This is a genomic window from Stutzerimonas stutzeri, from assembly GCF_024448715.1.
Lineage (GTDB): Bacteria > Pseudomonadota > Gammaproteobacteria > Pseudomonadales > Pseudomonadaceae > Stutzerimonas > Stutzerimonas stutzeri_AR.
Window position 1 is genome coordinate 230,687 of record NZ_JAMOHZ010000002.1, and the last position, 230,686, is coordinate 461,372.

197 protein-coding genes, 3 pseudogenes and 1 riboswitch (1 of these 201 only partly in view) are annotated in these 230,686 nt (G+C 60.5%); of the genes and pseudogenes, 97 read left to right on the forward strand and 103 right to left on the reverse strand.

From position 1 onward, the window contains the following. From merE to NAV33_RS04605, 4 genes are all read left to right on the forward strand, one after another. Nucleotides 1-132: the 3' portion of a broad-spectrum mercury transporter MerE gene (gene merE, locus NAV33_RS04585; protein WP_000993386.1), read on the forward strand. Its footprint begins 105 nt before the window's first position; only the last 132 of its 237 coding nucleotides appear in the window; its start codon lies off the left edge, out of view; the stop codon is at nt 130-132. Continuing rightward, nucleotides 129-1,115: a DUF3330 domain-containing protein gene (locus NAV33_RS21415; RefSeq protein WP_016240397.1), complete on the forward strand. Its 987-nt coding sequence runs from the start codon at nt 129-131 to the stop codon at nt 1,113-1,115. The genes merE and NAV33_RS21415 overlap by 4 nt, the downstream gene beginning before the upstream one ends. Before the next feature lie 125 nt (nt 1,116-1,240). Continuing rightward, nucleotides 1,241-1,801 carry a recombinase family protein gene (locus NAV33_RS04600; protein ID WP_000147567.1) on the forward strand — a complete coding sequence of 187 codons (561 nt, stop codon included), beginning with the start codon at nt 1,241-1,243 and terminating at the stop codon, nt 1,799-1,801. Nucleotides 1,802-1,803: 2 nt separating this feature from the next. Further along, nucleotides 1,804-4,770, forward strand: coding sequence for a Tn3-like element TnAs3 family transposase (locus NAV33_RS04605; RefSeq protein WP_001138064.1), 2,967 nt, complete (start codon nt 1,804-1,806; stop codon nt 4,768-4,770). 32 nt (nt 4,771-4,802) lie between these two features. On the opposite strand, the pseudogene NAV33_RS04610 reads toward NAV33_RS04605, so the two are convergent. The 9 genes and pseudogenes from NAV33_RS04610 to NAV33_RS04650 form a co-directional block, all read right to left on the reverse strand. Further along, nucleotides 4,803-4,943: pseudogene (locus NAV33_RS04610) on the reverse strand (FAD-dependent oxidoreductase); the annotation flags it as partial. Nucleotides 4,944-4,978: 35 nt separating this feature from the next. After that, nucleotides 4,979-6,202: an organoarsenical effux MFS transporter ArsJ gene (arsJ, locus tag NAV33_RS04615; protein ID WP_255977374.1), complete on the reverse strand. Its 1,224-nt coding sequence runs from the start codon at nt 6,200-6,202 to the stop codon at nt 4,979-4,981. 12 nt (nt 6,203-6,214) lie between these two features. Further along, nucleotides 6,215-7,219, reverse strand: a complete 1,005-nt coding sequence (locus NAV33_RS04620; protein ID WP_255977377.1) for an ArsJ-associated glyceraldehyde-3-phosphate dehydrogenase — start codon at nt 7,217-7,219, stop codon at nt 6,215-6,217. 31 nt (nt 7,220-7,250) lie between these two features. Then, complete coding sequence (locus NAV33_RS04625; protein WP_255977379.1) at nt 7,251-7,742, reverse strand: cyclin-dependent kinase inhibitor 3 family protein; 492 nt, start codon at nt 7,740-7,742, stop codon at nt 7,251-7,253. A 16-nt stretch (nt 7,743-7,758) separates the two neighbouring features. Next, entirely contained in the window at nt 7,759-8,475 is a 717-nt protein-coding gene (arsH, locus tag NAV33_RS04630) for an arsenical resistance protein ArsH (protein ID WP_255977381.1), read from the reverse strand. A 2-nt stretch (nt 8,476-8,477) separates the two neighbouring features. Continuing rightward, complete coding sequence (gene arsB / locus NAV33_RS04635; protein WP_255977384.1) at nt 8,478-9,539, reverse strand: ACR3 family arsenite efflux transporter; 1,062 nt, start codon at nt 9,537-9,539, stop codon at nt 8,478-8,480. Beyond that, nucleotides 9,536-10,018: an arsenate reductase ArsC gene (locus NAV33_RS04640; protein WP_255977386.1), complete on the reverse strand. Its 483-nt coding sequence runs from the start codon at nt 10,016-10,018 to the stop codon at nt 9,536-9,538. The genes arsB and NAV33_RS04640 overlap by 4 nt, the downstream gene beginning before the upstream one ends. A gap of 36 nt (nt 10,019-10,054) precedes the next feature. Beyond that, nucleotides 10,055-10,411: a metalloregulator ArsR/SmtB family transcription factor gene (locus tag NAV33_RS04645; protein WP_255977388.1), complete on the reverse strand. Its 357-nt coding sequence runs from the start codon at nt 10,409-10,411 to the stop codon at nt 10,055-10,057. Nucleotides 10,412-10,417: 6 nt separating this feature from the next. After that, nucleotides 10,418-10,831 (reverse strand): arsenate reductase ArsC, encoded by a 414-nt coding sequence (locus NAV33_RS04650; RefSeq protein ID WP_255977391.1) that lies wholly within the window; start codon nt 10,829-10,831, stop codon nt 10,418-10,420. 252 nt (nt 10,832-11,083) lie between these two features. On the opposite strand from NAV33_RS04650, the gene NAV33_RS04655 reads away from it, so the two are divergent. Beyond that, nucleotides 11,084-11,356, forward strand: coding sequence for a hypothetical protein (locus NAV33_RS04655; RefSeq protein WP_255977393.1), 273 nt, complete (start codon nt 11,084-11,086; stop codon nt 11,354-11,356). A 447-nt stretch (nt 11,357-11,803) separates the two neighbouring features. Here NAV33_RS04655 and NAV33_RS04660 read toward each other — a convergent pair whose 3' ends face one another. Both NAV33_RS04660 and NAV33_RS04665 read right to left on the reverse strand, forming a co-directional pair. Beyond that, nucleotides 11,804-13,066, reverse strand: coding sequence for a hypothetical protein (locus tag NAV33_RS04660; RefSeq protein WP_255977395.1), 1,263 nt, complete (start codon nt 13,064-13,066; stop codon nt 11,804-11,806). A gap of 1 nt (nt 13,067) precedes the next feature. Continuing rightward, nucleotides 13,068-14,111: a nucleoid-associated protein gene (locus tag NAV33_RS04665; protein ID WP_023446890.1), complete on the reverse strand. Its 1,044-nt coding sequence runs from the start codon at nt 14,109-14,111 to the stop codon at nt 13,068-13,070. A gap of 398 nt (nt 14,112-14,509) precedes the next feature. Between NAV33_RS04665 and istA the strand changes: the two genes are divergently transcribed. The 3 genes and pseudogenes from istA to NAV33_RS21460 all read left to right on the forward strand — a co-directional run bounded on the left by istA (nt 14,510) and on the right by NAV33_RS21460 (nt 17,601). Further along, nucleotides 14,510-16,009, forward strand: coding sequence for an IS21-like element ISPst3 family transposase (gene istA / locus NAV33_RS04670; RefSeq protein WP_024012635.1), 1,500 nt, complete (start codon nt 14,510-14,512; stop codon nt 16,007-16,009). Continuing rightward, nucleotides 16,002-16,806: pseudogene (istB, locus tag NAV33_RS04675) on the forward strand (IS21-like element ISPst3 family helper ATPase IstB). Before istA ends, istB begins: the two are co-directional and overlap by 8 nt. Nucleotides 16,807-17,328: 522 nt before the next feature. Then, nucleotides 17,329-17,601, forward strand: coding sequence for a BPSL0761 family protein (locus NAV33_RS21460; protein ID WP_336512863.1), 273 nt, complete (start codon nt 17,329-17,331; stop codon nt 17,599-17,601). 507 nt (nt 17,602-18,108) lie between these two features. Here the strand turns inward: NAV33_RS21460 and NAV33_RS04685 are convergent. After that, entirely contained in the window at nt 18,109-18,609 is a 501-nt protein-coding gene (locus NAV33_RS04685) for a hypothetical protein (protein WP_003298435.1), read from the reverse strand. A gap of 136 nt (nt 18,610-18,745) precedes the next feature. Further along, complete coding sequence (locus NAV33_RS04690; RefSeq protein WP_003298438.1) at nt 18,746-19,096, reverse strand: hypothetical protein; 351 nt, start codon at nt 19,094-19,096, stop codon at nt 18,746-18,748. A 46-nt stretch (nt 19,097-19,142) separates the two neighbouring features. Between NAV33_RS04690 and NAV33_RS04695 the strand changes: the two genes are divergently transcribed. Then, the gene (locus tag NAV33_RS04695) at nt 19,143-21,035 is read left to right on the forward strand and encodes a hypothetical protein (protein ID WP_255977399.1); all 1,893 of its coding nucleotides are present in this window, start codon (nt 19,143-19,145) and stop codon (nt 21,033-21,035) included. 433 nt (nt 21,036-21,468) lie between these two features. Here the strand turns inward: NAV33_RS04695 and NAV33_RS04705 are convergent, their stop codons facing one another. Then, nucleotides 21,469-21,873, reverse strand: a complete 405-nt coding sequence (locus tag NAV33_RS04705; protein ID WP_272887220.1) for a DEAD/DEAH box helicase — start codon at nt 21,871-21,873, stop codon at nt 21,469-21,471. Nucleotides 21,874-22,042: 169 nt separating this feature from the next. Here NAV33_RS04705 and NAV33_RS04710 point away from each other — a divergent pair, with 169 nt between their 5' ends. The 4 genes from NAV33_RS04710 (at nt 22,043) to NAV33_RS04725 (ending at nt 24,553) form a co-directional block, all read left to right on the forward strand. Beyond that, nucleotides 22,043-22,459, forward strand: a complete 417-nt coding sequence (locus NAV33_RS04710) for a polyribonucleotide nucleotidyltransferase (protein ID WP_255977402.1) — start codon at nt 22,043-22,045, stop codon at nt 22,457-22,459. After that, nucleotides 22,459-23,391 (forward strand): cation diffusion facilitator family transporter, encoded by a 933-nt coding sequence (locus NAV33_RS04715; RefSeq protein WP_255977405.1) that lies wholly within the window; start codon nt 22,459-22,461, stop codon nt 23,389-23,391. Before NAV33_RS04710 ends, NAV33_RS04715 begins: the two co-directional genes overlap by 1 nt. A gap of 302 nt (nt 23,392-23,693) precedes the next feature. Next, complete coding sequence (locus NAV33_RS04720) at nt 23,694-24,173, forward strand: Lrp/AsnC family transcriptional regulator (RefSeq protein WP_255977407.1); 480 nt, start codon at nt 23,694-23,696, stop codon at nt 24,171-24,173. A gap of 161 nt (nt 24,174-24,334) precedes the next feature. Further along, complete coding sequence (locus tag NAV33_RS04725) at nt 24,335-24,553, forward strand: DUF2788 domain-containing protein (protein WP_255977409.1); 219 nt, start codon at nt 24,335-24,337, stop codon at nt 24,551-24,553. Nucleotides 24,554-24,574: 21 nt separating this feature from the next. On the opposite strand, the gene NAV33_RS04730 is transcribed toward NAV33_RS04725, so the two are convergent. Then, entirely contained in the window at nt 24,575-25,204 is a 630-nt protein-coding gene (locus tag NAV33_RS04730) for a pseudouridine synthase (RefSeq protein ID WP_272887221.1), read from the reverse strand. Nucleotides 25,205-25,542: 338 nt separating this feature from the next. Here NAV33_RS04730 and urtA point away from each other — a divergent pair, with 338 nt between their 5' ends. From urtA to urtE, 5 genes are all read left to right on the forward strand, one after another. Further along, nucleotides 25,543-26,811 (forward strand): urea ABC transporter substrate-binding protein, encoded by a 1,269-nt coding sequence (gene urtA, locus NAV33_RS04735; protein ID WP_255977411.1) that lies wholly within the window; start codon nt 25,543-25,545, stop codon nt 26,809-26,811. Between the two features lie 203 nt (nt 26,812-27,014). Continuing rightward, complete coding sequence (gene urtB / locus NAV33_RS04740) at nt 27,015-28,586, forward strand: urea ABC transporter permease subunit UrtB (protein ID WP_255977413.1); 1,572 nt, start codon at nt 27,015-27,017, stop codon at nt 28,584-28,586. A 103-nt stretch (nt 28,587-28,689) separates the two neighbouring features. Next, on the forward strand, nt 28,690-29,769 hold the full coding sequence (gene urtC / locus NAV33_RS04745) for an urea ABC transporter permease subunit UrtC (protein WP_255977415.1): 1,080 nt from the start codon (nt 28,690-28,692) through the stop codon (nt 29,767-29,769). Beyond that, nucleotides 29,766-30,611, forward strand: coding sequence for an urea ABC transporter ATP-binding protein UrtD (gene urtD / locus NAV33_RS04750; protein WP_255977417.1), 846 nt, complete (start codon nt 29,766-29,768; stop codon nt 30,609-30,611). The genes urtC and urtD overlap by 4 nt, the downstream gene beginning before the upstream one ends. A gap of 105 nt (nt 30,612-30,716) precedes the next feature. Next, nucleotides 30,717-31,415, forward strand: a complete 699-nt coding sequence (gene urtE, locus NAV33_RS04755; RefSeq protein WP_255977419.1) for an urea ABC transporter ATP-binding subunit UrtE — start codon at nt 30,717-30,719, stop codon at nt 31,413-31,415. 124 nt (nt 31,416-31,539) lie between these two features. On the opposite strand, the gene NAV33_RS04760 is transcribed toward urtE, so the two are convergent. The 5 genes from NAV33_RS04760 to NAV33_RS04780 are packed head-to-tail and all read right to left on the reverse strand — an operon-like array spanning nt 31,540 to nt 36,058. Further along, complete coding sequence (locus NAV33_RS04760; protein WP_255977421.1) at nt 31,540-32,688, reverse strand: ABC transporter substrate-binding protein; 1,149 nt, start codon at nt 32,686-32,688, stop codon at nt 31,540-31,542. Between the two features lie 24 nt (nt 32,689-32,712). Then, entirely contained in the window at nt 32,713-33,420 is a 708-nt protein-coding gene (locus NAV33_RS04765) for an ABC transporter ATP-binding protein (RefSeq protein ID WP_255977423.1), read from the reverse strand. After that, entirely contained in the window at nt 33,407-34,174 is a 768-nt protein-coding gene (locus tag NAV33_RS04770) for an ABC transporter ATP-binding protein (protein WP_255977426.1), read from the reverse strand. The genes NAV33_RS04765 and NAV33_RS04770 overlap by 14 nt, the downstream gene beginning before the upstream one ends. After that, nucleotides 34,167-35,195, reverse strand: a complete 1,029-nt coding sequence (locus NAV33_RS04775; RefSeq protein WP_255977428.1) for a branched-chain amino acid ABC transporter permease — start codon at nt 35,193-35,195, stop codon at nt 34,167-34,169. Before NAV33_RS04775 ends, NAV33_RS04770 begins: the two co-directional genes overlap by 8 nt. Continuing rightward, nucleotides 35,195-36,058, reverse strand: a complete 864-nt coding sequence (locus tag NAV33_RS04780) for a branched-chain amino acid ABC transporter permease (protein ID WP_168424288.1) — start codon at nt 36,056-36,058, stop codon at nt 35,195-35,197. Before NAV33_RS04780 ends, NAV33_RS04775 begins: the two co-directional genes overlap by 1 nt. Before the next feature lie 413 nt (nt 36,059-36,471). On the opposite strand from NAV33_RS04780, the gene NAV33_RS04785 reads away from it, so the two are divergent. From NAV33_RS04785 to NAV33_RS04815, 7 genes are all read left to right on the forward strand, one after another. Continuing rightward, complete coding sequence (locus NAV33_RS04785) at nt 36,472-38,715, forward strand: DUF6351 family protein (RefSeq protein ID WP_255977432.1); 2,244 nt, start codon at nt 36,472-36,474, stop codon at nt 38,713-38,715. 318 nt (nt 38,716-39,033) lie between these two features. Beyond that, nucleotides 39,034-39,867 carry an urease accessory protein UreD gene (locus tag NAV33_RS04790; protein ID WP_255977434.1) on the forward strand — a complete coding sequence of 278 codons (834 nt, stop codon included), beginning with the start codon at nt 39,034-39,036 and terminating at the stop codon, nt 39,865-39,867. 78 nt (nt 39,868-39,945) lie between these two features. Further along, nucleotides 39,946-40,248 carry an urease subunit gamma gene (ureA, locus tag NAV33_RS04795; protein ID WP_255977436.1) on the forward strand — a complete coding sequence of 101 codons (303 nt, stop codon included), beginning with the start codon at nt 39,946-39,948 and terminating at the stop codon, nt 40,246-40,248. An 11-nt stretch (nt 40,249-40,259) separates the two neighbouring features. Continuing rightward, nucleotides 40,260-40,823 (forward strand): GNAT family N-acetyltransferase, encoded by a 564-nt coding sequence (locus NAV33_RS04800; RefSeq protein ID WP_255977438.1) that lies wholly within the window; start codon nt 40,260-40,262, stop codon nt 40,821-40,823. Continuing rightward, complete coding sequence (locus NAV33_RS04805; protein ID WP_255977440.1) at nt 40,820-41,125, forward strand: urease subunit beta; 306 nt, start codon at nt 40,820-40,822, stop codon at nt 41,123-41,125. Before NAV33_RS04800 ends, NAV33_RS04805 begins: the two co-directional genes overlap by 4 nt. A 149-nt stretch (nt 41,126-41,274) precedes the next feature. Next, complete coding sequence (ureC, locus tag NAV33_RS04810; RefSeq protein ID WP_255977442.1) at nt 41,275-42,975, forward strand: urease subunit alpha; 1,701 nt, start codon at nt 41,275-41,277, stop codon at nt 42,973-42,975. A 431-nt stretch (nt 42,976-43,406) separates the two neighbouring features. Beyond that, nucleotides 43,407-44,879: an NCS1 family nucleobase:cation symporter-1 gene (locus NAV33_RS04815; RefSeq protein ID WP_255977444.1), complete on the forward strand. Its 1,473-nt coding sequence runs from the start codon at nt 43,407-43,409 to the stop codon at nt 44,877-44,879. On the opposite strand, the gene NAV33_RS04820 is transcribed toward NAV33_RS04815, so the two are convergent. Then, a complete protein-coding gene (locus NAV33_RS04820) occupies nt 44,876-45,142 on the reverse strand; it encodes a DksA/TraR family C4-type zinc finger protein (RefSeq protein ID WP_255977446.1) in 267 nt (88 codons plus the stop codon). The two genes, NAV33_RS04815 and NAV33_RS04820, sit on opposite strands and share 4 nt — an antisense overlap. Nucleotides 45,143-45,449: 307 nt before the next feature. Here NAV33_RS04820 and NAV33_RS04825 point away from each other — a divergent pair, with 307 nt between their 5' ends. Then, entirely contained in the window at nt 45,450-46,169 is a 720-nt protein-coding gene (locus NAV33_RS04825; protein WP_255977449.1) for a TorF family putative porin, read from the forward strand. A 13-nt stretch (nt 46,170-46,182) separates the two neighbouring features. On the opposite strand, the gene NAV33_RS04830 is transcribed toward NAV33_RS04825, so the two are convergent. The 3 genes from NAV33_RS04830 to NAV33_RS04840 all read right to left on the reverse strand — a co-directional run bounded on the left by NAV33_RS04830 (nt 46,183) and on the right by NAV33_RS04840 (nt 49,220). Further along, nucleotides 46,183-47,334 carry an MFS transporter gene (locus NAV33_RS04830; protein ID WP_255977451.1) on the reverse strand — a complete coding sequence of 384 codons (1,152 nt, stop codon included), beginning with the start codon at nt 47,332-47,334 and terminating at the stop codon, nt 46,183-46,185. 51 nt (nt 47,335-47,385) lie between these two features. After that, complete coding sequence (locus tag NAV33_RS04835; protein WP_255977453.1) at nt 47,386-48,249, reverse strand: isocitrate lyase/PEP mutase family protein; 864 nt, start codon at nt 48,247-48,249, stop codon at nt 47,386-47,388. A 98-nt stretch (nt 48,250-48,347) separates the two neighbouring features. Further along, nucleotides 48,348-49,220 (reverse strand): DMT family transporter, encoded by an 873-nt coding sequence (locus NAV33_RS04840; RefSeq protein WP_255977455.1) that lies wholly within the window; start codon nt 49,218-49,220, stop codon nt 48,348-48,350. A gap of 318 nt (nt 49,221-49,538) precedes the next feature. Between NAV33_RS04840 and NAV33_RS04845 the strand changes: the two genes are divergently transcribed. From NAV33_RS04845 to NAV33_RS04865, 5 genes are all read left to right on the forward strand, one after another. Then, nucleotides 49,539-50,021 carry a GNAT family N-acetyltransferase gene (locus tag NAV33_RS04845; protein ID WP_255978155.1) on the forward strand — a complete coding sequence of 161 codons (483 nt, stop codon included), beginning with the start codon at nt 49,539-49,541 and terminating at the stop codon, nt 50,019-50,021. Between the two features lie 165 nt (nt 50,022-50,186). Continuing rightward, complete coding sequence (ureE, locus tag NAV33_RS04850) at nt 50,187-50,687, forward strand: urease accessory protein UreE (RefSeq protein ID WP_255977457.1); 501 nt, start codon at nt 50,187-50,189, stop codon at nt 50,685-50,687. After that, complete coding sequence (locus tag NAV33_RS04855) at nt 50,684-51,361, forward strand: urease accessory protein UreF (protein WP_255977459.1); 678 nt, start codon at nt 50,684-50,686, stop codon at nt 51,359-51,361. Before ureE ends, NAV33_RS04855 begins: the two co-directional genes overlap by 4 nt. 232 nt (nt 51,362-51,593) lie before the next feature. Continuing rightward, nucleotides 51,594-52,208: an urease accessory protein UreG gene (gene ureG / locus NAV33_RS04860; protein WP_255977462.1), complete on the forward strand. Its 615-nt coding sequence runs from the start codon at nt 51,594-51,596 to the stop codon at nt 52,206-52,208. A 179-nt stretch (nt 52,209-52,387) separates the two neighbouring features. Next, nucleotides 52,388-52,960 (forward strand): HupE/UreJ family protein, encoded by a 573-nt coding sequence (locus NAV33_RS04865; RefSeq protein ID WP_255977464.1) that lies wholly within the window; start codon nt 52,388-52,390, stop codon nt 52,958-52,960. Between the two features lie 254 nt (nt 52,961-53,214). Here the strand turns inward: NAV33_RS04865 and amn are convergent, their stop codons facing one another. From amn to NAV33_RS04880, 3 genes and pseudogenes are all read right to left on the reverse strand, one after another. Next, a complete protein-coding gene (amn, locus tag NAV33_RS04870) occupies nt 53,215-54,687 on the reverse strand; it encodes an AMP nucleosidase (RefSeq protein ID WP_255977466.1) in 1,473 nt (490 codons plus the stop codon). Between the two features lie 186 nt (nt 54,688-54,873). Then, on the reverse strand, nt 54,874-56,523 hold the full coding sequence (locus NAV33_RS04875; RefSeq protein WP_255977468.1) for an acyl-CoA dehydrogenase family protein: 1,650 nt from the start codon (nt 56,521-56,523) through the stop codon (nt 54,874-54,876). A 265-nt stretch (nt 56,524-56,788) separates the two neighbouring features. Next, a pseudogene (locus tag NAV33_RS04880) lies at nt 56,789-58,714 on the reverse strand (sensor histidine kinase); the annotation flags it as partial. A gap of 266 nt (nt 58,715-58,980) precedes the next feature. Between NAV33_RS04880 and NAV33_RS04885 the strand changes: the two are divergent. The 10 genes from NAV33_RS04885 to lnt all read left to right on the forward strand — a co-directional run bounded on the left by NAV33_RS04885 (nt 58,981) and on the right by lnt (nt 68,683). Then, complete coding sequence (locus NAV33_RS04885; RefSeq protein WP_255977470.1) at nt 58,981-59,775, forward strand: hydroxymethylpyrimidine/phosphomethylpyrimidine kinase; 795 nt, start codon at nt 58,981-58,983, stop codon at nt 59,773-59,775. A 12-nt stretch (nt 59,776-59,787) separates the two neighbouring features. Further along, nucleotides 59,788-60,429: a thiamine phosphate synthase gene (thiE, locus tag NAV33_RS04890; RefSeq protein WP_255977472.1), complete on the forward strand. Its 642-nt coding sequence runs from the start codon at nt 59,788-59,790 to the stop codon at nt 60,427-60,429. Nucleotides 60,430-60,492: 63 nt separating this feature from the next. Next, nucleotides 60,493-61,782, forward strand: coding sequence for a glutamate-1-semialdehyde 2,1-aminomutase (hemL, locus tag NAV33_RS04895; protein ID WP_255977474.1), 1,290 nt, complete (start codon nt 60,493-60,495; stop codon nt 61,780-61,782). Continuing rightward, the gene (locus NAV33_RS04900; RefSeq protein WP_255977477.1) at nt 61,782-62,411 is read left to right on the forward strand and encodes a hypothetical protein; all 630 of its coding nucleotides are present in this window, start codon (nt 61,782-61,784) and stop codon (nt 62,409-62,411) included. Before hemL ends, NAV33_RS04900 begins: the two co-directional genes overlap by 1 nt. A 121-nt stretch (nt 62,412-62,532) precedes the next feature. After that, a complete protein-coding gene (locus tag NAV33_RS04905; protein WP_255977479.1) occupies nt 62,533-63,075 on the forward strand; it encodes a tetratricopeptide repeat protein in 543 nt (180 codons plus the stop codon). Nucleotides 63,076-63,224: 149 nt separating this feature from the next. Further along, on the forward strand, nt 63,225-64,565 hold the full coding sequence (gene miaB, locus NAV33_RS04910) for a tRNA (N6-isopentenyl adenosine(37)-C2)-methylthiotransferase MiaB (RefSeq protein ID WP_255977481.1): 1,341 nt from the start codon (nt 63,225-63,227) through the stop codon (nt 64,563-64,565). Between the two features lie 146 nt (nt 64,566-64,711). Next, entirely contained in the window at nt 64,712-65,719 is a 1,008-nt protein-coding gene (locus NAV33_RS04915) for a PhoH family protein (RefSeq protein ID WP_255977484.1), read from the forward strand. Continuing rightward, nucleotides 65,712-66,179 (forward strand): rRNA maturation RNase YbeY, encoded by a 468-nt coding sequence (ybeY, locus tag NAV33_RS04920; RefSeq protein WP_336605349.1) that lies wholly within the window; start codon nt 65,712-65,714, stop codon nt 66,177-66,179. Before NAV33_RS04915 ends, ybeY begins: the two co-directional genes overlap by 8 nt. 38 nt (nt 66,180-66,217) lie before the next feature. Next, complete coding sequence (locus tag NAV33_RS04925) at nt 66,218-67,066, forward strand: HlyC/CorC family transporter (RefSeq protein WP_255977486.1); 849 nt, start codon at nt 66,218-66,220, stop codon at nt 67,064-67,066. Between the two features lie 105 nt (nt 67,067-67,171). Further along, a complete protein-coding gene (gene lnt, locus NAV33_RS04930; protein WP_255977488.1) occupies nt 67,172-68,683 on the forward strand; it encodes an apolipoprotein N-acyltransferase in 1,512 nt (503 codons plus the stop codon). Nucleotides 68,684-68,721: 38 nt separating this feature from the next. Here the strand turns inward: lnt and NAV33_RS04935 are convergent, their stop codons facing one another. Then, nucleotides 68,722-69,501 (reverse strand): YdcF family protein, encoded by a 780-nt coding sequence (locus NAV33_RS04935; RefSeq protein ID WP_255977490.1) that lies wholly within the window; start codon nt 69,499-69,501, stop codon nt 68,722-68,724. A gap of 72 nt (nt 69,502-69,573) precedes the next feature. After that, nucleotides 69,574-70,026 carry a hypothetical protein gene (locus tag NAV33_RS04940; protein ID WP_255977492.1) on the reverse strand — a complete coding sequence of 151 codons (453 nt, stop codon included), beginning with the start codon at nt 70,024-70,026 and terminating at the stop codon, nt 69,574-69,576. Between the two features lie 257 nt (nt 70,027-70,283). Here NAV33_RS04940 and leuS point away from each other — a divergent pair, with 257 nt between their 5' ends. The 6 genes from leuS (at nt 70,284) to lipA (ending at nt 77,587) form a co-directional block, all read left to right on the forward strand. Continuing rightward, the gene (leuS, locus tag NAV33_RS04945; protein ID WP_255977494.1) at nt 70,284-72,890 is read left to right on the forward strand and encodes a leucine--tRNA ligase; all 2,607 of its coding nucleotides are present in this window, start codon (nt 70,284-70,286) and stop codon (nt 72,888-72,890) included. A gap of 45 nt (nt 72,891-72,935) precedes the next feature. Continuing rightward, entirely contained in the window at nt 72,936-73,538 is a 603-nt protein-coding gene (lptE, locus tag NAV33_RS04950) for an LPS assembly lipoprotein LptE (protein WP_255977497.1), read from the forward strand. A gap of 43 nt (nt 73,539-73,581) precedes the next feature. Then, nucleotides 73,582-74,610, forward strand: a complete 1,029-nt coding sequence (gene holA / locus NAV33_RS04955) for a DNA polymerase III subunit delta (RefSeq protein WP_255977499.1) — start codon at nt 73,582-73,584, stop codon at nt 74,608-74,610. 118 nt (nt 74,611-74,728) lie between these two features. After that, the gene (gene arfA, locus NAV33_RS04960; RefSeq protein ID WP_255977501.1) at nt 74,729-74,887 is read left to right on the forward strand and encodes an alternative ribosome rescue factor ArfA; all 159 of its coding nucleotides are present in this window, start codon (nt 74,729-74,731) and stop codon (nt 74,885-74,887) included. Between the two features lie 60 nt (nt 74,888-74,947). Further along, the gene (locus NAV33_RS04965; protein ID WP_255977503.1) at nt 74,948-76,249 is read left to right on the forward strand and encodes a lytic murein transglycosylase; all 1,302 of its coding nucleotides are present in this window, start codon (nt 74,948-74,950) and stop codon (nt 76,247-76,249) included. 285 nt (nt 76,250-76,534) lie between these two features. Then, a complete protein-coding gene (gene lipA, locus NAV33_RS04970; RefSeq protein ID WP_255977505.1) occupies nt 76,535-77,587 on the forward strand; it encodes a lipoyl synthase in 1,053 nt (350 codons plus the stop codon). 92 nt (nt 77,588-77,679) lie between these two features. Here lipA and lipB read toward each other — a convergent pair whose 3' ends face one another. The 11 genes from lipB to NAV33_RS05025 all read right to left on the reverse strand — a co-directional run bounded on the left by lipB (nt 77,680) and on the right by NAV33_RS05025 (nt 87,810). Then, nucleotides 77,680-78,336 carry a lipoyl(octanoyl) transferase LipB gene (gene lipB, locus NAV33_RS04975; protein ID WP_255977507.1) on the reverse strand — a complete coding sequence of 219 codons (657 nt, stop codon included), beginning with the start codon at nt 78,334-78,336 and terminating at the stop codon, nt 77,680-77,682. 73 nt (nt 78,337-78,409) lie between these two features. After that, on the reverse strand, nt 78,410-78,694 hold the full coding sequence (locus NAV33_RS04980) for a DUF493 domain-containing protein (RefSeq protein ID WP_255977509.1): 285 nt from the start codon (nt 78,692-78,694) through the stop codon (nt 78,410-78,412). A gap of 60 nt (nt 78,695-78,754) precedes the next feature. Continuing rightward, complete coding sequence (locus tag NAV33_RS04985; protein WP_255977511.1) at nt 78,755-79,912, reverse strand: D-alanyl-D-alanine carboxypeptidase family protein; 1,158 nt, start codon at nt 79,910-79,912, stop codon at nt 78,755-78,757. 72 nt (nt 79,913-79,984) lie between these two features. Further along, entirely contained in the window at nt 79,985-80,965 is a 981-nt protein-coding gene (locus NAV33_RS04990; RefSeq protein ID WP_255977513.1) for a septal ring lytic transglycosylase RlpA family protein, read from the reverse strand. Continuing rightward, complete coding sequence (gene mltB / locus NAV33_RS04995) at nt 80,962-81,972, reverse strand: lytic murein transglycosylase B (RefSeq protein ID WP_408102333.1); 1,011 nt, start codon at nt 81,970-81,972, stop codon at nt 80,962-80,964. Before mltB ends, NAV33_RS04990 begins: the two co-directional genes overlap by 4 nt. A gap of 14 nt (nt 81,973-81,986) precedes the next feature. Then, on the reverse strand, nt 81,987-83,132 hold the full coding sequence (gene rodA, locus NAV33_RS05000; RefSeq protein WP_272887223.1) for a rod shape-determining protein RodA: 1,146 nt from the start codon (nt 83,130-83,132) through the stop codon (nt 81,987-81,989). Further along, a complete protein-coding gene (mrdA, locus tag NAV33_RS05005; RefSeq protein WP_255977515.1) occupies nt 83,129-85,018 on the reverse strand; it encodes a penicillin-binding protein 2 in 1,890 nt (629 codons plus the stop codon). Before mrdA ends, rodA begins: the two co-directional genes overlap by 4 nt. A gap of 16 nt (nt 85,019-85,034) precedes the next feature. Beyond that, entirely contained in the window at nt 85,035-85,502 is a 468-nt protein-coding gene (rlmH, locus tag NAV33_RS05010; RefSeq protein WP_255977517.1) for a 23S rRNA (pseudouridine(1915)-N(3))-methyltransferase RlmH, read from the reverse strand. 9 nt (nt 85,503-85,511) lie between these two features. Further along, nucleotides 85,512-85,871: a ribosome silencing factor gene (gene rsfS, locus NAV33_RS05015; protein ID WP_255977519.1), complete on the reverse strand. Its 360-nt coding sequence runs from the start codon at nt 85,869-85,871 to the stop codon at nt 85,512-85,514. A 14-nt stretch (nt 85,872-85,885) separates the two neighbouring features. Further along, nucleotides 85,886-86,545: a nicotinate-nucleotide adenylyltransferase gene (gene nadD, locus NAV33_RS05020; RefSeq protein ID WP_255977521.1), complete on the reverse strand. Its 660-nt coding sequence runs from the start codon at nt 86,543-86,545 to the stop codon at nt 85,886-85,888. Then, complete coding sequence (locus tag NAV33_RS05025) at nt 86,545-87,810, reverse strand: glutamate-5-semialdehyde dehydrogenase (RefSeq protein ID WP_255977524.1); 1,266 nt, start codon at nt 87,808-87,810, stop codon at nt 86,545-86,547. Before NAV33_RS05025 ends, nadD begins: the two co-directional genes overlap by 1 nt. A gap of 280 nt (nt 87,811-88,090) precedes the next feature. On the opposite strand from NAV33_RS05025, the gene NAV33_RS05030 reads away from it, so the two are divergent. Further along, a complete protein-coding gene (locus NAV33_RS05030) occupies nt 88,091-89,410 on the forward strand; it encodes a bifunctional DedA family/phosphatase PAP2 family protein (protein WP_255977526.1) in 1,320 nt (439 codons plus the stop codon). A gap of 30 nt (nt 89,411-89,440) precedes the next feature. On the opposite strand, the gene NAV33_RS05035 is transcribed toward NAV33_RS05030, so the two are convergent. From NAV33_RS05035 to NAV33_RS05045, 3 genes are read right to left on the reverse strand one after another with little or no spacing between them, the layout of a single operon-like run. Further along, nucleotides 89,441-90,031, reverse strand: a complete 591-nt coding sequence (locus tag NAV33_RS05035) for an LON peptidase substrate-binding domain-containing protein (RefSeq protein WP_255977528.1) — start codon at nt 90,029-90,031, stop codon at nt 89,441-89,443. Nucleotides 90,032-90,040: 9 nt separating this feature from the next. Further along, nucleotides 90,041-90,760 carry an LrgB family protein gene (locus tag NAV33_RS05040; protein ID WP_255977530.1) on the reverse strand — a complete coding sequence of 240 codons (720 nt, stop codon included), beginning with the start codon at nt 90,758-90,760 and terminating at the stop codon, nt 90,041-90,043. Beyond that, entirely contained in the window at nt 90,757-91,119 is a 363-nt protein-coding gene (locus NAV33_RS05045; protein WP_255977532.1) for a CidA/LrgA family protein, read from the reverse strand. Before NAV33_RS05045 ends, NAV33_RS05040 begins: the two co-directional genes overlap by 4 nt. Nucleotides 91,120-91,302: 183 nt before the next feature. Between NAV33_RS05045 and NAV33_RS05050 the strand changes: the two genes are divergently transcribed. The 3 genes from NAV33_RS05050 to NAV33_RS05060 all read left to right on the forward strand — a co-directional run bounded on the left by NAV33_RS05050 (nt 91,303) and on the right by NAV33_RS05060 (nt 94,175). Beyond that, nucleotides 91,303-91,758: a MaoC family dehydratase gene (locus tag NAV33_RS05050; RefSeq protein ID WP_255977534.1), complete on the forward strand. Its 456-nt coding sequence runs from the start codon at nt 91,303-91,305 to the stop codon at nt 91,756-91,758. A 76-nt stretch (nt 91,759-91,834) separates the two neighbouring features. Then, the gene (locus NAV33_RS05055; RefSeq protein WP_255977536.1) at nt 91,835-93,514 is read left to right on the forward strand and encodes a C13 family peptidase; all 1,680 of its coding nucleotides are present in this window, start codon (nt 91,835-91,837) and stop codon (nt 93,512-93,514) included. A gap of 19 nt (nt 93,515-93,533) precedes the next feature. Further along, a complete protein-coding gene (locus NAV33_RS05060) occupies nt 93,534-94,175 on the forward strand; it encodes an oxidoreductase (RefSeq protein WP_255977538.1) in 642 nt (213 codons plus the stop codon). An 86-nt stretch (nt 94,176-94,261) separates the two neighbouring features. On the opposite strand, the gene orn is transcribed toward NAV33_RS05060, so the two are convergent. Further along, nucleotides 94,262-94,804 carry an oligoribonuclease gene (gene orn, locus NAV33_RS05065; protein ID WP_255977541.1) on the reverse strand — a complete coding sequence of 181 codons (543 nt, stop codon included), beginning with the start codon at nt 94,802-94,804 and terminating at the stop codon, nt 94,262-94,264. A gap of 28 nt (nt 94,805-94,832) precedes the next feature. Continuing rightward, the gene (locus NAV33_RS05070) at nt 94,833-95,639 is read right to left on the reverse strand and encodes a class I SAM-dependent methyltransferase (RefSeq protein ID WP_255977543.1); all 807 of its coding nucleotides are present in this window, start codon (nt 95,637-95,639) and stop codon (nt 94,833-94,835) included. 128 nt (nt 95,640-95,767) lie between these two features. On the opposite strand from NAV33_RS05070, the gene rsgA reads away from it, so the two are divergent. Then, nucleotides 95,768-96,790 (forward strand): small ribosomal subunit biogenesis GTPase RsgA, encoded by a 1,023-nt coding sequence (gene rsgA, locus NAV33_RS05075; protein WP_255977545.1) that lies wholly within the window; start codon nt 95,768-95,770, stop codon nt 96,788-96,790. 66 nt (nt 96,791-96,856) lie between these two features. Here rsgA and motB read toward each other — a convergent pair whose 3' ends face one another. Then, a complete protein-coding gene (gene motB, locus NAV33_RS05080) occupies nt 96,857-97,876 on the reverse strand; it encodes a flagellar motor protein MotB (protein WP_255977547.1) in 1,020 nt (339 codons plus the stop codon). A gap of 11 nt (nt 97,877-97,887) precedes the next feature. Further along, nucleotides 97,888-98,739, reverse strand: coding sequence for a flagellar motor stator protein MotA (motA, locus tag NAV33_RS05085; RefSeq protein WP_255977549.1), 852 nt, complete (start codon nt 98,737-98,739; stop codon nt 97,888-97,890). 165 nt (nt 98,740-98,904) lie between these two features. Here motA and NAV33_RS05090 point away from each other — a divergent pair, with 165 nt between their 5' ends. The 5 genes from NAV33_RS05090 to NAV33_RS05110 all read left to right on the forward strand — a co-directional run bounded on the left by NAV33_RS05090 (nt 98,905) and on the right by NAV33_RS05110 (nt 106,309). After that, nucleotides 98,905-100,419, forward strand: a complete 1,515-nt coding sequence (locus tag NAV33_RS05090) for an HDOD domain-containing protein (RefSeq protein ID WP_255977551.1) — start codon at nt 98,905-98,907, stop codon at nt 100,417-100,419. A 45-nt stretch (nt 100,420-100,464) separates the two neighbouring features. Further along, nucleotides 100,465-101,295 (forward strand): rhodanese-like domain-containing protein, encoded by an 831-nt coding sequence (locus NAV33_RS05095; RefSeq protein WP_255977553.1) that lies wholly within the window; start codon nt 100,465-100,467, stop codon nt 101,293-101,295. Then, nucleotides 101,292-102,194: an archaetidylserine decarboxylase gene (gene asd, locus NAV33_RS05100; protein WP_255977555.1), complete on the forward strand. Its 903-nt coding sequence runs from the start codon at nt 101,292-101,294 to the stop codon at nt 102,192-102,194. Before NAV33_RS05095 ends, asd begins: the two co-directional genes overlap by 4 nt. Nucleotides 102,195-102,355: 161 nt before the next feature. After that, entirely contained in the window at nt 102,356-104,179 is a 1,824-nt protein-coding gene (locus tag NAV33_RS05105) for a molecular chaperone (RefSeq protein ID WP_255977557.1), read from the forward strand. A 63-nt stretch (nt 104,180-104,242) separates the two neighbouring features. Then, entirely contained in the window at nt 104,243-106,309 is a 2,067-nt protein-coding gene (locus NAV33_RS05110) for an EAL domain-containing protein (protein WP_255977559.1), read from the forward strand. Between the two features lie 131 nt (nt 106,310-106,440). On the opposite strand, the gene serB is transcribed toward NAV33_RS05110, so the two are convergent. Further along, nucleotides 106,441-107,655, reverse strand: coding sequence for a phosphoserine phosphatase SerB (gene serB / locus NAV33_RS05115; RefSeq protein WP_255977561.1), 1,215 nt, complete (start codon nt 107,653-107,655; stop codon nt 106,441-106,443). Between the two features lie 206 nt (nt 107,656-107,861). On the opposite strand from serB, the gene NAV33_RS05120 reads away from it, so the two are divergent. Next, the gene (locus NAV33_RS05120) at nt 107,862-109,418 is read left to right on the forward strand and encodes an AhpA/YtjB family protein (RefSeq protein ID WP_255977563.1); all 1,557 of its coding nucleotides are present in this window, start codon (nt 107,862-107,864) and stop codon (nt 109,416-109,418) included. Nucleotides 109,419-109,486: 68 nt separating this feature from the next. On the opposite strand, the gene NAV33_RS05125 is transcribed toward NAV33_RS05120, so the two are convergent. The 9 genes from NAV33_RS05125 to nudF form a co-directional block, all read right to left on the reverse strand. Beyond that, nucleotides 109,487-110,176, reverse strand: a complete 690-nt coding sequence (locus NAV33_RS05125) for a PqiC family protein (protein ID WP_255978163.1) — start codon at nt 110,174-110,176, stop codon at nt 109,487-109,489. Nucleotides 110,177-110,385: 209 nt separating this feature from the next. Then, complete coding sequence (gene parC, locus NAV33_RS05130; RefSeq protein ID WP_255977565.1) at nt 110,386-112,644, reverse strand: DNA topoisomerase IV subunit A; 2,259 nt, start codon at nt 112,642-112,644, stop codon at nt 110,386-110,388. Next, nucleotides 112,641-113,168: a retropepsin-like aspartic protease family protein gene (locus tag NAV33_RS05135; protein WP_255977567.1), complete on the reverse strand. Its 528-nt coding sequence runs from the start codon at nt 113,166-113,168 to the stop codon at nt 112,641-112,643. Before NAV33_RS05135 ends, parC begins: the two co-directional genes overlap by 4 nt. Continuing rightward, nucleotides 113,165-114,100 carry an esterase-like activity of phytase family protein gene (locus NAV33_RS05140; protein ID WP_423836645.1) on the reverse strand — a complete coding sequence of 312 codons (936 nt, stop codon included), beginning with the start codon at nt 114,098-114,100 and terminating at the stop codon, nt 113,165-113,167. Before NAV33_RS05140 ends, NAV33_RS05135 begins: the two co-directional genes overlap by 4 nt. Before the next feature lie 56 nt (nt 114,101-114,156). After that, complete coding sequence (gene parE, locus NAV33_RS05145) at nt 114,157-116,043, reverse strand: DNA topoisomerase IV subunit B (protein ID WP_255977571.1); 1,887 nt, start codon at nt 116,041-116,043, stop codon at nt 114,157-114,159. Between the two features lie 18 nt (nt 116,044-116,061). Beyond that, nucleotides 116,062-116,679, reverse strand: coding sequence for a YqiA/YcfP family alpha/beta fold hydrolase (locus tag NAV33_RS05150; protein WP_255977573.1), 618 nt, complete (start codon nt 116,677-116,679; stop codon nt 116,062-116,064). A 132-nt stretch (nt 116,680-116,811) separates the two neighbouring features. Then, nucleotides 116,812-117,627: a 3',5'-cyclic-AMP phosphodiesterase gene (cpdA, locus tag NAV33_RS05155; protein ID WP_255977575.1), complete on the reverse strand. Its 816-nt coding sequence runs from the start codon at nt 117,625-117,627 to the stop codon at nt 116,812-116,814. Nucleotides 117,628-117,822: 195 nt separating this feature from the next. Continuing rightward, nucleotides 117,823-118,269, reverse strand: coding sequence for a DUF1249 domain-containing protein (locus tag NAV33_RS05160; protein ID WP_255977578.1), 447 nt, complete (start codon nt 118,267-118,269; stop codon nt 117,823-117,825). After that, nucleotides 118,266-118,883, reverse strand: a complete 618-nt coding sequence (nudF, locus tag NAV33_RS05165; RefSeq protein WP_255977580.1) for an ADP-ribose diphosphatase — start codon at nt 118,881-118,883, stop codon at nt 118,266-118,268. The genes NAV33_RS05160 and nudF overlap by 4 nt, the downstream gene beginning before the upstream one ends. 229 nt (nt 118,884-119,112) lie before the next feature. Here nudF and NAV33_RS05170 point away from each other — a divergent pair, with 229 nt between their 5' ends. Next, on the forward strand, nt 119,113-119,841 hold the full coding sequence (locus NAV33_RS05170) for an RsiV family protein (RefSeq protein ID WP_255977582.1): 729 nt from the start codon (nt 119,113-119,115) through the stop codon (nt 119,839-119,841). Here NAV33_RS05170 and cytX read toward each other — a convergent pair. Beyond that, nucleotides 119,807-121,108, reverse strand: coding sequence for a putative hydroxymethylpyrimidine transporter CytX (gene cytX, locus NAV33_RS05175; protein WP_255977584.1), 1,302 nt, complete (start codon nt 121,106-121,108; stop codon nt 119,807-119,809). The two genes, NAV33_RS05170 and cytX, sit on opposite strands and share 35 nt — an antisense overlap. Before the next feature lie 242 nt (nt 121,109-121,350). Continuing rightward, nucleotides 121,351-123,231 carry a phosphomethylpyrimidine synthase ThiC gene (gene thiC, locus NAV33_RS05180; RefSeq protein ID WP_272887225.1) on the reverse strand — a complete coding sequence of 627 codons (1,881 nt, stop codon included), beginning with the start codon at nt 123,229-123,231 and terminating at the stop codon, nt 121,351-121,353. 102 nt (nt 123,232-123,333) lie between these two features. Continuing rightward, nucleotides 123,334-123,440, reverse strand: a riboswitch (TPP riboswitch). Nucleotides 123,441-123,636: 196 nt separating this feature from the next. Between thiC and NAV33_RS05185 the strand changes: the two genes are divergently transcribed. After that, nucleotides 123,637-125,088 carry a TolC family outer membrane protein gene (locus NAV33_RS05185; protein WP_255977586.1) on the forward strand — a complete coding sequence of 484 codons (1,452 nt, stop codon included), beginning with the start codon at nt 123,637-123,639 and terminating at the stop codon, nt 125,086-125,088. Between the two features lie 132 nt (nt 125,089-125,220). On the opposite strand, the gene waaA is transcribed toward NAV33_RS05185, so the two are convergent. Next, entirely contained in the window at nt 125,221-126,489 is a 1,269-nt protein-coding gene (gene waaA / locus NAV33_RS05190) for a lipid IV(A) 3-deoxy-D-manno-octulosonic acid transferase (protein WP_255977588.1), read from the reverse strand. A gap of 266 nt (nt 126,490-126,755) precedes the next feature. Between waaA and NAV33_RS05195 the strand changes: the two genes are divergently transcribed. The 3 genes from NAV33_RS05195 to NAV33_RS05205 are packed head-to-tail and all read left to right on the forward strand — an operon-like array spanning nt 126,756 to nt 129,668. Then, complete coding sequence (locus tag NAV33_RS05195) at nt 126,756-127,931, forward strand: NAD(P)/FAD-dependent oxidoreductase (protein ID WP_255977590.1); 1,176 nt, start codon at nt 126,756-126,758, stop codon at nt 127,929-127,931. Continuing rightward, nucleotides 127,928-128,740 carry an aldo/keto reductase gene (locus NAV33_RS05200; RefSeq protein WP_255977592.1) on the forward strand — a complete coding sequence of 271 codons (813 nt, stop codon included), beginning with the start codon at nt 127,928-127,930 and terminating at the stop codon, nt 128,738-128,740. The genes NAV33_RS05195 and NAV33_RS05200 overlap by 4 nt, the downstream gene beginning before the upstream one ends. 40 nt (nt 128,741-128,780) lie before the next feature. After that, nucleotides 128,781-129,668, forward strand: coding sequence for a metal ABC transporter ATPase (locus NAV33_RS05205; RefSeq protein WP_255977594.1), 888 nt, complete (start codon nt 128,781-128,783; stop codon nt 129,666-129,668). 49 nt (nt 129,669-129,717) lie between these two features. Here the strand turns inward: NAV33_RS05205 and hldE are convergent, their stop codons facing one another. Then, nucleotides 129,718-131,139: a bifunctional D-glycero-beta-D-manno-heptose-7-phosphate kinase/D-glycero-beta-D-manno-heptose 1-phosphate adenylyltransferase HldE gene (hldE, locus tag NAV33_RS05210; protein WP_255977596.1), complete on the reverse strand. Its 1,422-nt coding sequence runs from the start codon at nt 131,137-131,139 to the stop codon at nt 129,718-129,720. Nucleotides 131,140-131,251: 112 nt separating this feature from the next. After that, entirely contained in the window at nt 131,252-133,042 is a 1,791-nt protein-coding gene (msbA, locus tag NAV33_RS05215) for a lipid A export permease/ATP-binding protein MsbA (RefSeq protein ID WP_255977598.1), read from the reverse strand. Nucleotides 133,043-133,118: 76 nt separating this feature from the next. Here msbA and NAV33_RS05220 point away from each other — a divergent pair, with 76 nt between their 5' ends. Both NAV33_RS05220 and NAV33_RS05225 read left to right on the forward strand, forming a co-directional pair. Further along, a complete protein-coding gene (locus NAV33_RS05220; protein ID WP_255977600.1) occupies nt 133,119-133,778 on the forward strand; it encodes a lipopolysaccharide kinase InaA family protein in 660 nt (219 codons plus the stop codon). A gap of 14 nt (nt 133,779-133,792) precedes the next feature. Continuing rightward, nucleotides 133,793-135,103: an O-antigen ligase family protein gene (locus tag NAV33_RS05225; RefSeq protein ID WP_255977602.1), complete on the forward strand. Its 1,311-nt coding sequence runs from the start codon at nt 133,793-133,795 to the stop codon at nt 135,101-135,103. A gap of 12 nt (nt 135,104-135,115) precedes the next feature. Here the strand turns inward: NAV33_RS05225 and NAV33_RS05230 are convergent, their stop codons facing one another. The 11 genes from NAV33_RS05230 to glnE form a co-directional block, all read right to left on the reverse strand. After that, entirely contained in the window at nt 135,116-136,123 is a 1,008-nt protein-coding gene (locus NAV33_RS05230) for a glycosyltransferase family 9 protein (RefSeq protein ID WP_255977604.1), read from the reverse strand. A gap of 10 nt (nt 136,124-136,133) precedes the next feature. Continuing rightward, on the reverse strand, nt 136,134-137,246 hold the full coding sequence (locus tag NAV33_RS05235; RefSeq protein WP_255978167.1) for a glycosyltransferase: 1,113 nt from the start codon (nt 137,244-137,246) through the stop codon (nt 136,134-136,136). Continuing rightward, the gene (locus NAV33_RS05240; RefSeq protein WP_255977606.1) at nt 137,233-138,987 is read right to left on the reverse strand and encodes a carbamoyltransferase family protein; all 1,755 of its coding nucleotides are present in this window, start codon (nt 138,985-138,987) and stop codon (nt 137,233-137,235) included. The genes NAV33_RS05235 and NAV33_RS05240 overlap by 14 nt, the downstream gene beginning before the upstream one ends. 99 nt (nt 138,988-139,086) lie before the next feature. Continuing rightward, a complete protein-coding gene (locus NAV33_RS05245) occupies nt 139,087-140,526 on the reverse strand; it encodes a lipopolysaccharide kinase InaA family protein (RefSeq protein ID WP_255977608.1) in 1,440 nt (479 codons plus the stop codon). Between the two features lie 112 nt (nt 140,527-140,638). Continuing rightward, nucleotides 140,639-141,376, reverse strand: coding sequence for a lipopolysaccharide kinase InaA family protein (locus NAV33_RS05250; RefSeq protein WP_255977610.1), 738 nt, complete (start codon nt 141,374-141,376; stop codon nt 140,639-140,641). Further along, entirely contained in the window at nt 141,373-142,185 is an 813-nt protein-coding gene (rfaP, locus tag NAV33_RS05255) for a lipopolysaccharide core heptose(I) kinase RfaP (protein ID WP_255977613.1), read from the reverse strand. Before rfaP ends, NAV33_RS05250 begins: the two co-directional genes overlap by 4 nt. Continuing rightward, nucleotides 142,182-143,303, reverse strand: a complete 1,122-nt coding sequence (locus tag NAV33_RS05260; RefSeq protein ID WP_255977615.1) for a glycosyltransferase family 4 protein — start codon at nt 143,301-143,303, stop codon at nt 142,182-142,184. The genes rfaP and NAV33_RS05260 overlap by 4 nt, the downstream gene beginning before the upstream one ends. Further along, nucleotides 143,303-144,304: a lipopolysaccharide heptosyltransferase I gene (gene waaC / locus NAV33_RS05265; RefSeq protein WP_255977617.1), complete on the reverse strand. Its 1,002-nt coding sequence runs from the start codon at nt 144,302-144,304 to the stop codon at nt 143,303-143,305. The genes NAV33_RS05260 and waaC overlap by 1 nt, the downstream gene beginning before the upstream one ends. After that, nucleotides 144,305-145,339 carry a lipopolysaccharide heptosyltransferase II gene (gene waaF, locus NAV33_RS05270; RefSeq protein WP_255977619.1) on the reverse strand — a complete coding sequence of 345 codons (1,035 nt, stop codon included), beginning with the start codon at nt 145,337-145,339 and terminating at the stop codon, nt 144,305-144,307. A gap of 79 nt (nt 145,340-145,418) precedes the next feature. Then, nucleotides 145,419-146,342 (reverse strand): branched-chain-amino-acid transaminase, encoded by a 924-nt coding sequence (ilvE, locus tag NAV33_RS05275; RefSeq protein WP_255977621.1) that lies wholly within the window; start codon nt 146,340-146,342, stop codon nt 145,419-145,421. 45 nt (nt 146,343-146,387) lie between these two features. Further along, entirely contained in the window at nt 146,388-149,333 is a 2,946-nt protein-coding gene (gene glnE / locus NAV33_RS05280) for a bifunctional [glutamate--ammonia ligase]-adenylyl-L-tyrosine phosphorylase/[glutamate--ammonia-ligase] adenylyltransferase (protein ID WP_255977623.1), read from the reverse strand. Between the two features lie 277 nt (nt 149,334-149,610). Here glnE and aceE point away from each other — a divergent pair, with 277 nt between their 5' ends. Then, on the forward strand, nt 149,611-152,256 hold the full coding sequence (aceE, locus tag NAV33_RS05285; RefSeq protein WP_255977625.1) for a pyruvate dehydrogenase (acetyl-transferring), homodimeric type: 2,646 nt from the start codon (nt 149,611-149,613) through the stop codon (nt 152,254-152,256). A 27-nt stretch (nt 152,257-152,283) separates the two neighbouring features. Beyond that, complete coding sequence (aceF, locus tag NAV33_RS05290) at nt 152,284-154,284, forward strand: dihydrolipoyllysine-residue acetyltransferase (RefSeq protein ID WP_255977627.1); 2,001 nt, start codon at nt 152,284-152,286, stop codon at nt 154,282-154,284. A gap of 148 nt (nt 154,285-154,432) precedes the next feature. Here aceF and NAV33_RS05295 read toward each other — a convergent pair whose 3' ends face one another. Further along, nucleotides 154,433-154,960 (reverse strand): hypothetical protein, encoded by a 528-nt coding sequence (locus NAV33_RS05295; protein ID WP_255977629.1) that lies wholly within the window; start codon nt 154,958-154,960, stop codon nt 154,433-154,435. A 109-nt stretch (nt 154,961-155,069) separates the two neighbouring features. On the opposite strand from NAV33_RS05295, the gene NAV33_RS05300 reads away from it, so the two are divergent. Further along, complete coding sequence (locus NAV33_RS05300; protein ID WP_255977631.1) at nt 155,070-157,745, forward strand: putative bifunctional diguanylate cyclase/phosphodiesterase; 2,676 nt, start codon at nt 155,070-155,072, stop codon at nt 157,743-157,745. Nucleotides 157,746-157,846: 101 nt separating this feature from the next. Beyond that, the gene (msrA, locus tag NAV33_RS05305) at nt 157,847-158,494 is read left to right on the forward strand and encodes a peptide-methionine (S)-S-oxide reductase MsrA (protein WP_255977633.1); all 648 of its coding nucleotides are present in this window, start codon (nt 157,847-157,849) and stop codon (nt 158,492-158,494) included. 403 nt (nt 158,495-158,897) lie between these two features. Here the strand turns inward: msrA and NAV33_RS05310 are convergent, their stop codons facing one another. From NAV33_RS05310 to bioB, 10 genes are all read right to left on the reverse strand, one after another. Further along, entirely contained in the window at nt 158,898-160,676 is a 1,779-nt protein-coding gene (locus tag NAV33_RS05310; protein ID WP_255977635.1) for an acyl-CoA dehydrogenase C-terminal domain-containing protein, read from the reverse strand. Between the two features lie 231 nt (nt 160,677-160,907). Next, nucleotides 160,908-162,701 carry an acyl-CoA dehydrogenase C-terminal domain-containing protein gene (locus NAV33_RS05315; RefSeq protein ID WP_255977636.1) on the reverse strand — a complete coding sequence of 598 codons (1,794 nt, stop codon included), beginning with the start codon at nt 162,699-162,701 and terminating at the stop codon, nt 160,908-160,910. A 107-nt stretch (nt 162,702-162,808) separates the two neighbouring features. Beyond that, on the reverse strand, nt 162,809-164,110 hold the full coding sequence (locus NAV33_RS05320) for a GGDEF domain-containing protein (RefSeq protein ID WP_255977639.1): 1,302 nt from the start codon (nt 164,108-164,110) through the stop codon (nt 162,809-162,811). A gap of 148 nt (nt 164,111-164,258) precedes the next feature. Further along, nucleotides 164,259-166,064, reverse strand: a complete 1,806-nt coding sequence (locus NAV33_RS05325; protein ID WP_255977641.1) for a phenylacyl-CoA dehydrogenase — start codon at nt 166,062-166,064, stop codon at nt 164,259-164,261. Nucleotides 166,065-166,399: 335 nt separating this feature from the next. Further along, nucleotides 166,400-166,657, reverse strand: coding sequence for a hypothetical protein (locus tag NAV33_RS05330; protein WP_255977643.1), 258 nt, complete (start codon nt 166,655-166,657; stop codon nt 166,400-166,402). Between the two features lie 141 nt (nt 166,658-166,798). After that, nucleotides 166,799-167,485, reverse strand: a complete 687-nt coding sequence (bioD, locus tag NAV33_RS05335; RefSeq protein ID WP_255977645.1) for a dethiobiotin synthase — start codon at nt 167,483-167,485, stop codon at nt 166,799-166,801. Then, nucleotides 167,482-168,306, reverse strand: coding sequence for a malonyl-ACP O-methyltransferase BioC (gene bioC / locus NAV33_RS05340; RefSeq protein WP_255977647.1), 825 nt, complete (start codon nt 168,304-168,306; stop codon nt 167,482-167,484). Before bioC ends, bioD begins: the two co-directional genes overlap by 4 nt. After that, nucleotides 168,303-169,025: an alpha/beta fold hydrolase gene (locus NAV33_RS05345; protein WP_255977649.1), complete on the reverse strand. Its 723-nt coding sequence runs from the start codon at nt 169,023-169,025 to the stop codon at nt 168,303-168,305. Before NAV33_RS05345 ends, bioC begins: the two co-directional genes overlap by 4 nt. Next, a complete protein-coding gene (bioF, locus tag NAV33_RS05350; RefSeq protein ID WP_255977651.1) occupies nt 169,018-170,199 on the reverse strand; it encodes an 8-amino-7-oxononanoate synthase in 1,182 nt (393 codons plus the stop codon). Before bioF ends, NAV33_RS05345 begins: the two co-directional genes overlap by 8 nt. 83 nt (nt 170,200-170,282) lie before the next feature. Further along, nucleotides 170,283-171,338 (reverse strand): biotin synthase BioB, encoded by a 1,056-nt coding sequence (gene bioB, locus NAV33_RS05355; RefSeq protein WP_255977653.1) that lies wholly within the window; start codon nt 171,336-171,338, stop codon nt 170,283-170,285. Between the two features lie 83 nt (nt 171,339-171,421). On the opposite strand from bioB, the gene NAV33_RS05360 reads away from it, so the two are divergent. After that, nucleotides 171,422-172,129 carry a ComF family protein gene (locus tag NAV33_RS05360; protein WP_255977655.1) on the forward strand — a complete coding sequence of 236 codons (708 nt, stop codon included), beginning with the start codon at nt 171,422-171,424 and terminating at the stop codon, nt 172,127-172,129. A gap of 69 nt (nt 172,130-172,198) precedes the next feature. Beyond that, the gene (locus NAV33_RS05365) at nt 172,199-173,173 is read left to right on the forward strand and encodes a serine/threonine protein kinase (RefSeq protein ID WP_255977657.1); all 975 of its coding nucleotides are present in this window, start codon (nt 172,199-172,201) and stop codon (nt 173,171-173,173) included. A gap of 115 nt (nt 173,174-173,288) precedes the next feature. Here NAV33_RS05365 and NAV33_RS05370 read toward each other — a convergent pair whose 3' ends face one another. Continuing rightward, a complete protein-coding gene (locus NAV33_RS05370; RefSeq protein ID WP_255977659.1) occupies nt 173,289-174,128 on the reverse strand; it encodes a 23S rRNA (adenine(2030)-N(6))-methyltransferase RlmJ in 840 nt (279 codons plus the stop codon). 146 nt (nt 174,129-174,274) lie between these two features. Here NAV33_RS05370 and NAV33_RS05375 point away from each other — a divergent pair, with 146 nt between their 5' ends. Continuing rightward, nucleotides 174,275-175,318: an NAD(P)H-dependent flavin oxidoreductase gene (locus NAV33_RS05375; protein ID WP_255977661.1), complete on the forward strand. Its 1,044-nt coding sequence runs from the start codon at nt 174,275-174,277 to the stop codon at nt 175,316-175,318. A 97-nt stretch (nt 175,319-175,415) separates the two neighbouring features. Continuing rightward, nucleotides 175,416-175,937, forward strand: coding sequence for a sterol desaturase family protein (locus NAV33_RS05380; protein WP_255977663.1), 522 nt, complete (start codon nt 175,416-175,418; stop codon nt 175,935-175,937). On the opposite strand, the gene NAV33_RS05385 is transcribed toward NAV33_RS05380, so the two are convergent. The 5 genes from NAV33_RS05385 to fni are packed head-to-tail and all read right to left on the reverse strand — an operon-like array spanning nt 175,897 to nt 181,866. After that, on the reverse strand, nt 175,897-176,823 hold the full coding sequence (locus tag NAV33_RS05385) for a phytoene/squalene synthase family protein (RefSeq protein ID WP_255977665.1): 927 nt from the start codon (nt 176,821-176,823) through the stop codon (nt 175,897-175,899). The two genes, NAV33_RS05380 and NAV33_RS05385, sit on opposite strands and share 41 nt — an antisense overlap. Further along, nucleotides 176,820-178,325, reverse strand: a complete 1,506-nt coding sequence (locus tag NAV33_RS05390; RefSeq protein ID WP_255977667.1) for a phytoene desaturase — start codon at nt 178,323-178,325, stop codon at nt 176,820-176,822. The genes NAV33_RS05385 and NAV33_RS05390 overlap by 4 nt, the downstream gene beginning before the upstream one ends. Further along, complete coding sequence (gene crtY / locus NAV33_RS05395) at nt 178,322-179,488, reverse strand: lycopene beta-cyclase CrtY (protein WP_255977669.1); 1,167 nt, start codon at nt 179,486-179,488, stop codon at nt 178,322-178,324. The genes NAV33_RS05390 and crtY overlap by 4 nt, the downstream gene beginning before the upstream one ends. Next, complete coding sequence (locus tag NAV33_RS05400) at nt 179,481-180,770, reverse strand: glycosyltransferase (RefSeq protein WP_255977671.1); 1,290 nt, start codon at nt 180,768-180,770, stop codon at nt 179,481-179,483. Before NAV33_RS05400 ends, crtY begins: the two co-directional genes overlap by 8 nt. A gap of 46 nt (nt 180,771-180,816) precedes the next feature. Further along, nucleotides 180,817-181,866, reverse strand: a complete 1,050-nt coding sequence (fni, locus tag NAV33_RS05405; RefSeq protein ID WP_255977673.1) for a type 2 isopentenyl-diphosphate Delta-isomerase — start codon at nt 181,864-181,866, stop codon at nt 180,817-180,819. Between the two features lie 113 nt (nt 181,867-181,979). Between fni and NAV33_RS05410 the strand changes: the two genes are divergently transcribed. The 12 genes from NAV33_RS05410 to NAV33_RS05465 all read left to right on the forward strand — a co-directional run bounded on the left by NAV33_RS05410 (nt 181,980) and on the right by NAV33_RS05465 (nt 202,258). Beyond that, complete coding sequence (locus tag NAV33_RS05410) at nt 181,980-182,882, forward strand: polyprenyl synthetase family protein (protein WP_255977675.1); 903 nt, start codon at nt 181,980-181,982, stop codon at nt 182,880-182,882. A 119-nt stretch (nt 182,883-183,001) separates the two neighbouring features. Continuing rightward, a complete protein-coding gene (locus tag NAV33_RS05415; protein WP_255977677.1) occupies nt 183,002-184,804 on the forward strand; it encodes an acyl-CoA dehydrogenase in 1,803 nt (600 codons plus the stop codon). 157 nt (nt 184,805-184,961) lie between these two features. Further along, nucleotides 184,962-186,707, forward strand: coding sequence for a potassium/proton antiporter (locus NAV33_RS05420; protein WP_255977679.1), 1,746 nt, complete (start codon nt 184,962-184,964; stop codon nt 186,705-186,707). A 114-nt stretch (nt 186,708-186,821) separates the two neighbouring features. Next, nucleotides 186,822-190,112, forward strand: a complete 3,291-nt coding sequence (mscK, locus tag NAV33_RS05425; RefSeq protein WP_255977681.1) for a mechanosensitive channel MscK — start codon at nt 186,822-186,824, stop codon at nt 190,110-190,112. Nucleotides 190,113-190,195: 83 nt separating this feature from the next. Then, on the forward strand, nt 190,196-191,656 hold the full coding sequence (gene selO, locus NAV33_RS05430) for a protein adenylyltransferase SelO (protein ID WP_255977683.1): 1,461 nt from the start codon (nt 190,196-190,198) through the stop codon (nt 191,654-191,656). Between the two features lie 281 nt (nt 191,657-191,937). Continuing rightward, complete coding sequence (locus NAV33_RS05435; RefSeq protein WP_255977685.1) at nt 191,938-192,456, forward strand: Hcp family type VI secretion system effector; 519 nt, start codon at nt 191,938-191,940, stop codon at nt 192,454-192,456. Between the two features lie 190 nt (nt 192,457-192,646). Next, entirely contained in the window at nt 192,647-194,761 is a 2,115-nt protein-coding gene (gene tssI / locus NAV33_RS05440; RefSeq protein ID WP_255977687.1) for a type VI secretion system tip protein TssI/VgrG, read from the forward strand. Next, nucleotides 194,758-195,339 (forward strand): DUF4123 domain-containing protein, encoded by a 582-nt coding sequence (locus NAV33_RS05445; RefSeq protein WP_255977689.1) that lies wholly within the window; start codon nt 194,758-194,760, stop codon nt 195,337-195,339. Before tssI ends, NAV33_RS05445 begins: the two co-directional genes overlap by 4 nt. Then, nucleotides 195,336-198,017: a toxin VasX gene (locus tag NAV33_RS05450; RefSeq protein ID WP_255977691.1), complete on the forward strand. Its 2,682-nt coding sequence runs from the start codon at nt 195,336-195,338 to the stop codon at nt 198,015-198,017. Before NAV33_RS05445 ends, NAV33_RS05450 begins: the two co-directional genes overlap by 4 nt. Then, a complete protein-coding gene (locus tag NAV33_RS05455; RefSeq protein ID WP_255977693.1) occupies nt 198,008-198,967 on the forward strand; it encodes a hypothetical protein in 960 nt (319 codons plus the stop codon). Before NAV33_RS05450 ends, NAV33_RS05455 begins: the two co-directional genes overlap by 10 nt. A gap of 213 nt (nt 198,968-199,180) precedes the next feature. After that, a complete protein-coding gene (locus NAV33_RS05460; protein ID WP_255977696.1) occupies nt 199,181-201,052 on the forward strand; it encodes a di-heme-cytochrome C peroxidase in 1,872 nt (623 codons plus the stop codon). Between the two features lie 57 nt (nt 201,053-201,109). After that, complete coding sequence (locus NAV33_RS05465; protein WP_255977698.1) at nt 201,110-202,258, forward strand: catalase family protein; 1,149 nt, start codon at nt 201,110-201,112, stop codon at nt 202,256-202,258. A gap of 38 nt (nt 202,259-202,296) precedes the next feature. On the opposite strand, the gene NAV33_RS05470 is transcribed toward NAV33_RS05465, so the two are convergent. From NAV33_RS05470 to NAV33_RS05500, 7 genes are all read right to left on the reverse strand, one after another. Continuing rightward, nucleotides 202,297-203,493 carry a hybrid sensor histidine kinase/response regulator gene (locus tag NAV33_RS05470; protein WP_255977700.1) on the reverse strand — a complete coding sequence of 399 codons (1,197 nt, stop codon included), beginning with the start codon at nt 203,491-203,493 and terminating at the stop codon, nt 202,297-202,299. Between the two features lie 3 nt (nt 203,494-203,496). Further along, complete coding sequence (locus NAV33_RS05475; protein WP_255977702.1) at nt 203,497-204,099, reverse strand: chemotaxis protein CheB; 603 nt, start codon at nt 204,097-204,099, stop codon at nt 203,497-203,499. Beyond that, complete coding sequence (locus NAV33_RS05480; protein WP_255977704.1) at nt 204,096-204,914, reverse strand: CheR family methyltransferase; 819 nt, start codon at nt 204,912-204,914, stop codon at nt 204,096-204,098. Before NAV33_RS05480 ends, NAV33_RS05475 begins: the two co-directional genes overlap by 4 nt. 1 nt (nt 204,915) lies before the next feature. Next, a complete protein-coding gene (locus NAV33_RS05485) occupies nt 204,916-208,425 on the reverse strand; it encodes a response regulator (RefSeq protein ID WP_255977706.1) in 3,510 nt (1,169 codons plus the stop codon). A gap of 200 nt (nt 208,426-208,625) precedes the next feature. After that, the gene (locus NAV33_RS05490; RefSeq protein ID WP_131649596.1) at nt 208,626-208,784 is read right to left on the reverse strand and encodes a YqaE/Pmp3 family membrane protein; all 159 of its coding nucleotides are present in this window, start codon (nt 208,782-208,784) and stop codon (nt 208,626-208,628) included. 120 nt (nt 208,785-208,904) lie between these two features. Further along, a complete protein-coding gene (locus NAV33_RS05495) occupies nt 208,905-209,117 on the reverse strand; it encodes a hypothetical protein (protein ID WP_255977710.1) in 213 nt (70 codons plus the stop codon). After that, nucleotides 209,117-209,950 (reverse strand): MBL fold metallo-hydrolase, encoded by an 834-nt coding sequence (locus tag NAV33_RS05500; protein WP_255977712.1) that lies wholly within the window; start codon nt 209,948-209,950, stop codon nt 209,117-209,119. Before NAV33_RS05500 ends, NAV33_RS05495 begins: the two co-directional genes overlap by 1 nt. A gap of 217 nt (nt 209,951-210,167) precedes the next feature. Here NAV33_RS05500 and NAV33_RS05505 point away from each other — a divergent pair, with 217 nt between their 5' ends. The 3 genes from NAV33_RS05505 to NAV33_RS05515 are packed head-to-tail and all read left to right on the forward strand — an operon-like array spanning nt 210,168 to nt 212,832. Continuing rightward, nucleotides 210,168-211,550, forward strand: coding sequence for an NfeD family protein (locus NAV33_RS05505; RefSeq protein ID WP_255977714.1), 1,383 nt, complete (start codon nt 210,168-210,170; stop codon nt 211,548-211,550). A gap of 3 nt (nt 211,551-211,553) precedes the next feature. Next, a complete protein-coding gene (locus tag NAV33_RS05510) occupies nt 211,554-212,321 on the forward strand; it encodes a slipin family protein (protein ID WP_272887226.1) in 768 nt (255 codons plus the stop codon). Nucleotides 212,322-212,328: 7 nt separating this feature from the next. Beyond that, entirely contained in the window at nt 212,329-212,832 is a 504-nt protein-coding gene (locus NAV33_RS05515; RefSeq protein ID WP_255977716.1) for an LEA type 2 family protein, read from the forward strand. Nucleotides 212,833-213,054: 222 nt separating this feature from the next. On the opposite strand, the gene treF is transcribed toward NAV33_RS05515, so the two are convergent. Both treF and NAV33_RS05525 read right to left on the reverse strand, forming a co-directional pair. Beyond that, nucleotides 213,055-214,653, reverse strand: a complete 1,599-nt coding sequence (treF, locus tag NAV33_RS05520; RefSeq protein ID WP_255977718.1) for an alpha,alpha-trehalase TreF — start codon at nt 214,651-214,653, stop codon at nt 213,055-213,057. Continuing rightward, a complete protein-coding gene (locus NAV33_RS05525; RefSeq protein ID WP_255977720.1) occupies nt 214,650-215,417 on the reverse strand; it encodes an SDR family NAD(P)-dependent oxidoreductase in 768 nt (255 codons plus the stop codon). Before NAV33_RS05525 ends, treF begins: the two co-directional genes overlap by 4 nt. Nucleotides 215,418-215,712: 295 nt before the next feature. On the opposite strand from NAV33_RS05525, the gene rarD reads away from it, so the two are divergent. Further along, nucleotides 215,713-216,606: an EamA family transporter RarD gene (gene rarD, locus NAV33_RS05530; RefSeq protein ID WP_255977722.1), complete on the forward strand. Its 894-nt coding sequence runs from the start codon at nt 215,713-215,715 to the stop codon at nt 216,604-216,606. A 17-nt stretch (nt 216,607-216,623) separates the two neighbouring features. On the opposite strand, the gene NAV33_RS05535 is transcribed toward rarD, so the two are convergent. Then, nucleotides 216,624-217,142, reverse strand: a complete 519-nt coding sequence (locus NAV33_RS05535) for a glycine cleavage system protein R (protein WP_255977724.1) — start codon at nt 217,140-217,142, stop codon at nt 216,624-216,626. Between the two features lie 272 nt (nt 217,143-217,414). Here NAV33_RS05535 and NAV33_RS05540 point away from each other — a divergent pair, with 272 nt between their 5' ends. From NAV33_RS05540 to NAV33_RS05575, 8 genes are all read left to right on the forward strand, one after another. Then, nucleotides 217,415-219,592 (forward strand): malate synthase G, encoded by a 2,178-nt coding sequence (locus NAV33_RS05540; protein WP_255977726.1) that lies wholly within the window; start codon nt 217,415-217,417, stop codon nt 219,590-219,592. A gap of 187 nt (nt 219,593-219,779) precedes the next feature. Further along, on the forward strand, nt 219,780-221,714 hold the full coding sequence (locus tag NAV33_RS05545) for a putative nucleotidyltransferase substrate binding domain-containing protein (RefSeq protein ID WP_255977728.1): 1,935 nt from the start codon (nt 219,780-219,782) through the stop codon (nt 221,712-221,714). Beyond that, nucleotides 221,711-222,412: a 3'-5' exonuclease gene (locus NAV33_RS05550; RefSeq protein ID WP_255977730.1), complete on the forward strand. Its 702-nt coding sequence runs from the start codon at nt 221,711-221,713 to the stop codon at nt 222,410-222,412. Before NAV33_RS05545 ends, NAV33_RS05550 begins: the two co-directional genes overlap by 4 nt. Before the next feature lie 148 nt (nt 222,413-222,560). Continuing rightward, nucleotides 222,561-223,079, forward strand: a complete 519-nt coding sequence (locus NAV33_RS05555; RefSeq protein WP_255977732.1) for an RNA polymerase sigma factor — start codon at nt 222,561-222,563, stop codon at nt 223,077-223,079. After that, on the forward strand, nt 223,076-224,062 hold the full coding sequence (locus NAV33_RS05560) for a FecR domain-containing protein (RefSeq protein ID WP_255977734.1): 987 nt from the start codon (nt 223,076-223,078) through the stop codon (nt 224,060-224,062). The genes NAV33_RS05555 and NAV33_RS05560 overlap by 4 nt, the downstream gene beginning before the upstream one ends. 136 nt (nt 224,063-224,198) lie before the next feature. Further along, on the forward strand, nt 224,199-226,625 hold the full coding sequence (locus tag NAV33_RS05565; RefSeq protein WP_255977736.1) for a TonB-dependent receptor: 2,427 nt from the start codon (nt 224,199-224,201) through the stop codon (nt 226,623-226,625). Further along, nucleotides 226,625-227,746: a PepSY-associated TM helix domain-containing protein gene (locus NAV33_RS05570; RefSeq protein ID WP_255977738.1), complete on the forward strand. Its 1,122-nt coding sequence runs from the start codon at nt 226,625-226,627 to the stop codon at nt 227,744-227,746. Before NAV33_RS05565 ends, NAV33_RS05570 begins: the two co-directional genes overlap by 1 nt. Further along, a complete protein-coding gene (locus tag NAV33_RS05575) occupies nt 227,743-227,952 on the forward strand; it encodes a DUF4175 domain-containing protein (RefSeq protein WP_255977740.1) in 210 nt (69 codons plus the stop codon). The genes NAV33_RS05570 and NAV33_RS05575 overlap by 4 nt, the downstream gene beginning before the upstream one ends. A gap of 40 nt (nt 227,953-227,992) precedes the next feature. Here NAV33_RS05575 and NAV33_RS05580 read toward each other — a convergent pair whose 3' ends face one another. The 3 genes from NAV33_RS05580 to NAV33_RS05590 form a co-directional block, all read right to left on the reverse strand. After that, the gene (locus NAV33_RS05580; protein ID WP_255977742.1) at nt 227,993-228,514 is read right to left on the reverse strand and encodes a hypothetical protein; all 522 of its coding nucleotides are present in this window, start codon (nt 228,512-228,514) and stop codon (nt 227,993-227,995) included. A 96-nt stretch (nt 228,515-228,610) separates the two neighbouring features. Next, nucleotides 228,611-230,380 (reverse strand): sodium:solute symporter family protein, encoded by a 1,770-nt coding sequence (locus NAV33_RS05585; protein WP_255977744.1) that lies wholly within the window; start codon nt 230,378-230,380, stop codon nt 228,611-228,613. A 4-nt stretch (nt 230,381-230,384) separates the two neighbouring features. Further along, nucleotides 230,385-230,648, reverse strand: coding sequence for a DUF4212 domain-containing protein (locus NAV33_RS05590; protein WP_255977746.1), 264 nt, complete (start codon nt 230,646-230,648; stop codon nt 230,385-230,387). Nucleotides 230,649-230,686 lie beyond the last annotated feature (38 nt).

Genomic DNA, 230,686 nt, shown 5'->3' on the forward strand with positions numbered 1-230,686 from the left:
GCCGCCGTGCTGGCCGGGACGACCGCCGGTGCCTTCCTTGGCGAGCATTGGGGTGTTGCCGCGCTCGCGCTGACCGGCTTGTTCGTTCTGGCCGTAACGCGGCTGCTGCGCGCCTTCCGGGGCGGATCATGACGAGTTCGCAGCCCGCCGGATGGACGGCGGCCGAGTTGGCGCAGGCGGCGGCGCGCGGACAGCTTGACCTGCATTACCAGCCGCTGGTCGATCTGCGCGATCACCGGATCGCTGGCGCGGAAGCGTTGATGCGCTGGCGGCATCCGAGGCTTGGCCTGTTGCCGCCCGGCCAGTTCCTGCCGCTGGCCGAGTCGTTCGGCCTGATGCCGGAAATAGGCGCGTGGGTGCTGGGCGAGGCCTGTCGCCAGATGCACAAGTGGCAAGGACCGGCATGGCAACCGTTCCGTCTTGCCGTCAATGTGTCCGCCAGCCAGGTTGGGCCAACGTTCGACGACGAGGTAAAGCGGGTGCTGGCCGATATGGCCCTGCCCGCCGAGCTTCTGGAGATCGAACTGACCGAATCGGTCGCATTCGGCAATCCAGCCCTGTTCGCCAGTTTCGACGCCTTGCGCGCCATCGGCGTGCGCTTCGCCGCCGACGACTTCGGCACCGGCTATTCCTGCCTGCAACATCTGAAATGCTGCCCCATCACCACATTGAAAATCGACCAATCCTTTGTCGCCAGGCTCCCGGATGATGCCCGTGACCAAACTATCGTGCGGGCGGTGATCCAGCTCGCGCACGGGCTGGGCATGGAGGTGGTAGCCGAGGGTGTGGAAACACCCGACTGCCTTGCGTGGTTGCGGCAGGCGGGTTGCGACACGGTGCAGGGTTTCCTGTTCGCCAGGCCGATGCCGGCGGCGGCCTTCGTCGGCTTCGTCAACCAATGGAGGAACACCACCATGAACGCCAATGAACCGAGCACCAGTTGCTGCGTGTGCTGCAAGGAAATCCCGCTCGATGCCGCCTTCACGCCGGAAGGGGCCGAGTACGTGGAGCATTTCTGCGGGCTGGAGTGCTATCAGCGCTTCCAGGCGCGGGCCAGCACTGCGACCGAAACCAGCGTCAAACCGGACGCTTGTGATTCGCCGCCGTCAGGTTGAGGCATACCCTAACCTGATGTCAGATGCCATGTGTAAATTGCGTCAGGATAGGATTGAATTTTGAATTTATTGACATATCTCGTTGAAGGTCATAGAGTCTTCCCTGACATTTTGCAGGGAATTCCATGACTGGACAGCGCATTGGGTATATCAGGGTCAGCACCTTCGACCAGAACCCGGAACGGCAACTGGAAGGCGTCAAGGTTGATCGCGCTTTTAGCGACAAGGCATCCGGCAAGGATGTCAAGCGTCCGCAACTGGAAGCGCTGATAAGCTTCGCCCGCACCGGCGACACCGTGGTGGTGCATAGCATGGATCGCCTGGCGCGCAATCTCGATGATTTGCGCCGGATCGTGCAAACGCTGACACAACGCGGCGTGCATATCGAATTCGTCAAGGAACACCTCAGTTTTACTGGCGAAGACTCTCCGATGGCGAACCTGATGCTCTCGGTGATGGGCGCGTTCGCCGAGTTCGAGCGCGCCCTGATCCGCGAGCGTCAGCGCGAGGGTATTGCGCTCGCCAAGCAACGCGGGGCTTACCGTGGCAGGAAGAAATCCCTGTCGTCTGAGCGTATTGCCGAACTGCGCCAACGTGTCGAGGCTGGCGAGCAAAAGACCAAGCTTGCTCGTGAATTCGGAATCAGTCGCGAAACCCTGTATCAATACTTGAGAACGGATCAGTAAATATGCCACGTCGTTCCATCCTGTCCGCCGCCGAGCGGGAAAGCCTGCTGGCGTTGCCGGACTCCAAGGACGACCTGATCCGACATTACACATTCAACGATACCGACCTCTCGATCATCCGACAGCGGCGCGGGCCAGCCAATCGGCTGGGCTTCGCGGTGCAGCTCTGTTACCTGCGCTTTCCCGGCGTCATCCTGGGCGTCGATGAACTACCGTTCCCGCCCTTGTTGAAGCTGGTCGCCGACCAGCTCAAGGTCGGCGTCGAAAGCTGGAACGAGTACGGCCAGCGGGAGCAGACCCGGCGCGAGCACCTGAGCGAGCTGCAAACCGTGTTCGGTTTCCGGCCCTTCACCATGAGCCATTACCGGCAGGCCGTCCAGATGCTGACCGAGCTGGCGATGCAAACCGACAAAGGCATCGTGCTGGCCAGCGCCTTGATCGGGCACCTGCGGCGGCAGTCGGTCATTCTGCCCGCCCTCAACGCCGTCGAGCGGGCGAGTGCCGAGGCGATCACCCGTGCTAACCGGCGCATCTACGACGCCTTGGCCGAACCACTGGCGGACGCGCATCGCCGCCGCCTCGACGATCTGCTCAAGCGCCGGGACAACGGCAAGACGACCTGGTTGGCTTGGTTGCGCCAGTCTCCGGCCAAGCCAAATTCGCGGCATATGCTGGAACACATCGAACGCCTCAAGGCATGGCAGGCACTCGATCTGCCTACCGGCATCGAGCGGCTGGTTCACCAGAACCGCCTGCTCAAGATTGCCCGCGAGGGCGGCCAGATGACACCCGCCGACCTGGCCAAATTCGAGCCGCAACGGCGCTACGCCACTCTCGTGGCGCTGGCCACCGAGGGCATGGCCACCGTCACCGACGAAATCATCGACCTGCACGACCGCATCCTGGGTAAGCTGTTTAACGCTGCCAAGAATAAGCATCAGCAGCAGTTCCAGGCGTCAGGCAAGGCCATCAACGCCAAGGTACGTCTGTACGGGCGCATCGGTCAGGCGCTGATCGACGCCAAGCAATCAGGCCGCGATGCGTTTGCCGCCATCGAGGCCGTCATGTCCTGGGATTCCTTTGCCGAGAGCGTCACCGAGGCGCAGAAGCTCGCGCAACCCGATGACTTCGATTTCCTGCATCGCATCGGCGAGAGCTACGCCACCCTGCGCCGCTATGCACCGGAATTCCTTGCCGTGCTCAAGCTGCGGGCCGCGCCTGCCGCCAAAAACGTGCTTGATGCCATTGAGGTGCTGCGCGGCATGAACACCGACAACGCCCGCAAGCTGCCAGCCGATGCACCGACCGGCTTCATCAAGCCGCGCTGGCAGAAACTGGTGATGACCGACGCCGGCATCGACCGGCGCTACTACGAACTGTGCGCGCTGTCCGAGTTGAAGAACTCCCTGCGCTCGGGCGACATCTGGGTGCAGGGTTCACGCCAGTTCAAGGACTTCGAGGACTACCTGGTACCGCCCGAGAAGTTCACCAGCCTCAAGCAGTCCAGCGAATTGCCGCTGGCCGTGGCCACCGACTGCGAACAATATCTGCATGAGCGGCTGACGCTGCTGGAAGCACAACTTGCCACCGTCAACCGCATGGCGGCAGCCAACGACCTGCCGGATGCCATCATCACCGAGTCGGGCTTGAAGATCACGCCGCTGGATGCGGCGGTGCCCGACACCGCGCAGGCGCTGATAGACCAGACAGCCATGGTCCTGCCGCACGTCAAGATCACCGAACTGCTGCTCGAAGTCGATGAGTGGACGGGCTTCACCCGGCACTTCACGCACTTGAAATCGGGCGATCTGGCCAAGGACAAGAACCTGTTGTTGACCACGATCCTGGCCGACGCGATCAACCTGGGCCTGACCAAGATGGCCGAGTCCTGCCCCGGCACGACCTACGCGAAGCTCGCTTGGCTGCAAGCCTGGCATACCCGCGACGAAACGTACTCGACAGCGTTGGCTGAACTGGTCAACGCTCAGTTTCGGCATCCCTTTGCCGGGCACTGGGGCGATGGCACCACATCATCATCGGACGGACAGAATTTCCGAACCGCTAGCAAGGCAAAGAGCACGGGGCACATCAACCCAAAATATGGCAGCAGCCCAGGACGGACTTTCTACACCCACATCTCCGACCAATACGCGCCATTCCACACCAAGGTGGTCAATGTCGGCCTGCGCGACTCAACCTACGTGCTCGACGGCCTGCTGTACCACGAATCCGACCTGCGGATCGAGGAGCACTACACCGACACGGCGGGCTTCACCGATCACGTCTTCGCCCTGATGCACCTCTTGGGCTTCCGCTTCGCGCCGCGCATCCGCGACCTGGGCGACACCAAGCTCTACATCCCGAAGGGCGATGCCGCCTATGACGCGCTCAAGCCGATGATCGGCGGCACGCTCAACATCAAGCACGTCCGCGCCCATTGGGACGAAATCCTGCGGCTGGCCACCTCGATCAAGCAGGGCACGGTGACGGCCTCGCTGATGCTCAGGAAACTCGGCAGCTACCCGCGCCAGAACGGCTTGGCCGTCGCGCTGCGCGAGTTGGGCCGCATCGAGCGCACGCTGTTCATCCTCGACTGGCTGCAAAGCGTCGAGCTACGCCGCCGCGTGCATGCCGGGCTGAACAAGGGCGAGGCGCGCAATGCGCTGGCCCGTGCCGTGTTCTTCAACCGCCTTGGTGAAATCCGTGACCGCAGTTTCGAGCAGCAGCGCTACCGGGCCAGCGGCCTCAACCTGGTGACGGCGGCCATCGTGCTGTGGAACACGGTCTACCTGGAGCGTGCGGCGCATGCGTTGCGCGGCAATGGTCATGCCGTCGATGACTCGCTATTGCAGTACCTGTCGCCACTCGGCTGGGAGCACATCAACCTGACCGGTGATTACCTATGGCGCAGCAGCGCCAAGATCGGCGCGGGGAAGTTCAGGCCGCTACGGCCTCTGCAACCGGCTTAGCGTGCTTTATTTTCCGTTTTCTGAGACGACCCCCTCCAGGCGCCGCCAGGCTTCTCGCCCGCATCAAGGATGACAAAGGAGAGCTTGGCACGGCGCAGGAAGTAGGCCGTGGCCAGCGCCGACTGCCCACCGCCAATGATGATTACGTCGAGATCCCCTGTACCTGCCTGCATCTCGCCACTCCTGTCACTTTTGCCTTGCTACAGGCTCACGAGCGAGCCACGACATGCCTGGGTAGCGACATGGAAATCAAGGCAGCCAGCAGAACAAACCCGCTCGATACCCACAGACATGCCTCTAACCCATACGCCTGGAACACCCAGCCGGACAGCAGCGTGCCGATCAAGCGCCCCATGGCGTTCGACATGTAATAGAACCCCACGTCCAGCGAGACGCCATCCTCCTTGGCGTAGCTGATAATCAGGTAGCTGTGCAGTGAGGAATTGACGGCAAACAGCACGCCGAACAGCATCAGGCCGCCTAGCAGGACTGTTGGAGCCGACCAGTTCGCGGAAAGGCCCAGCGCAATCAAGGCAGGCAACCCTGCCAGGGCAAGCGCCCACGCGAACGCCGCACGCCCATCCGGCACATGACCTCGCTTCTTGCCAGTGATGCTGGGAGCGAAGGACTGCACGATGCCGTAGCCGATGACCCACGCCGCGAGAAAGCCTCCAACCAACCAAAAGTCCCATCCAAACACCGTGCTCAGGTAGACCGGCAAGGCGATCACAAACCACACATCGCGCGCGGCGAACAGAAACAGTCGTGCGGCGGAGAGCACATTGATTGCCCGGCTCTTGGAGAGCATGTCGCGGAACTTGGGTTTGGCCTTGGCCTTACCCAGATCCTTCTTCAGGAATACCAGACTGCCAACGAAGATAAAGGCCAGCACAGCCGCCATGGCCAGGACCGCGCCTGCAAAGCCGAGCAACGCAAGCAGCGCACCGCCGAGGAAAAAGCCCACGCCCTTAAGGGCGTTCTTCGAGCCGGTCAGGATCGCTACCCACTTGTATAGCGTGCCCTGCTGGTTATCGGGTACCAGGAGCTTGATCGAGCTCTTGGCACTCATTTTGTTCAGATCCTTGGCGATGCCAGAAAGCGCTTGGGCTCCCATTACCCACGGCACGGTCAGCCACGCTGCCGGAACCGTGAGCATCAACAGTGCCAGAACCTGCAAGCCCAGGCCGATGTTCATGGTGCGATTGAGACCCAGGCGAGCGCCGAGGTAGCCACCCACTAGATTAGTGATAACACCGAAGATCTCGTAGAACAGGAACAGCGCGGCGATCTGCAGCGGCGTATAGCCCAGCGAGTGGAAGTGCAACACCACCAACATGCGCAGTGCGCCATCGGTGAGGGTGAAGGCCCAGTAATTGCCGGTCACCACCAGATACTGGCGCACTTCAATGGACAGGCTCGACAGCGCTTTCATAGGGGCTCCCGTTTAGTCGGCGGCGCCGACCAGCCGAGCCAGTTCGACGGCACGATTGGCATACCCCCACTCATTGTCATACCAGGCGTAAATCTTCACTTGGGTACCGTTAACTACCATCGTGGACAAGGCATCTATGATCGAAGAGCGTGGATCGGTGCGGTAGTCAATGGAGACCAGGGGGCGCTCCTCGTAACCAAGGATATTCTTAAGCGGTCCCTCGGCAGCGTCCTTGAGCAGCGCATTGACTTCCTCCGCTGTCGTTTCTCGCTCGACTTCAAATACGCAATCGGTCAGCGAGGCATTTGCCAGCGGAACTCGTACCGCATGGCCGTTCAGCTTGCCGCGCAGCTCCGGAAATATCTCGGCGATGGCTGTAGCCGACCCGGTAGTGGTTGGGATTAGGCTCATCCCCGACGCACGGGCACGACGGAGATCCTTATGCGGCGTATCGAGGATGCTCTGAGTATTGGTCAGGTCATGGATGGTGGTGATCGATCCGTGGCGGATGCCCAAGTTCTCGTGAATGACTTTGACCACTGGGGCTAGACAGTTCGTAGTGCAAGAAGCCGCTGTGACGATGCGGTGCTGAGAAGGATCGAACAGATGCTGATTGACACCCATAACGACGTTCAGAGCGCCCTTCTCCTTGACCGGCGCGCACACTACAACCCGCTTCACGCCTTGGTCCAGATAGGCCTGCAACACGGCCACGGTTTTCATCTTGCCGCTCGCCTCGATCACGAGATCGCAATCGCTCCAGTCGGTATCGGCGATCGTCTTGTTTGCCGTAACCTGGATGCGTTTACCGGCAATCATCATGCTATCCCCGTCGCTGCCTGCTTCGTGACCCCAGCGCCCATGCACCGAGTCGAAGTTGAGCAGGTGCGCATGGGTAGTGGCATCTCCCGCCGGGTCGTTGATCCGGATGAACTCTATCTCGGGCCAATCCCACGCCGCCCGCAGTGCCAGTCGACCGATACGGCCAAAACCATTGATGCCAACTTTGATTGTCATGGTGGTACCTCGCAGCTGATGGATCCTGGGCTCAGTCGAACTGATTGATCCAGTTGACGTGGGCGGGATGCTGAATGGCTTTCGGGCGCAGCGTCTGTACTTGAGCGACAGCCGCCTCTCGGGCGATGCCGGTTTCGATCAAGATGCGGGCGGCGATCAAGCCTGTACGACCAGAGCCGCCTTTGCAGTGAATGGCGAGATTATCGCCAGCTTTCAACTGCTCCAGTATGGGGGTCCTGGCCTCCCTCCATTGACGGTCGAAGTCTTCGAGTGGGACCTGCTCATCCGCAACCGGCAAGTGATACCAAGCGAGCCCCAGCGCTTTGCATTGCTCGGAGATCTGGCTTGCGTCATTTACGTCCAGCTCGGCCTGGGGCATCAGTGATATCACCCCAGCAGCGCCGGCTTGCTTGAGCGCTGCCAGCGCGTCGACCGATGAAGTGCCTTTGGTGCCTGGGCATGGAGTGAAGATCAGCTTCCCGCGCACTTCGGAAATGCTGAGCACATCGTAAGGGTGACTCATCTGCGTGTTTCCTTTATTAGATAGCTCGCTGATTGACTCGGCGGGAAAGCTCCTCGGCCGACTCCTTGCGTTCGGAATAGCGATCGACCAGGTAGTCAGATCGATCACGCAGCAGCAGGGTGAACTTCACCAGTTCTTCCATCACGTCGACCAGCCGGTCATAGAACGCAGATGGCTTCATGCGACCATCCGCATCGAATTCCATAAAGGCCTTGGGCACCGAGGACTGGTTGGGGATGGTGAACATGCGCATCCAGCGACCGAGTACCCGCAGCTGGTTGACTACGTTGAACGACTGCGATCCTCCACAGACCTGCATAACCGCAAGTGTCTTGCCCTGAGTAGGACGAACCGCGCCCATGGCCAGCGGTACCCAGTCGATCTGTGCCTTAAATACAGCGCTCATCGAGCCGTGACGCTCAGGCGAGCACCAAACCTGCCCTTCGGACCATTTCATCAGTTCGCGAAGTTCATGCACCTTAGGATGGGTATCTGGAACGTCATCCGGTAAGGGCAGGCCGGACGGGTCGAAGATGCGGGTCTCGGCTCCGAATCGTTGGAGCAGCCGTGCAGCTTCCTCGACCATCAATCGACTGAACGAGCGCTCCCGATTCGAACCGTAAAGAAGCAAGATGCGTGGCGGGTGAGTTGCTTTGCCCTCAATGCCGAGCTCCTCCAGACTCGGAGGGATGGCCAGATCGAAGTCGAGATTCGGGAGCAAATCGTCTTTCATGGTCATTCCTGTTGTACGGGGGTGGCAGCGTTATCGAACCAGCGACGCTTGAGCCACAGGGCAACGCCAACTAGCGAGATCAAGACCGGCACCTCGACCAGCGGACCGATCACCGTGGCGAAGGCCACCGGAGACGCCAGACCAAAGGTGGCAATGGCTACCGCGATGGCCAGCTCGAAGTTATTGCTCGCTGAGGTAAACGCCAGAGCAGTAGTACGGGGGTAATCGGCCTTCAGAACCTTGCCCATCCAGAAGCTGACAAAAAACATCACGATGAAGTAAATGGTCAGCGGGATGGCGATTCGAACCACGTCGAGCGGTAGTTGCAGCACCATGTCGCCTTTGAGACTGAACATCGCGACGATGGTGAGCAGCAGGGCCACCAAGGTCAGAGGGCTGATTCGCGGAATGAAATGCTCGGAGTACCACGCTTCTCCCTTCTGCCCGATCAGCACTTTGCGGGTCAGGAATCCGGCCAGAAACGGGATACCGAGGTAGATCAGCACCGACTCGGCTATGTCAAAGAAACTGGTCTCGATGACGCTACTCTGCAGGCCAAACAGCGGCGGCAGCAGCCCCAGAAAAATCCACGCGTACACGCTGAAGAACAGGATCTGGAAGATGCTGTTGAAGGCCACCAGGCCCGCCACGTACTGGTTGTTGCCACCGGCGATCTGGTTCCACACCAACACCATGGCTATGCAGCGAGCGAGGCCGATTAGGATCAGCCCTGTCATGTATTCCGGATAGTCGCGCAGAAAGATGACAGCCAGGGCGAACATCAGCACCGGCCCGATGATCCAGTTCTGAACGAGCGACAGCACCAGGATGCGCTTGTCCTTGAACACTTGGGGCAGCTCTTCGTATTTCACCTTGGCAAGGGGCGGATACATCATCACGATCAAGCCGATGGCAATCGGGATATTGGTGGAGCCTACGGACAGGCTGTTCAACCAGGCTGGCAGCCCCTCGAACACACTTCCCAGTCCTACGCCCAGCGCCATCGCAAGGAAGATCCAGAACGTCAGGTAACGATCCAGAAAGGAGAGTCGACTTTTGCTCATGCAGGCACCTCAAGTGCAGCGATGCGTGCTAGCTCGACTTTCAGCTGGTCAGGGCTGAGATGCTGCAGCGGCAATCCGAGGAATGCCTGCACCCGAGCGCGAATGATTGCGAGCGTACGATCAAAAGCAGCGTCGACTTCCGCCGCGGTGCCTTGCAGCTCTGAGGGATCAGCCAGCCCCCAATGAGCCTTCACCGCCGGCCCGAAAAACACCGGGCAGGTGTCGCCAGCTGCTTTGTCGCATACGGTGATCACGAAGTCAGGATTTAGCGACTCATGCGAGTCGATCGACTTGCTCGACAGGCCTTGGGTCGAGATGCCAGCCTTATGCAGCGCCTTCAGGCTGAGCGGGTGAACGGTGCCCTTGGGGTGGCTTCCGGCGCTATAGGCTTTCATGCCGGCCGGGGCCATGGCGTTGAACGCGGCCTCTGAAAGGATGCTTCGGCAGCTGTTGGCGGTGCAGAGAAACAGAATCTTCATCAGGTAACCCTTGGGTTGGATCAGCCCAGGTGAGCTTCAGCAGCAGGAGGCGGTACGCGCAGGACGGTCGCCCATTTGGCTCAAGCGCTTCAAATCCGGGCTAAGCCAGTGGCGGTTTGAGGAAAGGGTGTTCTCGATGAGCCGGACCACCCAATCCGGCAGGTTCGGGTGCAACCGGTAGTACACCCATTGTCCCTGCCGGCGGTCTTCCAGCAACCCACAGGTGCGCAGCTGCGCGAGATGTCGGGAAACCTTTGGCTGGCTTTCGTCGAGCGCGCAGGTGAGTTCGCATACACACAGCTCGCCTTCGTCGGCAATAAGCAGCATGGCCCGGGCGCGGGTTTCGTCAGCCAGGCATTTGAATACGGTGGTAGGAGTCAGGTGGTCGGCCATGGAAGTTTAGCGCTTGGTTTTAACTAGAACGAACATCTTGATGCGTTCATGGATCTCGTGGAGTGAGTGGCGGAAGGCCTCCGGTTGGTCACTGCTAACTGGGTCTTCGAAATTCCATGCCAGAGCCTCAGCGGAGCCAGGCAGCGCCTGGCATTCCAATGCTGATTTGTCGCACAGGGTGATGACGTAATCGAATTGCTGACCGGCGAACTCATCAACGGATTTGCTGCGCAAGCCATCGGCATTTACGCCCAGGTTCTGGAGCGCGGCGACAGTGCGCGGATCAACGCCTGTCGGGGCAGTACCAGCACTGAACGCTTCGAAGTGTGTCGCGTCGGTGTGCCGCAGAAGTGCTTCGGCCAGCTGGGAGCGGGCGGCGTTGGCGACGCAAACAAAGAGCACGCGAGACTTGTGAGCCATGGGAAAGGTCTCTGACAAATTCGGGAGCCCGAATATATGGCCTTTCATATGAAAGGTAAACCTACGCTTGCCTTAGTCACCCGCCAGCGCTGTAACTCGGCGCAAAGCAGCACGATTCAACGGTTTTTCTCAACCGCCGAGCCTTGAAACGTTTTATTACATCTGCAAATCCGCATATATGGGATTTGTAATGAAAGTGTCATCGGTACGGATTTAGGTTGCGTCCACCTCAACCCTATGCAGGAATCTGCGATGAAAAACCTGACCCTGTCCGCCCTGATGCTGGCCGCCCTCTTTGCCGGTACCGCCGTAGCCAGCGAGTTCGACAAACCTGGTTTCGTCACTGAAGTTGAAGACGGCCGTCTTTGGGTCTTCCGCGAAGGATCGCCAGAGCTTAAGGACTTTAAAGAAACCGGTGAGCCTGCCAAACAGTTCACAGACATCGGCAGCGGCCCGAAAGGCATGACAGTCAAGGCGGCTGACGAAAAAACACTTCAGGATTACCTGGCAACGCTGAAAAAGTAAGCGGTAACTGGGCCGTCTTTGGGCGGCTCGTTCCCATCGCTGATGCAAGCTGCACCGGATACATGTTCTCCATCCCACTACAACCCGCACATGGAGCATGGTTCAATCGTAACGTGCCTTCGACGCCCAAAGGGAGAGCGACATACCCGCGCGGCAGTCGAGCATTTCTTACTCCCACCGACTGCTTTTGGCCGGAAGCGGATGTCCATGATTCGCAGCTATCGGCCAGAAGTGACGTCCAAGCGCGTCTATCGAAACGCAGACAATTCAGAGTGATAGCCAGCTTCGCAAACAAGGGTTAACTTTCATCTGATCCAGTTACCCTCTACCCTTTCGCCTATAAATATAAGCCGACACGGTGAAACATACACGCTGAGGGCCGGAACGGACGCCATTGCGGCGCTCAACCGTGCGGGACGGATCCGGAGGTTGAGAGGTAGCAGAGCATCACCCGGCCCGGCGGCGGGTCGTCGGGCTTCCGCTTTTATTTCTCCGGGCCTTCATCCACAACTTATATATGCAATTAATTACCAAGAACAAAGCACCGGCGCAAATCCCATAAACGATCGCGATCTCGTAGTTATCACGGAGCTCAGCGGTTGAGTAAACGAAATTTGCAGCGCTCGCAAATACCGCTAGCGCTATGATGCCGCTTACTATCCCTAGGAATAGCTTCTGACGGCCGTATCTCTTCTCAAGATCCTCATAATGAATCTGTAACTTTTCAGTGGTGAGCACATGCTTCTGCTTTATTTCATCCCACTGATTCATCATCTCGATTCTTATTGAATCCAAAGAATGTCGCTGATTACGAAGCAGTAGAGACATAAGGGCAGCGAATACAAGCATGCTAAAAAAAATGAATATATTATGAAGCGATATGCTTTCCGTCGGCGCTGTCTGGCTTCCAATAAGTATTAAAGCTACCGGTATGGCGAGAAGTTGATTCTGTATCTCAGAAAAAACCTTATTCAGCTTAAGCATAAAGTCAAGCTTTTCTTTCTCGACTTGATCTCTTATTTTTTCAAAAGAAAACTCAGAGACGTATAACTGATAATTCGCATTGACGCGTTCTACAAATTCCGAAAACCGTTTAAGCAGACAGGGAAGTGTTAGTCTGTCGAGCTCATTTGTCTTCAACATTTCAATCAGAACTGATTTTATGATTGAGGACTTTTGTTCTTTATGAATCTGAGCATTAACGAATTCGGCATAAAAATCTTGGCAGCCATCGAGGGGACGGAGATCATTAACGGTGTAGCCTAGAGATAACTCGATTTTCTGGCCATGTAAGAAAATGGCTTTTAACTTTCCTTTCAATACCGAATGATCCGCGACTTTAGCGATTTCTTGGATAAAACGAGCAGTATCTAGATAATACTGTACAACCCGGTCGGGTGCGTTTTCTCCACCCTTGTAGTGGTAGTCAATATCAGATAAATAAAACTCTTTCGGCACGCGTGCTTGGCGAGACGGAGCCGAAATCAAATCTTCCAAACAGCTGGCAAAGATTAAATCATCTTGGGACGGCAACTTAAAAGATAGTTGCTCAATCCTTTGATCGTACTGAGCCTCCAATCCGCTTTTTTCGAGGTCTGAGTGAATACTCGCATATTCTGCCTGCGGAAGGCGACCAGACAGCACCCGGCCAGAAGAAACGGGCCCTGCTATTTTCTTGCTTAAATGAATAGCGAGCTCTAAATCGTTCATCTCATTCTTCGTTGTCTTCTGGATCTATACCTTTCTCTTTTTTTATTCTTGCTATCAGATCGACTGGGGGATTTCTGATGATAATGCTTTCTTCGTCGTCGTCTAGATATACTCTTTCGTTGAATATATCCTCAACATCAAACCCAAGACTTATAGTGCCAAACTTTGTTGTATAGCGCTGCAGTTTCTTAATGCTGCTACTGTGCGGAGAGAAAGTTTCGTGAATCTCAACGTTATTGTCTTTGACATACTCGATAAACGAAGCGGGCTCTTCTGGGTTAATGAACGCTGAAAGTGCTACCAAATGAACTGGTTTGTCATCGTCCTTCATTTCTTTACAGTGTTCGTAAACCTTGGCGCGAATGGATTGGCGCTCCGCCGCGGCGAACTCATTTTCTTCGCAATATGAATCTATCGTTTCGATAAGCTTTTGCGTGTTGTATTTGGAGTCCGTGTAATCAATGCATGCGAGTGCCTGCCTGAAGTATGCGGATGAGTCGCCTTCAGCGCCTGTTCCTTTTTTAATGAAGGAAAGGTAAGGTTGTTCATCGTTTTGCCACTTCTCAATATCGATCCGCGCCGCCTCGCGCAGATTGCTAACATCAAAGAAAAGCGAGTCGTTTAAGTCGAGCGTCGTACTATCTATCCCTACTCCCTCTTTAAGCTTCAGCATCGCAATCAGTAGCCAGTCCCGCCCCTGATTCTCATACCGGATGAACACAGGATAGCTTGTGGTAGTCAACCTGCTGTTCGCCATTTCTGTCGAAATAACTTCGGTGCAAAGTTTACTCATTGCCACCAGATCAGTTTTCCCGGCATGGTAGTCGGTCAGGATCTTAGGGAAGATATGGATCATATGGTTGGCGCCTAGAGTCCCGTAGCCGTTACTGAGTCTCCCATACAGCTTCAGCACATCATCCCCCAGATTCTGAAGTCGATCGTCTAGCGGCAACGGAGTCAGTCGGGGGACCACAGTGGCGCTACCTGGGCCTGACGTGTCTCGGGCTTTCTCAATCCCGTGGATGATGGACTCTGTAATATTCACTGGATTCCCTTCTCTCAGGTGGGGTCGGCTTTCACGCTTTGTTTAGCGGAATGCAAGCTGCTTCTGTGCAGGCCACAGTTAACTACACAACAGTTACGGGTGCTACTCCCAACCTAATTGCCCGCATTTAAGGCTGCAGCCTCTGACAAATCGATCAGGGAATGGCATCAACAGAAGCTGAAATCGTTTCGTGGGCTGCCCCGTTGTGATTGGCCCACCTGTACGTCTCCTTTTGGCCCAGAGTGTGTAAAAACGCTGCTAGCCAGGGCTCTATGAGCAATGATGTTGCCGCTGACCGAAAACTGACCCAGTAGAGGCTGTTCTGCCGACTGAAAACTGACCCAGGTGTTCAACTGCTTCTGCTCAATTTTTGAGCAGGAGAACACAGGGTGATCAGTATGGAAATGATGGGCAAAATCCGCCGGATGTATTTCCGCGACAAGCTGTCGCTGCATGAGATAGCCAAGCGCACCGGGTTGGCGCGCAACACGATTCGCAAGTGGGTCAGAGCACCTGAGGCCAAGCCGCCGGTCTACCAACGCCGCGCGATCTTCAACAAACTCAGCCCTTTTCACGCCACGCTGGAGCAGGCGCTAAAAGCCGATTCGCTACGGCCCAAGCAACAGCGGCGCAGTGCCAAGGCGCTGTTGGCGCAAATCAAAGCCGAAGGTTATGACGGTGGCTACAGCCAGCTCACCGCGTTTATCCGTGCCTGGCGAGGGGGACAGGGCAAGGCGTCGCAGGCCTTTGTGCCGCTGACCTTTGCTCTTGGCGAGGCGTTTCAGTTTGACTGGAGCGAGGAAGGCTTGCTGGTCGGCGGCATTTACCGGCGTATGCAGGTGGCACATCTGAAGCTGTGTGCCAGCCGTGCGTTCTGGCTTGTGGCGTATCCGAGCCAGGGCCATGAGATGTTATTTGACGCCCATACACGCTCGTTCGGCTCCTTGGGCGGCGTGCCGCGCCGGGGCATCTACGACAACATGAAGACCGCCGTCGACAAGGTCAATAAGGGCAAAGGCCGGGCGGTGAATGCGCGCTTTGCGGTGATGTGCGCGCATTACCTGTTCGATCCGGACTTCTGCAACGTCGCCGCTGGTTGGGAAAAGGGCATCGTTGAAAAGAACGTGCAAGACAGCCGCAGGCGTATCTGGCTAGACGCCCAGGACTGTCAGTTTCACTCCTTCGAGGAACTCAATGCCTGGCTGGGCCAGCGCTGCCGCGCGCTTTGGAACGAGCTGACGCACCCTCAATACAGCGGGCTGAGTGTGGCCGAAGTGCTGGAGTTGGAGCGCGCTGAACTGATGCCTGTGCCAGCGCCATTCGACGGTTACGTCGAGCGGCCTGCGCGGGTCTCCAGCACCTGCCTGGTCAGCGTCGGGCGCAACCGCTACTCGGTGCCGTGTGAGTACGCGGGTAAGTGGGTCAGCAGCCGTTTGTATCCGACGCGAATCGAGGTGGTGGCTGACGACGCGCTGATCGCCAGCCATGTCCGCTTGCTGGATCGCGACCAGGTCAGCTATGACTGGCAGCACTACCTCCCGCTGATCGAACGCAAGCCCGGTGCGCTGCGCAACGGCGCGCCCTTTGCTGATCTGCCGGCGCCGCTGCGTCAGCTTAAGCACGGTCTGGGGCGTCATGCCGGCGGTGACCGGATCATGGCGCAAGTTCTGGCTGCCGTACCGGTCGCCGGGCTCGATGCGGTGCTGGTGGCTGTTGAGCTGGTACTGGAAAGCGGCAGCCTGAGCGCCGAACACATCCTCAATGTCGTGGCGCGCCTGGCCGCGACCGAACCACCACCCAGCGTCGAAACCCACTTGTCGCTCAAGGAAGCCCCCGTCGCTAACACGGCGCGCTACGACCGCCTGCGTGGCCAGACCGAGGAGATCGGTCATGCGTGATTTGATGGCGGAACTCAAGGAGCTGCGCCTGCACGGCATGGCCACGGCCTGGGCGGAGTTAACTGCACAGGGTGAGTCGAACACAGCCTCGTCCAAGTGGCTGCTCGAACACCTGCTGGAACAAGAGCACACAGATCGCGCCATGCGCTCGGTGAGCCACCAGATGAACATGGCCAAGCTGCCGATGCACCGCGATCTGGCCGGCTTCGACTTCAGCGCCTCCAGCGCCGACGCTCGCTTGACCAGCGAGCTGGCCAATCTGAGCTTTACCGACACCGCGCAGAACGTGGGTGCTGATCGGTGGGCCAGGCACCGGTAAAACCCACCTAGCCACCGCGCTGGCCGTGTCCGGCATCACCCGGCACGGTAAGCGCGTGCGCTTCTACTCCACGGTCGATCTGGTCAATCTGCTGGAGCGCGAAAAACACGACGGCAAAGCCGGGCGGATCGCCCAGGCACTGCTGCGCATGGATCTGGTCATCCTCGACGAACTGGGTTATCTGCCGTTCAGCCAGGCTGGCGGTGCGTTGCTGTTTCACCTGCTGTCCAAGCTGTACGAACACACCAGCGTGGTGATCACCACCAACCTGAGCTTCGCCGAATGGTCGAGCGTGTTCGGCGACGCCAAGATGACCACCGCCCTGCTGGATCGGCTGACCCACCACTGCCACATCGTCGAAACCGGTAACGAGTCCTATCGCCTGCAACACAGTAGCTTGGCGGCCCAGGCCAAGATCAAATCACGGGAGCGAAAGCGTAAGGGCGGCCAAGAACCGGAGGACGATGAGCCGTTCTGATTTCATGGCGACGACGGCCTGCTACATGGCTGCGTGTGGCAGGTCTTAAACAACTGAACTGGGCTAGCGAAGGAGTGGGGGCAACAGCAGCTGCGCTGGTAGACTTATCCACAGTTGCTGGTAACAAAATCAGCAATCCGCCCTGGGTCAAATTTCAATCGGCAGGGTGGGTCAATTTTCCATCAGCGCCAACATAGTGCTGCACAACGAGCCCTGGCCACGCAGTTTCTCGGCCGCTCTGCTCACATAGGTTGCTAACCAGCGCACTTGAAGCTTCGTCGACCATGGCTGCACCACGATGAGTGATATGCCCCCAGGCCTGGCCGCACCGTTACTCTGCCACCTTCGAATGCTGTTTTGCGGGCAATAGCGGTGCGGAGCGGATCACAGGAGACTGATGATTGAGGCTCCACCCTTTTTGGCAGATCAAGCTTCATACAGTAAAATGCCCCCACGGGCCGTGGGACATGTTGACGGGAAGCCGTCTCCCCCTGCGGACATTTCAGGAGCAATGCCATGACGATGGCCCATGAGCGCACCCGTAGCGTTGTGCAAACACGGGACTTCCTACAGGAACTGGCCAGGGACACGAGCCTTCCTGAAAGCGTACGGTACCAAGCAAAAAATCTACTACGGCATTACCCGACAGCGGAGACCATCTCGTTGGCTGGGCGAGCGGAAGAGCGATCCAAGCAGGAACTTTCCCTATTGGCCGACAAGCATGGACCTCTACATCCGGTGTTAGTCAGCTGGCTGTTAAATGATCCGATGTTTTCTGATCACGGAACTAGCTGAGCCAGACCAGGTGGGTGCACTGGTACAACACTGGTACAACACTGGTACAACAATGAGCGCCTGCTGAGTTCAATCGGGTATATCCCGCCTGCGGAGGCTGAGGCAAACTTCTACCGGCAACAAGCTGGTGTGGCCATTGCGGCCTGACTTAAACGAAACGGCCTCCACAAAAGCCGGGACGATTCAGCACTCCGCTGGAGGATGCCTTTCATTCCCGCTCCATACTTCGCACGTCAACACTAATAGCCTCTAAAACTCCCTTTAAATCGGCTCCCAGCTCGGGCCGCACGAGCCGTATGTAGGCTGCTATTGCCTCGTTCATTAGTAACCGGGATACGTACCCTTTCACGACCACCAAGCGAATCATCACGCCACTGGCTCTCGTGCAGTTGCTTTACGTTGACCGTGGTGAGCTTGTGAGGGCTAGCGGCGCTCACCTGCCCATATAAACAACGTGATGAAGCTCTCGTTTTTGACAAGAATTATGAATTTTAGTGCATTTAGTAATTAATGGAACTCATCGAAGATTACGAGCTGCGGATAGGCGGCCTGATTCTCTTCGGTGTCCGCCAAGGTAACCGTGACCCCGTCGACCAGGCGCACCCGCCGACCCCGCCAATGCCACCAGGAGGCAGCACCTTCGGCGATGATCCCCCCGGTTTGGCGTGCCAGCGCCGAGATCATTGACTGCGGCAGACGCGAGCGCGCCTTGCAGTACCCACCGGAATCCGTACTGCCCGGCTTGAGCCCACCGATCACCCGCTTGACCATGGCGTCGTTGACCGCCGCTTGGCAGCTGCCGTCAGCCGACAACACCTGGGCGAGAAACATCGACAAGGTTTCCGCCGGCGGAAACAACCGCTCGCGGTGCTCCGGTAGCAACGCCCCAACACGGTCGAACAGCTTTGGGCTGGTCAGCAGATTGAACAGGAAATAGCTGTCCGCGTTGCTTGCATAGTGGCGTACACGCTGTTGTTGCCCCGTTGTTGGGCGGTGGCTAGGATGCATGTGGGCTGGCTCCTCGGGTGGTTGCTGTGGATTTCGCAACCTCCAGCCTACTATCCGGGGCGGCCAGCCCTCTACTTTCCCATAAAAATCAATGGCTTGGGTTTAATTCAGTGCCATTCGGCTATACGACGTTTTCTTAGTCCGCGGTCTCGTCGCTCAGATCGAGGTTCCAGTCGCCAACCGTGATCACGCCAGCAATTAGCATCGGGTCATACTGATTAGGGCCGAGATGGATCTGATAGCCATGCTTCTTTAGCAAGGTCACCGAGCGCGAGTTGATCGCACCATCAATGTGGCAGCAGTACTCGCGCACGTAACGCCAGGCGAGATCAACAGCCTGTTGAGTGTGAGTAGGCAGATCGGCGTATACGTCAGGATGATTAATCGCATCCCCTTCGTTGTCGCCGTAGGGACGCTGTACGTGGCGTAGCGCCTCTAGCGCGTTGACGACGTCTCGAATGGTCAGCGGGTGGTAGTAGTTGAACATGTGATTTTTCCTTCTGAAATTCCGAACCCTGTCAGGGGCTATCGCGATGCGATGGGAAGCAGGCTATGGTGACTCTGCATTTTCTAGGTACCGGAAAGGGCGAGAATCGATGAAGGACGCAACAGGCCTCGGCTGGGCAAGGATTCCAACCTACGCAGAAACCATAGACGCACTAGCAAGTGGATTCGGCCTGATAGAAGCGAACGAGCAAAAATTGACGTTCCAGCGCTCGTGGCATGGAAGACAGTCTCGTTTTGGTCCCAATGCAACCAAACCGTGGCGAAGTGCCAACCAAGGTCGAATCGGCGAGTTGCTAATGCTCTTGTCTGGCGACGATCAAAATATTGCCGACGAGCTTTCTGAGTTCCTGGACACTGCAGAGACTCTCCTGTCATTTATTCGCTCAAGGGCTGTTTTCACCAGAACGTCATACCGAACTGGTTTGGGAGCATTTTTATCAATAATTGCATTCCCCCAACTGGCACTATTTTTATGCCATATCCGTGCGCGCCTTCCAGAATCAACACCTCTATATTACCTCTTCGACCTACTTCCCGATATTCATATGACGGAATATGACTGCGCAAAAAACACCCGCAACGCAGTGAGACAACAGCTTGACAAAATAACCGAGGCAAACACTGCGGACTTCAGGAGTTCGCTAAATAAGATCACAACAAAATCTGACATCAAGTTAAAAACAATAGAAGATAAAATTGGTAAACTGAACCAAAATTTCAGCAGTCGCGATTGCAAAGAAGAACTACCTGATAAAGTCAAAAATGTTCGCGCCGCCTATATAGCCGGGACCGCAATTCAAAGATTCATTGGCCATTTATCCAACGGCACACCAGACATTCACTCTGCCAGCCTCCTTGGAATCCTTAAGTATTACATTAACGAGTTCACCAACCAAGCCCAGAAAAAAACTCAAGACAATTTCCATCAGTCTCACATAATCTTGCATCATGACATGATAGGAAGTTCAAACTGTTTCCCCGAGCCAGATCTCGACACATCGATTATGGAAATCTTTAATTGTTATGAGAGATTTGTAGCCACCAGGACTATTGAAGAGTGCGCACCTCTAGCATATGCACTAGAGATTATCGACAGAGCGGCCTCGGATACCACCCCAGTCAGAGAAGCTATCGCCCTTCTTGAGCAAGACGAAGATTTCGAGATTTTCAAGCCAGTACACCATTATCTAAAGGCACGCCTTCAGATAATTGAGGGCGACAATACGAGTGCGCTGCTGAATCTTAAGGACATACTGAACTGCAGCAAGAAGCAACAGCTAGGTGAAATTGCAGTTATTGCAGCAAGTTATGCCATTACCTTGGAATTGAAGAAACCCGGGAGATGGATAAATAACAGCCTAGATCCATTTATAATTTGTTTAGCTCAAAATAAACAGCAAAACGTATCAATTGAAATCCCCATGCCAACCCCATTTTGGACATTCTCTAAGAACCCGCAGGTGACAGATTCGACCAAGCTTGTTTTTGAAGCCATCTCGCTAATCAACTCAATAACACTGCAAAACGCCACCAGCACCACTGACGAACTTTGCAACCCCTTATCAAAACTTGAAAAGCACCTCTCCAAGCTTCTTAAAATACACAGAAAACTTTGCCAGAGCGTAGCCTTTGACGAAGAATCAATAAAAACAGCCACCTCGACAACCTTTAACAATAGCCTTAAATCAAAATCAATTCTACGGACCCATCACGCAAAACCATACGAAGTTATTAGAGATCTATATTTCTATATCAATGAATTCTTTGGTCAAGCGGAGATAGAAATTCATGAAAAACTGAATCCCGCAATACTTGAATACCTCAATCTTCCACCTCAACTCCAGCTAACCATTCTAAAGACTTTAGACGAGGACGCTTTTCGCTCAGACTCAAACAAGGCAGGCAATAATCAAATCTGATAGATAAGACTTTGGCTCGCCCGATCTACGCGCGAACCCAGGCCAAAGGAATATTCGCGGTTCAAGAAGCCCAGAGCCCAGAGCCCTGGTCACTTACTGAGCAAGTTGAGAAGCTCACGTCGGACGGGAAGCTTCTGATCACCCTGATCAACCTCGTGTAGCAGCCGGACTGGACTGTTTGTAGAGGACACTGTGCTTGTCGTGTCGCTGGTAGGTATTGCGCCGGGCTGAGATATTCAAGATCACCTGGCACCTCGCATGTTCGTTGCGCTTCTAGACCCCGATGTAGGTGGCATCTGTACACACTACGGTTTCCTCGCCATACAGAAGTTTGCCGGCCTGGGTGTCATTGGCCACGCTGGCCGCCGTAAGCGTCCAGAGGCGGGAGAGAGCCCAGGGAGGAAGGGCAGGATGATTTTGACAAGAAATGCCACTATTTCGGTGCAAATGGCAAAACATGGAACTCATCGAAAATTACCAGGCCGACGCCTTCAAGCGCTGGATCGTCCTGCAATCGGCGCGCGAGAACGCCTTCGGTGACCACCTCGATACGGGTGTTCGGCCCGATCTTGCTGTCGAGGCGGATGCGATAGCCGACGGTTTCGCCGACCTTCTCACCCAACTCGCTGGCCAGGCGCTCGGCCGCCGCGCGGGCCGCCAGACGCCGCGGTTCGAGCATCAGAATCTTTTGCCCGTCCAGCCACGCCTCGCCCAGCAGCGCCAGCGGAACGCGGGTGGTCTTGCCCGCGCCGGGCGGTGCTTCGAGCACCGCTTCGTCACGTTCGCACAGCGCTTGGCGCAGGGCTGGCAGGGCTTGGTCGATAGGCAGGGCGATCATGGAGACTCCGCTTTCAGGGCGGCGATTATAACGGCCCGAGGCATGGCTGAGCGGCGCCTACACCTTGTTATCTGGCAAGGCCGAACAGAGCGCCCGGCCTGGCTGTCTGATGTCGAGAAAACATCATGCAGCCCTTGTATAGTTGCGCCACTTTTTCCTGGAGGTCCTTATGCGAACTCGTTCCCGTGTCATCGGCGGCGTGCTGGCCGTCTCCCTGTTCACCCAATTGACTGCCTGCGGCACGCTGTTCTATCCCGATCGCCGCGGCCAGATCGACGGCAAAATCGATCCGGCCATCGCGGTAGCCAATGCCGTGGGCCTGCTGTTCTATGTGATCCCCGGTTTGATCGCCTTCGGCATCGACTTCGCTACTGGCGCCATCTATCTACCCGACGATGAATATTCCATGGCCCCGGAAAAGCTTCAGGAAGCCATCGGTGCCGACGGCGTGATCGATCAGGCCAAGCTCAAGGCGATTATCGAGCAGGAAACCGGCCGCAGCCTGCCGCTGAATGATCCGCGTCTGATCCAGCACGACGGCAGCATCGAGCAACTCGCCGCGTTCGGATTGCGCCCGGCCGCCTGATGCAGAAGACGAGCGAGCGGCGCAAGGGCGTCAGCCCCGAACATGCGCGGCTGATGCGTCGCGCTACGCGGCTCGCACTGGCTGTCGCTCTGACGCTGGCGGTCAGCAAGGCCCTGGCTTGGTGGCTCAGCGGTTCGGTCAGCCTACTGGCCGGTCTCACCGATTCGCTGCTGGACGGTGCGGCTTCGCTGCTCAACCTGCTGGCGGTGCACTACTCGCTGCGCCCCGCCGATGAGGATCATCGCTACGGTCACGGCAAGGCTGAAGCCTTGGCCGGCCTCGGCCAGGGCGCTTTCATCTCGGTCAGTGCAATCCTGGTCTGCGTCCAGGGCGTCGACCGTATGCTGCATCCCCAGCCGCTGGGCGCACCGGCGCTGGGCATTGCGGTCATGCTGCTGTCGCTGGCCCTGACCGTGGCGCTGCTGATGTATCAGCGCCATGTGGTGCGCGAAACCGGCTCCACAGCGATCCGCGCCGACTCGCTGCATTACCGCTCCGACCTGCTGCTTAACACCAGCATTCTCGTCGCGCTAATACTTGCCGGCTACGGCTGGGATCGCCTGGACGCGGTCTTCGGCATCGTTATCGCGGTGTATATCTTCTGGAGCGCGCTGAGCATCGTTCGCGAAGCCGGTGCGGTGCTGATGGATACCGAGTTGCCACCGGAAATCAGCGAGCACATGCACCAGCTGGCCTGCGATGTGCCGGGCGTGGTCGGCTGCCATGATTTACGTACCCGCGTCTCGGGCACCCGCTGGTTCGTGCAGCTGCATCTGGAACTGCCCGGCGAGCTGCCGTTGATCAAGGCTCATGCCCTGTGTGATGAAGTCGAGGCGGCAATTCACAAGCGCTACCCGCGTGCCGAGGTACTGGTACATGCCGACCCGCTTGAAGTGGTGAGACCACATCGGACACCAGCCGGCAATGCATAAAAAAAGACCACGTGGCGAGACGTGGTCTTTTTCAATACTGCTCTGAATGCGCTGCCGCTTGTGGCGGATTCTTCGGCAGCGCCTTGTGAGCGGTGCTGGCCCGGCCGATGACCTCGATAAGGTCGGCGGTTGGCGCGGCGGGATAAATACCGCGCCAATTCTGCCGGGGGCTGAAGTTGAATAAAGCTTACGCCCCGCCTGACGACAGATGTTTGCGAAGATTGCTCATATTCGCCCCGATTGCGCAATCCATGCGCACCTAGGCATAGTTCCTCGCAACCAAACGACGCAAGGTATCCAAAATGAGCAAACTAGATCGCTACGATCTTCGCATCCTGCACGAACTGCAACACGACGCTCGCATCTCCAATCAGGAACTGGCCGAACGCATCGGGTTATCGCCCTCGCCCTGCTCGCGACGGGTCAAACAGCTTGAGGACGACGGCTACATCGCCCGCCAGGTCGCCCTGCTGGATCGCAAGAAACTCGGCCTGACCCTGACCGCCTACGTGCTGATCGGCATGGACCGCCACACGCCGGAACGCTTCGAACATTTCGAAGGGGTGATCGGCAAATGCCCCGAAGTGCTCGAATGCAGTCTGGTCACCGGCATGGACGCGGATTACCAGCTCAAGGTCGTGGTGCCGGACATGGAGCACTATCAAGCCTTCCTGCTCGGCACCCTGACCCGCATCGAGGGCGTCTCCAGCGTGCGGTCGAGCTTCGTTCTGCGTCAGGTCTCGTCCAGCACCGAGTTGCCCCTGGAGCACCTGCGTACCTGAGGCCCATTGCCGCTGCCAGACATCACCAGGCCGCGGTTGGCGTATACTCGCCGCCGCTTTGCTATGCCCCGCGCGTCATAAAACGAGCCTCGCTCACCCATAAACGCTCGCCCGTTGTCATAGCTGTTGTCGTTAAACCAGACTTGCACGCGGAGCGTTCAATGGAACCCGAAGTATTCGAAAAGTGGATGATGATCGTCCTGGTCGGCAGCCTGATGGTGTTCATGGCCTTTATCATCTGGGATCTTGCCAAGAAGTCGAAGGCTGGACGTCTCGGCACCACCATTCTGTTTCTGGGTCTCGGTCTGTGCCTGTTCGCGTTTCTTGCCAAGCCGATCATTGGCTACATCATTGAAGTCTCGCAGGGCATTCCGCACTGATCCAGTGAAGCGGCCGGCGCCTCACAAATGCGCCGGCACATCCCGCCATTCGCCTGGCTGCAGTCCGTCCAGCGTCCAGGGTCCGATCCTGACCCGCACCAACCGTAACGTCGGCAGCCCGACCGCCGCGGTCATCCGCCGTACCTGACGGTTGCGCCCCTCCCGAATCACCAGCTCTAGCCAACTGGTCGGCACGCTCTTGCGGAATCGCACCGGCGGGTTGCGCGGCCACAGCGCCGGTTCGTCGAGCAAGCGGGCTTCGGCCGGCAGCGTCATGCCATCGTTGAGCTCGACACCATCGCGCAGACGCTGCAGCTGCTCGGCCGTGATCTCACCTTCCACCTGCACCCAGTAGGTCTTCGCCAGCTTGTGCTTGGGATCGGCGATGCGCGCTTGCAGTTGCCCATCGTTGGTCAGCAGCAATAGGCCCTCGCTGTCGCGGTCCAGACGACCGGCCGGGTATACGCCCGGCACCGGCAGGAAGTCCTTGAGCGTGGCGCGGCCATCGGCATCGTTGAACTGGGTGAGCACGTCGAAGGGCTTGTTCAACAGCAGCAGACGCGGCTCGGCAGGCGGCGCCTTGGCCACACGCCGGGGCTGCATGCGGCCATTAGCGGGGCGCGGTGGACGGGGATGAGAAATGCGAGGCATGGCGGAGCCTTCGATAGCAGGCCGGCCATGCTAGGACGGGCGTTGCCGGCCAGCAAGAGCCAGAGTTATCGAGCGATTGGATAGGCAGCAAAACCGACCTGTTCACCGCTGGGGCCGATCAGCACCACAAAAGCGCATGGCGTGCGCCATGACGTCGCCAGGCGCACCGTTTTCGGACAACGCCCCGTCCACGCCCCGATAAGTCGCATCTCCAGAATTGGCCGTAAAGCACCGTAACAGAGGGCTTAAAGGGGAATTGGCACGGATGCTGCGATAGCGCTCCCTGTCCCAAAGGACCAACCCACAGTTGCGCATGGACAGCCAAGGAGCCGCCCACAATGAAACGCCGTCCCCTACTGAAGTCCACCCTCGCCGCCAGTGCCCTGATGCTCAGCGGTCTGTTCCCGTTCACCGTGCAGGCTGCCGAAACCATCAAAGTCGGCATCCTGCATTCGCTGTCCGGCACCATGGCCATATCGGAAACATCCCTGAAAGACATGGCGCTGATGACCATCGACGAGATCAACGCCAAGGGTGGCGTGCTCGGCAAGCAGCTCGAGCCGGTGGTGGTCGACCCTGCATCCAACTGGCCGCTGTTCGCGGAAAAGGGCCGTCAGCTGCTGACCCAGGACAAAGTGGCAGTGACCTTCGGTTGCTGGACCTCGGTTTCGCGCAAATCCGTGCTGCCGGTCTATGAGGAACTCGACGGCCTGCTGTTTTACCCCGTCCAGTACGAAGGCGAAGAGCTGTCGCCCAACGTTTATTACACCGGCGCGGCACCGAACCAGCAGGCCATCCCAGCCGTCGAGTACCTGATGAGCGAAGACGGCGGCAGCGCCGAACGCTTCTTCCTGCTCGGCACCGACTACGTCTACCCGCGCACCACCAACAAGATTCTGCGTGCGTTCCTGATCAGCAAGGGCGTTCCGGAATCCAACATCGAAGAGGTTTACACCCCCTTCGGCCACAGCGATTACCAGACTATCGTCGCCAACATCAAGAAGTTCTCCGCGGGCGGCAAGACAGCCGTAGTCTCGACCATCAACGGCGACTCCAACGTGCCCTTCTACAAGGAACTGGCCAACCAGGGCCTGGAAGCCACCGACGTCCCGGTCGTGGCCTTCTCCGTGGGAGAGGAAGAATTGCGCGGCATCGACACCAAGCCCCTTGTCGGTCACCTGGCCGCCTGGAACTACTTCCAGTCGGTGGAAAATCCGGTCAACGAAGCGTTCGTCAGCAAGTGGAAGGCTTATGCGAAGGAAAAAGGCCTGCCGGGCGCTGATAAAGCCGTGACCAACGACCCGATGGAAGCCACCTATGTGGGCATCAATATGTGGGCGCAGGCGGTCGAGAAAGCCGGTACCACGGACGTAGGCAAAGTGCGCGATGCCCTCGCCGGACAGACCTTCGAGGCGCCGAGCGGCTACACCCTGACCATGGACGAGAAGAACCATCACCTGCACAAGCCGGTGATGATCGGCGAAGTCCAGGACGACGGGCAGTTCTCGGTGGTCTGGGAAACCGAAAGCCCGGTCCGCGCGCAGCCGTGGAGCCCCTACATCCCGGGCAACGACAAGAAGCCGGATTACGCGGTGAAGTCGAACTGATCGGCGTGACAGCAACGCCGTACGGCTTTTGTAGTGGGCCGGGCGGCGCTCCGCTTCAGCCCACCAGCAGATGTCGCATAGTCCGTAGGGTGGGCTTCAGCCCACCAGTAATGTCATCGGTGGGCTGAAGCCCACCCTACAACACACCTACGACAGCCGCCAGCTCCGCCAAGAGAGCACGCAGCGCCCTGGGAAATGCAAAGATGAACACTGCCCTGCACCGATTATTGCTGCTGCTCCTGCTGGCCCTGCCCTGGGCCGCCCACGCCGGAGACGCAGCCGACTACGCCAAGGCGAGCCCGGCCAAACAGGCCAAGCTGCTGGAGGACTGGGCCATTGCGCCGGTTCCCGAGCGGTTGCCGCTGATCGAAGCGCTGCGTGCCAGCCGCGTGGTCATCGACAAGAACAAAACCCCCTTTATCGAAGAAAACGACAGCTACCGCGCCCTCGAAGGCGACGCCGAACCCGTCGGCACGCCGAAGAAGCTGCGCCTGAACAACCGTTTGCGCGGCTTGCTCAACACCGCACTCGCCAGCCACAAGCTGTTTTCCGACGATCCCTCGCAACGCCTCAGCGCTGCCAAGCGCCTACAGCGCAGCGGCCAGCCGGAACAGCTACCGCTCCTGCAACAGCGGCTCGAAGCCGAAGACGATCCGGCCGTGCGCGAAGCTCTCACCCTGACCCTGGCCAACCTGCAACTGAGCGCCGCGGACCCCGCCGTACGCCTGGCTGCCGTCCGCCTACTTGGCGAAACCGGCGCGCCGCTGGCGCGGGTCCGCCTGGAAAACCTTCTGGCCGATGAAGCCGAAACCGACCCCGGCGTGCGCAAAGCCGCCGAGACCAGCCTCGCTCAGGTCAAGCGCAAGCTGCTGATCGGCGAGCTGCTCGGCCAGGCCTTCAGCGGTCTGTCGCTGGGTTCGATCCTGCTGCTCGCCGCGCTTGGCTTGGCTATCACCTTTGGCTTGCTGGGCGTGATCAACATGGCCCACGGCGAGATGTTGATGCTCGGCGCCTACGCAACCTATATGGTCCAGGTGCTGATGGCGCGGCTCTTCCCAGAAGCGCTGGCCTTTTATCCGCTGGTGGCACTGCCGGTGGCCTTCTTCGTCACCGCGGCAATCGGCATGGCGCTGGAACGCACCGTGATCCGCCACCTCTATGGCCGCCCGCTGGAAACCCTGCTGGCGACCTGGGGCATCAGCCTGATTCTGATTCAGCTGGTTCGCGTGCTGTTCGGCGCGCAAAACGTGGAAGTCGCCAACCCCGGCTGGCTGTCCGGCGGGTTGCAAGTGCTGCCCAACCTGGTACTGCCCTATAACCGCATGGTGATCATCGGCTTTGCGCTGTTCGTGGTGCTCTTGACCTGGCTGTTGCTGAACAAGACCCGCCTCGGTCTGAACGTGCGCGCCGTGACGCAGAACCGCAACATGGCCGCCTGCTGCGGCGTGCCCACCGGGCGCATCGACATGATGGCCTTCGGGCTGGGCTCCGGCATCGCCGGGCTGGGTGGCGTGGCGCTGTCGCAGATCGGCAACGTTGGCCCTGATCTTGGCCAGGGCTACATCATCGACTCCTTCCTTGTCGTGGTTCTCGGCGGCGTGGGTCAACTCGCCGGCAGCATCTTCGCCGCCTTCGGATTGGGTATCGCCAATAAGATTCTCGAGCCGCAAATCGGCGCCGTGCTGGGCAAGATCCTCATCCTCGCGCTGATCATCCTGTTTATCCAGAAGCGCCCGCAGGGCCTGTTTGCGCTGAAAGGGAGGGTGATCGATTGAAGACAATCAACCACCTCACTCTCCCTCGTAGGAGCGAGCTTGCTCGTGAACCAGACCAACGCCTCTTTTCGCGAGCAAGCTCGCTCCTACAGGAGAGCCGCGCATGAATCAGCCGCTCACCCTCACGGCCGCGCAGAAAGCCGGCCCGAAACTCACCGCCGTCGCCTTGGGCCTTGTGCTCGCCATACTGCTGGTCATGCCGCTGCTGCACCTGCTGCCGGCCGACAACGCCTTCCATGTCTCGGCCTACACCCTGACGCTGGTGGGCAAGATCCTCTGCTACGCCATCGTCGCCCTGGCGCTGGATCTGGTCTGGGGCTACGCCGGGCTGCTGTCGCTCGGCCACGGCCTGTTCTTCGCCCTTGGCGGTTACGCCATGGGCATGTACCTGATGCGCGAAAGCGCTGGCGACGGGCTGCCCGCGTTCATGAGCTTTCTCGCCTGGACCGAGCTGCCCTGGTACTGGTACGGCACCTCCAGCTTCCTTTGGGCGATGTGCCTGGTGGTGCTGGCGCCGGGGCTACTCGCATTCGTGTTCGGCTTTTTCGCCTTCCGCTCGCGGATCAAGGGCGTGTACTTCTCGATCATGACCCAGGCGCTGACCTTCGCCGGGATGCTGTTGTTCTTCCGCAACGAGACTGGATTCGGCGGCAACAACGGCTTCACGGACTTCAAGACCATTCTCGGCTTCTCGATCTCGGCCCCCGCCACCCGCGCCACGCTGTTCTTCGCCACCGTCGCGCTGCTCGCCGGCAGCCTGTTCCTCGGCTGGCGCCTGGCACGCAGCAAGTTCGGCCGCGTGCTGACCGCGCTGCGTGATGCCGAGAACCGCCTGATGTTCTGCGGCTACGATCCGCGCGGCTACAAGCTGTTTATCTGGACGCTATCGGCGGTGCTCTGCGGGCTCGCCGGCGCGCTTTACGTGCCGCAGGTGGGCATCATCAATCCCAGCGAAATGGCGCCGACGCAATCCATCGAGGCCGCAGTCTGGGTCGCCCTGGGCGGACGCGGCACGCTGATCGGCCCGTTGCTGGGCGCTGGTATCGTCAATGGCATGAAGAGCTGGTTCACCGTGGCCTTCCCCGAGTACTGGCTGTTCGCCCTGGGTGCCCTGTTCATCGTCGTCACCCTGTACCTGCCGAAAGGCGTCATCGGTTTGCTGCGCCGGAGGGGCGAACAATGAAAACCGCACCCGTCCCCGAACTGATCGAACCGCTAGACGCTCAAGGCAGCGGCCGCGATGCCATTGGCCTCGGCCGCGTCAAAGGCGCAGGTCTCGATGCCCGCCACGGCACCATCCTCAGCCTGGAAGACATCAACGTCAGCTTCGATGGCTTCAAGGCGCTGACCAATCTCAGCCTTTACATCGGCGTGGGCGAGCTACGCTGCATCATCGGCCCCAACGGCGCCGGCAAGACCACCATGATGGACGTCATCACCGGCAAGACCCGCCCGGACAGCGGCACGGCCTTCTTTGGCGACACACTCGACCTGACGCGCATGAGCGAAGTGGAAATTGCCCAGTCCGGCATCGGTCGCAAGTTTCAGAAACCCACGGTGTTCGAAGCGCTCAGCGTGTTCGAGAACCTGGAGCTGGCGCAGAAAACCGACAAGTCCGTGTGGGCCAGCCTGAAAGCCAAACTCAACGGCCAGCAGAAGGACCGCATCGATGAAGTGCTGGCAACCATCCGCTTGGAGTCCTCACGCAATCGCCCGGCCGGTCTGTTGTCCCACGGCCAGAAACAATTCCTGGAGATCGGCATGTTGTTGATGCAGGACCCGCAACTGCTGCTGCTCGACGAACCCGTCGCCGGCATGACCGACGCCGAAACCGAGTTCACCGCCGAGCTGTTCAAGAGCCTGGCGCGCAAGCATTCGCTGATGGTGGTCGAGCACGACATGGGCTTCGTCGACACCATCGCCGATCACGTCACCGTGCTGCATCAGGGCCAGGTGTTGGCCGAGGGGTCGCTCGAGACTGTGCAGAACGATGAGCGAGTGATCGAGGTGTATCTCGGACGTTAACCCCGCTTCGCGAGCAAGCTCGCTCCTACAAGGCGCCTCTGAATCTGTAGGAGCGAGCTTGCTCGCGAACACGGCCCACCATTCCAAAAGATCGAGTGCCTGAAAATGCTCCAAGTCCAGCAACTGCATCAGTACTACGGCGGCAGCCACATCCTCCGCGGCCTGTCGTTCGATGCCAAAATCGGCGAAGTCACCTGCCTGCTCGGGCGTAACGGCGTCGGCAAGACCACGCTGCTCAAATGCCTGATGGGCCTGATTCCGGCCAAGGAAGGCGCGGTAAATTGGGAAGGCAAGCCGATCACCGGCTTCAAGCCGCACCAGCGCGTGCACGCTGGCATCGCCTATGTGCCCCAGGGGCGTGAGATTTTCGGCCGGCTCACCGTCGAGGAGAATCTGCTGATGGGGCTTTCACGCTTCGGCGCGAAGGAAGCCAAGGAAGTGCCAGACTTCATCTATGAACTGTTCCCGGTGCTCAAGGAGATGAAGCATCGCCGCGGTGGCGACCTGTCGGGCGGTCAGCAGCAACAGCTGGCCATCGGCCGCGCGCTGGCGAGCAAGCCGCGCCTGTTAATCCTCGATGAGCCTACCGAAGGCATCCAGCCTTCGGTCATCAAGGAAATCGGCGCCGTGATCAAGAAGCTCGCTGCCCGTGGCGACATGGCGATCCTGCTGGTGGAACAGTTCTACGACTTCGCCGCCGAGCTGGCCGACCAGTACCTGGTGATGAGCCGCGGCGAAATCATCCAGCAAGGTCGTGGCGAGGCCATGGAAGCCGATGGGGTGCGCGGGCTGGTGGCGATCTGACGAGACGGGAGCCTATCCGCCATGCCGCTTTATGTAGGAGCCAGGGGACGCCCAGTCCTTGCTGGCGAAGCTTTTCAACGCGGTTCGCGAGCAAGCTCGCTCCCACGGTGCGGCTGCCGAACCCTCAGTCACCGATCTCCTTGTTAACGATCTTGCCGTCCTCCACCACCGCCATGGTGGTCGGGGTAATGAAGCCACCGTTTTCGGTCATGCCCTGCACCGAGTAGAGATTGAACTTCGGGTCCATGGTCTTAAGCGCCTCTCCCATCTTTGCTCGCACCAGCTGCGGCTCGATGCTACCGGCCAGTTCCATGGCCTTGGCCAGCGCATGGAAGGCTAGGTAGTTGTAAGCAGCCTCGGAGCCCGGCACTTTGCCGTGCGCCTTCTGATACCGATCAACGAAGACCTTGGCGACCTCGCTGTCGTACTCCGAAAGCGGCACGACGCCGACGGAGCCTTCGAGCATTTCCAGGCCGCCCGTGACCACGGCGATCTCGTCGAGCTTGGCCTGATCCATGACGATAAAGCCGCCTTGAAAGCCCATCTGACGCGCCTGCTGCATCACCAGCCCGGTGGGTTCCGAAGCACCGCCGACGAACATCACGTCCGGGTTCGAGGCGATCACGCGGCTCACGCCGGTATAGAAATCGGTCGACTTGTTGTAATCCATGGGATTGCTTTCGACGATTTCCCCGCCCTTCTGCTCCCAGGCCTTGGTCATCATATCGGTCCAGATCTTGGCGTACTCGTGGGTTGCGCCAGCGATGCCGAGTTTCTTGCCGTAGTGCTTGAGCGCGTAATCGGAGAAGGCGTCCACATAGCCGGTGAATTCCGGCGGGATACGCACGGTCAGCGGATTACCCTGCTGGGTGACCGAGGGCACGCTGGTGTAGGCCATGATCAGGAAGTCGTCGGCGACGTTGAAATCCTGCAGGGCGAATACACCGCCGGTATGCGGAACGAAGACGGCCGCGGCGTTCGATTCCTTCACAAGGCGCTTGGCGTTGGTGGCCGCCTGGCTCGGTGAATACTTGTCGTCCAGGCTGATGAGATTGACCTTGTAGGTCTCATCTCCAATCTTGATGCCACCCGCCTCGTTGGTGTCGTCCACCGCCATGCGCAGGCCCGACAGGGTGTTCTCGCCATACAACGCAGCACCGCCGCTGAGCGGGCCGGTAAAGCCGATGTTGAGCGTCTGCTCGGCATACACGCCGCTGGCCTGGGCCGCGGTCAGGGTGGCAATCGCCAATCCAAGCGCTTTGAGCGTTTTCATTGTTGTCTCCTTGGTCATGACTGATCAGGCGCCGATATAGGCTTTGCGCACGGCTTCGTTACCCAGCATGGCCTGCTGGTCGCCTTCCATCACCAGGCTACCGCCCTCGATGACGTAGGCGCGGTGGGCGATCTTCAATGCCGCGAAGGCATTCTGCTCGGCCAGCAACACGCTGGTTCCGGATTTATTGATGCGCGAGATCACCTCGAACATCTGGTTGACCACCAGCGGCGCCAGCCCGAGCGATGGCTCGTCGAGCATCAGCAGGCGCGGTCGGCTCATCAGTGCCCTACCGATCGCCACCATCTGCTGCTGACCACCGCTCAGTGAGCCGGCCGGCTGGTGGCGCTTGTCGTGAAGAATGGGAAACAGGTCGAGCACTTCCTGCAGATTGCGCTTGTTTCCCTCACCGTCACGCCGATGCAGGTAGGCGCCAAGCGCGAGGTTTTGCGAGACCGACATTTGCGGGAACAGCTTGCGCCCCTCCGGACAATGCACCACGCCAGCAGCGACCAGCCCCGAAGGTTTGAGCCCGTCGATGCGCTTGCCCTCCAGCGTGATGGTGCCGGTGGTTGGTTTAAGCAGCCCGCTGATGGTGTTGAACAAGGTGGTTTTGCCCGCGCCATTGGCGCCGAGCAATACCACCAGCTCGCCAGCACCAACCGTCATGGAGACCTGGGTGAGCGCCTTGAAACTGCCATAGCAGACATCGACCCGATCAAGCTGCAGCATCGTAGTCACTCCCCAGGTAGGCCTCGATGACAGCCGGGTTCGCCTTGATCTCGGCGGGTGTGCCTTCCGCGATTTTCTCACCGTAGTTGAGCACCATGATCTTGTCCGCCAGCCCCATGATCATGTCCATCTTGTGTTCGATCAGGCACACCGTCAGCCCGTGCTCGGGCATCTTGCGGATCAGTTGTGCCAAGCCTTCGGTTTCCTCCGGGTTGACGCCCGCGGCCGGCTCGTCGAGCAGCACCAGCTTCGGTTCGGTGGCCAGCGCCAGGGCAAAGGCGACGCGCTTGCGTTCTTCCTGTGAAATATCCAGCACCACGCGATTTTCCAGGTGCGCCAGCCCGACGAAGTCCAGCGCGGCGCGGGCCTTTTCGCGGCACTCGCGCTCTTCGCGTTGCAGTCGTTTGGAGTTGATCAGCACGTCCCACAGCCCCGAATGGGTGCGCAAGCGATGGCCGACGATAAGGTTGTCCAGCACCGTCGCCTGCTCGAACAGATGCGTGGTCTGGAAGGTGCGGCCGACGCCGAGCCGGGCCACGCGGTCACAGCGCATCCGCGAGACGTCCTGACCGTCGATCAGGATACGACCGGAGCTGGGCTTGTGAACGCCGGAGATCAGGTTGAAAAAGGTGCTCTTGCCAGCGCCGTTGGGACCGATGATGGCGTTGATCTTGCGCGCCTCGAACTCGACGCTGACGTCGTGCACCGCCGCCAGCCCGCCGAACATCTTGGTCAGGTTTTCGACCTTAAGCATTGTTGTTCACCTCGCTGCCTGGACTGACTTTGGTACCGGCGCGCGGGTCCTTGGCTCGCGCCGCTGCGGTGTCCTTGCGCAGCTTCCAGCCGAGGAAGGTGCCAACAACGCCGCGCGGCATGAAGATCACCAGCACCACGATCAGCGGGCCGAAGATGATCATCCGGTAGTCCTCGAGGAACTGCAGCGACTGGGTGATCCAGACGACGCCCACAGTGCCGGCCAGCGGCCCGAACAGCGTGCCGAAGCCGCCCACCAGCAGGTAGGTGATCATGTCGAAGGTGTGGTTCGGGTTGGCCTCCTCCGGACCGATAAAGCGAATCATCGAGGCATAAAGCGCCCCGGCGATACCGGCATAGGTAGTCGACAGGACGAAGGCCAGCAGCTTGTTGCGCATCAGGTCGATGCCCAGCGATTGGGCCAGCGCATCGCCATTGCGGATCGCCATGAAGGTACGCCCCAACAGCGAGGAGGCCAGACGCCCGGCGAACCAGATCGCCAACACCAGAAACAGCAACGCCAGGTAGTAGAACGGCACCGTCTGGCTGAAATCCACCAGCCCGAACCCGTCCGGTGCCGCGATGCTGCGAATACCGATGGCGCCGTGGGTCAGCTCCTCCCACTTGTCGATCAACAGGTAAATGATGAAGCCGACGCAGAGCGTGAAGATGGCAAAGAAGTGTTCCTTCAGCCTCAGCGAGACGATACCGACCAGCGCGCCGACTGCCGCTGAAACCAGCGCAGCCGCCACAAACGCCGGCCAGAAATTCCAGCCATGATCGGCGGTGAGAATCGCCAGCGTGTAGGCACCGATGGCGAAGAAGCCACCGTGGGCCAGGTTCAGCTGGCCGCAGTAGCCGGTAATGATGTTCAGGCCGTAGACCGCGATGGCCCAGATGAAGGCACTGGCCATCACGTAAACCTGATATTCGCTCTTGGCGAACAGCGGGAATGCCAGGGCGAACGCCAGCAGCGCCAGCTTGCAGCCGCGACCGGTCAGTAAGGATGCGAAGCGATGCATCAGTGAGCTCCCTTGGCGAACAGTCCGGTTGGGCGCAGCGACAGGATCACCACCAGCAGCGAGAAGGCGATGATGTCCTTATAGTCCGACGACAGGTAGAAGCCACCGAAGCTTTCGGCGAAGCCAAGAATCATCGCGCCGAGGATGGCACCGGGGATGCTGCCCATGCCGCCGAGCACGATGATGACGAAGGCTTTCATGATCACCAGGTGCCCCATCGCCGGGTACACCAGGTTGATCGGTGCATAGAGCGTCGCGGCAAAGGCGGCGAGCATGCCGGAAATGGCGAAGGTCAGCATGGCTACGCGGTTGGCATCGATGCCGACGAGGAACGCGCCCTCGCGGCTCTGCGCCATGGCGATGATGGTCGAGCCGAGCATCGTCTTGCGCAGGAACAGGTGCAGCGCCAGCATCAGGGTAAAGGCGCCGACGATGATCAACAGGCGCTGCTCGGGGATGATCAAGCCGTCGAAGTTGAGGATGCCGCCGTAGGGCGAGGCCATGCGGCGGAAGTCCGAACCCCAGAGCATCTGCACCACCGCTTCGAGAAACAGCAGGATGCCGATCGCAGCAATCTTGTCGTGGATCGGCGGCGCATTGCGTAGCGGGTGAAACACCAACCGCTCGGACAGCACCGCCAGTACGGCCACTACTACGCCGGACGCCAGCATGGCGATCCAATAATGCAGCCCGATATCGGTCATGAAGAAGTACGACGCGAACGCCCCAACCATATACAGCGCGCCATGGGCGAAGTTGGGAATGTGCAGGATGCCGTAGACCAGTGTCAGGCCGAGGGCGACAAGGCCGTAGATGCTGCCCAGGGTCAGACCGTTGAGCACTTGCTGAAACAATAGATTCAAAGCAGCGTCTCCGTGGATCTTGTTGTTATGGGTGCCACCATCGAGCGATTGCCGGCCGGCCCGGAGCAACGAGCACGACCGAATGTCCGGCCGGTACCTGTAACCGCTCAAGGCCGAGCGGGCTGTTCGCCTGATTGACATTGGCATCCACTGACAGGCCCGTCAAACGAGCAGATACGAGCTCATAAAAATGAGTGATGCTGGCGCCTTGCCACAAGCGTGACGACTCGCTTCGCCTGCCCGCCCAAGACCGACCGCCCAACCCAGCCGGTGGTCGCCCCGTCCCACGCCGTTTTCTTCAGCTTCTACGCTGAATCGCAGGCAGACAACCAAGCCAGACCTCGCGTGCATTCGGCTGTTTCGGTGCAGTGACGCCCGTAGCATCCCTTTGGCAAGACAGAGGAAAAACTCCGATGAAAACAACAAAAAGCGGAAATATCCGGCGCATGCGCCGTGGTGTTCGGTGTGGGCTGGTATCCCTTTCACTGCTCATGCTGGCCGGCGAGGTAGGGGCCGCATCCCGCCTGACCCTGGAAAGCCTGTCCAACCGACCCGACAAACTGAGCGGTGGCGATGTGCTGATCCGCATCGGCCTGCCGACACCAGCCGCCGCCAAACGCCTGCGCGTCACGCTTAACGATACCGACGTGAGCGCGGCGTTCCGGCCGAGTTCGGACGGGCGTGCGCTGATCGGTCTCGTCGAGGGCTTGCGGGACGGACGCAACCGGCTCGTCGCGCATGCCAGAGGAACAATCCCGGCCAGATTGGAACTGGTATCGCATCCGCTTTCAGGCCCCGTCTTCGCCGGGCCGAAGCAGGAGCCCTTCGTCTGCGAAACCGCTGAGTTTCAGGTCTACCCCGGCGGCGGTACGCTCGGCGCACCGCTGGATGAAAACTGCACGGTTCAGCGCCGCGTCGATTACCTGTACCGCACGACCTCCGGCGCGTTCCGTCCGTACAATCCGGCAGTGCCACCTGGCGACCTCGCCGTGACCACTACTCTCAACGGCGCCACCGTGCCCTACGTGGTGCGACTGGAAACCGGCACGATCAACCGCGCCATCTACCAGACCGCCGTGCTGGACAACCCGGGCGTGCCTGGGCCGTCGATATTCAAGCGCGACGGTGCCTGGAACGGCCGGCTGGTCTACAACTTCGGAGGCGGCTGTCGCTCCGGCTGGTACCGCCAGGGCAACGGCACCGGCGGCGTGCTGGATCATCGCGAGCTATCGCGCGGCTTCGCTACTGCGTCGGCCTCGCTCAACGTGTTCGGCAACAACTGCGACGACCTGCTGGCCGCAGAGACCATGATGATGGTCAAAGAGCGCTTCATCGAAACCTACGGCCGGCCGCGCTACACCATCGGCTGGGGCTGCTCGGGCGGTTCGTACCAGCAGCATCAGATCGGCGACAACTATCCAGGACTGCTCGACGGCATCATCCCGTCCTGCAGCTTCCCGGAAGTCGCCTTCGGCACCGCCCATACGCTCGCCGACTCGCGTCTGCTCTGGCACTACTACCAGAACGCCGGCGTGGACTGGACCGAGGAACAATTACGAGCAGCCTCAGGCTTCGGCGTATTCGCCACCATTCCCAACCTGGACAACGGCGCCGCGCGCCTGGACCCGGTGCCTGGCCGTCCCGATCGAGCTTCAGCCGAGTTCGACGCCTCGGTCGATCCTTCGCTGCGCTACCACCCAACCGACAACCCACGCGGCGCCCGGGCAACCATCTACGACCACGCGGTGAACAGTTACGGCATCGACCGCGAGACCGGCTTCGCCCGCCGGCCGCTGGACAACGTCGGCATCCAGTACGGGCTCGAGGCGCTGAATACCGGGCAGATCAGCAAGGCGCAATTCCTCGACCTGAACGAGAAAATTGGCGGCATGGACATCGACGCCAACTTCATATCGCAGCGCATGACCGCAGATCTGCGCGCCACGTTCGCGGCCTACCGGACCGGGCGCATGCTTAATGGCGGCGGCGGGCTGGCTTCGATGCCAATCCTGGATTACGACCAGCTCTACACCGACCTGCAGCCCGGCGGTGACATCCACCTCAAGTTCCACCATTTCTCCACCCGCGAACGGTTGCGCAAGGCGAACGGTCACGTCTACAACCATGTGATGTGGAGCGGTGGCAGCAACGCAGCGGATGACGCGGCATACCCTGGCCGCGTCGCCTATATCCAGGACCGTGCGCTGGAGGCGATGGATCGCTGGCTGGCCGCTATTGTCGCGGATCGGAGCAACAGGTCTCGCGCTGAAAAGGTGGTGCGCAACAAGCCTGCCAACTTGCAGGACGGCTGCTGGACCCGCGAGTCCAGGCCCGACTTCATTCCAGAGCCGCAGCGCTTCGGCGGGCCCGGCACCTCCGCCTGCAACGACCTTTACCCGGCTTTCCCCTCGCCGCGCATGGTCGCTGGCGGCCCGCTGGCCTCGGACATCATCAAATGCGAGCTCAAGGCCATCGACCACCGGGACTACAGCGTGGCGTTCAGCGGGAATGAATATGCACGGCTGACCGGCATTTTCCCGAACGGCGTATGCAACTGGGACGCTCCTGGCGTGGGTCAAACCCGCCTGCTCGGCACCTGGCTGGAATACACCGGCGTCGGTCGCTACCACCGGGACAGGCGGCCCCACCGCCGTTGAGCCGGCTCGGCGGCTTTGGTCGCACGGATGTCCTGCGTAAGTGCAGGTTCGGCGTCGTTGGATGATTCCCACGCTCCGCGTCCCAACGGCGCGGAGCGTGGTTGCGCTGATGCATTCCCGAGCGCACCAACATAAGCCATTTGCTCGCTTATTCCGCGCAGCCGCACCGCAACGGTGCAGCGATCAAACACGCCGAGAACCTCTCTTGGCCGCCTGGACCCGACAAGAAGCCGAGGAATGCCCGCAGCGCACCGCAATAGCGCAAGAGGCACGACAATTGCTCAAGCAGGTCTATCAACCACAGACCCGCGCAAGCAGATGACCGCACTGACTCCCGTCTTCACCCCTCACTGGCAGGCCGAGCTCGAACTCGGCTATGCCCGCCTGGGCGATGCGACGCGGCCCGTGCTTCGTCGTCACAAAGGCCCACTGCGGGTACAGAAGCACCTGTATGCGGAAGGCCCGGAGGTTTGCCAGCACATCATCGTCCACCCACCCGGCGGCATTGCTGGCGGCGACCGGCTGGATATCAGAGCCAACGTGGGTGCCAACGCTTGGGCTCAACTGACCAGCCCCGGTGCAGCCAAGTGGTATCGCGCAACCGGTCCGGCCTTTCAAACCCTGACATTGCACGTCGAAGCCGGTGCCACCCTCGAATGGCTGCCGCAGGAAAGCATCGTCTACGCCGCGGCACAGGCCGAATTGAACACGCTTATCGAACTGGAAGGCGATGCGCGGCTGTTCTACTGGGACATGGTGGCGCTGGGTCGACCGGCCAGCGACGAGCGCTTCGATGCCGGTCATTTCCAGGCGCAGCTGGATATCCGCCGAGACGGTGAGTTGCTCTGGCACGAACGCCAGCGTGTGAACGGTGGTGATGGATTACTCGACTCGCCGATTGGCCTCGACGGCAACCCGGTGTTCGCCACGCTTATTCTCACCGGCGAGATCGATGCCGAGCTGATGGAACGTTGCCGCGAAATCCCAAGCAAAGTGCGCGGTGATCTGACGCAACTGCCCGGCCTTGTCATCGGCCGCTGCCTGGCCAGCGAAGCCTTGCATGCACGGGCGTGGCTGATCGATCTGTGGCGCCTGCTGCGTCCGGCGTTGTTGGGGCGCGAGGCGCTGCCACCGCGAATCTGGAGTACGTAGGGTGGAAAAACGCAACGCGTTTTCCACCACAAGCCGGTGGATGTGAAAAGCGACATCCACCCTACGAATGGAGCCGTTATGGATTTGTCACCGAGAGAAAAGGACAAAATGCTGATCTTCACCGCCGGACTGGTCGCCGAGCGGCGCCTGGCGCGCGGACTGAAGCTCAACTACCCGGAGGCCATGGCCTACATTTCCGCCGCATTGCTCGAAGGTGCCCGCGACGGGCAAACAGTGGCCGAGCTAATGCATTTCGGCACCACCCTGCTCAGTCGCGAGCAGGTCATGGAAGGGGTGCCGGAGATGATTCCGGAAATTCAGGTCGAGGCGACCTTCCCCGACGGCACCAAGCTGGTCACGGTGCATCAACCAATCGCCTGAGATACGGGTCAATGTTGGTTGCGGCCCGTGCCGCAATACCTCGAACCGCTTTGAAGGATTTCAACGTGCAGATACGTGACGCCCAGGACGCCGATCTCGAAGGCATCCTGCAGATCTATAACGACGCGGTGCAGAACAGCACGGCGATCTGGAACGACCAGGTTGTCGATCTCGACAACCGCCGCGCCTGGCTGGCTGAACGCCACGAACAGGGCTACCCGGTATTGGTCGCCATCGACGACGAGCAACAAGTAGCCGGCTACGCCTCGTTCGGCCCCTGGCGACCCCATGATGGCTTTCGCCACACCGTGGAGAACTCGGTTTACGTCGGCCCCAGCCATCGCGGCAGCGGCGTTGGCCGCCGCCTGATGCAGGCACTGATAGAACGCGCTCGACAGCTTGGAAAGCACGTGATGGTCGCCTTCATCGAAAGCGAGAACCGTGCATCGATCCACATGCACCAGCAGCTCGGCTTCATCCATGTCGGGCAGATGCGCCAGGTTGGCTGCAAGTTCGGCCGCTGGCTGGACCTGACGATGATGCAACTGACCCTGAACAGGACGCCCAAACCATGATTCCCGGTGAATACCAGATCCAGGCTGGCGAAATCGAACTCAACGCCGGCCGCCGCACGCTGACCTTGAATGTGGCCAACAGCGGCGACCGGCCGATTCAGGTCGGCTCGCATTTTCACTTCTTCGAAACTAACGATGCGCTGACCTTCGACCGCGCCGCCGCGCGCGGCATGCGCCTGAACATTCCGGCCGGAACGGCGGTGCGCTTCGAGCCGGGGCAGAGCCGCGAGGTCGAGCTGGTCGAACTGGCGGGCAATCGCCGCGTGTTCGGTTTCGCCGGCCGGGTGATGGGCGCGCTCTGAGAGCCCCTCACCCCGGCCCTCTCCCATAGGGAGAGGGAGAAAAGCAGCCCGCCGCGACGGGACAGACCAGCGCCAATCAGCCCCCTCTCCCTCCGGGAGAGGGTTGGGGTGAGGGCAAATCAAATGCAGGGACCGGCCAAGGAGCCCCGATGAAGATCAGCAAACAAGCCTATGCCGACATGTTCGGCCCCACCGTCGGCGATAAGGTGCGCCTGGCCGATACCGATCTCTGGGTCGAGGTCGAGCAGGACTTCACCACCTATGGCGACGAGGTGAAGTTCGGCGGTGGCAAAGTCATTCGCGACGGCATGGGCCAGAGCCAGCTGTGCGCGGCAGATGTAGTCGACACAGTGATCACCAATGCGCTGATCGTCGATCACTGGGGCATCGTCAAGGCTGACGTCGGGCTCAAGGACGGCCGTATCGCTGCCATCGGCAAGGCCGGCAACCCGGATATTCAGCCAGACGTGACCATCGCCATCGGTGGCGCCACCGAAGTGATCGCTGGCGAGGGCATGATTCTCACTGCGGGCGGCATCGACAGCCACATCCACTTCATCTGCCCGCAGCAGATCGAAGAAGCGCTGATGAGCGGAACCACCACCATGATCGGCGGCGGCACCGGACCCGCCACTGGCACCTACGCCACCACCGTGACGCCCGGCCCTTGGCATATGGCGCGCATGCTCCAGGCCGCCGAGGCCTTCCCGATGAACATCGGCTTCACCGGCAAGGGCAACGTCTCGCTGCCCGAGCCGTTGATCGAACAGGTCAAGGCCGGCGCCATCGGCCTCAAGCTGCACGAAGACTGGGGCACCACCCCGGCGGCCATCGATAATTGCCTGTCGGTGGCTGACCAGTACGACATTCAGGTGGCGATCCACACTGACACGCTGAACGAATCCGGTTTCGTCGAGACCACCCTTGGCGCCTTCAAGGGCCGCACCATTCACACCTACCACACCGAGGGCGCCGGGGGCGGTCATGCGCCGGACATCATCAAGGCTTGCGGCTTCCCGAACGTGCTGCCCAGCTCGACCAATCCAACCCGGCCGTTCACGCGCAACACCATCGACGAGCATCTGGACATGCTCATGGTCTGCCATCACCTGGACCCGAGCATCGCCGAGGACGTGGCGTTCGCCGAAAGCCGCATCCGTCGCGAGACCATCGCCGCCGAAGACATCCTCCACGACCTCGGCGCCTTTTCCATGATCAGTTCCGACAGCCAGGCCATGGGCCGTGTCGGCGAAGTCATCACCCGCACCTGGCAAACCGCCGACAAGATGAAAAAGCAGCGCGGCGCCCTGCCCGGCGACGGCCCGGGCAACGACAACTTCCGTGTCAAACGCTACATCGCCAAGTACACCATTAACCCGGCAATCACCCACGGAATCAGCCATGAAGTCGGCTCCATCGAAGTCGGCAAGTGGGCTGACCTGATCCTCTGGCGCCCTGCGTTCTTCGGCGTGAAGCCAACGCTGATCCTCAAGGGTGGCACTATCGCGGCGAGCCTGATGGGTGATGCCAATGCCTCGATCCCGACGCCGCAGCCGGTTCACTACCGGCCGATGTTCGGCAGCTACGGCGGCTCACTGCACGCATCGAGCTTCACCTTTATCAGCCAGGCCGCAGCCGAGGCCGGAGTGCCGGAGCAATTGGGGCTGAAAAAGAAAATCGGTGTGGTGAAAGGCTGCCGGACGGTGCAGAAAAAGGATTTGATCCATAACGACTACACACCGCAGATCGACGTCGACCCGCAGAATTACCAAGTGAAGGCGGACGGCCAACTGCTCTGGTGCGAGCCGGCCGAGGTGCTGCCGATGGCGCAGCGGTATTTTTTGTTCTGACAGCGATCGCTGCTCAGGCTGCCCTTTTGATGGTGGGCTGAAGCCCACCCTACGCTCGTCTGGGCGCAGCGGTAAGACGGCGCTCCGCTTCAGCTGTAGGGTGGGCTTCAGCCCACCGCCGCAGAGTGACGTTGGATAACGTATTTGTGGTGGGTTGAAACCCACCCTGCAAAGAGACGAAGAGCAAGCCCACCTCACCACAGATCGAGCCAGGCACCTCGGGGCATCGCGGGCGCTCGCGCTGCATGACAGGGCGAAGCTGTTACAACACGCTCACATAATTTTTCAACAGCTGGCGGGCCGTCTAGGCTTCTAGTCAGGAAGACGATCCGAGCCTGTAATCGTCATACCCTCTCCACGGGCTGTGCCGTACGCGGAACAAGAACTGCATACATAAATGCCACCTTGTCTTGCATACAAAGGGCACATCCATGAACCACGACGACTTTCAGATCAAGCAGATCGACCCCAGTCTGCACAACGCCGATCTGGCGCCGCTTCACCCGGCGAAGCGCAAATGGGGCTGGTTCGAAATATTCAACGTCTGGTCCAACGATATCCAAAGCCTGTTCGGCTACACCCTCGCCGCCACCCTGTTTATCAGCTACGGCCTGAACGGCTGGGCGGTGCTGGCTGGTATCGTGCTGGCCGGCTTCATCGTCATGGGTTTGGTGCAGCTGACCGGCAAGCCCAGCGTTAAATATGGCATCCCGTTCCCGGTCATGGCACGCGCCAGTATGGGCGTTCGTGGGGCGAACTTCCCTGCAGTGGTACGCGGCATCGTGGCGATCTTCTGGTATGGCGTGCAGACCTACTTCGCCTCGACGGCGGTAGCATTGTTGATCCGCACGCTGATCGGACCTGGCTCGGACGCGACGCTGCTGGGCCTGACTGCCATCGACTGGCTCGCTTACGTGATCGTTTGCGTATTTCAGGTAGCGCTCTTCGTGCGTGGCGTGGAATGGATCACGCGGTTCCTTAACTGGGCCGGCCCGCTGGTCTATCTGGTTATGATCGCGATGATGATCGCCATCTGTTACCAGGCCGGGCCGGGCCTTGCGGGCGCGCTTGGCACCATTTTCGGCGGCACCGGCAATTACGACGGTGGCCCGCTCGTCGCGTTCGCTACGGTGGTGGGCACCATGGTCGCCTACTTCGCGGCGGTGGTGATCAATTACGGCGATTTCGCCCGCTTCGTGAAGAGCGAACGGCAGATGGGCATCGGCAACCTTCTCGGACTTCCGGTGAGCCTGGCGATCTTCTCGCTGATCGCTTTGGTGATCACGGCCGGCACTGTGGTGGTGTTTGGCGAGACGCTGACCAACCCAACCGATATCGTCGCGCGCATCGACAATGTCGGCCTGACCCTGATCGCCGCGGTTACCTTCTTCGCCGCCACCGTGGGCATTAACCTGGTCGCTAACTTCATCCCACCGGCTTACGACATCGCCAACCTGGCGCCGGCTCGTATCAGTGCGCGCACCGGCGGCTTCATCACCGCGGCTATCGCGTTCTTCATCGGCGCATTGTGGGTATCGTTCATTAGCGCGGTCGGCATTGCCGCCTTCGTCGATACGCTCGGCGCCGTGCTAGCGCCTCTATACGGCATCATCGTGGCCGACTATTACCTGGTTCGCCGGCAGCGGCTGGACGTTCAACAGCTGTTCTCGGCCGAGCCGGGCTCGACCTACTATTTCAGTGCTGGCTGGAATCGTAAGGCGATCATAGCCTTCGGCGTCAGCTCGCTGTTTTCAGTCGCTTCGGTATGGACGCCCGGCCTGGAAAGCCTCTCGGGCTTCGCCTGGTTGCTCGGTGCGCTGCTTGGTGGCGTGGTCCATTACTTATTGATGCGCAAGCAGCCATTACCGTCGAGCGCGGCACCCACCCTGACGCCACATGGCTAACGCAGCTGGCTGTCCTTGCTGCCACGGCGGTTGTAGCCGCTGAACTTCGCTTCGTGCTTGTCCTGCTCGGTCTGGCACGCCACGCAGAGTCGCACGCCTGGAACCGCCTGCCGGCGTGCCTCTGGGATCTTCGCGCCACATTCTTCGCAGTGCGTCAGGCTTTCTCCTCGGCCCAATCGGCTACGTGCACGCTGAACGGCATCTTCAATGGTGCTGTCGATCTGCTCCTGCACAGCACCTTCGTTTGCCCAACCAGTGGCCATTGCAACCTCCTACCTGCCTCGGGCAGTTCATCAATGTTTCAGTGGATTGGAACTGCAGCGGCGGCAGCCGTTCAGTACCAATCCAGGCCATCGGCACTATTGCGAGTCGCCAACTAATCGGCACCGCCTGTCGTTTACTTGGCGTCAAAACGACGAGCGGAGCTCGACAGGCGAGCGCATGAACTACCCTTCCAGCCGATTGATAAGCAAACCGATCCCAACACCGCGTTCAGATGCTCTGAATCGGGGCTTGCCTTGGTAGTCGCCACTGATCGCCTGATAACAATATCCGCCAGTGAAACGGTGTATGAACAAGAAACTCCTGATGGCGTTGATGCTCGGCCTGGGCGGATGCGCCAGTCAATCGGAAGTCCTCGAGCGCGAGGTCGGACAGTTCGATCTTAAACTCGGCACGGCTCCGACCCGAAGCATGGCGCAGGGCCTGGTCAGTCCGACCGCCGCGAGCACCTTCCGCGGCGGCCTGGATCTCACCCATGCCAGTGGCTGGTATGTCGGACAATGGGCACCGAGCATGGGCATCCTCGAAGGCAACCAGCTGGAGCTGGACAACTACATCGGCTACGCCCAGCAGCGCTTCGACGACGCACCGGGATTCGAGCTGGGCGTGATTCGCTACAGCTTCCCGGAACTCGAAGACTGGGATCGCCACGAATACTATGCGGGGGTCAATCTGGCCGGCAGCCGTCTGGGCGGTGCGCTGAGCAGCTCGCCGGGGCGCACCGACAGCACGCTGTTCCTGGAATTGGGACCGGTTCGGCCATTCGATGTCGGGGTGCGCCTGAAATACGCTAGCCATTCGATGGATAGCCCGATGTATCACATCGGCGGCAGCGTGGAGGTATTCAACGACTGGTCGCTGAATCTGTCCCGCCCGTTGCTGGGCATGCAACTGGATCTGTCCTACAGCGATTCCAGCCTGAGCGGACCGCAATGCGGCGTCTACTCCGGGCAGAACGCCTACTGCGAGGGCTTCGTGATGTTCAAGGCCGAGCGTTCGCTGTTCTGAAGCTGATGCGCCGTTAGCGAAGCCGCATCCGCGCGTGGAGCACGGCCAGCAGGAACGCCGCGGCGGCAAAGCCGTAGAGCAGACTGAGATTGCCGCCCTGGTATAGCCAGGACCCCAGCACCGGGCCGGTGGCCATTCCCATGAAGCGGAAGAAGTTGTAGCTGCCTACGGCGGTGGCACGATTGTGCTGGTACAGATCCATCAGCAGGCTGGTCTGCACCGGCAGCGACAGCCCGAGGAACAGGCCGAACGCGCTGACCGCCACCACTAATGCGGCAAGCGACCACTGCGCGACACCGAGAAACAGCAACAGACTGAGCGCGTTCAACGCAGCCGTCGTCACCAGCATCGGCTGCGGTCGCCAGCGCCCCAGCAGCCGACCGCCGAGGAAGCTGCCGACCACTACGGCGATCGACAATGGCAGAAATACCAGCCCCTTCTCACTGGCACTCAGGCCATAGGTGGTATCGAGGACGCGCGGCATAAACACCAAGTAGTTGTAGAAGGCGTAGTACTGCACGAAGCTCAGCAGCATGATCGCCAGGCCTGGGCGGTTACGTAGCACGTCCAGATATTCGACGGGATGAAAGGCTCTGACCACACCGCCCGCAGGACGCGTTTCCTGCAGCCAGATCGCATTCGCCAGCAACGCAACACCACCCACCACGGCCAGCAGCAAAAAGACGTAGTGGAAATCCACGTGCTCGCCAATGAAGCCGCCGACCACCGGGCCGACCACCGGCCCGAGCGCCACCATCATCTGGAACGAGCCCATCGCCCTGCCCCGAGCCGCACCTTCGAAGCGGTCGCCGATGACCGTGACCGCTACCACCGCCCCCGCCGCGATGCCCACCGCCTGCAACGCCCGAAACACCAGCAGTGTCTCGATGTTCGGCGCCAGAAAGCAGCCCAGCGAGGCGATGATGTAGATCACCAATCCGATCAGCAGAATGCGCTTGCGCCCGCTGCGATCGACCAGCGGCCCATAGACGATCTGCATGATCGCCAGCACCAGCGTGAAAATGGAGATGCTGAGGTTGATCAGAAACGGCGTGGTCTGCAGCGCCGCTCCCAACTCCGGCAGGATCGGCGCGTAAACCGTCTGGGTGAAAGGTCCGAGAAACGCGGCGAAAGCCACCATGAAGGTCAGCAGGCGTGGACTCATCGGATCTCCATTAACGGTGGCGGCAGTGCGGTAGCCCGAGCGCAGGGGTGGTTATTCCTTGACCTGCATGTAGTCCTCGGCCCAGCCCATATATTCGTCGGCGGTCGAATACTTGACCGACAGCTGCGAGGCATTGAGGTCCGACGCGTCGATCTGGCGTTGCTCGCGCAAGCAATCGTAGGTCGCCTTGATCGCGGCGAAATAGGCGGCGTGGCCGTTGACCACGATGCGCACGCCGAGGGCGGCCAGCCGCTCATTGTCACGCAGGCTCGGGTTGCCATAGGTGACCAGCATCAGCGGCACGCTAAGTTTTTCGGCGACCTGCTCGAGCTGCTCGAAATCTTCGATGCCGACCAGGCAGATGCCGTCGGCACCGGCTGCCTCGTAGGCCTGCACGCGCGCGATCACTTCTTCCAGGCCGATCACGCCGGCGTTGGTGCGAGCGATGATGCTCAGCTCCGGATCGATGCGCGCCTCGAGCGCCGCACGGATCTTGCCGACCGCCTCGAACATGCCGATCAGGTCGGTGGATTTGCGGCCGAATTTGGCCGGCAACAGGGTGTCTTCGATGGTCAGCGCGGCGATCCCGGCGCGCTCCAGCTCAACCACGGTGCGCATTACGTTGAGCGCATTGCCGTAGCCGTGATCGGCGTCAGCGATGATCGGCAGACGTGATACGCGACCGATACGGGTGGCCTGCTCGACGAATTCGCTGAGGGTGATAAGCGCGAAGTCCGGTGCAGCCAGTACCTGCAGCGAAGCGACCGAGCCGCCAAGAATACCGACTTCGAATTCGAGGTCAGCAGCGATACGCGCCGACATCGGATCGAATACCGAAGCGGTGTGGTAGCAGCGATCCGAGGCCAGGAGCCGACGGAATTCGCTGCGCAGGGTGTGATGAGAAATTCGTTGCATGGTTTTTCTACCTGATAAAGCGCACGCAAGGGCCAGTCGCCCTTGTTCGGTCAAGTGTTGGAAGCCGCGCGGATGGCCCAACGGCACATCCGCGGTATTCATATCGGTGGTCGCGGTTGGCGACCCTGCACATAAGCCATGACCAACCCGCTGGCGATAATGATCCCCATACCGACAATCGCGCCGAGATCCGGCACGTGGCCAAAGGCAATCAAACCCACCACTCCAGCGAAGATAATCTGCGCATAGGTGAACGGCGCCAAGGCTGCCGCGCTAGCAAAGCGGAACGCATTGGTCAGCAATAGATGGCCGCTCATGGCCATGGCGCCCAGTGCCGCCATCATCAGCGCGTCATGCAGCGTCGGCGTCTGCCAGTTGAAAATCACCAGCACACTCATCACCAGGCTACCCACCAGGCTGGTGAGGAAGTTGCTGGTCACCGGGTGATCGGTGGCGCTGAGACGGCGCGTGATCAACTGATAAACGGTAAAACTCACTGCCGCACCAAACGGCAGCAGGATCGCCGGGGTGAATAGCGCACCGCCGGGCCGCACGATGATCATCACACCGAGCAAACCGCAACCCACCGCGAACCACTGACTGCGGCTGACGCGTTCGCCCAACAATGCCGAGGCGATGGTCACTAGCAACGGCGTCAGGAAGATGACCGCGGTGGCCTCGGCCAGCGGGATGTAATGCAAACCGCTGATGAACAGCATGCTCACGCAGACCAGGCTCAGCCCGCGACACAGCTGCAGCTTTGGGCGCAGCGTATGGAACACACGACGCCCCATGCGCGGCGTGAAAAGCGTGAACATCAGAATCGTCTGCGCCATGTAGCGCGCCCAGATCACCAGAAAGACCGGGTAGAGCTGCGTCAGGTACTTGGACAGCCCATCGTGCGTGGCGAGGACCATGCATGAAAAGAGGATGAGCAGAACGCCAAGCAACGGCTGGTGTGAGTTGTTCAAAGAGAGAACCGCGACGATAGGTAGCAACCTAACCATTATGCCTACAAATCGGCATCACGTCAGTCGTCACGTTCAATGAACCAACCAGGCGTCGAATGGGAAAAGCGTTAGCGCTGCGCTATATGCGCCGGGGGAATCTTCACGACATCGTCAGGTTCGAGCTCATCGAATATCTGCCTGCTCCGCACCGCGAATTGGCGGCCCTCCGTCGGCTGGCTCACCGTTTGGCAACCAATCGCGTATGATCGCCGGCCCTTCGCGGGTCGCTCTGCCGGCCCGAGTCCGTCCGAGTGTTTTCAGATGTTCAAGTTGAGAGCGATGCAGGTACGCGATATTCCTGCCGTGATGTCGATTCAGGAAGAATCCTACGCCGCCGAAGTCCTCGAAGACGAAGCGGTGATCCGCGCCCGCCTCGCCGCCTGCCCTCAGCTGGCCTGGGTGGCCGAAGATGCCCTTGGCGTCTGTGCCTATCTCTTCGCCTATCACTCGCGCGTAGGCAAGGTGACCCCGCTGGATGGCGAATTCAAGCGTCACGATGAAGCCGACTGCCTGTATCTGCACGACCTCGCCGTCTCCCGTCGCGCCAGCGGTCGTGGCATCGGCCCGGCGCTGGTGCAGAAAAACCTTGAGCAAGCCAAGACCCAGCAGTTGCGTTATTCGGCGCTGGTTTCCGTGCAAAATTCGGAAGCTTTCTGGTCCCGCCTCGGCTATGCCGCGCACACCGAACTGGAGCAACCGCAGGCGAGCAACCTCGCTAGTTATCAAATCCCCGCGGTTTACATGGTGCGAGCGCTGCACTGATTCGCACCCATATGGTGCGCTACGGCGCCACGCGCACCATGGCGAAACAGCACGAGCCCCATTTTTACGCATTCCGTACTGCCGGAACCCGCATGACGCATCCGTCACACAAGGTTGGCAAGGGCCTTGCTCTGCTTGTACCCATTGGTACAACCGGAACCGCCCATGCTGGTCATTCATCAACGCACTGCCCCACAAGCCCACTTCGACGCCGAACTGGAATTGACCTACGAGGCGCGCAGCAAGTCACGCCTGCGCTGCTTCACCACTCAAGGTGAAGACGTCGGCCTTTTTCTCGAACGCGGCCAGCCGCCGCTGTGCGACGGCGAGCTCCTGCTGGCCGTAGACGGCCGCGTCGTTGCAGTGCGCGCGCGGCCCGAGCAGTTGCTACATGTCACCTGCGCCAGTGCCTTCGAGCTGACCCGCGCCGCCTATCATCTGGGCAATCGCCACGTCGCGCTGCAAGTCGGTGACGGCTGGCTGCGCCTGCTCGACGACTACGTGCTCAAGGACATGCTGCTGCAGCTCGGCGCCAGCGTCGAAGCGCTCGAAGCGCCCTTCCAGCCGGAGCACGGCGCCTACGGTGGTGGCCATCACCATTCCCATGCCGGCGAAGCCGAATTCAGTTACGCGCCGCGCTTGCACCAGTTTGGTGTGCGCACGTGAATCCGGCTGCGTTCGCATTGCTGCGACTTGCAAGCCCGCAGCTGCCGATTGGCGGCTACAGCTACTCCCAGGGCTTGGAAATCGCCGTGGAACGTGCCTTGGTGCATGACGAGCCCAGCGCCCGCCGATGGCTCGCCGACCAGTTGCTGCTCAACCTGGCTCGCTTCGAAGCACCGCTGTTGCTGGCCCATTGCGAAGCCGCCGCAGCCGAAGACTGGCGCAAGCTGGAACACCTGACAGCGCGCCATCGCGCCAGTCGTGAAACCTGTGAGCTGCGCCTGGAAAGCCGGCAGATGGGTTACTCGTTGAAGCAGTTGCTGAACAACCTGCCGGAACTGGACGACACGGCGCGGACGCTATTCGAACGCATCGAAGAACCCGGACTGGCGCTGGGCTGGGCGCTCGCCGCTCGCGCCTGGGGCATCGCCCCGCAAGATGCGCTCGGCGCCTGGCTCTGGGGCTGGCTGGAGAATCAGTTGGCGGTGCTGATGAAAACGCTGCCGCTGGGACAGCAAGCGGCCCAACGGCTGACGTCCGAATTGCTGCCTACGCTGCAGCGGGCACAGCGCGAGACGAGCGATATCGCGCCGGAACATTGGGGCAGCGCCGCCTTCGGGTTCGCGCTGGCGAGCATGGCGCATGAGCGTCAATACAGCCGGCTGTTCAGGTCGTGATTACACCGATTGTAGGAGCGAGCTTGCTCGCGAATGGGCAAGAGCAGGCCCCCCTTCTGCGTCTGACCCGACGCAATCTGATACGCCTGCCATGGTTGTTGCGGCGCCCCGAACATCCGTCGCGCGCAAACCCGGTTCGCGAGCAAGCTCGCTCCTACCAAAACCTAATTGCGAGAAAACCGCACACCGACGCGCCCCCGCTGAGTGCAGCTTTCAAAAGAGGAAACAGACCATGAACACCCAACCCCTGCGTGTCGGCATCGGCGGCCCGGTCGGATCCGGCAAGACCGCGCTGACCCTCGCTCTGTGTCTGGCCCTACGCGAGCGTTACAACCTCGCAGTAGTAACCAACGACATCTACACCCAGGAAGACGCCCAGTTTCTGGTGCGCAACGAGGCCCTGGCACCGGAACGAATCATCGGCGTTGAAACCGGCGGTTGCCCTCACACGGCAATCCGCGAAGACGCCTCGATCAACCTGGAAGCCGTCGACCAGCTCAACCGGCGCTTCCCTGGCCTCGACCTGATCATCGTCGAATCCGGCGGTGACAATCTGTCAGCTACCTTCAGCCCCGAACTGTCCGACCTGACAATCTATGTAATCGACGTCTCGGCTGGCGACAAGCTGCCGCGCAAGGGCGGGCCGGGCATCTGCAAGTCCGATCTATTGGTGATCAACAAGATTGATCTGGCGCCAATGGTCGGCGCCTCGCTGGAGGTTATGGACCGCGATACCCGCAAGATGCGCGGTGACAAGCCCTTCGTGTTCAGCAACCAGAAGGTCGGCCAGGGGCTCGACGAGATCATCGCTTTCATCGAGAAACAGGGAATGCTCAGCGCCGCCTGACCCATTTGATCTGCTCGCAAAGTGGCCGAGATCCGCTCGAAGAGCTTCGCCAGCAAGCTGCTCCTACAACAACCACTACTGGCCTGTAGAGGCGAGCTGGCTCGAAGCGGGTGTGCCGGCTTCGCAATAACAGCTTGGCGTTCCCTAGCCCCTTCCATGCAAAACCAGAGGAAAACCGCATGAACCTGCAAAGAATTATTGTCATGTCCGCCCTGCTGCTCAGCCCGGCATTGGCTTTCGCCCATCCCGGTCACGATCACGCAGGTCTGATTTCCGGTATCGCCCACCCGATCTTCGGTCTCGATCATTTACTGGCAATGATTGCTGTCGGCCTCTGGGCGGCCCAGCAACAAGGCAAGGCGCGCTGGGCGCTGCCGTTGACCTTCGTCGCTACCATGCTGCTCGGTGGTCTGTTCGGTTTTGCAGGGATCAAAATGCCGCTTATGGAAACCGGCATTGCCGGCTCGGTATTGGCGCTCGGGCTGCTGGTGGCGCTGGCGGTACGTCCGCCGCTGACGGTTGCAGCGGGACTGACCGCACTGTTCGCACTCAGCCATGGCGTGGCTCATGGCCTGGAACTGCCGGCACTGTCCAGCCCCTGGGGCTATGCGGCCGGCTTCGTTGCAGCCACCGCCGCGCTGCATACCGCCGGCTACGCCATCGCGCGCAACCTGCCGCAAGCGGCCGCGCCATTAGTGCGAATCGCCGGCGCCGCCTCGGCATTGACCGGCGTCTGGATGTTGGCCGCCTGAAGATTAGCGACAACAAAAGAAAAGCCCGAGCAAACCAGGCCGTGTGAAAACGTAGCGAGCAAAGGTTAGGCAAGGCGCAACGACCATCAGGAGTAACAGCCGAAGGCTGGCCCGAAGGGCGAGCGCAGCGAGTCAAAACAGGCGAGGAAGCGGACTGGGCTCGCATCCGAGCCTGTTTTTAACGCGGCATAACCGAGCGCAGTAGTTTTCACACAGCCTGGAACCTCGGGCTTTTTTTATAGGTTGCAGCTGCTTCACCGGAACGGCGGCTCGTCGAAGCTGCGCAGCTTGCGCGAATGCAACGAGTTGAGCTGGTTGCGCAGCAGATCGAGCGCGGCGATGCCAATCTTCAGATGCTGGGTGACGGCGCGTTCGTAGAATGCGTTGGCTGAGCCCGGCAGCTTGATTTCGCTGTGCAGTGGCTTGTCCGAGACGCAGAGCAGCGTGCCGTAGGGCACCCGCAGGCGATAGCCCTGGGCAGCAATGGTGCCGCTTTCCATATCCACCGCCACGGCACGCGAAAGGTTGATCAGCGGTCGCTCCTGTGCCCAACGCAATTCCCAGTTGCGGTCGTCATAAGTCAGCACGGTGCCGGTGCGCAGGCGCTTCTTCAACGCCTCGCCCTTGTCACCAGTAACCTGCGCGGCGGCTTCCTGCAGCGCTTGTTGCACTTCGGCCAGCGCCGGCAGCGGAATGTGCGGCGGCAGCACGCGGTCGAGAATGCCGTCGCGGCGCATATAGGCGTGGGCCAGCACGTAATCACCTATCGATTGCGACTGCCGCAGCCCGCCGCAATGGCCAATCATCAGCCAACAGTGTGGGCGCAGCACGGCCAGGTGGTCGGTGATGTTCTTGGCGTTAGAAGGGCCGACACCGATATTGACCAGGGTGACGCCGTCGCCATCGTCTGCATGCAAGTGATAGGCCGGCATCTGGTAGCGATGCCAGACCACGCTACCGATGATCGCCTGGGCTTCGCCCTCTTCCATACCTCGCTCGATGACCACATTGCCCGGCAATACCATGCGTACGAAGCGGGTATCGTCGCGCAGCATGTCGAGGCCGTGGCGGATGAACTGGTCGACATAGCGGTGGTAGTTGGTCAGCAGAATCCATGGCTGCACGTGGCGCCAGTCGCTACCGGTGTAATGCACCAGCCGGCGCAGGGAGAAATCCACCCGCGCGCCGTCGAACAAGGCCAGCGGGTAAGGGTCGGCGTGCTCCCAATCGTACAGCCCATCGGCGATGTCATCGGTGGCGGCGGACAGATCGGTGCTGGGGAATACCCGCGCCAGCTCCGCGGCGGTCACACCAGTGCCGGCGAGCTCGTCGCCCTGCTCGATGACATAGGGATAGGGAATGTTGCGGGCGCTGATGCCGACCTCCACCTTCACGCCAAAGTCCTGCATCAACGGTCGCAACTGGTCGAGCAGATAGCTGCGAAACGCCGCCGGATGAGTCACGGTAACGCTATAAACGCCGGGCGCCTGGACTTTGGCGTAGGCGCGCGTGGACGCTGGTACTTCGCCATGGCATTCGTAGGTCAGGCGCAGTTCTGGATAGCGGAACTGCGCTCGCTCGGCCGCATCGGGCTCCTGGCGTGTCTTGACGTAGCGCTTGAGCGCCTGGTTCAGCGAACGAGTGGCATGCTGATGCAGCTCGGCAAGATGATCCACGGCTTCTTCAGCGCTAATGGCAATGCGAAAGGTATCGCCGGCTAGATTCATGGTGGGCTTCCTTGTTCAGTCGTTGAAGCCATCTTGCCTGCTCATCGATGACAGCGGTAGCGACAACAGCCGACTGTTTATCGGCGAGCGTGGAGGTGGCACTCCCTCGACCTAAGCATCGCACCCATCAATATCGACACGGTGCGTCCGCATCTTTGCCAAGGACGCCGTGTCGCTGCGGTCCAGTCACTCGATAAACGGCGCACTTCGTGCCAATAACGCGCTGATATTCACTCCGCGCGGCAATGTTCCGTACGCCCTCCCATGCCCCTCCAGGCGACTGGCGATGAAGGCATCAGATACCGCGCTGTTTCCCGCTTCGAGCAGCAGTTTGGCCTGCAGCGCGACGGCTATGTCTTCGGTGAGCTGACGGGCGCGGTATTGGATGTCGCCGGTATCGGCGAAGGCAGTTTGCAACCGGCCGATATGTGCCTGCAGCCGCGCATCGCCGTGGCCAACACCGAGTTCGGCGAACAGCACGTCGAGCACACCGGTTTCCTTCGATAGAGCGCGCAGCACGTCCAGGCACTGCACGTTGCCGGAACCCTCCCAGATGGAGTTCACCGGCGCCTCGCGATACAGCCGCGGCATGATGGTGTCTTCGACGTAGCCAGCGCCGCCCAGGCATTCACTGGCCTCGGCGATCATTTCTGGCGCGCGCTTGCAGATCCAGTATTTGCCGATCGCCGTAACCAGCCGGGCGAACTTTTCTTCTTGTTCGTCGAGGGAATTATCCAGCGCGCGGCCCATACGCATGGTCAGCGCCAACGCGGCCTCGCTTTCCAGGGCCAGATCAGCCAACACGTTTTGCATCAGCGGTTGCTCGGTCAGCACGCGACCGCCCACCTGACGATGCGCACAATGGTGCATGGCTTGGGTCAGTGCCTGCCGCATCAACGAACTGGAACCGATCATGCAGTCGAAACGGGTCGAGGAAACCATCTCGATGATGGTCGGCACGCCGCGCCCTTCCTCGCCGATCATCCAGGCTAGGGCACCGCGATACTCGACCTCGCTGGACGCATTCGACCAGTTGCCCAGCTTGTTTTTCAGCCGCTGGATGTAGAACTGGTTGCGGGTACCATCAGGGCGGTGCCGCGGCAGCAGGAAGCAGGACAGGCCCTTGTCGGTCTGCGCCAGTGTGAGGAAGGCATCGCACATCGGTGCCGAGCAAAACCACTTGTGCCCGATCAGTTCGTAGAGTTGCCCCGGGCCTCCAGCACCGACCGCGTGGGCACGCGTGGTGTTGGCGCGCACGTCGGTGCCGCCCTGTTTCTCGGTCATGGCCATGCCGATGGTCACGCCGGCCTTCTGCTCCATGGGCAGGTTGCGTGGGTCGTATTCACGGCTGAGTATTTTCGGCAACCAGAGATCGCCGATACCGGCTTGCAGGCGCAGCGCGGGCACGCTGGCGTAGGTCATGGTCAGCGGGCAGCTGCTGCCGGATTCGGCCTGGTTGTGCAGATACATCAACGCTGCACGCGCCACTTGGGCGCCGGGCTGTGGGTCGGTCCAAGGCAGCGAGGGGATGCCATGGGCGATCGCCGTGCGCATCAACTCGTGGTAGGCCGGATGAAATTCCACCAGGTCGATGCGATGACCGTAGCGGTCATGGCTTTTGAATACCGGCTTGTTTTCGTTGGCGAGAAAGCCCGCCGTCATCAAGGGGCCGCCTGCCAGCGCGCCATAGGTGTCGAGCCGCGATTCGGCCCAGCCGCCCTTGTAACGCCGCGCCCATTCCTGCAACGGCAGATCAAGGCGATACAGGTTTGCGCCGTCCAGTGGCGGCACCTGATTCAGCACCTCGTGGGTTTCGGCGTATTGATGCAAGCTCATGGCGGTCTCCTCGGCAGGCGGAAGCGACAAATCGGCCTGGCTGAAGACGCGCTGCGGTGTTATCGGGAATTGCTCCGCTCACCGTTTGATCATTGCCGGGCCGATGCGGACCAGCTCTCGCGACGATCCACGAGAAGAAGTGAAGCACGCATGATCGCGTTGAAAAAGCGCGGTTTCGGCCAACCTGCGAAGCGAATTCGCCTCAGCGGTTACCCCCAATCCTTGCGACTCTTGATCGGGCGAGCCTTCAGGACAGCTGGAACGGCAGGCGCACCTGAAAGTGACTGCCGCGGCCCGGCTCGGAATGGTACGCAATGCTTCCGCCCTGCAACTCGATAAGCTGCCGACACAGCGAAAGGCCGATACCGAGGCCACCGTATTGTCGGGTCATGCTGCCGTCCAGCTGGCGGAAGTATTGGTAAAGCGAGTCGTCGGTGGGCGCTTCGAAACCGACACCGGTATCGATCACCTCCACCTCCAGAACGAACCGGGACTGATCTTCTTCATGCCCATTCATCGCCAACGTCACGCCACCCTGCAGGGTAAATTTGATGGCGTTGTCGAGCAGGTAACCGAGGCTCTGCTTCAGTTTGGCAACATCGCCCACCAGGGCATCGGGCAGCTGATTGCTCATCTGAAGATCGAAGTTCAACCCGCGCGCAGCCGCACGGGCCCCGTAGAGCATGTACAGTTCGTCGACCATCGTCCGCAGCCCGAACGGCTCCTTGCGCACCTGGAGCTTTCCTGCCTGCAGTTCAGTCAGCGCGAGTATGTCGTTGACCAGCCGCATCATATCGCGCGCCGAGCCGGTCGCGATGCGCTGGTATTGCTCCAGTTCGCTGTTCAGCTCCAGCGTTCGCATCAGGTCGAGACTGCCAATAATTCCATGCATCGGGGTGCGCAATTCATGGGTTACGTTGGCCAGGAATTGATCCTTGAGGCGGTTGCTTTCGGCCAGTTCACGGTTCATCTCTTCCAGTTGGCGGCCCGTCTCCTCCAGCATCAGGGCGCGCTCTTCCTTCATCGCGTTGATCCGGTCGGCCAGCGCCAGCGACAACAGAGCCACTTCGATGGCGGAGCCGATCTGCCCCGCGTACATAGTGAAAAAGTTATGCGGCAGATAGCCCAGGACCATCAGGGTGTTGATTTGTCCACCGATCAGAAAGGTCGTCCAAGCGATCAGGAAATAGCGCGCGACGCGCATTCCCCGATACCAGGCAACGATGCCCGCAACGAATATCGCCAGGATGAACCACAGTGCCAAGAAGGTCGCCAGACGCAGCGCCAGCGCGTAGCTGGAGGTCAGCGACAGCACCATCGTCAGCACACCGAGGCCCATCAGCGCTATCAGCGTCCCGTCTATCCATGGGCTGTGCGTGCGGGTGTGCAGAAAACTGCGGGCGAACTGACAACCGAAGACGCCAGCCGCACCGATCAGAAACGGTGTGGATGCATTGGCCCACCACGGTGAGTCCGGCCAGAAATACTGCACGCCCAAGCCGTTGACCGACACCTGGTAAAGGCCGAACGAGCCGATATAAAGAATGTAATAAAGGTAGCTGCGGTCGCGGACGCTGAGGTAGATGAACAGGTTGTAAACCAGCATCACCAGCAGCACACCGTAGATGACCGCCAGCACATAGATATGCGCCGACTGCTCTTCCAGGTAGGCCAACGGCGCCCATAATGTCAGCGGCACCTGGATCGAACCCTGGCTTTCCAACCTCAGGTAGATGCGCTGCGGTTGATCGGGCGGCAGCTCCAATTCGAATAGATGATTGCGCTGTTTGATCTGCCGTTCGCTGAACGGCAGCGCGTCGCCACTCTGCTGGGCAAGGTGGTAACCACCTTGCCCATCCGGCAGATACAGGTCCAGATGATCCAGCGGCGGGTAAGCCAGTTCCAGCCACCAGCGACTGCGCTCGCTGGATTGATCGACGCGGTATTGCAGATCGACACGCAACCAGAAGGCCGAACGCGAATAACCCGCGTTGAGCACGTCCTCGTGATGGTCGACGAAGCGCCCGAACGCATCGAGCGCAAGCACATCCTCGATGCTGGCGTCCCGAGTGGGATCTTCCAGCACCGCCATTACCTGCCCTAGCGGCAAGCGCCGGGTGTTTTCGTCGAGCTCGACTGCGCTCGCCAGTGTCGGCAGCAGGCCGAGAATGAATATAAGGAAGTGGCGCATGGCAATGAAAAACCTGTCGAGCCGCGTCAGGAGAATCCGGCTCCCCTGAAGACACGAGGCCCTAAAAACTGGTGGCACTTTAGCATGACCTTTTAACCAACGAACCAGCAGCAAGCTTTGTCCTGCCTAGCGGTCGAATTTGGCAACATCGCCAATCGTCTGCCCAAGCCGGCCAGGATGATTGGTGATAAGCTCGCACGCCACGAAAATCTGGCTGTGCCTCGCCCCGGCCAATCCCACTACGCACATATCGGGGAACCCATTCGATGACCGGCCCTTGCTCCCGCCCTGTCGTTCTCTGCCTTTCCGGCCACGACCCGAGTGGCGGTGCCGGACTACAGGCAGACATCGAAGCCCTGATCGCTCAGGGTTGTCATGCCGCCCCGGCCGTCACTGCATTGACCGTGCAGGATACCGTCGATGTGAGCGATTTCCGCGTTCTCGATCGCGACTGGGTGCTGGCCCAGACCAATGCCGTCATCGCAGACCTGCCGGTTGCCGCGGTCAAGTTGGGAATGCTCGGCTCGGTAGAAATGGTCGAGACGGTACTTGAAATCATGCAGAAGCTACCCGGCGTGCCGCTGATTTGCGACCCGGTGCTGCGCGCCGGTGGCGGCGGCGCCCTGGGCAAAGACGAAGTCGGCTATGCCATGCGCGAGCAATTGTTCCCAGTGGCCACCATCGCTACCCCGAACTTGCCCGAAGCGCGAATCCTCGCCGAGTTGCCTGAAGGCAGCGCCGATGAATGCGCCGAAAAGCTGCTGCCCTTCATCCGTCACCTGCTGATTACCGGCGGACATGGCGACGAGACCGAGGTGCACAACCGCCTCTATTCTCGCGACGGTAGTCAGCACGACTTCAGCTGCCAACGCCTCCCGGGTAGTTACCACGGCTCCGGCTGCACCCTGGCGAGCGCTCTCGCCGGCCGCCTGGCCCTTGGCGAAGGGCTTGCCAGCGCAGTGAAGTCCGCCCTCGATTACACCTGGCGCACCTTGCGTGACGCCGAAGCACCGGGCCGCGGACAGTACATTCCGCGCCGGCTGCCGCTGGACTTGAGTTGAGTTGAGGCTGAAATGAAAGACAACACCAAGCTGCGCGGCCTCTACGCCATTACCGACAGCACGTTGCTAGCCGATGGACGTCTGCTGCCGTACGCCGAAGCGGCCTTGAAAGGCGGCGCTTGCCTGCTGCAATACCGCGACAAATCCAGCGATGACGCCCGTCGCCTGCGCGAGGCCGAGGCGCTTCGCGAATTGTGCGACCGCCACGGCGCGCAACTGATCATCAACGATGACGCCGAGCTGGCCGCGCGTTTGGGCGCAGGGCTGCACTTGGGACAGGGAGACGGATCGCTTTCCGCTGCACGTGCCTTGCTCGGGCGTAAGGCGATCATCGGCGCGACTTGCCATGCGCAACTGGAGCTGGCCGAACAGGCCGTTGCCGAAGGCGCCAGCTATATCGCGTTCGGCAGATTCTTCGACTCCAACACCAAGCCCGGCGCTCCGGCAGCCACGCTGGAACTGCTCGGGCAGGCGCGCCAGCGTTTCAACCTGCCGATCACCGCGATCGGCGGCGTGAAACTGGAAAACGCGCCGAATCTGATTGCCCACGGCGCTAGTCTGATCGCTGTGGTGCACGCACTGTTTGCAGCCGAGTCGGCGAGCGAAGTCGAACGCCGCGCACGCGCGTTCAGTGAGCTGTTCGCCGGCAACTAACCGGCGTCATGACAGCGCTCTGTGCGCCAACCATCCCTGTTTTCTTTTCATGAGAGGCCCCGCATGTCCCGTTCCGAAACTCTCTTCGCTAATGCCCAGAACTACATTCCGGGCGGCGTCAATTCGCCGGTACGCGCATTCAAGAGCGTCGGCGGCACACCGCTGTTTCTCAAACACGCCGAAGGCGCCTACATCACGGACGAGGACGACAAACGCTATGTCGATTACGTGGGCTCCTGGGGCCCGATGATTCTTGGCCACAGCCATCCCGAGGTGCTCGATGCGGTGCGCCGCCAACTCGAGCACGGCTTGTCTTATGGCGCGCCGACCGCCATGGAAACCGAAATGGCCGAGCTGGTCTGCAGCCTGGTTCCGTCGATGGACATGATGCGTATGGTCAGCTCCGGTACCGAAGCGACCATGAGCGCGATCCGTCTGGCCCGCGGCTATACCGGCCGCGACAGCATCATCAAGTTCGAAGGTTGCTATCACGGTCACTCCGACAGCCTGCTGGTCAAGGCCGGTTCCGGTGCCCTGACCCAAGGCGTGCCCAGTTCCGCTGGCGTGCCGGCCGCGTTCGCCAAACACACCCTGACGCTGCCGTATAACGATCTTGCGGCAGTCGAGCAAATGCTTGCCGAGGTTGGCAGCGATGTGGCGTGCATCATTGTCGAGCCAGTCGCCGGCAATATGAACTGCGTGCCGCCGGCGCCTGGCTTTTTGCAGGGGCTGCGCGCGCAATGTGACAAGCACGGCGTGGTGCTGATCTTCGACGAAGTTATGACAGGTTTCCGCGTCGCCCTCGGTGGCGCTCAGGCCTACTACGGCGTGACCCCGGACCTGACCACTTTCGGCAAGATCATCGGCGGCGGCATGCCGGTCGGCTGCTTCGGCGGCAAGCGCGCAATCATGGAATGCATCGCTCCGCTCGGCCCGGTCTACCAGGCCGGCACCCTGTCCGGTAACCCGCTGGCGATGGCCGCTGGCCTGACCACGCTCAAGCTGATCAATCGCCCCGGCTTTCACGACGAACTCACCGACTACACCACCCGCATGCTGCAAGGCCTCAAGGAGCGTGCGATGGCAGCAGGTATCCCATTCGTTACCACCCAGGTCGGCGGCATGTTCGGCCTGTATTTCAGCGAGGCGGACGACATCGTTACCTTCGACGACGTGATGACCAGCGATGCCGGGCGCTTCAAGCGATTCTTCCATCTGATGCTCGAGGGCGGCGTCTATCTGGCACCGAGTGCATTCGAGGCCGGCTTCACTTCTATCGCGCATGGCGACACGGAGCTTCAGCTGACCCTCGATGCCGCCGAGCGCGCCTTTGCCAAACTGAAATCAGCTTGATGCCCGAGCTGTTGCAAGCCTCGTTGCTGTCATTGGCCGCGCTGGTCAGTGCAATTTGGATCGGTAGTGCGCGACGCGGCTACGGCGAACCTGACCAGCCCGCACTGTTCTGCGCTCTGCTCGCTTTTAGCCTGGCGGCCGGAACCGGAGCCTGTGCCGTCGCAAGGCTAGCGTTAGGCCTCGACACCCTCGAAGCAGAGCGCTGGCTGTTGCAGGCAACCCTGCTGCTCGGCTTGCCACTGGTCGGTGTGGTCGCATTGACCCTGGGCCGCAAATGGATCTGGAGCCGGCCGACCTGGGGCCGCGTAGTAATCGGCCTGTGCGCTTTTTTCGAACTCGCCCGGCAGTTCGGCTGGAGCGCACCGTACGCCTTTTCGTTAGGCCTGCTCAGTGCGCTGTTGGTGATTTATGCAGGCCTGCTGCAATGGCCGGCGCGCCTGCAAGCCGTCGCTGGCGTGGCGGGCGGCGCTCTGATGTTGGCGCTGTTGCCTTGGACCGGACTATCGATCGACAACAACCCGCTCGGCGGTTATCAGCAGTTCTGTCTGGCGCTGGCGAGCCCCATCATCGCCTGGCTGTTGCTACACCTGCCTGGCAATCTTCGCGAGGAACCCCCCACACCCGCATAAAAAGCTGGGCGCGACCATCAAAGCCTTTGTAAGCCGGCGATAGCTTATCCATAATGTGACGGTCGGCTCGTTTTGTGCCGGACTTTCAGTCACCGCCCTGATCTTCGAGGCGCCTTGATTCATGACTCGCACCGGCCGCAGCCTGGCCCTTGGCTGCCTGCTGCTTCTCTCGCCCCCGCTGGCCATGGCGGGTGGCAATTCGTTGCTGATCCCGGCGACTTCCCGCTGCGCTCTCAACACCGTCCCGGAAGAGATGCATGAAGCCCTGCGCGCCTGTGAGCAGGCCGCCAGCGAAGGCGATCTACAGGCTGCCTACGAGCTCGGCGAGTACCATTACGACGGTCGCCGCACGCCTCGCGACCTGACCAAAGCGTTGCACTGGTTCGAGCAGGCCTCGTTACAGGGCCACGCTCTCGCCCAACACCGCCTCGGCGTGATGTTCTTTCGCGGCGAAGGCGTGCCGGCAAATAACGTACAAGCTTACGTGGTGCTGAAAATGTCGGCGGTCAACGGCGAAGAGGAAGCACTGGACACCGCTGATCGCGTATCGGCGCAGATGCGCCGCGACGAGCTGGAAATCGCCACTCAGGTGCTAGGACAGATCTTCCGCGACTACCTGACGGACCTGCAAACCGCTGGCGAGAACAAACCTTTCGAGCAGTAACGGGCTTGAGGCTTGACCGCACCAGAGCTTTCCATGTGTTCGAGCCTCTTTACTCGTTTCAGCTTTCAGCCTCCTGCGCTTTCGCTTTTATCGTCCACGTCCTGGCCGTATAATCGTCGGTCATTTTTTGCACAACGCCGGCCCGTAACATGACCCGCAAGCTCTATATCGAAACCCACGGCTGCCAGATGAACGAGTATGACAGCTCGCGCATGGTGGATCTGCTGGGCGAGCAGCAACCCCTCGAGATCACTACAAATCCGGCAGAAGCCGACGTGATCCTGCTCAACACCTGCTCGATTCGCGAAAAAGCACAGGAGAAAGTCTTCTCCCAGCTGGGGCGCTGGCGTGAACTGAAATTGGACAATCCGCAGCTGGTCATCGGTGTCGGCGGCTGCGTGGCGAGCCAGGAAGGCGCGGCGATCCGCGACCGTGCGCCCTACGTAGATGTGGTGTTCGGCCCGCAAACCTTGCACCGCCTGCCGGAAATGATCGACGCGGCACGCACCACGAAAAAACCGCAGGTGGACATTTCCTTCCCAGAAATCGAAAAATTCGACCGTCTGCCGGAGCCACGTGTCGACGGCCCAACAGCCTTCGTCTCGGTCATGGAAGGCTGCAGCAAGTACTGCACCTTTTGCGTTGTGCCCTACACCCGCGGCGAGGAAGTCAGCCGCCCCTTCGACGACGTGCTTGCCGAGGTGATTCACCTGGCCGAAAACGGTGTCCGTGAAGTCACGCTGCTCGGTCAGAACGTCAACGGCTACCGTGGCGCTACCCATGACGGGCGAGTCGCCGACCTCGCCGAACTGATCCGCGTGGTAGCAGCCGTCGATGGCATCGACCGCATCCGCTACACCACCAGCCACCCGCTGGAATTTTCGGACGCGTTGATCCAGGCCCATGCCGAGGTGCCGGAACTGGTGAAATATCTGCATCTTCCGGTACAGGCCGGCTCTGACCGTATTCTCGCAGCGATGAAGCGCAACCACACGGCGCTGGAATACAAATCTCGCATTCGCAAACTCAAGGCGGCGGTGCCGGACATTCTGATCAGTTCGGATTTCATTGTCGGCTTCCCCGGCGAGACGGAGAAAGACTTCGAGCAGACCATGAAGCTGATCGAAGACGTCGGCTTCGACTTCTCCTACTCCTTTGTCTACAGCTCGCGACCCGGCACACCGGCAGCGGATCTGACAGACGAGACGCCGGACGAAGTCAAGAAGCAGCGCTTGGCGATCCTGCAGCAGCGGATCAATCAACAAGGCTTCGAAAACAGCCGACGGATGGTGGGTACCCGCCAGCGCATTCTGGTCACGGATTACTCTAAGAAAGACCCCGGCATGCTTCAGGGCCGTACCGAGCACAACCGTATTGTTAATTTCCGTTGTGACAATCCGCGGTTGATCGGTCAGTTCGTCGATGTGCATATCGACGACGCTCTGCCACATTCCTTGCGCGGCACGCTGCATGAGCAGGCGGTGGGCTGAAAGCAGGCCGGCGCTGCAGCTGACGTTCGAGTGAGCGTCAGCCGCCTGTTTACCCTAGATTGTCATGGCCGGTACGCCGATGCTTTTTTCGCCACGCGGCGCTATTCTCACCAAACCCTTATGCAGAGCAGGTCAATCAAAAGCCCTTGAACGCCCCCATAGAACCCCACCGTTTCACTCTTGAACCTTTTGAAGCCAACCGCTTCGCCAATCTTTGCGGTCAGTTCGACGAGCATCTGCGCCTGATCGAACAGCGCCTGGAGCTGGAAATCCGCAACCGCGGCAACCAGTTCGAACTGATCGGCCCGACCGATGTGGCCAAATCCGCGGAAAACCTCCTGCGCCGCCTGTATCGCGAAACCAAGAGCACCGAGCTGTCGCCGGATATGGTCCACCTGTTTTTGCAGGAATCAGGCATGGAAGAGATGGTCAATCCGTCCACCACGCCGAACATTTCGCTGCGCACGCGCAAGGGCAATATCCGCCCGCGCGGCGCCAATCAGCAGCGCTACGTGCAAGCCATCCTCGATAACGACATCAACTTCGGCATCGGCCCGGCCGGTACCGGCAAGACCTTTCTGGCTGTTGCCTGCGCCGTCGACGCACTGGAACGCGAGCAGATTCGCCGCATTCTGCTGGTACGCCCGGCCGTCGAGGCCGGCGAAAAGCTCGGCTTTCTGCCCGGCGATCTGGCGCAAAAGATTGATCCCTATTTGCGCCCACTGTACGACGCGCTGTACGAAATGCTTGGTTTCGAACATGTAGCGCGATTGATCGAGAAGCAGATCATTGAGATCGCGCCTTTGGCCTACATGCGCGGCCGCACACTTAACAACAGCTTCATCATTCTTGACGAAAGCCAGAACACTACGCTGGAACAGATGAAGATGTTCCTTACTCGTATCGGCTTCGGCTCCACGGCGGTGATCACAGGCGACATTACCCAGGTCGACCTGCCACGGGGCACCAAGAGCGGCTTGACCCATGTGATCGATGTGCTCAAGGACGTCAACGGCATAAGCTTCACTCACTTCAAGCCCAAGGACGTCGTGCGTCACCCACTGGTACAGCGCATCGTTGAAGCCTATGAGGCGTTCGAAGGTAACCAGGACCAAGTCAGAAGGCGCGCAGCGCAGGAAAGCACTGGTGATTGAGCTCGATCTGCAATGCGCCAGCAATGGTGCGGTGCCTGACGAAGCGGAACTGCGCCGCTGGTGCGAGTTAGCCTTGCACCAGCGCACCGCGGATTCCGAACTGACCATTCGCCTGGTAGACGAAGCGGAAGGGCGTGAGCTGAACCGCGACTATCGCGACAAGGACTACGCCACCAACGTGCTGTCCTTTCCCGCCGATGTGCCAGACGGGCCGGGCGGCGTTCCGATGCTGGATATCCCGCTGCTTGGCGATCTGGTGATCTGCGTGCCGGTGGTCGAGCGCGAAGCGACCGAACAAGGCAAGGCGCTGCAGGCGCACTGGGCACACCTGGTCATTCATGGCTGCCTGCATCTGCTCGGCTACGATCACCTCGAAGACGACGAAGCCGAAGAAATGGAAAGCCTCGAACGTCAACTACTGGCAGAGCTGGGTCACCCCGACCCCTACGCCGACGAATAGCCCGCACGGGCAATTGCAAGGACCACTGAGTCAAAGACATGAGCGAAGACCGATCGAGCAACGGGCAAAAGTCCTGGTTTGGAAAAATCACCCAGGCTTTTGCCCATGAGCCGAAAACCCGTGAGGAGCTGCTGGACGTATTGCGCAGCGCCCACCAGAACAAATTGCTGGATAACGAAGCCCTGGCGATCGTCGAGGGCGCCATACAGGTCGCAGACCTGCAGGTCCGCGACATCATGGTGCCGCGCTCGCAGGTGATGAGCATCAAGGCCGACCAGTCGCCTAAGGAGTTCCTCCCAGCAATCATTTCCGCCGCACACTCGCGCTATCCGGTTGTTGGCGACAGCCTCGACGAAGTGATTGGCGTGCTGCTGGCCAAGGATTTGCTGCCGCTGATTCTGCAGGACGATCAGCACACCTTCGACATCAAGGATCTGCTGCGTCCAGCCACTTTCGTGCCCGAATCCAAGCGCCTCAACGTGCTGCTGCGCGAGTTCCGCGCCAACCACAGCCACATGGCGATCGTCATCGATGAGTACGGCGGAGTGGCCGGCCTGGTGACCATCGAAGACGTTCTCGAACAGATCGTCGGCGATATCGAAGACGAGCACGACATTGAGGAAGACAGCTATATTCGCCCGCTGCCCAGCGGCGACTTCCTGGTCAAGGCGCTGACGCCGATCGACAGCTTCAACGAATTCTTCCAAAGCGAATTCCCCGATGAAGAATTCGATACGGTGGCCGGCCTGGTCATGAACAGTTTCGGCCATTTGCCCAAGCGCAACGAAGTGGTGGAGATCGGTGACTTCCGCTTCCGGGTCCTCAACGCCGATAGCCGACGGGTGCACATGCTGAGGCTCACACGCACGACAGGCGAAAATCGATAAAAGCTGCAAGCGATCACTGTGTGGGCTGGCGCCAAAGGGCTTGTGAAGCTTCTGCTTTAACTTGCAGCTGAGGCTTGAGGCTTGCCGCTGTTTTCAGGAGTCTCGATGCACTGGATCACCCGCCCCGGCTGGCCGGGCAATCTGCTGGCGCTCGCCGCAGGGGCTTTGATTACGCTGTCACTTGCGCCTTTCGACATCTGGCCGCTGGCCTTGCTGTCGATCGGACTGATCTACCTCGGGCTACGCGAACTGGCTCCGAAGCAGGCCGCTGGTCGCGGCTGGTGCTACGGCTTCGGCCTGTTCGCTTCGGGCGTCAGCTGGGTCTACGTCAGCATTCACGACTTCGGCGCCGCGCCGCCTCTTCTGGCCGGGGCGCTGACTTTAGGCTTCGTCGCCGGCTTGGCACTGTTCTTCGCACTGCTCGGCTGGATCTGGTCACGTTGCTTGAGACAGACAGCAGCGCCGTGGCTCAACGCCCTGGTGTTCGCCGCGCTGTGGCTCGCACTGGATGCCCTGCGCGGGTGGATACTGACAGGCTTCCCCTGGTTGTATGCCGGCTACAGCCAACTTGACGGGCCACTGGCCGGGCTCGCGCCCCTTGGCGGCGTCTGGTTGCTCAGCTTTGCGGTTGTGCTGACCGCAACGCTACTGATCGAATTGCCTCGATTGGTGGAGCACAGAACATCGCTAATCGGCGCGCTGGCACTGTTGATTGTGTTCTGGGGTGGGGCACTCGGCGTTGGCAAACACGCCTGGACGACAGCCAAGGCGGAGCCGATCACGGTCGCCGCGATGCAGGGCAACGTCGCCCAGAGCATCAAGTGGGACCCGAAAAAGCTCGAGATGCAATTGCTGCTCTATCGCGACATGACCTTCCGTAGCCGCCCTGCCGATCTCATTGTCTGGCCAGAAACCGCCGTGCCGATCCTCAAGGAGCACGCCGCCGGCTACCTGACGATGATGAGCCGCTTCGCACAGGAGCGGCAGTCGGCATTGATTACTGGCGTGCCGGTACGCCAACCCAACGCTGACGGCGAGTTGCGTTATTACAACGGTCTGACAACCGCAGGCGATGCGCAGGGCGCCTATCTCAAGCAGAAGCTGGTGCCATTCGGTGAGTACGTGCCGTTACAGGATCTGCTTCGAGGCCTGATCGCCTTCTTCGATCTACCGATGTCCGATTTCGCACGCGGCGAGCCAGAGCAGGCACTGTTACAGGCGAAGGGCTACGCGATAGCGCCTTTCATCTGTTACGAAGTGGTTTATCCAGAATTCGCAGCCGGCCTTGCGGCGCAGAGCGACATTCTGCTCACGGTCAGTAATGATGCCTGGTTCGGCCACTCGATCGGGCCGCTGCAGCATCTGCAGATGGCGCAGATGCGTGCGCTGGAAGCGGGGCGCTGGATGATCCGCGCCACCAATAATGGCGTCACCGTGCTGATCGACCCGCATGGCCGCATCGTTGAGCGGATCCCGGCATTCGAAGAAGCCGTGCTCTACGGCGAAGTCACGCCCATGCAGGGACTGACGCCATTCCTGCAGTGGCGCTCATGGCCACTGATCGCGATCTGTGTATTTTTGCTTGGCTGGGGCCTGGTCCGTCGACGGCTTGCCTGAAGTACGCATGCTATCCCTGACCGGATGATGACTGGCCATCATCCGGCTTTGTCGCGACCGCTATAGACCAGCGGGTAGATCAGCATTCCCACGGCTTCGTTGAGCAACATGCCGTTCTGCCAGACGGCTTTCGACTCGGGTAGCCAGCCGCCGAAAGGGCGCCCGTTGGGCACGCCCAGAAAGCCCATGGGCGCGGCGATCACTTGCAGTCCCACCTGCTCGAAACACCAGCGCGACCGTGGCATGTGCGAGGCCGAAGTCACCAGCACGATCCGCTCGACCCCCGCAGTCTTGAGCATCTCGGCGCTATACAGCGCGTTTTCCCATGTGGTGCGGCTACGTTCTTCTAGCCAGCGCGTCGGAGTGGAGAAGTCGCGCTGCAGCGCCTCGGCTGCGAGCAAGGCTTCGCTCGGCGGTTCGCCATAGTGCAGCCCGCCGCTGGCAAGGATCGGCAGGCCTGAGGCCTTGGCCAGCCGCGATGCGTAACGCAGCCGTTCGAGGGCGATATGACTGGGCTGATCCGATCCCCAGCCCGGATCGGCCTGCTCGCGACCGGCACCAAGCACCACGATGGCCTGCGCTGTCCGGTCCAGATTGCGCCAATCTGCCGGATCCAATGCCACCTCGCTTTCCAGCATCCGCGCCGCCCACTCCACGGTCGCCGGCAAGCTCATCAGCCACAGTCCGCCGAACCCCAGCACAAAGCAAAGCGCTGCCAACCGTGGCGCGCGTCGCCGTAGCCACCAGGCAGCGAGCAACAGCAACAGCAGGCCACCCGGCGGCAGCAGCAAATGTTTAAAGAAATAGCGAATTGGCATGTGCAGCTCCCGCGTGTCGGTCGCTACAACTTTACCTGCCGAGGCGTCCGCTTGTCGGCAACACGGACGCCATTAATGCTTTGGGTAGGTATGCAACCGCTGCCGCGCGCGTAGCAATTGCGAGCCGCAGGCCGAACAGGCGACCGCACCGGCACCTTCTGGCCAGTGCACGCTGGCGCCACAAAGCGCACAACTCATGGATTGCTGCAGCGCAGGCGGCGTCTGTTTGCAACGCTTGCCCGGATGATGCCGCAGGACATTGCGCAAGGCCGGCCGCGTCGCCTGACGTACCAACTGCGCCTGCTCTTCGGCAGCCGCGTGCCAGCCTGAAAGCCACTGCGAATCCTGCTGCAAATAGGCGCGGATCAGCTCGAACTCGGCGGGCGTCAATCCACCAACCTCCAGTTCGGTCGTCGCACCAGCATCTGCGTCGGTTGTTCGCTCTGCCTCTTCCAGGGCCAGCGTCAGCCGCTGCAGCACGCGTCCGTACAGATTGCCCTCGTTCGCTTGACGCTCTCTACCCATGACTCACCTCTTGTTCGTCCCACCCCCAGTACAAGCGTAGCTCAGACTCGAACATCCACGCCGCCCGCGACCAACGGGGCCGCGTAGCCGTGGCAAATCAGGTTTCCCTCGGTTGCGGGGGGTCATGTATGCTACGGCGCTTCCATGCTTTCGCATCCAGCCCGTTGTGCCGCCGTCTTAGCCAGGTTTCGACTGGGCATTACCGCAGCCCCATCGCTGCTCCGCGAACAGCCAGCCTCTTTTCAATGCCAGTAGCCATGCACGAACAGTATCAGCCCCGCGAAATCGAAGCCGCCGCGCAGTCCCACTGGGATGCGCAGAAATCCTTTGAAGTAAGCGAACAGCCAGGCAAGGACACCTTTTATTGCCTGTCGATGTTCCCTTACCCCAGCGGCAAGCTGCACATGGGCCACGTGCGCAACTACACCATCGGTGACGTGATCGCCCGTTACCAGCGCATGCAGGGCAAGAACGTGCTACAGCCGATGGGCTGGGACGCGTTCGGCATGCCGGCCGAAAACGCCGCGATGAAGAACAAGGTCGCGCCGGCCAAGTGGACCTACGAGAACATCGACTACATGCGCACCCAGCTGAAAAGCCTGGGCCTCGCTGTCGACTGGACGCGTGAAGTCACCACCTGCAAGCCCGACTACTACCGTTGGGAACAGTGGTTGTTCACCCGTCTGTATGAAAAGGGCGTGATCTACCGCAAGAACGGCACCGTCAACTGGGACCCGGTGGACCAGACGGTACTCGCCAACGAGCAGGTCATCGACGGCCGTGGCTGGCGTTCCGGCGCGCTGATCGAAAAGCGCGAAATCCCGATGTACTACTTCAAGATCACCGCTTACGCGGATGAGTTGCTGGAAAGCCTGGACGAGCTGGACGGCTGGCCGGAACAGGTCAAGACCATGCAGCGCAACTGGATCGGCAAGTCACGCGGGATGGAAATCAGCTTCCCTTATGACATCGCCAGCATCGGCAGCGAAGGGGTGATGAAGGTCTTCACCACCCGCCCCGATACGCTGATGGGCGCTACTTATGTTGCCGTCGCCGCGGAACACCCGCTGGCCACCCTCGCCGCGCAGGGCAATGCCGAGCTGCAGGCCTTCATCGACGAATGCAAGCGCGGCGGCGTGGCTGAAGCCGATATCGCCACCCAGGAAAAGAAAGGCCTCGCCACGTCCCTGAAGGTACAGCACCCGCTGACTGGCGAACTGCTGCCGGTGTGGGTCGCCAACTACGTGCTGATGAACTACGGCGAAGGCGCTGTGATGGCTGTGCCGGCTCATGACGAGCGCGACTTCGCCTTCGCAACCAAATACGACCTGCCGATCAAACCGGTGGTGCGCACCAGTGCCGGTGACGAGACGCCCGCACCGTGGAACGACGCCTATGGCGAGCACGGTGAGCTGATCAATTCAGGCGAATTCGATGGCCTGGATTTCGACGGTGCGTTCGACGCGATGGAAGTCGCCTTGCAGAAAAAAGGCCTCGGCCAGGCCCGCACCCAATTCCGCCTGCGTGACTGGGGCATCAGCCGTCAGCGCTATTGGGGCTGCCCGATCCCGATTATTCATTGCCCGACCTGTGGCGACGTACCGGTGCCGGAAGAGCAGCTACCGGTGGTGCTACCCGAGAACGTGGTTCCGGACGGTGCCGGCTCGCCGTTGGCACGCATGCCGGAATTCTATGATTGCAGTTGCCCTAAGTGTGGCGGCGCAGCCAAGCGCGAAACCGACACCATGGACACCTTCGTCGAGTCGTCCTGGTACTTCGCTCGCTACGCATCCCCCCATTACGACCAGGGCATGGTCGATCCGGCCGCGGCCAACCATTGGCTCCCGGTGGACCAATACATCGGCGGTATCGAACACGCGATTCTGCACCTGCTCTACGCGCGCTTCTTTCACAAGCTGATGCGCGACGAGGGGCTGGTCAGCTCCAATGAGCCGTTCAAGAATTTGCTCACCCAGGGCATGGTCATCGCTGATACCTACTACCGCACCCTGGAAAATGGCGGCAAGGACTGGTTCAACCCGGCCGATGTCATCGTCGAACGCGATGCCAAGGCCAAGGTCATCGGCGCCAAGCTCGCCAGCGATGGCCTGCCGGTGGAAATCGGCGGCACCGAGAAGATGTCCAAGTCGAAGAACAATGGCGTCGACCCGCAAGCAATGATCGACAGCTACGGCGCCGATACCTGCCGCCTGTTCATGATGTTCGCCTCGCCGCCGGACATGAGCCTGGAATGGTCCGATTCCGGCGTCGAAGGCGCGAGCCGCTTTCTACGCCGCGTCTGGCGCCTGGCACATGCCCATGTCAGCGCCGGCGCGGTCGGCAAGCTGGACGTCGCCAGTCTCGATGACGAGCAGAAGGCCGTACGCCGTGCCATTCATCTGGCGATCAAGCAGGCCAGCCAGGATGTTGGTCAGCACCACAAGTTCAACACCGCTATCGCCCAGGTGATGACGCTGATGAACGTATTGGAGAAAGCCGCTACCGCCAGCGAGCAGGATCGTGCCTTGATGCAGGAAGGACTGGAAACCGTCGCCCTGCTGCTGGCACCGATCACGCCGCACATCTGCCATGAGCTCTGGCGCAACCTCGGCCACAATGACGCCGTCATCGACGCTCGCTGGCCGGTGGTCGACGAGGCGGCACTGGTGCAGGACAACCTGACGCTGGTGGTGCAGGTAAACGGAAAGTTGCGCGGACAAATCGAGGTTCCAGCCAGCGCCTCACGCGAAGAGGTCGAGACCAGTGCCCGAGCCAACGAAAACGTGGTGCGCTTCACCGAAGGCCTGACGATCCGCAAGGTCATCGTGGTGCCGGGCAAACTGGTCAATATCGTCGCTAACTGATTTTGCTCTGGCGCGCTGCGCCGAGGCTGGCAAGGAGATAACAATATGAAACGCAATCTCGTGGTAGTCGGCATGGCCCTATTGTTGAGTGCCTGTGGCTTCCAGCTACGCGGAACCGGCGACACCAGCTTCGCGCTCGAGGAGCTCGATCTGCAAGCACGCAACAGCTATGGGGAAACCGCCAAGCAGCTCGAGGAACTGCTCAAGGATAACGGCGTACGGGTCTACCCGGGCGCGCGTTACACCCTGGACCTGATCCGCGAGCAGAATCGTCAGCGTACTGCCAGTTACACCAGCTCGGCGCGCAGTGCCGAGTACGAACTGACCAGCGTGCTCGATTATGAATTCCGCGGCCCGCAGAACACCGTTTTGCTGCAAGACAGCGTCGAGGTACAGAAGGTTTACGTACACGACAGCAGCAACCTGATCGGCTCCGACCAGGAGGCCAATCAGTTGCGCCAGGAAATGCGTCGCGAGCTCTTGCAACAGTTGAGCATGCGTATCCGCGGCATTACACCTGCGCAGCTCGACCAACTGCAGCAGACAGCCGAGGCAAAAAAACGCGCCGAAGCCGAGGCCATCGAGGCGCAGATACGCGAGCAGAGCTCGCAACCGCAGCAATCTCCGATCGAATTGCCAATTCAGTGATGAACCGAGAGCCACCTTCGGTGGCTCTCGGTCTCCCGATACCATGAAGCTCTCCCCCGCCCAACTCGCCAAGCATCTGCAAGGTCCGCTCGCATCTGTCTATGTGGTCACTGGCGATGAGCATCTGCTCTGCCAGGAAGCCTGTGATGCCATTCGCAGCGCCTGTCGGCAGCAGGAGTTCAGCGAGCGTCAGGTGCTCAACGTCGAGACCAGTTTCGATTGGGGACAGCTCATCGAAGCCGGCGCCAGCCTTTCGTTGTTTGCAGAGAAGCGCCTGCTGGAGCTGCGCATCCCCAATGGCAAGCCCGGCGACAAGGGCGCTGCTGCAATCATCGATTACCTCGCGCGCCCCGCCGAAGACACCGTGCTGCTGATCAGTCTGCCCAAGCTCGACGGCAATGCGCAGAAGACCAAGTGGGCCAAGGCGCTGATCGACGGCAAGCAGGTGCAGTTTCTGCAGATATGGCCGGTGGACGCCCAGCAGCTCCCGCAGTGGATTCGCCAACGCCTTTCCCAAGCCGGGCTGGCTGCCGACCAGGAAGCCGTGGAGCTGATTGCCGCTCGCGTCGAGGGCAACCTGCTGGCCGCGGCACAGGAAGTCGAAAAGCTTAAGCTCCTTGCCGACGGTGGCCAGGTAACGGCCGAGACCGTACAGGCCGCCGTCGCTGACAGCGCCCGCTACGACGTCTTCGGCCTGATCGACGCAGCACTGCTGGGCCACCCCGAACACATTCTACGAATGCTCACCGGTTTGCGCGGCGAAGGTGTCGAAGCGCCTGTGATTCTCTGGGCCATGGCTCGAGAGGTCCGCCAACTGGCCAATATTGCCCAACAGTACGGCCAAGGCGTCCCACTCGACCGCGCCTTTAGCCAGGCCCGCCCGCCTGTCTGGGACAAGCGCAAGCCGCTGGTGAGCAAGGCGTTGCAGCGCCACGACGCGGCTGGCTGGCAGCGCTTGCTGATGGATGCGCAACGCATCGACGAGCAGATCAAAGGGCAGGCCGAGGGAGATCCCTGGATCGGCTTGACCAAGCTCTGCCTGCAGCTGAGCGGTCAGCGCATCGGTGTTTAATTAGTTGCGAGCGGCAAGCCAGCCTGTTCAGGAACCTAAGTCGCTGTGAGTCTGCTGGACATTTTTTGAACAACACCTATGATGCGCCGTGCTGATCCATAGGCATGAGGGCGACAACATGGCAAAGAACCGTAAGCGGCCGAACAAGGCCAAGTCCCTGGTGGCACAACCATTATTCCGCAGCCGCCAGGAACAGCCGAAAAAAGGCAAAGGCAGCTATCGCCGTGAAGCCTCCCAGTCCAACAACTGGGAGGCTTCGGTCCTTCTGGCGGCTTGAAAAGCCAAGCAATTCAAAGCGTGTTAAGGTCACGTGCCAATGATTTGCCGAGTGTGGTACATGCTTTACACCTTCGTTCCCGTACTGCTGCTGCGTACCCTGATTGCCGGATCAGCCATGAGCATCTTGGTCGCCTGCGCCGCCGAGCGCCCAGCCCAAGCCACACCGAGCATGCCACAGCAACAGGAAGCATCAACCGGCACAGTGCTCGCTGTATCCAACGAGCCGGATATTGCTGTTCCACAGCAAAGTTTCGACGAGTGGCGCGACAGTTTCAGGCTCGAAGCGCTGCAGGCTGGTATACCGGCGGAACTGTTCGATCGCGCGTTTGCCGGCGTTACCCCTGACCCAAGCATCATCTCGGCCGATCGCAGCCAGCCGGAGTTCACTCGGCCCGTTTGGCAATATTTGGAGGGGGCCCTCTCGGAGCAGCGCGTCAGTGGCGGCAAGCGATTGCTGAACCAACATTCAGCGACACTGGACGGTATAGAAACGCACTACGGGGTCGACCGTAATACGCTGGTAGCGATATGGGGGTTGGAAAGCAGCTTCGGGCAGATAATGGGCGACAAGTCAGTCATTCGCTCATTGGCGACATTGGCTCATGAAGGCCGGCGCCCAGGCTTCGCCAAAAGCCAGTTGCTGGCGGCATTGGAAATTCTTCACCGCGGCGACATCTCCATCGATCAGCTGCGCGGGTCCTGGGCCGGCGCCATGGGGCAGACTCAGTTCATCCCGACCACCTATAACACCCACGCCGTGGACTTCGACGGTGACGGCCGCCGGGACATTTGGAACAGCTCAGCCGATGCCCTGGCGTCAGCTGCCCATTACTTGCAGGCGTCCGGATGGAAAGCTGGACAGCCGTGGGGCTTCGAGGTCGCGCTGCCGACAGAATTCGACTATGCCCTGGCCGACAGCAGCATACGCAAGCCGTTGGCGGAGTGGCGTCGCCTCGGCCTGGCAAACCTGCCGGCCGGCAATGATGACGCGACCGCCAGTCTGCTACTTCCCGCTGGTTATCGCGGTCCGGCGTTTCTGATCCTGGATAATTTCCGCGCAATATTGCGCTATAACAATTCGTCATCTTATGCGCTCGCGATCGGTCTGCTGTCCGAGCGCTTCGATGGCGCAGGCAAGGTGCGCGCAAGCTGGCCACAGGGTGAACAGCCCCTGAGTCGCTCCGAGCGTCTTGAGCTGCAGGAACGCCTGTCGAACCAAGGCTTCGATCCAGGCGCTGCAGACGGCATCATCGGCGGCAACACCCGCAGTGCCATCCGTGGTTTCCAGCAACAGCTGGGCTGGCCTGCCGACGGCCATCCGACGCAGGAGTTGCTCGGCCGGCTGCGCGCAGAGCCTTAGCGAGCATGGCCGAACTGTTCGGCCATGCTCTGCCCCGAGCCGCCCATCTCCGCAGGCAGGTCACGCGGCGTCGAAGCCCATCCTGGTCGGCAGTATCTCCTTCCGATAATGCACGTGAAACGCCGGCCGGTAGCTCAGCCGCGGGACAACTCGGGCAAGCCGCGGTGGCTCCGGCAACGGCTGCACGCCTCGCTAGACGGACTGTGCGGTCAGTGCCTGTGATAAACTGCGCGGCGGCCACGAGCCGCCCCGTCCCCGGAGCCTCTAGCGGAGCCCAGAAAGCCGATGTCCGATACCTCCCAGTCCAAAACCGTTGCCAGCGGCGAAAAATTCCGCACCACTCAGGGCATTACCGCGATCAAGGACGGGCAGAAGCGCCGCGCCTCAAGCGAACCCCAAGTGTTCGAACCCAAGCCCAAGTGGTTGCGGGTCAAGGCACCCAGCGGCAGCCGCTTCGAAGCGGTCAAGCGCAATGTCGGCGAACACCGTCTGAGCACCGTATGCCAGGAATCCCACTGCCCGAACATGGGCGAATGCTGGTCCAACGGTACCGCCACTATCATGCTGATGGGCTCGGTGTGCACCCGCGCGTGCCGCTTCTGCGCGGTGGATACCGGCAATCCCAACGGCTGGCTGGATCAGGAGGAGCCGCAGAACACAGCCAAGTCGGTAGAGCTGATGGCGCTGCGCTATATCGTGTTGACCTCGGTGGACCGCGATGACCTGGACGACGGCGGTGCAGCACACTATGCCGCCTGTGTCCGTGCCATCAAGGAACGCACGCCGCAGGTGGTAGTGGAGGCCTTGACCCCGGACTTCGACGGCGACCTGCAAGCCATCGAACGCGTAGCTGACTCCGGCCTGGAAGTCTTCGCGCAGAACGTCGAGACGGTCAAGCGCCTGACCCATGAAGTTCGCGACCCCCGCGCCGGCTACGAGAAGACCCTGCGCGTGCTGGAGCATGCCAAGCGCCATCGCCCGGAGATGCTGACCAAGACCAGCCTGATGCTGGGCTTGGGCGAAAGCGACGAGGAAGTGCTGCAGACCATGGATGACCTGCGCGCCATCGGCGTGGACATCCTCACCCTCGGCCAGTACTTGCAGCCGACCCGCCACCACCTGCCGGTCAAACGTTGGGTCAGCCCGGAAGAATTCAACCGTTTGCGCGACATCGGTCTAGGAAAGGGCTTCATGGAAGTCGCTGCCGGCCCGCTGGTGCGCTCCAGCTATCGAGCCGACCGGGTGTTCGAGAAGAACAACCTGGGCCTGGCCGCCCCGGTGCCAGTGCCGGGCCAGCCGTTTGACAGCAGCCTGATTCCGACCCTCAATCTGAACTGATCGGGTCGATCAACGCCTGCCCCTAGGCTTCGCCTGGGGCAGCGTTTTATATCCGCCATGCCCAGCTCACACCCGATAAGCAAGCGCCCGGCTTAGCCGTCTATTGCGCCCATCAGCGTCTGCTGCTGCGCGTAGCCGAGGTGCTTGACCAGCTGTTCACGCAGGCGGGCACTGACCTCGGAAAACGCTATAGGCCCAGCAACCAGATCGGCCAACTGGGTCATGGTCATGCCGGCGTAGCCGCAAGGATTGATTCGCCTGAAGGGCTCCAGATCCATATCCACATTGAACGCCAGACCGTGGAACGAGCGCCCGTTGCGGATACGCAGACCGAGCGATGCGATCTTTGCCCCCCCGACATAGACACCTGGCGCGTCGGGCTTGGCGATGGCCTGCACATCGTAGCTGGCAAGCAAATCGATCAGGCTCTGTTCGATACGGCTGACCAATTCCCGTACGCCGATTCCCAGCCGCCGGACGTCCAGCATCAGATAACACACCAGCTGCCCGGGGCCATGGTAGGTAACCTGTCCGCCCCGATCGGCCTGTACCACCGGAATATCACCGGGCAGCAGCAGATGCTCGGCCTTGCCCGCCTGCCCTTGAGTAAACACCGGCGGGTGCTGCAGCAACCAGATTTCATCATCCGTGGCCGGGCCGCGACCATTGGTGAAGCGCTGCATGGCTTGCCAGGCGGGCTCGTACTCGACCAGTCCGAGGTCACGAACACCGAGCATTGCGGAAGCCATCAGCGAACACCAAATTCAGAGAAATTGAACACCGTCTTGTCGGTAACGTTGCGTGCCGATGGAGCGCTTTCCATCACAGCACCATATGCACGCGCCCGGTTGCGCGTAGATCGACGTGAATCGCCTGCAACTGCTCGACGCTGGTCGCGGTGATCAGCACCTGAACGGACAGAAAGCGCCCGTTGCGGCTGTCGCGCGTCACCAATGTGGTTTCGTCAAAGTTCGGCGCATGACGCCGGATCACTTCTGTCACCGCCTCGCTGAAGCCCTCGCCCGCGTCACCGATCACCTTGATCGGATAGCGCTCGCAGGGAAATTCGATTTTGGGTGGCTGTGTTTCGCTTTTGCTTTCGGTCATGGCGACGGACTCGTGATCCGCAAGCACGCCCGGCGGATAGCCGAGCGCGCTCAGGTGGTATCAGTTGAAGAGATTGAAGAAGAACAGACGAATGCTATCCCAGAAACGGCTGAACAGCCCGCCTTCTTCCACGGCCTGCAGGGCAATCAGGTCGGTGCTCTGTAGTACCTGGCCATCGAGACTGACTTCAACCTTGCCGATTACATCGCCCTGCTGGATCGGCGCCATCAGCTCGGGATTGAACGTCAGACCGGCCTGCAGTTTGTCCATCTGGCCCCGCGGCAGGGTCAGGGTCAGGTCATTCGCCAGCCCAGCGCTGACCTGGTCCTGCTGGCCTTTCCAGACTCGCGAAGTCGCCAGTTCGACGCCCTTTTTGTAGAAAGTGCGCGTCTCGAAGAAGCGGAAACCGTAGGTCAGCAGTTTCTGCGTCTCGGCCGCTCGCGCCTGCTCACTGTTAGTGCCGAACACGACGCTGATTAGGCGCATGTCGTCGCGCACTGCCGACGCTACCAGGCAGTAGCCAGCCTCTTCCGTATGACCGGTTTTCAAACCATCGACCGTCTTGTCACGCCACAGCAGCAGGTTGCGATTTGGCTGCTTGATATTGTTCCAGAAGAACTCCTTCTGCGCGTAAATGCCATAGTGCGCCGGATCTTCATAGATGATCGCGCGGGCCAGCTTGGCCATGTCGGCTGCTGATGAGTAATGGTCCGGGTGCGGTAGCCCGGTGGAGTTCATGAAGTGGGAGTTGGTCATGCCCAGCCGCTGAGCAGTGCTGTTCATCAGATCAGCGAAGGCTTCCTCGCTGCCGGCAATATGCTCGGCCATGGCCACGCTGGCGTCATTGCCGGACTGAATGATGATGCCGTGCAGTAGGTCGTCGACGGAAACCTGAGTGTTGACCTGAATGAACATCCGCGAACCGCCGGTACGCCAGGCCTTTTCGCTGACTGTAACCATATCGCTTTCGGAAATCTGACCTTTTTTGATCTCCAGCGTGGCGATGTAGGCGGTCATTAGTTTGGTCAGACTGGCCGGTGGCAGGCGCTCGTCCCCCGAGTTCTCGACCAGCACCTTGCCGCTTGCGGCGTCCATCAGAACGTACGATTTCGCTGCCAATTGCGGCGCTGATGGAATGATCGGCTCGGCCCAGGTTACCGGCGCTACTGCCAGCAAAGTGAGAAGAAACAGGCGGCGCACGAAGGTGGTGATAGTCATTGCTCTCTCAAAAGTTGGTGTGGGCAAAACAGTTTTGTGAATCAGCTCGCTCATCCCGAGCATGCCGCGACGTCAATCGGCACGTACTCGTCGGGGGTTTCCCAAATTGGCGAGACGCACGCTCTGTTCGAGTTGCGCGGCCTCGTCCAGGGACTCGATTGGCCCAAGGCGAACCCGGTGCAGGATCTGCTCCTGATGAACCACCGAACTGACGAATACCGGCGCAGCAGTCAAGTTGCTGAGTTTGTCACGTAGCAGCTGGGCGGCGTCCGGATTGGCAAACGCACCGACTTGCAGGAACACCCCGGCAGCGGCAACCCTGTCGGTGCTGTCGACCTGGACCGGTAATGTTGCGCCCGCATGCTGTGCTGGCGGCGGCGTGTATTGTTCGACGGGCTGTGAAAGCGAAGTACCGGCAGGCTTGCTCGCAACCTTTTGTGGCTGCGCCAGCACCATCGGCGCCGGACGGCCCCGCTCGGCCCACCACTGCTGGGGATCGATACCCTCGACTTTGACCCGTGCCGTGCCCGTTTCGGCGTAGCCCAGCTTTTTCGCCGCCGCGAATGACAGGTCGATGATTCGGTCCGAGTAGAACGGGCCGCGATCGTTGACCCGCAGTACCACTGCCTTGCCGTTGTCGAGGTTGGTCACCCGAACATAGCTGGGCAGCGGCAACGTCTTGTGTGCCGCGCTCATACCGTACAGATCGTATTTCTCGCCGTTGGCGGTAGGCTGGCCATGAAACTTGGTGCCGTACCAAGAGGCAGTGCCTGTCGCTTGGTAGTTGCGCCCATCGCCGATCGGATAGTAGGTCTTACCCAGCACCGTATAGGGGTTGGCCTTGAATGGGCCGTTATGCGGCATCGGCGTCGCGTCAGGGATACTCGATACGTCGACGTCCCACCAGGGCGCGCCATCCTTGTGCGGTCGGGAGTAATCATCGGGGCCGCTGATGCCGTTTTTGGCAGGCGCAGGCGACTGCGGCGCCGGTGATGACGAGCAACCTGCGATCAGCGCAACGGCGGCTGCCACTGCGAACAAGCGGACCGTCATTGCGTGCCTCGTGCTTCGGCAAGCTGCGCGGCAAGCTGGTGCACGGCCATGGCGTACATCACGCTGCGGTTGTAACGCGTAATGACATAGAAATTAGGCAGCCCTATCCAGTATTCATCTCCTTCGGCACCGTCCAGACGGAAGGCTGTCACTGCCGTGTCATCCGCAATTTCCGCCTCCGTCTGCCAGCCCAGCTCACGCAACTGCGCAGCATTCTTGACCGGTTCCAGGCCCTCGGTAAGGCCTTCTGCATGCTGCTCACCCTTGACGGTGGCCCGCGCGACGACCGGCTCGCCGGCTACCCAGCCATGTTGCTTGAAATAATTGGCGGCACTACCAATGGCATCGACCGGGTTTTTCCAGATGTCGATATGACCGTCGCCATCGAAATCTACCGCGTAGGCGCGGAAGCTGCTCGGCATGAACTGCGGCAGGCCCATGGCTCCGGCGTAGGAGCCGGTAAGCTTCAGCGGATCGACCTGCTCTTCGCGAGCCAGCAGCAGGAATTCCTTGAGCTGTTGACGGAAGAACGGCTGGCGCGGTGGATAATCGAAGCCCAGCGTCGACAGCGCATCGATGACCCGATAACTGCCGGTATTACGCCCGTAGAAGGTCTCGACGCCAATAATCGCAACGACCACCTCGGCTGGCACGCCATATTCTTTCTCGGCGCGCTCCAGCGCTGCCTGGTTCTCGCGCCAGAAATCGACGCCCTGCGCTACCCGCGAGTCAGTGATGAAGATCGGTCGATATTCCTTCCACGGTTTGACGCGCTCTGCCGGCCGCGAGATCGCGTCGAGGATCACCTGCTTGCGTTCTGCCTGAGCAAGCAGTTCAACCAACTGTTCACTGGCAAACCCATAATCCTGAGTCATCTCGCGAACGAACTCGGCCACCTTTTCGCCTTGGTAATCGGCAGCGAAAACCACCTGAGTACCGCTGAAAACACCGAATAGACCCGCTCCGCAGAGCGCTCGTGCCAACCAGCTATGCCGTAATGGGTTCAAGAAATTCACTCTAATCAAACCTGCGCGATCCACTTGCGATGGGTGTGGATCGACATCAAAACCCCGAACCCTGATAACAGGGTCACCAATGAAGTTCCACCAAAACTGATAAAGGGTAACGGTACCCCTACTACCGGCAGCAGCCCACTAACCATACCGATATTGATGAAAACATAAACGAAGAACGTCATCGTCAGCGCGCCGGCGAGCAGCTTGCCAAATAAGGTCTGCGCTTGAACCGTAATCACCAGACCACGTGCAATCAACAGCAGATAAATCAGCAATAGCAAACAGACGCCAACCAGGCCGAACTCCTCGGCCAAGACGGCAATGATAAAGTCCGTATGGCTTTCGGGCAAAAAATCCAGGTGCGACTGGGTGCCGAGCAACCAGCCCTTGCCGAACACGCCACCCGAGCCGATCGCAGCCTTGGACTGGATGATGTTCCAGCCAGTGCCCAGCGGATCGCTTTCGGGATCGAGAAAGGTATGCACGCGCTGTTTCTGATAGTTGTGCAGAACGAAATACCACATGGCTACTGCGATAGGTACCAGCGCCGCAACCGCACCCAGAATCCAGCGCCAGCGCAGGCCCGCAATGAAAAGCACGAAGGCACCGGAAACCAGTACCAGGAGGGAGGTGCCCAGATCCGGCTGCTTCAGAATCAGCACGAAGGGCACCAGGATCAGGCCCAGGCTGACCATGGTGTGCTTGATACCCGGCGGCAACGCACGAGCGGACAGGTACCAGGCAATCGACATCGGCATGATGATTTTCATGAATTCCGACGGTTGAAAGCGAATCACCCCTGGGATACTGATCCATCGGGTCGCGCCCATGGCGGTATAGCCGACGAATTCCACCGCCAGCAGCAATGCGACAACCGCCAGATAACCAAGCGGGACCCAGCGCGCCATGAATCTCGGCTCCAACTGTGCGATGACCAGCATGGCGCTCAGCCCGATACCATACGAGCTTGCCTGCTTGATCAACAGATCCCAGTTCTTGCCGCCAGCCGAGTAGAGAACGAACAGGCTGCCCGCAGCCAGCAGCAGCAAGAGCAGCAAAAGTACACCGTCGATATGCATGCGCTGCAGAAGCGTCGCCCGACGGCGCATTACGTCGGTAGTGGAAAGCGTGCGATCGAATGTCCCGCTCATGGCTTACGCACCTCAGCCGCTAGCGGCGGCGCATATTCGGCCTTCAGCTCGCCTTGCTCGTTCAACAACCAGGCATCCATGACTTGTTTGGCAACCGGGCCCGCGACACCGGAGCCGGATTCACCATTCTCAACCATCACCGCCACTGCGATCTGTGGGTCATGCACCGGCGCGAAGGCCACGAACAATGCGTGATCGCGATGCCGCTCGGCAAGCTTGTCGCTGTCATAACGCTCGCCCTGCTTGATTGCCACAACCTGCGCGGTGCCGCTCTTGCCGGCAATGCGATAACTCGCCGTATCGCCAACCTTCTTCGCGGTGCCGCGAGTCCCGTGCACGACCTGCTCCATGCCGTTGATGGCGGCATCCCAATAGCGAGGGTCGCGCAGTTGGATATCCGGCATCGGTTCTGGATCGACCGGTGAAACGCCCTCGATACTCTGCGCCAAGTGCGGCCGAATCCATTTACCATGAGTGGCCATCAGTGCGGTCGCCTGGGCCAGCTGTAGCGGCGTAGCCTGCATGTAACCCTGCCCGATGCCAAGGATGACCGTCTCACCCGGATACCAGGGCTGACGATAACGTGTGCGCTTCCACTCTCGCGAGGGCATCAGGCCGGCGGTTTCCTCGAACATATCCAGCGATACACGCTGACCGATGCCAAAGCGGGTCATGTATTCGTGCATCCGATCGATACCCATCTTGTGGGCCAGATCGTAAAAATAGGTGTCATTGGAGCGCATGATCGCTTTCTCCAGATCTACCCAGCCGTCGCCGCCCCGATTCCAGTTGCGGTATTTGTGTTTCACGTTCGGCAATTGGAAGAATCCAGGATCGAACACCTTACTCTCTTCAGTGACGACCCCGGCATCGAGACCGGCTACCGCCATCATCGGCTTGATGGTCGACCCTGGCGGGTACAAGCCACGCAGAACACGGTTGAACAGCGGCTGGTCGATCGAGTCTCGCAGTTCACCATAAGCCTTGAAGCTGATGCCGGTGACGAACGAATTAGGGTCGAAACTCGGCTGGCTGACCATCGCCAGCACTTCGCCGGTAGCAGGTTGCAGCGCCACCACAGCGCCTCGCCGGCCAGCCAGCGCCGCCTCGGCCGCTTGTTGCAGTTCCAGATCAAGGGTCAGAGTGATGTCCTTTCCCGGTACCGGATCGGTGCGTTTGAGTACCCGCAACACTCGGCCACGGGCGTTGGTCTCGACTTCCTCGTACCCCACCTGCCCGTGCAGCACGTCTTCGTAGAATCGCTCGATGCCAGTCTTGCCGATGTGGTGCGTGCCGCTGTAATTCACCGGATCGAGCTGCTTGAGCTCCGCCTCGTTGATCCGGCCGACATAGCCGACCGAATGCGCGAAATGCTCACCCTCCGGGTAATGCCGGACCAACTGCGCCGCGACCTCCACACCAGGCAGGCGGAACTGATCGACGGCGATGCGAGCGATCTGTTCCTCGGACAGTTCATACATGATCGGCACCGGCTCGAATGGCCGCCGCCCTTGCAATACGCGCTTCTCGAACAGCTCGCGCTCCTCGGCTGACAGATCCAGCACCTCGACAACCGTATCAAGCGTTTTGCGCCAATCCTCGGCGCGCTCGCGCGTCACCGTGAGACTAAAGCTCGGGCGATTGTCGGCGATGATCTTGCCGGTCCGATCGAAAATCAGTCCCCGATTAGGCGGAATGGGCTGAACATGGACGCGGTTGTTCTCCGAGAGCGTCGAATGGTGCTCGTACTGCACGACCTGAAGGTAGTAAAGGCGCGCAATCAACACGCCAATCAGCAACAACACAAAGGCGCCGCCCACCAGCACGCGCTGACGCACCAGACGGGCGTCCTTTTCGTGGTCTTTGAGGGGAATCGGCTGGGACATCTTGGGTTTGGCTGTACTACTTGTGGTAAGGGTGACCCGACAGCAACGTCCAGGCGCGGTAGATCTGCTCGCCGATGAGAATGCGCACCAACGGATGCGGCAGAGTCAGCGGCGACAGCGACCAGCGCTGCTCGCTACGTGCACAAACTTCAGGAGCCAGTCCTTCGGGACCGCCAACCATCAAGTTAATGTTGCGCGCGTCGAGTCGCCAACGTTCCAGCTCGGCGGCCAGTTGCTCGGTGCTCCAAGGTCGCCCCGTCACTTCCAGCGTGACGATGCGCTCGCCGGGCTGCACCTTGGCCAGCATGGCCTCGCCTTCCTGACGAATCAATCGCGCCACGTCGGCATTCTTGCCGCGAGTGTTGAGCGATATTTCATGCAGTTCCAAAGGCAGCTCGGAGGGCAGACGCTTGGCGTATTCGTGCCAACCATCCTCCACCCAACGCGGCATCTTCGAACCCACAGCGATCAGCTTGATCCGCACGGATCGACCTTATTCCTGCTCGCCCGCGTGCTGTGCACGGCTCTGTTCAGCACCCTGCCAAAGACGCTCAAGGTCATAGAACTGGCGAGTCGGGACCTGCATCACGTGGACCACTACATCACCCAGGTCGAGCAGTGCCCACTCGCCACCGTCCAGGCCTTCACTGCCCAGCGGGCGAACACCTTGCTCCTTGACCTTCTCAAGCACGTTGTCTGCCAGGGACTTCACGTGGCGACTGGAGGTACCACTGGCGATCACCATGAAATCAGTAACGCTGGTCTTGCCGCGGACATCAATGGTGGTGATGTCCGCGCCTTTCAGATCTTCCAGAGCGCTAACGGCCAGCTGGGCCAAAGAATCATTTTGCATAGCTTGAAACAACCTCAGTTCGACGCCCGGTACAGTCCGTGCGCGTTGATATAAGCCAGTACGGCGTCGGGCACCAGGAAACGGACCGACTGGCCGCTGGCCAGAAATTGACGAATTCGGGTTGCAGACACCCCCAGAGGGGCCTGCCAGACGAAGGCAATTTGCCCACCGCTGCCAGCAAGTGCCTGCGGGTCGTGCACGCTGCGTGCCGCCAACAAGTCCCGCAGAGCTTCCGGAGCCTCGCTGTCGGCATCAGGGCGCTGCATCACGAGAATGTGGCAGTAATCAAGAAGCTCATCCCAGCGATGCCAATTGGGTAGCCCGCAAAACGCGTCCCAACCCATTATTAGAAAAATCTGATCGTCATCTGCCAGTTCATCGCGCAGCGATTCCAGCGTGTCGATGGTGTATGACGGCTTGTCGCGCTCCAGCTCGCGGGCATCGACCGTCAACGACGGCAGATCCTGCACCGCCAATCGGACCATCGCCAAGCGGTCCTGCGCGGAGCTGTTGGGCGCCTCACGGTGCGGCGGGCGGAAATTGGGGACCAGGCGAACCTCAGCGAGCCCTACCATTTCTGCCACTTCCAGCGCGCCTCGCAGGTGCCCAATGTGCACCGGATCAAAGGTGCCACCGAGAATACCGATGCGCCGTGGAGTGCGAGTCGAACTCATCAAGTACGCACGTGGCCGTCGCCGAAGACCACGTATTTCTCGCTGGTCAGGCCTTCCAGGCCAACCGGTCCGCGTGCGTGCAGCTTGTCGGTGGAAATGCCGATCTCCGCGCCCAGGCCATACTCGAATCCATCGGCGAAACGGGTGGAGGCGTTGACCATCACCGACGCGGAATCGACCTCGGTGATGAAGCGGCGAGCATCGGTGAAATTCTCGGTGACGATCGCATCGGTATGTTGCGAGCCGTAGCGGTTGATGTGTTCGATCGCTTCATCCAGCGAGTCGAGCACGCGGATCGACAAAATCGGTGCGTTGTATTCGGTGGACCAATCTTCTTCGCTGGCGGCTAGCACATCGCCACCGAGCAGTTCGCACGTACGCGGGCAACCACGCAACTCGACGCTTTTGCCGCGATAGATGGCAGCCAGCGGCGGCAGTACGCGCTCCGCGATGGCCGTATGTACCAACAACGTTTCCATGGTATTGCACGGTGCATAGCGCTGGGTCTTGGCGTTGTCGGCGACGCGAATGGCCTTGTCGATATCGGCAGCCTGGTCGATGAACACATGGCAGATGCCGTCCAGGTGCTTGATCACAGGGACCTTTGCGTCGCGGCTGATGCGTTCGATCAAGCCCTTGCCGCCGCGCGGCACGATCACATCGACAAATTCCGGCATGGTGATCAGCGCACCCACCGCGGCACGGTCTGTGGTTTCCACGACCTGTACCGCAGCCGCTGGCAATCCGGCCTCCGCCAGCCCTAACTGGATGCAGCGGGCAATCGCCTGATTCGAATGGATCGCTTCGGAGCCGCCGCGCAGGATGGTGGCGTTACCGGACTTCAGGCACAGGCTGGCAGCGTCGATGGTCACGTTGGGACGCGACTCGTAAATGATCCCGACTACGCCGAGCGGCACGCGCATCCTGCCGACCTGGATACCCGATGGCAGGTAACGCATGTCGCGAATCTCGCCGATGGGGTCGGGAAGGGTTGCGACCTGTCGCAGTCCTTCGATCATGTCGTCGATTCGCGCCGGGGTCAGCGCCAGGCGGTCGAGCATGGCCTCGTCCAGACCACTGGCACGCCCGGCTGCGAGATCCTGCTGGTTGGCATCGACCAGATCGCTACGCGCTGCGTCAAGCGCTGCCGCAGCAGCCTGCAATGCTCGATTCTTCTGCGCGGTGGTAGCGCGCGCGAGCATGCGCGACGCCTCGCGCGCGGCGCGACCGAGGCGGGTCATGTAATCGAGAACGGACTCGGTCATGGGCTGGCTGGCCTAGCTGAAGGGAAAGCGGCTGATTATAGCCACCCATGAGCTTCCCGCACAGCGGCTCCCGGCGAATGGCTGGGAAAGCGCAGCGGTCGCAGATGCACACCAATGGCCGCACGACGCCTTGCGACTACCCGTCGGCGATCGCTCGCACCAACGAACCGCTGCCCCAATCAACATCCTGTCGCAAATGCATCCAGCGTTATCATGACGGCCGTTGAAACCGGCGCGGCGGTCGCCGAGTCGAAAGCCGTCTCGATTCAAGGAAAAAACCATGCCCGAATGGCTTTCTGCGCTCACCGGCTGGCTCTCTGAAAACCCGCAGTGGCTGGGCCTGAGCCTGTTTCTGGTGGCCTGCCTGGAATGCCTGGCCGTGGTCGGTTTGCTGATGCCTGGCACCGTGCTGGTGTTTGCTATCGCCGTGGTCGCCGGCAGTGGTGTGCTGAGCCTCGGCGAGACGTTGCTGCTGGGCTATGTGGGCGGCCTGCTCGGCGATCTGCTGTCCTACGGCCTTGGGCGACGTTACCACCAGAACATTCGCAGTATGCGCGGCTTGCGCGATCATCCTGAATGGCTGACACGGGCCGAGCTGTATGTCGATCGTTACGGCATCGCGAGCCTTCTCGTGGGCCGCTTTATCGGCCCCCTGCGGCCCATGCTGCCGCTTACCGCCGGCATGCTCGACATGCCGTTCGGGCGCTTTCTGTTGGTCAGCCTGGTGGCCGCAGCCGGTTGGTCGATGGCCTACCTGCTGCCGGGCTGGACTGCAGGCGCTGCCGTGCGACTGCCGCTGCCGGAGGGTTTCTGGGGCGAGGCGGGAATCGTCCTTGTTGCACTGCTGCTACTCGTCGGTGGCGTCGTGCATTGCAGCCTGCGCCAGCTGCGTTGGGTCACGCCGCTGGCGGCAGGCCTCAGCGCGGCCATTCTGCTTGGTCTGTTCTTCGGCTGGCCTTATCTGGTGGAATTCGACGAAGGGCTGATGGAATTGGTCCAGGGCGAACGCAGCCCGATCTTCGACCACTTCATGGTAGTGGTCACGCGTGCCGGCGACTTCCACACGCAGCTGTGGGCCGCGGTGCTGTTGAGCCTGCTGTTGATTGCGCTGAAGCAGATGCGCGCAGCAGTCTTCGCCATCCTCACGCTGCTGGGTACAGCGCTGGCCAATGGCGCGCTGAAAGCGACGTTCGGGCGAATCCGACCGGAGATCCTTCTCGAACCCCTTCACACTTTCAGTTTCCCCAGCGGCCATAGCTCGGCGGCGTTCGCTTTTTTTCTTACGCTCGGAGTCCTCGCTGGGCGTGGGCAACCACCTCGCCTGCGCCTGGCTTGGGTACTGCTGGCTGGATTACCGGCGACAGCCATTGCCTTGTCGCGCGTTTATCTCGGCGTGCACTGGCCGACCGATGTGATCGCTGGCGCAGTGTTGGCGAGCACGATATGCGCGGCGAGCCTGACCATCGTGCAATGGCGCAGGCCAATGCAGGCGCTGTCGCCCAGGGTGTGGTGGTTGATTCTGCCCGCAACGCTGGGACTGATTGGCGCTTTTGCGATCTGGGCGCTGCCGGGTGCCATATTGCTGTATCGCTATCAATAGTTGCGTCAAATGCGGCTGTTGCACTGCTTGTTATTCGAGCGCATCGCCCTGCAACTCCTCAAGCCAGCGCTGGATGCGCTCCAGTTGCAGCTGCGGATCGTCCAGCTGTAGCAACTCGACTTTCCGCTCCGGCTGAAATGGCAACAAATACCCCAACTGATGCGCCAGCGAGCGCTGTCCCTGCGCCACGCAGCCCATGCCCAGCGCCTGGACCATCGGGTGTTGTCCTAGCGCTTCCAGCAATAACGCCAAGTCGGCGTGCTCATCGCCGAAAGGCAGGTCTTCACCTTCGTCGCGCCAACTGACCTCGGCAACGGTCAGTTGATCGCGCTGCACTTCGGCTGAGAGCACATCGAAGCGACGACCGCCTTCGACGCGGATTCCCAGCAAGCCGTTGGGGCGCTGCTGCCAGTCCCGGATCAGCGCCTCGCAACCGGTCAGGGCATATTCGCTGGCCGCCAGTCCCACCTCGCTGCCCTCGATGAGGCGCACGACACCAAAGCCATGCCCCGCCTTCAAGCAGCCGCTGACCATATCCAGATAACGGGCCTCGAATATCTGCAGATCGAGCATGCATCCCGGAAACAACACGGTGTCGAGCGGAAACAACGGCAGCTTCATTCAGCCTCCTTAGAACAACAGCGTCACGGCCAGCGGCAGCAGTACCGCCGTCATTACACCCATCAGGCTCATCGCCAGCGCCGCAAAAGCACCGCATTCATCGCTTTCCTGCAACGCCTGCGCGGTGCCCACGGCGTGAGCGGTCAGCCCCAACGCCATGCCTCGGGCCGCAGGATGCTGAACGCCAAAGCGACGCAACAGTTCCGGACCGACGATCGCTCCAATGATTCCGGTGATCATCACGAACACTGCCGCCAAGGCCACCACTCCGCCGATTTGCTCGGCCACCAGCATGGCGATGGGCGACGTCACGGATTTCGGCGCCAGGGTCATCAGAATCATCGGATCGGAGTTAAAAGCCCACGCCAGCGCCATGCCTAGCGCCGTCGCGCCAGTGCCCGCAAACAGCAGGGTTAGCATGATCGGCCCGAACAGTTCGCGAATCCGCCGCAGATTAAGATACAGCGGTACCGCCAGCGCCACGGTGGCCGGCCCGAGAAGAACGGTGAGCATCTGTGCACTGTCGCGGTATTCGTCATAACTGAGGCCGCAGGCCACCAGAATGCCGACGACCACAACCATCGAGACCAGAACTGGCTGTAGGAAGACCCAACGGGTCTTTTCGTAGGCGGCGAAAGCAAGTTGGAATGCCGCCAGGGTAATTGCCACGCCGAACAGTGGATGGTGAATCACCGCGTCCCAAGCCGCCTGCCATTGCACCGCAATCATGCGCGGCCCGCCTTGCGCTGCTGGCGATGAATCAACATCTGCATCAGCCAGCCGGTGAACACCAGAGACACCACCAGCGAAAGCACCAGCACCCCGACAATGGCCCAGAAGTCTTCCAGAATCGCCTCGGTGTAGGCCATCACGCCCACGGCTGGCGGAACTAGCAGCAGCGGCAGATAGCGCAACAGACTCCTGGCCGCCAATTGCAACGACTCGCTGGCCTGGCCGCGCGCCAACAGCGCCACGAACAGCAGTAGCAGCCCGATGATCGGCCCCGGCATCATGGGCAGGACCATCACGTTGATCGCGGTGCCGAGCAATTGGAACAGCACCAGCCAGGTTAACCCGCGTAGCAGCATGGACGTCTCCGAAGCAAAGAAGCGCGATTATAAGCATCCCCCCGCGACGAAACCCGCTGCACGCGCTGGCCCGGCCTATATCCCACCATTCGCGACAACAATGCTTGGTTGATTCGTCTCCGGCCGCATGCTGATCTAGCCATCGCGCTTTCATTAGAAGAACAACAAATCCCCGGAGGACATATGCCGCAGGTACCCGTAGCAGAACTCAAGAACTACATTGGCAAGGAGCTCGGCCGCTCCGAATGGTTCACCGTCGATCAGCAGCGAGTCGACCAGTTCGCCGATTGCACCGGCGACCATCAATTCATCCACATCGACCCGGAAAAAGCTGCACAGACGCCGTTCGGCGGGACCATCGCGCATGGCTTCCTGTCCCTATCGTTGTTGCCAATGTTGATGGGAGACCTGATGGTCAGACCCGAAGGCACCAAGATGGGCGTCAATTACGGGCTCGACAGTCTGCGCTTCATCCAGCCGGTGCGGGTCGGATCGCGGGTGCGCCTGGCCGCGACGCTACTCGACGCGTACGAAAAAAATCCGGGCCAGTGGCTGCTCAAGTGCCGCGCGGTAATGGAGATCGAAGGCGTGGAGAAGCCCGCCTACATCGCCGAAACCCTGGCGCTCTGCATCGTCTGATCCAAAGGGGTGCGCGTTGTCGCACCTCGCTGCGTTTGCGGCATACTGCGGACATCGTATTTTTCTGGTTAGCCGCATGCGTCACATCGCCCCGATCCTGTTCGCCTGCTTCCTCACCGCTTGCGGTGATGGCGAACCGCTGATACCCGCCGATGCCGTGCTGCCGGACGGTGGCCGCTACCGAGGCGAGGTGGTCGACGGTCTATTGCAGGGCGAAGGGCGTATCGACTACCCCAACGGCAGCAGCTACCGCGGCTCGTTCAAGGACGGCCAATGGAATGGTCATGGCGTCTGGCAAGGCGCCAACGGTGATCGTTACGAGGGTGAATTCAAGCAAGGCCTGTTCGATGGTCCGGGGCTCTTCAGCTATGCCGCCGGCGGTGTCTATGAAGGGCATTTCCTACGCGGCAGCCTCAACGGTAAAGGCCGTTACACCGAGCAGGGCATGACCTACGAGGGCGACTTCAAGAACGATCTCTACCACGGCACCGGCAAGCTGCAGGGCGCAGATGGCGCGACGTACGAAGGAGATTTCGTCGCTGGCCAGCCCCATGGCGAGGGCACCCGCAGCGACGAGAGCGGCAAACTCAACGGCACCTTCGTCGAGGGCAGCCTGAACGGTGAAGGTCTGTATCGCGGCAGCAACGGCGAGCACTACCTGGGCAATTTCAAAAACGACCTGTTTCATGGCCAGGGTCGCTACGAAGATGCCATCGGCAATGTCTGGAAAGGCTCGTTCAAGCACGGCGAGCTCAGCGGCGAAGGCCGCTATGCTGGAGCCGACGGCACCCGCTACAGCGGTGAGTTCAAGCATTGGCAGTATCACGGCGAGGGCCATCTGCAGTCCCCGGACGGCAGCCAATACAGAGGTACCTTTCGCACGGGCCGCTTCGATGGGACGGGTATTCTCACGCTCGCCAACGGCACCGAGCAGGCCGGTACCTGGCGCGCCGATCGACTTACTCATGACCATACGGGCAGCCGACTGGCCGACCCACTTGAAGTCGGCCTGTTACGCCAAGGGCAACTGCTCGCCGACGCACTTGACGCGGTACCGGTGTCGACCCCGGCTGCGGAGCTCTACAGCCTGACCTTCGCTGGCGACGGGCAGCAGAGCGTGTTTCTCCGCGAAGCGGACTATGTCGGCAAGCTCCTAGCCGACCGCTTCGCCGCCTACGGCCAAATCAGCCTGGTCAACCACCGCGATCACCTGGCCGATCGACCACTGGCGACCCGCGAGAATTTGTCACGCGCCATTCAGAAACTGGCTGAACGCAGCGGACCTGAAGACCTGATCTTCATCTATCTCACCAGTCACGGCTCGGCCGACCACCAGTTAGCGCTGACCCAGCCACGGCTGGCGCTGCAAGACTTGCCGGCAGCGGACCTGGCGGCGCTGATGCAGCCGCTTGCTGGACGCAACAAGGTGATAGTGATTTCCGCTTGCTATTCCGGTGGGTTCATCGAGCCGCTGAAGAGCCCGAATACGTTGGTCATGACCGCAGCTCGCGCCGACCGGGTGTCGTTCGGCTGTTCCGAAGAAAGTGATTTTACCTACTTCGGCCGCGCGCTGTTCGCCGAGGCGCTGCAGGAAACCAACGATATTGTGCAGGCCTTCACGCTGGCGCAGGCGAGGGTTGCCGAACGAGAGCAGGCCGACCACTATCAAGCTTCGGAGCCCCAGCTCTGGGCACCGGACCAGGTTGTCGAACACTGGCGGATGCTGCATGAACAACAGCCGACGCCGACCGACTGATCGCACAGGAAGCCAAACCATGTATTTGACGCCACAGCGTATTTTGCTTGCCGGCGCCACCGGGCTGACCGGCGAGCACCTGCTCGACCGCCTGCTCAACGAACCCACCGTGGAATGCGTTCTGGCACCCAGTCGCAAGCCTCTGGCCGAGCACCCTCGGCTCGAGAACCCGGTCGGCCCGCTGCAGGCTCTGTTGCCGCAGCTCCCAGAGGGCATCGACACAGCGTTCTGTTGCCTGGGCAGCACAATCAAAGAAGCGGGAAGCCAAGAAGCCTTCCGCGCTATCGATCATGACCTGGTCGTGGACTTTGCCAAACGGGCCCGTGAACTGGGCGCGCGGCATCTGCTGGTGATCAGCGCGCTGGGCGCCAACCCGGACAGTTCGATCTTCTACTGCCGAGTCAAAGGCGAGATGGAAGAAGCCCTTCGCGCTCAGGACTGGCCGCAATTGACCATTGTGCGCCCTTCGCAGCTACTGGGCCCGCGCATGGAGGTGCGGCCGGTGGAGCGCCTGACCGCCCCGCTCTCGTACCTTTTACCTGGCAAATACCGCGGCATCTCGGCCTGCATCCTCGCCCGCGCGCTCTGGCGCCTGGCGCTGGAAGAAGACGACGGCACGCGAGTGGTCGAGTCGGACGAATTGAGAAGGCTAGGACGGTAAGCAGCTGCAAATCTGGCAAGGACTAGCCAAGCTGCTATGGCTTTCCGCCTTGCTTGCAGCTCCTAGCTTGCCGCTTGCAGCTGTTTTTAGCCTTTAATGAAATGCTCGCGGTAGTGACGCAGCTCGGCGATTGACTCACGAATGTCATCCAGCGCCAGATGCGTGCCGCCCTTCTTGAAGCTGGCGAGCACATCCGGAGCCCAGCGCGCGGCCAGCTCCTTGAGGGTGGAAACATCCAGGTTGCGGTAGTGGAAATAGGCTTCCAGGCCGGGCATGCGCCGGTAAAGGAAACGGCGATCCTGGCAGATGCTATTGCCGCAGATCGGCGATTTGCCCTTGGGCACCCATTGTTCGAGAAACGCCAGCGTCTGCGCCTCGGCCACCTCGGTGGAGATCCGGCTGTCGCGAACCCGCTGGGTAAGCCCGGAGCCGCCATGTTGGCGCGTGTTCCATTCATCCATACCGGCAAGAATCTCGTCGCTTTGATGGATCGCAATGACCGGCCCCTCAGCGAGGACGTTGAGCTGGCTATCGGTAACGATGGTCGCCATCTCAATGATGACGTCGTTATCCGGATCCAAACCGGTCATTTCCAGGTCGATCCAGATGAGATTCTGCGGGTTCTGCATGGTGAACTCCTTGACTGTGGCGCGCAGTTTAGCCGCTCGCATGATAGCCGTCAGGTGGCGCATCAGCCCCAAGCCGCCAGACCAACAGGCGCGAATGACGCCAGTCATCGACCGGAAGTATTTCCTGCGCCTCGACACCCGGCACCTCGAAACTATTACTGATCAACAACGCCCCCGACCGCATCTCGGCGCATGCCTTCTGCCACAACGCCGGCATGGGCGCCGGAGAAAGGAAGCAGTAGGCCACGTCATATTCGGCCAGCGACACGCGCCAGAGACTGCGATAACGCACCTGACAATTGCGCTGAAACAGGCAGCGCAACCAGCACAGGGCGAAGGTCAACGGTGCGGTCTCGACACCGACGAAGCGCCCCTCCGGGTAAGCCCGCGCCAACCGCAGCAACGTCCCGCCGAAACCGCTACCCAAATCAATGAAGCGAAAGCCGTCGGGCAGCCTTGCCAGCCGTTCAATCAAGCGCTGTTCAGCGGCCGTACCGGTCAGGTACAGCGGCACTCGTTCAAGTAATGCGTTCCAGTTCAACAGCAGCAGCACCATGAAGCCGGACAGCAACAGCCAGGGCGGCAGGGTGTGGTCCTGTAACAGCACCAGGCCCGGCACGAAGCCCGCATTGATCGGCAGCCACCAGCGCGAAAGGCCTAGCAACTGTCCCATCAACGCGGCGAGCAAGCCTTGCAAGCAAGCAGCGATCAGCGAGGTGACGTGCCAACCCGCCACTCGTGCCAACGCAAGCAACAGAAGCCAGGTGAGCAGCAGCGACGTCACCTGGCTGAACAGCGCCAGCAACGCCGGGAATCTTGATGCAGAAGCAGGCATGGATGCTCGCTTGTCGACGGGATACGACGCCGAGTTTAACTGTCCTCAAGTACCGCATACAGGCCGGCAGCGAGGGGTAATCGGCATGCTAGACTCGCCTACTTCTCCAGCCTGGGCACCGCATTCAAATGGCCAAACGCCAACTCAACCGCCGGCAAAGCTGGCGCATCGAGAAGATCCAGGAGGAGCGCGCCTCACGTGCAGCGCGCCGGGAGTCACGTGCGATCGAAGAGCTGGAGGGCGGCGATCTCGGCCCGGAACAGACTGGCCTGGTCATCGCCCACTTTGGCGTACAGGTCGAAGTCGAGGCGCAGGAGGGCGAGCATGAGGGCCAGATATTTCGCTGCCATCTGCGCGCCAACTTGCCGGCTCTGGTCACGGGCGATCAAGTGGTCTGGCGACCGGGCAATCAGGGCATCGGCGTCATCGTCGCGCAGCTGCCGCGCCAATCCGAGCTCTGCCGTCCGGACACTCGTGGCCAGCTCAAGCCGGTGGCGGCCAACGTCAACCTCATTGTCATCGTCTTCGCGCCCTTGCCGGAGCCACATGCCAATCTCATCGATCGTTATCTGATAGCCGCCGAGCATGCGGGCATCACGCCGTTACTGCTACTGAACAAGGCGGACCTGATCGATGCGCAGAATGAACGCGCGCTCAACGCACTGCTATCGGTCTATCGAACGCTGGGCTACCCGCTGATGGAAGTATCCGCTCATGACGGCGCCGGCATGGACGCACTGAAAGCTCGACTCGACGGCCACGTCAGCGTATTCGTCGGCCAATCCGGCGTCGGAAAATCGTCGCTGGTGAACAGTTTGCTGCCGGGTGTCGATACCCGTGTCGGCGCGCTGTCGGAAATGACCGGCAAGGGCACCCACACCACCACCACCGCGCGGCTGTTTCACTTTCCCGGCGGCGGCGAGCTGATCGACTCACCCGGCATTCGCGAGTTCGGCCTGGGCCACGTCAGCCGCGCCGATGTGGAAGCCGGATTCATCGAGTTTCAGGATCTACTGGGACATTGTCGCTTCCGCGACTGCAAGCACGATCGTGAGCCTGGCTGCGCGCTGCTGAACGCACTGGAGCAAGGGCAGATTCAACCACAACGGATGGCCAGTTACCGCCATATCATCAGCGGCCTGCCGAAATAGCAGCAGTTTTAAACTTCAAGCCAAGCATAGGCCGGGCTGCTTTTCTTATTTTAGGACTTGCAACTCTTAGCCCGGCTCATCGAACTTCAGCACGCCGTCCTCGAAGATGTTCAGTCGCTCGCGCAACTGCGTCGGTGGTAGCGGTTCGGTTGTATCGATCGCCGGTGCCTCGTCGAGACCGTCCTGCGTAGCACTTGGCGCTGGCGAATCAGCGGAGGTACCAGCCGCGCCCGCGTCCGATTGCCCCCCTTCGATATCGCGCTGTGCCTTTTTGGTCAGCACCAGGATGTCGATGCGGCGGTTGACCGGGTTAAGCGGGTCAGCGCGATCAAACAAGGCCGACGATGCATAACCCACCACACGGGCAAGCTGATCTTCTGGATACCCCCCAGCGACGAGTGCACGTCGGGCCGCATTGGCGCGCCCAGCGGACAGTTCCCAGTTACCGAACTCGCCGCGCCCAGCGTAAGGCTTGGCATCGGTGTGCCCGCTAATGCTGATCTTGTTCGGCACTGCCCGAATGGTGTCTGCCATAGCCAGCAAAATGTCTTCGAAGTAAGGCTGCAGCTGGGCGCTGCCCAAGGCGAACATCGGGCGATTCTCCGCATCCACGATCTGGATACGCAGACCATCTTGAGTGATTTCGAATAGGATCTGGTCCTTGAAGCGGGTCAGGTCCGGATCCTCGTCAACCTTGTTCTGCAACTCCTGCAACAGCAATTCCAATCGCTCGCGTTCCAGTTGCTCGGCAAAGGTTTCCGCCTGGTCGGCGTCGATCTTCGACTCGCTCTGCTCGATCACCGGATCGACTTCTTCGTTGAGCGTCCGATCCGGCGATGGCGTAGGCGTACCGCCAAGATCGATCACATGCGGACTGGCGCTCTCGGTAAAGCCGATCGGGTCCTGAAAGTAACCGGAAATTGCCCTCTTCTGCTCGGGCGTTGCCGAACTCATCAGCCACATCACCAGAAAGAACGCCATCATCGCCACCGCGAAATCGGCAAAAGCAATCTTCCAGGCGCCGCCGTGATGGCCCGCAGCGGTTTTTTTGACCCGTTTGACTATGATCGGCTGGTTGTTGTCCATGTTAGGGCTACCTAGCTACCACGCATGGCTTGTTCGAGCTCTGCGAAACTTGGCCGGTGAGCCGGTAACAGGACTTTACGACCGAACTCAACCGCCAAGGTCGGCGGCATGCCGGACGCCGAAGCGACCAGCGTCGCCTTGATGCCCTCGTAAAGATTCAGCTCTTCCTTGGCGTCATGCTCCAGCGCGGCGGCCAGCGGGCCGAAGAAGCCGTAGGACGCAAGGATCCCCAGAAACGTACCGGTCAATGCGGTGGCAACCTTTTCTCCGATCATCGCGTTGGTCGCTTCGGCGAGAATCGACATTGTGATTACAATGCCCAGCACCGCCGCCACGATACCCATGGCCGGGAGTCCGTCTGCGACCCGCGCGACTGCGTGGGAAGGATGCTCGAGTTCTTCCTTCAGGCTGTTCAATTCCATATCGAACAAGCCTTCCAATTCATGCGGCGCCATGTTGCCGGAGGACATGATGCGTAGGTAATCGCAGACGAATGCGGTCAACCGTCCGTCTTTCAGGATCGCCGGGTATTTACTGAAGATTGGGCTGGCGCTGGGCTCTTCCAGATCTGCCTCGATGGCCATCATCCCCTCGCGACGGCTCTTGTTGAGAATCTCGTAGAGCAGCCCCAGCACTTCCAGGTAGTACTTTTGGGTAAACCGCGAGCTGAACATCTGCAGCGATTTTTTGAATACGATTTTGATGGTGCTGCCCGGATTCGCCTGTAGAAAACCACCGAGGGCCGCACCGCCAATGATCATGAGCTCAAATGGATGGAGGAGCGCGCCGATTTTGCCGCCGGACAGTACGAATCCGCCCAGAACGCTGGCGAATACCACGATGATGCCAATAATTTTTGCCATAGGAAGGTACGTCTAAAACCTGATCGCAGGGCACCTGGGACAAGCCGCGCAACATCGCGCGCTCGCATGGGTTACAGGCGGGGCATATGAAAGAATTGTTCTGGTTATCGGAACTTTTGCGCCAGACTAAAGGCCATCCCGATGAAATGCTAGTTCGGCGGCATAATGACAACGACCCCTCTTCCCCGCACGCTTCCCGCCTGGATCAAGGCGCTAGACGCCGTTGTGCTGCCTGTGTTTGCCGATCCGTACGCGCGCGTCCAGCTGGCATTGCGCGACAGCAGCATGTCGATGCGGCAGATCGCCGAGCTGATCCAGGAAAGCCCGGTCATGGCGCTTAGCGTGATCCGCGAAGCCAATCGCAACGCCGCCTCGACCAACAAGCCAGCCGAGAGCCTGGAAGTTGCGCTCAGCCGCATCGGCCTGAAACGCGCCGAAGCCTTGTTTGCCGGTATTCCGGCGGCCCAGCCTCGGGACATTTCTGCACCACTGCGGCAGATGGTGCTCATCAGCCGCCATGCCAGCCAGCAGGCCAATGGGCTGTTCGCCGCTCGCCTCGCACGCCTTTGGCAGGAAATCCACTGGAGCAGCCTGCTATTCCTCTCGCCGGTCTGGGCGCTGGTCGCGGCTCACCCTGAACTGCTCGAAGCCTGGGAACAGCGTGTGCTGGTCAAGCGCGAACCAGCCCGCCAGGTCGAACAATCGCTGCTGGGCGTAGCGCTGCTGGATCTCTGCGTGGCGGTTGCTGAACATTGGGGTTTGCCTGGCTGGATCGCCCAGGGGTATCGATTGCTTAGCGACAATCGGCGAATGTTGATAAAGGCGCTACACATTGCCCGTGACAACGAGCACCCGCTGCACCAGCAGCAGATGCTCGATGCCGATCCCGATCTACGTCGCTGGCTCACCCTGCCAAGCAACACCATCGTGCTTGCCAATGGCCTGGCGCTTTCGGCGCACAACAGCTGGAGCGGCATTCATAGTCTCCGCTGGCAGCGACTCGCCGGGCTATACCTCCAGATGCCACTGGCTGAACTACAGCAGATGGTGCACCAGCACGCCGCCGCCAGTGCGCAAGCAATCGGCCATACAGACCTCTGGCACCCGGCCCAGGGCCTGCTGTGGCCATGGGAGAGTGTGTTTCAGGTAGAAAAGGCGGCGAAGTTGCCCAACACCGAAACACTGACGGAATGGCGTGCGCATTGTCGCGAACTGCTCAGCGAGCGCTGCCCGTACGACAACGTGGTGCAACTCACTGCGACCGCCGCTAAAGCCCTGAACTGCGCCGGAATGCAACGAGTCCTACTGATGCTCGTCGACCGCAAGCACAATCGCCTGGTCAGCCAACAAACCTTTGGCCTCCCACGTGAAGCAGCCAGGCTGTCGCTCGAATCGGAGCAGAGCCAAGTGCTGCGTAGATTGCTGGAAAAGCCGGCACTGCTGCGACTCAAGCCGGACAACTTTGCGCAGTTCTCTGCGCTGTTGCCAGGAGCGCTGAAGGCATTGTTCCCAAGCGAACACGTACTGCTGCGCTCCATCGGTCACGACGGCCGCGTAGTCATGCTGGTAATGGCCGATCAAGACAACACGGCGTTCAGCGAAATGGGTTTGCAAGCGTTCACCAAGACGGTGCAGTGCATCGAGCGTGCGCTGGCGACGTTCAGCAAGCGCGGGCGTTGATCTTTTTCGCTAGACTTTGCTCTTTCCGTCCGACCGAGGCTTGCCGTGTCCGCCTTTTCAACCCTGCCCCTGGTAATCGAACCGACCGATCTGGCCGAGCGCCTGAACGCCCCCGAGCTGATACTGGTCGACCTGACCAGTGCGGCCCGCTATGCCGAAGGTCATCTGCCCGGCGCACGATTCGTTGATCCCAAGCTGACCCAACTCGGCCAACCGCCGGCACCGGGACGGCTGCCCGGCAAGGCCCAGCTGGAAGCCCTTTTTGGCTCAATCGGGCATCGCTCCGACGCAGTCTATGTGGTTTACGACGATGAAGGTGGTGGCTGGGCCGGGCGTTTCATCTGGTTGCTGGATGTAATCGGCCATCATCGCTACCACTACCTGAATGGCGGCCTGCACACCTGGCTGGCTGAGCAACGACCGTTATCACACGACATTCCCGCCACAGTGTCCGAGCCGGTAACGCTGCAGCTTCACGACGCACCCAGCGCGACCCGCGAATACATCGAGAGCCGGCTCGGCGCTACGGATCTGGTCATATGGGACGCCCGATCACCTGAGGAATATCACGGCGAGAAGGCGCTTGCCGCGCGCGCCGGACATATCCCCGGCGCGATCAACTTCGAATGGACCGCGGCGATGGATCCGGCGCGCGCCATGCGTATCCGCGAAGACATCGCCGAACGGCTGCAGGCGCTCGGCATCAGTCCAGACAAAGAAATCATCACTCACTGCCAGACGCATCACCGCTCCGGCTTCACCTACCTGCTGGCCAAAGCCCTGGGCTATCCGCGAATCAAGGGATACCCCGGCTCCTGGGGCGAATGGGGCAACCTGCCCGACACTCCGATCCAGCAATCAAAAGGTCACCCATGAAAGATCGCTTGTTCGTATTCAGCCAGTACCTGCTCCCGCACCACCTGATCTCGCGTCTCGCCGGCTGCTTGGCCGAGAGCCGCTTACCTTGGGTGAAGAACACCTTCATCAAGTGGTTCGTTCGGCATTTTCAGGTAGATATGCGTGAAGCTCAAACTGAAGACCCGACCGCTTACGAGCACTTCAACGCGTTCTTCACCCGCGCGCTGAAAGACGGCGCGCGGCCGCTGGACCCGACACCCGGCGCGATCCTCAATCCCTGTGATGGCGCAATCAGTCAGCTCGGCCGGATCGAGCAGGGCCGCATCTTCCAGGCCAAGGGCCACAGCTACAGCGTGACGGAGCTGCTCGGCGGCGACCATGAGCGTGCCGCGCCCTTCATGGGCGGCGATTTCGCCACCGTATACCTGTCGCCCAAGGATTATCACCGGGTGCATATGCCGTTGGCTGGCACCCTGCGCGAGATGGTCTATGTGCCGGGCCGCATCTTCTCGGTGAATACCGTCACCGCTGAAGGCGTGCCGGAGCTGTTCGCCCGCAACGAGCGCGTGGTCTGCCTGTTCGATACCGAGCGCGGCCCGATGGCCATGGTGCTGGTCGGTGCAATGATCGTCGCCAGTATCGAAACCGTGTGGGCCGGACTGGTAACGCCACCCAAGCGCACCCTCAAGACGATGCGCTACGACGAAGCCAGCCGAGCCCCCATCCATCTGGAAAAAGGCGCCGAGATGGGCCGTTTCAAACTGGGTTCCACAGTGATCCTACTGTTCGGGCCGGATCAGGTCAGTTGGGCCGAACAACTGTCCCCGTTGACGCCGGTGTGCATGGGTGAGGGGCTCGGTCAGGCCACGCCGGCCCAGCACTTTGTCGCACCGGATCCTGGCCAGGCTCAGCCGTAGAACCTAAACCAGTGGTCGGTTGCCGCTAGCCAAGTCCTTCGTGTCCGTTATGATATCGTCGCCCACGATTGCAAAATGCCATCATCGAGGGCGACGAGTGCGTGGACGCACTGCCAGAGTCGTAGGCGGAGCGCCAGGGATCATGTCGCGGAGTTCGTAGTTTGGAAAACCACAGTCAGCCACTGCTGTTGCGCGTACCGACGCCGGATTGCCAGGGGCTGTCTTTCTGCGAGGCCAGCGTGCGCGGCGTCAGACGCTGGCTTGCCGGGCTGCCCAAAGCAAACCTCGGCGAAACTGCGCGCCTGCTGTATCAGGCAGTACTGGAACTCAACCAACTGCGTACGACTGCCCAAGATCGTCTGCAGTTGCTCGAATTGCTGCGACCGGAAATCCACTTCGTCTGCAGAGAACTGGAACGTTACTTCGTCAACCAGCCGATTGTTCTCAGCGAGCGCCCGCGCAAGGTGGCCAGCTTATGCCAGGCGCTGCAGAATCACCTGGCCATCGGCTACAAACTGATCTCAGTCGAACTGGCTCCGCAGGCCGGTCGTGAACGCCTGCAGTTACTCACCATCTCGCTGCAGCGAGCGATCCGCAGCCTCTGCGCGATGCTGGTTCGTTCCACCCAACTATACAGTCCGACACCCAATGGCCTATGGCTTGAGCTCCATCAGCTCTACGCCATCGCCGCCGAGCATGGCGTGCACCGCACATTGGTGCGTGACGACCTGGCTTATCAGATCAATGGCCTGAGCGCTGAGCAGAGCTATATCGTCGCATTGATGATCGGCAGCGCCCGCTGCAACCAGATGCGCCAGCAAAACATCGCGCAACTGGCGCAGGTACTCGAACCCTGGAGCGCGCTGGTTCGCCTGCAATCGGCACAGAATTCGTCCAGCCTGTTCGGCGTGTCGCCCCGGATCGACGGGCCACCGCGTTATCGATCTATGTTTACGCCCAAGGAGCTGCCAAACCTGCTCGGCATTGATCCGCATGCATTGGTTGCAGCGCTCCGGGCGCATCTGGACTCCACGCCAAATGCGCCCGGAGAGTCAGCGCTTGCGGTGCCCGAGGGGCTGAGCCTCGACCTGATGCAACACGTAAGTGCGGCCTGGGGCGACATCTCCGAGCGCAGCTTCCAGCGCACCCCCGCGCAAGGCCAGATGAACATCTGCATCGGCATGAGCGCACTGCATTACTATCTCGCTGGGCAGCGCCTGTTTGGCGAGCTGTTGAAACGACCGGAAGCCGCTCGATCCGCTGTATTCAAACTGAACAACGCTGAGCCCGACATATGGGCAATTGCGTTCGATGCGCAGGTAGTCAACGAGGACGCTCTCCTGCCGCGCGAAGATATCGAATTCGTCCGCCCCGTCATTGCAAACGCAGAGGAAGAGGAAGAGGAAGCGTCAGCGCCACCAGCCGTCGACAATCCCTATCCAACGTTCGAGGTGCAACTGGTCAACCACAGCCCTGGCGGATTCTGCCTCTCCTGGGCGGGCGAGGTCCCGGCGCAGCTCCAGGCGGGCGAACTGCTCGGCCTGCAGGATGGCACCAGCCAGAACTGGAGCATCGCGGTAGTACGCTGGATTCGCCAAGTGCGCGGCGGTGGTCCGCAGATCGGTGTGGAGCTGATCGCTCCCTATGCGCAACCTTGCGGTTTGCGCCTGTTACGCAAGGTCGATCAAGGCAGCGAATATTTGCGCGCCCTGCTGCTACCGGAAATCAGCGTGATTTCACGTCCGGCGGCGCTCATCGTTCCGAGCCTACCGTTCCAGGAAGGGCAGAAGGTACAGATCAACCAGAATGGAGAAGAACACCGCGCGCTACTTTGCCGGCGCCAGACAGGTTCCAGCAGCTATAACCAGTTTGAATACCAGCTGGTCGGGCTTGCAGCCGCCTCCCAAGAGACCCCGATCACAGCACGAGGAACCCAGGCGGCGTCAGGGATTGAAGATTTTGACTCGCTCTGGAAGTCGCTGTAGATTGCGGCTCTCCGTTTTTTTAGCCCTCCACGCTCCTATACGGCGCGTTCTAAAGCTGCTGCCATGGCCCCGCAAAAGAAAACTATCCGTCTGCTGATCCTCGAAGACTCGCAGAACGAAGCTGAGCGACTGGTCAGCCTGTTTCGCAATGCAGGCCAGGCAACGCGCGTGCATCGACTCACCTCCAGCGATGACCTGGCCGATGTGCTCCAACAGACCTGGGACCTGCTGATCAATGCGCCGAGCAGCAGCAACCTCGACCCTAGCGAAGCCATAGGTGCCATCCGCAAGCAAGCCAAGGACATCCCGGTCATTCAGTTGATCGATGGCAACGATTCCGACGCCATTACTGAATCCCTCGCACAGGGAGCGCAGGCCGCACTACCGCAAGGCGAGGACGAATGGTTGATTCTGGTCGCCAATCGGGAGCTGGAGAACCTTGAAGAGCGTCGAGCACGCCGTTCCGCCGAGCTGGCGCTGCGCGAGGCAGAGAAGCGCTGCCAACTGCTGCTGGAGAGCTCAGTTGACGCCATCGCCTATGTCCACGACGGCATGCATATCTACGCCAACCGCGCCTACCTTGAGTTATTCGGCTACGAAGATGTCGACGAGCTCGAAGGCATGCCGATGATCGACCTGATCGCGTCCTGCGACCAGGGCGATTTCAAGGGCTTCTTGAAGACCTATCAAACCCAGCAGGGCAGCGCCGAACTCATCTGTGGCGGCGTCCGCGCCGATGGTGGCAACTTTAAGGCGCGCATCAACTTCTCCCCGGCCAGCTACGATGGCGAGCCCTGTATCCAGGTGGTCATTCGCGCAGAGAACGACAATGCTGAACTGGAGAAACTGCGCGAGATCAGCAGCCAGGACCTGGTAACGGGCCTGCACAACCGCAGCCATTTTCTCGAACTGCTCGACAGTGCGGTCGAGCGCGCGGTGAACGCAGGGCAAGGCGCGAGTCTCGCCTATATTCGCGTCGACCGCTTTGCCAGCCTCCAGGCAGACCTTGGCTTGGGCGACTCTGATCGTCTACTGGCCGAGCTCTCCCAACTGCTGCGCGATCACTTTACAGATCAGGCTCAACTGGCACGCTTTGGTGACGACGCTTTCGCAGTATTGATGCCAGAGGCCAAGATACAGCAGCTTGAACAGCCTTTGACCGAACTGTTGCGCAAGGTTGAAGGGCACCTGTTTGATATCGGCGCCCGCACCGTACAAACCAGCCTGAGCATCGGTGCCGCCACGCTCGATGAACGGACCGCGAAGGCTCGAGACGTAATCGACCGTGCCCATCGCTGCGCCGAAGAACTCGCTGATGGCAATGCGCTTCGCATCTACAACCCCGCCGACGAATTAGCGGCAGCAGCCAATCGGGGCAACGTCCTCGCTATGCTGCAGCAGGCGCTGGAAAAGAACAGCTTCCGCCTGTTGTTCCAACCGATCATTAGTCTGCGCGGCGACAGCCACGAGCATTACGAGGTGCTGCTGCGCCTGCTCGATCCGCAAGGCGTCGAAGTTCCTCCTGGCGAGTTTCTCGGCGCAGCGAAAGAAGCGGGGCTGGCCACCAAGATCGATCGCTGGGTACTGCTCAATTCCATCAAGCTGCTCGCCGAGCATCGCAGTAAGGGCCACAGCACACGATTGTTCGTACACCTTTCGAGCCCCAGCCTGCAAGACGCCTCACTGCTGCCGTGGCTGGGAGTTGCGCTCAAGGCGTCGCGATTGCCACCTGACTCGCTGGTCTTCCAGTTCGATGAGAACGACGCCGTCGCGTACCTCAAGCAGGCGAAAGCGCTCACTAATGGATTGGCCGGGCTAGGCTGCCGCAGCGCCCTGAGTCAGTTCGGCTGCGTGCTGAACCCGTTCAATACGCTCAAGCACCTTAGCGCCGACTTCGTAAAAATCGACGGCTCCTATACCCAGGACCTGAGCCGTCAGGAAAATCAGGAAGCACTCAGGCAACTGCTGACAAACCTTCACGGACAGGGCAAGCAGACCATCGTGCCTTTCGTCGACAGCGCCACGGTCCTCGCCACGCTTTGGCAGGCCGGCGTCGGCTACATTCAGGGGCAATATCTGCAGGGCCCGAGCCAGTCGATGGATTACAACTTCTCCTCGGACGACGAATAGGCGCCAAGCTGCAAGCTGATTAGCCTGCGGCCTGCCCACTCGCCAGTGAAGCCTATCCTGTCACAGGGAAGAGGCTATTCGTGGAAAATGCTCAGCCCCAACCGCATCCCGGTCTGAAACTGACGCAGCTTCTATTCGTTCCCTTCACGATCCCTGAAACCAAGCAAATAAAGAATTCCATCCAGCCCCAGGGTGGAAATCGCCTGCTTGGCCGACTGCTTGACCAGCGGTTTGGCCCGAAAAGCCACGCCCAACCCGGCCAGCCCGAGCATCGGCAGATCATTGGCGCCGTCACCGACGGCAATGGTCTGCTCCAGACGTAAGCCTTCCCTCTCTGCCAGCTCGCGGAGCAGATCGGCCTTGCGCTGGGCATCGACGATGGGCTCCTGCGCGACACCGGTGAGTTTGCCGTCAACGATCTCCAGTTCGTTGGCATAGACGTAATCGATACCGAGCCTGGCCTGAAGCTGATGTGCAAAATAGGTGAAGCCACCCGACAGGATCGCGGTCTTGTAGCCCAGTCGCTTCAGCTCGGCGAACAACAGTTCAGCGCCCTCTGTGAGGCGCAAGCTGGCGCCGACTTCGACCAGCGCATGCTCTTCCAGGCCTTCGAGCAGCGCCAGGCGCTCCTTGAAGCTGGCACGGAAATCTAGCTCGCCGCGCATCGCACGCTCGGTGATTTCCGACACCTGATCGCCAACCCCGGCCGCCTTCGCAAGCTCGTCGATGACTTCAGCCTCGATCAATGTCGAATCCATATCGAATACCGCGAGCCGGCGATTGCGACGAAACACCGAGTCGCGCTGGAATGCGATGTCGACATTCAGCTCCTGCGCCACGCTGAGGAACTCGGTGCGCAACGCAGCGGTGTCGGCTGGCTCACCTCGCACCGAGAACTCAATGCAACCCTTGCCTAGATCCTCGGGCATATCCAGTGGCTGGCGCCCTGAAAGACGGTCGATGTGGTCGATGTTGAGGCCATATTTGGCAGTGATCGAGCTGACCCGCTGCAACTGCTCGGCGGTGACCTTTCGTGTCAGCAGAGTGACGATATGCCGAGGCTTGCCCTGGCCCGCGACCCATTGCTGGTAGTCCTCTTCGGCGACCGGTGTGAAGCGCACCTGCTGGTCGTGCTTGTAGCCCATGAAGAGCACGTCCTTGAGCACTGAAGAAGCGCGCTCGGTATCTGGGATTTCCACCAGGATGCCGAACGACAGCGTGTCATGGATCACCGCCTGACCGATATCCAGAATATTCACGCCACCCTGGGCGAGCACGCCGGTGATAGCCGCGGTCAGCCCGGGGCGATCTTCCCCGGTAATGTTGATCAGGACGATTTCGCGCAAGGCGTAGCTCCCATGGCAAAGAAGGCAGGCATTCTACAACAGCCGGCCAGCAGCTGAGCGCCGCCTCATGCGGCGGATCATCGGCGTCATTTAGCCGTTCCGGCGACATATCCTGCAATTCGTCAGCTTTGACCGTGAGACCTTCAGCCCCCAGTGCGCTTTCCGTATACTGCGCGGCACTTTCCCTAAGAGTAGAGCCGCGCTTTGTGAACCGGCCCGCATCCGTCAAGCCCGACAACTTCTTTCTGCTGATCTACCGCGCACTGCGCCAGCGACGTATTCCGCTGGTGCTGCGAGTGGCCAGTCATACGCTGCTGCTGGTCGCCCTGGCGCTGATCATCTATGCCTGGGTCATGGGCATGCAATTCAAGCATGCCATGGAGCAACAAGCCGATGCCCTCGGCCAGAGTCTGATCACCCAGACAGCCGCCTCGGCGACCGATTTGTTGGTGGCCAACGATATTCTCAGCCTCAACGTGTTACTGAGCAATCTGGTGAAGAACCCGCTGGTGGCTCATGCAGCAATCTATAGCGTTGATAACCGCGTGCTGGCGGAATCTGGCGCTCGTCCCCAGCGCAATCTGCTAGGCGAAGAGGAAGGCCTCTACTCCACCCCCATCAGCTTCCAGGATGTGATTGCCGGGCATCTGCGTATCAACCTCGACATGCGGCAGTTCCAGCAACCGATGACCATCAGTTTGCAGAGCATGGGGCTGTTGAGTCTGATCCTGCTGGCACTCACCCTGACGCTCAGTATGCGCCTGGGCCGTCAGCTATCGCTGCCGCTGATGCAACTGCGCCTGTGGTTGCGTGACCCGGACGATCCAGCCCCCGGTGCGGGACGGCAAGACGAAATCGGTGATCTAGCACGGCAGTTGCAGGCACGCCTGGTGCCAGAAGAGCCTGAGCCGGAGATCGAACTCGACGAAAGCATGCAGGACATTTACTCGGCGCACTTCGATGTACCTGCCGCTGCTCCCAATGTCGTCGACGACCATCCCGCCATTGATCTCAGCGATAACGCCGTAGATGAAGACGACCGCAGGGACAGCTATCACGCCGCCGCGCCGGCTGCCGCGGATGACTTCGACCCGTTCGACGACGACCCGCCACTCGAGGAGCCAAGACCGCAGCCAAAGCCACAGCCGCGCCCAGGGATTGCCGTCCCGCCACCTGCTGTGAGCGGAAAAAGCGGTGTATTGGCGATACAGCTTGGCGCTCAGGAGCAGTTACGTCGACTGCCCCGCGCTCGCCTGACCGAGCTGCTGCAGCGTTACACCGACTGCCTGCAGCAAGCCGCGACGCTGTATCAGGCGGAGCTTCACACGCTCAACGATGGCAGCAGCCTGATGCTGTTCCACAGCCAGGACGACGAGCAGAACTACCTGACCCACGGTCTGTGCTGCGGCGAGCTGATGCGTGCACTTGGGCATGCACTGCAAATCGAGGTCGCAGACAGCGGTATTACCCTACAGCTCCAGCTCGGCCTGACCCAGGGCGAAGGACTTTACGATCTCAGCCAGGGCGACCTGCTACTCAGCGAGCCGGCACAGGCAGCGCTGGCCTTGTCCCAGCACAGCCGTAATCTGTTGTTGGTCGAGCGCAGTATTGGCGAGGACAACCTGATCCGGCAACGTGCCCGCATCCGACCGATCGCCAGCCCGGAGGGTGCCTGCTGCGTCGAACGCCTGCTCGAACCCTATCCGCCACTGCTTGAACGACAGCTGGCACGCATGCACGAGTTGCGTAATCGCAGCGGCTGACCGGACGCAGGATGGATTAGCCGAAGGCGTAATCCGTCGATGGCGACAAAGCCGCCACACACGTTTGGTCAGAAGCGGAATACTTCGAGATCGGTCCTGATCGGCTCCGCCGCAGGAATTGCCGGAAGGGCTTCAGGTTTGCGTTCCTTGGTGATGTTGCGCTTGGCCGGTGTCTTGGCGATCACTATCGGCTCGATGGCTGTCGCCATCATTTCCCCCAGGCGCTGCAACAGAACGCTCTGAGCGCGCACCTGGTCGGTCGTGCTGCCCTGATGTTCTTCCTGCAACCGTACCAGGCGGCTGGCCTGACGTTTACCCTGCTTATCCAATAGGCGCCATTGAGCTTCCAGCACAGCGGGGTGCTGGGGACCGGAATCCAGCCGGGTGATTTCAAGCTCGACCTGCACCTCGGGGGTGAAGCCCTTGCTGCCTGGGCTCAGCTCAAGACTTTGGGTCTTCAAACGCGAAGCCAGTTGGCGCAGCAACAGCTGGTTGATATCGCCCTGCAGACTGCCGGCCCAGCGTGCCTGCTGCCCCTCAGCCGCCAGACTGCCATCGGGCAGGCGTTGCAGCAGTTCATCACGCTGCAGATAGTCGGCCAGCAGTACTGGCCCCAGCAGTATCGCCGCGCCGTCTGCCTGAGCGGGCACCTCGATAGTTCCGTTGTCGAGGCGATACATAGGCACCGGCTGGGTGACACAGCCAGCGAGGCTGGCACAAGCCAGCAGTAAAACAGTCGTGAAGCGCAGCACGTTGATCTCTACCTTTGCACCGGACCCTTGATGACGCTCCGCCAACGGATGTCTGCCCGCTCCGCTGTAGGCGGTCACCAATGGTCGCCGTGCCGATTATCTTCGGTTCCCGATGCGGCTGATGACTGACTGCCGCATCGCGAATCGGGATGAAATTGGAAGGCCGCTATCTTCCGTGAAACCGGCGTCGGAAGCCAGCCTCTAACGCCACCATCTCAGTTCGCAGTCTCGGCCAGCAGCGCATCCACACGCTGGAAGCCGCGTGGCAGCTTATTGCCACGCCGCCCGCGCTCGCCCTTGTAGTGCTCAAGGTCGTCAGCCTTGAGCGACAGCGTACGCTTGCCGGCCTGCAACATCAGTGTCGCACCTTCAGGCAGCACGGCGAGATCCGTCACATACTCCTCGCGGCTGGCCACACGATCGCCGGGGATACCAATGATCTTGTTGCCTTTGCCCTTGCCCAACTGCGGCAGGTCGCGGATCGGAAATACCAGCAGGCGCCCCTCGGTGGTAACTGCGGCCAGCCAGTCCTGATCGCGATTCTTCAGCGGCCGCGGCAAAATCACGCGCGCACCTGCCGGCAACGACAGCAGCGCCTTGCCCGCCTTGTTCTTGGCCTGAAGATCCTCGCCCTTGACCACGAAGCCGTAACCGGCATCGGAAGCGATCACGTACAACGCTTCGTCGTCCGGAAGCAGCACGCACTCGAAGCTGGCACCGGGCGGCGGCGCCAGGCGCCCGGTAAGTGGCTCGCCCTGCCCTCTGGCCGAAGGCAACGAGTGCGCAGCCAACGAATAGCTGCGCCCCGTCGAATCAATAAAGACTGCATATTGATTGGAACGACCTGCCGCGGCGGCCCTGAAACCATCGCCAGCCTTGTAGGACAGGCCGGTGGCATCAATATCGTGCCCTTTGGCGCAGCGCGCCCAGCCCTTCTCGGAGATCACCACGGTGACCGGCTCGGACGGCAGCAACTCGTTTTCCGAAAGTGCCCGCGCCTCAGCACGCTCAACGATCGGCGAACGCCGGTCATCGCCGTAGGTTTCGGCGTCGGCGATCAACTCCTTGCGCACCAGTTTCTTCAGCTTGGCCTCGCTGCCGAGCAGCGCAAGCAGCTTCTCTCGCTCTTTTGCCAGTTCGTCCTGTTCGCCACGGATCTTCATCTCCTCCAGCCGTGCCAGCTGGCGCAGACGGGTGTCGAGGATGTAGTCGGCCTGCAACTCGGACAGCTCGAAGCGCGCCATCAATACCGGCTTGGGCTGATCCTCGGTACGGATGATGTGAATCACCTCGTCGAGGTTGAGAAAGGCAACCAGCAGGCCTTCCAACAAGTGCAGCCGCTTTTCGACCTTATCCAGGCGGAACTGCAGGCGACGGCGCACGGTGCCGATGCGGTAGGTGAGCCATTCGCTGAGCAGCACCTTCAGGTTTTTCACCTGAGGGCGACCGTCGAGACCGATGACATTGGTATTGACCCGGTAACTGGATTCGAGCTCTGTGGTAGCGAACAGGTGCTGCATCAGCTCGTCGGCATCGACCCGGTTGGAACGCGGGATGATGACGATCCGGCAGGGGTTCTCGTGATCCGATTCGTCGCGCAGATCAGCCACCATCGGCAATTTCTTCGCCTGCATCTGCGTAGCGATCTGCTCCAGCACCTTGGAGCCGGACACCTGATGCGGCAGCGCAGTGACGACGACGTCACCGTCCTCGACGCGGTACACCGCCCGCATACGCACCGAGCCGCGTCCGGTCTCATAGATTTTCAAAAGATCGGCACGCGGCGTGACGATCTCCGCCTCGGTCGGATAATCCGGACCTTGGACATGCTCACAGAGCTGCTCGACCGTGCAGTTGGGCTCGTCCAGCAGACGCACGCACGCAGCAGCGACCTCACGAAGATTGTGTGGCGGCACATCGGTTGCCATGCCGACAGCGATGCCGGTGGTGCCATTGAGTAGCAGATTGGGCAGACGCGCCGGCAGCGTCGCCGGCTCGTCGAGGGTGCCGTCGAAGTTCGGCACCCAGTCGACGGTGCCCTGCCCCAGCTCCGACAGCAACACTTCGGAATAACGCGATAGCCGCGCCTCGGTATAGCGCATCGCCGCGAAGGACTTCGGATCGTCCGGCGCGCCCCAGTTACCCTGGCCGTCGACCAGGGTGTAGCGATAGCTGAACGGCTGAGCCATCAGCACCATGGCTTCGTAGCAGGCTGAATCGCCATGCGGGTGAAACTTGCCGAGCACGTCACCGACCGTACGTGCCGACTTCTTGTGCTTCGAATCGGCGTTCAGGCCCAGTTCGCTCATGGCGTAGACGATGCGCCGCTGGACGGGTTTTAGACCATCGCCGATATGGGGTAGCGCGCGATCCATGATCACGTACATGGAGTAGTTGAGATAGGCCTGCTCGGTAAAGTCGGCTAGAGAGCGTCGCTCCACGCCGTCCAGGCTCAGGTCAAGAATTTCGCTCATGGTCGATCCGTGGCGTGTTGGCGCAGCACCAGAGTGCCGGCGCGCTGGGTGAATTCGAGTTGTTTCAGGGCGCTCATGCCGAGCAGAATCTGTTCGCCACCAAAGCCGGGCGCGACGATGGCACGGACGTCACGAAGAACGATGTCGCCAAGGGCAAGGCTGTCGAGAACAGTGCGATAGCCGGTAGTCTGGCCATTGGCGGTCTGCAACATCACGGGGGCGCCGCGGGCAAGATCGAGGCGTTCAGCCTGCTCAGCCGGTATCGCTACATCGGTCGCGCCGGTATCGAGCAGAAAGGTCACTGGTTCACCATTGATCAGACCGTCAGCGACGAAGTGGCCTTGCACGTTACCCTCCAGCCGCACCTCGATCTGGTCGCCCTGCACCATCGATACAGGCTCACGGTTAGGATTGAAGCGGCTCTGCTCCCAGTCAGCGAAAAATCGCGTGGCCAGCAGCAATCCAGCGCCCCAGGCCAGCACCAGCATGACACGGCCGGCCCGGCGGCCGGCAGGCTGGGTCACTGCGTGGCACCCCAGCCGCCGTTGGGTGCGGCGAAGCGCCAGACGATCGGCCGCTGCTCGCCGTCAGCACGGGACATTCGATTGTTATCGACACCCATCCAGGCGCCCTCGGCATCAACCCAAAGCGCCTCGGCGTTGCCGAACGGCGTGTCGTAGCGACGCGAATCAGCCAATGCCGTAGCGGCATATGACCAGCACAGCTCCCTATCGCCACTGGACGGGTCGCGTCGACAAATCTGGTGCGCAGTGGGCTCCAGCGTGAACAGTTTGTTCTGATGAAACGCAAGCCCGGAAAAGGCTCGCGGCAACGCTTGCTCACCCAGCGCTGGCGGCGGCAGTTCGCGGCCACCTTCGGCAAGTAATACGCAGCCGCCCGTGCATTGCCAGCTGCTCTGATTGCGGTGCATGACCAACAAGCCTCGTCGGTCACGCTCAGCGGCGAGCCAGAGGCGACCGGCCTCGGGATCGACCGCGACGCCTTCGAACATGGCGTTGAACTCCAGCAGCATGCCACTTGCGCGTGCCTGGCGGACCAAACCGTCCGGGAGATTGAGCCATTCGGCGGTGCCGGCCGGACTGACCTGGAGCACCGCCGCATGCGCCTCGCTGGCCAGATAGCGATTGCCCAGGTTGTCGCAGCTGAGCCCTTCGAAATCCATCTTGCCGCCGCGCACCATGCCGCTGATGGCAGTGCGCACGCGCATGCCCCATGACAACCCGGTATCGGGCGCTGGGGGTAAATCGAAGCGTTCGCTCTCGGCCCGCCAGACGGCTTCGCTGGCATCGAGACGATACAGCTGGCTGTCCTCTCGGTCCGAGACGGCCCAGAGAGCGTCGCCGCACCAGGCCAGCCCGGACAGGTTACCTTGGGCTATTCTTTCGACAGGATGCTCGCTGATCAGTGTCAGCTCGGGCGCCATTTCGGGCGCCATCTCAGCACCCCAGGCCGGCGCCGACAGGGCAAACAGCAATGTAATCCAACGACGATTCAAATCAGTACCTCGGCGAGATTGCCCTTGGATTCGAGCCAGCTCTTGCGATCACCCGCGCGTTTCTTGGCCAGCAGCATATCCATCATTTCCCGCGTACCGTCGAAGTCACCGAGAGTCAGCTGCACCAGGCGGCGCGTGTTTGGATCCATGGTGGTTTCGCGCAACTGCGGTGGATTCATTTCACCGAGGCCCTTGAATCGGGTGACCTGAGGTTTGCCGCGACGCTTCTCGGCGAGAAGACGATCTAGAATGCCGTCGCGCTCAGCCTCGTCCAGCGCATAGAAGATATCCTTGCCCAGATCGATGCGGTACAGCGGCGGCATCGCGACGTACACATGCCCGGCATCCACCAGCGGGCGGAAATGCTGAACGAACAGCGCGCAGAGCAGCGTGGCGATGTGCAGACCGTCGGAGTCGGCGTCAGCGAGGATGCAGATCTTGCCGTAGCGCAGCTGCGATAGATCATCCGAACCTGGATCGAGCCCCACCGCCACGGCAATGTTGTGCACTTCCTGGCTGGCCAGCACCTCGCCCCCATCCACTTCCCAAGTGTTCAGGATTTTGCCGCGCAGTGGCAGGATGGCCTGGAACTCCTTGTCGCGCGCCTGCTTGGCAGAGCCACCGGCGGAGTCACCCTCGACCAGGAACAGCTCGGAGCGCGCCGGGTCCTGCCCGGCACAGTCGGCCAGTTTGCCGGGCAGCGCAGGGCCTTGAGTAATGCGCTTGCGCTCGATCTTCTTACTCGCCTTGAGCCGCCGACCAGCGTTGCTGATAGCCAGCTCAGCCAGTTGCAGACCCAATTCGGGATGCGCGTTGAGCCAAAGGCTGAAGGCATCCTTAACCACCCCCGAGACGAATGCCGCCGCCTCGCGGGAGGACAAGCGCTCCTTGGTCTGACCGGAAAACTGCGGCTCCTGCATCTTCGTCGAGAGCACGAATGCAATCCGCTCCCAGACGTCCTCAGGCGCCAGCTTGACGCCGCGCGGCAGCAACGTGCGGAACTCGCAAAACTCGCGCATGGCGTCCAGCAGCCCCTGACGCAAGCCATTGACGTGGGTGCCCCCCTGCGCGGTGGGAATCAGATTGACGTAGCTTTCCTGCACGCTGTCGCCGCCTTCTGGTAGCCACAGCAAGGCCCAGTCGACGGCCTCCTTGTTACCGGCCAGGCTGCCGCAGAAGGGTTCGTCGGGCAGACGGGCAAACTCACTGACTGCATCCACCAGGTAGGAACGCAGGCCGTCCTCGTAATGCCAATCGATCTTTTCGCCGGTGCTCTTGTCCTCGAAGCTGACATTCAGTCCCGGACAGAGCACTGCCTTGGCCTTGAGCACATGTTTGAGGCGGCTGATGGAGAATTTCGGCGAATCGAAGTATTTCGGATCGGCCCAGAAATGCACGCTAGTGCCAGTGTTGCGCTTGCCGACCGTACCGATAATGTCCAGCTCGCTGGCCTTGAAGCCATCGCTGAAGGCCATGCGATATTCACTGCCATCACGCTTGACCGTCACCTCGACCCGAGTCGACAGGGCGTTGACCACCGAAATACCAACCCCATGCAGACCACCGGAGAACTGGTAGTTCTTGTTGGAGAACTTTCCGCCCGCGTGCAGCTTGGTGAGGATCAGCTCGACGCCCGACACGCCTTCTTCCGGATGGATATCCACCGGCATACCGCGGCCGTTGTCGATCACCTGCAGCGAATTGTCCTGGTGCAAGATCACCTGCACGGAGCTGGCGTGGCCGGCCAGTGCCTCGTCGACGCTGTTGTCGATGACTTCCTGAGCCAGATGGTTGGGCCGCGAGGTGTCGGTGTACATGCCCGGACGCTTGCGCACCGGATCCAGGCCGGAAAGGACTTCAATGGCTTCTGCGGTGTAAGACATGTGCGTCTCGTGATGTCCTTATAAATCGGAAAAATCGAGTTCTGCAAAGGCAACCGGATCGAAGCCGGCAAAGGCCAGCAAGGCTGGAAGCCGCTCGGCAAACCCCTGGAAGCCATGGTCGCCGCCAGCCTGGATGCGCAATGCGCAACCTTGGTAAAAGTCTGCAGCGTGGCGGTAGTCCAGCGTTTCGTCGCCGGTCTGCAACCATATCTGATAGCGCTCCGCATCCTGCGGCGGGGACACTTCCAGTTCGGTCAGGGCAACGACGTGGTCTTCAGTCAGGTCCCAGACCTCACCAGTGTAGAGATTGGTCTGCGGCCCCAAGTAACCATCGAAGCGTCGATGAGGCGTCACTGCTGGATTGATCAGCAGGGCCTTGAGCCCGTGGCGCTCCGCAAGGTGGGTTGCATAGTATCCGCCGAGAGAGCTACCGACCAGCATGGGACGCCCCAGCTCGGCAATCGCCGCATCGAGCTGAGCAATGGCCTGACGCGGGTGATGATGTAACGCTGGCACTCGCAGCCGCTCGCTCATACCCATGCGCTTCAGCGCTGCGGTCAACTGGCTGGCCTTCTGCGATAGTGGAGAGCTGTTAAGGCCATGCATATAAACAATGGCGGGTTGGTCGCTGGTCATCTGGTTCGCTGAGCTGGCAAAAGACGGAAAAGGCTACTAGGCGAATAGCGCAAGCTGCAAGTCGCTCGACAACTGGCGGAGCGTCATTTCGCGAGCAAAGCTTTGCATAAGATGAAGCGCTTAGACGGCGACTCAATACCCCTTGATGCTGTAATCCACTTCGAAGTCCATCCCGACGACTCGCGACACGCCGGTTTCGAGCTTGCCATTGGCATGCAACCGCAGCCAGCGATAGCCTGGTGCAAGGGTATCGACCTGGAAATCCTCGCTGCCTGGTGCGAATTGCACGCCCGTCGACGGAGCGGCCAACAATCGAATACCGCCGCGCCACCCATCGAACTCCTGATGGATGTGGCCCCACAGCAGCGCCTTGACGCAGCTGAATCGGTCGAGGACTTCAAACAAAGCCTCACGGTTGTGCAGTCCGATGTTGTCCATCCAGCGGCTGCCGATGATAACCGGATGATGATGCAGGCAGATCAGGTGAGGCCGCTCCGGTGATTTTTGTAAGGTCTGCTCTAACAACTCAAGTTGCTCTGCACTGAGCATACCGAAGACCGACCCAGGCACCAGGGTATCGAGCATCACCACGCGCCAAGCACCAATATCGAGCACCGGCACCATCAATTCGCTGTCACGGGCGGCCTGCTGCATTGTCGCGAGTTCATCATGGTTACCGGGACACCAGCGCACGGGGGCATCGATTCGCTCGGAAAGCTGGCGGAAGCGTTCATAGGAGGCGAGCGAGCCGTCCTGCGAAAGATCTCCGGTGGCCAGCATCAGGTCGACGCGAGGATGCTCACGGAGGACCAGATCGACCACGCGCCGCAAGCTCTCGGCCGTATCCAAGCCCAACAACTTACCGCCCGCCTCGGCGAACAGATGGCTGTCGGTCAGCTGTACGAGCAGCACCGAATCTTTTTCAGCATTGAGGGGCGCAGCAGCCAAGACCCGTCTCCTTTGGCGAAATCGCAGAGGAATTATGGTGGCTGGCGGTTACGGGGGTAAACCGCGCGATGCGGGCATGCATCACAGAACACACGGCAAGCTGCAAGCGAATCAGTGTGAGGGCTGGCGCTGAAGGCCGTCACGCTTTTCTGCTTCTTTCCTTGAAGCTAGTGGTCCGAAGCTCGCCACTGCTTGTCAGAGCACCGGCTCCAGTTCATGACCACATGCCAGGCAATGGCCGAGCCATTCGCCGAGGAACAGATTCAGCTGATTCTTCTCGTCGGGCTGATGCATCTGCGCGTTGGGATAGCTATAAATGCCGCGGAACCGCCGAGCATTCTCTGCAGTGATGACCTCAGCCATGCGCGCGTCGTGATAAACCCTCACGTCCATTTGTGGCACCGGCAGCCAAGGCAAGCAGTCCTGCTGGCTGATCTGTACTGTCGTGGTATATGGGCAGCTCTCCACTACCTTCAGTGCCAGTACGCCAAGCAGTCGATCGCCCTGGCTCATGGCAATACGACGCGTATCCGGCTGGTTACGCATGTCAGGTAGAAGGCGCATCAGCCGCAGATAGTTCGCCTCGCAAGCCGCCTGCAGTTCCAGCAGGTCGACACGGTATCGTTCACGCGTGCGCCTCATGTCCATGTCCCCCTGATTTCGTCGCGGTTCAAGGCCAGCCACTGCAGGGCGATGATGCTCGCGGCGTTGTCGATGCTCCCCTCGCGCACTGCCTGCAGAGCCTGCTGCAGCGACCATACGTGTACACGAATGTCCTCGCCTTCCTCGTCCAGGCCGAACACGCCACCCGCGCCCGAGCTGTCGCAACGCCCCACGTAGAGATGTACTCGCTCGGTGCTGCCGCCAGGTGAAGGGAAATACGTGGTCACCGGCCACAGCTCAGCGACCTCCAGCCCCGCTTCCTCGACGGACTCGCGACGTGCGACTTCTTCGGGCTGCTCATCCTTGTCGATCAAGCCAGCGACTAGTTCGATCAACCAGGGATTATCGACCTTACCCATCGCACCCACTCGGAACTGCTCGATCAACACGACTTCATCGCGCCGCGGATCGTAAGGCAGCACGCAAACCGCATCGTGACGGACGAACAGCTCGCGCTCCAATTGCCGGCCCATGCCGCCGCTGAACAGGCGATGACGCAGCTGCAGCCGGTCCAGGCGATAGAAGCCGCTGAAGCACTGCTCTCGCTCGATAATCTCGACATCACCTGGGCCGGGCTTGAAAGTATCAATCATGAATAACTCACTATCGGTTTGTTCCGCGCTTGCCTAGCGCCGGAAAAAGCTACACCGTCACGGCGTGAGCGGTCTCTGTTACGTCATCCTAGCGCGCCGTTTCTTCAGGCGCAGCCCTTTGCAGACCACTCGCACAGGGAAAAATCACCCAGCGACTCGTTTACGAACTTCATGGCCCGCTCGCACTCGAATCCGCACCGTAATAACCACAAGAGCCACGAAACCCTTGATGCCTTTTCACAAAGCTCTCGCATTGGTGATGTTCAGCCTGCTACTTGGCGCATGCCAACACTTCGGCGGCGAGCCGCCTGTCGAGGTCCGGCAGATTCTCAGCGAGCAACGCCCCGCCGGTTGTCCGAAACAGGACGATAACTGCCCGCTGGTGAACATCGATACCCGACTGTTTGCCGATGAGCCGGCATTGAACGCTCTGATCGACAAGCGGCTGCGCGAGATGACCGTCAACAGCCCGGACGCCCGAATTCCAGCAACATTGGAAAGCTACCAAGAAGACTTTCTAGGTGACGCGCAGAGCGGCTGGAGCAGTTATTTGCAGGCCAAGCTGCGTGACCAGCATGGATCGCTGCTGGTGGTCGAGTTATCGAGCTATCTATACACCGGCGGGGCCCACGGCATGCCAGGCCGCGGTTTCATCAACTATGACCGAAAGCATGATCGTGAGCTGAAACTCGCCGATGTGCTACTTCCGGGTAAGGAAGGCAGCTTCTGGCGTGTTGCTGCAGAAGCGCACCAGCGCTGGTTGCTGGCGAACCAGCACGACGCCGCATTCAGCCGGCAATGGCCGTTCCAACAGACCGCCAACGTCGCCCTGCTGCGAGACAAGGTGCTACTCAAATACGACGTATACAGCATCGCGCCGTATTCGAGCGGCCATCCGGAGCTGGAAATCCCCTACGCCGAACTCAGTGCGATTCTGAGACCGGAATACTTGCCGTAACGCGACCGAAACGGCTCAGCACCAGCAGCAGTCCGCCGGACAGGAACAGCGCCGGCAGGCTGGCACCGATTTCCGGCCAGGCGTTAGCGAGCACGTGATAAGTGACCGCTCCGCAGCCCCAGGCCAACAGGGTTTCCCAACGTAACGCGCCAGCTGGGGCGGCCAAGCGGCCTCGACGCCGAAGAATGAAATGATCGACCAGTACGACGCCGAATAACGGCGCGAACACCGAGCCGATCAACAGCAGGAAGTTTTGGTACTCGGCGAGTGGCGCGAACCAGGCAATAAGCGTACAGACCGCGCCGATCGCCAGCGCGAGCCGTTCGACCTTGAACGGCAGCAGGACGCCGACCGAAACCGCTGCCGAATGGATATCGGCGAAGGCGTTTTCAGACTCGTCGAGCAGTATCAACAGCAGAGGGATACCCAGTCCCGCGCCCGCCAACGCCAATAGCAAAGCGTTGACCTCACCACCCTCAGCGAACGCCAGGGTATATGCCACGCCTAGGCTCATCAGCCAAAAGTTACCGACGAAGAACCCCAGCGCGGTGCCGCCGAAAACGCGTACGGCAGCCCGGCCAAAGCGGGAGTAGTCAGCTATCAGCGGCAACCAGGACAGCGGCATGGCAATGGCGATATCGAATCCCAAGGCAAAGGGCAGCGAACCGTCGCCCTGACGCGCCCAGAGCGCGGCCAAATCGGCCTTGTCGAACAGATTCCAAGTCAGCCAGGCACAGGCGCCGAGCAGCAACCAGATGCCCCATTTGCGCAAGATACGGCGCACGAAGGTTAGCGGACCGGTAACCGCCAGCAGCGTGGCGAGGCTACCGAAGAACAACGTCCACAACGCAGGACTGTTCAGCAGGCTGTCCTCACCGAATGCGCGAGTCGCCAGTAGGCTGGCCGCATCGCGCATGACGATGATCTCGAACGCACCCCACCCGATCAGCTGAACCAGATTCAGCAGTGCTGGCAGCACTGCACCGCGGCTGCCCAGCGAGAGCTTCAGCGCAGCCATCGATGACAGGCCGGTATCGGTGCCGATCACCGCAACCGCCCCCAACAGCAACACGCCGACTGCGGTTCCGCAAGCGATTGCCAGCAACGCGCCACTCATGCCCAGACCCGGCGCCAGCAAGGCACCGAGCTGCAGCACCATCAGGCCGATGCCCAGAGAGAACCACAAAGAAAACATGTCTCGACCGCCGAAGACGCGGTGTTCGAGGGCGACGCTTTGATGGGGCGAATAACGGCCAGGCGTGTTCACGGGTGGGATTCTCAAAAAATCGTTGGGTGGCCCGGCGGGTAGTTCACCCAGCCAGGCAAGCGATAAAAATCATTGCCGCGTAGGAGCGAGCTTGCTCGCAAAGCCTGATTGCGCGGAGCCTTCAAGCTGTTCGCGAGCAAGCTCGTTCCTACGGCATGCAGGTTGGAGGCAGTTCGCAAGGCACGCACAGCGCACCCTGCGCTTCCGTCCGAACTCCAACCTTCAGCGCGTTGTTACGTCCATTAAACCTGCTTGTAGATCACCGACCCTTCGTCCTTGAAGCGCGATGACTGCTCTGCAAAGCCAGCCTCAATCGCCTTCTGCTCGTCGGTTAGGCCGTTCTGCGCAGCGTACTCACGGACTTCCTGAGTGATCTTCATCGAGCAGAATTTCGGTCCGCACATGGAGCAGAAATGCGCGACCTTGGCCGAGTCCTTCGGCAGGGTTTCGTCGTGGTAGCTGCGCGCGGTGTCCGGATCCAAGCCCAGGTTGAACTGGTCTTCCCAGCGGAACTCGAAGCGCGCCTTGGACAAGGCGTTGTCGCGGATCTGCGCGCCCGGATGGCCCTTGGCGAGGTCGGCCGCGTGAGCGGCGATCTTGTAGGTGATGATTCCGGTCTTGACGTCGTCCTTGTTCGGCAGGCCGAGGTGTTCCTTGGGCGTGACGTAGCAAAGCATGGCGCAACCGAACCAGCCGATCATCGCCGCGCCGATGCCGCTGGTGATGTGATCGTAGCCGGGCGCGATGTCGGTGGTCAGCGGGCCAAGGGTGTAGAACGGCGCCTCGTCGCAGCACTCCAGCTGCTTGTCCATGTTTTCCTTGATCAGCTGCATCGGCACGTGACCGGGGCCTTCGATCATGCATTGCACGTCGTGCTTCCAGGCGATCTTGGTCAGCTCGCCGAGGGTTTCCAGCTCACCGAACTGTGCAGCGTCGTTGGCATCGGCGATCGAGCCCGGACGCAGGCCGTCGCCCAGCGAGAAGCTGACGTCGTAGGCCTTCATGATTTCGCAGATTTCATCGAAGTGGGTGTAAAGGAAGTTCTCCTTGTGATGCGCCAGACACCACTTGGCCATGATCGAGCCGCCGCGGCTGACGATGCCGGTGACGCGCTTGGCAGTCAGCGGCACGTAACGCAGCAACACGCCAGCATGGATGGTGAAGTAGTCCACGCCCTGCTCGGCCTGCTCGATCAGAGTGTCGCGGAACAGCTCCCAGGTCAGGTCTTCGGCCACTCCATTGACCTTCTCCAACGCCTGGTAGATCGGCACTGTGCCGATCGGCACCGGCGAGTTGCGGATGATCCACTCGCGGGTTTCGTGGATGTGCTTGCCGGTGGACAGGTCCATTACCGTGTCCGAGCCCCAGCGAATGCCCCAGGTCAGCTTGGCGACCTCTTCCTCGATGGAGGAACCCAGCGCCGAGTTGCCGATGTTGCCGTTGATCTTCACCAGGAAGTTGCGGCCGATGATCATCGGCTCCAGCTCGGTGTGGTTGATGTTAGCGGGAATGATGGCGCGACCGCGGGCGACTTCGTCGCGGACGAATTCGGCGGTGATTTCCTTTGGAATCGAGGCGCCGAAACTCTGCCCTGCATGCTGTTCAGTGAGCAGGCCGGCGGCGCGTGCCTCCTGCAATTTCATGTTTTCGCGGATGGCGATGTATTCCATCTCGGGCGTGATGATGCCCTGACGCGCGTAATGCATCTGACTGACGTTCTTGCCCGGCTTGGCGCGGCGCGGGTTGCGCACGTGGGCGAAGCGCATCTTGGTTAGCTCGGCATCGGCCAGGCGCTGCTGACCGAATTGCGAGGTCAGCCCATCGAGCATTTCGGTGTCGCCGCGGTCGTCGATCCAGGCCGAACGCACATCGTTCAGGCCCTTGCGTACATCGATGGTCACGGTCGGGTCCGTGTAGGGACCGGAGGTGTCATAAACCAGCACCGGCGCGTTGATCTCACCACCAAAATCGGTAGGGGTGACATCAAGACTGATTTCACGCATCGGCACGCGAATGTCCGGGCGCGAGCCCTGCACATAAATTTTCTGGGAACGCGGAAAAGGCTGGATCGACTGCTGGTCGACCTGGGCCGATTCACTCAGGTTTTGTTGTTCTACACGCATCAGACTGGCTCCTCGATAGTTGTCGGAGCGAACCTGAAAAACACGGCGGGTGAAGGGCATCGGGTGCGCCGGAACTGGCGCCGAGAGAGCTTGCCGGAGGACTGGCGAGCACATCTTGTTCCCTACGCAGGCCTTAACCTGATCAGGTTCAACGGGATCCGGAACTTTCCGATCTCAGCCTTCGCTTCAAGGCACCCCGACAAGAACGGGAGCGAGTCTAATCAAGAGTTCGAGGGAAAGCCACGTCGACCTAGAGTGACGCGACCGCCGGGTCACATTTGATACGTCTCGCCCCGTCTGTTCGAACGCCTGCGTCAAGCACCTCGACAGCGCCGCCAAGCCGCTTGACCGGTCGCATGGCGGCGCATAGCCTTGCCCATCACTTCGCTTCAGGGAAAGACGCACATGCTGCGCAGACTCACGTTGGCACTCGCCGTAACAGCCGCCTCCTCCGGGTTGAGCTGGGCCGAGACAACCCCTCCGCTTTCGGCCCGTACCGATCTGGTCAGCGTCTACCGGCAGGCGGTTGAGAACAACGCCGATCTCGCCGCGGCACGTGCGCAGTTCAAGGCGATACAGGAAGTCGTGCCGCAGGCGCGGGCCGGCCTGCTACCGAACCTCAGTGGCGGCGCGGAACTGAGCAACACCCGCACCGATGTCGACACCAATGCCGGCTCGCGCTCGCTGTCGCGCAGCGGCACCGTCTATCAAGCGACCCTGAGCCAGCCGATCTTCCGCGCCGAGCGCTGGTTCCAGTTGCAGGCGGCCGAAGCCATCAGCGAACAGGCGGCACTGGAATACTCGATCGCCGAGCAGGACCTGATTCGCCTGAGCGCTCAAGCTTATTTCGCCGTGCTACGCGCGCAGGATAACCTCGCCGCCGCCAAGGCCGAGCAATCGGCCTTCCAGCGCCAACTCGATCAGGCTGATGAGCGCTTCGAAGTGGGCCTATCGGACCGCACCGACGTGCTCGAGGCGCAGGCCGGATTCGACACCGCGCGCGCCAATCGCCTGCTTGCCCAACGCCAGGTAGACGATGCTTTCCAAGCGCTATTCACCTTGACCAACCGCGAATACCTGGCACTGGAAGGCATCGAGCACAGCCTGCCGGTGCTGCCACCGGCCCCCAACGACGCCAGCGCCTGGGTCAATACTGCCACCCAGCAGAACCTCGACCTGTTGGCCAGCAACCAGGCAGTGAACGCCGCCGAGGAAACCCTCCGCCAGCGCCGCGCCGGCCATGCGCCGACGCTCGATGCCGTGGCGCGCTACAGCAAGGGCGACAATGACAGCCTGGGCTTTACCAACACGGGCAGCGAAGCCGTTACCGGCATCCCCCGCTACACCGGTGACGTCGAGCAGCGCAGCATTGGACTGCAATTGAATATCCCGTTGTATAGCGGCGGGCTGACGAGCTCGCAGGGTCGTGAAGCCTTTTACCAGCTGACACAGACCGAACAGCAGCGCGAAAGCCTGCGCCGTCAGGTGGTCGAGTCCACCCGCAACCTGCACCGTGCGGTGAACACCGACGTGGAGCAGGTCCAGGCACGGCGGCAGTCAATCGTCTCCAGCCAGAGCGCGCTGGAAGCCACCGACATCGGCTATCAGGTGGGGACGCGCAATATCGTCGATGTGCTCGACGCCCAGCGCCGTCTGTTCGCGGCAGTACGCGACTACAACAACGCCCGCTACGACTACATTCTCGACAACCTGCGCCTGAAACAGGCCGCAGGCACGCTCAACCCGGGCGATCTGGAGAACCTGCAGCGCTACCTCAAGTCGGATTACGACCCAGACAGCGATTTCCTCCCACCGGACCTGTCGGAAAATTTCGGCCAGCCGGTGCGCGTCGAGTAGAAGGAAGTCCAGGCGGCATGGCTCGATGAAAGCCGTCAGGTCGTGGAACTCCCCCGGCTGTCAGGAAATCAAGCTGGGGCTTTAGTAGCAGAACGTGTCAGCGGCGGACTTGACCCGCCCAAACTCTCGCAGCTAATCCAACAATCGCCCCAGCCCCGCCAGCAGCCGCTCCAGCGCGCCCTGATTATTTTTCAACACGCCGTACCCCGCAACCCGCGCCCGCTCGGCTCGCTCCGGATCGCACCAGAGCGCTGTGATCTCAGCCGCCAGTTCGGGGGCGCTGGTGATTTCGCCAAGCGCACCGGCTTCTCGCAGTTGTGCGGCGATGTCGAGAAAGTTGAACAGGTGCGGCCCCGTCAATACCGGCTTGCCCAAGGCGGCAGGCTCGAGCAGGTTGTGCCCGCCGGTCGGGACCAGGCTGCCGCCGACAAAGGCGACATCCGCCAGCGCGAACAGAAACAGCAGCTCGCCCATGGTGTCGCCGAGCAGCATTTGAGTTCCGGCCTGAGGCGCCTCATCGAATGAGCGACGAACCGTAGTGAAGCCCTGTTTACGGCATAGCTCAAACACCGAGCCAAATCGCTCAGGATGGCGCGGCACCAGGATCAGTAGGGCGTCGGGGTGTTCGACGAGCAATTGTCGATGCGCAGCCAACAAAATTTCGTCTTCACCAGTGTGGGTGCTGGCGCTGATCCATATTGGCCGCGTTGCCGCACCCCAGCGCTGGCGGAGCTGCGCGGCCCGCTCGGGTAGCGTCGGGTCGACGCTGAGGTCGAACTTGATCGAGCCGGTCACCGTTACGCAGTCTTCACGCGCGCCCAGCTGCCGAAAGCGCGTAGCCTCGGCGTCGGTCTGCGCAGCAATCAAACTGAGCTCCGCGAGCATCGGCGCGGTCAGCCAAGCGAATCGCGCATAGCCCCGTGCCGAGCGCTCGGACAATCGCGCATTGGCCAGCGCCACGGGAATGCCGCGGCGCGCGCACTGATGAATATGGTTGGGCCATAGCTCGGTTTCCATCACCACGGCGAGTTTAGGCTGTAGCCGCTGCAGGAAACGAGACGCCGCCCAAGGCAGGTCATACGGCAGATAGCAGTGCTGCACCGAGTCGCCAAATAGCGCCTTGATCCGCTCCGAACCGGTCGGCGTCATGCAGGTGACGGTGATCGGCAGCTGCGGATAACGCACCTTCAGCTCGCGAATCATCGGCGCTGCGGCAATGCTCTCCCCCACCGACACGGCGTGAACCCAGATACCGCCCGGCTCGAATATTGGAAATCCGACGGCAAAACGTTCACCAACCCGCTTCGAATAGGCAGGAGCTCGGCGGGAGCGCCAAAGCAGCCGCACCAGAACGAGGGGCAAGGCGAGATGGAACAGCAAGGTATAGAGGGTGCGATTCATGGAGGGGAGTTTACGCGAAACTCGGCGGAGGCTGGACGAGCGCCGTGCCCGCTCGTGATCGTTGGCGCTCGGGCAATGATGGTGGGCTGAAGCCCACCCTACCCGTCGACACTGGATTGCTACTGCAGGGTGGGCTTCAGCCCACCAGAAGCATCTACCCAGACGGCATTCCAGTTACGCGCTCCGCTTGTACTTGGCGCTTATGGCTCCCTCCGTACGGTTATACTCCCGGCCCGTATTCACAGCTTTACAGGCGAGATATGCCCATGTCCGAATCCCTCAGCACCGATGTCCTGATCGTAGGCGGTGGCGTCGCCGGCCTTTGGCTGAATGCGCGCCTGCGCCGGCTAGGCTATTCAACGCTGCTGATTGACAAGGGCGTACTCGGCGGCGGACAGAGTGTGAAATCGCAGGGGATCATTCATGGCGGGACAAAGTACGCCTTGAGCGGCGCGCTGACTGGCGCCTCCGAGGCCATCGCCGACATGCCACGGCGCTGGCGTGAAGCGCTGGCCGGCAGCGGCGAGTTGGATCTAACCGGCGTGCGGTTGCTATCTGATGCGCATTATCTATGGTCGCCCGGCACCCTGACTGGCAACCTCACCAGCTTTTTCGCCAGTAAGGCGGTGCGCTCGCGGGTTGGCCAGGTCAAGGGCAGCGAGTTGCCGCCCGCGTTGCAGGACCCGCATTTCAAGGGCAAGGTCTATCGGCTCAGTGAATTGGTGCTGGACGTGCCCAGTCTGATTCATCGTTTGGTGGAACTTGCTGATACCGGCCTATTGGCAGCCGACAAAATCGAGCCACTGCAAGAAAGCGGTGAGTTGGTGGGGCTGATTGTCGACGGCCGCGCCGTGCGAGCGCAGCGCATTATTTTTACCGCAGGCGCTGGCAATGCCGAATTGCTGAGCGGGCTCGGCCTCGCGCAGCCGGCGATGCAGAAGCGCCCGCTGCATATGGTGATCGTCAAGGCCGCCACGCTGAAGCCACTGTATGCACATTGCCTGGGCGGAGGCTCGAAGCCGCGGATCACCGTCACCAGCCATCCGGCAGCCGACGGCGAATGGATTTGGTACTTGGGTGGCGACCTGGCCGAGGCCAGCGGCGTTGCGCGCGACGAAGCGGCGCAGATCGCCGCGGCGAAGAAAGAGCTTGGCGAACTCGTACCCTGGATCGACCTGTCCGACGCGCAATGGGCCACGCTGCGTATCGATCGAGCCGAGCCGGCCCAGTCAGCGCAGGCACGGCCAGACAATGCCTTTCTAGCCGAGCAGAGTCGACTGCTGGTCGGCTGGCCGACCAAGCTAGCGCTGTCGCCGGATTTCGCTGACCGCGTCGAAAACGCACTGACTCGAGACGGCATCCGTCCGCAGCAGCAGCCGCCTCTTCCAGAGCTGCCACGTCCCGCCGTAACTGGCCCTTTCTGGGAAGGGCTACTGCCATGACGGCCACACTGCATGACCTGCACCGCCCGCTCGGCAGCACCGGCTTGATGGTTTCACCGCTGGGTCTTGGTACCGTCAAGTTGGGGCGCGACCAAGGTGTGAAATACCCCAACGGCTTCAGCATCCCCGATGACGCGCAAGCACGTCAGTTGCTTGGGCTGGCGCAAGACCTGGGCATCAATCTGATCGACACTGCGCCAGCTTACGGTGTCAGCGAGCAGCGACTGGGGCCTCTCTTGCACGGCCAGCGCGACCATTGGGTGATCGTCAGCAAGGTCGGCGAAGAGTTCATCGACGGCCAGTCGCACTTCGATTTTTCGCCTATGCATACCCGCCTCTCAGTCGAGCGCAGCCTCAAGCGACTGCAGACCGACCGCATCGATCTGGTTCTGGTGCACTCGGACGGACATGACCTCGACATTCTCCAGCACAGCGGTGTTTACCAGACCCTCGCCGAGCTCAAGCGCGAAGGCAAGATTCTCGGCTATGGGCTATCCGGCAAGACGGTAGAGGGAGGCTTGCTCGCGCTCGAACAGGGTGATTGCGCGATGGTGACCTATAACCTCAACGAGCAAAGCGAAAGGCCGGTGCTCGACTATGCTCATACCCACAGCAAAGGCGTCCTGGTTAAAAAAGCCCTTGCTAGCGGCCATGCCTGCCTGAAAGCAGGCGAGGATCCGGTCAGGCTCAGCTTCGAACTACTCTTCGCGCATCCGGGCGTGGCCGCAGCCATTATTGGCACCATTAACCCGCAGCACTTGTCAGAAAACGTGCATACCGCTGCAGCCGTTTTATCCCAACAACAATAACGACGGCCCTACGGCCGACCCCGACGCAAGGAGGAGCCGAATGCCGCGCGTGCTGATCCGCAAGAACCCCACCGTATTCAAGACCCTGCCGGTACTCGTCGATGCCAGCCCGGAAGGGCTGCGTTACCAGAGCCTCGGCCGGCCGCTGAACTTCAGCGAAATGCTTGAGCGCCGCCGGCCAGCCGAAGTCGACGACCCGGCCCGCTTCAGCATCGAACTGGCAAACCTCGGCGTTTCGGTACGCCTGACTCTCTGCTGGCAGGGCCAGGAATACTGGGTGCTGGTGAGACAACAAAGGCTGGACCGCGGCGATGTTGTTCTCAAACTTATTTCCGGTTATGTGCCGGCGCACGAACTCAGCCTGCCGCTGCTCACCGCAATCCAGGAAGTAGCCGAAGAATGTCTTCTGGAAACACCGGAAGGCTGGCTCGCTGGGCGTTTCGGCGACATATGGCTACCCGCGCCCTACCAGGACAGCCTGCGCTATCGCGAGGCGGTGCATTTCAATCTGACCTCGTTGTCCGGATCGGCCAAGCCAGTGCAATGCGGCCAGATGACCCTGATGGAGCGGCCGCGGGCTTATGTACACCTGCCGACCGCATCGTTGCAGCTGGTCTACGACATGCGCCTGGAACTACCGAAAGAGACGCGGGAACTGAGCCTGTTCCACGTCGATGAACGCCTCGATGACGGTAAGCTGGTTGCGCAGTTGGATCGAAGTCGTCCCGACCTTTATTTGATTCCGCTACAGCAAGGACGACCAACGGCAGCGTTGCTGACCCTGCGTAAAGGCCAACCGGTGCCCGCTAGCACACGCGGCCTATGGTTGTCGGAGAGTTTTGCTGCCCAAGATGAATGGGTCGTCAGAGACGAACGGATACGCTGGCGGGACTGGATCGGTACGACTACCGTGGTTGCATCTCGGTAAACGTATACATGATGCGCCTGACCGTCCTGGGCCAGGCGCGGAGCCAAAATCAGCGACTACGGATTTTCTCGACTATCGCGGTGGTGGAACTGTTCTCAACTAATCCCAGCACCTTGACGACGCCGCCATATGCGGTGACTAGGTCGGCGCCAACTACCTGATCGACGCCGTAGTCGCCACCTTTGACGAGTACATCCGGTTTGACCTGCGCCAGCAGGTTTTCCGGTGTATTTTCGGCAAAGCAGACAACCCAATCCACCGCGCCGAGGCCCGCCAGCACAGCCATGCGCCGATCCACAGAGTTGATCGGCCGGCCCGGCCCCTTCAAACGGCTCACCGATCCATCATCATTGACCGCAACGATTAGACGATCACCCTGAGCACGAGCCTGCTCAAGATAGGTCACGTGACCGGCGTGCAGAATGTCGAAACATCCATTGGTAAAGACGATCCTCTCGCCATCGGCGCGGGCGTCCTCAATGGCGGTAAGAAGCTGTTCGAGTGTCATCACGCCGCGCTCGGAACCCTCTTCGCGTTGCACTGCGCGGCGCAATTCAGGCGCGCTGATGCAGGCGGTGCCCAGCTTGCCAACTACGATGCCGGCGGCCAGATTGGCCAGAGCAACGGCCTGCGGCAGCTCCTCGCCTGCGGCGATGGCCGCCGCCAGGGTCGAAATCACGGTATCGCCAGCGCCGGTGACATCGAACACCTCGCGTGCGCGCGCCGGCAAATGCAACGGAGAATGCTCTGGACGTAGCAAGGTCATTCCGTGCTCGCCGCGCGTTACCAGCAGCGCCCCAAGCTCCAAGCTGTGCATCAGCTCGGCGCCCTTGGCGACCAGCTCGGCCTCGTCGGCGCAATGACCGACTATGGCTTCGAATTCGCCGAGATTCGGCGTGATCACCGAGGCGCCACGATAGATCTCGAAATCCTTGCCCTTGGGATCGGCCAGCACGGGAATGCCGCGTGCTTTTGCCGCCTGGATCAAGGCCTGATGATTGCGCAGCGCGCCCTTGCCGTAATCGGACAGAATCAATACTTTGACACCGCTCAGTAGCTGCTCGACGTCTTTCAGTAACGCCGCCGGATCGATATCGAAGGGCTCCTCGAAATCCATGCGCAGCAACTGCTGATGCCGGCTCATCACTCGTAGCTTGATGATCGTCGGCTGATGTTCGATCGACTGGAAATGCGCCTCGACACCGGCCGCCGACAGGCTATCGATCAAACTCTGCCGCGCCTCGTCGACACCGGTAACCCCGACCAACACCGCGGGTGCACCCAGCGCGGCGATGTTCAGAGCGACGTTAGCCGCACCGCCCGGCCTATCCTCCACCTGATCGACCCTGACCACCGGCACCGGCGCTTCCGGCGATATCCGAGAGGTGCCGCCATGCCAGTAACGATCGAGCATGACATCGCCAACCACCAGGATAGCGGCTTGGTCGAATCGGGGCATGGATAGCTTCATGTGGGCTCCGATGAAGAAGAAAAAGCGGCGGCGATATTAACATGTGGGGCCTGCAGCGTCAGGGCGGTCCGCCGCCCCTAGGTTCGGCAGAGAAAGGCACTTGACGAGCGCCTCAGGAATGCGCCCCGCCACTAATATCTTGGAACTGCGTGGCATGCAGCCTGGCGTAAGCACCGTTGGCTGCGAGCAGCTCGCCGTGCGTGCCGCGCTCAACGATGCGCCCTTGATCCATAACCAAAATCAGATCAGCTTTTTCAATAGTACTCAGGCGATGCGCGATAACAAGTGTAGTGCGCCCCGCCATCGCATGATCCAGCGCGCTTTGTATGTGACGCTCTGATTCGGTATCCAGCGCTGAGGTCGCCTCGTCCAGAATTAGCACCGGTGCATCTTTTAACAGCGCACGGGCAATCACCAGACGCTGGCGCTGACCGCCAGAAAGCAACACGCCATTCTCGCCGACTAGCGTATCGAAGCCCTGCGGCAACTGCTCAATAAATTCCTGCGCATAAGCCGCCTCAGCCGCATCAATAATGGCCTTACGCGGCGCACCGGCCAAATCACCGTAAGCAATATTGTTGGCCACTGTATCGTTGAAAAGCGTCACTTGCTGGGTTACTAGCGCAATATGTCGGCGCAAATTACGCAGTCGATACTTCTCGGTCGCTGTGCCATCAATTAGTATCTCGCCTTGATCCTGAAGGTAAAAGCGAGGGATTAAATTGACCAAGGTTGACTTGCCACTACCGGAACGGCCAACCAGAGCTACCATCTGCCCCGGCTCAACAGTAAAACTGATCTGCTGTAACACTGTCTTAGTCGTGCCTGGATACCGGAACGAGAGATTTTTCACCTCGACACGGCCACTCACCTGCTCACGTTCAATACTGCCAGTATCCTGTTCTGGCTCTTCATCTAGCTGATCAAAGATACTTTCAGCAGCCGCAATACCTTTTTGAATATTGGCACTAACTTCTGATAACTGGCGGATTGGTTTAGGCAGCAAACCGGCCGCAGTGATGTAAGAAACCAGATCACCAGCGGTGGCCTCGCCACGCAGAAACAACACCAGGAACATCACTCCAGCCATAGCGCCATAGGCCACCAGTTGTAACATAGGCGTGAATACCGCGCCGGTACGCACCATTTTCAGCCCACGCTGGCGGTTGCTCTCACTGGCTCGGTGGAAGCGCTCACTTTCATATGCCTCACCACCAAAACTGCGTACCACCCGATAACCGGTGATGGTTTCTGAAGTCACATGGGTTACATCTCCCATAGCCGTTTGAATCTTCTTACTCTGCTTGCGAAACTTCTTGCTGGTGCTATTAACCATCAGCCCAATCACCGGCAACACCGCCATCAGCACCATGGTCAATTTCCAGTTCATCCATAGCAGATAGGCAAACAAGAAGATTACCGTCATGCCTTCACGAAATACTACTTTGATTGCATCGGTAGCCGCACCGGTCACCATGGTCACGTTGAAAGTCACTCTGGATACCAGATGACCGGAGTTGTTATTATCAAAATAACGGTTGGGCAGGATCAGCAAATTATCAAACAAGGCGGTACGCAAATCATGAACCACACCCAGCGACACTTTGGCAATATAATAATTACCGAGAAAGGAGCCGACCCCCTGGTACATGGCAACCAGAATAATAAACAATGGAAAGCCCCAGATTAGCGGCACGCCGAAAAACAGTGCCGAACCACCCTGATTCAATCCGTCAACAAAAAACTTTAACATCCAGGCCAACGCCGGCTGACTAGAGGCGAATATTATAAAACCGGCAATACTGACCGCAAATGGCATCCAATAAGGTTTTACATAACCAAGCAGCCGCATATAAATACGTGTACTTGAGCGGGCAAAGCTTTCTTCCTGAGAGTCCGACATAAGCTCTTCACGAAATGGAATCAGGGCGAAAGTCTAACACAGCCCACCTGATCGCAGACAGGCATGTCCGCGACACATGAAACATCAGCACAGTTACGCTAAACTAGCGTTTTGCTTCAGGAATGTGGCGGTGCAAATACTCAGCAGGGAGGACTTCGCCGCCTGGCGTAACGATGCTCAGGTGCTCGAAAGGGACGGGCATGGCGATAAGGTCCTGCGCTTGGCGGATGGTACCTTTCTCAAGCTATTTCGACGCAAGAGCTGGCTTTCCAAGACTGCATTCTATTCTCCGGCCAGGCGCTTCGCCGACAACGCTGCTGCCTTGCAGCTTCTTGGCATCCCTTGCCCAAAAGTTATCCGGCTATACCGAATGAGCGCACCCTATCGCTCAGTAGTGCATTACCAGCCTCTGGCGGGTGAAACGCTGCGCCACTTGCTGCAAAAGGATGGCACCCTGGATCAGCAGAAACTGTTTATCCGCCTTGCTGAATTTATTACCCAACTGCACGCCTCCGGAGTGTATTTTCGGTCGTTGCATATGGGCAACATAGTACTGACCCCCAGCAACAATTTTGGGCTAATAGATATATCAGATATGCGCTGTCTCGGCCGGCCATTATCACGCCGCTTGCGCAACAGAAATTACCAGCACTTATTGCGCTACGACAGCGACTGGGCGCTCGCAAACCCGGAAGCTCGCCTGTTATTCACCGCCGACACCCGCCCCGCACTGTGAAAAGATCAGTACTAATGAATAAACCAAGAACCTTGTATATAGCTCTGACGCTCACCTGTCTTGTGTTCGCTTTTTTCTGGCTGCCAGTGCCGCGACTATTCGACATTGCCTGTATTTTACTAATCCTGCTGTTTTTACCTACCGTACTTTCACCAGCAAATAGCGACTTGCGAAAAGACCCATTGATCCGGCTGGGCATAGTGTTTTTTTTGTACCTGGTTTGCTCCATCATTTGGCACAGAATGACCCTTCCCGACTATTTCCCCAACACTACCAGCGACCGGCGCTTTCTCAGGGTGCTCTACTTTATCGCCATCGCCTATACCATCTCTCGCAGCCGCCTTTTAAACGCCTGGCGGCTCCTTGCCATAGCCTTCGGCGGCTTGCTGGCTTACCTGACCATCAGTTTTGATCAAGCCGAATGGATTCGAGCATGGGATGGCCAGCGGGTCGATTTCGGCATTCACAATGCCCAGCACACCGGGGTTGTTTTTGCCACATGCGCTCTAGCCTTCGGCTTGTTTACACCTCGTTTTCTTGCTTGGATAAAAGGCACTCCCCGGGCATTGGCATGCGCCAGCAGCCTGCTCTGGATTGCTGCCTTGCTGTTTTCCCTGTGGGGAGTGTTCGTTTCACAAACACGGGCGGTCTGGCTGGGCCTGAGCGTTGCGTTACTGTTGTTTCCCGGCATTTTGATCCTGGCGTATAGCCTCAGAGAAAAGCCTCGACTGTCGCTACGCAAATCCGTATTCACCAGCATCGCCGGTATACTTCTACTCGGCCTACTGGCCATAGGCCTCGACGCTCCCAACTTGGTTAGCGAGCGACTTTCCGCAGAGAAGGTTACATGGGAAAGCCTGCGATCAGCCGCCTCTCATGAGGATCGCAAACTATCAAGTATTGAAGTCAGGGTGGCATCCTGGGCAGCAGCGACAGACTGGATTATGGAAAGACCTTTTATGGGCTGGGGTGGGCGAGGCTCAAGACCACTAATACGTCAATCCGATCTTTTCAGCCACGACTTCAAGAAAAAGTTTAATCACCTACATAACTCATATCTGCAGGTATTGGTGGAGGTCGGCCTGATTGGTGCCGCATTCATTGTCGTATTAACAGCCTTACTTGGGCGCGCGTGCGTCAGAAGCTACCAACGTCACGCCATGCCACTGGACGTATTTCTTTTTGCTTGGGCCTTTTTCATATTCTGGTTAGTGGTAAACCTTTTTGAGTCCTACATCATTTATCCCAGCGGAACCTATCTGGTCGCTATCGTGACGGCTTTTTTCTATTCATTCTGCATCAACCACCCAGAGCGACTGAGCTAATGCGCTCTCTTTCTACCCTCGCTCGCCGATTTTCCTGGCAATATGCCAGATCGGCACGAAGGGACGCCAAATATACTTCCCACCTAGCCACTTGAAGCGAAACCATGGATACACAACCGTATTGCTCTGATTAAAGCCAGGACGCCAGGCAAAACATTTATGACGGCGACTAATGGTAAAAGTGGGTAATCCCATCAAAGAAGCCAAATGTCCGCCACCCGAGTCATTGCTGATCACAACCGACGCCATGGCGACATGATCAATTAGCTGCTTGATATCGGGAAAACTTTTAACGTCATAATCAGATAACGCCTCACGAATTTTTTCATGCTCGTTCGGCATACACACGAACTCAACACGCCAGCCTTTCCTTCGCAACGCATTTGCCAACCAACGGAAACCAACTAGCCAATAGTTCTTTTTCGGCTGAGGTGTGGTCGGAAAAATAAGCACCAGCCCACAATCACGACTCAGTGGTGGCCCGAACAAACCGGGCATCGGATAGGCGTCTATGGCAAACACTTCTTTAGCGTAGCTATCGACCCATTCAACCATGCTTCTTCCCGCATCGGAGTCAAGGCAAAACGCCCTGCTGGCACCGTAAAAATGCTCTGCTCCGATAACCACACCGCGCCCATCCAACCCGGAATCACGGGAGATTTTCTTGGCGGTGACAAAGGCGACATTGTCTAGCTCCGCATAGATCGGCGACCACTCTCTCTTGTAGTAATAGCTTTCAAAGCAAGCGATAACCAGCTCAAAGCGCTCCGCCAACCCAACTAGGTCATCATCATGCTCAGGTAGGATCATCAGCCAAGGGAAATACTCCCGGGCAGAATAAAAGGCATTGCTGTAGAGGGTCACCTGCGCGCCAGCACGGTAAAATAACCAACCTAAACGAAGGTAGATCGTGATATCACCCAAGGCAGGGAAAGGAATGATGGCTACCTTAAAACCGGTAAAATCGCCTGCAGACCTCTGCCTTACTTCGCTGGACTGACTAGTTCCATCTGCGTTCATGGCTTCCTCTCTAGTCGATCCATCGCTTGTCCCAGAAATGGGCGCGAATAACCGCATCCGAAAACATTTGTACCAATCTAAACTGCATGCGTTGCCGCTGAGCTGCCAGCTCTTCCTCCCCACGCCCCGCCATTTCCAGCAGACATACGGCCAGCTGTTTTTCATCACTTAGTGAGAATGCCATCCCGCAATCGCCGATAACTTCCGGCGCTCCTCCACAGTCGCTACCGACCACCGGCACGCCGGCCGCCATCGCCTCCAGCAGCACCATGCCAAAAGGCTCATGATCAGATGTCAAAGCGAAAACATCGAACGCCTTGAAATAGCGACGACCGTTCTCCACCTGCCCAAGAAAGCGCACCCGATCAACGACTCCTAACTCGAATACCAGCGACTTCAAAGCCACTTCCAGCCGACCAGCGCCCATGATGGCCAGCAAACTCTCAGCCGGAAGCTGAGACAGCGCCCGGGCGAAGCCGCGGATGAGCGTAGCCTGATCCTTGTCTGGATGCAGTCGGCCTGCATTGCCAACCACCCAAGCATTCGATGGCAGTCCAAGGCCCGCACGAGCTTCCTCTCGCGGGAGTAGTTCAGCCTGCACAGCTTTGATATCGATACGATTGTAGAGTGTCTCGATCTGCTCGGCAGGCCAGCCTGGCAAGGATATCCGGATATCGTCGCGCACGGCGTTCGATACCCCGAGCAATAGCAACCGCTTGCGAAAGAAATTGGCAAAAAACCGCCTGGAAAAGCGCTGATACACGCCGAAAGCGTGGTTTACGCCGATGACCGGAAGTCTGGTCGCCATACATGCAATGTAGGTCGGTTTGAAGCGATGGGCGACACACACGCGAAAGTCGCGCCCACGGATGATTTTCCGCAATCGACGCATGGCGCCCAGCTTGAGCCCAGCCACATCCTTGGAGCTGTAGCCGAAAAACAGCACTTCATCAGAGGCACAGGCGGCTGCCACCCGCTCATCCGGCACACCGGTCAGAAATATCGTGGTTACCTGGAAGGGCGTTCCGGTAAACAAGGCGGCGTACTGACGTGCGCAATCAAGAAAAGGGCCATCATAACCGTGGCAAAGCTGTAGGACGCGCGGCGCCTCAGACCTCTTCATCCCCATCCTTGCCTTCCTTCATGACGAGAACATCTTCCATAATCAAATACTGCAAATCCGAGCCATAAAACATATTCAACGCATCGGTCGGCGAGCAGATCATCGGCTCGCCACGACGGTTGAGCGACGTGTTCAGCGAAACGCCGTTGCCGGTCAACTTTTCCAGCTCCAGCATCATGTCGTAGTAGCGTGGGTTGTATTCACGCTTGAGTACTTGCGCACGGGAAGTACCGTCTTCATGCACGACTTCACCGACGCGCTCCTTCCAGCCTTCATTGACCTCGAAGGTGAAGGTCATGAACGGGCTCGGGTGGTCGACTTTGAGCATTTGCGGCGCGACGGTGTCGAGCATCGACGGGCAGAAGGGTCTCCAGCGCTCACGGAATTTGATCTGTTCGTTGATCCTGTTGGCGACGCCGGGCACGCTCGGGCAGCCGATAATGGAACGCCCGCCAAGCGCGCGCGGGCCGAATTCCATCCGGCCCTGAAACCACGCAACCGGATTGCCTTCGACCATGATTTGCGCGATGCGCTGCGGCATGTTGTCGATTTGCTGCCAGTCCGGCTTGTTGGGATGACGCGCGCACGCGGCGATGATGTCTTCGTTGGAATAGGCAGGCCCGAGATAGACATGCTCCATCTTTTCCACCGGCACGCCTCGCTGATGCGAGATGTAGGCGGCCGCGCCAACTGCCGTGCCAGCATCACCGGAAGCGGGCTGGACAAACAACTCTTTAACTTCCGGGCGCGCGATGATCTTCTGGTTCAGTTTCACGTTGAGCGCACAGCCACCGGCGAAGGCAATCTTGCCGGTCTCGCGAATGATGTCGCCCAGGTAGTAATCCATCATCTCCAGCGCCAGCTTTTCGAACAGGGCCTGCATGCTGGCTGCGTAGTGGATGTAGGGATCGTCGGCGATATCGCCTTCACGCTTGGGGCCCAGCCACTCGATCAGCTTGGGCGAGAAGTAGTAGCCCTTGCCCTTTTCCTTGTAGCGGCGGAAGCCGATGACGTTGGCGTAGTCGATATTGATGGTCAGCTCGCCGTTCTCGAACTTCGCCAGGCGGGAGAAATCGTACTTGGCGGCATCGCCGTAGGGCGCCATGCCCATGACCTTGAACTCGCCGTCGAGCATCTCGAAGCCGAGGTATTCGGTGACCGCACCATACAGGCCGCCCAGCGAATCCGGGTCGTAGAATTCCTTGATCTTGTGGATCTTGCCGTTCTCGCCCCAGCCGAAGAAGGTGGTGGCGTACTCGCCCTTGCCGTCGATGCCGAGGATGGCGGTCTTCTCGGTGAAGCCGGAGCAGTGGTAGGCGCTAGAGGCGTGAGCCAGGTGATGTTCGACCGGCTGCAGCTTGACCTTCTTCAGGTCGAAGCCGAGCTGCTGCAGACACCACTGGATGCGCTTCTTGTAGCGGTGGTAGCGGCGGTTGCCCATAAGAATGGCGTCCAGCGCGCGGTCCGGCGCGTACCAGTAGCGCTTGGCATAGTGCCAGCGGGCCTTCTCGAAGATGCTGATCGGCGCGAACGGAATCGCCACCAAATCGATGTCGCTCGGTTTGATCCCGGCCTGCTCCAGGCAGAACTTGGCCGACTCGTAGGGCATGCGGTTCTTGGCATGCTTGTCGCGCACGAAGCGCTCTTCTTCGACGGCGGCGATCAGTTTGCCGTCGATGTATAGAGCGGCGGAAGGATCATGACTGAGGGCGCCGGAAAGGCCGAGAATCGTCAATGCCACGGTTGGAAGCCTCTTAAAAGCAGCTTGAAGCTTGAAGCCGGAAGCTCGAAGCAACAGCGAATATGTCTAGTTCAACCCCGCAGGGCTTTTCTTCCAGCTTCAAGCTTCTGACTTCAAGCTGTCCTTCGGTAAACGTGCATCCAGTAACCGACATAAGGCCGAGTCGGCCGGCCAGTTGCGCAGAAACCGCGCACGGTCCCTGGCATAGGCGCGGGCGAAGCTGGTATCGCTACTATGTTGCTGCGCAGCGTCCAGGTCGATCAGCGCCCAGCGACCCTGCTCCCAGAACAGGTTGGTGCCTTTCATATCGCCATGGCTGATGCGCTCGCGCAGCATGGCTTCGAACAGCTGATCCAGCGCCACCAGCTCGAGCTCGGGCGGTGAGCTGGAGAGATACGGCTGGAAACGGGTGATTATATCCTCGCCCACGCTGTATTCGGTAATCAGGTAGCTGCGGCGGCGCAGGCCCAGCCAACGCAACTCCAACATCGCCAGCGGCCGGGGCGTGGCGATGCCGAGAAATGCCAGGCGATTGCCTTCTATCCAGCTGTGCCAAGCGCGGCTCGGCCGCCAGCAACGCCGTAGCCAGTGCGCCAATCCTTTGATGTTGTAGCGCTTGATTACCAATTGCCGCCCAGACTGCTCGACCGATGCCACGGTCGAACTACCGCCCAGCTTCAGCGCCCGTCCCGCCTCAACAGCCATATCCGGCGCAGCCAGCAGCTCACGCAGCGCCGGCTCATCCTCACGGCGTACGACACGCAGCTGACTGGCACTGCGGTTTACGCTAAACAAGGAACAATCACGCCCGAGCTTGCCGAGATAATCGCGCAGCCGCCAACGCCTGACGCTGGCAATTTCTTGCAACAGCGCCTCCAAGGGAAGAGCATGCTCGCCGTTGACCAGGAGGTAATGCACGAGCAGTTCTTCGATATGCGGTTCGAGGCTGGCAGGCAGCTGGGCAAAGAAGACACCAAGGTTCGCCAGCACTTTTTCACGATCGAGCGGTTGGCCCGGTGTCTGCGCCTGCACGCCGCCGCCATCGATGAGGTACAGCTGCCCCTCATGACGCAACAGATTGTCCAGATGCAGGTCGCTCTGCCACAAGCCTCTGACGTGCAACTGCGCGATGGCGCCGAGCGCCTCACTCAGCACGTCCTGCTGCGCATCGGACAGCATGGGTTGCCGCTCCACCTCGCGCCACGCCTGCTCCAGGCTTTGCGCGCCAGCCAAGTAGTCGAACAATAGCCAACCGCCTTGACCTGCCGCGACCCCCTCGACGAGCAGAGCGGGCGTGGTCATCCCCTGCTCGGCCAGTAACCGTGCGCCATGCTGCTCGCGCTCGAAATGGCGCTCGGCCTTGCCACCGACCAACAGTTTGGCCAGCACGTCGCGGCCCTGCCATTGCGCCAGGGCAACATAGCGTTGCCCTGGCAATACGCGCAGCCATCGCTGCAACGTCAGCTCGCCAGCGGGTAGCGTCACGCTCAAGGGTAAAGCCGGCGATCGCCCGGCTCGTACGAGTTCCGGCAGATTCATGCACGCGCGCCTTTGCTTTGCCGGCGACTGGCAATACGTTCCAACAAGGATTCGATGACCGGCGCACGGGAATCTTTCTCGAGATAGGCCTCGGCGGGGTTCAGCTCGGCTCTCATTCACGCCCCTCGAAGTACTTGAGCACTTGGTCGATCAACGCGCGGTCAGCCGGTACCAGACGCGGGCGTTGCTGGTATTGCAGGTAGAAACGCAGCCGCTGAGTGCGGCTCAGGTGATACTTGGCGACTTTGTCCAGGCAGGCCAGATCCTTGACGATGCGTCGGTGCAGAAGCGGCCCTCGCCAAAAGTCGCCGGACGGACAATCGATCAAGAACAGCTCACCAGCGCCGTTGACCAGCAGGTTGCGCCATTTCAGGTCGTTATGGGCGAAGCGATGGTCGTGCAGGGTACGGGTTGCAGACGCCACCTGCCGGCTGATGCGCTCGACCCAGCCCCGGTCGGTTAGGCGCGGATCGTTGCGCTTGGCCAGCGCCGCCATGTCCGATGTATCCGGTACTTCCAAAGTAATCAGCGCGCCGCGCGCAAATGCACCAGCGCGGCGTTCCATACCCCAGGCCACCAGCGGCGCCACAGGTATGCCCCAGCGCTCGAAATGTTTGAGGTTTTGCCATTCAGCCTTGACCCGCGGACGTCCCAGGTAGCGGCGTAGATTCTTGCCCGCCGCCCAGTAACGTTTGACGTAATAACGCAGGCCTTCGTACTCGACGCGGATCACCTCGGACAGCGGGTCGCGGGCAATCGGCTCGCCTTCAAGCGCAAAAACCGTATCCAGACTGGCAAACGCGTGTGCCGCGCCGGCCGTAATGTCGCCGACGACCCGCCAGCCACTCATCGAGCACCCGGCGCGTACTTGCGCTCATAACGGCTTTGAAGCCTGTCCGCCTTGCTTTCCAGCCAACGCAGCAACGGGGCCTCGTCACGCAGAGCCTCGCGCAGCGGACGCTGGAGATAGGTCTGTAGAAAACGCAGTTTGTCGCGACGGGTCAGGCCAATGCCCAGTGCCGAAAAATACAGCCCGGCCAGATCCTTGTTGCGCCAGCGCCGTGGCGTTTCGCTGCGGGTCTGGGCGCGGTGCAGGTCGATCAGCGATAAACGGAAATTCTGGGCCATTACTGGCTTGTCGGTGTGCAGCAGGAAGTGACAGATATAGAAGTCCCGATGATTGACCCCGGCGCGGTGCATGGTGCCGGCCATATGCGCGACTTCGGCGATCAGCGCGCGCTTGAGCGGTGGCTCAGGCGGATTCTGCAGCCAATCGGCGCTGTAGTCTTCGAGGCTGACCGTCGGCGCCAGCTCCTCGGTGATGATAAATGAATGCTGCGTGGCAGGATTGCTGCCGCGCTCGCCATAAGCCACGGCGGTCATGGTCGGCACGCCTGCTTGATGCAAGCGCTGAATGGCCCGCCACTCCTGCCCAGCGCCCAGCACTGGCATCTTGGCAGTGCTCAGGTTCTTGAAGATCTCGCCCCAGCCGATGCCGCGATGGATCTTGACGAAGTAACCGCGCCCATCGACTTCGATGCGCAATGTGCGCCGACCTTCCAGCTGCCGGTAGACCTGCCCCTGTAACTGCTCGACAGCCTCGAAGGCATCGCGATCAGTCCAGAGCGACTTGAAGGGCTCGGCAAGAATCAGTTTCATGGGCGCTCCGCCAGGATCACGTCGGCCGCCCGCATTGGCATGCTGTACAGATCGGCGCTATCGGCGTAGGCCAACGCGTTGCGTGCCCAGATGCTGCGCTTTACGTCGTCGGCCAGCATTTCGGCCAGCATGCGATCAAGATCGTCCTGTTCGAACGGGCTCGGCACCACTCTCCCGCAGTCGGCGTCGGCAATGTAATGAGCGTAACCGCACACTTCGGTCACCAGCACCGGCAACCCGGCTACCAACGCCTCAAGCAGCACGGTACCCGTGTTCTCGTTGTAGGCCGGGTGGATCAACAGATCGGCGCCAAGCAGAAAGCGGGGAACATCGCTACGCCCCTTGAGGTACTCGACATGAGCAGAGATGCCCAGGGTCTTTGCCTGTAGCTGGAACGGCTTGGGATCGTCCTGACCAATCACGAACAGGCGCGTACGCTTTTTCAATGCGCGCGGAAGCGACGCCAGAGCCTTTAGCGTGCGGTCCAGCCCCTTGGTCTTGAAGCCGGAGCCGATCTGCACCAGCAACAGATCGTCTTCGCTCAGCTCGAACTCGTCGCGAAAAGCGGCGCGAATCTCAGCCGCATTGGCGGGTGCGCGACGGTCCGCGGCGATGCCCGGCGGCAGCAGGTGAAAGCGTCCGGCCGGCGTGGCGTAGTGCTTGACGAACAGCGGCTGCTGCACCTCGGAGATCATCAGAATTTCCGTGCTGGAGCGCGGGTCGAACACCGCTCGCTCGTATTCGGCGAAGTGCTTGTAACGGCCCCAGCGGCGATAAATCGGATTGCGCAAGGTTTGCGCCTTGTCTTCGAAACAGGGATCGGCCGCGTAATAGACGTCGAGCCCGGGCATCTTGTTGAAGCCCACCACCCGGTCCACTGGACGCTTTGCCAGATCCGCCTCGACCCAGGCCGTGAATCGTTCATTGCGGGTATGGTTGAAGATCGCTTTGGCCGGTGCGATGAGCACTTCGAAGCCGTCGGGAATTTCACCTTCCCAGATCATCGTGTAGACACGAATGGCATGGCCTCGCCGCTGGCACTCCAGCGCGATGCGCATGAAGTCGCGCTGCAGCCCACCGAAAGGGAAGTACTTGTAAAGAATGAAGGCCAGCTGCATCAGTTTGTCTCCGATGACCGCAACAGGGCCTTGAGTTCACTGGCGACGCGCTCGGGTCGCAGCTCGTCGAAACAGGATTTGTGGCGATCGCCCTTGCCGGCGTTCGGGCCGGACGCGCACAGGTGCACCTGCGAGCGGCCATAGGCGCCGACGCGGCCCGGCAACGTGGGGCCATACAGCGAAATACTGGGTACGTCCAATGCCGCTGCAAGATGGCCGAGCCCGGTATCCACGGCCACGCAAGCATGGGCACCGGCAACCACCTTGGCAATTCCGCCCAGATTCAGCTTGGGTAATACCGCGACGTCGGGCAGCCCGTCGGCGATGCGCTCGGCACGTGCCTTTTCCTCAGCATTCCCCCATGGCAGGCGAATCGCCCAGCCGAATTCGCTCATCCGCTGAGCGAGCTCGCGCCAGTACGGCTCAGGCCAATGCTTGCTTGGCCAGGTAGTACCGTGCAAAAACAACAGATAGGGTTGCTCGTTGGACGTCGCCAGTAGCCCGCGATCCAGGCCGTAAACGGCAACCGTCTCGGGGACTGGATAACCCAACGCTTGGGCGAACAACTGACGTACGCGTTCGAGCGCATGCTGGTCGCGCGACACGGTGTAACGGCGATCATAGAAGCGCGCCGCAAGCGGCTCGCGCGCAGAATCACGATCCAGCCCGGCGACAGGTGCCTTGACGTAGCGGGTCAGCCAGGCACTTTTCAGCAAGCCTTGGGCATCGATTACCAGGTCGTAGCGCGTCTCCCAAAGGCGTGCCTTAAAGCGCCGCCACTCACCGGAACGCAACGTTTTCAATGGGTGCTTCCGCCAGCGACGAATCGCCACCGGGATCACTTGGGCCACCGCAGGATGCCAGGCGGGAATTTCGGCGAAACCCTCTTCCACCACCCAGTCGAACTGAATACCGGGCATTGCCCGCTGCGCATCGGTCAACGCCGGCAATGTATGCACCACGTCACCCAGCGAGGAGGTTTTGACCAGCAACACTCTCACTCAGCGCACCTCAACCGGCTGCGGAACCAGGCGATCAAGCGCTTCGATCACCTTCGGCGGATGCAGTTCGCGCATGCAATTGTTATGGCCGAAGCGGCAGGTGCGCTCGAAACAGGGGCTGCAATCCAACCCTAGACGCACCACCTCGACCTGTTCGGACAACGGCGGCGTGAAAGCCGGTGATGTCGAACCGTAGACAGAAACCAGAGGACGACCCAGCGCCGCGGAGACGTGCATCAAGCCCGAATCGTTGGAAACCACCGCCTCGGCGCATGACAACAGGTCGATCGCTTCGGCCAGGCTGGTTTCGCCCGCAAGATTGGTCGCTTCTTCACGCAGCCCCGGAATCAGACGCTGCAGAATTTCTTCACCCACGGGATGGTCGTTCTTCGAGCCGAACAGCCAGACCTGCCAGCCCTGACGAATCTTCGCCTCCGCCACCTTGGCGAAGTGCTCGGCCGGCCAGCGTTTGGACTCACCGAATTCCGCACCAGGGCAAAGCGCAAGCACTGGACGATCCAGCAGCAATCCGAAACGCAACAGCGCAGCGTCGCGCGTTTCGGAGTCGATCCGCAGTGACGGTTTCGGATACGGCTTGGGCAATTCGGCGCCGGGCTCGAAGGCCAGCGCCATGAAGCGCTCGATCATCAGCGGATAGCGCTGCTTGTCCAGTTTGCGCATGTCGTTGAGCAAGCCGAAGCGCATCTCGCCGCGCCAACCGGTGCGCTTCGGGATGCCGGCAAAGAACGGCACCAGCGCCGACTTCAGTGAGTTCGGTAGCAGGATCGCCTGCTGGTACTGCCCACGCAGGCTCTGCGCGATGGTGCGCCGAGTTGCCATGTCGAGCACGCCGTGCCCTACCGGAAAACTCAATGCCTGGCGCACTTCGGGCATGCGCTCGAGAATCGGGCGGCTCCACTCGGGTGCGAGCACATCGATCTGGCATTCCGGATGGCGCTGTTTCAGGCAGACGAACAGCGTCTGCGCCATCACCATGTCGCCGACCCAACTGGGACCCACAATCAGAATATTCATAAAGGCAGCTTCAGGCTTCGGGCCTCAGGCCGCAAGCGCGAGCAGCCCGAGCGGCTCGTGCTTGCAGCGGACCCCGCGCTTACTTGACCAGCGTACGCCACTCGGGATGAGCGTCGGTTTTGCCCGACACCAGATCGAAATAGGCTTTCTGCACACGCTCGGTGACCGGGCCGCGGCGCCCGATGCCGATATTGCGACCATCGACTTCGCGGATCGGCGTGACCTCAGCGGCAGTGCCGGTGAAGAAGGCTTCATCGGCGATGTAGACCTCGTCGCGAGTGATGCGCTTTTCCACGACCTTGATGCCCAGCTCGTCGGCCAGGGTCAGTACGGTGCCACGGGTGATGCCATTGAGACAGGCCGTGACTTCCGGGGTGTAGATCACACCGTCCTTGATGATGAAGATGTTCTCGCCCGAGCCCTCGGCAACATAGCCTTCCGGATCGAGCATCAACGCTTCGTCGGCACCGCCTGAAATGGCTTCCTGCAGCGCCAGCATCGAGTTGATGTAGGCGCCGTTGGACTTGGCGCGGGTCATGCTGATGTTGACGTGGTGGCGAGTAAAGGAGCTGGTGCGCACCTTGATGCCCATCTCCAGCGCCTCGTCGCCCATGTAGGCGCCCCAATGCCAGGCGGCTACGATCACGTGGACCTTCAGACCACTGGCACGCAGCCCCATGCCTTCGGATCCGTAGAAGACCATCGGGCGAATGTAGGCGCTTTCCAGATTGTTCTCGCGAACGGCGGCGCGGGTCGCCTCGTTGATTTCTTCCTTCGAGTACGGCATCTGCATGTTCATGATGTGCGCCGAATCGAACAAACGATCCGTATGCGCCTGCAGGCGGAAAATCGCGGTGCCGGCTGGAGTGTTATAGGCGCGCACACCTTCGAAAACGCCCATGCCGTAATGCAGGGTGTGAGTCAGGACATGGGTGGTCGCGTCGCGCCACTGAACCAGCTCACCGTCATACCAGATCACGCCATCACGATCGGCCATCGACATTGTTGCCACCTCGGAATTCGATAAATGCTGTGTTTGCAGACGAGATCAGCTGAGCCCCAGCTCACGCCAGATGCGCATTACCGCGCGACGCTCGTCATGAAATTGGTCCCCACTCACGACCCCGGGCAGTTTCTGCAGTGATTGCCGGTGGGCCGCGGCGCGGTATGCCTTGTAGGCATCCTGCAGCAGCCGAACCTCATCGCCGGTCATCAGCCCGGCCTGCTCCAACCCATCGAGAATGCGGATGTTATCGGTATAGCGCAGCAGTTGCGGATGCTGGTGCGACCACGCCAAAGCCGCGTATTGCACCATAAATTCGATATCCACGATACCACCGGCATCCTGCTTGAGATTGAACTCACCGTCGGCCTGGAAGGCTTTGTCTGCCGTGCCGGCCTGGGTGGTGCGGGTGCCGAGGTTGTCGCGCATCTTGGTGCGCATCTCGCTAACTTCGCGGCGCAGCTGTTCGAGATCACGCGAGCGCCCGAGCACCGCGGCGCGCACCTTCTCGAAGTTCGCAGCCAATTGTGGACAGCCAACCAGCACCCGCGCTCGTACCAGAGCCTGATGTTCCCAAGTCCAGGCTTCCTGGCCCTGATAGCGCTCGAAAGCGCTCAGCGAGCTGACCAGCAACCCGGAAACGCCCGACGGCCGTAGACGCATATCGACTTCATAGAGCTGACCGGAAGTGGTCTGGGTCGTCAGCAAATGAATAATGCGCTGCCCCAGGCGAGTGAAGAACTGAGCGCCGTCGATCGGCTTGGCGCCATCGGTTTCGGCACCCGGATCGCCGTCGTGAATGAACACCAGATCCAGGTCTGAGCCGTGACCTAGCTCGAGCCCCCCGACCTTGCCATAGCCGAGGATGATGAAAGCCGGGTCGCAAAGCGCACCATCAACCCGCCGAGGCTGACCATGGCGAGCCACCGTATGCCGCCAGGCCAGCGCCAGCACCTGCTCGAGAATCGCTTCAGCGAGCCAGGTCAGGTAATCGCTGACTTTCATCAGCGGCAAGGTTCCGGCGATTTCCGAGGCAGCCACACGCAGCCGATGCGCCAGCTTGAAATGCCGCAGCGCTTCCATCTGCTGCTCTAGGTCCTCCTCTGGAATGCGCGCCAGCCGCTCACACAATTCCGCGGCGAGTTCCGGCGCCTGTGGTGGGCTGAACAGTCGCCCGGCGTTGAGGAGCTCGTCCAGTAACAAGGGAAAACGGGCAATCTGCTCGGCAATCCAGGGGCTACCTGCACAGAGCTCCAGCAGCCGCTGCAGCGCACCGGGGTTTTCCGTCAGCAGCACCAGATAGGCCGAGCGACGCGCAACCGCCTCGACTAGCGGTAGCACTCGCTCCAGGACCAGATCGGGATCGTCCTGTTCGACAGCCTGCGCCAGAAGCCGAGGGATGAAGGCATCGAGCCGCTCGCGCCCGAGGCGCTGCATGGTTCGGACCTGATTGCCGCTGCGCAGAGTAGCGAGACGCTGACATGCCGCTTGGCCGTCTCTAAAACCTGCATCGGACAGTTGTCGACTGGCGAATTCTTCATCCCAGTCCTGCTCCCACAAGGGTAACCATTCGCCGCCGACCAACGACTCGCCTTCGGCGTTTTCGTCCTCATCGGGATCGGCAATGACCTGCCGAAAATGCCAATCGACCCGATCGCGCCAATGCAGCAGGCGCGCATGAAAGGTTTCCCAATTGTCGAAGCCGAGCATGAAGGCGACGCGGTCACGATCGATCTGGTTGTCTGGCAACATTTGCGTCTGGCGATCGTCGATGGCCTGCAAGGCGTGTTCGGTGTAACGCAGAAATTCATACCCCTCACGCAGCTCCTCAACTGCAGCAGGCGGCAGGTAGCCCTGCGCGGCGAGCGTTGCCAGGACTTTCAGCAGGGGTCGCTGCTGCAAACTCAGATCGCGCCCGCCGTGAATCAGCTGAAATGCCTGGGCGATGAATTCCACTTCGCGAATACCACCAGAGCCGAGCTTGATATTCGCCGCCACGCCCTTGCGCCGCACCTCCTGCTGGATCAGCTGCTTCATGGTCCGCAGCGCATCGATGGCAGAGAAATCCAGATAACGGCGATAGACGAACGGGCGCAGCATGTCGAGCAGCTCCTTGCCCGCATCCTGATCGCCGGCGACCACGCGCGCCTTGATCATGGCGTAGCGCTCCCAGTCGCGCCCCTGGTCCTGATAATACTGCTCCAGCGCATTGAAGCTCAGCACCAGCGAGCCGGATGAGCCATAGGGCCGCAGGCGCATGTCCACGCGGAAGACGAAGCCGTCGAGAGTCGGCGCATCGAGCGCCTTGATCAGCCGCTGGCCGAGGCGCACAAAAAATTCCTGGTTGTCCAGCGAACGCTTGGCACCGGCGGTTTCGCCACCCTCCGGGTAGCCGAAGATCAGGTCGATGTCGGAAGAAAGGTTGAGCTCGCGTGCGCCCAACTTGCCCATGCCAAGGATGACCATATGTTGCGCCCGACCACTGCGCCGGCCGGTCGGGACGCCGAACTGCTCGCAGTGCCGTGTATAAAGCCATTGATAGGCAAGATCGATGCAGGCATCGGCCATGTCGGTCAAGTCGCCGCAGGTTTCGGCGAGGTCTGCCTGGCGGGTCAGATCGCGCCAGATGATTCGAACCTGCTGGCGGTTGCGAAAACGCCTCAACATGCTCGACAGGCTGTCTTCATCGCTGCAGTCGACCAGCGCTTCAGCGAGCATTGATCGCATTTCGCCAGCCTGTAGCGAACACTCCAGCAGTCCGATTTCCGCCAGCTGCAGCAGCATCTCGGGATCTCGGCTAACCTGCTCAGTGACAAAATCACTGGCTGCACAGACACGGCTGAACGCATCGCGGCGCTCAGCCGGCCATGCGCCGAAGCACTTGGCCGCATGCTCCGACGAGTCGCGTATCGTACTGAGGAACGACTCCTCGGCACGGCTGACCAATGGCAATAATGACATCGGTAATGCAACCAGTGATGGCAAAGTCATATAAAGTTCCTTGTGCCGATGGTGGTTACGGGACAGCTGAAGACCCCGAGCTAGAGCCCACGAAGTAAAAAACAGCGAGCTAAGCCGACTCGCTGCCGCTGTAGTTTTACTACGAAAGAATGTCACAGGGGGCTGAATCAGCCGTCGTTTTGTAGTAAAACTACAGAGCCCGGTTCTACCCCCGGCAACATCCAAGAACATATAGACGCACCGGCCCACAAAGCCGGCAGCGAAGCAGGCAACCGATTCTGGAAGCCTTTCCGCCCTGGAGCAAGCCATGCAAGATCTCGATCCCGTCGAAACCCAGGAATGGCTGGACGCCCTCGAGTCAGTACTCGACCGTGAAGGTGAAGACCGCGCCCACTATCTGATGACCCGGATGGGGGAACTGGCCACCCGTAGCGGCACGCCACTTCCTTACGGCATCACCACGCCGTACCGCAACACCATTCCTGTCACCCGCGAAGCCAAGATGCCCGGCGATCTGTTCATGGAGCGCCGCATTCGCTCTCTGGTCCGCTGGAACGCGCTGGCGATGGTGATGCGCGCGAACATGAAGGACCCGGATCTAGGTGGACACATCTCCACCTTCGCCTCCAGCGCGACGCTATACGACATAGGTTTCAACTACTTTTTCCAGGCACCTACCGAGGAGCACGGCGGCGACCTGATCTACTATCAGGGACACGCCTCGCCGGGCATCTACTCGCGCGCCTTCCTTGAAGGTCGCCTGACCGAAGACCAGATGCTCAACTTCCGCCAAGAAGTCGATGGCCAGGGACTCTCGAGCTACCCGCACCCGCACCTGATGCCGGACTTCTGGCAGTTCCCGACCGTTTCCATGGGCCTGGGCCCGATCACCGCGATCTACCAGGCACGCTTCATGAAGTACCTGGAAAACCGCGGCTTCATCCCCAAAGGCAAGCAGCGCGTCTGGTGCTTCATCGGCGACGGCGAGTGCGACGAGCCGGAAACCCTCGGCGCCATCTCGCTCGCCGGTCGCGAGAATCTCGACAACCTGGTCTTCGTCATCAACTGCAACCTGCAGCGTCTGGACGGCCCGGTTCGCGGCAATAGCAAGATCATCCAAGAACTGGAAGGCGTGTTCAAAGGCGCCAACTGGAATGTCAACAAGGTCATCTGGGGCCGTATGTGGGACCCGCTGTTCGCAGTCGACGATGACGGCCGCATGCAGCGCCGCATGGATGAGGCGATCGACGGCGAATACCAGAACTACAAGGCCAAAGACGGCGCCTACGTGCGCAAGCACTTCTTTGGTGCCGATCCTGAGCTGCTCAAGCGCGTCGAGAAGCTATCCGACGAGGAAGTCTGGAAGCTCAACCGCGGCGGCCACGACCCGTACAAGGTTTATGCGGCCTATCACCAGGCGGTCAATCACAAGGGCCAGCCGACGGTCATCCTTGCCAAGACCATCAAGGGCTACGGCACCGGTGCCGGTGAGGCGAAGAACATCGCTCACAACACCAAGAAAGTCGATATCGACAGCCTGAAGAAATTCCGCGATCGCTTCGATATCCCGGTCAACGATTCGCAGCTCGAAGAGCTGCCGTTCTACCGTCCGGCCGAAGACAGCGCGGAAATGAAGTACCTGCGCAAATGCCGTGAAAAGCTCGGTGGCTCGCTGCCACAGCGCCGGCCGAAGAGCTTCAGCATCCCGACACCGCCGCTGGAAACACTCAAAGCCGTACTCGACGGCTCCGGCGATCGCGAGATTTCCACCACCATGGCCTTCGGCCGGATCCTTTCGCAACTGGTTAAGGACAAGGACCTGGGCAAGCGCATCGTGCCGATCCTTGCCGACGAAGCGCGTACTTTCGGTATGGAAGGCATGTTCCGCCAGTTGGGTATCTACTCCCCGGTGGGGCAGCTGTACGAGCCGGTAGACCGCGACCAGGTGATGTACTACCGCGAAGAGAAGGACGGCCAGATTCTGCAGGAAGGCCTTAACGAGGCCGGCGCATTCTCCTCCTTCATGGCCGCGGGTACCGCCTATAGCAACTACAACCAGCCGATGCTGCCGGTCTACATCTTCTATTCGATGTTCGGCTTCCAGCGCATTGGTGACCTGGCCTGGGCCGCTGGCGATGCCCAGACTCGCGGTTTCCTGCTGGGCGGCACCGCCGGACGCACCACGCTGAACGGTGAAGGCCTGCAGCACGAGGACGGTCACAGCCACATCCTGGCCAGCACCATCCCCAACTGCCGCAGCTATGACCCCACCTACGGCTACGAGCTGGCGGTGATCATGCATCACGGCATGCACGAGATGATGGAGCAGCAGAAGAACGTCTACTACTACATCACCGTGATGAACGAGAACTACCAGCAGCCAGCGATGCCGCAGGGCGTTGAGGATGGCATCATCAAAGGCATGTATCTGCTCGAAGAAGCCAAGGGCGACTTCAAGCACCGTGTGCAGCTGTTGGGCTCCGGCACCATCCTGCGCGAAGTACGTGCCGCAGTGGAGATTCTCGCCAAGATGGGCGTGGGCGCCGACGTCTGGAGCGTCACCAGCTTCAACGAGCTGCGCCGCGATGGCCTGGCGGTAGACCACTGGAACCGCTTGCATCCGACCGAGGAGCCACGCAAGAGCTACGTCGAGCAGTGCCTGGCAGGCAGCGAAGGTCCTGTCATTGCTTCCACTGACTACATGAAGCTGTTCGCCGATCAGATCCGTCAGTGGGTGCCGTCCCGTGAGTATCAGGTACTGGGCACCGACGGCTTCGGCCGCAGCGACTCGCGCGCCAAGCTGCGTGACTTCTTCGAAGTCGACCGTCGCTGGGTCGCCGTCGCCGCGCTGCAGGCACTCGCCGATCGCGGCGCCATCGAACGCAAAGTCGTGGCCAAGGCCATCACCGAGTTCGGTATCGACCCCGAGAAGCGCAATCCGCTGGATTGCTGATGCTGCGTGCGCACAGGAGAACCTATTGTGAGTGAAACCATACGCGTACCCGACATCGGCAGCGGTGAGGGTGAAGTAATCGAGTTGTTCGTCAAGGTCGGTGACCGTATCGAAGCCGACCAGAGCATCCTGACGCTCGAGTCCGACAAGGCCAGCATGGAAATCCCTGCGCCCAAGGCGGGCGTGGTGAAGAGCCTGAAGGTCAAGCTCGGCGACCGCCTGAAAGAAGGCGACGAATTGCTCGAGTTGGAAAGCGAAGACGGACAAAGCAGCGAGGCGCCGGCGCAAGCCGCCGCCGAGCCGGCCGGCGCGAGCAGTGGCGGCCCCGCCGATGAAGCTGAAGCACCGACCCCTCCGGGCGATGAAAATCCTTCGGCTTCGGCCGATGAAGGCGAATCGCAAGAGATCAAGGTTCCGGATATCGGTTCTTCCGGTAAAGCCAGCGTCATCGAGATCTCGGTCAAGGCCGGCGATACCATCGAAGCGGAGCAACCATTGATTACGCTCGAGTCCGACAAGGCCAGCATGGAGATTCCGTCTCCCGCGGCTGGCGTAGTCGAGAGCATCTCGGTCAAAGTGGGCGACGAACTCGGTACCGGCGATCTGATCCTGATTCTCAAGGGCGCGGCAAGCAAGCCGGCAGCGGCCAACAGCGCACCGGCAAGCCAGGCGCAGAGCGCCTCCGAGGAAAAGCTGACCGAGCAGGCGGCTGAAGAACCCGTTGGCGACTCTGTGGAAGAAGTTCGCATCCCGGATATCGGCTCCAGCGGCAGCGCCAACGTCATCGAGGTGATGGTCAAGGCTGGCGACACCGTAGAAGCGGATCAGTCGCTGATTACCCTCGAGTCCGACAAGGCCAGCATGGAGATTCCTGCGCCGAAGGCTGGTGTCGTGGAATCTCTCTCGATCAAGGTGGGCGACGAAGCCAAAACCGGCGACCTGATCCTGACGCTGAAGGTGAAAGGCGCGGCCCCGGCAAAGAAAGCCGAGGCAAAGCATCAGGAAGCCGCACCGCAGCAGCAAGCGGTCGCGCCGAACAAGCAGGGCGTACCAGAAGCCAAGGCGGCCGCCACTCCAGCTCCGGCAGTGAGTGGTCCAAGCAAGGCTGGCTCCAAGGTACACGCCGGCCCGGCGGTACGCATGACTGCACGCGAGTTCGGTGTCGAACTGGCTGATGTTCAAGGCACCGGCCCGAAGGGGCGCATCCTCAAAGAAGATGTCCAGGCCTACGTCAAGAGCATGATGAACAAAGCCAAGCAATCGCCGGCTGCGGCGGGTGCTACCGGCGGCGCGGGCATCCCATCGATCCCGGAGGTGGACTTCAGCAAGTTTGGCGAAGTCGAGGAAGTCCCGATGACTCGCCTGATGCAGGTCGGCGCCGCCAACCTGCATCGGAGCTGGCTGAATGTTCCGCATGTCACCCAGTTTGACTCTTCCGACATCACTGAGCTGGAAGCTTTCCGCGTTTCGCAAAAGGCTGTCGCAGAGAAGGCCGGCGTCAAGCTGACCGTGCTGCCGCTATTGCTCAAGGCCTGTGCACACCTGCTCAAGGAACTGCCGGAGTTCAATGCCTCGCTGGCTCCGAGCGGCAAGGCGGTCATCCGCAAGAAATACGTGCACATCGGCTTTGCGGTGGATACGCCGGACGGCCTGCTGGTACCGGTAATCAAGAACGTCGATCAGAAGAGCTTGTTGCAGCTTGCAGGCGAAGCGGCGGAGCTCGCCGAAAAGGCGCGCACCAAGAAGCTTTCGCCAGATGCCATGCAGGGTGCCTGCTTCACCATCTCCAGCCTCGGTCACATTGGCGGTACTGGGTTCACGCCGATCGTCAATGCACCGGAAGTGGCGATTCTGGGTGTTTCCAAGGCAACCATGCAGCCGGTATGGGATGGCAAGGCCTTCCAGCCTCGCCTGATGCTGCCGCTGTCGCTGTCCTACGATCACCGCGTTATCAATGGCGCCGCGGCAGCGCGCTTCACCAAGCGTTTGTCTGAGCTGCTGGCAGATATCCGCACGATGCTGCTGTAGTTTGATGCTAAATAGCCCTGCCATCCGGCAGGGCTATTTACCTCAAGCCTCAAGCCTCAAGCCTCAAGCCTCAAGCCTCAAGCCTCAAGCCTCAAGCCTCAAGCCTCAAAGCTTGGGGCTTTTCGCTTTATTTGCAGATGAGACCTGCCTACCCTTTCTGCAGATTTCTAAACAGGAACGACAACGCTTTTGCCAGCGCTTCGGCGCCTTCGGGATCGCGCAGAATAGTTAACCAGGGATCACCGTCTGTCGGGCTGGTGAAGACGCAGACGACGCCATCAGACGGACATTGATACTGAAGATAGGGATCCATACCGAAAACCGAAAGACTGCGGTTGCGCACGGCGATATTGCCGTGCGCGTCGCGCCGTTCTTCGCGGATACGCAGTTCGCCGGGCGCACCCACGCTCAGGCGATAATCGAGATCCTGCGGATTGGCCTGACCGACCTGGTAGGCCGCTCGCAGCCCATAGGATTCAAGCAGAGCGTTACTGTGGGCAAGCAGGGCTTTTCGCTCATCCGAGGTAAGATAAAGCGCCTTGAGTTCGGCCAGATATCTCGCCGGTTCGTCGGAGCCCAAGGTGTTCGATTCATCAGCTTGCAGCGGCAAGCTGGCAATTAGAAAAACCGAGATCAACAGTAACTTCGAAAGCCGACTTGTCAGTCCCTGCTGCATGATGCACCCTTGCCATGATTAATATTATTTAGCCATCGCTTCGCCATCAAAGGCGCCTAAACTGGGCTAACGAAGCGATTCACGCAGCATACTGGAAGCAAACCGCTCGATGAAAATACATACCGATGCCGCCAGCCGTTTGGCGACCGAGGTTGTGACGCAGTTGCCAGTGCCTTCAAGGCTCGGGATGCTGCGTTTCGAGCGTTTGAATGAGTCCAGCTGGGCATTGCTTTACCTGGACCCCGTTTGTGAACGATACCTGGGCCAACCGGCTCATGAGCTCTGCTCGTTGATCGATTCGCCCTATGCCAGCTTGATGGAACCGCAGGTGCGCCTGCAGATGCACGATGTCATTCAGGCGCAACTGGCCATTCAGGGTCATTATTCTGTCCGTTATTGCCTGCACGCGATCGATGGCCCGCTGGATTTGCTGGAGATTGGGGAAACGTGTCAGCAGTATGGGCGAGAATTGGTCCGCGGCTACCTGGTCGTCGAGCCGTATTCGATTGGAACAACCGCGGCACCGGAATTACCGGACTCAATGCTCAAGCCGTCAGCGGATTTATATCAGCAAGCCCAAGACGTACATCTCGAACACTTGATTCGTTCACGAGCTCAGCAGAGCTTGATCGTACGCCTAGCCAGGCACCGCTACAGCTCGGCCAACCCCCAGCTTGAAGCAGCCAAGCTGATCACCCAGGCCGCCAGCGAAGCCTACGGAATTTCACGAGCCGCTATCTGGCACCTGAACGGCAACCAGCTGGAAGCCGTTGCTGCGTACCGGCGCGACAACGATAGCCACGAATACCCGTCGGCATTGGACATATCGACCTGCCCCCGTTACATGGACGCGCTGCACAGCGGCCGTGCCATTGACGCGTCGAACGTTCTGGAAGACCCACGCACCCAAGAGCTAGCCGATAGTTTCTTCAAGCCGCGCGGAATCACCTCGATCCTGGATGCGACCATTCGCGTCGGCGGTGAGGTAATCGGCGTACTCTGTCTGGAGCATTCCGGTTGCGCACGTACTTGGCATGTCGACGAAGTGGCATTCGTGGGCGAACTCGCCGACCAGTACGCGCAGGTGTTGGCCAACCAGCAGAGACTCAGCGCCACACATACGTTGCACCTGTTCCAGCGTGCGGTCGAGCAGAGCGCGAGCGCCTTCATTCTGGTCGACAGGAACGGCGTGGTCGATTACGTCAACCCGAGCTTCACCGCCATCACTCAGTATTCCGCCGACGAAGTACGTGGGCGTCGCCTCACCGAATTGACGACGCTGGAGAATCTCAGCGACCTTCTTTTCGATACGTCATCCAACCTGGCGCAGAACAACAGCTGGCAGGGCGAGTTTCGTAGTCGGCGCAAGAACATGGAGCCGTACTGGGGACAGCTGTCGATATCCAAGGTGTTCGGCGAAAACGGTGAGCTAACGCATTACATCGGCATTTACGAAGACGTAACGCACAGCAAGCTGGCGCAGCAGCATATCGAGCGCCTTGCCTACACGGACAACCTGACCAACCTCGGCAATCGCCCGTTCTTCATCCGCAGCATCGAAGAGCGTTTCGCCCACAACAAGGATCCGCAGCTGTGCCTGTTGCTGGTTGATATTGATAATTTCAAGCGCATCAACGACAGCCTGGGTCATCAGACCGGCGACAAGTTGCTGACCAGCCTCGCACGACGTCTGCGTAACAGTTTGAACCGTGACAGCGTATTGGCCCGCTTCGCCAGTAATGAATTCGCCCTGCTGCTTGATGACATGGACCTCGAAGAAGGCCTGCGTTTGGCGAATCAGGTGCTGCGCATCCTCGACAAACCGCTGTTCGTCGACAAGCAGCTGATCAGCGTAAGCGGGTCCCTGGGCTTGGCCTGCGCACCACTGCACGGCCGCGACCCGGAGACGCTGATGAAGCACGCCGGCCAGGCGCTGCACAAAGCCAAGGCCAACGGCAAGAATCAGGTCCAGGTCTTCACCGAAGCGCTGCACGCCGAGGCCAACTACAAGCTGTTCGTGGAGAACAACCTGCGCCGTGCGCTGGTGCAGAACGAGCTCGAAGTGTTCTATCAGCCAAAGCTCTGCCTGCGCACCGGCCGATTGCAGGGGCTAGAGGCACTCCTGCGTTGGAATCATCCGGAAAAGGGCATGATCTGCCCGGACCAGTTCATCAGCGTTGCCGAAGAAACCGGATTAATCATTCCTATCGGTAAGTGGGTTGCACGTGAGGCCTGCCGGATGGGCATGCAGCTTGCTGCACTAGGCATCGGCACACCGCAAATGGCAATAAACCTGTCGCCCAAGCAGTTTTCCGATCCGGACCTCGTCGGCTCCATCGCCGCGATTCTTTTCGAAGAGCGGTTGCCATCAGGCTTTCTGGAATTGGAGCTGACTGAGAGCCTGCTGCTCGATGCGACCGAGGAGACGCGTCAACAGCTGATCGGCCTCAAGGCGCTCGGTGTGACGCTGGCGATGGACGATTTCGGCACTGGCTATTCGTCGCTGAGTTATCTGAAGAAATTCCCCATCGACGTGATCAAGATCGACCGGAGCTTCATCAAGGACATTCCGGGCAACCAAGACGATATCGAAATCACCTCGGCCGTTATCGCCATGGCTCGCAACCTCCGCCTGAAGGTTGTAGCAGAAGGCATCGAAACAACCGAGCAACTGACCTTTCTGCGTCATCAGCGCTGCGATATCGGCCAGGGCTATCTGTTCGACAAGCCCATCCCCAGCAACCTGCTGGTCAATTCGCTCCGACGTTACCCGCACTGGAGCTGATCCTTTCGTCAGCCCACCGCTTACGCAAAGGCGCTTTGGTTTTGCCTCTTGGTAGCCTAGGCTTCCAGTAGCCCTTACGACTATCAGGCTCGAGGACCATCATGACCCTGCGCTCGCAAATTCTCGTTCACAAACAGGCTCTTCCCGATGCGGGCCAAGCCCTGCCCGGTCGCGCCGCGGCGGTACCTGTTCCGGCGGCCCACTTCGTCAATGGCAATCCCCTGCAACCACCGTTCCCTGCTCATCTGCAGCAGGCGCTGTTCGCCATGGGGTGTTTCTGGGGAGCGGAGCGGCGTTTCTGGGAGCAGCCTGGCGTCTGGACAACAGCAGTGGGCTACGCCGGAGGCCACACACCGAATCCCACCTATGAAGAAGTCTGCTCTGGCCTTACCGGACATACCGAAGCGGTACTGGTTGTGTTCGATCCGCAGGGAATAACTTATGACGGGCTGCTGAAGCTGTTCTGGGAGGCGCACAACCCGACCCAAGGCATGCGTCAGGGCAACGATATCGGTACCCAGTACCGCTCGGCGATCTATTGCTTCGATGCTGCTCAGCTAGATCAGGCGCGAGCGAGCGAAGAGCGCTTCCAGGCAGAACTGGAAAGACAGGGATTCGGCAACATTACGACGGAAATCGCCGAGGCGCCGTTGTTCTATTATGCCGAGACCTACCATCAGCAGTACTTGGCGAAGAATCCCGGCGGTTATTGCGGGCTTGGCGGCACTGGTGTGTGCATGCCGGCCTGACGATCGCTCATGAGCGCGCGATGAGCGACGCAGCACAAAGGAACATCAATCCACGAACCATGGTTTGGGCAATAAAAAGAAACCCCGCCGAAGCGGGGCCTTTGCAGACTGAATCCTGACATCCGTGACCTGCGCCATCCTGGCGTCGTTCCTCTACGCTTCCGTATTCTTGTGTGCGCTTCCATACGCGGCGTCTGTAATGCGAAAGACTACCGAGCGGTCGAACGAAGCTGTAGTAGCCATCTGCCCCACGATCTGTAAGTAATTGCTTACAAGGAACCATCCATTGGCTCAAGCTTGTAAGTGATTAACTACAAACGGTGCAGAGCTATGACTGGTGTAGTGGCGCAGCGTTCCCATACATGGCTAATTAATTTCATTGTGCCTGTACGAATTAATCAACTTAAAAATGCGCGGCGTCGAGCAAGTACAGCGAATCACTGCCCGCCCTGACTGATGCGCTCAGCGAGTGGATACGTGGTAGCAATCGCGCAAAGTAGAAGCGTGCCGTCCCGAGTTTGCTGGCGTAAAAATCATCCTTACCTTCCTTGCCCAACGCAGCAGCCGCCATCCGCGCCCACATATAGGCGTAAGCCGTATAGCCGAACACATGCAGATATTCCACCGAGGCGGCGCCGATCTCGTTGGGATTGTTCTTCGCGCTATCGAGTACGAACGCGGTCAGCTCATCAAGATTCTCTAGGGCGGACTCAAGCGGTGTGACGAACTCTGAAAGCTCCGAACCTGCCGCGGCACAAAAGCTGCGAATCTCGTCAGCGAAGACGTTGTAAAGCTCGCCGCCGCTGCCCACCACTTTGCGACCCAGCAAATCCAACGCCTGGATACCGTTGGTGCCTTCATAGATTTGAGTGATGCGGCAATCGCGCACCAGTTGCTCCTGGCCCCATTCGCGGATAAAACCGTGACCTCCGAAAATCTGCTGCCCGTGTAGCGTTGTTTCCAGGCCCATATCCGTGAGGAAAGCTTTGGCTACCGGTGTCAGCAGCGCCACCTGCGCTTCCGCACGCTGCCGTGCCTCACCATCTTCGCTGAACTTGGCTATGTCCAGCTGCAGCGCGACATAGCTGGAGAATGCTCGCCCGCCTTCGTTCAGCGCTTTCATAGTCAGCAGCATACGGCGAACATCAGGGTGCACGATAATCGGATCGGCCGCTTTATCCTGCTCGACCGGGCCGGTCGGTGCGCGGCTCTGGATACGCTCGCGCGCGTATTCGATGGCGCTCTGGTACGAGCGCTCGCCCGTGGAAAGCCCCTGAATGCCAACGCCCAGGCGCTCGTAATTCATCATTGTGAACATCGCCGCCAGGCCCTTGTTCGGCTCGCCAACCATCCAGCCAGTGGCACCATCGAAGTTCATCACACAGGTAGCCGACGCCTGAATGCCCATCTTGTGCTCAATAGAGCCGCAGCTCAGGCTGTTGCGCTCACCGAGGCTGCCGTCCTCGCCGACCATCAGCTTGGGCACCAGGAACAGCGAGATACCGCGCGAGCCTGCAGGCGCGTCCGGTAATTTTGCCAGGACCAAGTGGATGATGTTCTCGGTCAGGTCGTGCTCACCCCCAGTAATAAAGATCTTGGTACCACTGATCTTGTAGGAACCATCTGCCTGGGGCTCGGCCTTGGTCCGAATGATGCCCAGATCAGTGCCCGCATGCGGTTCGGTCAGGCACATCGAGCCCGCCCAGACGCCGCCATACATATTTGGCAAGTACTTTTGCTTCAGCTCTTCGCTGGCATGTGCATAGATCGAGAGGCAAGCGCCGGACGTCAACATCGGATAGAGACCGAACGCCAGGCTTGCGGAGTTCATCATCTCTTCGACCTGAGCCGAGATCGCCTTGGGCATGCCCATGCCGCCGTATGCCGGGTCGCCACCGACACCCACCCAGCCACCTTCGGCATATAGACGATAAGCCTCTGGATAGCCAGCAGGTGTACTGACCGCGCCTTCGGTCCAGTGGCATCCCTCTTCGTCACCGCTGCGATTGAGCGGTGCGATGGTGTTGGCGGTGATCTTACCCGCTTCCGCAAGAATGGCATCGGCGGTTTCTGCGTCGACGACCTCGGCCAGTGCAGGCAACGTCTGCCAAAGCGCTGGTGCATCGAAGACTTCATTCAGGATGAAACGCATATCACGCAGCGGCGCTTTGTAGTCAGCCATGGAAAAGGACCTCGCAGAAAACTCATCACCGGCCGGTTTGGCCGCAGCAGTTCGGCGAGTCTAACTGAAGACCAACCATTGGCCGAAGCGTCCCAATCTGACCAATTAATTCTCACCATGACCGCGCAGTCAGCATTAGTTTCGCATTCAAACTCTCAGAATGCGATTTGCCGAGCCGCCAACCAGATATAAAAAAGCCCGCACATGGCGGGCTCAAACAGAGCGAACGGACTAGAAGGCGAACTGGTCCGCCGACAACTTCATCAGGCTCGAGCTTCCCGCCTCAATTGCGGCCTTATGCGCGGCTGTGCGTGGCAACAGTCGGGCAAAGTAGAATTCGGCGGTGGTCAGCTTCGATTGATAGAACGCCGTATCACCGTCCGCTGCGTCCAGCTTGCCCTGGGCCACCACCGCCATGCGCAGCCAGAAATAGCCGAGGATCAGATAGCCGCAGTACATCAGATAATCCACAGACGCCGCGCCCACTTCGTCCGGGTTCTTCATCGCGGCCATTCCGATTCGAGTGGTGATTTCGCCCAGCTCGCGGTTGAGCCCCGCCAGCTGCGCCACGTAGGTCTGCAGCTGAGGATGCTGCGCATTGGCTTCGCAAAATTTATGCACCAACTTGGTAAAACCAAGCATCAGCTTGCCTTGGCTGCCGAGCACCTTGCGCCCCAGCAGATCCAGTGCCTGGATGCCATTGGTGCCCTCGTAAATCGGCGCGATGCGGCAGTCGCGCATCAGCTGCTCCATGCCCCATTCACGGATATAGCCGTGGCCACCAAATACCTGCATGCCGAGGTTAGTCACCTCCAGTCCGGTGTCGGTCATGAAGGCTTTGCAGATCGGCGTGAGGAAGGCGAGTAGACCTTCAGCCTCCTTGCGCTTGTCTTCTTCCGGGCTGTGCAACTGATCGAGCAACTGCGCGGTGAAATAGGCGAGCGCACGGTTGCCCTCGTTGAATGCCTTCATGGTCAGTAGCATGCGGCGCACATCGGGATGCACGATGATCGGGTCTGCCGGCTTTTCCGGGAATTTCGCCCCGGTCAGGGCGCGCATTTGAAGGCGCTCGTTGGCATACAGGATCGCGCCCTGGAAACTCGCCTCGCCGTTGCACAAACCCTGCATGCCAGTGCCCAGGCGCGCATGATTCATCATGGTGAACATGCAGTTCAGCCCCTTGTTCGGCTCGCCGATGAGAAAGCCGGTAGCGCCATCGAAGTTGATCACGCACGTGGCCGAGGCCTTGATGCCCATCTTGTGTTCGATAGAGCCACAAACAACGCCGTTACGCTCGCCCGCTTCGCCGTCGCCGTTCGGCAAGCACTTCGGCACGATGAACAGTGAGATCCCCTTGGTACCGGCTGGCGCATCGGGCAGTTTGGCAAGCACTAGATGCACGATGTTCTCGCTCATATCGTGCTCGCCCGCCGAGATAAATATCTTGGTGCCGCTGATCGCGTAGCTGCCGTCAGCCTGGGGAACCGCGCGGGTCTTGATGAGGCCCAGATCCGTGCCGCAATGGGATTCGGTCAGGCACATGGTGCCGGTCCAGCGGCCCTCCGTCATGCGGCTCAGATAGGTCTGCTTCTGCTCGTCAGTACCATGGGCAGCAATCGCGGCCATCGCGCCGTGGGTTAGTCCGGGATACATGCCGAAAGAGGTATTGGCCGAGCCGATCATTTCACCGATGACCAGCCCCAGCGAATGCGGCAGGCCCTGGCCGCCAAATTGAGGGGCCGAAGCCAGCCCCATCCAGCCGCCTTCTGCGTACTGGGCAAAGGCTTCCTTGAAGCCCTTGGGCGTGGTCACCACACCGTTGTCGAAATGACAGCCCTCCTCGTCACCGCTGCGATTGAGCGGTGCAAGTACCTGCTCACAGAACCTGGCGCCTTCCTCGAGAATGGCGTTGACCATGTCCGGCGTGGCGTCCTCCGCCCCGTTAGCGGCATAGCTACTGTGGAAATCGAACACTTCATCGATCAGAAAGCGCATGTCGCGCAGGGGAGCCTTGTAGGCGGGCATATTGTTCTCCAGAAGACGACGCGGTGCGTAGTTATCACCGGCACGCTACTGGCAGATCATCCGATCCAACAATCACATTGCGGACGATGAATACGCCGTCATAACCGCTAAGCGTCAGCAGTGTGCTGTTTCGCTGTGCGTACGGCACCACGGCGGTTTTCGCCATGGGCACGTACGCAGTTACGCCCTGCCCCCTTGGCGTTGTAGAGCGCCTGATCCGCGGCTTTGATGACTTCATCCGGGCTGCGCTGTGGGGCCAGCCGCTCGGCAACACCGATGCTGATGGTCACCGAAACCGCCTCGGCGGCACCGCCACCGCGGCGCTGGCGACCCTGTTCGGTCGCCTTCGGTCTACTGACCTTGTCGCGCAGCTGCAGCGGATAGTTTTCCACTGCCTGCCGTACGGCTTCTAGATGCGGCAGGCAATGCTGCAGGTCGCGGCCGGGGAATACCAACGCGAACTCTTCCCCGCCGTAACGGTACGCCCGCCCGCCGCCACCGACCTTGCGCAGCCGGCTCGCCACCAGCCGCAGTACCTGATCGCCTACATCGTGGCCGTGGGTATCATTGAACGCCTTGAAGCGATCCACGTCCGCCATGGCAATGACATATTGCCGGCCCAGCCGCTGCAGGCGCTCGTTCAGGGCCCGGCGCCCAGGCAAACCTGTCAGTTCGTCACGGAACGCCATCTGGTAGGCCTCCTGGGCGATGGCCAGTACCAGTATCAGCATCATCAGACTGCTCATGACATTGAGCGCGCCCGGTTGGCTGAATACTTGCGGCAGCATCAGCAACAATCCGACCAAGGCGACGAACTGGGCAGCATGAACAGGCCGCGGTCGCCGTAGGTATTGCACCAGCAATCCCACCAGCGCCAGCAGAAACACTGGATAGGCGAGCTGTATCAGTTGCAGCCAGTCCGACTGCAGCGACGGCCAACGAATTTCTACCAGCCAGTCGTGCATCGTGTCAGGAAAACGCCGCGTCAAAGCCAGTGCAACCGCAGCCACGGCAAACAGGACAGCAATTCGCGCCAGGCCGTCCTGTAGCAGATGTGTCCGTTCCTGCCACAACCCGTACAGGCCGTAAAGCAGCGGCAGCAGCAGGCTGCAAAGATGAAAGGTCAGTGCCGCCTCAGGCAGCAAAGCCCCACTGGCACGATAATGGTCCGCCTGGGTATCCAACAGAAAATAAACGATATAGACCACCAGCAGCAGGCAGGTCTCACGAACCCGCCCATAGGCGATGCAGAACGCGCCGCCAAGCAACAGCAGGACGGTGGGCAGCACGTTGAACAATGACGTGAAGAATTCGTTGAGGCTCGGTTGCCGCGCAGTCACCAGCCCGCCGACCAGCAATGCCAGCGGGGCATAGAAATGGCTGAAGCGCGCGACATCCAGACGAGGCACAAAGGCTCCGACGATTGATCGTGGAAAGCAGGCATTGTGCCTGTATTCGATCAGGCAATCACCCAACCAGATAGCACATCGGGTGCGTCAGAATTCCGAAGCGAAAAAAACCGCTGCCGGGGCAGCGGTTCCTTTATATCGCGGAGCCTCAGTAGGCCAGCTCGAAGTGAGCCTCGTCCATGTCCATCAGGTTGTCGGCGCCGGACAGCATGGCTTCGATATGAGTGCGGGTGCGCGGCAGAATGCGCTGGAAATAGAAGCGCGCGGTCTGCACCTTGGCGGTATAGAAGCCGTCGGCATCTTCGCCGGCTGCGATCTTTTCGGACGCCAGACGCGCCATGTCGGCCCAGAAATAGGCCAGGCAGGCGTAACCGCAGTACATCAGGTAATCCACCGAGGCGGCGCCGACTTCTTCGCGGTTCTTCATCGCGGCCATACCGACCTTCATGGTCAGATCGCCCCACTCCTTGTTCAGTTTGGCCAGCGGCTCGACGAATTGTTTGACCGACTCGTTACCTTCGTTGGCCTGGCAGAACTTATGCACCACCTTGGTAAAGCCCTTCAGCGCTTCGCCTTGGCTCATTAGCACTTTGCGGCCCAAGAGATCGAGCGCCTGGATGCCGGTGGTGCCTTCGTACAGGCAGGAGATACGGCTGTCGCGTACGTTCTGCTCCATGCCCCATTCGGCAATGAAGCCGTGACCACCATAGATTTGCACGCCGTGGTTGGCCGACTCGAAACCAACTTCGGTCATGAACGCCTTGGCGATCGGCGTCAGGAAAGCCAGCATCGCATCAGCGGCCTTGCGCTGCTCTTCGTCCTGGCTGCGCTGAACGATGTCGACCTGCTTGGCGGCGAAGTAGAGCATCGCGCGGTTGCCTTCGGCGAACGCCTTCATGGTCAGCAGCATGCGGCGCACGTCCGGGTGGACAATGATCGGATCAGCAGCCTTTTCGGGCGCCTTCGGGCCGGTAAGGGAACGCATTTGCAGACGCTCGCGAGCGTACTTGATGCCGCCCTGGAAGCCGATCTCGGCATGGGCCAGGCCCTGCAGAGCGGTACCCAGACGCGCGGTATTCATGAAGGTGAACATGCAGTTCAGGCCCTTGTTCGGCGGGCCGATCAGGAAGCCGGTGGCAGCATCGAAGTTCATCACGCAGGTAGCATTGCCATGGATGCCCATCTTGTGCTCGAGCGAGCCGCAGGACACGCCGTTGCGCTCACCCACACCGCCTTCAGCGTTCGGCAGGAACTTTGGCACGATGAACAGCGAAATACCCTTGGTGCCTTGTGGCGCATCGGGCAGGCGAGCCAGAACGATATGGACAATGTTGCCGGCCATGTCGTGTTCGCCAGCGGAAATGAAGATCTTGGTGCCGGAAACCTTGTAGCTGCCATCGGCCTGAGGCTCGGCCTTGGTGCGCAACATGCCCAGGTCGGTGCCGCAATGTGGCTCGGTCAGGCACATGGTGCCGGTCCACTCGCCTGAGACCAGCTTGGTCAGGTAGGTCTTCTGCTGCTCGGGCGTGCCGTGCTCGTGCAGGGTATTCATCGCACCATGGGACAGGCCGGGGTACATGCCCCAGGACCAATTGGCTTCACCAACCATTTCGCTGATGGCCATGCCCAGCGACTCCGGCAGACCCTGGCCGCCGTGCTCGACGTCATGCGCCAAGCTCGGCCAGCCGCCTTCGACGAACTGCTGGTAGGCCTCCTTGAAGCCGGTCGGCGTTTTCACACCGCTTTCGCTCCAGGTACAACCCTCGATGTCACCTATGCGGTTGAGGGGGGCAATCACCTGCTCACAGAACTTTGCGCCCTCGTCGAGGATGGCATTGACCATATCCGGAGTGGCGTCTTCACAACCCGGAAGGTTCTGATAATGCGCCTCGTAGCCGAGCAATTCGTCACGTACGAAGCGGATATCGCGCAAGGGGGCCTTGTAGTCAGGCATAGCGTAAACCTCAGCGGTGGGTTCTTTGGTTCAGGTGACCGATCGACAGTCACGCGTGATTTGGGTTGTGACTGCCGAGGAGTTGCACGACAGATCAAACAAGTGTTTGAAACATACGTTTAGCCCTGAGCGATGTCAAGCAGGGACCATGACGCCATTCGTCGGCGCCGCATCGGATATAGGTAAGGCCTGATGAAGTGAAGCAAGCTCGCCGGGGACGAACCCTGTCTTGCGGACGCGCAGCAACGCGGCTCGCAGAGAAACGAGAACAGACTTTGTAATATTCGTGTCCGCAGATGGGGCGAGATAAAGCCGGCCGCGCAGGCCGGCTGCCGTCAGGCTTTGGTGTTGACCAGAGTGCCGAGCACTTCATCGGCGGTTTGCAGCATGCGCGCACCCGCCTTGGCTTCGTGCTCGCCGACCTTCATTTGCACGAGCTGCTCGGTGAGCTCGACCGTATCGGCCAACGCTTGGGAGTTGCCGGCTGCCGGCAATGTTTGTCCAGCGATTTCGGCGCCGGCCTGGTCGATACGCTGCTGCCCGGCCTGGTAGGCGCCAAGGCCGGCAGAGAGGAGGCTGTTATTGATCTGCATGGTGCTACTCCGCGCAATCAGGTAGCCATCATTGAAGCAGAGCCATCCTTCTGGCGCCAGTTCCACATCGCTATAACCACCCGTATTTCATTACCAAACATGGCATGACGGACAGCGAGCCTACGCGTGCACAAGCAGCACTCACTGTGCCTCAAGCGGCCGAAGATCGAGATATGGCGCCACCTCGCTGGGTCCCGCCGCTGCAAGGCGCGGCACCCGCCCAAGACAAGGCGCCGCTAGACGCTCGGCAAGTGTCGCAAGGTTTTCCTCCAGCCGCGACGTTTCAGGTTCTACGATATTGGCGACCCAACCCGCTAGGCGCAGCCCGTCGCGCTCAATGGCTTCCGCACTGAGCACCGCATGATTAATGCAACCAAGGCGCACCCCAACCACCAGAATGACCGGTAGGCCTAACTGCACAGCGAGATCGGAAAGATTCTCGCGACCGGCCAACGGCACGCGCCAACCTCCCGCCCCCTCGACCAGCGAGAAGTCCGCCTGCAGTGCCAGCATCTGCCGGACAGGTTCGGCCAAGTGCCCGACGCTCAGATCGATACCCGCTTCTCGTGCAGCCAGATGCGGTGCGATGGCCGGCTCGAAGGCGAACGGATTGACCTCCTCGTAGCGCATCGGCAACGTGCATTCGCCGAGCAGCGCCAGTGCATCGACATTGCGCAGCCCTTCAGCCGTCACTTCACAGCCCGACGCCACCGGTTTCGCCGCAGCCGTGCTGAGCCCCGCCAGACGAGCCGCATGCAACAGGCCGGCCGCAATGGTGGTCTTGCCGACTTCGGTATCGGTGCCGGTCACGAAAAAAGCAGCAGTCATGAAGATTCCTTGCGCAACACGCCGTAAACCACCTGATAGGTCGCCGGCAACCCGCTGGGCGTGCGGAACCGCTCGTAGGCATCGATCAATGCGCGGATCCGCGCCCGACCGGTGAGCCCTCCGGGACGGCCGGGGTTGAGATTGTGCGCACCCAGCGCTTTGAGTTCACCGGACAGCTGACGCAGTTCGGGGAAATGCAGCACCTGCGGCTGCACATCCAAACCAACCAGGCCCAAGCCACTGGATGCGCAGAGCTGCTGATACGTCTCGAAGGAGCGGAAACGATTGACGTGGGCGAAGCCGTCCACCGTCTGCCAGCTATCGCGCAGCTCCTGCAGCGTGCCGTTGCACAGGCTGCTGAAGGCGAAGATACCGCCAGGACGCAACACACGCGCCGCCTCGCGCAGCACCGCGGCAAAGTCTTCGCACCACTGCAACGCCAGGCTGGAAAAGATCAATCCCACCGACTCGCCGCGTAGCGGTAGATATTCAGCGTCACCGGCCACGAAAGCAGCGGCACCGCCCAGCGGCCGCGCGTGTCGCAACATGCCTTCGGCTATATCCAGCGCAAGGCCCTCACTGGCCGGGAAGCGGCTCGCCAGCGTCCGGGAGAAGTAGCCAGTGCCGCTGCCCAGGTCGAGCCAGCACGATGGCTGCAGCCCAGTGGGTAGTCGCTCGATCAACGCGTTGCCAACCGCCCGCTGCAATTCAGCCACGGCGTCATAGCTGGCGGCCGCACGGGAGAATGAAGCGGCGACCTGGCGCTTGTCGGGCAGCCCCGACTCGACGCTTGCCGGGATTGGAGTGGCCGGATCGCTCATGCGCCGGTTCCATTCATGAAAGCTACCATCGCAGCAGCGACGTCGTCGGCGCGCTCCAGCGGCAAGGCATGGCTGGCATCGTTCATTACTTCGGTTGTCACACCGGGCATCCAGGTGCGCAGCGCGGCGGCAGCAGCGACTGGCACCAACGCATCCCGTTCCGCAAAAATGTGCAGCTGCGGCCCGAAATAGCCGTGCAAGGCACCGCGTCCATCCAATTGCGCCAGCAGTTGCAGGCCCGCATCCAATACTTCGGGGGGCAATTGCGATTGACTGACCTGTAGCTGCCGCGCAAGGGTTCGCGGATCGAAGCCACCACGACTGCAGAGCGAGCGGAAGCGCTTTAAGGTTTCCTCGGGATCGAGCTGGAACGCCTCATGAAACGCGTCGAAAATGTCTGGCGTCATGGCCTCAGGCCACTGCGGGCGGGCACGGAAACAGGGATTGCTGGCGATGGTGATCAGTCCACGGCAGGTATCGATACGCCGCGCCGCCAGTTGGGTCGCCAACATGCCACCCAGCGACCAGCCGGCCAGCCAGCTGTCATGTGCCAGGCGCTGGCCAAGCTCATCGAGCCAGGCGTCCGCCGCGGCCGTTTGCGGCAAGGGCTCGATGACGACGTCGAGCGTCGGCGCCAATTCGGTCAAGGCGTCGCACAACGGCTGCAAGGCCGCCGGGCCGAATGCCCATCCGGGTAGCAAAATCAGCTGATTACGCATCCGCTTCAGGCTCCTCGGCCAATCGATTCCAGCATTCGGCCAGGATATCGAGCAGTCGTTCAACCTGCTCTTCGCTATGCGACGCACTGAAAGTGACGCGCAGCCTGGCGCTGCCAGCCGGCACCGTTGGCGGACGGATGGCGCCAACCAGAATCCCGCGCTCGCGCAGTGCGCCAGAGAGTCTGAGGGCGCGCTCGCTGCTGCCGACCAGGATTGGCTGGATCGGTGTCGGGCTGTCCATCAGAGTCATGCCGATTTCGGCAGCACCCTGGCGAAACCGGGCAATCAGCCGGTTCAGATGCTCACGACGCCAGCTTTCGCTGCGCAACAGCTCAAGGCTCCTGAGTGTTGCGCAGGCAACGGCCGGCGGCTGGCTGGTGGTGTAGATGTAGGGACGTGCGAACTGGATCAACGTTTCGATCAGCTCCTCGCTACCGGCGACGAAAGCTCCGGCAGTGCCGAAAGCCTTGCCAAGCGTGCCGACCAGCACCGGCACGTCATTCATGCCCAGCCCAAAATGCTCGACGATGCCGCCACCGGTTTTGCCCAGCGGGCCGAAGCCATGAGCATCGTCGACCATCACCCAGGCGTTGCGGGCTTTCGCGGTGGCACAGATGGCTGGCAGGTCGGCCAGATCACCATCCATGCTGAACACGCCGTCGGTGACCACCAAGGTATTGCCAGTCGCCTTATCCAGGCGCTTGGCCAGGCTGTCCGCATCGTTGTGTAGGTAGCGCGAAAAGCGCGCCCCGCTGAGCAGGCCGGCATCCAGGAGCGAAGCGTGATTGATGCGGTCTTCAAGTACCGTATCGCCCTGCCCTACCAGCGCCGTGACGGCGGCCAGATTGGCCATGTATCCGGTGGAGAACAGCAAGACCCGGGGGCGACCGGTGAATTCGGCCAATGCCTCTTCGAGCTGATGATGCGGCGTGCTATGACCCATCACCAGATGCGAAGCACCACCGCCCACGCCCCACCGCTCGGCGCCCTGCTGCATGGCGCGAATCACCGCTGGATGAGAGGCAAGGCCGAGATAATCATTGGAACAGAACGCCAGCAGCGGCTCGCCATCGACCGTCACCTCCGGCTGCTGCGGGGTTTCCAGCAACGGACGTTGACGGTAGAGATGTGCAGCGCGGCGCTCGGCGAGACGGGAAGCGAGATCGAAAGGCAAAATTCAGTACCGTAGGAGCGAGCTTGCTCGCGAATGGGAGAGAGCGAAAGCTCCGCGAGCAAGCTCGCTCCTACCAAAGCGGGTCAAGCAGTGGCGTCATAGAACAGCTTGGAATCGCGCTGTTCGACCAGCGCCTGCTCGATGGCGGCCTGATGCACTTCATCGTCGTGCTCCTCGCGGGCTTCGGGCTGGATGCCCAGACGCTTGAACAGCAGCATGTCCTTGTCGGCCTGCGGGTTGCCGGTGGTCAGCAGCTTCTCGCCGTAGAAGATCGAGTTGGCCCCCGCGAGGAAGGCCAGGGCCTGCATCTGCTCATTCATCTGCTCGCGACCGGCAGACAGCCGCACGTGGGATTTGGGCATCATGATCCGCGCCACGGCGAGCATACGGATGAAGTCGAAGGGGTCGACGTCCTGCTCTTCGGCCAGCGGCGTGCCCTTCACTTTCACCAGCATGTTGATCGGCACCGACTCGGGGTGCTCGGGCAGGTTGGCCAGCTGGATCAGCAGGCCTGCGCGGTCATTCAGCGATTCGCCCATGCCGAGGATGCCGCCGGAGCAAATCTTCATGCCCGACTCGCGCACATAGCTCAGCGTCTCCAGACGATCGGCGTAGGTGCGCGTGGTGATGATGTTGCCGTAGAACTCAGGCGAAGTGTCGAGGTTGTGGTTGTAGTAATCGAGACCGGCTTCGGCCAGCGCCTTGGTCTGCTCCTGGTCGAGCTTGCCGAGAGTCATGCAGGTTTCCAACCCCAGCGCTTTCACCCCTTCGACCATCTTTAGCACGTAGGGCATGTCTTTGGCGGACGGATGCTTCCAGGCCGCGCCCATGCAAAATCGCGTAGAACCGATGGCCTTGGCTTCGGCCGCTGCTTCCAGCACCTTCTGCACTTCCATCAGTTTTTCTTTATCGAGGCCGGTATTGTAGTGGCCCGATTGCGGGCAATACTTGCAGTCTTCAGGGCAGGCGCCGGTCTTGATCGACAGCAGCGTGGACACCTGAACGCGGTTGGCATCGAAGTGTTGGCGGTGCACGGCCTGGGCCTGAAACAACAGGTCATTGAAAGGCTGTTCGAAGAGCGCCTTGACTTCGGCGAGGCTCCAGTCGTGGCGAGTAACGGAAGCAGCAGTGGCGCTCATGGGGCATTCCTTGTACATAGGGGCTTGGCACGGATGCGAAATGGTTAGCCAAGCCGATGAAGCTGTCAACCTGGAAAGGAATCATGGTTTACAACTGGTTAAAAATCGAACACAACTGCCAGCTTTGCGACGAGCGCTGCGAAACAGGCCAATCACTGTGTAGCCCCTGCGAGACCGAGCTGCCCTGGCTCGGCGGGCAGTGCTCGATCTGCGCGCTACCGTTGCCTGCGACCGGACTGACCTGCGGTCAATGCCTCAAACAGCCACCAACGTTCGATCATGTTGCCGTGCCCTGGCGCTTCGACTTTCCGGTGGACAGTCTGATCACCCGTTTCAAGCATCAATCGCGCTGGCCACTTGGACGGTTGCTGGCCGAACACTTGGGCCGCCATCTGCAGCACGCTTTCGATGAAGGTCTGCCGCGCCCGGATACTCTCTTGCCCGTGCCGCTGGCGCGCAAGCGGCTGCGCCAGCGCGGCTTCAACCAGGCGCAGATGCTTGCCCACTGGTTGAGTCCCGTTCTAAAGATTCCGGTTCGAAACGAGCTACTGCAGCGCATCCAGGATACCCAATCGCAACAGCAACTGGATGCTGCCAGCCGACGCCGCAACCTGCGCCAAGCCTTCGCGCTCACTGACGAGCGGCAACTTGTCGGCCGACACGTCGCGATCATCGATGACGTGCTCACCACCGGCGCCACTGCAGAGGCACTGGCCCGCCTGCTGAAACGCGCCGGGGCCGCGCGAGTCGATGTCTACTGCCTGGCGCGCACGCCGAAACCTGGCGAGTAGCCGGGCCGAGGCGCAGTTGTGTTAACCCACCAGTGCAATACACTGGCCGCCCCAGTTGCGGAGCCGACCATGAGCCACCCCTTCGACACACTCACGCCTGACCTTGTGCTCGATGCGGTGGAAAGCGCCGGCTTCATCAGCGATGCCCGTGTGTTGGCGTTGAACAGCTACGAAAACCGCGTCTATCAGGTCGGTATCGAGGATGAGACGCCGATCGTGGCGAAGTTCTATCGCCCCGGTCGCTGGAGCAATGAGTCCATATTGGAGGAGCATCAGTTCTCCAAGGAATTGGCCGATCGTGAGATTCCGGTTGTGGCGCCATTCGAGCGCGATAGCAGGACGCTGTTCGAGCATGCCGGCTTTCGCTTCGCACTCTTCCCCCGTCGCGGAGGGCGCGCGCCAGAGCCGGGCAACCTCGATCAGCTCTACCGCCTCGGCCAGTTGCTGGGGCGCATGCATGCGGTGAGTGCCAGCCGCCCCTTCGAGCATCGCGAAACGCTCGGCGCGCAGAACTTCGGTCACGACTCGCTGGCAACCTTGCTCGACGGCGGCTTTATCCCGAAAAGCCTGCTACCGGCCTATGAATCAGTCGCGCGCGACCTGCTCAAACGGGTCGATGACGTTTTTGCCCGCACGGAATTTCAGCCGATTCGCCTGCATGGCGACTGCCACCCCGGCAACATCCTTGCGCGTGACGACGCCTTCCATCTGGTCGATCTGGACGATTGCCGCATGGGACCGTCGGTGCAGGACATCTGGATGATGCTTGCGGGCGAACGTCATGAGCGGCTCGGGCAGCTGTCGGAGCTGGTCGACGGTTACAACGAATTCCACGATTTTGCCCCACGTGAACTGCCGCTGATCGAAGCCCTGCGTGCCCTGCGCCTGATGCACTACAGCGCCTGGCTGGCTCGCCGCTGGGACGATCCGGCCTTTCCGATGAGCTTCCCCTGGTTCGGTACCGAGCGCTACTGGGGCGACCAGATCCTTATTTTGCGCGAACAGATGTCAGCACTGCAGGAAGAGCCGTTGAAGTTGTTCTAGACGAGGTCGAAACGATCCTCGGTGGGCTGAAGCCCACCCTACCGACTGAGTGACTCCGTAGGGTGGGCTTCAGCCCACCGAGACGGCACCAGCCTCCAGCGCTTTTACCGGCGGCTCAGGCCTCTTCGATCAACCAATCCAGCCGCCAGCCACCTTCGCTCTGCCCGAGCAGCTTGGCCAGCCAAGGCAGCAACTCGCGCAACTCTTCCCCCAGCCCCCACGGCGGATTACTGATGGCCAGGCCTGAGCCATTCAGCCGCAGCGCCTCATCGGTGGGGTGAACGAACAGCTCGGCGCGCAGCAGTTTCGGCGCGCCGCTACGCGACAGGTCTTGGTAGAACCGCTTGAGCTGACGCTCATCCTTGATCGGATACCAGATCACGCCGATGGTCTGGCGCATGCGCCCCAGCGCTTCGGTCAGTGCTTGAACACAGCGGCTCAGCTCGTCGGCCTTCTCGAACGGCGGATCGACCAGTAGCACGACGCGTTTCTCAACGGTCGGCATCAACGCTCGCGGCACGTGCCAGCCTTCGCCCAGATGCACCGCCACGCGGCGGTCGCCGGCCAAGTTATCTTTCAGCAGACGGCCGTCTTCCGGGTGTTTCTCGTTGAGCTGCAAGCGATCCTGCGGCCGCGTCAACTGTCGCGCCAGTTCCGGCGAGCCAGGGTAATAACGCAGCGCGCCGTCGGGGTTGAGCGCGCGGATTACATTCAGATAATTCTCCGCCATTGCCGGCACATCACCGACCTGCCACAGGCGCGCGATACCTTGCAGCCACTCGCCGGTACGACTGGCCTGGTCGCCGGCCAGGTCATACAGACCGACACCGGCATGGCTGTCGAGATAGGCGAGCGGCGCTTCCTTGCGGGCGAGCAGGGCAAACAGCCGGGACAAGACGAGATGTTTGAACACGTCGGCGTGGTTGCCGGCATGGAAAGCGTGGCGGTAATTCATCGATCACTCCTGAAGAGCGCACAGTCTAACCGCGCGGCGGCGCGAATCAGAGGGGTAACGCGCAACCGGTTTGCAGCCGCCCGATACGGCGCTCAGTTGCTGCTAAAGTGGCTACGCCCGCTCAAGCAGCAGACAAGGACACCAGCATGGACATACGCGACCTCTTCGACATCTCATTGCCGATCATCCAGGCGCCAATGGCTGGCGCGCAGAATCATCAGCTGGCAGCGGCGGTGTCCACCGCGGGCGGGCTCGGCTCGGTCCCCGCCGGCATGCTCGCAGCCGAGGTACTGGACGCCGAGCTCACCGCGATGGCGGCGCTGACCGACAAGCCTTACAACGTCAATTTCTTCTGCCACCGAACACCTGTAGCTGACCCTCGACGCGACGAAGCCTGGTTGGCGATGCTGATGCCTTTTCTGCAGGAGCTGCAGATCGACCCGGCGAGCATACCCAGCGGCGCGACGCGCAAGCCTTTCGACGCCGCCATGGCCGATGTGATCGAGCGTCATCGCCCGGCCGTGGTCAGCTTTCACTTCGGCCTACCTGCGCCGGACCTGCTGCAACGCGTGCGCGCGACCGGTGCGAAGATTCTTTCCAGCGCCACGACCCTCGAAGAAGGCCTCTGGCTACAGGCGCAGGGCGTCGACGCGGTGATTGCCCAGGGGCTCGAAGCCGGTGGTCACCGCGGCATGTTTCTCAGCGACGACATCGATAGCCAAGTCGGTATCCTGGCGCTACTGCCACAACTGGTCGCCGCGCTGGACATACCCGTGATCGCTGCCGGATGCATCGCCGACGCCCGCGGCGTCGCAGCGGCGCAGGCACTCGGGGCCGCGGGCGTGCAGGTCGGCACCGCCTATCTGTTGTGTGATGAGAGTCGCATCAGCCAATTGCACCGTCAGGCGCTGCAGAGCCCCGCGGCGCGCAACACCGTGCTGACCACCCTGTTCTCCGGTCGCCCTGCTCGCGGCATCGTCAACCGTCTGATTCAAGAGCTCGGCCCTCGGCCCGACGCGGTTCCGACATTCCCCCTGGCTGGTAACGCAATCAGTGTTTTGCGCGCCAAGGCAGAAAGCCAGGGACTCGACCATTATTCGCCGCTCTGGGCTGGTCAGAATGTCAGCGGGTGCCGATCAATCCCCGCCGCAGAGTTGACCGCTGCGCTGACGGTCGGTTGGCGCGCTTGAGCGGAGCCCACGCCGGCACCGCCAGGTGTCGGAGCCGGGTCGACGGGAGTCGTCCTACGAGTAGACTGGTGTTGTCTTCGTTGCGAACGGACCGGTTATGACCGTGCTGATCAACGCTCTGGTATTTCTCGCCACCCTGGCCGGGATGGAGCTGTTTGCCTGGTGGGCGCACAAGTACGTCATGCACGGCTGGGGCTGGGGCTGGCACCGCTCGCACCATGAGCCGCGTGACGGTTGGTTCGAGAAGAATGATCTGTATGCAGTGGTCTTCGCCGGGGTCGCTATCGCCCTGATCGCGCTGGGTACTGCCGGCTATGGCCCGCTGGAGTGGATCGGTGCCGGCATGACCGCCTATGGTTTTCTGTATTTCGTCGCCCATGACGGGTTGGTGCATCACCGCTGGCCGCTGCGCTACGTGCCGCGCAACGGATATCTCAAGCGGCTTTACCAGGCTCACCGCCTGCACCACGCGGTAGAAGGCAAAGAACGTTGCGTGTCCTTTGGCTTTCTCTACGCGCCGCCGCTGCCCGTTCTCAAACAGCAATTGCGCGAGCTGCACGACGGTCCGTTGCGCAAGGCTAGCGTGGACGCTTCCACAGCGAATCGGGACGCGGCCTGAGCTGCATTCCTCGCGAAAACAACGCCAGCACGCCACCGCCGAACAGGAATTGCAGCTTCTGCACCTTGCTGGTCGAGACCCGCGCGTCCCAAGCCGCCGCACCGCGTGCCTTCACCTCGATGCCGATCTGGCGGTAAACGCCGTGTGCCGTGGCGATCGACCAGGCCGAGCGCAATGGCAGATCGCGTAGCCCCTGCGACGCGGACTGGTAATAAGGCTCGGCCAGATCGATCAGCCGTGCCGCTAATATCGCCAGTGCAGCTCTGTGCTGCGGCAGACTGACTTCATCGGCTGGAATCCCAGCTTCGGCCAGCCACTCCGTTGGTAAGTAGACGCGCCCGACTTCGGCATCCTCGACGATATCGCGCGCAATATTGGTCAGCTGAAAGGCCAGTCCCAGATCGCAGGCGCGATCCAGCGTCGCTTCCCCTTCGGCGCCCATCACTCGGGCCATCATCAAACCGACCACGCCGGCCACGCGATAGCAGTACAGCAGCGTGTCGTCGAGGGTCTGGTAGCGGTACTCCTGCACATCCATGCGAAAGCCGGCCAGGTGCTCCAGCGGGTAATCCCTGGGAATTCGGTGTCGCTGGATCACCTGCTGGAAGGCTGCAAAGGCAGGATCGCTCATAGGCTCGCCGGCATAGGTGCGCTCGGTGAGACTCACCAGTTCCGCCAGCCGCGCCTCGCCGGCCGAGCGATCACCCTCGACCTGACCGTGGCCCAGCGTCTGCCCATCGATCACATCGTCGCAATGACGGCACCAGGCGTAGAGCATCACCGCACTTTGGCGAGTACGCTCGTCGAATAGTTTCGCCGCGGCGGCGAAGCTCTTAGAGCCAACGTTGATTGCTTGGGTCGAATGGTCGATGACCTGGTCGTTCATCGCGTCAGATCCTCCAGCATCAGCCCGGCAGTGGCCTTGGCCGAGCCCACCACGCCAGGTACACCCGCGCCGGGATGGGTGCCGGCGCCGACGATATAGAGGTTGGGAATCACGTCATCACGGTTGTGCGGGCGGAACCAGGCGCTCTGGGTAAGGATCGGCTCCAGCGAAAACGCCGAACCGAGATGCGCATTGAGCTCATCACGGAAATCGTGCGGGGTGAATATTCGGTGGGTCACCAGATCTTCCCGTAGGCCCGGAATGTAGTGGCGCTCCAAGTATTCAAAAATGCGGTCGCGGTACTTCGGCCCTTCCACTGACCAGTCGATATTTGCCGTGCCCAGATGTGGCACTGGCGCCAGCACGTAGTGGCTGGCGCAACCTTCTGGAGCCAAGGAAGGGTCAGTGACGCAAGGCGCATGCAGATAGAGGGAAAAGTCATCGGCCAGGGTTTCGCGCTTGAAGATTTCATCGATCAGCTCCCGGTAGCGCGGGCCGAAGCAGACGGTGTGATGTTGAAGATGCTCGTGACGACGCTTGAGGCCGAAGTGGATGACAAACAGTGACATGGAGAAGCGCTTGCCGCTCAGCCGCTTGGCCTCGTCACGACCGCGCGGCTCATGGCCGAGCAGCTGCTTGTAGGTATTCACCACATCTGCGTTGGAGGCCACCGCATCGGTATCGAAGCGGCGGCCGTCCTGCGTGATCACCGTATCCGCCCGTCCCCCGGACAACTCGATGCGAGCGACTTCGGCGTTCAGCTCCATCCTGCCGCCAAGGTCCTCGAACAGCTCGACCATGCCCTGCACCAGCGCACCGGTGCCACCACGGGGAAACCAGACGCCGCCCTGGCGTTCCAGCGCATGGATCAACGCATAGATCGAGGAGGTCTCGAACGGGTTGCCACCCACCAGCAGCGAATGGAAGGACAACGCCTGACGCAACCGCTCGTTCTCCACGAAGCGCGCCACCATGCTGTACACGTTGCGCCAGGCCTGCAGTTTGGCCAACTGCGGAGCGACGCCAATCATGCTGCGAAACGACAGGAAGGGCACGGTGCCGAGCTTGACGTAGCCCTCCTCATACACCGCGCGGGAATAGGCAAGAAAGCGCTGGTAGCCGGCCACGTCCTTCGGATTGAGCGCATGGATCTGCCGATCCAACGCGGCCTGGTCGTTGACGTAATCGAAGCTATAGCCGTCCTCCCAGCACAGCCGGTAGAAAGGGCTGACCGGCAGCAGCTCGACGTAATCGGCCATGCGCTTGCCAGCACCGGTGAAGAGCTCCTCTAGGGCCGGCGGATCGGTGATCACCGTCGGCCCGGCGTCGAAGGTAAAGCCCTGATCGTGATAGACGTATGCGCGGCCGCCCGGCTTGTCGCGTTTCTCCAGCAGCGTGGTTTGCACGCCGCTGCGCTGCAGGCGGATCGCCAACGCCAAGCCGCCAAATCCGGCGCCGATCACTACGGCCCGCTTGGGCGCAACGTCTGTTGCCTCGTTCATCGCTTGTCCTTGTGGTGCAGATTACAGGCGGCCAGCGCGCGCAGCGCCTCACCCACCGGCACGGGAGGTTTGCCCGAGACGATGCGCAAGCGGTCCCAGATAGTCAGGTTCGCGGCGTAGAAACGCTGGATGAGCGGTTCGCGCAGGCGGTAGAAGCGCTGCATCACCGCCCAGCGGCGATCGGCCGGGCCAGCCAGAAACAGCATGCGATTGAGCAGGCGGAAGAAGCCACGTTGGCGCCACTGCAACAGCGAATATTCGCGTATCGCCGAGAACAGCTCGGGGGCGCTCCAGCGATCCAGCGCTATTAGGTGGTCGACAAGGCGTACGGCATCAGGCAATGAATAGCCTGTAGTGGGATGAAACAGTGCAGCGGCCAAGCCGATCTGCGGCACGCCGTGGGCTTCATCCCAGAACGCGGGTAAGTCACCGGACAGCACGATAGGCAGCACGCCTTGTTCTTCACGCAGCAACTCGGCAATCGCCCAGCCGCGCCCGCGCGCATAGTCGGCAATATTGCGCCGCAGCGTATCGAGTGCCACCGCGTCGCCGTCGGCGTAATAGGTGTCCTCGATCAATAACCTGTCGGGGCCGAGCGGCAGCACATAGATGAAGCGATAACCGTCCTGCTGCGCCACGCTGGCGTCCATGATGATTGGCATCTGCAGCCCGTGCGGCTGGCTCAGCTGCAATTCCTGACCGAGAAACTTCTGGAAGCCCAGCGCAAGGTGATGGCTTCGTCGCGCGCCGCGGCCGTCGATCACCGCGCCGGCCTGCAAGGTTTCGCCTGAGGCCAAACGCACCTGCTGCGGGCCAACCTCTGCAACCTCGACGTTCAACCAGACGCTGTCGCCCAGATCGGCCATCAGGCGTTGATGAAAGCGCTCCGAAAAGATGCTCGCGTAGCCGCTGTCGAGACACCGCTTAAACGCCGGAAAGATCACTTCGTAGCCCGGCCAGCGGTTGCCTACCAACGGCTCCAGCCAGGCAAGCTGCGCCGATGCCAGGTCATGCTGATGGAAGGACCATGTGTGGTTGCCACCCAGGGTCGCGCCTCGCTCGAGGACCAACACGCGCAGGTCCGGACGCCGTTGACGCAGACGCCAGGCCAGCAAACCGTTGGCCAAGCCGCCACCGACCAGAATCAGGTCCGGATCAGCCATGGTTCGCCCTCTCGGTCCGTGGCTGGTCGATTCCTAGCGCCTCTTCGATAAGTTGCGCTGCACGGGGCGCACCGCCGCCGGCGCGGACTTCGGCACCGAGGGTCTGTGCGCGCTGGCCGAAGCTCGGCTCGCGTAACAGCCGGCGCAACGCTTGCACGATGCGTCGACGGCTCGCCCATTTCCGATCGAGACGCAGACCGACCCCCGCGTGTACAACGCGTGCCGCGACACCAGGCTGATCGAAGGCAATCGGCAGCGCCAGGCTCGGCACGCCCGCTTCAAGTGCATCGAGCACGGTATTGAGCCCGGCATGGGTAATCAGCGCATCGGCCCGCGCCAACACGGCACGTTGCGGCGCGAAATCGGTAACCCAGCTGGCACCGGCCCGCAGCAATCGCGACTCTTGCGAGGTATCCAGGCGCCCGCAGTGGGCAATCAGAAGCTGTACATCCAACTCGTGACACGCCTCGGCGATCCGCTGGAACAAACCGAAGCGATCTCCCTGCAGTGTACCCAGCGAGGCGAAGACGAACGGCCTGCCGGTCGCCACCGGAATATCCAGTACCAGCTCGGTGGCCAGCACCGAACGCAGCGGGCCGACCGCGTGGAAACACGCTGGCAGGGATTGGCGAGGAAAGTCGAAGCCGGCGGTGGTCTGACTCAGTTGCAGCAAGGGCGACAGGCATTCATCGAGGCGCTCTCGCGGTGGCAAACCAAACGCTGCCGCATGACGGGCGATCACCTTTGCATGCGACTGCATCGCTCGATCGTAAACGCGGCTGCTATAGTGGTTCAGCTGCTCACCCCAGGCCGTGGCTCGATAACGCCAGGGCATCACCGGCAGCGGCACTTGCGCTTCACGGTTGACCGGCAGCGCACAGGCCACCGAGACGAGCGGCAGCCGGAGATGCTCGGCGACCAGTCCGCCCGCCGGCTCCATCTGATCGGCAATAAGCGCTTCGGCACCTATCGAACGCAGCACCGCCGGCGCGTCGCGACAGAGCATGTCGGTCGCAGCTGCCATATCGGCTATGACTCGGCGAATCCCCCAGGGCCCACCGGGACGTGCGGCGCGATCGATCGCTGATTTAAGCGATCCCGTCGGATGCGAACCGAGGCCGACCGCAGCAAAACCCAGCTGCGAATGGCGCAACGCAGCCCCGACGTCCGCTTGCTGCACGAAAGTGACACGGTGACCGCGCGCGAGCAGCTCGGCAGCGATCGCTTCCATGGCGCACAGGTGGCTGTGAAACGGCAGCGCAATCACCGCGAAATGGGTCATCGAACCGCACCCCGCCAGCGGCGAACTAAGCGCACCCGTGAGCGCATCAGAGCGCGGACGGATCGAAGGGCGGTAGCAGCGGCGCCCGCCTCAGGGCTACAAGATCAGCCGAGCCGGTACAGAAGCAGGCGATACGCAGTTGCTCGATCAGCACCTGAAAATGCTCGATGACCGCCTGCGGACCGAGCAGCGCCGCTTCAAGCACACCCGCGGCTTGGCCGACGACATTAGCGCCCAGGCGTATCGCCTTCGCCGCTTCGATCCCATCGCGAATGCCGCCGGATGCAATCAGCCGCGCATCGGGACAGGCCCGACGCACCGCCGCAATCGCCTGGGCGGTGGGGATGCCCCAGCCAACGAATGCCTGAGCAACGGCGCGCTGCTGCGGATCCGCAGTACGCTCGGCCTCGACGGCCGCCCAGCTGGTGCCACCGGCGCCCGCCACGTCGATGACCGAAACGCCGGCATCGAGCAGACGCCGCGCCACGTCTGCCGAAATGCCCGCCCCCACTTCCTTGGCCACCAGCGGTACAGGCAACTGCGAGGCGAGCGCTTCGATGGCATTCAACACGCCGCGCCAATCGCGGTCGCCACCAATCTGCACGGCTTCCTGCAGCGGATTGAGATGAATGATCAGCGCATCGGCCTGGATCATTTCCACGGCACGCTGCGCCTCGTCCAGGCCATAGCCCGCCGCCAACTGCGCGGCGCCGAAATTGGCCAACAACGGAATACTCGGCGCCAGCTGGCGCAACTGATGGGTCAACCCCTGATCCGCCCCGGTTTCCAGCGCGATGCGCTGCGAGCCCACGGCCAGAGCGATACCCAGCACCTCGGCGGCTTCGGCCAGGTGTCGGTTGATCTGCGTCGCCCGCGCCGCACCGCCCGTCATCGAACTGATCAGCAGAGGCGCGGCCAGCGTTCTGCCAAACAAGGAGGTCCGAATATCCACCTGATCCAGGCGCAACTCCGGTAGCGCGCAGTGCTCGAAGGTCAGTGCAGCGAAACCCGTTTCCGCTCGTGAACAGGCGCGGCGAGGATCAAGAACGATATCCAGATGATCGTTCTTGCGTGCCGCGAGAAGCTCTTTGCTCATACAGCGCCTCGTTCGAATGACCTTATGTGGACGGATGCGGTCAGTAAAAGTGCCCATTACTTATACATACTGTATAAGTTTTGTCACAGTTTCCAAACCACACGGGAGGCGCCATGGCCACCGCTATGTCGAGCATGCAACCTCATTTCGAGCAGATGCTCAGCGCGTTGCGTACGCGGGTCGACGACAGACTGGATCAAAGGCTGCCTCCATGCCCCGCGCATGACCTTATCGGACTTGCCATGCGCGATGGCACGCTGGCACCTGGCAAGCGCATCCGCCCATTGCTGCTGTTGTTGGCGCTCCAGGATCTGCAGCAGGAGCAAACCGTCGATGCCGCACTCGATCTCGCCTGCGCACTGGAAATGGTGCACGCCGCCTCGCTTTTTCTCGATGACATGCCCTGTATGGACAATGCCGAGCTGCGCCGCGGCCGGCCGACCATTCACCTGCAGTTCGGCGAGGACATCGCAGTGCTCAGCTCGGTCGCGCTGCTCAGCCATGCCTTCAGCATAGCGGCATCGGCCGAGGGCATCGGCGATTCGCTGCGCAACCACCTGGTGCGGCTGCTCGCTCAGGCCACCGGCGCGCAGGGGCTGGTTCGCGGCCAATACCACGATCTACGCGAAGGCCATCGAGTAAGACCGCTGGAGGCCATCGCCCACACCAATCGGCTTAAGACGTGCCCATTGTTCACAGCCGCACTTGGTTTCGCCGCCCTACTGGGAGCCGCCGACGTCAGCCGCACGTGTCATCTGAACGGCTTCGCCACCGAGTTGGGGCTGGCCTTCCAGCTGCTCGACGATCTGGCCGACGGTCTCACGCCGCAACAGACCGGCAAGGATACCGGCAAGGACCGTGGCAAAAGCACCGTCGTCGCCCTGCTCGGCCCAGAGGCGGCGCACCAGCATCTTGAGGAGCATTTGGCCCGTGCGGAACAGCACTTGATCGATACCGGGCTCGGTGGCGGATACCTGGCCCAGCTGCTTGAATATTGCTGCGCACGGCCATACTGAAGCGGGCCAGGCAAGCGCCAAGAAACGCTGCTGTGTCGCTCCATCACTCGAATGTATGGTGCTAGGCAGCCATCTTGCCGCCTCCTTAGACTCCGGCGCATGAACACGGAGGAATTTCCATGCCCGAGACTCTGCTTTGCCCGCGCAACCTGGCGTTCGAACTCTATGAAGTGCTCGACGCCGAGAGCCTGACCCAACGCGAACGCTTCAGCGATCACAGCCGCGAAACCTTCGATGCGGCGCTGGACACTGCCCGCAGCATCGCCGAAAACCTCTTCGCCCCGCACAACCGCAAGGCCGATGAGAACGAGCCGATCTATAAGAATGGCGAAGCGGTGCTGATCCCCGAGGTAAAACCCGCCGTCGACGCCTTTATCGAAGCCGGCTTCCATAACGCCTCGCGCAGCTTCGACGATGGCGGCATGCAGCTGCCGAACCTGCTTTCACGCGCCTGCTTTGCGCATTTCCAGTCCGCCAATATCGGCACTTCGTCGTACCCGATGCTGACCATGGGCGCCTCGCACCTGATCGAAGTGTTCGGTAACGATGAGCAGAAGAAGCGCTTCTTGAAACCGATGCTCGAAGGTCGTTTCTTCGGCACCATGGCGCTGACCGAGCCGCATGCCGGCTCGTCCTTGTCGGATTTACGCACCCGCGCCGAGCCGGCCGGCGACGGTACCTACCGCCTGAAGGGCAACAAGATTTTCATTTCCGGCGGCGACCATCCGCTGTCGGAAAACATCGTTCATATGGTTCTGGCCAAGCTGCCGGATGCGCCGCCGGGCGTGAAGGGCATCAGCCTGTTCATCGTGCCCAAGTTTCTGGTCAACGATGACGGCTCGCTGGGCAAGCGCAACGATGTGATTCTTGCCGGACTGTTCCACAAGATGGGCTGGCGCGGCACCACCTCCACCGCGCTGAACTTTGGTGATAAAGGCGAGTGCGTTGGATACCTGGTCGGCGAGCCGCACAAGGGCCTGTCGTACATGTTCCAGATGATGAACGACGCGCGCATCGGCGTCGGCATGGGCGCGATCATGCTCGGCTACGCCGGTTATCTGTATTCGCTCAACTACGCCCGAGAACGCCCTCAGGGCCGTCTGCCGGATGGCAAGAACCCGGCTTCAGCGCAGGTACCGATCATCGAGCACACCGATATCAAGCGCATGTTGCTGACGCAGAAAGCCTATGTCGAAGGCGCCTTCGATCTCGGGCTGTATGCCGCGCGCCTCGTCGACGAGCAACACACCGCGCAGACCGAGGAAGAACGCAAGAACGCCCACGAATTACTGGATCTGCTCACGCCAATCGTCAAATCCTGGCCCTCGGAGTTCTGCCTCAAGGCCAACGAACTAGCGATCCAGATTCTCGGAGGCCACGGCTATACCCGCGAATATCCGGTCGAACAGTACTACCGCGATAACCGCTTGAACCCAATCCACGAAGGCACCCACGGCATCCAGTCGCTGGACTTGCTGGGCCGTAAACTCATGCAGAATGGCGGCGCCGGCCTGCGTCAGTTGCTCGGTTTGATTCAGGGCACCTGCAAGCGAGCCGGCGAGTACAGCTCGCTCGACGCCCTGCGTGAGCCGTTGGAACGGCTAATAGCACGCCTGACCGAGGTTACCCAGGCACTGCTGGGCGATCTGATGGCTGGCAAGATCAACCAGGCGCTGGCGAACTCGGCGCTGTATCTGAAAGTGTTCGGCCATACCGTGATCGGCTGGCGCTGGCTGGAACAGGCGATTCGTGCCGAACAGGGTCTGGCGGAAGGCAACTCGGCGGATGCGGACTTCTACCGCGGCAAGCTGCAAGCGGCACGTTACTTCCTGACCTGGGAAGTGCCGAACTGTCATCACGAGCTGGATCTGCTCGCCAGCCGTGACGACACCTGCCTGTCGATGAACGACAGCTGGTTCTAGCAAGCTTTAAAACTGCCTGCGTGCTTCGCGAAGCACTCAATGAATGCCTCTTTGTACAAGAGGCATTTTTTTTGACAGCCCGTTAAATCATCAGGTTAGAATCCCTGGCATGTCCCGTGCATACCCTGCCGGATAACCCCCTTTTCTGGAGATCGCCTTGGACGTCGGCAGCATCAACCAACTCTTCCTCATCGGTGCCCTGTTGGTTGCTGCCAGTATCCTGATGAGCTCGATTTCCTCGCGTCTGGGCGTGCCAATTCTGGTCATCTTCCTCGGCGTCGGCATGCTAGCCGGGGTCGATGGCATCGGCGGTATCGTCTTCGAGGATTACCGGCTCGCCTTTGTCATCAGTAACCTCGCATTGGCGGTAATTCTGCTCGACGGCGGCATGCGCACGCGCAAGGCCACCTTCCGCGTCGCGCTTTGGCCATCGATGTCTCTGGCTACCTTCGGCGTGGCGATTACCGCTGGCCTCACAGGCATCGCCGCAGCCTGGCTGTTCGACCTGCGCCTGATCGAGGGCATGCTGATTGGTGCCATCGTCGGTTCTACCGATGCCGCCGTGGTGTTCAACCTGCTTAACGGCAAGGGTCTGAACGAGCGGGTCGGGGCGACACTGGAAATCGAGTCAGGCAGCAACGACCCGATGGCGATGTTCCTCACCGTCACCCTGATCGGCATGATCGCTTCAGGGGAGACCTCGTTCACCTGGACCGTACTGGTCAGCCTGGTCCTGCAGTTTGGTATCGGCATCCTGCTCGGCTTGGCCGGTGGCTGGCTACTGCTTCAGCTGATCAACCGCCTCTCCGTAGCCGACGGCCTATATCCATTGCTGGCGGTCAGCGGCGGCATCATGATCTACGCCTTTTCCGGGGCGGTGGGCGGTAGCGGGATCATCGCCGTGTATGTCTGCGGGCTGCTGCTAGGTAACCGGCCGATCCGCAACCGCCACGGCATTCTGCATATGTTCGATGGCCTGGCGTGGCTCAGTCAGATCGGCATGTTCCTCGTACTCGGCTTGCTGCTGACACCCAGCGAATTGCTGCCGATCGCCGTCCCGGCGCTGCTGCTGTCGCTATGGATGATCCTCTTTGCGCGGCCGTTGTCGGTATTCATTGGCCTGCTGCCGTTCAGGAGCTTCAACCTGCGCGAGCGGCTGTTCATTTCTTGGATCGGGCTACGCGGCGCGGTGCCGGTGATCCTCGCGGTATTCCCGTTGGTTGCCGGGCTGGACAATGCGCAGCTGTTCTTCAACGTCGCGTTTTTCATTGTGCTGGTCTCGCTGTTACTGCAAGGCACCACGCTGACCTGGGCGGCGAAGAAGGCCAAGGTGGAAGTGCCACCATCACCGGTGCCCAGTTCCCGTACTGGTTTGCAGATTCATACCACCAGCCAGTGGGAACTGTTCATCTATCACCTAAACGCTAAAAAGTGGTGCGTAGGCGCCGCTCTGCGCGAACTTAAGATGCCAGAAGGCACACGCATCGCCGCCCTCTTCCGCGGCAAGGCGCTGCTGCACCCCTCCGGTAGTACACGCCTGCAAGTGGATGACATTCTTTGCGTGATCGGCCACGAAGAGGACCTCCCAGCGCTCGGAAAACTGTTCAGCGAAGCACCGCAGCGCGGCCGCGACATGCGCTTCTTCGGTGATTTCATCCTCGAAAGCGAAGCCGAGATGAACGCCCTCGCTGCGCTGTACGGCTTGAAGCTGGGCGATGTGGATGGCAACCAGCAGATAGGCCAGTTCATCACCGAGCGTGTCGGTGGCAAACCGGTCATCGGCGATCATATCGAGTGGAGCGGCCTGACCTGGACCATCGCCGCGATGGAGCACGGCGAAGTGCGCAAGGTTGGATTGAAATTCCCCGAGGGCAACAAACCCGGCCCCGCGCTGCACTTCTAAAAAAGATGGCCCTGGGCCCCCTGCAACATGGTTGAGACGTTCCGATCTATGGACTCGCCTCGGCCATCGGCAGCCCTTAGACTCCGCACTCTTTTCGACACTTCGACAGGACCCATGGCCTCCTTTCGCACCTTGTTATTGGCGACGCTGCTCGCCATTGCTCCTGTTTACGCATTAGCCCAGTCCGTGCCCGGCCTGAGCGCTGGCCAACCCGCTGAAGACGCAGCTGCGAAACCGGCGCAACCCAGTACTGACGATCGCGCCAAGCTGCTCGCTGAGCAGGCCGGAGAGGCACAGCAACGCCTGACCGAGCTCAAGACCGAGCTGGCCGGCGCGCCGAAGGAGATCGCTGCGGCGCAGCGTGAACTGAGCAAACTCAAAGGCAGCGATACCAGCAATCTGGCGGCGAAGCTGGCCAAGCTGACGGTCCCCGCGCTCGAGCAGCGGCTGGCCGAGCGCGTCGATGAGCTGTCGACCTGGCAAACGGCACTGACCGCCGCTAACAGCATGATCATCAGTTCACAGACACGTCCGGAGCGTGCCCAGGCCGATATCAGCAAATCCCAGACACGCATCGACGAAATCAACAACCTGCTCAAGACGGGCCGCGAAGCTGGAAAACCGCTGACTGACGAGCGTCGCGAACTGCTCACTGCGGAGAAATCTGCCCTAAACGCTCAGATCGAGCTACGCCGCAATGAGCTGGCTGGGAACAGCTTGCTACAGGATCTGGGCGTCGCGCGTCGCGATCTGCTGTCCGAGCGCATCGCTCGTGCCGAGCAGGAAACCATGGCGCTGCAGACGGCAATCAACAACAAGCGCCGGGAAGAATCAGAGCAGACCGTCGCCGAAATTACGCTGAAGGCCGAAAAGACCGGCTCCGGCAAGCTTCTCCCTGCCGAAAGCGCCGAGAACCGCAAACTTTCCGGTTATCTGCTCCGAGCCACCGAGCGCCTCAATGACCTGACTCAGGAAAATCTGCAGACGCGCCAGCAGCTCGACACACTGAATCAGGCCGACCAGGCATTGGAAGAGCAGATCGCCGTGCTCGAGGGCAGCCTGCTGCTGTCGAAAGTGCTCTACCAGCAGAAGCAGGCCCTGCCACAGCTGAGTCTGGATAAGGATCTGGCCGATGAAATCGCCGACATCCGCCTCTATCAATTCGAGCTGAACCAGCGCCGCGAGGCCAGCGGAAATATCGAAGATTATGTCGACCAACTGCTCGCCAGTCAGTCATCGGAAGAGGTCAATCCGGAGGTGCGTAGTGCGCTGCTGGAGCTGATGCGCACCCGCAGCGAGCTGCTCGACCGGCTCAATCACGAGCTCAACGCACTGCTAAGCGAATCGATCACCCTGCAGTTGAACCAACGCCAGCTCCAGACCAAGGCCGAAGCCCTGCGCGAAACGCTAGACGAGCAGATGTTCTGGATCCCGAGCAACAGACCGCTGGATCTGGACTGGTTCAAGAACGTCCCGACACTACTGGATCGTCAGTTGCGGGCGATGCCATGGGGCTCCGTTTTCGAGGCGCTCGGCGCCGGGTTGCTGGAACGGCCGCTGTTCTTCGTGCCGCTGCTTCTGGTGATCGGTTTACTGCTCTGGCGTCGCAACGCGATCAATGCCAAGCTCGATTCGCTCAGCGGCGACATCGGCCATTTTCGCCATGACAGCCAATTGCATACGCCGCTGGCCCTGCTGCTGAACCTGCTGCTGGCGCTCCCTGGCGCGCTGTTCCTGGCGCTCTGTGGTTACGTCCTGCAGATGGATGGGCGCGGTCAGAACATCAGCCTCGGCGCCGCCTTTTACCAGATGGCGCAGGCCTGGCTGGTGTTCTACAGCGCCTATCGCATGCTCTCTCCCAACCGGGTTGCCGAGGCGCATTTCGGCTGGTTCCGCCCACAGGTGGCCTTCCTGCGCAACGAGATTCGCCGGCTGGGGCTTGTGGTCATGGCATTGGTGGCGGTCGTGGCGATTGCCGAACATCAGCCAGGCAGTTTGGTCGACGACGTGATCGGCATTGTCGTCGTACTCACCTGCTACGCACTGATGAGCTGGCGCCTGACGCGCCTGTTGTTAAAAGGCCCATCGAGCCAGAACGCACCGCCGGTGCGGCGCATCATCGGCCTGTTGTTCAGCGTGCTTCCATTGGCGCTGATCGTAGTCGTGGGACTCGGTTACTACTACACGGCGCTGAAGCTGACCGGCCGACTGATCGATACCCTGTATCTGCTGCTGGCCTGGGTGGTTATCGAGGCTGCTCTGATCCGGGGCCTGACGGTGGCTGCGCGGCGCCTGGCATACAAGCGAGCGATCGCCAGACGAGAGGCGGGTCCTGATGAAGCGACCACCTCGAACGAAGACGCGGCCGAGCCCGGCCTGGCCATCGAACAGGTCAATCAACAATCCCTGCGCTTGACCCGACTGGCGATGTTCGGCCTGTTCTTCGTCGTCCTGTACTGGGTCTGGGCCGACCTTATCAGCGTGGTGTCGTACCTTGATAACGTCACCCTGTATGAGTTCACCAGCGGCAGCGGCGAGACTGCCAGCACCTCCGCCATAACACTCAACAATCTGCTCGGTGCGCTGGCCACGGTTGTCATAACCTTCGCGCTGGCGCGAAATCTGCCGGGACTCCTTGAAGTGCTCGTGCTGTCCAGAATGCGCCTGGCGCAGGGCAGTGCGTATGCGACCGGCACGTTACTCTCGTACACCTTGGTCGGCATCGGTATTGTCACGACGTTGTCGACGCTTGGCGTTAGCTGGGACAAGTTGCAGTGGTTGGTCGCTGCGTTGTCGGTGGGATTGGGCTTCGGCCTGCAGGAGATCTTCGCCAATTTCGTCTCCGGACTGATCATTCTTTTCGAAAAACCGGTACGCATCGGCGACGTGGTGACCATTGGCAATCTGTCGGGGACAGTCAGCCGCATTCGCATTCGGGCGACGACCATCACCGATTTCGACAACAAGGAAATCATCGTCCCGAACAAGACCTTCGTGACCGACCAGCTCGTCAACTGGTCGCTCAACGACACCATCACTCGGGTCACCATCCGCATCGGCGTGCAGTTCGGTTCCGACCTGGACGAGGTGCGTAGCCTGCTATTCCAGGCCGCCCGCGAAAACCCCCGCGTACTCAAGGAACCCGAACCGCAGGTCTTCTTCCTCAACTTCGGCGAGAGCCGCTTGGACCATGAGCTGCGCCTGCATGTGCGCGACCTCGCCGACCGCAACCCGGTGATCGATGAGATAAACCGGTGGCTCGACCAGGAATTCCGTGCACGCGGCATCGTCATCGCGTTCCGTCAGCTGGACGTGCATCTGAAAAATCCGCCGCCCGCTCTGCAAATCCAGCAAGCCAATAAAGACGAAGTCGTTATCGGGACACCTGCCAACGGTCAGTCCTGAGGAACGCCACGACAGGCGCGACCTCCAAATTCAAGTGCGCTCGCCCCGTGGGCGCTACATTTCAGGACAGCGCCGGAGACCCCGTGAAGACTCTCACCGAGCTGAATTTCGATAACCGCTTCGCCCGCCTCGGCGATGTGTTTTCCACCGAGGTGATGCCTCAACCGCTGGACGAGCCGCGCCTGGTGGTAGCCAGCGAGGCGGCCATGGCGCTACTCGATCTCGGCCCGGCGGTGGCTGACGATCCGCTGTTCGCCGAATTGTTCTCCGGTCACAAGCTCTGGAGCACCGCCGAGCCACGCGCGATGGTTTATTCCGGCCATCAGTTCGGCAGCTATAACCCGCGCCTGGGCGACGGTCGCGGCCTTCTGCTGGGTGAAGTCGTCAACGACGCTGGCGAGCATTGGGACTTGCACCTCAAGGGCGCCGGCAAGACGCCTTATTCGCGTATGGGCGATGGCCGCGCCGTGCTGCGCTCTTCAATTCGCGAATTTCTCGCCAGCGAACATCTGCATGCGCTGGGCATCCCGAGCTCGCGGGCGCTGTGCGTCACCGGTTCGGACACGCCGGTCTATCGCGAACGTCAGGAGCGCGGCGCTATGCTGCTGCGTCTCGCCCCCAGCCATGTGCGCTTCGGCAATTTCGAATTCTTTTACTACACCAAGCAGCATGACGAGTTGAAGCAGCTGATCGATCACGTCGTCGAATGCCATTTCGCCGACTGCCTGGAACATCCGGAGCCCTACCACTCCTTCTTCCACGAGGTGCTGGAGCGCACCGCCAAGATGGTTGCTCGTTGGCAGGCCTATGGCTTCTGCCACGGTGTGATGAACACCGACAACATGTCCATTCTGGGCATCACGTTCGACTTCGGCCCGTACGCCTTCCTCGACGACTTCGACGCGCGCTTTATCTGCAACCACTCCGACGATGCCGGGCGCTACTCGTACGAGAACCAAGTGCCTATAGCGCATTGGAACCTGGCCGCACTGGCTCAAGCTCTGACACCCTTCGTCGCGGTGGAGCAGTTGCGCGAGACGATGGATCTGTTTCTGCCGATCTATGAAGCCGCCTGGCTCGACCTGATGCGCCGGCGCCTGGGCTTCTGGACAGCGGAAGAAGACGACAAAGAGCTGGTGCAACGCCTGCTGCAACTGATGCAGAGCAGCGCTATCGACTACACGCGGTTCTTCCGCGAACTCGGCGACAGCGCACCGGAGCAGTCCCTGACTCGTCTGCGCGAAGATTTCATCGACATCAAGGCCTTCGACGATTGGGCCGCAACCTATCGCCAGCGTACCGAGCGCGAGAACAGCGACCAGAGCGACCGCCGGGCACGCATGCATGCGGTCAATCCGAAGTACATCCTGCGCAACTACCTTGCCCAGCAAGCAATCGAAGCAGCCGAAGCGGGAGACTACGGCCCGGTTCGCGAACTGCACGCGGTGCTCAGCCACCCGTTCGACGAACAACCAGGCATGGAACGCTACGCCGAGCGGCCGCCGGAATGGGGCAAGCATCTGGAGATCAGCTGCTCATCCTGAGCGGTGGTTCTGCGCAAGATGCTGCGCAGAGTTAAGCCGACCTGGGCGCTTCTGCCGGTCGCATAGCGCGTAACCACTGGGCTGGCACGCACATGCGCCAAACCTTGCGCAGGCGCCGGCAAAATATTGCCCAATTAAATGTGCACCGTTCCGCAGCGCCGTTCAGGCGCCCCCACTAAAACATCTCAACTGACTGATATAAAAGACATTTATTTTTTTGGCACGCGCCTTGTAATTGTTTATCTGCCATTCCGGCATTTAACAAAGCAAGGAGAGCACTCATGCCAACACCCGCGTATCTGTCCCTCGAAGGCACCAAGCAAGGCCTGATCACCGCAGGCACTTTCACCGAGGACTCGGTCGGCAATATTTTCCAGGAAGGACATGAGGACCAGATTCTGGTGCAGGCCTTCCAGCACCAGGTAATCATCCCGCGTGATCCGCAGTCCGGTCAGCCCACCGGCCAGCGTGTACACAAGCCGCTGATGATTACCAAGGTATTCGACAAATCGTCGCCGCTGATCTTCAACTCGCTGACCTCTGGCGAGCGTCTGAGCAAATGCCGCCTGGAGTGGTACCGCACCTCCTCTACCGGCACCCAGGAGCACTACTACACCATCGAACTGGAAGACGCGGTGATCGTCGACGTGCAGTCGCGCATGCCCAACTGCCAAGATCCGAACATGTCCCACTTCACCCACCTGGAAGACGTCTACTTCACCTACCGCAAGATTGTCTGGACCCACGAAGTTTCCGGCACTTCCGGTTCCGACGACTGGCGTACTCCGATCGCCAGCTAAGGTGATCACGGCATGAGAGGCTTCGGCCGGGCATAGCCTGACCGAAGCTTTTCTGCGAAACAGTAGCGGAAATTTATCTCGCGACGCTGCAATGCGAGACCTAGCACGTAGTCGCGTCGCCGGCCTGTGATACATCGAGCCCCCGCGTGCGCCCTGGCGCAAACCATGGACGGATCCAGGAGGAACAAGGATGTTCGCCCCCGCCAACCAAGCCCATTTTTCCCTGCATATCGAAGGCATCGAGCATGATCTTCAAGTGCTCGAATTCCGCGGTCGCGAAGCCATCAGCCAGCCCTATCGCTTCGAGCTGGAACTGGTCAGCGAACGCCCGGACATGGATCTGGAACGCCTGCTACAGCAGCCTGCGTTCCTGACATTTACCGGCGATGGCTCTGGTATTCATGGCCAGATCTATCGAGCCGCGCAAGGCGAGTCCGGCAAACGCCAGACTCGCTATCAATTGGTCATCGTCCCGAGACTCGCCTATCTGGCACACCGGACCAACCAGCGCATTTTCCAGAACCTCTCGGTGCCGCAAATCATCGCCCAAGTGCTCGAGGAACGCGGCATTCTCGCCGATGACGGCCACCGATTCGACCTCGGCCCGGTGATTTACCCGGAACGGGATTATTGCGTTCAGTACGATGAAACCGACCTGCACTTCATCCAGCGACTCTGCGAAGAAGAAGGCATTCACTACCATTTCCAGCACAGTGAGTCCGGCCACGTACTGGTGTTCGGCGACGACCAGACGGTTTTTTCCAAACTTGCACCTGTCGCCTATCAGCAGGACTCTGGCCTGGTAGCCGATGAGCCGGTAATCAAGCGCTTCGGCGTACGTGTCGAGACCCGCACCAGCCGCGTTACCCGTCGCGATTACAATTTTGAAAAGCCACGCCTGACCATGGAAGCGGCCGTTCGGAGCGACGCCCAGCCTGACCTTGAGGATTACGACTACCCCGGCCGCTTCGCCGATCGTGAGCGTGGCAATCACCTGTCCCAGCGAGCGCTGGAACGGCACCGCCATGACTTCGAGCTGGCCGAAGGCGAAAGCGATCAGCCGCTGCTGGTCAGCGGTCACTTCCTTCCCTTCACCGAGCATCCGCGGAGCGACTGGAATCAATTGTGGCTGCTCAACGAGATTTACCACGAGGGCAAGCAGCCGCAGGTGTTGGAAGAATCGGTCACTGATTTTTCAAACGCGCACGAACAAGCCCCCGCTCCCCGCTGGGGTGAGGGGAGTATTGCCCAACATTTCGGAGCCGGCGCCTTCACCCAAGGCTACCGCAACCACTTTACCGCCACACCTTGGGCCGTGCCCTTCCGCCCCGCGCTCAACCACCCCAAGCCCCGCATCCTCGGCAGCCAGAGCGCTGTAGTCACCGGCCCCGCCGGCGAAGAGATCCACTGCGACGAATACGGTCGAGTGAAAGTACAGTTCTTCTGGGATCGCGACGGCCAAGCCAACGACAAGACCAGCTGCTGGCTGCGCGTCTCCAGCAACTGGTCCGGCGACCGCTACGGCGGCATCGCCATCCCTCGTGTCGGCATGGAAGTGTTGATTACATTTCTAGAAGGCGACCCCGACCAGCCGCTGATCACCGGCTGCCTATACCACAAGGGAAACGCCGTCCCCTACGACTTGCCGGCGAACAAGACCCGCAGCGTATTCAAGACGCTGAGCACTCCAGGCGGGAGCGGCTACAACGAACTACGTATCGAAGATCGCAAGGGCGCCGAACAGATCTACCTCCACGCTCAGCGCGACTGGGACGAAAACATCGAGCACGACCAGAAGATCCGCGTCGGCCACGAACGCCACGACACCGTCGAAGCCAACAGCTACAGCGAATTCCGAGCCGAAGAACACCGCACCACCCATGGTGATCGCCGCAGTGAGGTCAAAGCCAACGACCACCTCACCGTGGGCAACAACCAGCACGTGAGGGTCGGCACAGGCCAGTTCATCGAAGCCGGCCAGGAAATCCACCTCTCCAGCGGGCTCAAGGTCGTCCTCGAAGCCGGCAGCGAACTCACGTTCAAAGCCGCCGGCAGCTTCATCAAACTCGATGCGGGCGGCATCACAATGGTCGGGCCGGTGATCAAGATGAACTCTGGCGGGAGTCCGGGGAAGGGATCGGGCGCCGCGCCAGTTCTGCCGGGGGAGGTTGAGCCGGCGGATGGGGATAAGGCAGGCGTACCTCTGGAAGCTCTGGTGAAACAGAACCTGTTGTTTCGCAGCACCCGGGCAGGTGTGTGCGAGGTCTGCGAAGCTGCCAAGGCAACGCCTGGAGACAATGCATGAGCGCGTCCACGATCAGCTGCAGCGGCAACGGTGCGCTTTTGCTGGATGGTGCTCGCTATGAAAGCGCGACGGCGTGGCTCTATCAATCGTTTCCAAGCCACCAGCCACTGCCACTGCTAGTCGGTACTGCTTACGAACCCATAGCAGACGCGGGCCCCATTCTGTTGAATGCCCCCGTGGGCAGCCCGGCTTACGAAGCATGGAAGCACGGCGACAGTATTGAGGACGGCGTCTGGCTGGAAAGCGACGCCCCGATAGACGCCTTACAGCGCATCCTGCAAAACCGTTTGCGCATCTTTACCCCCGAGCATCGCGAGTTCTGGCTGCGTCTCGGCGATGCCCGTCCGCTGTATTCGGCCTGGCAGAGCGGGGCGAAGTGGCCGGACGGCTTCTGGCATCGTATCCAACGCATCTGGCTTCGCCACGAACACAGCACTTTTTGCGCCTGGCATAACGAACACCCAGAAAAGAACAATGTGCAGGCTGACTTGGGCGTCGCCGCCCAGTTGACGCTCGACTGGCCACTGTTAAAAGCGCTCGCCAGCCAGGACGACACGGCACAGGAGGCTGCCACATGACCGCTCAAGCTCCACATCCATCCAGTTCGATAGTGGCCGCGTGCCCGTTGCTCAGCGCTGTATTGCCTCTACGCTATGCGATCGGCCCTACCCTGCCGGTTGACACTAGCGCCTATGGGCTACCCCCGCTGCAAGGTATGTTCCCCAATATCGGCGTTTATTTCGAGTCTTTGCAGGGCCGCTCGCTAAATTACACTACCCGCCTGTTACGCGACGGCTGGCTGTATGTCTGGCAGAGCGGGCTGAAACAAATGATTGAATACCGCGTCAACCGGGCCACGTTTACCCAAACGCCGCGTGCCGGAAAAGTCATCGACGGACGCACGTTGTCCTATCTGCTACTTCCTTCCGGCGAGTCGGCCATGCTGGCCTGGTCTCCCAGCCAGTGGAGCGACAGTCAGTTCGCTGCCGCCAAGACCAAGGCCGACGTGCGCCAACGAGTAATGCGCACATTTACGCCTGGTGCAGCTCCATTCAGCGGCCAGGCCCGTACTATCCACGAGCGTATCGGCGACTACATGGACGCCACCTGGTATGGCTGGAGCTGCGAACCCTCTACTTCGCACCGTCCGGACTGGCCACAACTACTGAGCGACATGCAGCGCTGTGAACAGCAGTCCTATGCCTTGATCGATGATCCCTGGGGCGTACTGCTGGATCTGGCCGAATTGCTCCGCGCCCGCCAGCAGGCGTTTAGGGCCACTCGCGAAATACATGGCGAGGATTGGGCCATGGCCGGCGTAATCAAGTCTCTGGCTGAGAGCGACCCGCAAATCGATCGCCAGCTGCGCAGCATGACCAATTGCCGAAAATTACAAACCGCCTGGCAGGAACAAACGCAGGAAGAACATGAATACAGTGTCGATGTGCGTCGTCTCAGTGAGCTCTGGGCAGCCTGGTTCAACACTCTGGCACAACGTGGCCCCGCAAGCCTGGACACCGCGTGTGGCCACTTCGACATCACCCAGTCGGCGCCGCGGGAGGAGCTAGAGCTGCACTTCGCCGCCGCCTGCCTTGGTCCAGCGACAACCGGCCCTGGTGCGCAAGCCATCGCCAACGCCTTGATGCTCCAACAAAAAGCAGGCAAACCCTGGTTGGTCTGGTCACTGTTGGGGCTGGGCAAACGGCTAGGCATTGGCGAAATTAACACCATCGTCGGGCTGGCAGACGGCGCCAGGGACAACGGTGCCAGCGCACTGACCGAATCCCGCAAGCTGGCGGAACTGCTCAACCAGGCCGCCGAAAAACTGGCCCACCATATTAAGGGATCGACGCTGGAGGCGCTGTTCATCGCCCTAGCCCCAATCGCTGGGCTGGGCCTGCAACAAGCCAATGACGGTGCAAAGGCAGCCGGACGCCTTTACCTGGCCGCCGCGCTGGCGCGCAGCCAGCAGCGCCTGGCTATCGAGGCAGTCACTCAGCGCCAACTCGGCGAATGGATGAGCGACTTGATGGGCACACGGCCCCAATTGCCCGCAAACCTCAGGTTCACACCTCTAAGCGCCGCGGTCAGTGATGCCTTGCCCTTCTTTCACCTGGTACCGGTCAAGGATCTGCCCGCCTTGACGGGGCAATTGGCCGCCGATGTCAGCCTCAAGGGGATGCTCGATCTTGGCAAAGAAGCGATGGAAAAGGCGCCGGTCAAATGTTTGGTAGCGCTAGTCGCGGGGGTGAACTTTGTTTGGGGTGGGGCACAGCTGACCGAAAAACAGTCAGGTAAAAGCTGGCTGAGTTTTGCGGGTGGGGCTTTTGGTGTAGCTTCTGCTATATCCGCAATAGCAGAAAAAGTTGCCGAAGTAGACTGGGAAGCCACCACTAAGATTGCAGGTTCACGTTCTCTTTCGTCCCAGGCCGCTCTGGCCAAAGCATTGGGCGTCGGCGCCGGCACTGCCTTCCTGCAATCGGTCACATCAGGTTTCGACGTGTTGGTCTTTGGTATCGAAGCCATGGAGTCCTACCAGGTTGGCGATATCGATACCGCGAGCATCAACGCAGGGCTTACCCTGACCTCCGCCGCCAATCTGCGCCTGTACGTGAAAAGCTTTCGCGCCATTCGTGCCGCCCGTGCCGCAGTGATTGCCGGCGAGGCTGCTGCAATAGGGCGAGGTATCAGCGTGGCACCGCACCTGGCTGGCCGCGCACTAGGCTGGACCATCCTGATCGTCGGAGGCGTTATTGCCCGGCAGTACACCCAGGACACGCCATTGGAAGCCTGGATCAAACATACTCGCTTCGGCACCCGCCCGGCGGAGTGGGCCGATAGCTATGAGAAGTCGATGACCGAGTTGTACAAGATCGTTTTCCCCATCAGCCTCCAGGCTTACCGGCTCAACGAGCTGAACCCCTATCACGGTATGCAGACCATTACCTATGTACTGCTGCGCCTACCGGGCAGGGATATCCTGAGCGAAGATATGATCCACTTCAAAGGACACGAAACCTGGGGCAGCTTTTTCGGCCTTGGCGGCACCCGCAGGGCAGTGGAATGGTCGGGCAAGGACTTTGATCATCACAGCGGCACCCGGGTGACAATCGAGCCTGGCGTTGCTGTCTACCGCCGCGTTTACCATGAAGAAAACAGCGCCGAGCTCGATGCCATTAGCGGCGAATTGAGCTACTCCCCCGTCGAAGGACTGACCCTGCCGCCCATTGAAATCAAGGAACTAGCATGGCTGTAAGCGACCTGATCCAGCAAGCTCGCACCCGCTTCGGCCAAGCGCCTAGCGAGCTCTTGCGTGCCGACCAACCCACGGGTGAAAAGCCTTGGGAAATGTTCGTTACCGACGAACATACCGAGCATTACTTGGCGCTAAAGGCAGGAGGCGATACTGATAGGGGGATGCTTACTGGAGTGATGGGCGGCATTGGAGGAGTAGCTACAATTCTTATGAGTGCCTTTCTAATCCTGACTGGGAAAATAGATGGCATTTGGATGGGGCTAGCACTGACCGTCATTTTCTTCATTGTCCCTTTTCTCTGGGAAACTCGCAGCCCACTCCCCTTGCCGATCCTCTTCAATCGCCGTACCCGCGAGGTTTATTTCGACCATAACGGCGAGCTTTACCACAGCCCTTGGGATGGTATTCAGGCGTTGGCCGGTGAATATGTGATGGTTGGCCCGCAAACCGGCGGCATGCGTAATGCCTCGCTGGAGATTCTTGTGCGCCGTCTGGGTGAGCCCGACAACGCCCTGCTGGTAAGCCTCGGCCTACCCATGGGCAAGACGCTGCAGATGCAAAAAGGCTTCTGGGAGTGGCTGCGCGCCTATATGGACAACGGCCCCTGGTTCGATGAGCACGGTCAACGCAGCGATTCAGACGCCTACGTCAAAGAGATGCTAAAAGCTAGCAACATCAAACGCACCGACTGGCACAGGCTAACCTTGGCTAAGATCGCCGATAAAAAGGCGGCAAATGGCGGCAAGAACTACCTCGAGTGGACCGATGCCTTCATGCTGGCGTGGGAAGTTTGGTCCTATCCGATGAACTGGCTGCAGGAGTTCACCTACAACGTCGCTAAGCGCCGCTCCCGTAATCGCTGGCCTCAGATAGTTACTGAGCGTTTGCAAGCCGTTGGCCCAACGACGCGTTTGATTGATCTGGAGCGTGAGCGCGGGCTGGACGTGTAACCAAACTGATGACGTGCTCGTTCAAGGGCTCGGACGTCTGGCGCGGTTTCTCGCCTGTTTTTGGCTATTCCCAAATCGCACCGCAGATATATGAACCCCACTAATCCTTTGCTTTCCGGGCGAGCGTAAATCGTTACGAACATCATGTCATATTGCTATTAGCCTAATTGATTGGCATAAAGGCCAACCGCCTTGGCTACATGGAAGTTCACCATGCGACTGCTCCGCCGTGCCCTGTTGGGGCTTGTCCTGTTAGTTGCGTTGCTCGCAGGGATTGGCGCGTATTTCGTGGCCTTCCCCAACTTGCCCGCTTACCAACAGCCCGAGAAACTTCACTATCTGAACCAGTGGAGCGAAGAAGATCGGCAAACCTTTTATTACACGCCGCAGGGCACCCAGGTTAAGGGCTTGAGGTACGAATGGTTCCAGGCGCTGGAAAAACCATTTGGCCGGGAAAAGCTCGCAGCGCCAAATTATTTGGCCAGGTTCGGCTTTCTTGTTGATCCACAGCAGCAGCCGTCCGCACGCAATCCAGCCAATCTGCCGGTTGGCTTCGCGCGGCACGAAGACGGCGAAACCGGCTTTGCCTACCTCGATATAAGTTGCGCCGCATGTCATACGGGTGAGCTACGCCACCGTGGCCAGGCCATACGCATCGATGGCGGGGCGGCATTGCACTCGCTAGCCTCGACGGTGCCCACATTGAGAGGCGGAGCATTCGGCCAGGCCCTGGGAATGAGCATGGCCGCAACCTACTACAACCCGATCAAATTCAAACGGTTCGCGCTGGAAGTCCTAGGCGACAATTACGCACGCGACCGAGAGCAGCTGCGGGTCGATTTCAAGCGGGTACTGGATCGGTTGCTCAGCACAGCCTTCAACGATTGGCACCGAGGCCTCTATCCCACGGAAGAAGGTTTCGGCCGTACCGATGCATTCGGGCGGATCGCCAATACTGTGTTTGGCGATGCCATCAATGCGGATAACTATCGGGTCGCCAACGCACCGGTCAGCTATCCGCAGGTATGGGATATATGGAAGTTCGACTGGGTTCAGTGGAACGGTTCAGCCATGCAGCCAATGGCGCGCAATATTGGCGAGGCATTAGGCGTGGGCGCGCCACTGCGCCTGCTCCACGAAGATGGCAGCCCCATACCGCTCGCCGAACGCTACCCATCGAGCGTTCGCGTGCGCGACCTCGATAGGCTGGAGCAGACGCTTAAACGCCTGGAGCCGCCGCGCTGGCCTGAAGAGGTGTTGGGCAAGGTTGATATCGAAAACGCCAGTCTCGGCCGGGCACTGTTCGAGGAAAATTGCGCCTATTGCCACGCAGCCGCTCCCAAGCCCGTGGGCGAGCGCTTTGCTGCAAGCAGGGACCCTGAATGGCGGATGCGAATCGTCCCGACCGAGATCATCGGCACCGATCCCACAACCGCAGACAATATTGCCGATCACCGTTTCGATGTCAGCCGGTTAGGCTGGACGCAGGACGAACTGAAACAACTGGATGTCCGACTCTTTGGCGCCTCGCCAGCGGAGCTAGACCTGCAAAGGATATCCAGCGCAAAAGGGCTGGCTTACATCACGGCCTATGTCGAACAGCGCGCCTACCGTGACGCCGGTATTCACCCGGACGAGCGCGCGAGCCTGGACGGGTTCGGACTACCTATCGGCGTCCAGGAGATACGCGGTTATAAAGCCCGCCCCCTCGATGGTATCTGGGCCACACCGCCTTTTCTGCATAACGGTTCGGTCGCGAACCTGTTTGAGTTATTGTCGCCAGTGGCCGAACGGCAGGACCAGTTTTGGGTGGGTACCTTCGAATACGACACCAAGCGCCTCGGTTTTGAAACCGGCGCCTTTCCCGGCGGCTTTCTGCTCGACACCTCCATTACCGGCAATAGCAACCGGGGCCATGAGTTTCGCGCGGGCTGTCGCGAGCAGGGCGTTATAGGGCGCGCCCTGCTACCTCACGAGCGCTGGGCTCTGATCGAGTATTTGAAAGTGCTGGGCGACGATCGGTTCGAGCCGCGACTGCAAGATTTGCCAGCCAAACCATGGAAACCGGGCCCCAACTGCGGGTAACGCCACGGATCGCAGCGCTGCTACTCCCATAATGGAAAGGTCAAAAGGGACTTCACCATGCTCAAGAAATTCTGGCTCTGTTTGGGTAGCTGGATCGGCAAAATCCTCTTGCTGGCTCTGGCCTTAGGCCTCGGCGGCTGGCTGATCGGCAGCCTGTTCTATAGCTGGAAATTTTCCGGCCCGGTGTCACGCGAGGAACAGATTCCTGTCACCGAAAAAGCGGACACGCAGACCATTATTGCTGACGCAATCCGGGTCGTCGAACAACACCGGGACAACACCCGGGTGCTACGCGACGCGCACGCCAAAGCGCATGGTTGCCTCAGGGCGGAGGTTTCCGTCCGCGGGGACATCGACAGCGACCTACAGCATGGCGTCTTCAGCCAACCTGGACATAGCTGGCAGGCCTGGGTAAGGCTTTCGAACGGCAATGCTTATCCTCAGTTCGATCGCGTCCGTGATGCTCGAGGCATGGCGATAAAGCTGCTCGACGTACCGGGACAGAAGTTGACAGCGAACCCGGCTCACGCCGCTGAGCAGGATTTCGTCATGTTCAATCACCCCGCATTCTTCGTCCGCGACGTAGCCGAATACCGGAGCAATTTCGCTGCCCAGGCCGAGGGCAAGAAAGTGCTGGCATTCTTCCCAGGCTGGGATCCCCGTCACTGGGAAATCCGCCATCTGGCGATTGCGCTGAAAACCCTATCGCCAGCGCCCGACAGCCCAGTGGCGACCACCTACAACTCGGTAGCGCCGTTCAAGCTTGGTCCGCTGAATATCAAATACCGCGTGATACCTGCACCGGAGAACTGCCCGGCTTATCAATTACCCGAACAGAACCGCGACCTACCCAACTTCTTGCGCAGCGCGCTCTACCAGCAGCTTTCGCTCGACCAGACGCCCGCTTGTTTCACCTTGCAGGTACAACGGCAAAACGCCGATTTCTACATGCCTATCGAGGACCCCAGCGTTGAGTGGGACGAGTCGATCTCCGCTTTTGAGTCCGTCGCGGATATCCGCCTTCTCGCTCAGGATTTCGACAGTCCGGCGCAGAATATCGACTGTGACAATCTCTCCTTCAACCCTTGGCATTCACTTCCTGAGCATCGACCAATCGGCGGCATCAACCGCTTGAGAAAAGCAGTGTACGAAGCCATCAGTGCTTACCGTCTGGACCGCAACGGCGCCTTCCAAACTGACCACTAGTACTGCAACTCTTGGAGGTTGATGGCCTCGGGCCGGCTTTAGGCCTCAACACCCAACGGCAGCAGGACCCGGAATAGCGCGCCCTGACCCTCTTCGCTTTCCACCTGAATATGACCACTGTGGGCTTTGACTATCTGCTCAGCGATGAACAGACCAAGCCCCAGTCCGGCGCTGCTTTCGCTGCCTTCGGCGCGCTCGAACTGGCAAAAGATCCGTTCCAGACTCTTCTGACTGATTCCAATGCCTTGGTCACTCACTTCGATGCAGGCCTCAGTCGATGTGGCGCTGATATTGACTTGCACGGGCTTGCCTGCGCCGTAGCGCATCGCATTGGTCAGCAGATTGGCCAGCACCTGCTCGATGCGAAACTCGTCCCAGACGCCGAATATCGGCTCCGGTCGCTGGAACAACAGCGTGCAACCGCTGGCTTGCATCTGCGGCGCAAAGTTTTCCACCACGCTGGCCACCAGCTTGCCCAGATCAACGCGGATGGGCCTGATCGATAGCTTGCCGGTGCGAATGCGTGACACGTCGAGCATATCGTCGATCAGGCGGATCAGGCTCTGGACCTGCCGCTCGTCCTTGTCGACCATCTGTCTCAGCTTGTCTTCACTGAAAGCGGCGAAGTTGTTCCGTCCGAGCTGCAACTTGCGCAGCTGCACTTCAAGGATGAGGGTGTTGAGTGGCGTTTTCAGCTCATGGGAGACGATCGACATGAAGTCATCGCGCATACGCACCGCACCTTCCAGCTCGGCCTTGGTGCTACGCAGCTCGTCGAGCAGGACCTCTTGCTCGCGACGGCTGCTTTCGAGCGCCTCGAGCTGGCGCGCCATGCGCTTGCGGTTGCGATACAGATCAACGAACACGCTGACCTTGCTGCGCACCGCATGGGTATCCAGCGGTTTGTGCATGAAGTCCACGGCACCGCTTTCGTAGCCTTTGAACGCGTAGTTGAGCTCGCGGCCCGCGGCGCTGACGAAGACGATGGGAATCTGCTTGGTGCGCTCGGTGCCGCGCATCAGCTCAGCCAGCTGAAAGCCATCCATGCCGGGCATTTGCACGTCGAGGATGGCCAGCGCGAACTCATGCTGCAGCAACAACTCGAGCGCCTGCTCCGCTGATTCGGCCTGATGCACATGGATGCCCGGCGCCTTGAGAATGGCATCCAGCGCCAACAGATTCTCCGGCAGATCATCGACGATCAGCAGATTCGCTTCATCGGTTTGGTTGGGCATGGGTCACTCCAGTTCGCGCAACAGTCGATGAATATCGCGCAAGGGCAAAATGTAATCCGGCGCAAAGCGCTGGAGTGCGGCCAAGGGCATGGTCTGAACCTCGGCTTCGCTGGGCTCCTGGACGATAGCGATGCCGCCGCCCCGTTTGATCGCTTCGAGGCCGGCCGCGCCGTCCTCGTTGGCACCAGTCAACAGGATGCCGGCGACGCGCTCGCCCCAGGCATCGGCCGCCGACTCGAACAGCACATCGATCGAGGGGCGGGAGAAATGCATCGCATCATCCTGGCTGAGCGACAGGGTCAGGTCCGCCTCTACCAGCAGGTGATAACCAGGCGCGGCGAAATACAGAGTCGCACCGCACACCGGCTCTTTGTCGGCCGCTTCCTTGACCTTCAGTTTGGTCTTGCGCCGGAATATTTCGGCAAGCTGCGTCGGCCCGCTGGGCGGAACATGTTGCACCATCAGCAGCGGCAATCGGAAGCTAGCCGGCAATCCGCTGACCAGAACGCTCAGCGCGGCCAGCCCACCCGCCGAAGCGCCGATAACCACGGCATCGATCGGCCGAGTAGGCGAATAGGAAAAGGCACTGGTAGTCGCATGGCTCATAGCTTGCGGAAAATCCTTTCCTGCTTGTCGAATGCCTCGTAACGATCGGCATAGCCGGAGAATTCAACGGTTTCCTTGCTACCCAAGCCGAGAAAGCCACGATGGCAGAGGGAATCATGAAATAGCCCAAAGGCTCGGTTCTGCAGCGGCTTGTTGAAATAGATCAGCACATTGCGACAGGAAATCAATTGAGTCTCGGCGAAAACGCTATCGGTCGCCAGACTATGGTCGGCAAAGGTCACCTGTTCTTTCAAAGACTTATCCATGATCGCCGAGTCATAAGCGGCCGTGTAGTAATCGCTGAGGCTGTGCCTGCCGCCGGCGCGCTGGTAGTTGGTCGTGTACTGCTGTATGTCGCCAATATGGAAAATGCCCTGGCGCGCCTGTTCCAGCGAGCGTGGATTGATGTCGGTGGCGTAGAGAATGGTGCGCTCCAGCAGGCCCTCTTCCTTGAGCAGGATCGCCATCGAGTAAACCTCTTCGCCCGTGCTGCAACCGGCTATCCATATTTTCAGCGACGGATAGGTACGCAGCACCGGAACCACCTGCTCACGCAACGCCAGGTAATAACTGGGGTCACGGAACATCTCGCTCACCGGGATAGTGAGAAACTGCAGCAGCTCCATGAACGCCTGCGGATGGTAAAGAATCTTACGCTGCAGCTCCGAGATGTTCTCGCATTGCATCTGTCGCAGCGCCAGCAACACCCGGCGCTTGAGCGAGGCACCGGAATAGTCACGGAAATCGTAGCTGTAGCGCAGGTAGATCGCCTCAATCAGCAGCTTCAGCTCGATGGCTTGGTTGCGATCCGGCATGTCACAGCAGCTCCACTTTCGGCAGCCAGACACGGATCAGCGAGAACAGGCGGTCCAGATCGATGGGCTTGGCCAAATAATCATTGGCGCCGGCGCGCAGGCAACGGTCCTGATCGTCCTTCATGGCTTTCGCAGTGACTGCGATGATCGGCAGCTTGGCGAAGCGCGAATCCTTGCGAATTTCCTGCATCGCGGTGAAACCGTCCATCTCCGGCATCATGATGTCCATCAACACCAGATCGATATCCTCGACGTTTTGCAGCTGAGCGATAGCCTCGTGGCCATTGCGGGCGATTTCGATCAGCGCGCCCTTCTGTTCCAGCGCACTGGTCAAGGCGAAGACATTACGCACATCGTCGTCGACCACGAGAACCTTGCGGCCCTCGAAGGCCTTTTCGCGGCTGCGCACGCTTTTCAACATCTTCTGCCGCTCCGGCGCCATGGCCGATTCGACCTTGTGCAGGAACAGCGTGACCTCGTCGAGCAGCCGCTCCGGCGACCGCGCCCCCTTGATGATGATCGAGCGCGAGTATTTCATCAGCGCCGCTTCTTCATCGCGAGTCAGATTGCGCCCGGTATAGACGATGACCGGTGGGAAGGAACAAATGTCCTCGCGTGCCATGCGCTCAAGCAGCTCGTGACCGTCCATGTCCGGCAGCTTGAGGTCGATGATCATGCAGTCGAAGAGAGTCGAGCGCAGCAGTTCGAGGGCCTGCTCGCCGAATTCCACCGCAGTGATTTCGACGTCGATGTCTTCGATCAGCCGCGACACGCTTTCGCGCTGTCGAGCGTCGTCCTCGACCAGCAGGATGCGTTTGACCTTCTGCGCCAACTTCGCTTCCAGTCTGCCGAAGACCTCTTTGAGCTCGTCGCGAGTGGTCGGTTTGGTGGCATAGCCGATGGCCCCCATTTGCAGGGCAGTTTCCTTACGATCTTCGACCGATACGATATGCACCGGAATATGTCGAGTGATCGGGTTCTCCTTGAGCCGTTCGAGCACGGTCAGGCCGGAATGATCGGGCAGGCGCATATCCAGCAAAATGGCGTCGGGACGGTACTGCACCGCGGTATCGAATCCGTGATCGGCATTCTGTGCGATCAGGCAGCTGTACTTCAGCTCGTGCGCAAGGTCGCGAAGGATGCAGGCGAACTGCGGCTCGTCTTCGATCACCAGCACCGAGCGTTCGCTGAACGGAAACTCATCGCGGTCGTCGGCCAGAGGCTGCACGGCTTGCTCCTCGGTCCGTTGCGGAGCGGCCACAGCCGGCATCTGGGGCTCCGGTACGCCCCGCGTCGCCCGCTCGGCTGTCATCGGGGCGGGAAGCGACTCCGGCTGCTCAGTTACCTCCAGTTCGCTGTAATTTTCCGGCACGATCAGCGTGAACACGCTACCGGCGCCCGGCTCGCTGCTCACCTCAATGGTCCCACCCAACAGTTGTGCCAGCTCGCGGGAGATCGACAGCCCGAGGCCAGTACCGCCATAACGCCGGTTGGTGGTGCCGTCGGCCTGGCGGAACGCCTCAAAGATCACCGCCTGCTGATCCTCGGGAATGCCGATACCCGAGTCGCGCACGGCAAAAGCGAGCCGCTGCTCGTCATGGCGCGTCACGCGCAGGACCACCGAGCCCTTCTCGGTAAATTTGAAGGCGTTCGACAGGAGGTTCTTGAGTATCTGCTCAAGACGCTGGCGATCGGTATAGAGGCTCGAAGGCAGCCCTTCGTCCAGCTCAACGTTGAACTGCAGCGACTTTTCCAGCGACTGAGCCAGGAACAGGCTTTTCAACCCCTCCACCATTCGCGCCAGAGTCAGCAGCTCGGGATGAACATCGAGCTTGCCCGCCTCGACTTTGGAGATGTCTAGAATGTCATTGATCAGGTTGAGCAGATCGTTGCCGGCCGAATAGATGGAACGTGCGAACTGCACCTGATCGTCGTGGAGATTGCCGTCGGGATTGTCCGCCAGCAGCTTGGCGAGAATCAGCGAGCTGTTCAGCGGCGTGCGCAGCTCGTGGGACATATTGGCGAGGAATTCGGACTTGTAGCGGCTGGCACGCTGCAGTTCGTCGGCGCGATCCTCGAGCATCAGCTGCACTTCGTGCAGACGATTGTTCTTTATATCCATTTCGTCGCGCTGACGAGCCAGTTCCTGCGTGTGCTCGGCGAGTTGCTCGTTGGTCTGTTCTAGTTCGGCCTGCTGCTCTTCCATGTGCGCCTGCGATTCGCGCAACGCACTGGATTGTTCTTCGAGCTCTTCGTTGGCTGCGCGCAATTCTTCCTGCTGCACCTGGAGCTCTTCGTTGAGCTGCTGGGTTTCGGCCAGTACTCGCTGCAGACGCTGGCGGTAGCGCGCGGCCTCGATGGCCGAACCGACGCCCTCGCTGATGCGGCGCAACAACTCACTGTCTTCTTCGCGCAACGGCCGCAGGAAACCAATCTCCAGCACCGCATTGAGTATGCCGCTGTCCTCCACCGGTGTGATCAACACGGACTTTGCATCGGTGCTGCCGAGGGCGGAGCTGATCTTCAGGTAACCGGGCGGCAGGCTGTCGAGCATCATTGCCCTGCGCTCCAGAGCAACCTGCCCGACAAGCCCTTCACCGAGTTCCAAGGTTTGGCCGCTGTGCAGTTTGTCCTTGTCCCAACCGAATTCTGCAACCCGCTGCAGTTTGCCGTCCTGGGCAACATAAAGCGCACCGACGGCGACCTCAAGGTAGCGCGAGAGGAAGCTGAGCACGTTTTGACCCAGCGTCGGCAACGCCTGCTCGCCGATGATCGACTCGCTGAGCTGGGTCTGCCCGGTGCGATACCAGGCCTGTTTTTCCAGCGCCGCCGCATGGGCCTGTTGTCGCTCCAGCGACTGGGCATAGCTGTCGGACAGGTTGAGCAGGTCGCGCCGACCGAAATACACCAGCAGCCCACTGAAGATCAGGCTGAACAGCAGGAAGCCGCCGATCAGGGCGGTAGTTATCATTTCTGACGTTTCAGTACGCTCGGCGCGCAGCTGCCGCTCGCTAGCGATGAATTCGCCGAGCAACTTGCGTTGCTCGTCCTTCAGCTCCATGCCGCTCTTGCTGCGCACATACTCATCGATCGGCAGGTTCTGGACTCGACGGGCAATGGCCGTTTCGGCGTAATCGATCCATTGCCGATGCAATCTCTCGGCACGCTCGACACGGCTCAGCTGAACCGGGTTATCGCCAGCGTAGCCCTTGAGCAGCTCCAGCTGGTCTTCCAGCATCGGCAGTTCTCGCCGATAGGGTTCGAGAAAAATGTCCTCGCCGGCGATGAGGTAGCCGCGCAACGAGGCTTCCATATCCCCCATGAGCTTCAGCGTTTCGTGCGCATAGGAAACCCCAACGACCGAGCGCTCGACCCAATGGCTGACGTTCAGCAAAAAGTAGACGATGGCACTGAAGAAAAACGCGCTGAGAAAGCCGAAACCGAGGGGAACCGCCACGTTGCGGTTGAGGATGCGCCTGAAATTGTTCTGCTCGATGAAAGAGTCGCCCATCTGGTTTCCTTTCCGGGTGCTGCTCGATGGCGGTTACCCACCGCGGCGCGCACTGCGTGCTCCGATCCCGGCATATTTGAGATATTTCGCGTGAATTGAATTCACGCATGCAAGTCGACCGGGGACTTTACCACCGGCTCGCTTGCGAGCACAAAAAGCCCGGCCGAACGGCCGGGCGCGCTATCTCGTTCCGCCTACTGTCAGCGTCTGGCGATGATCCAAACTGCGTGGATGATGCCTGGGATATAGCCCAGCAGCGTCAGCAGAATATTCAGCCAAAAGGCGCCACCGAAGCCGACTTGTAGGAACACCCCCAGCGGAGGCAGAAGTATTGCGATGATTATTCGGATCAGGTCCATCGTTGGTATTCCCCTCGGGTCTGGTTCTGGCTGGAAGCCTACTGTGAATCGACCCGATCACGTCTTGCGGGTTCCTTGGCTGCCGCCGGAAACAAGCGCTTCGCCTGCACTCCGGCGTGTCTAGCGCTCCACCGGGCCTTGTTCACCGCGCTTGCGACGGATATTGATCCACGACAGCACGGCCAGCGCCAGCATAAACCCGGCCATGTTGAGGTTGCCCACCAGAATGTAGCCCAGACCCGCGAGCAAGCACGCCACCAGCCCGATCCAGCGAACATACTTCATCATGGCGCGTACCGGCCGGCCTATGTGCTCGTCATTTTGCGGCGACATCAACCCTGCCTCGCGCGCATGCGCTCGAGTTCCTTGGCGTCGTGGCTGCAGAACAACGTCACCTCACTTTTGTGCTCCAGCGACAAGGTCCAGAGCCGATGTTGGTTGGACAGGCGCGCCGGACGATCGACTTCCATCAAGCGCTGGTAAAGGCGCAGCCCCGGCGTGCAATGGCGCTCGGTCTGTCCCACTTCGTCGCGGTAGAAATAAGCATCACCGGCGTGCAGCAACCAGCCGTTGCCGGTCTGCAGCGCGACGCCCGCATGGCCATGGGTGTGACCGGTCAGCGGGATCAGCAGAAGCTCTGGCGGCAAGCCGCGCAACGCTTTGACAGCCTGGAAGCCGAACCAGGTGTCGCCACCCGGCTCGTAGAACTGCCAGTTGCGCACATCGTCCCACTGCCGATGACGGTAGCGTCGATGACCAATGAAGCTATGAGTCGAGCGCGCCGCGTCCATTTCTCGCTGCAGCACGTGAACCTGGGCCTCGGGGAAATCATCGAGGCCACCGGCATGGTCGAAATCCAGATGAGTCAGCAGGATGTGCCGGACGTCTTCAGGCTTGAAACCAAGCTGACGCACCTGCTCCAGCGCCGTGAAGCGACGCTCGAATTTGATGTTGTTGAAGGCGATGAAGAACTGGCTGAGGCGCTTGCGTGGCTCCAGCACATCGCAGCTACCGAATCCGGTATCGACCAGCACCAGCCCGTGCTGCTCGGTCTCGATCAACAGGCAGTGGCAGACCAGACTGGCTGTCAGTCCGTCGCTGAAACCATCGAACAGCTTGCCGCCCACCGGGCACATGCAGCCGCAGTTGAGATGATGAATACGCATGAACGACTCCTCATGGAGCGGGCCGGCGAGACAACCCCGCGCGGATATCAGCCTCGTCTGATGTGTGAGGCCCGATTGCGCAGCAGAGTTCAGGCGCGCATATCAGCGGCGGCTGATACGACGTCGCGACAGGTACCTCGCGTCAGCTGAACTATCCTCTCTGCTACTGCCGCGATTAACCGTCGCGCCATTTCGCAAAGCCGGGAGGACCACGCCAATGCGCCGCCGCCCCATTGATCGACTGGTCTGGCTGCTAACGCTCTTGCTGGCCTCATGGCTGGGCTTCGCGGGATCGGTTCTGGCTGCGGCTCCCGTGACCGTGCTGCGGGTCAACGGAGCGATCGGGCCGGCCAGCGCCGACTACATCATCGGCGGCATACGGCGAGCGACCGAAACCAATGCGCAGCTGCTGGTGTTGCAGCTCGACACACCCGGCGGGCTGGACAGCTCGATGCGCGCCATTATCAAGGAAATCCTGGCCAGCCCCGTGCCGATTGCCACCTATGTCACACCCAGCGGGGCGCGTGCCGCCAGCGCAGGGACCTACATGCTCTACGCCAGTCACATCGCAGCGATGACTCTGGGCACCAATCTCGGCGCCGCGACGCCGGTGCAAATCGGCGGCGCTCCGGGCGGGCCGCCCGAAGAACAGCCCAATGCGCAGAAGCCGGACGGCGAGCAGGACGGCGACGCTATGAGTCGCAAACAGGTTAACGACGCCGCCGCCTACATCCGCGGCCTGGCGCAGTTACGCGGACGCAACGCCGAATGGGCGGAGCAGGCGGTGCGCGAGGCGGTCAGTCTGTCGGCCAGCGAGGCACTGGCACTTAAAGTGGTCGATTACGTTGCCACCGATGTCGATGATCTGCTCGGCCAGCTCAATGGCAAGAGCATCGAGACCAGCACCGGCGAGCAAACGTTGCAGACTGCCAACGCCACGCTCGATCATCACGAGCCGGATTGGCGGGTGCGCTTGCTGGCAGTAATCACCAACCCCAGCGTGGCGCTGATTCTGATGATGATTGGCATCTACGGGCTGATATTCGAATTCGCCAACCCAGGCACCGGCGGCGGCGGTGTGATCGGCGGTATCTGCCTGCTGCTGGCGTTGTATTCGCTGCAGCTGTTGCCGGTCAATTACGCCGGAGTGGCGCTGATTTTGTTGGGCCTGGGTTTCATGATCGCCGAGGCGTTCATGCCCAGTTTCGGCGTGCTCGGCCTGGGTGGAGTCGCTGCATTCGTCACCGGCTCGGTGATCCTGATCGACACCGAAGTGCCAGGCTACGGCATCCCCCTGGCTTTGATCGGCACGCTGGGAGTGGTCAGCGCCCTGCTGGTGTTCGTCATAGTCAGCATGGCGCTCAAGGCTCGCCGACAACGCGTAGTCAGTGGTGATGCCGAACTGATCGGCAGCCTGGCGCCAGTCACCCGCATTCAGGCAAACGACCCGACTTGCGGCTGGGTGCAGTTGCAGGGCGAACACTGGCAGGTCCGTAGCCCGGCGCCCTTGCACCTGGGTCAACACATCCGCGTCATGGCGAGACACGGGCTGCAACTGGACGTCACTGCGGCTGACGAGCCGCCAATCGAGAAGAGGTGAACCATGGACTTTGGTTTTGAAATGAGCTTTATCGTGGTGCTGGTGCTGCTAATCGCGCTGCTCGCATCGACCTTCCGCATCCTGCGCGAATACGAACGCGGCGTGGTATTTCAGTTGGGACGTTTCTGGAAGGTTAAGGGGCCGGGACTGATCATGGTCATTCCCGGCATCCAGCAGATGGTCCGGGTCGACCTACGCACCTTGGTGCTGGACGTGCCGACGCAAGACGTGATTTCCCGGGACAACGTCTCGGTCAAGGTCAACGCAGTGGTCTACTACCGCGTGCTGGATGCCGAGAAGGCGATCATTCAGGTCGAGGATTACCATTCGGCGACCAGTCAGCTGGCCCAGACCACACTGCGCGCCGTACTCGGCAAACATGATCTGGACGACATGCTGGCCGAGCGCGAGCAGCTGAATAACGATATCCAGCAGGTGCTGGATGCGCAGACCGACGCCTGGGGCATCAAAGTGGCTAACGTCGAGATCAAGCATGTGGATCTCGACGAATCGATGATTCGTGCCATCGCCCGTCAGGCCGAAGCGGAACGCGAGCGGCGGGCTAAGGTCATTCATGCTGAGGGCGAGTTGCAAGCGTCGGAGAAACTGATGCAGGCGGCCGAGATGCTCGGTCGTCAGTCCGGAGCGATGCAGCTGCGTTACATGCAGACGCTGAGCAACATCGCTGGCGACAAGAACTCGACCATCGTCTTCCCGCTGCCCATGGAGCTGTTACAGGGCTTGGGCAATCTCACCAAGAAATCCGAGTAGAGCCTTTATGCGCATGCGCCCAGCTGTATCTGTTGCACGTCTGCTGTCGGTCATTCTGCTGGCGTTGAGCCTGGCCAGCTGTGCGATTTTCAACCAGCGCGACCCGCTCAATGTGCAAGTCGCCGGTATTCAGCCGCTGTCCGGCGAAGGCTTGGAGCTGCGCATGGCGGTCAAGCTACGCGTACAGAACCCCAACGACATGGCCCTCGAATACAACGGCGTGGCGCTTGATCTGGAAATCAATGGCCGGCGTCTGGCCAGTGGCGTCAGCGACGAGCGCGGCAGCGTGCCGCGCTTCGGCGAAACCGTGCTCACCGTTCCAATGACCATTTCGGCGTTTTCTGCCGCGCGACAGGCGCTGGGTCTGGCCGAAAACATCGGCATGGACGAGGTGCCCTATGTCCTGCGCGGCAAACTCGCCGGCGGCCTGTTCGGTACTCAGCGCTTCGTGGAGAAGGGCACGCTGGATATGTCCGGCGCGCTGGCTAATCCCTATCGACGGGAGCCCTGACACCCAAGTCAAAAGCATCGCGCCGAGGTCGGCCCTCCCACAAAACAAAGTTCACACCGCGCCTTTTTTTCGAGAGGTGCGCCCTCGCGGCGAAGCTTTTGCCATGACCGATTCGCGAGCAAGCTCCTACAGAGACGGGGGTGATCGCGGTGCTTTTGTGCTTCGGCAGTGGGTGAAAGGTGTCAGGGACAAGACCGAGCCTCGACAAAACGCTCATCCTGCTCATTGCGGCATGCATCGTCCAGCACGACACCGGTGCGCCTCATGGGCAGGGTCTTCCTGCATGAGCTTGCGGGTCACGCCGTTGGTCCAGCCGAAGCCATCTTGCAGCGGATACTCTCCGCCAGTGGCGTGCTCGACGCAGGGTCGCAACACGTACTTCTCCACCAATTTGCTTTCTTGCTCGAACAAGTGCGAGACGATGCTCAGCCAGCGCTCTTCGATCAGCAGCGCCAACGCATCGTGACCGTAGCCCTGTAACCCGCGAATGCCTATCCATTGCAGGGGTGCCCAACCGTTGGGTCGGTCCCATTGTTCGCCGCTGCCGCTGATTTCGGTCGTCGAAAGCCCGCCGGGGGCGAGCAGGCGTTCACGGACAATGTCGGCGACCCGCCTCGCCTGATCTTCGCTGGCCAGGTGCACGAACAGCGGCGTCAGGGTCGCTGCGGTGAGGTTGTCGCGCGGTGATTGCAGGGTCCAGTCGTAGTCGAAATAGGCGCCTTGCCGGTCGCTCCACAGATACAGATCAATCGCCGCCAGACGCGCTTCGGCACGCTGGCGGAACTCTTCGGCACACCCATGCCAGCCTTTCACATCGCTCAGACGGGCGATTTGGCGTTCGAGCTTGTAGAGAAAGCTGTTCAGGTCCACCGGGATGATATTGGTGGTGCGAATGCTGGACAGCCGCTGCGGGTCGCCCAGCCAGCGCGAGCTGAAATCCCATCCCGATTCGGCGCCGGCACGTAGGTCGCGATAGACCTCGTGCGCCGGCCGGCTCGATGAGCGCGCGGTTTCGACGTCTTCGAGATAGGACTCCTCACGGGGCGTGTCACGTTCGTCCCAGTACCGGTTGAGCACGCTGCCATCAGGCAGGCAGACGCAACGCCGATGCGCCTCACCGGGGCGCAACTTATCGCCGCCCTCGGTCCAGAAGGCGTATTCCTTGCGTAGTTGCGGCAGGTAATCGCTGGCGCGATGCACGCCGGTGTCCTCGAACAGATCGATCATCAGCGCGAACACCGGCGGCTGCGAGCGGCTCAGGTAGTAGGAGCGGTTGCCGTTGGGCACATGACCGTAGGTATCGATCAGGTAGGCGAAGTTATCGGCCATCGAACGTAGCAGCTCGCAGTGCCCGCTCTCGTCCAGACCGAGCATGGTGAAGTACGAATCCCAGTAATACATCTCGGTGAAACGCCCACCGGGTACGACGTAGTCATGGGGCAAGGGCAACAGCGAGGAAAACTTTGGATGCTGCCGCGGATGGCGGGTCAGCACTGGCCAAAGCCGATCGATATGTTCGCTCAGGCTATCGTCGGGGTTGGCGACGAACTCCGTCGGCGCCATTTCGTAGACTTGGAAATGCTCCAGCACGAAGGCTTTCAGATCGAAACCGGACTCGCCGCTATGCGCCCGATAGCTATCGAGGATTCGTTCCGGATGCTGGCGCGGCGCGCAGTCGACGAAAGTCTTGCTGTCGGGGAATACGCGTTGCGTCTGTACCGCGACGAAGAGTTCCTGGTAACGGTCCGCCGGGGTCAGGGTGTCGGCAGAGGAGACAGCACGCGTGTCGTAATCGAAGGGTCTTGTATCGGTATCGGTCATTGCTCGCTGTAATTCCATAGCAGTCCGCCATCGATGACCAGTGTAGTACCGGTGATGTAGTCGGCTTCGTCGGAGGCGAGAAAGGCCACCGCGCCAGCCACGTCGCGCGGCTGGCCGAGGCGGCCGGCGGGAATATTGCCCAGCAGGCCGGCAAGCTTCTCCGGCTGGTTCATCAACGAGCGGTTGATGGGCGTCTCGATGGCGCCCGGCGCGACGTTGTTGACGGTGATGCCCATCGGCGCCAGTTCGATCGCCAGGTTGCGCATGAGCATCTTCATCCCGCCCTTGCTGGCGCAGTAGCTGCTGAAATTGGGAAACGGCAGCTCTTCATGAACCGAGCTGTTGTTGATAATGCGCCCGCCTCGCCCGTTGTCGCGCAGATACCGCGCGAAAGCCTGGGCGGTGAAGAATGGCCCTCTCAAGTTTACGTTCAGCACCTGGTCGTAATCCGCTTCGCTGGCGTCGAGAAAGGCGCTGTGCCTTTGCACGCCGGCATTGTTCACCAGAATGTCGAGACGGCCCATCTGCTCGATCGCCTGCTCGACCAACCGCTGGCATTCGGCGACTACGCCAACATCGGCTGCGATGAAACAGGCACGACGACCAAGCGCACGAACTTGCTCGAGGGTTTCCCGGACGTCGTCGTCATCGTGCCGCCCGTTAATGACCAGATCGGCCCCCTCCTCGGCCAGGCGCACGGCGATGCCACGGCCGATGCCCTGGGAGCTGCCCGTAACCAACGCGACCTTGTTCTGCAATTTCATCGATTACCTCATCCCAGTTCCCGTTTCGCATGTTTTGTCCAAACGGCAAATCTTCACGATTGAAGGCGCTCCCTATAACCCCAGGCAGCCTTCGCCGTGGGAGCGGCTTCAGCCGCGAATATCTGGAGCCGCATAAGTTGCCCCGCACTCAACGCCATGCAGTTATGACGGACAGGCGCCGGGCGCGTTCATTTCGGCCGGTTCCGGCGCTACCGACGTTGCCGCAACGGCAGACAAGAGCCCTCGCACAGGCGCAAAATGACCGGCTCTCCGTTGCTTCGTTTTCGGGACATTCATGGCCACTGCCGATTTGCGTAAAGGGTATCTCCTGGGTCTGACGACCTTCTCCATCTGGGGCCTGTTCCCGCTGTATTTCAAATCCATCGAGCAATATGCGGCGCTGGAGATCGTCACCCAACGCGCGATCTGGTCGGCCCTGTTCGGAACGCTGGTGCTGATGTTGTGGCGCCATCCAGGCTGGTGGCAGGAGCTGCTTGCGCATCCGCGGCGGATCGGCGTGCTGGCGATTTCCAGCGTGCTGATCGCGACCAACTGGCTGATCTACGTCTGGGCGGTGAATCACGGCCATATGCTCGAGGCGAGCCTGGGCTACTACATCAATCCGCTGGTCAACGTGCTGCTCGGTCTGATCGTGCTGCGCGAACGCCTGCGCCCGCTGCAGTGGCTCGCGGTCGCGATGGCGGCGGTCGGCGTGCTGCTGCAGCTGATCACCCTTGGCGATTTCCCCTGGGTGTCGATCGTGCTGGCGTTGAGCTTCGGCAGCTATGGCCTGTTGCGCAAACAGGCGCCCGTCGCGGCCCTGCCTGGTCTGGTAGTGGAAACCTGGCTGTTATTGCCTATTGCCTTGGGCTGGCTGTTCTTCTTTGGTAGCGGACCCACCACCGAGTGGTCGTTCTGGACCGATCCGCAGGCACTTTGGCTGGTGGCAGCCGGGCCGGTGACGCTGCTGCCGCTGCTGTGTTTCAACGCGGCGGCACGCCACTTGCCCTATTCGACTCTGGGATTCCTGCAATACATCACGCCTACGCTGCTGCTGGTGCTGGCGGTGTGGGTGTTCAACGAGCCCTTCCCTGCTGACCGCCAGCTGGCATTCATCTTCATTTGGGCAGGCCTGGCGGTATACAGCTACGATGCCTGGCGGCTGATGCGCAAAACGGCTGCGAGCTGAGCAAGGCTGCAGGCCGGTCAGTTGGCCGGTTGCAGTTTCAGTTCCACCATCAGATCGTCGGCCAAGGTTTCCAGATGCTGCTGCAGCTCCTCTAACGACAGCTCGGTCGGCACCGCCAGGCGCGCATCGGCATGAAACAGCAACTCATTGGTCATCGGGGCGGGCAGCACATCGGTGTCCAGGCTTTCCAGGTTGATGCCATGTCCCGCCAGTAGCCGGGTAATGTCGCGAACGATACCGGGGCGATCGTTGCCCACCAATTGCAGCTGAATCATCCGCCAGCTGCGCTCGGGCTCCTCGCCGCTGTGGGCGAACAATACGCGAATGCCCTCGCGCTCCAGCTGCTGCAATGCATCGATTAGCCCGGCATGAGCATCGGCCGGCACCGCGACCCGCAGAATCCCGGCGAACTGACCGGCCATGCGTGACATGCGGCTTTCCAACCAGTTGCCGCCATGTTCGGCGATGCACTTGGCCACGCGCTCGACCAGCCCCGGCTGATCCTCGGCAATGACGGTTAGGACGAGATGATCCATCTGTGGCTCCTCTTTCTGTGGTTTGTGCGCTACCGGCGAGAGCCGCGCGCGCCTGAGCGTGAGTCGTGCGCCAATGGAGCCGGCTCAAAAGGTATAGAACAAAGTACCGGTTTCGCCGACCTGACGCGCCCCCAAATATGCGCGCTGTTGACCTGGAGGATGGCTAAGCGGGACGGACTGATTTTCCGAACGGCTTCATGTAGTATCCGCCGACCCGGACTACAAGAATCCAATTGTCCGCGTCGGATTGAAAGAACCAAGTGAGGCGAGTAATGACTGAGCGCGTTGAAGTCGGTGGCCTGCAGGTCGCCAAAGTCCTGTACGACTTCGTGAACAACGAAGCGATTCCTGGTACCGGTGTTGAGGCCGATGCCTTCTGGGCCGGCGCTTCCAGCGTCATCCACGACCTGGCGCCGAAGAACCGCGCGCTGTTGGCCAAACGCGACGACTTGCAGGCGCAGATCGATGCCTGGCACCAGGCCCGCGCCGGTCAGGCCCACGATGCTGTGGCGTACAAAACCTTCCTGCAGGAGATCGGTTACCTGCTGCCGGAAGCCGAAAATTTCCAGGCCACTACACAGAACGTCGACGAAGAAATCGCCCGCATGGCCGGTCCGCAGCTGGTGGTGCCGATCATGAACGCGCGTTTTGCTCTGAACGCCGCCAATGCGCGTTGGGGTTCGCTGTACGACGCGCTCTACGGCACCGATGCAATCAGTGAAGAAAACGGCGCACAAAAGGGGCCGGGCTACAACGAAGTCCGCGGCGCCAAAGTCATCGCATACGCCCGCGCCTTCCTCGATGAAGCCGCACCGCTGGAAAACGGCTCCCATGCCGATTCCACCGGCTATCGCATCGACGGCGGCAAGCTGGTCGTCTCGCTGAACAACGGCAGCAGCGCCGGCCTGAAGGACCCGGCTCAGTTGCTCGGCTTCCAGGGCGAAGCCAGCGCGCCGATCGCCGTGCTGCTCAAGCACAACGGTATCCACTTCGAAATCCAGATCGACCCATCCAGCCCCATCGGCCAGACCGATGCCGCTGGCGTGAAAGACGTGCTGATGGAATCAGCGCTGACCACCATCATGGATTGCGAAGACTCCATCGCCGCGGTCGATGCCGATGACAAGACCGTCGTCTATCGCAACTGGCTCGGCCTGATGAAGGGCGATCTGGTCGAAGAGTTGGAAAAGGGTGGCAAGCGCATCACCCGCGCCATGAACCCGGACCGCGTTTACATCAAAGTGGATGGCGGCGAACTGACTCTCCACGGGCGTTCACTGCTGTTCATCCGCAACGTTGGCCATCTGATGACCAACGACGCCATCCTCGACAAGGACGGCAACGAAGTGCCGGAAGGCATCATGGACGGCCTGTTCACCAGCCTGGCGGCGATGCACAACCTAAACGGCAACACCACCCGCGCCAACAGCCGCACCGGCTCGATGTATATCGTCAAGCCGAAGATGCATGGCCCGGAAGAAGTCGCCTTCGCTACCGAACTGTTCGGCCGCGTCGAGGATGTCCTCGGTCTGCCACGCAACACGCTCAAGGTCGGCATCATGGACGAAGAGCGTCGCACTACCGTCAACCTCAAGGCCTGCATCAAGGAAGCACGCGAGCGCGTGGTGTTCATCAACACCGGCTTCCTCGACCGCACCGGCGACGAAATCCACACCTCCATGGAAGCCGGCCCGGTCGTTCGCAAAGCGGCGATGAAGGCTGAGAAGTGGATCGGCTCTTACGAGAACAACAACGTCGACGTTGGCCTGGCCTGCGGTCTGCAGGGCAAGGCGCAGATCGGCAAGGGTATGTGGGCCATGCCCGACCTGATGGCTGCGATGCTCGAGCAGAAGATCAGCCACCCCATGGCTGGCGCCAACACTGCCTGGGTTCCGTCGCCGACCGCTGCCACGTTGCACGCCATGCACTACCACAAAGTCGACGTGTTCGCCCGTCAGGCCGAACTGGCCAAGCGTGAGAAGGCGTCGGTAGACGACATCCTCACCATTCCGCTGGCACCGAACACCAACTGGAGTGAGGACGACAAGCGCAACGAGCTGGACAACAACGCCCAGGGCATCCTCGGCTATGTGGTGCGCTGGATCGACGCCGGCGTCGGCTGCTCGAAAGTGCCGGACATCAACGACATCGCGCTGATGGAAGACCGCGCCACCCTGCGCATCTCTAGCCAACACATGGCCAACTGGCTGCGTCACGGCGTGGTGACCCAGGAACAGGTGGTCGAGAGCCTCAAGCGCATGGCACCCGTAGTGGACCGTCAGAACGCTGGTGACCCGACCTACCGCCCGCTCGCACCGGACTTCGACAGCAATGTCGCCTTTCAGGCCGCGCTGGAGCTGGTCCTCGAAGGCACTAAACAGCCGAACGGCTACACCGAGCCGGTCCTGCACCGTCGCCGCCGCGAGTTCAAGGCCAAAAACGGCCTGTAACACGCGAGGCACTGCAGAAAAAGAACCGCCCTCCTGGGCGGTTTTTTTTTGCGCGCAACGCCATGCGACATCCTTTTCGCCCAGCCCGACCTTCATCACCCGACCACTCCGGCTCGCGACTAGACTTACGTCCAATGTGCCCCACAGGACCCACAGCCCACCATTGGGCGAAAATTGGAAGCGACCCATGACCAAAGCCGATGCGTTCGCCGAAGCTGGCAAGACCGCCGTGCTGCAGAACATCCACGGGACCATGGAGTTTCTGCGCAAATACCCGCCTTTCAACCAGATGGAACCGGGACATCTGGCCTATCTGGTAGAAAATTGCCAACTGCGTTTCTACAGCGAAGGCGATTGCATCATTTCGCCCGATGACGGCGTCGTCGATCACTTCTATATCGTCAAGCAGGGCCGCGTTCACGGCCAGCGGCCGCACACCAGCAAGCGCGGCACCGAGACGACTTTCGAGGTGATTGTCGGCGAATGCTTCCCGATGGCCGCATTGATGGGCGAGCGCGCCACCCGTACCGGGCATTTCGCAGCGGAAGATACCTTCTGCTTTCTGCTGAACAAGCCGGCCTTCGTCAAACTGGTGTCTAAATCCGCCGCGTTCCGCGACTTCGCCATGCGCGGCGTGAGCAGCCTGCTCGATCTGGTTAACCAGCAGGCGCAGATGCGCGCCGTGGAAAGCCTCGGCGCGCAGTATTCGCTGGAGACCCGGATCGGCGAGCTGGCGCTGCATCATCCGGTGTCCTGCCTGCCGTCGATGCCTTTGACCGAGGCGGTGCGCCTAATGCATGAGAACAATGTAGGCAGCATCGTGATTACCGATGCCGCATTGCGCCCCCAAGGCATCTTTACGCTACGCGACCTACGCCGTGTTATTTGCACCGGCACCGCCGAACTGACCGGGCCAATCGCACAGTTCATGACTCACGACCCGTTCCATCTGCCACCGGACGCCACCGCGTTCGACGCGGCGATCGCCATGACCGAGCGGCATATCGCGCATATCTGTGTGGTCGAGGACGGCCTGCTGCGCGGGGTGATCTCCGAACGCGATCTGTTCTCCCTGCAACGCGTCGATCTGGTTCATCTGGCGCAGGCGATTTCCCATGCCGACAGCGTCGAGACGCTGGTGATCATTCGCAGCCGCATCCTGCAACTGGTGGACAACATGCTGGCGCATGGCGCGTCCTCGACGCAGATTACCCACATCATCACCCTGCTCAACGATCATTCGGTCTGCCGTGTGATCGAGCTGGCCATCGAAGCGCTCGGCGATCCCGGCATTCCCTTCACCTGGCTGTGCTTCGGTAGCGAGGGCAGGCGCGAGCAGACGCTGCACACCGATCAGGACAACGGCATCCTGTTCGAGGCCGCCGACGCCGCCGACGCCGCGCATATCCGCGGACGCCTGCTGCCGCTCGCCGAGCGCATCAACCGCGACCTCGATACCTGCGGCTTTACCCTGTGCAAGGGCAACATCATGGCCAGCAATCCGCAGCTGTGCCTGTCACGGCAGGAATGGCGGCGGCGCTTCAGTTCGTTCGTCCGCGAGTCGACACCGGAGAATCTGCTCAGCAGCACCATCTATTTCGATTTACGCGCCATCTGGGGGCCTTGCGAAGGCTACCAGCAGCTACGCAACGAACTGCTCGATGAGATCGGCGAGAATCGTTTATTCCAACGTATGCTGGCCGAAAATGCCCTGCGCCAGCGACCGCCTGTGGGCCGCTTCCGCGACTTCGTCGTGACTCGCAAGGGAGACGGCAAAGCGACTCTGGACCTCAAGGTGCAGGGGCTGACGCCCTTCGTCGACGGGGCGCGGCTGCTCGCTTTAGGCCACGGCATCGCCGCTTGCAACACGCTGGACCGGTTGCGGCAGCTTGTCGAGAGAAACGTAATCGATGATAAGGATGGCGCGGCCTACGAGGAGGCCTACCATTTCATCCAGCAGACGCGCATGCAGCAGCATCAAGAACAGGCCCGCCGAGGTCAGCCCTATTCCAATCGTCTCGATCCGGACACCCTCAACCATCTGGATCGGCGCATCTTGCGGGAGTCTTTCCGTCAGGCCCAGCGCCTGCAGAGCAGCCTGGCCCTGCACTATCAGTTATGAATATGCCTTGGTTCAAAACACGCGGTCCCCTCCTCAACCTGGATCAGTTGCAACGTCGCGATCGACTACCAACACCCAAGACAACGGAAGCCTGCCCACTTCAGGAGCAGCGCCTGGTGGTGCTCGATCTGGAAACCAGCGGCCTGGATATGCGTCGGGATATCGTGCTCTCCATCGGCGCGGTGGTGATCGAGAATGGCGGCATCGCGTTGGGCGATCAGTTCGAGTCGACCCTGCTGCGACCTGCGCAAAAAGTCAGCGAGAGCGTACTGATCCACGGTATCGCTCCGAGCGAACTGGAGGCCGGCGAGGAGCCAGCCGAGGCCCTGCTGGACCTTCTGGAATTCATCGGCGACAGTCCGATCCTGGCTTTTCACGCCGGTTTCGATCAGCGCATGCTGACCCGCGCCGTAAAGCAGACCCTCGGCTACAAGCTCCGTCACCCCTTTATAGACGTGGCCGAACTGGCACCGATGCTCTGCCCTGACAATCGACCGCGGCATAATGGTCTGGATGAGTGGTGTGCACACTTCGGCTTACAAGTCCTGCAGCGCCATCACGCCAGCGCCGATGCGCTGGTGACTGCCGAAATCGCGCTGATTCTTTTCAGCAAGGCGCGTCGGCAGGGCCTCGATAGCCTTATGGCGTTGAACCAGCGCCTGACCAATTGGCGCCAGCGACAGCGGGCGCGCATCTGATGTAAGCGCCACCTGTCATCGAAACTTTTCTTAGCTCCGATTAATCATGCTCAGCCGATGATCTGCCGTTGCACCGATGGCGGCAACTTGAGATCATGCTGCGAATAGTTCTCGTTAACGGCCAATTCCCGGCCTTGGAGCGTTAGCCTTGTCGGCTAGTGAGTCGTCCAACCAACTTTACGTAGGTACGCTGTATCGCGATCATCGCGATTGGCTGCTCAACTGGCTGAGGCGCTACCAGGCATGCCCCCATCGGGCCGAGGACCTGAGCCAGGATACCTTCCTGCGTCTGCTCAAACGCAACGACCTGAGCGGCGTGCGCGAGCCCCGCGCACTGCTGGCGACTATCGCGCGCGGACTGCTGATCGACCACTTCCGCCGCAACGCACTGGAACGCGCCTACCTCGATGAACTGGCTTTGCAACCGGAAGGGACGCAACCCAGCGCCGAGGAGCAATTACAGATCATCGAAGCATTGCGCGAGGTGAACGAGCTGCTGGGCCGACTGTCCGCAAATGCACGAGCGGCATTCTTCTACAACCGTCTGGATGGCATGACCCACGCTGAGATTGCCCAGCGTCTGGGCGTCTCGGTCCCGCGCGTACGGCAGTATCTGGCTCAAGCGCTGCGTCAGTGTTACATCGCTGCCTACGGCGAGCCGACATGAGCGACGAACGCCGCCCCGTATCGGCACGGGTACTCAACGAGGCTATTGCCTGGCAGCTGCGCCTTGGTGATGGGGCCGAGAGCTCGCTTCATCTCAGCGAGTTGCAACGCTGGCTAGCCATGAGCCCCGAACACGCAAAAGCCTGGGCGCAGCTCGGCGGTATCGACCGGCGACTGGGTGCTATCGACTCGCCAAGCGCTCGGCGCGCCTTGCAGCTCAGCGCCACCGCCAAAAACCGAAACACTTCCGGACGCACCTTTCTCGGGCTTGCCCTGCTCTGTACTTTCGGCATCGGTCTGGTATTGCAGGTCCGGCCATTGCCGGTCTGGCTGGCAGACGAGAGCACGAGCGCAGGGGAACAACGCAGCATTACCCTTGCCGACAATAGCCACATTCAGCTGAATAGCCGCAGCGCGCTGGATGTGCGCTTCGATGAACGCCAGCGCAAATTGTTCCTGCATCAAGGAGAGGTGCTGGTGGAAACGGCTCCGGGAAGCGACCCACGGCCGTTCATTGTGGAAACCGACCAAGGTGACCTGCGAGCGCTGGGCACCCGCTTTATCGTCCGCCGCGAGGACGATGCCACCCGGCTGATAGTGCTTCGCTCGGCGGTCGCCGCGCTTCCGAGCAATCTCCAAACAGGCCGCACGGTGCGTGCCGGCGAGCAAGTACTGATGCACCGTGACCATCTCGGCGACAATCGGAATGCACCAATAGCGGCGGACGCCTGGAGCCGCGGCATGTTGGTCGTTGATGACCTGCCGCTGGGTGAATTGCTGGCGAAGCTAGGCGAGTATCGGCACGGCTATCTCGGCCTGGATCCGAGCCTGGAATCCCTACGCATCAGCGGCAGTTTTCCACTGCATGACACCGACCGCGCGCTGGCGGCCCTGCCGCCCAGCCTCCCGGTAAAAATCGAGCGCCACACCGACTGGTGGGTAATGGTGGTTCCAGCCGAGCCGGTAGCGAACCCGAGCAAATGAACCGCGGCGCCCATCGCTCGCGGCGGTTGTAGTCCCGCCCAATTTGAAAAATATTTTGCGTACCCCTATCACTTTTCATTCCTGCTTCGGCCTCGTGAATAACTGAGATACATTCCTATTCGGGAGCTATTCACAAATGCCATCGTTTGCCCTGTTTCGTCCCAGTCTTCTTGCCGTTGCCATTGCAGTCGCGCCCATGCCGCTGCTGGCGCAGTCCGCCAGTGGCGAGACAATTGATGGCGGGGTTCGCGAATACTCCCTACCGGCTGCTCCACTGAGCTCGACGCTCAATCGCATTGCAGCAGAAGCTGGGCTAGTACTTAGCATCGACCCTGCGTTGACCCAAGATCGTATGGCCGAACCGGTTCAAGGCCGCTTCGATGGCCAGGGCGCGCTGCAGGAAGCGCTGCGGGGCACCGGTCTCGAGCTGCGCCAAACTGCTTCGGGTAGCTACAGTCTGCAGCCAGCGGCAACCGACGCAATGGCACTGCCGGATGTCATCGTGACGGCAAGCGAAGCGCTAGCCGACGGCAGCGAAGAAAGCGGCTATCGCGCCAGCGCCGTGCGAAACGTCGGCGCGCTGGGTGGGATGGCACTTCAGGATGCACCCTATTCGGTGACGGTGATTTCCTCGGAGCTGATGGACAACATCCAGGCCACCTCCAGCGACGACATCTTCAAGCTCAGCCCGACCACGCAGTTCACTTCCCCGACCAGCGCCGGCTACGCCAGCGCGGTGGCGATTCGCGGCTTCAGCGGCGTCGGCAACCTGAGCATTGCCAATGACGGCCTGCGCTTCAGCAACGGCTACGACGGCGGCAACTACATCGAGGAAATGGAGCGGCTGGAAATCCTCAGCGGCCTGTCGGGCTTTCTCTACGGCCCGGCCAGCCCCGGAGGGCTGGTCAATTATGTGCTCAAGCGCCCGACCTACGAGCGCTACAACAGCGTGACCTACGGCACTCCGGGCGGCGAGAACCAGTACCTGCACGGTGATTTCGGCGGCCCGATCGACAGCGAAGGTCGCTTCGCCTATCGCGTCAACCTGCTCGCCCAAGATGGTGAAACCGCCATCGACGGCCAGGTCGAGCGCCGCCACATGGCCAGCGTCGCGCTGGATTGGAACGTCAGCGACGACCTGCTCATCCAGTTCGACGCCTCGCACAAGCAGAGCGAGACGCGCGGTCTGACCAGCTATTGGTACTTCGCCAACCAAGCATTCCGGCCAGATGCCGACGACCTGGAGAACGACAAGCTTTATAGCCAGCGCTGGGCCTACAACGACAGCCGCCACGACCGCGTTGGTAGCCGCTTCCAGTGGCGCCTGAACGATGTGTTCAGCTTGCGCGGCGCACTGGGTTATAGCCAATACACCTCCGAATATGCCTACACCGGACCGACCGTCTACTCGGCCGGCCTGTACACACAGCCGCTTTATGCCTTCGCCCCGGTAGAGACCGAAGAGACCTCGGGCAACCTGTTCCTCGATGCAGCCTTCGACACCGCCGGCATCGGCCACGAGATGACCTTCGGCTACCAGGGCAATGTCGCCCGGGTGCGCTACAACAGCGACTACATCCCCTTCCCAGGTCCGCAATATGTGTCGGTCACGCCTGAAGTGCCCTTCAGCGAGCGCCCACAAGTCGCCAAGCCGAATTACGACCTGGGCGATGGCGACTTCCACCTGGCCAGCCGCACCCAGTCCGACAGTGTGCTGATCGGCGATGTCATCACCTTCAACGAGCAATGGTCGACGATCCTCGGTGTGACGCACTCGCGCATCAAGACATTCAGCGACAACTTCGTCTGGGTCGAGGCGTTCGGCAGCGCCCCGACCATCGAGGATTACAGCGAGACAAAAACCTCGCCCAACGTCTCGCTCGTCTACAAACCGGTCGAATGGCTGACCACTTACGCGACCTACATCGAGGGCCTTCAGACCGGCGGCGTCGCGCCGAGCGGCACGAACAACGCTGGCCAGGCGCTGGCGCCGATCATTAGCGAACAGTACGAGATAGGCGCGAAAGCCGAGCTCGGCGGTGCCCTGTTCACCGTCGCGCTGTTCGAAATCGACAAGCCAAATACCTTCACCAATGCTGCTAATGTCTTCGTCCAGGACGGCATGCAGAACAACAAGGGCTTGGAATTCAGCGTGACTGGCAACGTCACTCCGGCGCTCACGCTGGTCGGCGGCATCACCCTGTTAGACCCGGTCGTCGAGGACTCGGCCATTGCCGCTAACGAGGGCAACCGTCCGACCGACGTCGCGCGACGCCTGGCCAAGCTATACGGCGAATATTCGATTTTCGCCGTGCCCGGCCTGACGCTCACCGGCGGCGCCTTCTATACCGGCGAGCAATACACCGACGAAGCCAACGACAACACCATTCCATCGTTCACCACCTTCGACCTGGGCGGTCGTTACCGCATGGCGCTGGCGGACGACCACGCGCTGACCCTGCGTGCCAACCTGAGCAACCTGACCGACGAGCACTACTGGCTGAGCAGCCATTACCTCGGCGCTCCACGCACGCTCGAGCTGTCGGCGCAACTGGAGTTCTAATGCAGGCCACCACCATCCGCCGCTGGTCCTTCGTCCACACCTGGACCAGCTTGATCTGCACGCTCTTTCTGCTGATGCTTGCCATCACCGGGTTGCCGCTGATCTTTCATCACGAGCTGGAGCATCTGCTCGGCGAGGCGCCGGAGCTGCGCGAGATGCCGGCCGAAACGCCGCACCTCGACCTGCAACAACTGGTCAGCGCAGCCGAGCGGCATCGACCGGACGAGGTGGTCCAGTACCTCGGCTGGGAAGAGGACGAGCCGTCCGGCGTGGTCGCCATCATGGCTGCGACGGCCGGCACAGAACCCAATTCTTCCCATACCTTTATGCTCGATGCGCGCACTGGCGAAGCCGTGGAAATGCCGGCGGCCAATGGTGGGCTGATGATGTTCTTCCTGCGCATGCACGTCGACATGTTCGCCGGGCTGCCTGGCAAGCTGCTACTGGCGTTCATGGGCATTCTTTTCGTCGTCGCGATCGTATCCGGCGTGGTGCTTTATGCGCCGTTCATGCGGCGTCTCGAGTTTGCCAAGGTGCGCCATGAACGCTCCAGCCGCACGCGCTGGCTCGATCTGCACAACCTGATTGGCGTCGTCACGCTCAGCTGGGCGTTGGTGGTAGGCATCACGGGCGTCATCAGCGCCTGCGCCGATTTGCTGATCGAGGCGTGGCGCGCCGAATCACTTGCCGCTCTGGTCGAGCCTTATCGGAACGCTCCGCCCCTGGTCGACGCCGCCCCGGTTAGCAATCTGGTACAGATCGCGACAAACGCGACTCCCGGTATGCAGCCCGACTTCATCGCTTTTCCCGGGACGCGGTTTTCCAGCGAGCACCACTATTCGATCTTCATGAAAGGCAGCAGCCATCTAACGTCACACCTGTGGACACCGGTACTGGTCGACGCCAGAACGCTGGAGGTGACCGCCATCGGCGAACGACCTTGGTATATGGACGCTTTGTCGTTGTCTTCACCGTTGCATTTCGGCGACTACGGCGGCCGACCAATGCAGATTCTCTGGGCGGCACTGGATGTGCTGACCATCGTCGTGCTCGGTAGCGGATTGTATCTGTGGTGGGTTCGACGTCGCGGCGCAACATCGGCACGCGAGGTGATGGCATGAGCTGGCGGCAATCGACCTTCATGCTGCCTGGCCTGATCGCCCTGCTGGGTGTGACCGGATTGTTCGCCGCGCTGCTCGGCGATGGCTGGTGGGACGTGCTCGCTTGGCTCGGACTGGGCGCTCAGGCGGCACTAGGCCTGTGGCCTTTGCTGCCCGGCCGAAGAAGTCGAGTAGGCAGCGAAAGGATCCGCCAGCACCAGCTGTGACGTGACCCGCCAGGAAGGCGCATCACTGCACTGGAGCGAGTTACGAGCGGTCGGATAAGCAAACGGCCCGGTAAAGCGGCGCGTCCGCCTCCAGTTCGGTCATGGTTTCAAACTTCGCCTGACCTGCCTCGTTCAACCTAAACATCACCTTTTCGTCGCAGAGCAACTGATAAGGCGCGCTTATCACCGTAGACATCAGGTGGTGCTTTTCAAAGCGATACAGAGCGAAACGGGCGATTCGTCCCTTGGAAGTTTCCTCGATTTGCGCATTGGCACTATCAAGTACCGTATAAACCAGCGGCATGGGAAACAGCATGGTCCAGGGCCGCCATAACATATGGCCTTCTTCACTCGATACGATCACTGACCCTTCAGGCAAGCGCGCCTCCTTGGTCTCGAACCAGGTGTACTCGTAATGAACGGTATAGGCGAGCATGCCCAAGCCGGCGAATGCCGGGACGATCCATTTCGGCAGCCGCTTGCGAGTGAGATTGCGCAGCAACAGCGCGATCCCCACACCCGCCAGGGCAGCAACAATTGCAGCGATTAAATGCCAGATCATATACAGCTTCCTCAAAAAAATCGGGCTTCCAAATGGAAGCCCGACTCCTACCTCAACCTCGTGTCAGACCAAGTCTGACGTCTGGTTGCATTGTCATTAATGATCAAGCGCAGCGCCAGCACCCTTCGGGGTACGAACGCTTTCGACCAGATCCTGAATTGCCTGCGGAGGCGCTTCAGTTGACAGCGATACAGCATAAGCTACTGCGAAGTTGATCACCGCACCCACTGCACCGAAGGCCAGCGGAGAGATGCCGAACAACCAGTTGTCAGGCGTATTGGCGAAGGACGCCGTGCCCGGGATGAAGAACCAGCCGAGATACAGGAAGATGTAGACCAGGGTAGTAACCAGACCCACAACCATACCTGCGACCGCGCCCTTGCTGTTCACACGCTTGGAGAAGATACCCATCATCAGCGCCGGGAACAGCGAAGCTGCGGCAATACCGAACGCTAACGCCACTACTTGCGCGGCGAAGCCCGGAGGATTCAGCCCCAGCCAGGTTGCCAGGAGAATCGCACCCGTCATGGAAAGACGGGCAGCGAGCATCTCGTTCTTCTCACTGATCTTCGGATTGATGATGTTCTTGATCAAGTCGTGACTGATCGCGGCGGAGATCGCTAGCAACAGGCCTGCCGCAGTCGAAAGCGCAGCGGCAATACCACCCGCAGCGATCAGACCGATGACCCAACCTGGCAGATTGGCGATTTCCGGGTTTGCCAGCACGATGATGTCGTTGTTGACGACCAGCTCGTTACCACTCCAGCCACGCTCTTGCGCAGTGGGAGCGAAGCTGGCATTGGCATCGTTGTATAGCTGGATACGCCCATCACTGTTCTTGTCTTCCCAAGTGATCAGGCCAGTCTCTTCCCAGGTCTTCATCCAGTCTGGACGCTCGTCAAACCGAATCGCTTCGGCCTGCGGGCCCTCTGGATAAATGGTGTCGAGCAGGTTCAGGCGCGCCATGGAGCCAACGGCCGGAGCAGTTAGGTACAACAGCGCGATGAAGATCAGAGTCCAGCCTGCGGACCAGCGAGCATCCGCCACTTTCGGCACGGTGAAGAAACGGATGATGACGTGAGGCAGACCAGCAGTACCGATCATCAGCGACAGGGTAAACAGAGCCATGTTCCATTTATTGTCGACTTCAGCGGTAAAGTCTTGGAAACCTAAATCACGCACGACACTGTCTAGCTTGTCCAGCAAAGGAAGGCCGGACTCTACGTGAGTACCGAACATGCCCAAACTGGGAATCGGATTGCCAGTCAGTTGCATGGCGATGAACACGGCAGGGATGGTGTAGGCAATGATCAGTACGATGTACTGAGCCACCTGGGTGTAGGTGATGCCCTTCATGCCACCAAATACCGCATAGACGAACACGACCCCCGCCGCAATCCAGATACCAGCGCTATTGCTCACTTCGAGGAAGCGAGAAAACGCCACACCGGCACCGGACATCTGACCGATCACATATGTCACACAGATGAGAATCAGGCAGATAACTGCAACCAGACGCGCGCCCCGGCTATAAAAACGATCACCGATGAAATCCGGCACGGTGAACTTGCCGAATTTGCGCAAGTACGGCGCGAGCAGCATAGCCAGCAGCACGTAGCCGCCCGTCCAGCCCATCAGGTACGCCGAAGTGGCATAACCACCGGACGCAATGATACCGGCCATGGAAATGAAGGATGCTGCAGACATCCAGTCTGCCGCAGTCGCCATACCGTTGGTCACGGGATGAACGCCACCACCGGCGACGTAGAACTCCTTGGTCGATCCAGCTCGAGCCCAGTATGCAATACCGAAATACAGTGCGAAGGATGCACCCACGAACAACATGTTTATCCAGAATTGACTCATGTTGTTATTCCTCCACACCAAATTCTTTGTCCAGCTTGTTCATCCTCCACGCGTAGAAGAAGATGATCGCAAGGAACGTAAGAATGGATCCCTGAGTACCGAACCAGAAGCCCAGATCCGCCCCCCCCACCGGTATGCCGGAAAGCATGGGACGCAAGAATATGGCGAAGCCATATGAGACGAGAGCCCAGACCACCAGGCTCCATGTTATGAGGCGAACGTTCGCCTTCCAGTACGCAGCAGCATTTTCTTTATCGGCGTCGGCCATGACGTTCTCCGTCTTATTTTTATTACGAGAAAGGGGAA

What these genes read in the sequence shown, in the direction of transcription:
- NAV33_RS21415 (WP_016240397.1), top strand. Translation starts at nt 129, where the DNA reads ATGACGAGTTCGCAGCCCGCCGGATGGACGGCGGCCGAGTTGGCGCAG.
- NAV33_RS04600 (WP_000147567.1), top strand. Translation starts at nt 1,241, where the DNA reads ATGACTGGACAGCGCATTGGGTATATCAGGGTCAGCACCTTCGACCAG.
- NAV33_RS04605 (WP_001138064.1), top strand. Translation starts at nt 1,804, where the DNA reads ATGCCACGTCGTTCCATCCTGTCCGCCGCCGAGCGGGAAAGCCTGCTG.
- arsJ (WP_255977374.1), bottom strand. Translation starts at nt 6,202, where the DNA reads ATGAAAGCGCTGTCGAGCCTGTCCATTGAAGTGCGCCAGTATCTGGTG.
- NAV33_RS04620 (WP_255977377.1), bottom strand. Translation starts at nt 7,219, where the DNA reads ATGACAATCAAAGTTGGCATCAATGGTTTTGGCCGTATCGGTCGACTG.
- NAV33_RS04625 (WP_255977379.1), bottom strand. Translation starts at nt 7,742, where the DNA reads ATGAGTCACCCTTACGATGTGCTCAGCATTTCCGAAGTGCGCGGGAAG.
- arsH (WP_255977381.1), bottom strand. Translation starts at nt 8,475, where the DNA reads ATGAAAGACGATTTGCTCCCGAATCTCGACTTCGATCTGGCCATCCCT.
- arsB (WP_255977384.1), bottom strand. Translation starts at nt 9,539, where the DNA reads ATGAGCAAAAGTCGACTCTCCTTTCTGGATCGTTACCTGACGTTCTGG.
- NAV33_RS04640 (WP_255977386.1), bottom strand. Translation starts at nt 10,018, where the DNA reads ATGAAGATTCTGTTTCTCTGCACCGCCAACAGCTGCCGAAGCATCCTT.
- NAV33_RS04645 (WP_255977388.1), bottom strand. Translation starts at nt 10,411, where the DNA reads ATGGCCGACCACCTGACTCCTACCACCGTATTCAAATGCCTGGCTGAC.
- NAV33_RS04650 (WP_255977391.1), bottom strand. Translation starts at nt 10,831, where the DNA reads ATGGCTCACAAGTCTCGCGTGCTCTTTGTTTGCGTCGCCAACGCCGCC.
- NAV33_RS04655 (WP_255977393.1), top strand. Translation starts at nt 11,084, where the DNA reads ATGAAAAACCTGACCCTGTCCGCCCTGATGCTGGCCGCCCTCTTTGCC.
- NAV33_RS04660 (WP_255977395.1), bottom strand. Translation starts at nt 13,066, where the DNA reads ATGAACGATTTAGAGCTCGCTATTCATTTAAGCAAGAAAATAGCAGGG.
- istA (WP_024012635.1), top strand. Translation starts at nt 14,510, where the DNA reads ATGGAAATGATGGGCAAAATCCGCCGGATGTATTTCCGCGACAAGCTG.
- NAV33_RS21460 (WP_336512863.1), top strand. Translation starts at nt 17,329, where the DNA reads ATGGCCCATGAGCGCACCCGTAGCGTTGTGCAAACACGGGACTTCCTA.
- NAV33_RS04685 (WP_003298435.1), bottom strand. Translation starts at nt 18,609, where the DNA reads ATGCATCCTAGCCACCGCCCAACAACGGGGCAACAACAGCGTGTACGC.
- NAV33_RS04690 (WP_003298438.1), bottom strand. Translation starts at nt 19,096, where the DNA reads ATGTTCAACTACTACCACCCGCTGACCATTCGAGACGTCGTCAACGCG.
- NAV33_RS04695 (WP_255977399.1), top strand. Translation starts at nt 19,143, where the DNA reads ATGCGATGGGAAGCAGGCTATGGTGACTCTGCATTTTCTAGGTACCGG.
- NAV33_RS04705 (WP_272887220.1), bottom strand. Translation starts at nt 21,873, where the DNA reads ATGATCGCCCTGCCTATCGACCAAGCCCTGCCAGCCCTGCGCCAAGCG.
- NAV33_RS04710 (WP_255977402.1), top strand. Translation starts at nt 22,043, where the DNA reads ATGCGAACTCGTTCCCGTGTCATCGGCGGCGTGCTGGCCGTCTCCCTG.
- NAV33_RS04715 (WP_255977405.1), top strand. Translation starts at nt 22,459, where the DNA reads ATGCAGAAGACGAGCGAGCGGCGCAAGGGCGTCAGCCCCGAACATGCG.
- NAV33_RS04720 (WP_255977407.1), top strand. Translation starts at nt 23,694, where the DNA reads ATGAGCAAACTAGATCGCTACGATCTTCGCATCCTGCACGAACTGCAA.
- NAV33_RS04725 (WP_255977409.1), top strand. Translation starts at nt 24,335, where the DNA reads ATGGAACCCGAAGTATTCGAAAAGTGGATGATGATCGTCCTGGTCGGC.
- NAV33_RS04730 (WP_272887221.1), bottom strand. Translation starts at nt 25,204, where the DNA reads ATGCCTCGCATTTCTCATCCCCGTCCACCGCGCCCCGCTAATGGCCGC.
- urtA (WP_255977411.1), top strand. Translation starts at nt 25,543, where the DNA reads ATGAAACGCCGTCCCCTACTGAAGTCCACCCTCGCCGCCAGTGCCCTG.
- urtB (WP_255977413.1), top strand. Translation starts at nt 27,015, where the DNA reads ATGAACACTGCCCTGCACCGATTATTGCTGCTGCTCCTGCTGGCCCTG.
- urtC (WP_255977415.1), top strand. Translation starts at nt 28,690, where the DNA reads ATGAATCAGCCGCTCACCCTCACGGCCGCGCAGAAAGCCGGCCCGAAA.
- urtD (WP_255977417.1), top strand. Translation starts at nt 29,766, where the DNA reads ATGAAAACCGCACCCGTCCCCGAACTGATCGAACCGCTAGACGCTCAA.
- urtE (WP_255977419.1), top strand. Translation starts at nt 30,717, where the DNA reads ATGCTCCAAGTCCAGCAACTGCATCAGTACTACGGCGGCAGCCACATC.
- NAV33_RS04760 (WP_255977421.1), bottom strand. Translation starts at nt 32,688, where the DNA reads ATGAAAACGCTCAAAGCGCTTGGATTGGCGATTGCCACCCTGACCGCG.
- NAV33_RS04765 (WP_255977423.1), bottom strand. Translation starts at nt 33,420, where the DNA reads ATGCTGCAGCTTGATCGGGTCGATGTCTGCTATGGCAGTTTCAAGGCG.
- NAV33_RS04770 (WP_255977426.1), bottom strand. Translation starts at nt 34,174, where the DNA reads ATGCTTAAGGTCGAAAACCTGACCAAGATGTTCGGCGGGCTGGCGGCG.
- NAV33_RS04775 (WP_255977428.1), bottom strand. Translation starts at nt 35,195, where the DNA reads ATGCATCGCTTCGCATCCTTACTGACCGGTCGCGGCTGCAAGCTGGCG.
- NAV33_RS04785 (WP_255977432.1), top strand. Translation starts at nt 36,472, where the DNA reads ATGAAAACAACAAAAAGCGGAAATATCCGGCGCATGCGCCGTGGTGTT.
- NAV33_RS04790 (WP_255977434.1), top strand. Translation starts at nt 39,034, where the DNA reads ATGACCGCACTGACTCCCGTCTTCACCCCTCACTGGCAGGCCGAGCTC.
- ureA (WP_255977436.1), top strand. Translation starts at nt 39,946, where the DNA reads ATGGATTTGTCACCGAGAGAAAAGGACAAAATGCTGATCTTCACCGCC.
- NAV33_RS04800 (WP_255977438.1), top strand. Translation starts at nt 40,260, where the DNA reads ATGTTGGTTGCGGCCCGTGCCGCAATACCTCGAACCGCTTTGAAGGAT.
- NAV33_RS04805 (WP_255977440.1), top strand. Translation starts at nt 40,820, where the DNA reads ATGATTCCCGGTGAATACCAGATCCAGGCTGGCGAAATCGAACTCAAC.
- ureC (WP_255977442.1), top strand. Translation starts at nt 41,275, where the DNA reads ATGAAGATCAGCAAACAAGCCTATGCCGACATGTTCGGCCCCACCGTC.
- NAV33_RS04815 (WP_255977444.1), top strand. Translation starts at nt 43,407, where the DNA reads ATGAACCACGACGACTTTCAGATCAAGCAGATCGACCCCAGTCTGCAC.
- NAV33_RS04820 (WP_255977446.1), bottom strand. Translation starts at nt 45,142, where the DNA reads ATGGCCACTGGTTGGGCAAACGAAGGTGCTGTGCAGGAGCAGATCGAC.
- NAV33_RS04825 (WP_255977449.1), top strand. Translation starts at nt 45,450, where the DNA reads ATGAACAAGAAACTCCTGATGGCGTTGATGCTCGGCCTGGGCGGATGC.
- NAV33_RS04830 (WP_255977451.1), bottom strand. Translation starts at nt 47,334, where the DNA reads ATGAGTCCACGCCTGCTGACCTTCATGGTGGCTTTCGCCGCGTTTCTC.
- NAV33_RS04835 (WP_255977453.1), bottom strand. Translation starts at nt 48,249, where the DNA reads ATGCAACGAATTTCTCATCACACCCTGCGCAGCGAATTCCGTCGGCTC.
- NAV33_RS04845 (WP_255978155.1), top strand. Translation starts at nt 49,539, where the DNA reads ATGCAGGTACGCGATATTCCTGCCGTGATGTCGATTCAGGAAGAATCC.
- ureE (WP_255977457.1), top strand. Translation starts at nt 50,187, where the DNA reads ATGCTGGTCATTCATCAACGCACTGCCCCACAAGCCCACTTCGACGCC.
- ureG (WP_255977462.1), top strand. Translation starts at nt 51,594, where the DNA reads ATGAACACCCAACCCCTGCGTGTCGGCATCGGCGGCCCGGTCGGATCC.
- NAV33_RS04865 (WP_255977464.1), top strand. Translation starts at nt 52,388, where the DNA reads ATGAACCTGCAAAGAATTATTGTCATGTCCGCCCTGCTGCTCAGCCCG.
- amn (WP_255977466.1), bottom strand. Translation starts at nt 54,687, where the DNA reads ATGAATCTAGCCGGCGATACCTTTCGCATTGCCATTAGCGCTGAAGAA.
- NAV33_RS04875 (WP_255977468.1), bottom strand. Translation starts at nt 56,523, where the DNA reads ATGAGCTTGCATCAATACGCCGAAACCCACGAGGTGCTGAATCAGGTG.
- NAV33_RS04885 (WP_255977470.1), top strand. Translation starts at nt 58,981, where the DNA reads ATGACCGGCCCTTGCTCCCGCCCTGTCGTTCTCTGCCTTTCCGGCCAC.
- thiE (WP_255977472.1), top strand. Translation starts at nt 59,788, where the DNA reads ATGAAAGACAACACCAAGCTGCGCGGCCTCTACGCCATTACCGACAGC.
- hemL (WP_255977474.1), top strand. Translation starts at nt 60,493, where the DNA reads ATGTCCCGTTCCGAAACTCTCTTCGCTAATGCCCAGAACTACATTCCG.
- NAV33_RS04900 (WP_255977477.1), top strand. Translation starts at nt 61,782, where the DNA reads ATGCCCGAGCTGTTGCAAGCCTCGTTGCTGTCATTGGCCGCGCTGGTC.
- NAV33_RS04905 (WP_255977479.1), top strand. Translation starts at nt 62,533, where the DNA reads ATGACTCGCACCGGCCGCAGCCTGGCCCTTGGCTGCCTGCTGCTTCTC.
- miaB (WP_255977481.1), top strand. Translation starts at nt 63,225, where the DNA reads ATGACCCGCAAGCTCTATATCGAAACCCACGGCTGCCAGATGAACGAG.
- NAV33_RS04925 (WP_255977486.1), top strand. Translation starts at nt 66,218, where the DNA reads ATGAGCGAAGACCGATCGAGCAACGGGCAAAAGTCCTGGTTTGGAAAA.
- lnt (WP_255977488.1), top strand. Translation starts at nt 67,172, where the DNA reads ATGCACTGGATCACCCGCCCCGGCTGGCCGGGCAATCTGCTGGCGCTC.
- NAV33_RS04935 (WP_255977490.1), bottom strand. Translation starts at nt 69,501, where the DNA reads ATGCCAATTCGCTATTTCTTTAAACATTTGCTGCTGCCGCCGGGTGGC.
- NAV33_RS04940 (WP_255977492.1), bottom strand. Translation starts at nt 70,026, where the DNA reads ATGGGTAGAGAGCGTCAAGCGAACGAGGGCAATCTGTACGGACGCGTG.
- leuS (WP_255977494.1), top strand. Translation starts at nt 70,284, where the DNA reads ATGCACGAACAGTATCAGCCCCGCGAAATCGAAGCCGCCGCGCAGTCC.
- lptE (WP_255977497.1), top strand. Translation starts at nt 72,936, where the DNA reads ATGAAACGCAATCTCGTGGTAGTCGGCATGGCCCTATTGTTGAGTGCC.
- holA (WP_255977499.1), top strand. Translation starts at nt 73,582, where the DNA reads ATGAAGCTCTCCCCCGCCCAACTCGCCAAGCATCTGCAAGGTCCGCTC.
- arfA (WP_255977501.1), top strand. Translation starts at nt 74,729, where the DNA reads ATGGCAAAGAACCGTAAGCGGCCGAACAAGGCCAAGTCCCTGGTGGCA.
- NAV33_RS04965 (WP_255977503.1), top strand. Translation starts at nt 74,948, where the DNA reads ATGCTTTACACCTTCGTTCCCGTACTGCTGCTGCGTACCCTGATTGCC.
- lipA (WP_255977505.1), top strand. Translation starts at nt 76,535, where the DNA reads ATGTCCGATACCTCCCAGTCCAAAACCGTTGCCAGCGGCGAAAAATTC.
- lipB (WP_255977507.1), bottom strand. Translation starts at nt 78,336, where the DNA reads ATGGCTTCCGCAATGCTCGGTGTTCGTGACCTCGGACTGGTCGAGTAC.
- NAV33_RS04980 (WP_255977509.1), bottom strand. Translation starts at nt 78,694, where the DNA reads ATGACCGAAAGCAAAAGCGAAACACAGCCACCCAAAATCGAATTTCCC.
- NAV33_RS04985 (WP_255977511.1), bottom strand. Translation starts at nt 79,912, where the DNA reads ATGACTATCACCACCTTCGTGCGCCGCCTGTTTCTTCTCACTTTGCTG.
- NAV33_RS04990 (WP_255977513.1), bottom strand. Translation starts at nt 80,965, where the DNA reads ATGACGGTCCGCTTGTTCGCAGTGGCAGCCGCCGTTGCGCTGATCGCA.
- rodA (WP_272887223.1), bottom strand. Translation starts at nt 83,132, where the DNA reads ATGAGCGGGACATTCGATCGCACGCTTTCCACTACCGACGTAATGCGC.
- mrdA (WP_255977515.1), bottom strand. Translation starts at nt 85,018, where the DNA reads ATGTCCCAGCCGATTCCCCTCAAAGACCACGAAAAGGACGCCCGTCTG.
- rsfS (WP_255977519.1), bottom strand. Translation starts at nt 85,871, where the DNA reads ATGCAAAATGATTCTTTGGCCCAGCTGGCCGTTAGCGCTCTGGAAGAT.
- nadD (WP_255977521.1), bottom strand. Translation starts at nt 86,545, where the DNA reads ATGAGTTCGACTCGCACTCCACGGCGCATCGGTATTCTCGGTGGCACC.
- NAV33_RS05025 (WP_255977524.1), bottom strand. Translation starts at nt 87,810, where the DNA reads ATGACCGAGTCCGTTCTCGATTACATGACCCGCCTCGGTCGCGCCGCG.
- NAV33_RS05030 (WP_255977526.1), top strand. Translation starts at nt 88,091, where the DNA reads ATGCCCGAATGGCTTTCTGCGCTCACCGGCTGGCTCTCTGAAAACCCG.
- NAV33_RS05035 (WP_255977528.1), bottom strand. Translation starts at nt 90,031, where the DNA reads ATGAAGCTGCCGTTGTTTCCGCTCGACACCGTGTTGTTTCCGGGATGC.
- NAV33_RS05040 (WP_255977530.1), bottom strand. Translation starts at nt 90,760, where the DNA reads ATGATTGCGGTGCAATGGCAGGCGGCTTGGGACGCGGTGATTCACCAT.
- NAV33_RS05045 (WP_255977532.1), bottom strand. Translation starts at nt 91,119, where the DNA reads ATGCTGCTACGCGGGTTAACCTGGCTGGTGCTGTTCCAATTGCTCGGC.
- NAV33_RS05050 (WP_255977534.1), top strand. Translation starts at nt 91,303, where the DNA reads ATGCCGCAGGTACCCGTAGCAGAACTCAAGAACTACATTGGCAAGGAG.
- NAV33_RS05055 (WP_255977536.1), top strand. Translation starts at nt 91,835, where the DNA reads ATGCGTCACATCGCCCCGATCCTGTTCGCCTGCTTCCTCACCGCTTGC.
- NAV33_RS05060 (WP_255977538.1), top strand. Translation starts at nt 93,534, where the DNA reads ATGTATTTGACGCCACAGCGTATTTTGCTTGCCGGCGCCACCGGGCTG.
- orn (WP_255977541.1), bottom strand. Translation starts at nt 94,804, where the DNA reads ATGCAGAACCCGCAGAATCTCATCTGGATCGACCTGGAAATGACCGGT.
- NAV33_RS05070 (WP_255977543.1), bottom strand. Translation starts at nt 95,639, where the DNA reads ATGCCTGCTTCTGCATCAAGATTCCCGGCGTTGCTGGCGCTGTTCAGC.
- rsgA (WP_255977545.1), top strand. Translation starts at nt 95,768, where the DNA reads ATGGCCAAACGCCAACTCAACCGCCGGCAAAGCTGGCGCATCGAGAAG.
- motB (WP_255977547.1), bottom strand. Translation starts at nt 97,876, where the DNA reads ATGGACAACAACCAGCCGATCATAGTCAAACGGGTCAAAAAAACCGCT.
- motA (WP_255977549.1), bottom strand. Translation starts at nt 98,739, where the DNA reads ATGGCAAAAATTATTGGCATCATCGTGGTATTCGCCAGCGTTCTGGGC.
- NAV33_RS05090 (WP_255977551.1), top strand. Translation starts at nt 98,905, where the DNA reads ATGACAACGACCCCTCTTCCCCGCACGCTTCCCGCCTGGATCAAGGCG.
- asd (WP_255977555.1), top strand. Translation starts at nt 101,292, where the DNA reads ATGAAAGATCGCTTGTTCGTATTCAGCCAGTACCTGCTCCCGCACCAC.
- NAV33_RS05110 (WP_255977559.1), top strand. Translation starts at nt 104,243, where the DNA reads ATGGCCCCGCAAAAGAAAACTATCCGTCTGCTGATCCTCGAAGACTCG.
- parC (WP_255977565.1), bottom strand. Translation starts at nt 112,644, where the DNA reads ATGAGCGAAATTCTTGACCTGAGCCTGGACGGCGTGGAGCGACGCTCT.
- NAV33_RS05140 (WP_423836645.1), bottom strand. Translation starts at nt 114,100, where the DNA reads ATGGCGCCCGAAATGGCGCCCGAGCTGACACTGATCAGCGAGCATCCT.
- parE (WP_255977571.1), bottom strand. Translation starts at nt 116,043, where the DNA reads ATGTCTTACACCGCAGAAGCCATTGAAGTCCTTTCCGGCCTGGATCCG.
- NAV33_RS05150 (WP_255977573.1), bottom strand. Translation starts at nt 116,679, where the DNA reads ATGACCAGCGACCAACCCGCCATTGTTTATATGCATGGCCTTAACAGC.
- NAV33_RS05160 (WP_255977578.1), bottom strand. Translation starts at nt 118,269, where the DNA reads ATGAGGCGCACGCGTGAACGATACCGTGTCGACCTGCTGGAACTGCAG.
- nudF (WP_255977580.1), bottom strand. Translation starts at nt 118,883, where the DNA reads ATGATTGATACTTTCAAGCCCGGCCCAGGTGATGTCGAGATTATCGAG.
- NAV33_RS05170 (WP_255977582.1), top strand. Translation starts at nt 119,113, where the DNA reads ATGCCTTTTCACAAAGCTCTCGCATTGGTGATGTTCAGCCTGCTACTT.
- thiC (WP_272887225.1), bottom strand. Translation starts at nt 123,231, where the DNA reads ATGCGTGTAGAACAACAAAACCTGAGTGAATCGGCCCAGGTCGACCAG.
- NAV33_RS05185 (WP_255977586.1), top strand. Translation starts at nt 123,637, where the DNA reads ATGCTGCGCAGACTCACGTTGGCACTCGCCGTAACAGCCGCCTCCTCC.
- waaA (WP_255977588.1), bottom strand. Translation starts at nt 126,489, where the DNA reads ATGAATCGCACCCTCTATACCTTGCTGTTCCATCTCGCCTTGCCCCTC.
- NAV33_RS05195 (WP_255977590.1), top strand. Translation starts at nt 126,756, where the DNA reads ATGTCCGAATCCCTCAGCACCGATGTCCTGATCGTAGGCGGTGGCGTC.
- NAV33_RS05200 (WP_255977592.1), top strand. Translation starts at nt 127,928, where the DNA reads ATGACGGCCACACTGCATGACCTGCACCGCCCGCTCGGCAGCACCGGC.
- NAV33_RS05205 (WP_255977594.1), top strand. Translation starts at nt 128,781, where the DNA reads ATGCCGCGCGTGCTGATCCGCAAGAACCCCACCGTATTCAAGACCCTG.
- hldE (WP_255977596.1), bottom strand. Translation starts at nt 131,139, where the DNA reads ATGAAGCTATCCATGCCCCGATTCGACCAAGCCGCTATCCTGGTGGTT.
- msbA (WP_255977598.1), bottom strand. Translation starts at nt 133,042, where the DNA reads ATGTCGGACTCTCAGGAAGAAAGCTTTGCCCGCTCAAGTACACGTATT.
- NAV33_RS05220 (WP_255977600.1), top strand. Translation starts at nt 133,119, where the DNA reads ATGAAACATCAGCACAGTTACGCTAAACTAGCGTTTTGCTTCAGGAAT.
- NAV33_RS05225 (WP_255977602.1), top strand. Translation starts at nt 133,793, where the DNA reads ATGAATAAACCAAGAACCTTGTATATAGCTCTGACGCTCACCTGTCTT.
- NAV33_RS05230 (WP_255977604.1), bottom strand. Translation starts at nt 136,123, where the DNA reads ATGAACGCAGATGGAACTAGTCAGTCCAGCGAAGTAAGGCAGAGGTCT.
- NAV33_RS05235 (WP_255978167.1), bottom strand. Translation starts at nt 137,246, where the DNA reads ATGAAGAGGTCTGAGGCGCCGCGCGTCCTACAGCTTTGCCACGGTTAT.
- NAV33_RS05245 (WP_255977608.1), bottom strand. Translation starts at nt 140,526, where the DNA reads ATGAATCTGCCGGAACTCGTACGAGCCGGGCGATCGCCGGCTTTACCC.
- NAV33_RS05250 (WP_255977610.1), bottom strand. Translation starts at nt 141,376, where the DNA reads ATGAGTGGCTGGCGGGTCGTCGGCGACATTACGGCCGGCGCGGCACAC.
- rfaP (WP_255977613.1), bottom strand. Translation starts at nt 142,185, where the DNA reads ATGAAACTGATTCTTGCCGAGCCCTTCAAGTCGCTCTGGACTGATCGC.
- NAV33_RS05260 (WP_255977615.1), bottom strand. Translation starts at nt 143,303, where the DNA reads ATGCAGCTGGCCTTCATTCTTTACAAGTACTTCCCTTTCGGTGGGCTG.
- waaF (WP_255977619.1), bottom strand. Translation starts at nt 145,339, where the DNA reads ATGAATATTCTGATTGTGGGTCCCAGTTGGGTCGGCGACATGGTGATG.
- ilvE (WP_255977621.1), bottom strand. Translation starts at nt 146,342, where the DNA reads ATGTCGATGGCCGATCGTGATGGCGTGATCTGGTATGACGGTGAGCTG.
- glnE (WP_255977623.1), bottom strand. Translation starts at nt 149,333, where the DNA reads ATGACTTTGCCATCACTGGTTGCATTACCGATGTCATTATTGCCATTG.
- aceE (WP_255977625.1), top strand. Translation starts at nt 149,611, where the DNA reads ATGCAAGATCTCGATCCCGTCGAAACCCAGGAATGGCTGGACGCCCTC.
- NAV33_RS05295 (WP_255977629.1), bottom strand. Translation starts at nt 154,960, where the DNA reads ATGCAGCAGGGACTGACAAGTCGGCTTTCGAAGTTACTGTTGATCTCG.
- NAV33_RS05300 (WP_255977631.1), top strand. Translation starts at nt 155,070, where the DNA reads ATGAAAATACATACCGATGCCGCCAGCCGTTTGGCGACCGAGGTTGTG.
- msrA (WP_255977633.1), top strand. Translation starts at nt 157,847, where the DNA reads ATGACCCTGCGCTCGCAAATTCTCGTTCACAAACAGGCTCTTCCCGAT.
- NAV33_RS05310 (WP_255977635.1), bottom strand. Translation starts at nt 160,676, where the DNA reads ATGGCTGACTACAAAGCGCCGCTGCGTGATATGCGTTTCATCCTGAAT.
- NAV33_RS05315 (WP_255977636.1), bottom strand. Translation starts at nt 162,701, where the DNA reads ATGCCCGCCTACAAGGCTCCCCTGCGCGACATGCGCTTTCTGATCGAT.
- NAV33_RS05325 (WP_255977641.1), bottom strand. Translation starts at nt 166,064, where the DNA reads ATGCCTGACTACAAGGCCCCCTTGCGCGATATCCGCTTCGTACGTGAC.
- NAV33_RS05330 (WP_255977643.1), bottom strand. Translation starts at nt 166,657, where the DNA reads ATGCAGATCAATAACAGCCTCCTCTCTGCCGGCCTTGGCGCCTACCAG.
- bioD (WP_255977645.1), bottom strand. Translation starts at nt 167,485, where the DNA reads ATGACTGCTGCTTTTTTCGTGACCGGCACCGATACCGAAGTCGGCAAG.
- bioC (WP_255977647.1), bottom strand. Translation starts at nt 168,306, where the DNA reads ATGAGCGATCCGGCCACTCCAATCCCGGCAAGCGTCGAGTCGGGGCTG.
- NAV33_RS05345 (WP_255977649.1), bottom strand. Translation starts at nt 169,025, where the DNA reads ATGCGTAATCAGCTGATTTTGCTACCCGGATGGGCATTCGGCCCGGCG.
- bioB (WP_255977653.1), bottom strand. Translation starts at nt 171,338, where the DNA reads ATGAGCGCCACTGCTGCTTCCGTTACTCGCCACGACTGGAGCCTCGCC.
- NAV33_RS05360 (WP_255977655.1), top strand. Translation starts at nt 171,422, where the DNA reads ATGGTTTACAACTGGTTAAAAATCGAACACAACTGCCAGCTTTGCGAC.
- NAV33_RS05365 (WP_255977657.1), top strand. Translation starts at nt 172,199, where the DNA reads ATGAGCCACCCCTTCGACACACTCACGCCTGACCTTGTGCTCGATGCG.
- NAV33_RS05370 (WP_255977659.1), bottom strand. Translation starts at nt 174,128, where the DNA reads ATGAATTACCGCCACGCTTTCCATGCCGGCAACCACGCCGACGTGTTC.
- NAV33_RS05375 (WP_255977661.1), top strand. Translation starts at nt 174,275, where the DNA reads ATGGACATACGCGACCTCTTCGACATCTCATTGCCGATCATCCAGGCG.
- NAV33_RS05380 (WP_255977663.1), top strand. Translation starts at nt 175,416, where the DNA reads ATGACCGTGCTGATCAACGCTCTGGTATTTCTCGCCACCCTGGCCGGG.
- NAV33_RS05385 (WP_255977665.1), bottom strand. Translation starts at nt 176,823, where the DNA reads ATGAACGACCAGGTCATCGACCATTCGACCCAAGCAATCAACGTTGGC.
- NAV33_RS05390 (WP_255977667.1), bottom strand. Translation starts at nt 178,325, where the DNA reads ATGAACGAGGCAACAGACGTTGCGCCCAAGCGGGCCGTAGTGATCGGC.
- crtY (WP_255977669.1), bottom strand. Translation starts at nt 179,488, where the DNA reads ATGGCTGATCCGGACCTGATTCTGGTCGGTGGCGGCTTGGCCAACGGT.
- NAV33_RS05400 (WP_255977671.1), bottom strand. Translation starts at nt 180,770, where the DNA reads ATGACCCATTTCGCGGTGATTGCGCTGCCGTTTCACAGCCACCTGTGC.
- fni (WP_255977673.1), bottom strand. Translation starts at nt 181,866, where the DNA reads ATGAGCAAAGAGCTTCTCGCGGCACGCAAGAACGATCATCTGGATATC.
- NAV33_RS05410 (WP_255977675.1), top strand. Translation starts at nt 181,980, where the DNA reads ATGGCCACCGCTATGTCGAGCATGCAACCTCATTTCGAGCAGATGCTC.
- NAV33_RS05415 (WP_255977677.1), top strand. Translation starts at nt 183,002, where the DNA reads ATGCCCGAGACTCTGCTTTGCCCGCGCAACCTGGCGTTCGAACTCTAT.
- mscK (WP_255977681.1), top strand. Translation starts at nt 186,822, where the DNA reads ATGGCCTCCTTTCGCACCTTGTTATTGGCGACGCTGCTCGCCATTGCT.
- NAV33_RS05435 (WP_255977685.1), top strand. Translation starts at nt 191,938, where the DNA reads ATGCCAACACCCGCGTATCTGTCCCTCGAAGGCACCAAGCAAGGCCTG.
- tssI (WP_255977687.1), top strand. Translation starts at nt 192,647, where the DNA reads ATGTTCGCCCCCGCCAACCAAGCCCATTTTTCCCTGCATATCGAAGGC.
- NAV33_RS05445 (WP_255977689.1), top strand. Translation starts at nt 194,758, where the DNA reads ATGAGCGCGTCCACGATCAGCTGCAGCGGCAACGGTGCGCTTTTGCTG.
- NAV33_RS05450 (WP_255977691.1), top strand. Translation starts at nt 195,336, where the DNA reads ATGACCGCTCAAGCTCCACATCCATCCAGTTCGATAGTGGCCGCGTGC.
- NAV33_RS05455 (WP_255977693.1), top strand. Translation starts at nt 198,008, where the DNA reads ATGGCTGTAAGCGACCTGATCCAGCAAGCTCGCACCCGCTTCGGCCAA.
- NAV33_RS05460 (WP_255977696.1), top strand. Translation starts at nt 199,181, where the DNA reads ATGCGACTGCTCCGCCGTGCCCTGTTGGGGCTTGTCCTGTTAGTTGCG.
- NAV33_RS05465 (WP_255977698.1), top strand. Translation starts at nt 201,110, where the DNA reads ATGCTCAAGAAATTCTGGCTCTGTTTGGGTAGCTGGATCGGCAAAATC.
- NAV33_RS05470 (WP_255977700.1), bottom strand. Translation starts at nt 203,493, where the DNA reads ATGCCCAACCAAACCGATGAAGCGAATCTGCTGATCGTCGATGATCTG.
- NAV33_RS05475 (WP_255977702.1), bottom strand. Translation starts at nt 204,099, where the DNA reads ATGAGCCATGCGACTACCAGTGCCTTTTCCTATTCGCCTACTCGGCCG.
- NAV33_RS05480 (WP_255977704.1), bottom strand. Translation starts at nt 204,914, where the DNA reads ATGCCGGATCGCAACCAAGCCATCGAGCTGAAGCTGCTGATTGAGGCG.
- NAV33_RS05485 (WP_255977706.1), bottom strand. Translation starts at nt 208,425, where the DNA reads ATGGGCGACTCTTTCATCGAGCAGAACAATTTCAGGCGCATCCTCAAC.
- NAV33_RS05490 (WP_131649596.1), bottom strand. Translation starts at nt 208,784, where the DNA reads ATGGACCTGATCCGAATAATCATCGCAATACTTCTGCCTCCGCTGGGG.
- NAV33_RS05495 (WP_255977710.1), bottom strand. Translation starts at nt 209,117, where the DNA reads ATGTCGCCGCAAAATGACGAGCACATAGGCCGGCCGGTACGCGCCATG.
- NAV33_RS05500 (WP_255977712.1), bottom strand. Translation starts at nt 209,950, where the DNA reads ATGCGTATTCATCATCTCAACTGCGGCTGCATGTGCCCGGTGGGCGGC.
- NAV33_RS05505 (WP_255977714.1), top strand. Translation starts at nt 210,168, where the DNA reads ATGCGCCGCCGCCCCATTGATCGACTGGTCTGGCTGCTAACGCTCTTG.
- NAV33_RS05510 (WP_272887226.1), top strand. Translation starts at nt 211,554, where the DNA reads ATGGACTTTGGTTTTGAAATGAGCTTTATCGTGGTGCTGGTGCTGCTA.
- NAV33_RS05515 (WP_255977716.1), top strand. Translation starts at nt 212,329, where the DNA reads ATGCGCATGCGCCCAGCTGTATCTGTTGCACGTCTGCTGTCGGTCATT.
- treF (WP_255977718.1), bottom strand. Translation starts at nt 214,653, where the DNA reads ATGACCGATACCGATACAAGACCCTTCGATTACGACACGCGTGCTGTC.
- NAV33_RS05525 (WP_255977720.1), bottom strand. Translation starts at nt 215,417, where the DNA reads ATGAAATTGCAGAACAAGGTCGCGTTGGTTACGGGCAGCTCCCAGGGC.
- rarD (WP_255977722.1), top strand. Translation starts at nt 215,713, where the DNA reads ATGGCCACTGCCGATTTGCGTAAAGGGTATCTCCTGGGTCTGACGACC.
- NAV33_RS05535 (WP_255977724.1), bottom strand. Translation starts at nt 217,142, where the DNA reads ATGGATCATCTCGTCCTAACCGTCATTGCCGAGGATCAGCCGGGGCTG.
- NAV33_RS05540 (WP_255977726.1), top strand. Translation starts at nt 217,415, where the DNA reads ATGACTGAGCGCGTTGAAGTCGGTGGCCTGCAGGTCGCCAAAGTCCTG.
- NAV33_RS05545 (WP_255977728.1), top strand. Translation starts at nt 219,780, where the DNA reads ATGACCAAAGCCGATGCGTTCGCCGAAGCTGGCAAGACCGCCGTGCTG.
- NAV33_RS05550 (WP_255977730.1), top strand. Translation starts at nt 221,711, where the DNA reads ATGAATATGCCTTGGTTCAAAACACGCGGTCCCCTCCTCAACCTGGAT.
- NAV33_RS05560 (WP_255977734.1), top strand. Translation starts at nt 223,076, where the DNA reads ATGAGCGACGAACGCCGCCCCGTATCGGCACGGGTACTCAACGAGGCT.
- NAV33_RS05565 (WP_255977736.1), top strand. Translation starts at nt 224,199, where the DNA reads ATGCCATCGTTTGCCCTGTTTCGTCCCAGTCTTCTTGCCGTTGCCATT.
- NAV33_RS05570 (WP_255977738.1), top strand. Translation starts at nt 226,625, where the DNA reads ATGCAGGCCACCACCATCCGCCGCTGGTCCTTCGTCCACACCTGGACC.
- NAV33_RS05575 (WP_255977740.1), top strand. Translation starts at nt 227,743, where the DNA reads ATGAGCTGGCGGCAATCGACCTTCATGCTGCCTGGCCTGATCGCCCTG.
- NAV33_RS05580 (WP_255977742.1), bottom strand. Translation starts at nt 228,514, where the DNA reads ATGATCTGGCATTTAATCGCTGCAATTGTTGCTGCCCTGGCGGGTGTG.
- NAV33_RS05585 (WP_255977744.1), bottom strand. Translation starts at nt 230,380, where the DNA reads ATGAGTCAATTCTGGATAAACATGTTGTTCGTGGGTGCATCCTTCGCA.
- NAV33_RS05590 (WP_255977746.1), bottom strand. Translation starts at nt 230,648, where the DNA reads ATGGCCGACGCCGATAAAGAAAATGCTGCTGCGTACTGGAAGGCGAAC.